General features: G+C 43.7%; 212 protein-coding genes, 6 tRNA genes, 7 rRNA genes, 8 pseudogenes and 1 riboswitch (2 of these 234 cut by a window edge). Of the genes and pseudogenes, 153 read left to right on the top strand and 80 right to left on the bottom strand.

The genetic code is table 11. The annotated features are described in order from the left end of the window. The 3 genes from rpoH to glpG all read left to right on the top strand — a co-directional run. A protein-coding gene (gene rpoH, locus Q7674_RS07350; RefSeq protein WP_023933893.1) for an RNA polymerase sigma factor RpoH crosses the window boundary here: on the top strand, positions 1 to 473 show its 3' portion. 388 nt of this gene lie to the left of the window's left edge; only the last 473 of its 861 coding nucleotides appear in the window; its start codon lies beyond the left edge, outside the window; its stop codon occupies positions 471 to 473. A gap of 556 nt (positions 474 to 1,029) precedes the next feature. Continuing rightward, complete coding sequence (gene glpE / locus Q7674_RS07355; protein WP_008988219.1) at positions 1,030 to 1,356, top strand: thiosulfate sulfurtransferase GlpE; 327 nt, start codon at positions 1,030 to 1,032, stop codon at positions 1,354 to 1,356. 80 nt (positions 1,357 to 1,436) lie between these two features. Beyond that, a complete protein-coding gene (glpG, locus tag Q7674_RS07360; protein ID WP_045066001.1) occupies positions 1,437 to 2,279 on the top strand; it encodes a rhomboid family intramembrane serine protease GlpG in 843 nt (280 codons plus the stop codon). A gap of 58 nt (positions 2,280 to 2,337) precedes the next feature. Here the strand turns inward: glpG and Q7674_RS07365 are convergent, their stop codons facing one another. Beyond that, complete coding sequence (locus Q7674_RS07365; RefSeq protein WP_052671761.1) at positions 2,338 to 2,760, bottom strand: flagellar basal body-associated protein FliL; 423 nt, start codon at positions 2,758 to 2,760, stop codon at positions 2,338 to 2,340. A 168-nt stretch (positions 2,761 to 2,928) separates the two neighbouring features. Between Q7674_RS07365 and Q7674_RS07370 the strand changes: the two genes are divergently transcribed. Next, entirely contained in the window at positions 2,929 to 3,462 is a 534-nt protein-coding gene (locus Q7674_RS07370; RefSeq protein WP_023933890.1) for a chorismate--pyruvate lyase family protein, read from the top strand. A gap of 3 nt (positions 3,463 to 3,465) precedes the next feature. Beyond that, positions 3,466 to 4,326 (top strand): 4-hydroxybenzoate octaprenyltransferase, encoded by an 861-nt coding sequence (gene ubiA / locus Q7674_RS07375; protein ID WP_305423429.1) that lies wholly within the window; start codon positions 3,466 to 3,468, stop codon positions 4,324 to 4,326. A 67-nt stretch (positions 4,327 to 4,393) separates the two neighbouring features. On the opposite strand, the gene plsB is transcribed toward ubiA, so the two are convergent. Then, positions 4,394 to 6,853 carry a glycerol-3-phosphate 1-O-acyltransferase PlsB gene (gene plsB, locus Q7674_RS07380; RefSeq protein ID WP_023933887.1) on the bottom strand — a complete coding sequence of 820 codons (2,460 nt, stop codon included), beginning with the start codon at positions 6,851 to 6,853 and terminating at the stop codon, positions 4,394 to 4,396. Positions 6,854 to 7,205: 352 nt separating this feature from the next. Between plsB and lexA the strand changes: the two genes are divergently transcribed. From lexA to Q7674_RS07410, 6 genes and pseudogenes are all read left to right on the top strand, one after another. Next, a complete protein-coding gene (gene lexA, locus Q7674_RS07385; RefSeq protein ID WP_008988213.1) occupies positions 7,206 to 7,826 on the top strand; it encodes a transcriptional repressor LexA in 621 nt (206 codons plus the stop codon). Positions 7,827 to 7,967: 141 nt separating this feature from the next. Then, positions 7,968 to 8,765 carry a class I SAM-dependent methyltransferase gene (locus tag Q7674_RS07390; protein ID WP_045065997.1) on the top strand — a complete coding sequence of 266 codons (798 nt, stop codon included), beginning with the start codon at positions 7,968 to 7,970 and terminating at the stop codon, positions 8,763 to 8,765. 347 nt (positions 8,766 to 9,112) lie between these two features. Beyond that, positions 9,113 to 10,255, top strand: coding sequence for a cytochrome c oxidase subunit II (gene coxB / locus Q7674_RS07395; RefSeq protein WP_305424116.1), 1,143 nt, complete (start codon positions 9,113 to 9,115; stop codon positions 10,253 to 10,255). An 11-nt stretch (positions 10,256 to 10,266) separates the two neighbouring features. Further along, positions 10,267 to 11,886 (top strand): cytochrome c oxidase subunit I, encoded by a 1,620-nt coding sequence (gene ctaD / locus Q7674_RS07400; protein ID WP_045068229.1) that lies wholly within the window; start codon positions 10,267 to 10,269, stop codon positions 11,884 to 11,886. Positions 11,887 to 11,894: 8 nt separating this feature from the next. Continuing rightward, on the top strand, positions 11,895 to 12,464 hold the full coding sequence (locus Q7674_RS07405; RefSeq protein WP_045065994.1) for a cytochrome c oxidase assembly protein: 570 nt from the start codon (positions 11,895 to 11,897) through the stop codon (positions 12,462 to 12,464). Then, positions 12,448 to 13,344: pseudogene (locus Q7674_RS07410) on the top strand (cytochrome c oxidase subunit 3). Before Q7674_RS07405 ends, Q7674_RS07410 begins: the two are co-directional and overlap by 17 nt. Positions 13,345 to 13,350: 6 nt before the next feature. Here Q7674_RS07410 and Q7674_RS07415 read toward each other — a convergent pair. Further along, on the bottom strand, positions 13,351 to 13,557 hold the full coding sequence (locus Q7674_RS07415) for a DUF2909 domain-containing protein (RefSeq protein ID WP_023933877.1): 207 nt from the start codon (positions 13,555 to 13,557) through the stop codon (positions 13,351 to 13,353). Positions 13,558 to 13,644: 87 nt separating this feature from the next. On the opposite strand from Q7674_RS07415, the gene Q7674_RS07420 reads away from it, so the two are divergent. The 6 genes from Q7674_RS07420 to Q7674_RS07445 all read left to right on the top strand — a co-directional run bounded on the left by Q7674_RS07420 (position 13,645) and on the right by Q7674_RS07445 (position 18,822). Next, on the top strand, positions 13,645 to 14,325 hold the full coding sequence (locus Q7674_RS07420) for an SURF1 family protein (RefSeq protein WP_305423433.1): 681 nt from the start codon (positions 13,645 to 13,647) through the stop codon (positions 14,323 to 14,325). Beyond that, positions 14,325 to 14,864, top strand: a complete 540-nt coding sequence (locus Q7674_RS07425) for a redox-active disulfide-containing membrane protein (protein ID WP_045065991.1) — start codon at positions 14,325 to 14,327, stop codon at positions 14,862 to 14,864. The genes Q7674_RS07420 and Q7674_RS07425 overlap by 1 nt, the downstream gene beginning before the upstream one ends. A 26-nt stretch (positions 14,865 to 14,890) precedes the next feature. Then, positions 14,891 to 15,964 (top strand): COX15/CtaA family protein, encoded by a 1,074-nt coding sequence (locus tag Q7674_RS07430; RefSeq protein WP_107229725.1) that lies wholly within the window; start codon positions 14,891 to 14,893, stop codon positions 15,962 to 15,964. Then, entirely contained in the window at positions 15,957 to 16,874 is a 918-nt protein-coding gene (gene cyoE / locus Q7674_RS07435; RefSeq protein WP_023933869.1) for a heme o synthase, read from the top strand. The genes Q7674_RS07430 and cyoE overlap by 8 nt, the downstream gene beginning before the upstream one ends. Positions 16,875 to 16,986: 112 nt before the next feature. Then, positions 16,987 to 18,333 carry an MATE family efflux transporter DinF gene (gene dinF / locus Q7674_RS07440; protein WP_045065989.1) on the top strand — a complete coding sequence of 449 codons (1,347 nt, stop codon included), beginning with the start codon at positions 16,987 to 16,989 and terminating at the stop codon, positions 18,331 to 18,333. A gap of 105 nt (positions 18,334 to 18,438) precedes the next feature. Continuing rightward, positions 18,439 to 18,822: a 3D domain-containing protein gene (locus Q7674_RS07445; protein WP_008988201.1), complete on the top strand. Its 384-nt coding sequence runs from the start codon at positions 18,439 to 18,441 to the stop codon at positions 18,820 to 18,822. Positions 18,823 to 18,877: 55 nt separating this feature from the next. On the opposite strand, the gene Q7674_RS07450 is transcribed toward Q7674_RS07445, so the two are convergent. The 3 genes from Q7674_RS07450 to Q7674_RS07460 all read right to left on the bottom strand — a co-directional run bounded on the left by Q7674_RS07450 (position 18,878) and on the right by Q7674_RS07460 (position 21,772). Further along, a complete protein-coding gene (locus tag Q7674_RS07450; RefSeq protein ID WP_045066500.1) occupies positions 18,878 to 20,209 on the bottom strand; it encodes an IS4 family transposase in 1,332 nt (443 codons plus the stop codon). A gap of 133 nt (positions 20,210 to 20,342) precedes the next feature. Next, the gene (gene nfuA, locus Q7674_RS07455; protein ID WP_008988200.1) at positions 20,343 to 20,921 is read right to left on the bottom strand and encodes a Fe-S biogenesis protein NfuA; all 579 of its coding nucleotides are present in this window, start codon (positions 20,919 to 20,921) and stop codon (positions 20,343 to 20,345) included. A gap of 143 nt (positions 20,922 to 21,064) precedes the next feature. Further along, positions 21,065 to 21,772, bottom strand: coding sequence for a ComFC family protein (locus tag Q7674_RS07460; RefSeq protein ID WP_305423438.1), 708 nt, complete (start codon positions 21,770 to 21,772; stop codon positions 21,065 to 21,067). Between the two features lie 35 nt (positions 21,773 to 21,807). Here Q7674_RS07460 and bioH point away from each other — a divergent pair, with 35 nt between their 5' ends. Together bioH and Q7674_RS07470 are read left to right on the top strand one after the other, a co-directional pair. After that, positions 21,808 to 22,587: a pimeloyl-ACP methyl ester esterase BioH gene (gene bioH, locus Q7674_RS07465; protein ID WP_045063360.1), complete on the top strand. Its 780-nt coding sequence runs from the start codon at positions 21,808 to 21,810 to the stop codon at positions 22,585 to 22,587. Between the two features lie 64 nt (positions 22,588 to 22,651). Then, positions 22,652 to 23,110 (top strand): hypothetical protein, encoded by a 459-nt coding sequence (locus Q7674_RS07470; RefSeq protein ID WP_045063358.1) that lies wholly within the window; start codon positions 22,652 to 22,654, stop codon positions 23,108 to 23,110. Positions 23,111 to 23,177: 67 nt separating this feature from the next. On the opposite strand, the gene Q7674_RS07475 is transcribed toward Q7674_RS07470, so the two are convergent. After that, positions 23,178 to 25,496, bottom strand: coding sequence for a Tex family protein (locus Q7674_RS07475; RefSeq protein ID WP_045063357.1), 2,319 nt, complete (start codon positions 25,494 to 25,496; stop codon positions 23,178 to 23,180). Positions 25,497 to 25,662: 166 nt separating this feature from the next. Next, positions 25,663 to 26,145 (bottom strand): transcription elongation factor GreB, encoded by a 483-nt coding sequence (gene greB / locus Q7674_RS07480; RefSeq protein WP_023933863.1) that lies wholly within the window; start codon positions 26,143 to 26,145, stop codon positions 25,663 to 25,665. Positions 26,146 to 26,509: 364 nt separating this feature from the next. Here greB and ompR point away from each other — a divergent pair, with 364 nt between their 5' ends. Beyond that, positions 26,510 to 27,229 carry an osmolarity response regulator transcription factor OmpR gene (ompR, locus tag Q7674_RS07485; RefSeq protein WP_008988194.1) on the top strand — a complete coding sequence of 240 codons (720 nt, stop codon included), beginning with the start codon at positions 26,510 to 26,512 and terminating at the stop codon, positions 27,227 to 27,229. A gap of 3 nt (positions 27,230 to 27,232) precedes the next feature. Then, positions 27,233 to 28,567 carry a two-component system sensor histidine kinase EnvZ gene (gene envZ, locus Q7674_RS07490; protein ID WP_008988193.1) on the top strand — a complete coding sequence of 445 codons (1,335 nt, stop codon included), beginning with the start codon at positions 27,233 to 27,235 and terminating at the stop codon, positions 28,565 to 28,567. Positions 28,568 to 28,633: 66 nt separating this feature from the next. On the opposite strand, the gene recG is transcribed toward envZ, so the two are convergent. From recG to Q7674_RS07520, 6 genes are all read right to left on the bottom strand, one after another. After that, positions 28,634 to 30,715, bottom strand: a complete 2,082-nt coding sequence (recG, locus tag Q7674_RS07495) for an ATP-dependent DNA helicase RecG (RefSeq protein WP_045063355.1) — start codon at positions 30,713 to 30,715, stop codon at positions 28,634 to 28,636. Then, a complete protein-coding gene (trmH, locus tag Q7674_RS07500; protein WP_008988191.1) occupies positions 30,715 to 31,440 on the bottom strand; it encodes a tRNA (guanosine(18)-2'-O)-methyltransferase TrmH in 726 nt (241 codons plus the stop codon). The genes recG and trmH overlap by 1 nt, the downstream gene beginning before the upstream one ends. Before the next feature lie 117 nt (positions 31,441 to 31,557). Then, on the bottom strand, positions 31,558 to 33,660 hold the full coding sequence (spoT, locus tag Q7674_RS07505) for a bifunctional GTP diphosphokinase/guanosine-3',5'-bis pyrophosphate 3'-pyrophosphohydrolase (protein ID WP_045063353.1): 2,103 nt from the start codon (positions 33,658 to 33,660) through the stop codon (positions 31,558 to 31,560). Positions 33,661 to 33,677: 17 nt separating this feature from the next. Continuing rightward, positions 33,678 to 33,953 carry a DNA-directed RNA polymerase subunit omega gene (rpoZ, locus tag Q7674_RS07510; RefSeq protein WP_005371960.1) on the bottom strand — a complete coding sequence of 92 codons (276 nt, stop codon included), beginning with the start codon at positions 33,951 to 33,953 and terminating at the stop codon, positions 33,678 to 33,680. Positions 33,954 to 34,004: 51 nt separating this feature from the next. Beyond that, entirely contained in the window at positions 34,005 to 34,631 is a 627-nt protein-coding gene (gene gmk, locus Q7674_RS07515) for a guanylate kinase (RefSeq protein WP_008988189.1), read from the bottom strand. 203 nt (positions 34,632 to 34,834) lie between these two features. Next, a complete protein-coding gene (locus Q7674_RS07520) occupies positions 34,835 to 35,698 on the bottom strand; it encodes a YicC/YloC family endoribonuclease (protein ID WP_107229627.1) in 864 nt (287 codons plus the stop codon). Between the two features lie 5 nt (positions 35,699 to 35,703). Between Q7674_RS07520 and Q7674_RS07525 the strand changes: the two genes are divergently transcribed. From Q7674_RS07525 to pyrE, 3 genes are all read left to right on the top strand, one after another. Further along, complete coding sequence (locus Q7674_RS07525) at positions 35,704 to 35,877, top strand: hypothetical protein (RefSeq protein ID WP_155395145.1); 174 nt, start codon at positions 35,704 to 35,706, stop codon at positions 35,875 to 35,877. 50 nt (positions 35,878 to 35,927) lie between these two features. Further along, on the top strand, positions 35,928 to 36,644 hold the full coding sequence (gene rph / locus Q7674_RS07530) for a ribonuclease PH (RefSeq protein ID WP_045063351.1): 717 nt from the start codon (positions 35,928 to 35,930) through the stop codon (positions 36,642 to 36,644). A gap of 149 nt (positions 36,645 to 36,793) precedes the next feature. After that, positions 36,794 to 37,435: an orotate phosphoribosyltransferase gene (pyrE, locus tag Q7674_RS07535; protein ID WP_008988186.1), complete on the top strand. Its 642-nt coding sequence runs from the start codon at positions 36,794 to 36,796 to the stop codon at positions 37,433 to 37,435. Positions 37,436 to 37,505: 70 nt separating this feature from the next. On the opposite strand, the gene slmA is transcribed toward pyrE, so the two are convergent. The 3 genes from slmA to coaBC form a co-directional block, all read right to left on the bottom strand. Beyond that, positions 37,506 to 38,096 (bottom strand): nucleoid occlusion factor SlmA, encoded by a 591-nt coding sequence (gene slmA / locus Q7674_RS07540; RefSeq protein ID WP_023933857.1) that lies wholly within the window; start codon positions 38,094 to 38,096, stop codon positions 37,506 to 37,508. A 233-nt stretch (positions 38,097 to 38,329) separates the two neighbouring features. Next, positions 38,330 to 38,785, bottom strand: a complete 456-nt coding sequence (gene dut, locus Q7674_RS07545; protein WP_008988184.1) for a dUTP diphosphatase — start codon at positions 38,783 to 38,785, stop codon at positions 38,330 to 38,332. An 8-nt stretch (positions 38,786 to 38,793) separates the two neighbouring features. Then, positions 38,794 to 40,008, bottom strand: a complete 1,215-nt coding sequence (gene coaBC / locus Q7674_RS07550; RefSeq protein WP_045063349.1) for a bifunctional phosphopantothenoylcysteine decarboxylase/phosphopantothenate--cysteine ligase CoaBC — start codon at positions 40,006 to 40,008, stop codon at positions 38,794 to 38,796. Positions 40,009 to 40,242: 234 nt separating this feature from the next. Here coaBC and radC point away from each other — a divergent pair, with 234 nt between their 5' ends. From radC to Q7674_RS07580, 6 genes are all read left to right on the top strand, one after another. Next, positions 40,243 to 40,917 (top strand): RadC family protein, encoded by a 675-nt coding sequence (gene radC, locus Q7674_RS07555; RefSeq protein ID WP_305423442.1) that lies wholly within the window; start codon positions 40,243 to 40,245, stop codon positions 40,915 to 40,917. A 173-nt stretch (positions 40,918 to 41,090) separates the two neighbouring features. Beyond that, positions 41,091 to 41,327 (top strand): 50S ribosomal protein L28, encoded by a 237-nt coding sequence (gene rpmB / locus Q7674_RS07560; protein ID WP_005371944.1) that lies wholly within the window; start codon positions 41,091 to 41,093, stop codon positions 41,325 to 41,327. A 13-nt stretch (positions 41,328 to 41,340) separates the two neighbouring features. Beyond that, positions 41,341 to 41,508 carry a 50S ribosomal protein L33 gene (gene rpmG, locus Q7674_RS07565; RefSeq protein ID WP_005371942.1) on the top strand — a complete coding sequence of 56 codons (168 nt, stop codon included), beginning with the start codon at positions 41,341 to 41,343 and terminating at the stop codon, positions 41,506 to 41,508. A 171-nt stretch (positions 41,509 to 41,679) separates the two neighbouring features. Continuing rightward, positions 41,680 to 42,198: a hypothetical protein gene (locus tag Q7674_RS07570; RefSeq protein WP_045063347.1), complete on the top strand. Its 519-nt coding sequence runs from the start codon at positions 41,680 to 41,682 to the stop codon at positions 42,196 to 42,198. 13 nt (positions 42,199 to 42,211) lie between these two features. Continuing rightward, positions 42,212 to 43,021 carry a bifunctional DNA-formamidopyrimidine glycosylase/DNA-(apurinic or apyrimidinic site) lyase gene (mutM, locus tag Q7674_RS07575; protein WP_045063345.1) on the top strand — a complete coding sequence of 270 codons (810 nt, stop codon included), beginning with the start codon at positions 42,212 to 42,214 and terminating at the stop codon, positions 43,019 to 43,021. A gap of 142 nt (positions 43,022 to 43,163) precedes the next feature. Next, positions 43,164 to 44,168, top strand: coding sequence for an NAD-dependent epimerase (locus Q7674_RS07580; protein WP_305423445.1), 1,005 nt, complete (start codon positions 43,164 to 43,166; stop codon positions 44,166 to 44,168). 15 nt (positions 44,169 to 44,183) lie between these two features. On the opposite strand, the gene Q7674_RS07585 is transcribed toward Q7674_RS07580, so the two are convergent. From Q7674_RS07585 to Q7674_RS07600, 4 genes and pseudogenes are all read right to left on the bottom strand, one after another. Next, positions 44,184 to 44,990 (bottom strand): glycosyltransferase, encoded by an 807-nt coding sequence (locus Q7674_RS07585; protein WP_237156753.1) that lies wholly within the window; start codon positions 44,988 to 44,990, stop codon positions 44,184 to 44,186. A 241-nt stretch (positions 44,991 to 45,231) separates the two neighbouring features. Then, positions 45,232 to 45,714, bottom strand: a complete 483-nt coding sequence (gene coaD / locus Q7674_RS07590) for a pantetheine-phosphate adenylyltransferase (RefSeq protein WP_045063339.1) — start codon at positions 45,712 to 45,714, stop codon at positions 45,232 to 45,234. 8 nt (positions 45,715 to 45,722) lie between these two features. Further along, positions 45,723 to 46,498, bottom strand: a pseudogene (locus Q7674_RS07595) (glycosyltransferase family 2 protein). Between the two features lie 7 nt (positions 46,499 to 46,505). Beyond that, entirely contained in the window at positions 46,506 to 47,564 is a 1,059-nt protein-coding gene (locus Q7674_RS07600) for a glycosyltransferase family 9 protein (protein ID WP_305423447.1), read from the bottom strand. A gap of 89 nt (positions 47,565 to 47,653) precedes the next feature. Between Q7674_RS07600 and Q7674_RS07605 the strand changes: the two genes are divergently transcribed. Beyond that, positions 47,654 to 48,358 (top strand): 3-deoxy-D-manno-octulosonic acid kinase, encoded by a 705-nt coding sequence (locus tag Q7674_RS07605; RefSeq protein WP_045063335.1) that lies wholly within the window; start codon positions 47,654 to 47,656, stop codon positions 48,356 to 48,358. A gap of 41 nt (positions 48,359 to 48,399) precedes the next feature. Here the strand turns inward: Q7674_RS07605 and waaA are convergent, their stop codons facing one another. The 6 genes from waaA to rfaD are packed head-to-tail and all read right to left on the bottom strand — an operon-like array spanning position 48,400 to position 54,988. Beyond that, on the bottom strand, positions 48,400 to 49,674 hold the full coding sequence (gene waaA, locus Q7674_RS07610) for a lipid IV(A) 3-deoxy-D-manno-octulosonic acid transferase (RefSeq protein WP_045063334.1): 1,275 nt from the start codon (positions 49,672 to 49,674) through the stop codon (positions 48,400 to 48,402). Positions 49,675 to 49,680: 6 nt separating this feature from the next. Next, a complete protein-coding gene (gene waaF, locus Q7674_RS07615) occupies positions 49,681 to 50,712 on the bottom strand; it encodes a lipopolysaccharide heptosyltransferase II (protein WP_045063331.1) in 1,032 nt (343 codons plus the stop codon). A 15-nt stretch (positions 50,713 to 50,727) separates the two neighbouring features. Continuing rightward, complete coding sequence (locus Q7674_RS07620) at positions 50,728 to 51,810, bottom strand: glycosyltransferase family 4 protein (RefSeq protein WP_045063330.1); 1,083 nt, start codon at positions 51,808 to 51,810, stop codon at positions 50,728 to 50,730. Then, on the bottom strand, positions 51,807 to 53,078 hold the full coding sequence (locus Q7674_RS07625; RefSeq protein ID WP_045063328.1) for an O-antigen ligase family protein: 1,272 nt from the start codon (positions 53,076 to 53,078) through the stop codon (positions 51,807 to 51,809). The genes Q7674_RS07620 and Q7674_RS07625 overlap by 4 nt, the downstream gene beginning before the upstream one ends. 1 nt (position 53,079) lies before the next feature. Next, positions 53,080 to 54,036, bottom strand: a complete 957-nt coding sequence (gene lpxM, locus Q7674_RS07630) for a lauroyl-Kdo(2)-lipid IV(A) myristoyltransferase (RefSeq protein WP_045063326.1) — start codon at positions 54,034 to 54,036, stop codon at positions 53,080 to 53,082. 7 nt (positions 54,037 to 54,043) lie between these two features. Beyond that, on the bottom strand, positions 54,044 to 54,988 hold the full coding sequence (gene rfaD / locus Q7674_RS07635) for an ADP-glyceromanno-heptose 6-epimerase (protein WP_305423454.1): 945 nt from the start codon (positions 54,986 to 54,988) through the stop codon (positions 54,044 to 54,046). Between the two features lie 115 nt (positions 54,989 to 55,103). Here rfaD and Q7674_RS07640 point away from each other — a divergent pair, with 115 nt between their 5' ends. Beyond that, entirely contained in the window at positions 55,104 to 55,742 is a 639-nt protein-coding gene (locus Q7674_RS07640) for a TetR/AcrR family transcriptional regulator (RefSeq protein WP_045063323.1), read from the top strand. A gap of 88 nt (positions 55,743 to 55,830) precedes the next feature. On the opposite strand, the gene envC is transcribed toward Q7674_RS07640, so the two are convergent. Both envC and gpmM read right to left on the bottom strand, forming a co-directional pair. After that, complete coding sequence (gene envC, locus Q7674_RS07645; RefSeq protein WP_305423458.1) at positions 55,831 to 57,126, bottom strand: murein hydrolase activator EnvC; 1,296 nt, start codon at positions 57,124 to 57,126, stop codon at positions 55,831 to 55,833. Positions 57,127 to 57,134: 8 nt separating this feature from the next. Then, positions 57,135 to 58,676 (bottom strand): 2,3-bisphosphoglycerate-independent phosphoglycerate mutase, encoded by a 1,542-nt coding sequence (gene gpmM, locus Q7674_RS07650; protein ID WP_045063320.1) that lies wholly within the window; start codon positions 58,674 to 58,676, stop codon positions 57,135 to 57,137. Positions 58,677 to 59,094: 418 nt separating this feature from the next. Here gpmM and Q7674_RS07655 point away from each other — a divergent pair, with 418 nt between their 5' ends. From Q7674_RS07655 to cysE, 4 genes are all read left to right on the top strand, one after another. Beyond that, positions 59,095 to 59,535, top strand: coding sequence for a rhodanese-like domain-containing protein (locus Q7674_RS07655; RefSeq protein WP_045063318.1), 441 nt, complete (start codon positions 59,095 to 59,097; stop codon positions 59,533 to 59,535). A 121-nt stretch (positions 59,536 to 59,656) separates the two neighbouring features. Continuing rightward, entirely contained in the window at positions 59,657 to 60,118 is a 462-nt protein-coding gene (secB, locus tag Q7674_RS07660) for a protein-export chaperone SecB (RefSeq protein WP_008988163.1), read from the top strand. Positions 60,119 to 60,135: 17 nt separating this feature from the next. Beyond that, positions 60,136 to 61,152 (top strand): NAD(P)H-dependent glycerol-3-phosphate dehydrogenase, encoded by a 1,017-nt coding sequence (gene gpsA / locus Q7674_RS07665; protein ID WP_045063317.1) that lies wholly within the window; start codon positions 60,136 to 60,138, stop codon positions 61,150 to 61,152. A gap of 151 nt (positions 61,153 to 61,303) precedes the next feature. Continuing rightward, positions 61,304 to 62,125: a serine O-acetyltransferase gene (cysE, locus tag Q7674_RS07670; protein WP_008988161.1), complete on the top strand. Its 822-nt coding sequence runs from the start codon at positions 61,304 to 61,306 to the stop codon at positions 62,123 to 62,125. A 59-nt stretch (positions 62,126 to 62,184) separates the two neighbouring features. Here cysE and Q7674_RS07675 read toward each other — a convergent pair whose 3' ends face one another. Continuing rightward, the gene (locus tag Q7674_RS07675) at positions 62,185 to 62,649 is read right to left on the bottom strand and encodes a tRNA (cytidine(34)-2'-O)-methyltransferase (RefSeq protein WP_008988160.1); all 465 of its coding nucleotides are present in this window, start codon (positions 62,647 to 62,649) and stop codon (positions 62,185 to 62,187) included. 180 nt (positions 62,650 to 62,829) lie between these two features. Here Q7674_RS07675 and Q7674_RS07680 point away from each other — a divergent pair, with 180 nt between their 5' ends. Further along, positions 62,830 to 64,440 (top strand): sensor domain-containing diguanylate cyclase, encoded by a 1,611-nt coding sequence (locus Q7674_RS07680; protein WP_045063315.1) that lies wholly within the window; start codon positions 62,830 to 62,832, stop codon positions 64,438 to 64,440. Position 64,441: 1 nt separating this feature from the next. On the opposite strand, the gene cpxA is transcribed toward Q7674_RS07680, so the two are convergent. Both cpxA and Q7674_RS07690 read right to left on the bottom strand, forming a co-directional pair. Then, positions 64,442 to 65,821 carry an envelope stress sensor histidine kinase CpxA gene (gene cpxA / locus Q7674_RS07685; RefSeq protein WP_045063314.1) on the bottom strand — a complete coding sequence of 460 codons (1,380 nt, stop codon included), beginning with the start codon at positions 65,819 to 65,821 and terminating at the stop codon, positions 64,442 to 64,444. Further along, entirely contained in the window at positions 65,821 to 66,513 is a 693-nt protein-coding gene (locus Q7674_RS07690; protein ID WP_023933819.1) for a response regulator, read from the bottom strand. The genes cpxA and Q7674_RS07690 overlap by 1 nt, the downstream gene beginning before the upstream one ends. 197 nt (positions 66,514 to 66,710) lie before the next feature. On the opposite strand from Q7674_RS07690, the gene Q7674_RS07695 reads away from it, so the two are divergent. Next, on the top strand, positions 66,711 to 67,178 hold the full coding sequence (locus Q7674_RS07695; RefSeq protein WP_045063312.1) for a Spy/CpxP family protein refolding chaperone: 468 nt from the start codon (positions 66,711 to 66,713) through the stop codon (positions 67,176 to 67,178). Positions 67,179 to 67,647: 469 nt separating this feature from the next. Further along, positions 67,648 to 68,610 (top strand): 6-phosphofructokinase, encoded by a 963-nt coding sequence (gene pfkA / locus Q7674_RS07700; protein ID WP_023933815.1) that lies wholly within the window; start codon positions 67,648 to 67,650, stop codon positions 68,608 to 68,610. A gap of 147 nt (positions 68,611 to 68,757) precedes the next feature. Here the strand turns inward: pfkA and tpiA are convergent, their stop codons facing one another. From tpiA to glpK, 6 genes are all read right to left on the bottom strand, one after another. Continuing rightward, positions 68,758 to 69,528, bottom strand: a complete 771-nt coding sequence (gene tpiA, locus Q7674_RS07705; protein WP_008988154.1) for a triose-phosphate isomerase — start codon at positions 69,526 to 69,528, stop codon at positions 68,758 to 68,760. Positions 69,529 to 69,711: 183 nt separating this feature from the next. Further along, a complete protein-coding gene (locus Q7674_RS07710; protein WP_008988153.1) occupies positions 69,712 to 70,050 on the bottom strand; it encodes a DUF3135 domain-containing protein in 339 nt (112 codons plus the stop codon). 141 nt (positions 70,051 to 70,191) lie between these two features. Beyond that, positions 70,192 to 70,935, bottom strand: coding sequence for an FAD-binding oxidoreductase (locus Q7674_RS07715; RefSeq protein ID WP_045063310.1), 744 nt, complete (start codon positions 70,933 to 70,935; stop codon positions 70,192 to 70,194). Between the two features lie 9 nt (positions 70,936 to 70,944). Then, positions 70,945 to 71,565, bottom strand: coding sequence for a helix-turn-helix transcriptional regulator (locus Q7674_RS07720; RefSeq protein ID WP_305423461.1), 621 nt, complete (start codon positions 71,563 to 71,565; stop codon positions 70,945 to 70,947). Positions 71,566 to 71,730: 165 nt separating this feature from the next. Next, positions 71,731 to 72,738, bottom strand: a complete 1,008-nt coding sequence (gene glpX / locus Q7674_RS07725) for a class II fructose-bisphosphatase (protein ID WP_305423462.1) — start codon at positions 72,736 to 72,738, stop codon at positions 71,731 to 71,733. A 162-nt stretch (positions 72,739 to 72,900) separates the two neighbouring features. Then, entirely contained in the window at positions 72,901 to 74,424 is a 1,524-nt protein-coding gene (gene glpK / locus Q7674_RS07730; RefSeq protein WP_305423464.1) for a glycerol kinase GlpK, read from the bottom strand. Positions 74,425 to 74,969: 545 nt separating this feature from the next. On the opposite strand from glpK, the gene zapB reads away from it, so the two are divergent. Then, entirely contained in the window at positions 74,970 to 75,212 is a 243-nt protein-coding gene (zapB, locus tag Q7674_RS07735) for a cell division protein ZapB (RefSeq protein WP_008988148.1), read from the top strand. Positions 75,213 to 75,312: 100 nt separating this feature from the next. Here the strand turns inward: zapB and rraA are convergent, their stop codons facing one another. The 7 genes from rraA to priA form a co-directional block, all read right to left on the bottom strand. Then, on the bottom strand, positions 75,313 to 75,798 hold the full coding sequence (rraA, locus tag Q7674_RS07740; RefSeq protein WP_008988147.1) for a ribonuclease E activity regulator RraA: 486 nt from the start codon (positions 75,796 to 75,798) through the stop codon (positions 75,313 to 75,315). A gap of 126 nt (positions 75,799 to 75,924) precedes the next feature. Further along, a complete protein-coding gene (locus Q7674_RS07745; protein WP_305423466.1) occupies positions 75,925 to 76,833 on the bottom strand; it encodes a 1,4-dihydroxy-2-naphthoate polyprenyltransferase in 909 nt (302 codons plus the stop codon). A gap of 140 nt (positions 76,834 to 76,973) precedes the next feature. Beyond that, entirely contained in the window at positions 76,974 to 78,305 is a 1,332-nt protein-coding gene (gene hslU, locus Q7674_RS07750; RefSeq protein WP_305423467.1) for an ATP-dependent protease ATPase subunit HslU, read from the bottom strand. Between the two features lie 10 nt (positions 78,306 to 78,315). Further along, entirely contained in the window at positions 78,316 to 78,843 is a 528-nt protein-coding gene (gene hslV, locus Q7674_RS07755; RefSeq protein WP_305423469.1) for an ATP-dependent protease subunit HslV, read from the bottom strand. A 182-nt stretch (positions 78,844 to 79,025) separates the two neighbouring features. Then, positions 79,026 to 79,748, bottom strand: coding sequence for an SPOR domain-containing protein (locus Q7674_RS07760; RefSeq protein ID WP_305423471.1), 723 nt, complete (start codon positions 79,746 to 79,748; stop codon positions 79,026 to 79,028). A 160-nt stretch (positions 79,749 to 79,908) separates the two neighbouring features. Next, positions 79,909 to 80,913, bottom strand: coding sequence for a DNA-binding transcriptional regulator CytR (gene cytR, locus Q7674_RS07765; RefSeq protein ID WP_305423473.1), 1,005 nt, complete (start codon positions 80,911 to 80,913; stop codon positions 79,909 to 79,911). A gap of 206 nt (positions 80,914 to 81,119) precedes the next feature. Beyond that, on the bottom strand, positions 81,120 to 83,321 hold the full coding sequence (gene priA, locus Q7674_RS07770; RefSeq protein WP_305423475.1) for a primosomal protein N': 2,202 nt from the start codon (positions 83,319 to 83,321) through the stop codon (positions 81,120 to 81,122). 267 nt (positions 83,322 to 83,588) lie between these two features. Between priA and rpmE the strand changes: the two genes are divergently transcribed. Both rpmE and Q7674_RS07780 read left to right on the top strand, forming a co-directional pair. Then, the gene (gene rpmE, locus Q7674_RS07775) at positions 83,589 to 83,801 is read left to right on the top strand and encodes a 50S ribosomal protein L31 (protein WP_008988141.1); all 213 of its coding nucleotides are present in this window, start codon (positions 83,589 to 83,591) and stop codon (positions 83,799 to 83,801) included. A 216-nt stretch (positions 83,802 to 84,017) separates the two neighbouring features. Beyond that, positions 84,018 to 85,266, top strand: a pseudogene (locus Q7674_RS07780) (malic enzyme-like NAD(P)-binding protein). Between the two features lie 77 nt (positions 85,267 to 85,343). On the opposite strand, the gene metJ reads toward Q7674_RS07780, so the two are convergent. After that, a complete protein-coding gene (gene metJ, locus Q7674_RS07785; protein ID WP_008988139.1) occupies positions 85,344 to 85,661 on the bottom strand; it encodes a met regulon transcriptional regulator MetJ in 318 nt (105 codons plus the stop codon). A 298-nt stretch (positions 85,662 to 85,959) separates the two neighbouring features. Between metJ and Q7674_RS07790 the strand changes: the two genes are divergently transcribed. Together Q7674_RS07790 and Q7674_RS07795 are read left to right on the top strand one after the other, a co-directional pair. Further along, positions 85,960 to 87,126 (top strand): O-succinylhomoserine (thiol)-lyase, encoded by a 1,167-nt coding sequence (locus tag Q7674_RS07790; RefSeq protein ID WP_107229626.1) that lies wholly within the window; start codon positions 85,960 to 85,962, stop codon positions 87,124 to 87,126. After that, positions 87,126 to 89,540: a bifunctional aspartate kinase/homoserine dehydrogenase II gene (locus Q7674_RS07795; protein WP_045063299.1), complete on the top strand. Its 2,415-nt coding sequence runs from the start codon at positions 87,126 to 87,128 to the stop codon at positions 89,538 to 89,540. The genes Q7674_RS07790 and Q7674_RS07795 overlap by 1 nt, the downstream gene beginning before the upstream one ends. A 68-nt stretch (positions 89,541 to 89,608) precedes the next feature. Here Q7674_RS07795 and Q7674_RS07800 read toward each other — a convergent pair whose 3' ends face one another. Together Q7674_RS07800 and ppc are read right to left on the bottom strand one after the other, a co-directional pair. Next, positions 89,609 to 90,175: a PadR family transcriptional regulator gene (locus tag Q7674_RS07800; RefSeq protein WP_023933797.1), complete on the bottom strand. Its 567-nt coding sequence runs from the start codon at positions 90,173 to 90,175 to the stop codon at positions 89,609 to 89,611. A 410-nt stretch (positions 90,176 to 90,585) separates the two neighbouring features. Next, positions 90,586 to 93,216 (bottom strand): phosphoenolpyruvate carboxylase, encoded by a 2,631-nt coding sequence (ppc, locus tag Q7674_RS07805; RefSeq protein WP_305423478.1) that lies wholly within the window; start codon positions 93,214 to 93,216, stop codon positions 90,586 to 90,588. A gap of 628 nt (positions 93,217 to 93,844) precedes the next feature. On the opposite strand from ppc, the pseudogene argC reads away from it, so the two are divergent. The 4 genes and pseudogenes from argC to argH all read left to right on the top strand — a co-directional run bounded on the left by argC (position 93,845) and on the right by argH (position 98,907). After that, a pseudogene (gene argC / locus Q7674_RS07810) lies at positions 93,845 to 94,858 on the top strand (N-acetyl-gamma-glutamyl-phosphate reductase). 10 nt (positions 94,859 to 94,868) lie between these two features. After that, entirely contained in the window at positions 94,869 to 95,648 is a 780-nt protein-coding gene (argB, locus tag Q7674_RS07815; protein WP_008988133.1) for an acetylglutamate kinase, read from the top strand. Between the two features lie 74 nt (positions 95,649 to 95,722). Continuing rightward, positions 95,723 to 96,932, top strand: a pseudogene (locus Q7674_RS07820) (argininosuccinate synthase). A 97-nt stretch (positions 96,933 to 97,029) separates the two neighbouring features. Beyond that, positions 97,030 to 98,907 carry an argininosuccinate lyase gene (gene argH, locus Q7674_RS07825; protein WP_305423480.1) on the top strand — a complete coding sequence of 626 codons (1,878 nt, stop codon included), beginning with the start codon at positions 97,030 to 97,032 and terminating at the stop codon, positions 98,905 to 98,907. A 107-nt stretch (positions 98,908 to 99,014) separates the two neighbouring features. Here the strand turns inward: argH and Q7674_RS07830 are convergent, their stop codons facing one another. Both Q7674_RS07830 and Q7674_RS07835 read right to left on the bottom strand, forming a co-directional pair. Continuing rightward, positions 99,015 to 100,466 (bottom strand): dihydrolipoyl dehydrogenase, encoded by a 1,452-nt coding sequence (locus Q7674_RS07830; RefSeq protein WP_045063289.1) that lies wholly within the window; start codon positions 100,464 to 100,466, stop codon positions 99,015 to 99,017. An 82-nt stretch (positions 100,467 to 100,548) separates the two neighbouring features. After that, entirely contained in the window at positions 100,549 to 101,277 is a 729-nt protein-coding gene (locus Q7674_RS07835) for a glutathione peroxidase (RefSeq protein WP_045063288.1), read from the bottom strand. Between the two features lie 157 nt (positions 101,278 to 101,434). Here Q7674_RS07835 and oxyR point away from each other — a divergent pair, with 157 nt between their 5' ends. After that, a complete protein-coding gene (gene oxyR / locus Q7674_RS07840) occupies positions 101,435 to 102,346 on the top strand; it encodes a DNA-binding transcriptional regulator OxyR (RefSeq protein ID WP_045063286.1) in 912 nt (303 codons plus the stop codon). A 69-nt stretch (positions 102,347 to 102,415) separates the two neighbouring features. On the opposite strand, the pseudogene Q7674_RS07845 reads toward oxyR, so the two are convergent. Beyond that, a pseudogene (locus tag Q7674_RS07845) lies at positions 102,416 to 105,016 on the bottom strand (penicillin-binding protein 1A). A 148-nt stretch (positions 105,017 to 105,164) separates the two neighbouring features. On the opposite strand from Q7674_RS07845, the gene pilM reads away from it, so the two are divergent. From pilM to dam, 9 genes are all read left to right on the top strand, one after another. Then, the gene (gene pilM, locus Q7674_RS07850; protein ID WP_008988126.1) at positions 105,165 to 106,148 is read left to right on the top strand and encodes a type IV pilus biogenesis protein PilM; all 984 of its coding nucleotides are present in this window, start codon (positions 105,165 to 105,167) and stop codon (positions 106,146 to 106,148) included. Further along, a complete protein-coding gene (locus Q7674_RS07855) occupies positions 106,145 to 106,747 on the top strand; it encodes a PilN domain-containing protein (protein ID WP_008988125.1) in 603 nt (200 codons plus the stop codon). The genes pilM and Q7674_RS07855 overlap by 4 nt, the downstream gene beginning before the upstream one ends. Further along, complete coding sequence (locus Q7674_RS07860; protein ID WP_008988124.1) at positions 106,748 to 107,362, top strand: type IV pilus inner membrane component PilO; 615 nt, start codon at positions 106,748 to 106,750, stop codon at positions 107,360 to 107,362. Positions 107,363 to 107,365: 3 nt separating this feature from the next. Beyond that, positions 107,366 to 107,881 (top strand): pilus assembly protein PilP, encoded by a 516-nt coding sequence (locus Q7674_RS07865; RefSeq protein ID WP_008988123.1) that lies wholly within the window; start codon positions 107,366 to 107,368, stop codon positions 107,879 to 107,881. Positions 107,882 to 107,894: 13 nt separating this feature from the next. Beyond that, positions 107,895 to 109,622 carry a type IV pilus secretin PilQ gene (locus Q7674_RS07870; RefSeq protein WP_237156102.1) on the top strand — a complete coding sequence of 576 codons (1,728 nt, stop codon included), beginning with the start codon at positions 107,895 to 107,897 and terminating at the stop codon, positions 109,620 to 109,622. A gap of 387 nt (positions 109,623 to 110,009) precedes the next feature. Next, positions 110,010 to 110,528: a shikimate kinase AroK gene (gene aroK / locus Q7674_RS07875; RefSeq protein ID WP_305423483.1), complete on the top strand. Its 519-nt coding sequence runs from the start codon at positions 110,010 to 110,012 to the stop codon at positions 110,526 to 110,528. A gap of 23 nt (positions 110,529 to 110,551) precedes the next feature. Continuing rightward, positions 110,552 to 111,631, top strand: a complete 1,080-nt coding sequence (aroB, locus tag Q7674_RS07880) for a 3-dehydroquinate synthase (protein WP_045063282.1) — start codon at positions 110,552 to 110,554, stop codon at positions 111,629 to 111,631. Between the two features lie 13 nt (positions 111,632 to 111,644). After that, positions 111,645 to 113,261, top strand: a complete 1,617-nt coding sequence (locus Q7674_RS07885) for an AAA family ATPase (protein ID WP_305423485.1) — start codon at positions 111,645 to 111,647, stop codon at positions 113,259 to 113,261. A 107-nt stretch (positions 113,262 to 113,368) separates the two neighbouring features. Then, on the top strand, positions 113,369 to 114,220 hold the full coding sequence (dam, locus tag Q7674_RS07890; protein ID WP_045063279.1) for an adenine-specific DNA-methyltransferase: 852 nt from the start codon (positions 113,369 to 113,371) through the stop codon (positions 114,218 to 114,220). Here dam and Q7674_RS07895 read toward each other — a convergent pair whose 3' ends face one another. Next, entirely contained in the window at positions 114,221 to 114,430 is a 210-nt protein-coding gene (locus Q7674_RS07895; protein WP_305423487.1) for a DUF2970 domain-containing protein, read from the bottom strand. A 178-nt stretch (positions 114,431 to 114,608) separates the two neighbouring features. On the opposite strand from Q7674_RS07895, the gene rpe reads away from it, so the two are divergent. The 8 genes from rpe to Q7674_RS07935 all read left to right on the top strand — a co-directional run bounded on the left by rpe (position 114,609) and on the right by Q7674_RS07935 (position 122,766). Continuing rightward, positions 114,609 to 115,283, top strand: a complete 675-nt coding sequence (gene rpe / locus Q7674_RS07900; RefSeq protein ID WP_305423489.1) for a ribulose-phosphate 3-epimerase — start codon at positions 114,609 to 114,611, stop codon at positions 115,281 to 115,283. After that, positions 115,283 to 115,969: a phosphoglycolate phosphatase gene (locus Q7674_RS07905; RefSeq protein ID WP_045063275.1), complete on the top strand. Its 687-nt coding sequence runs from the start codon at positions 115,283 to 115,285 to the stop codon at positions 115,967 to 115,969. Before rpe ends, Q7674_RS07905 begins: the two co-directional genes overlap by 1 nt. A gap of 91 nt (positions 115,970 to 116,060) precedes the next feature. Beyond that, on the top strand, positions 116,061 to 117,083 hold the full coding sequence (gene trpS, locus Q7674_RS07910) for a tryptophan--tRNA ligase (RefSeq protein WP_045063274.1): 1,023 nt from the start codon (positions 116,061 to 116,063) through the stop codon (positions 117,081 to 117,083). Positions 117,084 to 117,196: 113 nt separating this feature from the next. After that, the gene (locus tag Q7674_RS07915; protein WP_023933770.1) at positions 117,197 to 117,772 is read left to right on the top strand and encodes an aminodeoxychorismate/anthranilate synthase component II; all 576 of its coding nucleotides are present in this window, start codon (positions 117,197 to 117,199) and stop codon (positions 117,770 to 117,772) included. Positions 117,773 to 118,101: 329 nt separating this feature from the next. After that, a complete protein-coding gene (locus Q7674_RS07920; RefSeq protein ID WP_045063273.1) occupies positions 118,102 to 119,322 on the top strand; it encodes an aspartate aminotransferase family protein in 1,221 nt (406 codons plus the stop codon). Between the two features lie 115 nt (positions 119,323 to 119,437). Further along, positions 119,438 to 120,454 (top strand): arginine N-succinyltransferase, encoded by a 1,017-nt coding sequence (gene astA, locus Q7674_RS07925; protein ID WP_305423491.1) that lies wholly within the window; start codon positions 119,438 to 119,440, stop codon positions 120,452 to 120,454. Positions 120,455 to 120,486: 32 nt separating this feature from the next. After that, on the top strand, positions 120,487 to 121,947 hold the full coding sequence (astD, locus tag Q7674_RS07930) for a succinylglutamate-semialdehyde dehydrogenase (RefSeq protein ID WP_045063270.1): 1,461 nt from the start codon (positions 120,487 to 120,489) through the stop codon (positions 121,945 to 121,947). Between the two features lie 30 nt (positions 121,948 to 121,977). Continuing rightward, positions 121,978 to 122,766, top strand: coding sequence for a DUF1338 domain-containing protein (locus Q7674_RS07935; protein ID WP_045063268.1), 789 nt, complete (start codon positions 121,978 to 121,980; stop codon positions 122,764 to 122,766). 54 nt (positions 122,767 to 122,820) lie between these two features. Here Q7674_RS07935 and Q7674_RS07940 read toward each other — a convergent pair whose 3' ends face one another. Next, on the bottom strand, positions 122,821 to 123,003 hold the full coding sequence (locus tag Q7674_RS07940) for a hypothetical protein (protein WP_008988108.1): 183 nt from the start codon (positions 123,001 to 123,003) through the stop codon (positions 122,821 to 122,823). 297 nt (positions 123,004 to 123,300) lie between these two features. Between Q7674_RS07940 and Q7674_RS07945 the strand changes: the two genes are divergently transcribed. Continuing rightward, the gene (locus tag Q7674_RS07945) at positions 123,301 to 124,122 is read left to right on the top strand and encodes a DUF3859 domain-containing protein (RefSeq protein WP_045063267.1); all 822 of its coding nucleotides are present in this window, start codon (positions 123,301 to 123,303) and stop codon (positions 124,120 to 124,122) included. A 59-nt stretch (positions 124,123 to 124,181) separates the two neighbouring features. Here Q7674_RS07945 and crp read toward each other — a convergent pair whose 3' ends face one another. Then, a complete protein-coding gene (crp, locus tag Q7674_RS07950; protein WP_008988106.1) occupies positions 124,182 to 124,814 on the bottom strand; it encodes a cAMP-activated global transcriptional regulator CRP in 633 nt (210 codons plus the stop codon). A 390-nt stretch (positions 124,815 to 125,204) separates the two neighbouring features. On the opposite strand from crp, the gene Q7674_RS07955 reads away from it, so the two are divergent. Beyond that, entirely contained in the window at positions 125,205 to 125,609 is a 405-nt protein-coding gene (locus Q7674_RS07955; protein WP_045063265.1) for an OsmC family protein, read from the top strand. A 104-nt stretch (positions 125,610 to 125,713) separates the two neighbouring features. Here the strand turns inward: Q7674_RS07955 and Q7674_RS07960 are convergent, their stop codons facing one another. The 4 genes from Q7674_RS07960 to Q7674_RS07975 form a co-directional block, all read right to left on the bottom strand. After that, the gene (locus tag Q7674_RS07960) at positions 125,714 to 126,583 is read right to left on the bottom strand and encodes a phosphoribulokinase (RefSeq protein ID WP_008988104.1); all 870 of its coding nucleotides are present in this window, start codon (positions 126,581 to 126,583) and stop codon (positions 125,714 to 125,716) included. Positions 126,584 to 126,762: 179 nt separating this feature from the next. After that, the gene (locus Q7674_RS07965; RefSeq protein WP_008988103.1) at positions 126,763 to 126,978 is read right to left on the bottom strand and encodes a YheU family protein; all 216 of its coding nucleotides are present in this window, start codon (positions 126,976 to 126,978) and stop codon (positions 126,763 to 126,765) included. A gap of 66 nt (positions 126,979 to 127,044) precedes the next feature. After that, positions 127,045 to 128,064 carry a hydrolase gene (locus Q7674_RS07970; RefSeq protein ID WP_045063264.1) on the bottom strand — a complete coding sequence of 340 codons (1,020 nt, stop codon included), beginning with the start codon at positions 128,062 to 128,064 and terminating at the stop codon, positions 127,045 to 127,047. A gap of 14 nt (positions 128,065 to 128,078) precedes the next feature. Continuing rightward, a complete protein-coding gene (locus tag Q7674_RS07975; RefSeq protein WP_305423493.1) occupies positions 128,079 to 129,473 on the bottom strand; it encodes an aminotransferase-like domain-containing protein in 1,395 nt (464 codons plus the stop codon). A 179-nt stretch (positions 129,474 to 129,652) separates the two neighbouring features. On the opposite strand from Q7674_RS07975, the gene Q7674_RS07980 reads away from it, so the two are divergent. Further along, positions 129,653 to 130,252 (top strand): LysE family translocator, encoded by a 600-nt coding sequence (locus Q7674_RS07980; RefSeq protein WP_107229625.1) that lies wholly within the window; start codon positions 129,653 to 129,655, stop codon positions 130,250 to 130,252. Positions 130,253 to 130,339: 87 nt separating this feature from the next. Here Q7674_RS07980 and Q7674_RS07985 read toward each other — a convergent pair whose 3' ends face one another. Next, positions 130,340 to 132,262 (bottom strand): ABC transporter ATP-binding protein, encoded by a 1,923-nt coding sequence (locus Q7674_RS07985; RefSeq protein WP_305423495.1) that lies wholly within the window; start codon positions 132,260 to 132,262, stop codon positions 130,340 to 130,342. Between the two features lie 230 nt (positions 132,263 to 132,492). Between Q7674_RS07985 and kefG the strand changes: the two genes are divergently transcribed. From kefG to slyD, 4 genes are all read left to right on the top strand, one after another. After that, a complete protein-coding gene (gene kefG / locus Q7674_RS07990; protein WP_023933756.1) occupies positions 132,493 to 133,080 on the top strand; it encodes a glutathione-regulated potassium-efflux system ancillary protein KefG in 588 nt (195 codons plus the stop codon). Continuing rightward, positions 133,070 to 134,875, top strand: a complete 1,806-nt coding sequence (gene kefB / locus Q7674_RS07995; protein WP_045063258.1) for a glutathione-regulated potassium-efflux system protein KefB — start codon at positions 133,070 to 133,072, stop codon at positions 134,873 to 134,875. The genes kefG and kefB overlap by 11 nt, the downstream gene beginning before the upstream one ends. Positions 134,876 to 134,914: 39 nt before the next feature. Then, positions 134,915 to 135,124, top strand: a complete 210-nt coding sequence (locus tag Q7674_RS08000) for a YheV family putative zinc ribbon protein (protein ID WP_008988096.1) — start codon at positions 134,915 to 134,917, stop codon at positions 135,122 to 135,124. Between the two features lie 83 nt (positions 135,125 to 135,207). Continuing rightward, positions 135,208 to 135,771: a peptidylprolyl isomerase gene (slyD, locus tag Q7674_RS08005; RefSeq protein WP_045063256.1), complete on the top strand. Its 564-nt coding sequence runs from the start codon at positions 135,208 to 135,210 to the stop codon at positions 135,769 to 135,771. Positions 135,772 to 135,837: 66 nt separating this feature from the next. On the opposite strand, the gene Q7674_RS08010 is transcribed toward slyD, so the two are convergent. Together Q7674_RS08010 and Q7674_RS08015 are read right to left on the bottom strand one after the other, a co-directional pair. After that, complete coding sequence (locus Q7674_RS08010) at positions 135,838 to 136,059, bottom strand: SlyX family protein (RefSeq protein WP_008988094.1); 222 nt, start codon at positions 136,057 to 136,059, stop codon at positions 135,838 to 135,840. A 20-nt stretch (positions 136,060 to 136,079) separates the two neighbouring features. Next, positions 136,080 to 137,045, bottom strand: coding sequence for a WD40 repeat domain-containing protein (locus Q7674_RS08015; RefSeq protein ID WP_305423498.1), 966 nt, complete (start codon positions 137,043 to 137,045; stop codon positions 136,080 to 136,082). Positions 137,046 to 137,236: 191 nt separating this feature from the next. Between Q7674_RS08015 and fkpA the strand changes: the two genes are divergently transcribed. From fkpA to rplQ, 37 genes are all read left to right on the top strand, one after another. Then, complete coding sequence (gene fkpA / locus Q7674_RS08020; RefSeq protein ID WP_045063252.1) at positions 137,237 to 138,094, top strand: FKBP-type peptidyl-prolyl cis-trans isomerase; 858 nt, start codon at positions 137,237 to 137,239, stop codon at positions 138,092 to 138,094. Positions 138,095 to 138,278: 184 nt separating this feature from the next. Then, on the top strand, positions 138,279 to 139,001 hold the full coding sequence (locus Q7674_RS08025; RefSeq protein ID WP_008988091.1) for a helix-turn-helix transcriptional regulator: 723 nt from the start codon (positions 138,279 to 138,281) through the stop codon (positions 138,999 to 139,001). Next, on the top strand, positions 138,998 to 139,390 hold the full coding sequence (tusD, locus tag Q7674_RS08030) for a sulfurtransferase complex subunit TusD (RefSeq protein WP_305423500.1): 393 nt from the start codon (positions 138,998 to 139,000) through the stop codon (positions 139,388 to 139,390). The genes Q7674_RS08025 and tusD overlap by 4 nt, the downstream gene beginning before the upstream one ends. Before the next feature lie 10 nt (positions 139,391 to 139,400). Beyond that, on the top strand, positions 139,401 to 139,757 hold the full coding sequence (gene tusC, locus Q7674_RS08035) for a sulfurtransferase complex subunit TusC (protein ID WP_045063364.1): 357 nt from the start codon (positions 139,401 to 139,403) through the stop codon (positions 139,755 to 139,757). 7 nt (positions 139,758 to 139,764) lie between these two features. Further along, positions 139,765 to 140,058, top strand: coding sequence for a sulfurtransferase complex subunit TusB (gene tusB, locus Q7674_RS08040; RefSeq protein WP_008988088.1), 294 nt, complete (start codon positions 139,765 to 139,767; stop codon positions 140,056 to 140,058). A gap of 178 nt (positions 140,059 to 140,236) precedes the next feature. Then, positions 140,237 to 140,611 carry a 30S ribosomal protein S12 gene (rpsL, locus tag Q7674_RS08045; protein ID WP_004399892.1) on the top strand — a complete coding sequence of 125 codons (375 nt, stop codon included), beginning with the start codon at positions 140,237 to 140,239 and terminating at the stop codon, positions 140,609 to 140,611. A gap of 95 nt (positions 140,612 to 140,706) precedes the next feature. Further along, positions 140,707 to 141,177: a 30S ribosomal protein S7 gene (gene rpsG, locus Q7674_RS08050; protein WP_008988087.1), complete on the top strand. Its 471-nt coding sequence runs from the start codon at positions 140,707 to 140,709 to the stop codon at positions 141,175 to 141,177. A gap of 95 nt (positions 141,178 to 141,272) precedes the next feature. Beyond that, entirely contained in the window at positions 141,273 to 143,378 is a 2,106-nt protein-coding gene (fusA, locus tag Q7674_RS08055) for an elongation factor G (protein ID WP_045063251.1), read from the top strand. Positions 143,379 to 143,478: 100 nt separating this feature from the next. Beyond that, a complete protein-coding gene (tuf, locus tag Q7674_RS08060) occupies positions 143,479 to 144,663 on the top strand; it encodes an elongation factor Tu (RefSeq protein WP_107184525.1) in 1,185 nt (394 codons plus the stop codon). Positions 144,664 to 145,260: 597 nt separating this feature from the next. Continuing rightward, complete coding sequence (gene rpsJ, locus Q7674_RS08065) at positions 145,261 to 145,572, top strand: 30S ribosomal protein S10 (RefSeq protein WP_002541412.1); 312 nt, start codon at positions 145,261 to 145,263, stop codon at positions 145,570 to 145,572. A 14-nt stretch (positions 145,573 to 145,586) separates the two neighbouring features. Beyond that, positions 145,587 to 146,216 carry a 50S ribosomal protein L3 gene (rplC, locus tag Q7674_RS08070; RefSeq protein WP_008988085.1) on the top strand — a complete coding sequence of 210 codons (630 nt, stop codon included), beginning with the start codon at positions 145,587 to 145,589 and terminating at the stop codon, positions 146,214 to 146,216. A 16-nt stretch (positions 146,217 to 146,232) separates the two neighbouring features. After that, positions 146,233 to 146,835: a 50S ribosomal protein L4 gene (rplD, locus tag Q7674_RS08075; RefSeq protein ID WP_005370911.1), complete on the top strand. Its 603-nt coding sequence runs from the start codon at positions 146,233 to 146,235 to the stop codon at positions 146,833 to 146,835. Then, the gene (gene rplW, locus Q7674_RS08080) at positions 146,832 to 147,134 is read left to right on the top strand and encodes a 50S ribosomal protein L23 (RefSeq protein WP_005370910.1); all 303 of its coding nucleotides are present in this window, start codon (positions 146,832 to 146,834) and stop codon (positions 147,132 to 147,134) included. Before rplD ends, rplW begins: the two co-directional genes overlap by 4 nt. Positions 147,135 to 147,152: 18 nt before the next feature. After that, positions 147,153 to 147,977 (top strand): 50S ribosomal protein L2, encoded by an 825-nt coding sequence (gene rplB, locus Q7674_RS08085; RefSeq protein WP_008988084.1) that lies wholly within the window; start codon positions 147,153 to 147,155, stop codon positions 147,975 to 147,977. 18 nt (positions 147,978 to 147,995) lie between these two features. Continuing rightward, a complete protein-coding gene (gene rpsS / locus Q7674_RS08090) occupies positions 147,996 to 148,274 on the top strand; it encodes a 30S ribosomal protein S19 (RefSeq protein WP_305423502.1) in 279 nt (92 codons plus the stop codon). Positions 148,275 to 148,284: 10 nt separating this feature from the next. Beyond that, positions 148,285 to 148,617, top strand: coding sequence for a 50S ribosomal protein L22 (gene rplV / locus Q7674_RS08095; RefSeq protein ID WP_005302797.1), 333 nt, complete (start codon positions 148,285 to 148,287; stop codon positions 148,615 to 148,617). Between the two features lie 19 nt (positions 148,618 to 148,636). Further along, on the top strand, positions 148,637 to 149,326 hold the full coding sequence (gene rpsC, locus Q7674_RS08100) for a 30S ribosomal protein S3 (protein WP_305423504.1): 690 nt from the start codon (positions 148,637 to 148,639) through the stop codon (positions 149,324 to 149,326). A gap of 11 nt (positions 149,327 to 149,337) precedes the next feature. Beyond that, positions 149,338 to 149,748 carry a 50S ribosomal protein L16 gene (rplP, locus tag Q7674_RS08105; protein ID WP_005371000.1) on the top strand — a complete coding sequence of 137 codons (411 nt, stop codon included), beginning with the start codon at positions 149,338 to 149,340 and terminating at the stop codon, positions 149,746 to 149,748. Next, positions 149,748 to 149,939: a 50S ribosomal protein L29 gene (rpmC, locus tag Q7674_RS08110; RefSeq protein ID WP_008988082.1), complete on the top strand. Its 192-nt coding sequence runs from the start codon at positions 149,748 to 149,750 to the stop codon at positions 149,937 to 149,939. The genes rplP and rpmC overlap by 1 nt, the downstream gene beginning before the upstream one ends. Continuing rightward, the gene (rpsQ, locus tag Q7674_RS08115) at positions 149,939 to 150,193 is read left to right on the top strand and encodes a 30S ribosomal protein S17 (RefSeq protein WP_005370996.1); all 255 of its coding nucleotides are present in this window, start codon (positions 149,939 to 149,941) and stop codon (positions 150,191 to 150,193) included. Before rpmC ends, rpsQ begins: the two co-directional genes overlap by 1 nt. A 167-nt stretch (positions 150,194 to 150,360) precedes the next feature. Beyond that, positions 150,361 to 150,732 carry a 50S ribosomal protein L14 gene (gene rplN / locus Q7674_RS08120; protein ID WP_008988081.1) on the top strand — a complete coding sequence of 124 codons (372 nt, stop codon included), beginning with the start codon at positions 150,361 to 150,363 and terminating at the stop codon, positions 150,730 to 150,732. A gap of 12 nt (positions 150,733 to 150,744) precedes the next feature. After that, positions 150,745 to 151,056 carry a 50S ribosomal protein L24 gene (rplX, locus tag Q7674_RS08125; RefSeq protein WP_008988080.1) on the top strand — a complete coding sequence of 104 codons (312 nt, stop codon included), beginning with the start codon at positions 150,745 to 150,747 and terminating at the stop codon, positions 151,054 to 151,056. Positions 151,057 to 151,071: 15 nt separating this feature from the next. After that, positions 151,072 to 151,611: a 50S ribosomal protein L5 gene (rplE, locus tag Q7674_RS08130; RefSeq protein WP_005370989.1), complete on the top strand. Its 540-nt coding sequence runs from the start codon at positions 151,072 to 151,074 to the stop codon at positions 151,609 to 151,611. A 15-nt stretch (positions 151,612 to 151,626) separates the two neighbouring features. Continuing rightward, positions 151,627 to 151,932 carry a 30S ribosomal protein S14 gene (gene rpsN / locus Q7674_RS08135; protein ID WP_005370985.1) on the top strand — a complete coding sequence of 102 codons (306 nt, stop codon included), beginning with the start codon at positions 151,627 to 151,629 and terminating at the stop codon, positions 151,930 to 151,932. A 36-nt stretch (positions 151,933 to 151,968) separates the two neighbouring features. Next, positions 151,969 to 152,361, top strand: coding sequence for a 30S ribosomal protein S8 (rpsH, locus tag Q7674_RS08140; RefSeq protein ID WP_008988079.1), 393 nt, complete (start codon positions 151,969 to 151,971; stop codon positions 152,359 to 152,361). Between the two features lie 12 nt (positions 152,362 to 152,373). Then, positions 152,374 to 152,907: a 50S ribosomal protein L6 gene (rplF, locus tag Q7674_RS08145; protein WP_008988078.1), complete on the top strand. Its 534-nt coding sequence runs from the start codon at positions 152,374 to 152,376 to the stop codon at positions 152,905 to 152,907. A 9-nt stretch (positions 152,908 to 152,916) separates the two neighbouring features. Continuing rightward, complete coding sequence (rplR, locus tag Q7674_RS08150) at positions 152,917 to 153,270, top strand: 50S ribosomal protein L18 (RefSeq protein WP_008988077.1); 354 nt, start codon at positions 152,917 to 152,919, stop codon at positions 153,268 to 153,270. A gap of 12 nt (positions 153,271 to 153,282) precedes the next feature. Beyond that, complete coding sequence (gene rpsE / locus Q7674_RS08155; protein ID WP_008988076.1) at positions 153,283 to 153,780, top strand: 30S ribosomal protein S5; 498 nt, start codon at positions 153,283 to 153,285, stop codon at positions 153,778 to 153,780. A 5-nt stretch (positions 153,781 to 153,785) separates the two neighbouring features. Further along, positions 153,786 to 153,965 (top strand): 50S ribosomal protein L30, encoded by a 180-nt coding sequence (rpmD, locus tag Q7674_RS08160; protein ID WP_005302823.1) that lies wholly within the window; start codon positions 153,786 to 153,788, stop codon positions 153,963 to 153,965. 5 nt (positions 153,966 to 153,970) lie between these two features. Further along, the gene (rplO, locus tag Q7674_RS08165) at positions 153,971 to 154,405 is read left to right on the top strand and encodes a 50S ribosomal protein L15 (protein WP_008988075.1); all 435 of its coding nucleotides are present in this window, start codon (positions 153,971 to 153,973) and stop codon (positions 154,403 to 154,405) included. Between the two features lie 22 nt (positions 154,406 to 154,427). After that, positions 154,428 to 155,753: a preprotein translocase subunit SecY gene (secY, locus tag Q7674_RS08170; RefSeq protein WP_305423506.1), complete on the top strand. Its 1,326-nt coding sequence runs from the start codon at positions 154,428 to 154,430 to the stop codon at positions 155,751 to 155,753. Positions 155,754 to 155,782: 29 nt separating this feature from the next. Continuing rightward, positions 155,783 to 155,896 carry a 50S ribosomal protein L36 gene (gene rpmJ / locus Q7674_RS08175; protein ID WP_000868186.1) on the top strand — a complete coding sequence of 38 codons (114 nt, stop codon included), beginning with the start codon at positions 155,783 to 155,785 and terminating at the stop codon, positions 155,894 to 155,896. 144 nt (positions 155,897 to 156,040) lie between these two features. Further along, positions 156,041 to 156,397 carry a 30S ribosomal protein S13 gene (rpsM, locus tag Q7674_RS08180; protein WP_008988074.1) on the top strand — a complete coding sequence of 119 codons (357 nt, stop codon included), beginning with the start codon at positions 156,041 to 156,043 and terminating at the stop codon, positions 156,395 to 156,397. Between the two features lie 19 nt (positions 156,398 to 156,416). Continuing rightward, entirely contained in the window at positions 156,417 to 156,806 is a 390-nt protein-coding gene (gene rpsK, locus Q7674_RS08185; protein WP_005370963.1) for a 30S ribosomal protein S11, read from the top strand. A 32-nt stretch (positions 156,807 to 156,838) separates the two neighbouring features. Further along, complete coding sequence (gene rpsD, locus Q7674_RS08190; RefSeq protein ID WP_005370959.1) at positions 156,839 to 157,459, top strand: 30S ribosomal protein S4; 621 nt, start codon at positions 156,839 to 156,841, stop codon at positions 157,457 to 157,459. Positions 157,460 to 157,482: 23 nt separating this feature from the next. Then, the gene (locus Q7674_RS08195; RefSeq protein WP_305423507.1) at positions 157,483 to 158,472 is read left to right on the top strand and encodes a DNA-directed RNA polymerase subunit alpha; all 990 of its coding nucleotides are present in this window, start codon (positions 157,483 to 157,485) and stop codon (positions 158,470 to 158,472) included. Between the two features lie 34 nt (positions 158,473 to 158,506). Beyond that, positions 158,507 to 158,893, top strand: coding sequence for a 50S ribosomal protein L17 (gene rplQ, locus Q7674_RS08200; protein ID WP_008988073.1), 387 nt, complete (start codon positions 158,507 to 158,509; stop codon positions 158,891 to 158,893). 115 nt (positions 158,894 to 159,008) lie between these two features. Here the strand turns inward: rplQ and Q7674_RS08205 are convergent. Continuing rightward, a pseudogene (locus tag Q7674_RS08205) lies at positions 159,009 to 159,718 on the bottom strand (IS30 family transposase); the annotation flags it as partial. Between the two features lie 525 nt (positions 159,719 to 160,243). Between Q7674_RS08205 and Q7674_RS08210 the strand changes: the two are divergent. From Q7674_RS08210 to metA, 14 genes are all read left to right on the top strand, one after another. After that, positions 160,244 to 161,795 (top strand): 16S ribosomal RNA (locus Q7674_RS08210). Positions 161,796 to 161,868: 73 nt separating this feature from the next. After that, a tRNA-Ile gene (locus Q7674_RS08215) sits at positions 161,869 to 161,945 on the top strand. Between the two features lie 45 nt (positions 161,946 to 161,990). Further along, positions 161,991 to 162,066, top strand: a tRNA-Ala gene (locus tag Q7674_RS08220). A gap of 259 nt (positions 162,067 to 162,325) precedes the next feature. Then, positions 162,326 to 165,217 (top strand): 23S ribosomal RNA (locus tag Q7674_RS08225). Positions 165,218 to 165,302: 85 nt separating this feature from the next. Continuing rightward, a 5S ribosomal RNA gene (gene rrf / locus Q7674_RS08230) occupies positions 165,303 to 165,418 on the top strand. A gap of 380 nt (positions 165,419 to 165,798) precedes the next feature. Then, positions 165,799 to 167,350: ribosomal RNA gene (locus tag Q7674_RS08235) — 16S ribosomal RNA — on the top strand. 101 nt (positions 167,351 to 167,451) lie between these two features. Further along, positions 167,452 to 167,527 (top strand) — tRNA-Glu (locus tag Q7674_RS08240). 21 nt (positions 167,528 to 167,548) lie between these two features. Continuing rightward, a tRNA-Lys gene (locus Q7674_RS08245) sits at positions 167,549 to 167,624 on the top strand. 31 nt (positions 167,625 to 167,655) lie between these two features. Continuing rightward, positions 167,656 to 167,731, top strand: a tRNA-Val gene (locus Q7674_RS08250). A gap of 323 nt (positions 167,732 to 168,054) precedes the next feature. Further along, positions 168,055 to 170,938, top strand: a 23S ribosomal RNA gene (locus Q7674_RS08255). Positions 170,939 to 171,057: 119 nt separating this feature from the next. Then, positions 171,058 to 171,173: ribosomal RNA gene (rrf, locus tag Q7674_RS08260) — 5S ribosomal RNA — on the top strand. 46 nt (positions 171,174 to 171,219) lie between these two features. Then, positions 171,220 to 171,295: transfer RNA gene (locus Q7674_RS08265), tRNA-Thr, on the top strand. Between the two features lie 8 nt (positions 171,296 to 171,303). Next, positions 171,304 to 171,419: ribosomal RNA gene (gene rrf, locus Q7674_RS08270) — 5S ribosomal RNA — on the top strand. The 16S, 23S and 5S rRNA genes sit together here with 6 tRNA genes alongside, the layout of an rRNA operon. Before the next feature lie 210 nt (positions 171,420 to 171,629). Next, positions 171,630 to 172,571, top strand: a complete 942-nt coding sequence (metA, locus tag Q7674_RS08275) for a homoserine O-acetyltransferase MetA (protein WP_045063237.1) — start codon at positions 171,630 to 171,632, stop codon at positions 172,569 to 172,571. 49 nt (positions 172,572 to 172,620) lie between these two features. On the opposite strand, the gene Q7674_RS08280 is transcribed toward metA, so the two are convergent. After that, a complete protein-coding gene (locus Q7674_RS08280; protein ID WP_045063236.1) occupies positions 172,621 to 173,901 on the bottom strand; it encodes a cation:proton antiporter in 1,281 nt (426 codons plus the stop codon). Between the two features lie 195 nt (positions 173,902 to 174,096). Between Q7674_RS08280 and metH the strand changes: the two genes are divergently transcribed. Continuing rightward, a complete protein-coding gene (metH, locus tag Q7674_RS08285) occupies positions 174,097 to 177,768 on the top strand; it encodes a methionine synthase (RefSeq protein ID WP_045063235.1) in 3,672 nt (1,223 codons plus the stop codon). A gap of 76 nt (positions 177,769 to 177,844) precedes the next feature. Here the strand turns inward: metH and lysC are convergent, their stop codons facing one another. Continuing rightward, positions 177,845 to 179,212 carry a lysine-sensitive aspartokinase 3 gene (gene lysC, locus Q7674_RS08290; protein ID WP_045063233.1) on the bottom strand — a complete coding sequence of 456 codons (1,368 nt, stop codon included), beginning with the start codon at positions 179,210 to 179,212 and terminating at the stop codon, positions 177,845 to 177,847. Between the two features lie 100 nt (positions 179,213 to 179,312). Next, a riboswitch (Lysine riboswitch) is annotated at positions 179,313 to 179,497 on the bottom strand. Positions 179,498 to 179,754: 257 nt separating this feature from the next. On the opposite strand from lysC, the gene Q7674_RS08295 reads away from it, so the two are divergent. Continuing rightward, complete coding sequence (locus Q7674_RS08295) at positions 179,755 to 180,873, top strand: pyridoxal-phosphate-dependent aminotransferase family protein (RefSeq protein WP_305423511.1); 1,119 nt, start codon at positions 179,755 to 179,757, stop codon at positions 180,871 to 180,873. Positions 180,874 to 180,926: 53 nt separating this feature from the next. Here Q7674_RS08295 and Q7674_RS08300 read toward each other — a convergent pair whose 3' ends face one another. The 15 genes from Q7674_RS08300 to Q7674_RS08370 form a co-directional block, all read right to left on the bottom strand. Continuing rightward, positions 180,927 to 182,669: a PglL family O-oligosaccharyltransferase gene (locus Q7674_RS08300; RefSeq protein WP_305423512.1), complete on the bottom strand. Its 1,743-nt coding sequence runs from the start codon at positions 182,667 to 182,669 to the stop codon at positions 180,927 to 180,929. Between the two features lie 77 nt (positions 182,670 to 182,746). Continuing rightward, positions 182,747 to 185,572: an excinuclease ABC subunit UvrA gene (gene uvrA / locus Q7674_RS08305; RefSeq protein WP_045063230.1), complete on the bottom strand. Its 2,826-nt coding sequence runs from the start codon at positions 185,570 to 185,572 to the stop codon at positions 182,747 to 182,749. A 129-nt stretch (positions 185,573 to 185,701) separates the two neighbouring features. Then, a complete protein-coding gene (gene galU / locus Q7674_RS08310; protein WP_045063228.1) occupies positions 185,702 to 186,574 on the bottom strand; it encodes a UTP--glucose-1-phosphate uridylyltransferase GalU in 873 nt (290 codons plus the stop codon). A 136-nt stretch (positions 186,575 to 186,710) separates the two neighbouring features. Then, a complete protein-coding gene (locus tag Q7674_RS08315) occupies positions 186,711 to 187,559 on the bottom strand; it encodes a glycoside hydrolase family 16 protein (RefSeq protein WP_305423514.1) in 849 nt (282 codons plus the stop codon). Between the two features lie 9 nt (positions 187,560 to 187,568). Continuing rightward, positions 187,569 to 188,495: a glycosyltransferase family 2 protein gene (locus Q7674_RS08320; protein ID WP_045063225.1), complete on the bottom strand. Its 927-nt coding sequence runs from the start codon at positions 188,493 to 188,495 to the stop codon at positions 187,569 to 187,571. A 26-nt stretch (positions 188,496 to 188,521) separates the two neighbouring features. Next, positions 188,522 to 189,433, bottom strand: coding sequence for a glycosyltransferase family 2 protein (locus tag Q7674_RS08325; protein WP_045063224.1), 912 nt, complete (start codon positions 189,431 to 189,433; stop codon positions 188,522 to 188,524). Between the two features lie 28 nt (positions 189,434 to 189,461). Then, positions 189,462 to 190,394 (bottom strand): glycosyltransferase family 2 protein, encoded by a 933-nt coding sequence (locus Q7674_RS08330; protein WP_045063222.1) that lies wholly within the window; start codon positions 190,392 to 190,394, stop codon positions 189,462 to 189,464. Then, positions 190,387 to 191,370 (bottom strand): glycosyltransferase family 2 protein, encoded by a 984-nt coding sequence (locus tag Q7674_RS08335; protein WP_045063221.1) that lies wholly within the window; start codon positions 191,368 to 191,370, stop codon positions 190,387 to 190,389. The genes Q7674_RS08330 and Q7674_RS08335 overlap by 8 nt, the downstream gene beginning before the upstream one ends. 38 nt (positions 191,371 to 191,408) lie before the next feature. Beyond that, positions 191,409 to 192,839, bottom strand: coding sequence for an oligosaccharide flippase family protein (locus Q7674_RS08340; protein WP_045063219.1), 1,431 nt, complete (start codon positions 192,837 to 192,839; stop codon positions 191,409 to 191,411). A gap of 89 nt (positions 192,840 to 192,928) precedes the next feature. Next, positions 192,929 to 193,885 carry an NAD-dependent epimerase/dehydratase family protein gene (locus Q7674_RS08345; RefSeq protein WP_045063217.1) on the bottom strand — a complete coding sequence of 319 codons (957 nt, stop codon included), beginning with the start codon at positions 193,883 to 193,885 and terminating at the stop codon, positions 192,929 to 192,931. Continuing rightward, positions 193,882 to 195,120: an O-antigen ligase family protein gene (locus Q7674_RS08350; RefSeq protein ID WP_045063215.1), complete on the bottom strand. Its 1,239-nt coding sequence runs from the start codon at positions 195,118 to 195,120 to the stop codon at positions 193,882 to 193,884. Before Q7674_RS08350 ends, Q7674_RS08345 begins: the two co-directional genes overlap by 4 nt. Before the next feature lie 60 nt (positions 195,121 to 195,180). Beyond that, positions 195,181 to 195,423, bottom strand: coding sequence for a P-loop NTPase family protein (locus tag Q7674_RS08355; protein ID WP_305423515.1), 243 nt, complete (start codon positions 195,421 to 195,423; stop codon positions 195,181 to 195,183). 25 nt (positions 195,424 to 195,448) lie between these two features. Beyond that, positions 195,449 to 197,308, bottom strand: coding sequence for an exopolysaccharide transport family protein (locus tag Q7674_RS08360; RefSeq protein WP_305423516.1), 1,860 nt, complete (start codon positions 197,306 to 197,308; stop codon positions 195,449 to 195,451). Between the two features lie 21 nt (positions 197,309 to 197,329). Beyond that, the gene (locus Q7674_RS08365) at positions 197,330 to 197,869 is read right to left on the bottom strand and encodes a polysaccharide biosynthesis/export family protein (RefSeq protein WP_045063212.1); all 540 of its coding nucleotides are present in this window, start codon (positions 197,867 to 197,869) and stop codon (positions 197,330 to 197,332) included. Continuing rightward, positions 197,866 to 199,059: an outer membrane beta-barrel protein gene (locus Q7674_RS08370; RefSeq protein WP_305423517.1), complete on the bottom strand. Its 1,194-nt coding sequence runs from the start codon at positions 199,057 to 199,059 to the stop codon at positions 197,866 to 197,868. The genes Q7674_RS08365 and Q7674_RS08370 overlap by 4 nt, the downstream gene beginning before the upstream one ends. A gap of 676 nt (positions 199,060 to 199,735) precedes the next feature. On the opposite strand from Q7674_RS08370, the gene Q7674_RS08375 reads away from it, so the two are divergent. Then, positions 199,736 to 200,281 carry a single-stranded DNA-binding protein gene (locus Q7674_RS08375; protein WP_305423519.1) on the top strand — a complete coding sequence of 182 codons (546 nt, stop codon included), beginning with the start codon at positions 199,736 to 199,738 and terminating at the stop codon, positions 200,279 to 200,281. A 64-nt stretch (positions 200,282 to 200,345) separates the two neighbouring features. Here the strand turns inward: Q7674_RS08375 and Q7674_RS08380 are convergent, their stop codons facing one another. After that, a complete protein-coding gene (locus Q7674_RS08380; RefSeq protein WP_045063209.1) occupies positions 200,346 to 201,227 on the bottom strand; it encodes a LysR family transcriptional regulator in 882 nt (293 codons plus the stop codon). Between the two features lie 226 nt (positions 201,228 to 201,453). Between Q7674_RS08380 and csrD the strand changes: the two genes are divergently transcribed. The 26 genes and pseudogenes from csrD to rng all read left to right on the top strand — a co-directional run. After that, on the top strand, positions 201,454 to 203,373 hold the full coding sequence (csrD, locus tag Q7674_RS08385; protein WP_045063207.1) for an RNase E specificity factor CsrD: 1,920 nt from the start codon (positions 201,454 to 201,456) through the stop codon (positions 203,371 to 203,373). A gap of 183 nt (positions 203,374 to 203,556) precedes the next feature. Beyond that, positions 203,557 to 205,032, top strand: a complete 1,476-nt coding sequence (locus Q7674_RS08390; protein ID WP_045063206.1) for a PilN domain-containing protein — start codon at positions 203,557 to 203,559, stop codon at positions 205,030 to 205,032. Beyond that, positions 205,029 to 205,664, top strand: a complete 636-nt coding sequence (locus tag Q7674_RS08395; protein ID WP_305423521.1) for a type II secretion system protein GspM — start codon at positions 205,029 to 205,031, stop codon at positions 205,662 to 205,664. The genes Q7674_RS08390 and Q7674_RS08395 overlap by 4 nt, the downstream gene beginning before the upstream one ends. Beyond that, a complete protein-coding gene (locus Q7674_RS08400; RefSeq protein ID WP_045063203.1) occupies positions 205,657 to 205,983 on the top strand; it encodes a hypothetical protein in 327 nt (108 codons plus the stop codon). The genes Q7674_RS08395 and Q7674_RS08400 overlap by 8 nt, the downstream gene beginning before the upstream one ends. Before the next feature lie 14 nt (positions 205,984 to 205,997). Continuing rightward, positions 205,998 to 207,617 carry a pilus (MSHA type) biogenesis protein MshL gene (mshL, locus tag Q7674_RS08405; protein ID WP_045063201.1) on the top strand — a complete coding sequence of 540 codons (1,620 nt, stop codon included), beginning with the start codon at positions 205,998 to 206,000 and terminating at the stop codon, positions 207,615 to 207,617. A 3-nt stretch (positions 207,618 to 207,620) separates the two neighbouring features. After that, entirely contained in the window at positions 207,621 to 208,469 is an 849-nt protein-coding gene (locus Q7674_RS08410) for an ExeA family protein (RefSeq protein WP_008987841.1), read from the top strand. A gap of 146 nt (positions 208,470 to 208,615) precedes the next feature. Then, entirely contained in the window at positions 208,616 to 209,695 is a 1,080-nt protein-coding gene (locus Q7674_RS08415) for a tetratricopeptide repeat protein (protein WP_305423522.1), read from the top strand. 3 nt (positions 209,696 to 209,698) lie between these two features. Beyond that, positions 209,699 to 211,411 carry a GspE/PulE family protein gene (locus Q7674_RS08420; protein WP_305423524.1) on the top strand — a complete coding sequence of 571 codons (1,713 nt, stop codon included), beginning with the start codon at positions 209,699 to 209,701 and terminating at the stop codon, positions 211,409 to 211,411. 12 nt (positions 211,412 to 211,423) lie between these two features. Then, positions 211,424 to 212,650 (top strand): type II secretion system F family protein, encoded by a 1,227-nt coding sequence (locus tag Q7674_RS08425; RefSeq protein WP_045063199.1) that lies wholly within the window; start codon positions 211,424 to 211,426, stop codon positions 212,648 to 212,650. Beyond that, on the top strand, positions 212,631 to 213,107 hold the full coding sequence (locus Q7674_RS08430) for a hypothetical protein (protein WP_045063198.1): 477 nt from the start codon (positions 212,631 to 212,633) through the stop codon (positions 213,105 to 213,107). The genes Q7674_RS08425 and Q7674_RS08430 overlap by 20 nt, the downstream gene beginning before the upstream one ends. A 33-nt stretch (positions 213,108 to 213,140) precedes the next feature. Then, complete coding sequence (locus Q7674_RS08435) at positions 213,141 to 213,731, top strand: type II secretion system protein (protein WP_045063197.1); 591 nt, start codon at positions 213,141 to 213,143, stop codon at positions 213,729 to 213,731. Positions 213,732 to 213,746: 15 nt separating this feature from the next. Next, on the top strand, positions 213,747 to 214,238 hold the full coding sequence (locus Q7674_RS08440; RefSeq protein ID WP_045063196.1) for a type II secretion system protein: 492 nt from the start codon (positions 213,747 to 213,749) through the stop codon (positions 214,236 to 214,238). 88 nt (positions 214,239 to 214,326) lie between these two features. After that, entirely contained in the window at positions 214,327 to 214,866 is a 540-nt protein-coding gene (locus Q7674_RS08445) for a type II secretion system protein (protein WP_045063195.1), read from the top strand. Positions 214,867 to 214,918: 52 nt separating this feature from the next. Beyond that, positions 214,919 to 215,413, top strand: a complete 495-nt coding sequence (locus Q7674_RS08450; RefSeq protein WP_045063194.1) for a type II secretion system protein — start codon at positions 214,919 to 214,921, stop codon at positions 215,411 to 215,413. Positions 215,414 to 215,519: 106 nt separating this feature from the next. Continuing rightward, on the top strand, positions 215,520 to 216,011 hold the full coding sequence (locus Q7674_RS08455; RefSeq protein WP_045063193.1) for a prepilin-type N-terminal cleavage/methylation domain-containing protein: 492 nt from the start codon (positions 215,520 to 215,522) through the stop codon (positions 216,009 to 216,011). Then, entirely contained in the window at positions 216,008 to 216,637 is a 630-nt protein-coding gene (locus Q7674_RS08460; RefSeq protein WP_045063192.1) for a type IV pilus modification PilV family protein, read from the top strand. The genes Q7674_RS08455 and Q7674_RS08460 overlap by 4 nt, the downstream gene beginning before the upstream one ends. Next, entirely contained in the window at positions 216,637 to 217,362 is a 726-nt protein-coding gene (locus Q7674_RS08465) for a PilW family protein (RefSeq protein ID WP_045063191.1), read from the top strand. Before Q7674_RS08460 ends, Q7674_RS08465 begins: the two co-directional genes overlap by 1 nt. Continuing rightward, positions 217,352 to 217,801, top strand: coding sequence for a hypothetical protein (locus tag Q7674_RS08470; protein ID WP_045063190.1), 450 nt, complete (start codon positions 217,352 to 217,354; stop codon positions 217,799 to 217,801). Before Q7674_RS08465 ends, Q7674_RS08470 begins: the two co-directional genes overlap by 11 nt. Further along, positions 217,798 to 221,967 (top strand): DUF6701 domain-containing protein, encoded by a 4,170-nt coding sequence (locus Q7674_RS08475; RefSeq protein ID WP_305423529.1) that lies wholly within the window; start codon positions 217,798 to 217,800, stop codon positions 221,965 to 221,967. Before Q7674_RS08470 ends, Q7674_RS08475 begins: the two co-directional genes overlap by 4 nt. Before the next feature lie 173 nt (positions 221,968 to 222,140). Further along, positions 222,141 to 226,151: a DUF6701 domain-containing protein gene (locus Q7674_RS08480; RefSeq protein ID WP_107229608.1), complete on the top strand. Its 4,011-nt coding sequence runs from the start codon at positions 222,141 to 222,143 to the stop codon at positions 226,149 to 226,151. Between the two features lie 126 nt (positions 226,152 to 226,277). Beyond that, positions 226,278 to 227,321: a rod shape-determining protein gene (locus tag Q7674_RS08485; RefSeq protein ID WP_005371106.1), complete on the top strand. Its 1,044-nt coding sequence runs from the start codon at positions 226,278 to 226,280 to the stop codon at positions 227,319 to 227,321. Positions 227,322 to 227,361: 40 nt separating this feature from the next. Continuing rightward, a pseudogene (gene mreC, locus Q7674_RS08490) lies at positions 227,362 to 228,168 on the top strand (rod shape-determining protein MreC); the annotation flags it as partial. Positions 228,169 to 228,189: 21 nt separating this feature from the next. Beyond that, the gene (locus tag Q7674_RS08495) at positions 228,190 to 228,339 is read left to right on the top strand and encodes a hypothetical protein (protein ID WP_305423532.1); all 150 of its coding nucleotides are present in this window, start codon (positions 228,190 to 228,192) and stop codon (positions 228,337 to 228,339) included. Further along, positions 228,329 to 228,817, top strand: coding sequence for a rod shape-determining protein MreD (gene mreD, locus Q7674_RS08500; protein ID WP_305423534.1), 489 nt, complete (start codon positions 228,329 to 228,331; stop codon positions 228,815 to 228,817). The genes Q7674_RS08495 and mreD overlap by 11 nt, the downstream gene beginning before the upstream one ends. 89 nt (positions 228,818 to 228,906) lie before the next feature. Then, entirely contained in the window at positions 228,907 to 229,479 is a 573-nt protein-coding gene (locus Q7674_RS08505; RefSeq protein ID WP_008987859.1) for a Maf family protein, read from the top strand. A 12-nt stretch (positions 229,480 to 229,491) separates the two neighbouring features. Beyond that, positions 229,492 to 230,686, top strand: partial view of a ribonuclease G gene (gene rng / locus Q7674_RS08510; RefSeq protein ID WP_008987860.1) — the 5' portion only. 275 nt of this gene lie beyond the right edge of the window; only the first 1,195 of its 1,470 coding nucleotides appear in the window; the start codon lies at positions 229,492 to 229,494; the stop codon falls past the right edge of the window.

The following is a 230,686-nucleotide window of genomic DNA, read 5'->3' on the forward strand; positions in this document are numbered from 1 at the left end:
AAGCCCAGCGTAAATTATTCTTCAACCTACGTAAGTCGAAAAAACGTTTAGGTTGGTTCAACAACGAAGAAGTTAACATGGTTGCCGAGCAACTAGGTGTTGAGCCTGAAGAAGTACGAGAAATGGAATCGCGCTTAGCGGCGCAAGATCCGACCTTTGAAATGCAGAACGATGATGACGATCGTGATGCAGCACCAATGGCACCAGCATATTTCCTAGAAGATAAAAGCTCTGATGTGGCACTGACCTACGAAGAGAATAACTGGGAAAACCATGCTAATAATCGTTTATCACAAGCATTAGCCAGCCTTGATGAGCGTAGCCAACACATTGTTCGTTCACGCTGGTTAGACGATGATAAGTCAACCTTACAGGATTTAGCGGATAACTATGGCGTGTCTGCTGAGCGTATTCGTCAGCTAGAAAAAAATGCGATGAAAAAGCTAAAAGATGCCGTGGGCGATTTTTATTGATCCATGATCGCAATTTAGCAATGAGAAAAGCCGACCTGAGTGTCGGTTTTTTTGTGCCTGAAGATCCTGCAAATCGGTGAGTAACTTAGGATAGTGAGAAGCGAGTAATAACAGCTCGCTAGTATATTGAAAAGAATGAGATAACCGTCACTATTGTGAGTATCTCTGTGTATTAAAGAATATCTTATCCACAGTTTATGATCGGATCCGATCTACATATAGTGGATCCTTTTTTAACAAAACACATTATCAACGCAATTCACAGACTTTTCCACAGATGATTACTTTGTGTTCATGTTGTGGGTAAGATCGACGGCAAGCCCTTGTCTTCGCTTGAAAGTTGTTTTGTTACTCGCTTCGGAAAATGTGGATAAACCGTAATTTTCTGATGGAATATATTCATCATAAGCTGAGGTATAATGGCTCGGTTGGCGCGAAAGCGTGATTCAAGCGTCAGGATCGTGTTAAAAGGATCCTGTGTTTACCTCTGTCGATCTGATAATAAAAACAGTAAGGATCGATAGAGAGATAATCTAAAGTCAGTCAAAGGAAATTCATGGAACAGTTTCAGCACATTTCAGTAGAACAAGCTTACGAATTACTGCAGCAGGCAGACAGCCAAGCGGTGTTAGTTGATATTCGTGATCCCCAGTCGTTCGCGTTAGCGCATCCCGAGCAAGCTTTTCATTTAACCAATGACACTATGGTGAGCTGGATGGATGAGGTGGAGTTTGAACAACCCGTGATCGTGATGTGTTATCACGGTATTAGTAGCCAAGGTGCGGCGCAATATTTGATCAATCAAGGCTATGAGAATGTTTATAGCTTAGATGGTGGTTTTGAAGCATGGCGTCGTGCGGCATTGCCGATGATCCAAGCATAAACTGCTTTATGATGGTATCTCACGTGAGATAATGATAGATCTTGGTTTAGACATTTTTTCTGACAGATAAGGTCATCATTATGTATCGCTTAGCGGGATTCTATAACCCTCGACAAGCCCAAGCTTTTATCGACTATATGGCCTATCGGGGGATTGAGATCTCCATGGCGCCAGAGCCAGAGGGTAAATTTGCATTATGGCTGGCAGATGAGCAGTATCTGGTGGAAGCCGAAGCTGAGCTGAATGCTTTTTTGCAAGATCCTACCAATAAAAAGTACCAAGCAGCATCATGGCAGGTTGCGGAAAGCCGCACTGCCAAATTCCATTACAATAACCCCAGTTTGATCAACATGGTCAAAGCCCAAGCGGGGCCTTTTACCTTACTGGTCATGGTCGCTTCGCTAGTGATTTATGGTCTATGGTTGTTAGGGTTTGAAAGCACCTTATTTGCATGGCTTCATTTTCCCTTTATGAATGGCGATCAATGGGAGCTATGGCGTTACTTCTCCCATGCGCTTCTGCATTTCTCGCCAATTCATGTCATTTTTAACTGCCTATGGTGGTGGTTGCTAGGTGGACAAATTGAGCGCCACAGTGGCTCAGCTAAACTGGTGCAGATTTTCTTATTATCCTCACTGGTCTCTGGCTTTGGTCAGTTCTGGCTCGACGGTCCTAACTTTGGTGGTTTGTCCGGTGTCGTGTATGCATTAATGGGTTACATCTGGTGGATGGGCTGGTTAGCACCACAACGAGGCTTGGTGATCGCACGCTCTTATGTGATCTTCATGTTGGTATGGTTGGTGATTGGTTTTGCTGAACCGATGGGAACATCCATTGCGAATATGGCGCACCTATTTGGCTTATTGACAGGTTGTGTGATTGCGTTTTTTGACGCAAAAATTAATCCGCCACGGCAGGCTTAATACTAGAAATATCGTTAAAGCGGCAATGTTCGCTTTAACGATATCACCCAAAGTGATGTTACTGATAAAGGAACTTGGTAAAGAGTAGCTCAGCAACAGGCTGGTGACGGGTTTCTGCCAGTAGTAGTCGATTGACTTGATCTTGGCAAGCTCTACGAATTTCTTCACGACCTGCGAGCGATTTAATTTTCGCTTCTGGCTGCTTACTCACAATTTCAATGATAGCGTCACGGATCAGTGGGGTGTGGTATTCAATTTCCGTTAAGTGCTTTTGATCTCTGATCATCAGATCGATTTGCAAGCGGATATAACCGAGTCGTTTACCTTGAGTCACATAGTTGGTAGTGATATCAGGCTCTAAGGTGTAGTAGGTGATCTGAGGTTGATTGGCGACGTCTTCACTGGAGGATGCCACCGCAATGGGGCTTTGAAGCAAGCCGATAAGCGTTAGTGCTGTCGCAAAAGCAGATAATTTCATCATTATACTTATGTTGTCCACGTTGTTTGTGAGAAACAGGTGTAATCTTTTCACAGTAACGATATTCGTACTGGTTACAGCTTGCTACAATAGCAGATCATTATGTTAATAAATTAACCGCATTCAACCAAGTGTTATCGATCACGAGTTCGTTGATTAAGTAGTGAGAACATGTCGGAATTCAAGCAGTTATATAGTCCGTTACTTGAAGGTGCTGTATGGTATCCCGCCGTTGAATGGGCATTAGAAGGAAGCTCAGTCGGGCATTGGTTATTAGAGTCTGACTCTTTATCTCGCCGTTTGGCTGCCCACTGCCGTGTTTTCTCGGTCACAGTTTTAGAGCAAAAAATAGTGAACAATGGTGAGTTGTCACTATCTGAGCGAGCACTGCTTGGCATGAGTGATTGCCTTGAGCGTACGGTTATGTTGCAAGGCGATCAACAATCTTGGGTTTATGCGCGCACGTTAATTCCAACCTCGATTTTATGTGGTGAGGAAAGCGATCTCGCAGAGCTTGGCACCAATCCCCTTGGATATCGTGTTTTTAATGGTTCGAATGCACGTCGTGATGCATTGGAAATCGCAAAATTAGGTATGCCCGAGCGACCGATTTGGGCGCGTCGTTCACGATTATGGATCAATGAAAAACCCCTGCTGGTGGCGGAATTGTTTTTAGATGGCTCACCAGTTTATGCAAGGAAATAACCCATGTTAGAAATGACCAAGGCCAGAGCGTTTTGGCAATTAGCACGTTTTGACCGCCCAATCGGCAGTCTTTTATTGTTATGGTCAACCTTATGGGCACTGTTTTTAGCCGCAGATGGGATGCCAAATATCAATGTCTTAGTGGTGTTTGTGCTCGGTGTGATTTTTATGCGTGCAGCAGGGTGTGTGATCAACGATTTTGCTGATCGTAATTTTGATGGTCATGTCAAACGTACTAAGCATCGCCCAATGCCATCGGGAAAGGTATCGGAGCGTGAAGCATTAGGGCTGTTTTTCTTATTAGTACTGGTCTCGTTTTTGCTGGTACTAACAATGAATAAATTAACCATCATGTTGTCTGTGGTGGGGCTGTTATTAGCATCGAGCTATCCGTTTATGAAGCGCTATACTCACTTACCGCAGTTGGTATTAGGTGTGGCATTTGGTTGGTCAATTCCAATGGCCTATGCAGCACAAGCGGGCAATTTATCGGTCAGTGCATGGTTGTTGTTTGCGGCAAATATTTTGTGGACGATTGCTTACGACACTCAATATGCGATGGTAGATCGTGATGATGATTTGAAAGTTGGTATTAAATCAACGGCGATTTTATTTGGTCGCTTCGATAAATTAATCATTGGTGTACTGCAACTGACAACGCTCGGGTTATTGATTGCCGTTGGTATGGTGTTACAGTTAGGGCAAGTTTTCTACTGGTGCTTATTATTAGCATCATGCTTATTTGTTTATCAGCAAATGTTGCTCAAAGAACGCCAACGAGAAAGCTGTTTCCGTGCCTTTTTGAATAACAACTACTTTGGCATGATTGTCTGCTTAGGTATTGTATTAAGTGTTTGCTTATAAAACTGAAAATGAGCAATAAAAAAAGCGCCTTCAAGGCGCTTTTTTTGTATCAGAACACTAGGGAGAATTACGCTTGTGTCTCTGCTGTTAGTTCTTCTTTTTTATCATCATCAGGCTGCATCACCGCTTGAATGGTGAGACTCACTTCTGGTGATACTAGCGATGTAAGAAGATTTGCCAAATTCTCAACCGGGCGAGTGACTGCGTGGCATTCACTGTTTAAGTAACCTTCGCTACGTAATGTTTTCACTAAGCTACTGAATACACCTTTGTCGAAGAACTCAGGGGCATTTATACCGTGTAGACGGCTTAGACGCTGTGCTAATACTTGGCTGTGTTGCTCTAAGTCATCTTTCGCCATTTCAGGCTCAGCACGCAGTAGCGTTAAAGTGATCGCGTAGCGTTGCAGGGTTTCTGAAATCGTACGTGCAAGTAGCTGTAGTGAGCGAATACGTGCGCTATTGATTGAAATATTAATGCCGTCATTAAGTAGTAGACGCTGACGTACTAGCTCATCAATGATCTTATCAATCTCAGTATTCAGTTGCTCTTCATCAAAGCGTAAGAATAACTCTGCTTTCAAGAATGGGTAGAGTAACTCTACTTGCTCATGGATCTCATCGTTCGTCAGGCTTTCTTGCTGTACCACGATGTGGGCAATCAATGATGGCAACGCAAACAAGTGAATGATGTTATTGCGGTAGTAGGTCATCAGAATCGATTGCTGGCGATCAAGCGAGATAATATCGCCTAACGTATCACGCTCTACCACGAATTTATCCATCGCAATGGCGTGATCAATCATCTGCTCAGCACTTTCTTTTGGTGTCGTACATTCGCTTGAGTATGGGGTATTACGCAGCAGCTCAAGGTAGCATTCGATCTGCTGCTCTAGTACTTCACGACTCAATGCACGTTGGCGAGATGAGAGCAGCGCAAGGGCACACAGTGTCATGGCGTTAGTGGCTGCCGCATCGTTAATATGCGTCATCATTTTAACGGCTAGGTCATTAACCACAGGGTTTAACCATGTCGGCTTTTGTGGCTCGATAGGGTTAATCTCTTTGTGCCACTCTGGTACGTTATCGTTGAGGTATTGGTTAAGTGGAATTGGCTCACCAAAGTTCACGTAACCTTCGCCTAAATTGCGTAATTTACGTAAAGTTCGCAGCACTTGTCCGGCATTTTCTTTTTCTTTGCGCTTACCTTGTAGCTCTTTAGCATAGGTACCCACTTCCATCACATGCTCGTAACCAATGTACACAGGCACAAGCGTAACAGGACGGTTAAGACCGCGCAGCATCGCTTGAATGGTCATTGAAAGCATACCGGTTTTGGCAGGAAGCAGACGACCCGTACGAGAACGACCACCTTCACTGAAGTACTCAACGGAATAACCTTTGGTAAATAGCTCAGATAAGTATTCACGAAATACCGTTGAGTACAGGCGATCGCCACGGAAGCTACGACGAATAAAGAACGCACCACCACGGCGGAAAATCGGACCTGCTGGGAAGAAGTTTAAGTTAATACCAGCGGCAATGTGCGGTGGTACTAAACCTTCGTTGTATAGCACGTAAGAAAGCAATAAGTAGTCCATGTGACTACGGTGACAAGGCACATACACAATCTCATGACCATCTTGTGCTAAACGACGCACGCGTTGTGCCCCTTTGATGTTTAAGCCTTGGTAGAGTTTATTCCATAGCCAGCCAAGGAAACGTTCACCGTTTTTGATCAATGGGTATGAGAAATCCGCAGCAATTTCTTCCATCATACCAATGGCTTCTTTGCGTACTTTCTCGACTGGCACTTGGCGGCTGATCGCTTCTTCTTGTACGACTTTATCGATCGCTTTTGATTCAAGTAGGCGCTTGAACAGCTGTTGGCGATCAGGTAAACGAGGACCTGATGCCGCAATCTGCTGGCGAGAGAAATGGATCTTAGCCACACGTGCTAATTTCTGCGCGATAGCATCATCAGTACCGTGATGATCGGCCATGTAACGTAGTGATACAGGCGTGCTTAAACGAACTAAACAGTCACGACCATGGCTGAGAATTGCCCAGAACTTTGCCGGGCCATTAAGTGGACGTAATGCGGGTTTGCGCTTGGATTCTTTACCAGGTGCACGTCCCCATAATATAGAAGCAGGAATAAGCTGAACATTTAATTCAGGATCTTGTTTGTGTTGCTCAAGTAACTCAGTAAAGAGTTCGATTGACTCTTGAGGCAGCGCACTCGTTGAGCCAAAAACACTTGGACCTTCAGCAACAAAGACAAAACGTGGAAAGCTTTGACCGTTAATTTCTAGCTTAGATAGCGGATCAGGCAAGCCTAGTGCCTTAGCGCTATTGCGTAGCGTTAACAAGTCGGTGTTTGAACAGTACGGTAAGATGTAGACGATAGGTCGTTCTAAATCTAACTCCAAATCCGCCACGGGATCGGAGGGAATAGTTGCGGGTTTAACCAGTATCGAAAGCGGCAACTTTAATAACTGTTGATAAAATTTCTGCCAACGTGACATATTTATAACGAGCCTCAGAATCTTAATGCGCCGCAAGGATAGCAGAAAATGATTGATTTCATGCTGCTAAAATACGGCAGATAACATTTAAATTATCATTATTTATGGTCTTTTATGGTCTATTTTTTGCCAATTCTCGGCGCAAAAAATAATCTGGCACGACCAGTGAGTAAAATCTAATTGATTATGCTCGAATTATTATTTTTTGCGATAGTGTTGGGATAATTTAGTTATGCAAAGTTAAATAGCTTTGAATAACTGATCAAATTGGTGTTTTCGTAAACAATTGCCTTTTAATGTGGCGTAACACTGGATATACTCACAGTGAACTGTATAAAAAGACAGGTGACTCATGAAGCCGTTGACATTACGCCAACAACAAGTCTTTGATTTGATCAAAGCGAAGATAGATGAAACTGGTATGCCACCAACACGTGCGGAAATTGCACGTGAATTAGGTTTTCGCTCAGCGAATGCGGCAGAAGAACATTTAAAAGCGTTAGCACGTAAAGAAGTATTGGAAATCATTCCGGGGGCTTCACGTGGTATTCGCCTATTGGTAACAGAGGAAGAGCCAGAAGAGCAAGGGCTACCATTGATTGGTCGTGTTGCTGCTGGTGAACCGATTTTAGCGCAAGAGCATGTTGAAGCGCATTACGAAGTCGATCCTATGTTATTTAAACCTCGTGCTGACTTTTTACTGCGTGTAAATGGCATGAGTATGAAGAATATCGGTATTATGGATGGCGATTTATTGGCTGTGCATAAAACCCAAGATGTGCATAACGGTCAAGTTGTGGTTGCTCGTGTTGACGACGACGTGACAGTTAAGCGTCTTGATAAAAAAGGCTCTAAAGTCTTGCTCCATGCGGAAAACGAAGAGTTTTCACCGATTGAAGTTGATTTAGAACACCAAAGCTTAACCATTGAAGGTATTGCCGTTGGCGTGATCCGCAACGCCGATTGGATGTGATGGTTTAAGAACGACGGATTGAGTGAAATAGAAAAGCGTGGCGAAAGCTGCGCTTTTTTATTATCTAAAAACCGCGAAGGTAATTTTGCAAATCTAACTGATAACTATTATCATCTATTTAACCGTGAGGAGAGGATGATAATGACGAAAGTAGATCGCTATGTAATTCCTTCAGATTTGCTTCAGCCACTTTGGTATCGCAGTCGTGAAAGTCTTGCTGATGATGGATTAATTTATGATCCAGTCGCGGCGGCGGCTTGTCGTCAGTGTTATCTCGTGCCCGATTGCGTCAATCAAGATGTTCCTCAGCGCCAATTATTACATGCGACACTGACTCTACAATGTGATCATCAGGTCAGGGATTTTCTCACTCGTCATCCTCAAGGGTTAATCGTCAATGTTGGCGCAGGACTCGATACCCGATTTTACCGCCTTGATAACGGACGTTGCCGTTGGTTTGAGTTAGATACCGATGAAAACCTATTGTGGCGAGAAAAGCTATTTCATCGCAGCGATCGCTACACGTTAAAAACCGGTTCAGTATTAGAGCTGGACTGGTTGAAGCGACTGCCTAAAATGACGCATACCTCAATGATGTTATTGTGCGATCAAGCATTATTAAGCTGTGATTCACAACAATTAGCGACATTTTTGCAAAAGATAGGCTGTAGTTTTAGCAATATCGAGATCTGTGTGGTTGTGGCTGGTGATCTCTGTCATAGCCCACTTGCAAAAAAAATGGGGTGCAGTAAATATCAACATGGCTACCGTTATCCTGCTCAGCAAGTGTTAAATTGGTTACCTTGGGCTGAATTAGTTCACTGCTACAGCCCATTAGATCGTGCTTGCCCACGGTGGCGAGCTTGGCAACGTTGGATCGCAAAGATGCCGAGTATGAAATATCGCTTAACTCCAGTGTTGGTCCATTTGAAATTATAAAAATTTCAAAAAACGATTGCTATTTCCTTTTGTTATCCATTTATAAGCTAACTCATTAATATTAGTAATGCGAATATTGATGGGGTTGTTTGTTTCTATATTTCAATATCTTATCTACTTTGTTGTTAGTTTCTTTCTGATTTTTATTCTTTGCGTTATTCATAAATCCTGCCTACGTTAAATATATCGAGACATTTTTATGTGTTGGTATGTGCTATTTAAAAATGCTTCAAATTATAAAAGCAAAGTCATTAGTGGTGATGATAAAAAATAAGATCTGTTGAAGCATCAGAGCCACATAGAAATCGTTCATTTTGTATATTTGAATGACAGGGGAGGTCAAGGTGATGATTCGTTCATTGATCGCAGGAAGTGCGGGTGTATTTTTCTCACTGCCAGTGATGGCAGAAACCTTGCAATTGAACATGACGCCAGGCGTGACTGCGGTAAGTCAGGATGTATATGGTCTTCATATGACCATTCTTTACATTTGTATCGCTATTGGTGTGGTGGTGTTCGGTGCGATGTTTTGGGCGATTTTCCATCATCGAAAATCCAAAGGGGCGAAACCAGCCTCGTTTCATGAAAGTACTAAAGTCGAAATTATCTGGACGGTGATCCCTTTTATCATTCTCATTGCGATGGCAGTACCTGCGACCAAGACCTTAATCGCAATGGAAGATACCTCTAAATCTGATGTCACCATTTTGGTTACTGGCTCGCAATGGAAATGGCATTACAGCTATTTCGATCAAGATGTTGAATATTATTCCCACCTTGCGACTAGCGCCGAGCAGATCAGCAATCAGCGTCAAAAACGCGATAACTACTTACTTGAGGTGGATTATCCGTTAGTCCTTCCTGTTGGGCAAAAAGTTCGCTTTCTTATTACTTCACAAGACGTGATTCACTCATGGTGGGTTCCTGCATTCGCCGTGAAAAAAGATGCCAATCCCGGCTTTATTAATGAAGCATGGACACGGATAGATAAACCCGGCATTTATCGTGGTCAATGTGCCGAGTTGTGCGGAAAAGATCATGGCTTTATGCCGATTGTGGTGATTGCCAAACCGCAAGCAGAATACGAGGAATGGCTACAACAAATCAAGATCACCCAGCGTAAGGCTAAGGAAGAAGAGCAGCGACTACTGGATATGGAAATGACCATGGATGAGCTAATGACCTTAGGAGAGAAAACCTATGTTGCCCGATGTGCAATGTGTCACCAAGCTAATGGTCAAGGTCTTCCTGGGGCATTTCCAGCGCTCGCCAGTGAAGGCGTCTCGGTCGATCCAAAGCGTAAACTTGAACATATCAGTGTGGTAGTGCACGGCAAAAATGGTACCGCAATGCAAGCGTTTGGACCTCAGCTAAGTTTGAAGGAGTTAGCTGCTGTTATCACTTACGAGCGTAACGCGTGGGGTAATGATACTGGTGAAGTGATTCAAGCTGCAGAAGTGCAAGCAATTAAAAATGGCCAGCAATTATAAGGAGTATGAGCATGACGGATATGTCGCGACAAGAAGCCGAAGTAGCTGCTGGACACATAGATACGGAGCAGGATCATCATGAGCATCAACCTGCAAAGGGGTTAAAGCGCTGGCTGTTTACCACTAACCATAAAGACATTGGCACACTTTATCTATTGTTCAGTTTAACCATGTTCTTTGTTGGTGGCGCAATGGCGATGGTGATCCGCGCGGAGTTATTCCAGCCTGGATTACAGCTCGTTGAGCCTAACTTCTTTAATCAAATGACAACTGTACATGGTTTGATCATGGTGTTTGGGGCGGTGATGCCAGCCTTTACTGGGCTTGCAAACTGGATGATCCCAATGATGATTGGGGCACCTGATATGGCACTGCCAAGGATGAATAACTGGAGTTTTTGGATCTTACCATTCGCGTTTTCTTTGCTATTAGCATCTCTTTTTATGGAAGGGGGCGGTCCTAACTTTGGTTGGACTTTCTATGCACCGCTTTCAACCACTTACAGTCCAGCCAGTACAGGCTTGTTCGTATTTGCCATTCACATTATGGGGATAAGCTCCATCATGGGAGCGATTAACGTGGTTGTGACCATTGTAAATATGCGTGCACCGGGCATGACATATATGAAAATGCCACTGTTTGTTTGGACATGGTTGATCACAGCATTTTTATTAATTGCGGTGATGCCAGTGCTTGCAGGGGCAGTAACCATGGTACTGACCGATAAATACTTTGGTACCAGCTTTTTTGATGCTGCTGGTGGTGGTGATCCGGTGATGTTCCAGCATATTTTCTGGTTCTTTGGTCACCCTGAAGTGTACATCATGATTTTGCCGAGTTTCGGTATTATTTCGGCTATTATCCCTGCGTTTTCGCGTAAGAAACTCTTTGGTTATAGCTCGATGGTGTATGCCACTGCTTCCATTGCTGGGCTTAGCTTTTTGGTTTGGGCGCACCATATGTTTACCACTGGTATGCCAGTAGCTGCTGAGCTATTTTTCATGTATTGCACCATGTTGATCTCGGTGCCCACAGGGGTAAAAGTCTTTAACTGGGTCGCTACTATGTGGCGGGGTTCGTTGACCTTTGAAGTGCCAATGTTATTTGCGCTGGCCTTTATTGTCTTGTTCACCATTGGTGGTTTTTCAGGATTGATGCTGGCGATCACACCAGCGGATTTCCAATATCACGACACCTATTTTGTGGTAGCACACTTCCATTATGTACTGGTATCGGGGGCGATTTTCTCGATTATGGCAGCAGCCTATTACTGGTTACCTAAATGGACAGGGCATATGTTCGATGAGCGCCTAGCCAAATGGCATTTTTGGTGCTCACTGATTTCGGTCAACATTCTTTTCTTCCCAATGCACTTCTTAGGGCTGGCAGGTATGCCTCGCCGTATTCCTGATTATGCACTGCAATTTGCTGATATTAATGCAGTGGTCAGTATTGGTGGGTTCTTATTTGGCGCATCCCAACTTATTTTCTTAGCAGTACTGTTCAAGTGTATTCGAGGTGGTGAGAAAGCGGCAGCGAAACCTTGGGAAGGGGCTGAAGGGCTAGAATGGACTGTACCGTCACCTGCGCCATACCATACCTTCTCGACACCACCCAAGATAGATCCTTAGGAGGCACTATGAGTGAGCCGAAAAAGCGTCGGTCATTATTAGGACTCATCTTTGCATCAATAGGCATGTTTGGCTTTGCATTTGCATTAGTGCCTCTTTATGACGTGTTTTGCGATATCACTGGGATCAACGGAAAAACAGCGACGACACCAACAGAAACCAGTGATCGGGTTGATACCAGTCGAGAAGTCACAGTGGAATTTGTCGCTTATATTAATCCGGGTGTGAAATGGCAATTTACCCCGCAGGTAAAGCAAATCACGGTGCACCCTGGTGAGACGAAAATCATCAAATACGATGCGAAAAACTTAACTAAAGTCGCCACTATCGGGCAAGCTGTGCCTTCTGTAACACCGGGTGTAGCGGCGAAGTACTTCAATAAAATCGAATGTTTTTGTTTTAACCATCAGCCTTTAGAGGGTGGTGAAAATGCAGAATTGCCGTTGGTGTTCTATATCGATCCTGACTTGCCGAAAGAGATAGAAACACTGACGTTAGCTTACACCCTATTTAACGTTGCCATGGATAACCCAACGGCTGAGCAACACAGTGAGGTGGATAATGTCAAAGCCCTATAGTGAAACCGATAACTTACCGCCAACAACGAAATATTATGTGCCTGATGAAAGTGCATGGCCCATCGTGGGGGCGATCGCCTTATTTCTTATAGCCCTAGGTGCTGGCGCGACGGTCGGGGATCTGTTTGGCGGTCAAGGTCCTTGGATTTTACTGGCAGGTGTGGGACTCATTTTATTGATGCTAGTGGGTTGGTTCCGTGATGTGATTCGAGAGTCTATGGGCGGACTATATAGTGCGCAGATGGATCGCTCGTTTCGCCAAGGAATGAGCTGGTTTATTTTCTCTGAGGTGATGTTCTTCGCGGCTTTCTTTGGCGCGTTATTTTATGCCCGAATGATTGCGGTGCCATGGCTCGGTGGTGCAAGTAATAATGCTATGACTAATGCGGTGTTATGGCCTGACTTTGTCGCCATGTAGTCATTAATTAAAACCCCTGATGGTACGGAAACCCAAGCTATGGGGCCGATTGGTTTGCCGCTGTATAACACCATTTTACTGCTCACATCATCGGTTACTCTGCACTTTGCTCATACCGCATTAGAGCAAAATAATCGTTCTCGATTGAAGTTGCTACTATTGCTCACGGTATTGTTGGGCGTGGTGTTTGTGTACTTACAGGGAGTGGAATATGTCCATGCTTATGAAGACATGAACTTGCGTTTAGATGCGGGGATTTACGGTAACACTTTCTTTATGTTGACGGGTTTTCATGGTGTTCACGTCACCTTAGGAGCGATCATCTTATTTATCGTTTGGTGTCGTATTTTAAAAGGACATTTTACTCCTAAACATCATTTTGCATTTCAAGCAGGCGCTTGGTACTGGCACTTTGTTGATGTGGTCTGGCTAGGGCTATTTATCTTCGTTTATATCATTTAATGCAAGTTAATACGGACGAGGGTTAGGGGTAATAACACCCGTTAATAGGGCTATGACAATCAGAATAAAAGCAAGTACAGAGAGTCCGATACGCCAACCTAAATAGTGGGACATAGGACGAGAAGACTGACCTTTTAACATGACAGGGAGAGCCTTAAACAGGCTAATGATGATCACCAGCAATAAGCCAATGAGTAGTATTTTTATCAACATAAAACATCCTTTTAAGGTGGGTTTGATAAAAGATTAAACGCTTATTTAAGGATAGCGGTTTCAACCAATAAGGATGGAGGAAAATCAATGCAAAAAATAGCTTTTGTTGTTTTTACCTTCGTCATTGTCGCTATGTTGGGAAAATTAGGTTTTTGGCAATTAAGCCGAGGCGCTGAAAAACTCAAATTACAGCAACAGGTAGAAGAAACCGCTGAAAGTACGGCTATTTCTGATCTCACGTTATTACCCACAGCACCACTATGGCACAGGGTGTCATTGGTTGGTGTGTTTGATAATAGCCGCCCTATTTTATTGGATAACCAACTTAATAATGGTCGAGTCGGTTACCACCTCTACTTACCTTTTAGAACCCAAGAACGCTGGTTATTAGTCAACCTTGGGTGGCTTGCTGCACCTCCGTATCGCGAAATGTTACCAGTGATCCCTGACGTTCATGGGGAGCAAACCATTACTGGCATCATTGCTCCTGCCTCATCATTGTTAACACTCAAGCAAGAGGTCGCACCAACACAGTGGTCACTGCGAGTACAAAATATTGAGTTAACCGAGCTAGCAACAGTATTAGATCGCAATTTACCGACTTGGGTAATTCAGATCTCAGCAACAAACCCCGTTGCACTTAAGCAAAATTGGCAACCAGTGGTGATGAAAGCAGATAAGCATTATGGCTATGCCATGCAATGGTTTGTGATGGCATTTGCGGTACTTGGGATGGCGGGATGGTGGTTATTAAGGGAGAGCGACTAATGAAAAAATATCAGGTATTGGTGTTATTAGGCGTGATGTTTCTACTGCCTATAGTGCTTGCGAAAGTCATATTAAATCAAAACTGGTACACCGGAGGAGTGACAAATAGAGGGGAGTTGCTAACCCCGCCGATCAGCGCACAGTGGCTAGCAAAACCTGAGACTTGGCAGCTTATTTATTGGTTACCTCAGCAGTGTGATGAAGGATGTGAAGGGGCATTGTTTCATTTACAGCAGATCCCGGTAGCGGTGGGTGCCTATCAAGATCGGGTTAAAAGCGTGTTGTTAGTTGCGCCACAAAATCAGGCTTTACCGACACCGCAATCATTAACAGGCATTGAGCGCTATAACAGTGATGATAGCGAGCTTCATCCATTTGAAAACTCAGAGTATGGCTTTAATGCTGTTTATATTGCCGATCCTCATGGCAATGTGATGATGGCTTATCCATTGGCAACCGAACAACAAGCGATTCTTACGCAAGGGAAAGATATCTTAAAAGATCTAAAAAGGCTGCTAAAAGTGTCGAAAATTGGCTAGCTAACGAGATATAGCGGGGAGTGATTATGCATAAAACACAAAAAGATAAACCGTTTTACTTCTTAGTTACTGGCGCCTTTATTCTGTCATTGTTTGTGGTGGGGCTAGGTGCTTATACCCGATTAACAGATGCTGGATTAGGTTGTCCTGATTGGCCGGGATGCTATGGATTTCTATCTGTGCCACAAACGCAAGCTGAGTTGCAAACCGCGCAGGCTGCCTATCCAGAAACCCCGATTGAACCAATTAAAGCATGGAATGAGATGATCCATCGCTACATTGCTGGGAGTCTTGGTCTATTGATCCTTGCTATTGCGGTGATGGCGTGGTGTCGAGAAGGTCGTCCAAAACTCTTGCCCAGTCTGTTATTGATGGCGGTGTGCTTTCAAGCCTTACTGGGAATGTGGACGGTTACTATGCAATTAATGCCAGTAGTGGTGATGGGGCATTTGCTCGGAGGTTTTACGACAGTGTCACTGCTATGGCTTCTAAGGTTGCGTATTCAACCTAAGCCTTTATTTTATCATCACGGCTTCACACCCAATTTATCATTATCGCCTAAGTATTTGATCAGCTTAAGAACATTAGCTATTGCTGCGTTGCTCATCGTGATAGGGCAAATCGCTTTAGGAGGATGGACCGCCGCCAACTATGCCGCTGTGGTTTGTACTCAATTACCGATTTGTGAAGGCGATTGGCAAGGGGATTTCCAAGCCAGTGCGTTTGAACTAATACAGCCACCGCACAGCAGTTATGAATATGGAGTATTAGATTATGCGCAGCGAGTGTCGATCCATGTTGCACATCGTATCGGAGCGATGATTGCGTCAGTTTCTGTATTGATGTTGGCTGTATTACTTTGGCTTAAGCCACCATTACGATGTTATAGCTTATGGCTCATCGCCTTTTTATCGTTACAAGTGACATTAGGTGTTATCAATGTGGTAGCTAGCTTACCGTTATCGGTAGCGGTAACGCATAACCTAGTTGGATTGTTATTACTGATAGCGTTAGTAACGACCTGTTATCGCCTTGTTTGCGATTGTCGTTGCTCGTTAGAAATGAAGTATTTTGCATCGGAGAGCAGTACTCATGGCTAAATCCGAACTCCTTCATGCTCGTCGAACACGAGCACCGTCGGTTGCACTATGGCGTGATTATCTCACTATGACCAAACCTAAAGTGGTAGCGATGCTACTACTAACAGCATTAGTGGGAATGTGCCTTGCTGTACAAGGTATTCCACCTGCTGATGCAGTGATTTTAGGTTTAGCTGGGATCGGTTTACAGTCAGCGGCAGCAGCAGCGTTTAACCATGTATTAGATCGCCGTTTTGATGCTCAAATGGCACGTACTTATCATCGACCATTAGCGAAAGGACGAGTTGAAACATGGAAAGCTGTGGTCTTTGCGATCAGTTTAATGCTGATCGGTTTTGCGTTATTGATGATGCTTAATGCCTTAACGGCGTGGCTGACAATGGCAAGTTTAGTCGGTTATGCGCTGATTTATACCGTGTGGTTAAAACACGCAACGCCACAAAATATTGTGATTGGTGGCCTAGCTGGAGCTGCACCACCACTGTTGGGCTGGACCGCAGTGACAGGTCAGCTCGATCCTCATGCATTTCTCTTAGTGATGTTAGTCTTTGCGTGGACCCCACCTCATTTTTGGGCATTAGCGATCCATCGTCGTGATGACTATGCTAAAGCGGGCATTCCAATGCTGCCTGTTACCCATGGTATCGAATACACCAAAACCATGGTGTTGCTCTATACCCTGATCTTATTTGCGGTTGGATTGCTACCTTGGTTAACTGGTATGAGTGGTTGGTTGTATTTGGTTGGTAGTAGCGCACTCAACCTTGGCTTTATAGCTTATGCATTGAAGCTAAAATTTGCCGACAGTGAAGGACATGCTTGGGCAACCTTTAAATATTCTATCTGGCACTTACTTGCTTTGTTTGTGGTGCTATTAGCTGATCACTGGTTATTGCCGTTATATGGTTAATGCATCTTAGTCATAGCTCTTTAGTTTTAAAAAACATAAGGCTGTTGCCGCCTCTATCATCTGGTTAAACTATCACGCTGTTTAACCCGTTTTATTGCGATAGAGGTAGTACGTGCTAACAGCATTAAAAGACAAATCATTACATTATCAGGTGTTTGCACTAGCCTTGCCGATGGTGCTTTCCAATATTACCGTACCGTTATTAGGGCTGGTGGATGCTGCGGTGATAGGGCACCTCGATAAGTCATGGTATCTCGGTGGCGTTGCTGTTGGTGGCACGATGATCAATGTGACGTTTTGGCTGTTAGGCTTTCTACGCATGGCGACCACTGGGATCACCGCCCAAGCTTTTGGTAGTAAAGATAAGCATGCGCAAGCGGCGATTTTTGTCCAAGGGATCGCGCTGGCATGGTTATTTGCCTTCCTTCTTATTGCACTGCATCAGCCTGTTAGCAGTATGATTTTCCATTTCAGTGATGCTAGCAGCGAAGTCAAAGTTTACGCTGAGCAATATTTCTCTATTCGTATTTGGGGTGCACCTGCGGCACTGGCGAACTTCGTTATTATGGGGTGGTTGCTGGGAGCGCAAAACGCCAAGTTGCCAATGTGGCTGCTCATTGTTACTAACCTTGTCAACATTGTTTTAGATGTACTGTTTGTGTTGGGTTTTGGCTGGAAAGTTCAAGGTGCTGCCGCGGCTTCTGTTCTTGCGGATTACAGTGGCATGTTGCTGGGTTTATGGTTTGTTTCTCGTCAGTGGTTAGCGCATGCCTTGCCTTCATTAAAAGAAAAGATCAGTACAGTACGTCATGGTATGGGACGACTACTTAAACTGAATCGCGATATCTTTCTGCGTAGTTTATGTTTGCAAGCCACCTTTACTTTCATGACATTCCAAGGCGCAACGTTAGGCGATAACGTGGTGGCAGCGAATGCGGTGTTGATGAGCTTTCTAATGTTAGTGTCTTATGCAATGGATGGTTTTGCATATGCGATGGAAGCACTCGTTGGTAAAGCGGTAGGTGCAAACAATCGCGATCAGCTTGAACGCTATTTAATTACCACAACGTTTTGGAGTTTTATCATCTCGGTGATACTGACATTGGTATTTTCTTTAGCAGGGGATCGTATTGTCAGTTTGATCTCCGATCTGCCCGCAGTTCAAGCTGAAGCTGATATTTATTTGCCATGGCTTGCAGCAGTACCGTTAGTGGCTATGTGGTGTTTCTTACTTGATGGGATCTTTGTTGGTGCAACACGTGGCCGTGCGATGCGTAATAGTATGTTTATCGCTACCTGCGGTTTCTTTGCTATTTGGTGGCTATTAGATAGCTATGGCAACCATGCATTATGGGCGGCGATGTTAGGATTTATGGCTCTACGTGGTGTCACTTTAGCGATAGTTTTCGGTTATCAGTGGAGAAAAAATATTTTTTTATCTCCTGCTGTAAAACAGTAAGTTAGATTGAATATGTCATTTTTGTATTAAATTTAAGCAAAAAATGCTGTTAATTCCCTATCTGTTCTGGTTAAAATGCGAGCACTTTTTAGCCGGGTGATGGATATGAAAAAGAATATTCTTGCTTATTTCTTACTGACTATTGCGTTGATGTTTAGCGTGAGCAGTTATGCTGCAAAGCCTAAAAAAATGCATGTGACAGCTACAGCGTATAACTCTGTTAGGGCACAGACAAACTCAAACCCTAGCATTGCTGCGTGGGGAGATAGGTTAAAACCAGGGATGAAAGCGATCGCAGTATCACGTGATTTACTGCGTAAAGGATTAAAACGAGGAAGCAAAGTAAAGATATCGGGCTTACCTGGCGAATATGTGGTGTTAGATAAAATGCATCATCGTTGGCGTAACAAGATTGATATTTACATGGGTAAAGATATCCGCGCTGCTAAGCGCTGGGGACGCCGAAAAGTGACGTTAACCTTATTGTAAAATTCAAATGCTTCTTCGTAGAGACTAAAAAGCCGCACAGAGATGCTAACACCTATCACTTAAGGTGTTTGGAACGAACTGGATAACGAGTTTTATTGATACGAACGGCTCTCTGCTTGGGCCGTTTTTTTCTTTCAGGTAATATGTAACGCTTTACTTGTTTTCTCATTGCTCTCAGTTTTTGAGGAATTGAACCTGGCGAAGCGATGGCACACCACATTAATTCATCTTGAATATCTCTTAACGCCATCATAAAACTTATCCGTAATGGTGAAACATTCGCTTCTGCCGCTATTCTACTTATTTCTAAGCGAACAAGATTATAAGCTATCAATATTCCCCATATTTCTTGCTCAATACCTTCTACTGATTGACTACGCAATAATATTTCATCTTCAAGCATGTCATGTTTTATTTCACCATAACTGTTTTCTATCTCCCAACGTTCGAAATAAACATCAAGCAAAGCTTGATAGCTATAATGCTCACCAACTAAGGAAGTAAGAAGCCCTTGGATATGATATTTTTGAGTTTTTTCTGGATAAAGCACTAATCGAGCTTGCCATTTTTCAGGAAGGCTTGGGTCTTTAGCTCTTGCATATTTGGATACATCCATTTCTACAATCAAATCTCGTCCTGCTTCATCAAGCTGCTTAATGACGGTATATCGCGTATTTGATTTAATTGGAGTCATCCAATGACTCGAATCATGCTGACGTTGCCAATTAATCATCAACTCGGCGCCAAGATAACATCGGTCAAAAATAGTTAAAGAATCTGGCGTTATTGAGGATATAAGCTGTTTAGCATAGTTCTCTTCACCAATATTGCTGGGACCAAATGCTACGTTGTGTATTAATCGACTACGAAGGGAGCATAAAGCACATAACCTGACGATAGGGTATTCTGTATGCTGTATCTTACCGTGTTTGACATACTGAAAGTGACTCGCTAATTCTGGAGTATCATGACTTCTAAATTGAGTTCCATCGACAGAGAAAAGGCGTAAGCCTTTCCATGTGTCTCCGCTATCTTCGGCTTTCGTCCAATATTTGGCAGTGAGTGAGAAAAGTGCTTTTAGAGGCTGTGCTGTCAATCGTTTTCGCGCCTGAGGGATAGCACTTGGTGCAATAGAATCACCTTGTGATCGCGATAATTGCAAATCAAGTTTATTCAAGACATCGGTTATCGATCTATTACGATATAGGCCAATTCCAACGATTAACCAAACAACCAATTCCGCAGGTAATTTTCGTCTGCGTATACTGGCCTTATTGGTTTCATCTAATGCTTGTTGAATCCACTCAAGAGGTAAGTCTCTTTGAAATAATGAGAGTGATTCTGGTGCTGCAAACGCATCTACATCAATGAGCCAATGTGACAACATAAAAAATACCCCCAGTTTTGCAAAACTGAGGGTATTTTTAACTATCTGAAAGATCGTGCAACCAATCAATTTCTTAAGTGATAGGTGTTAGCACAGAGATGCGGCTTTTTGATGTCTACTATTCAGCGTTGGATTAGTAGTAAGAGTGCTCACCACGGGCGTGATCGGTAATATCACGAACACCAGTTAGCTCACCTTCAAATTGTGCTAGTAGCTCTTTCTCGATGCCTTCTTTTAGCGTGACATCTACCATTGAACAACCGTTACAACCACCACCGAATTGTAAGATAGCAACACCATCTTCAGTGATTTCAGACAGTGATACGTGACCACCGTGGCCTGCAAGTTGTGGGTTAACTTGAGTTTGGATCACGTAATCTACGCGCTCCATTAGTGGTGCATCGTCAGCCACTTTACGCACTTTTGCATTTGGTGCTTTAAGCGTAAGTTGAGAGCCCATTTTGTCAGTAACAAAATCGATTTCTGCATCTGCTAGAAATGGCAGGCTTAGCTCATCAATAAAGGCAGAAAATAGTTCTAGTTTAATTTCAGTGTCACTTGCTTCAACCGCTTCTGGTGGGCAGTAGGATACGCCACACTCAGCACTTTGTGTGCCAGGGTTTACAACAAAAACACGGATATTAGTGCCCTCAGGCTGTTGGGCAAGAAGCTTGCCGAAGTGCTGTTGAGCGCTTTCAGAAATAGTGATCATTGACACGACGTAATACCTGACCTATTTAGTAAGTTTTCTCTATTCTACTCTTAGAGAGACGTTCTATCATCCCTTAATATTAGCATTTTTAATTTGACCACGTTTTGCACCAGAATGCGCGACTTTTTTGTTATAAGTGATGGCTACATAGGCTTTTCTGTATGGCAGACAGCAATGATATCGATTTTCTTGACCCCTTTGCGTAGTAACAGTTGAGTAAGCAAACTGACTGTTGTGCCTGTTGTTACCACATCATCAACAATCGCGACATGCTCGGGTAGCGCGATATCTTGAATCGAAAACGCATTAGCAAGATTACTTTTTCGTTGCTGTTTGGTCAGCGCTTTTTGCGCTGGAGTATGACGACGTCGCTTTAAAACATGATGGTTAACGTCACTACCGAGCTCTTTGGCAAGTACGAGAGCAAGATAGTGGCTTTGATTAAAACCGCGTTGCCAGTAACGCCTGCGATGAAGTGGAACGGGTAGTAATAACGGGGCAGGCTCTGCGATCTGTTTGGCGAGTTGCCGCGCTAATGGCTTTACCAGCCAAAACTTTTTTCCAAATTTATACTGGCTAATGAGTTGCTGTAGTGGCGGTTGATATTCACCTAAACGGTAAAGTCGATGCCAAGGAGGTGGCTCGGCTAAGCACAAACCGCAATACTCCACATTTTGAAAAGTGCTGGTGCCACAGCGATGACAGTAAGGTGATGAGGGGAAATGGTTGAGGCAATGCTGGCACCAATAGTCATCATTGGGCTCAAGTGGTAACTGACATAAGCTACAGTGGCGAAATAACAGTTTACGGCTGGTGCGAGATAGCCAAGCTGTGATGTTTTTTGGCATCATAAACAAAACCTCAAAAAACCGAATAAGGAAGTGTAATGGCGGTAATGCTTGATTGGCACAGTAAAGGTCAAGGCTCGGATCTGGTTCTCATTCATGGCTGGGGAATGAATGGTGCGGTATGGCAAGATGTGATCCCTGCCTTAGCAGAGCACTTCACGGTGCATTGGTGTGACTTACCGGGTTACGGCAATAGTGGTGAGGTTAGTGCGGAGTCATTGGTTGAAATTACCCAAGCGGTATTAGCGCAAGCACCTTTGCAAGCAACGTGGTTAGGTTGGTCTCTCGGTGGTTTAGTGGCAACACAAGCGGCGCTGATGGCACCTGAACGTGTAACGCAGTTAATTACCTTAGCCAGTTCACCTAGCTTTATGGCACGAGAGGGATGGCGAGGGATCAAACCGGATGTACTCATCAACTTCCAGTCACAGTTAGCGTCTGATTTTACCTTAACGGTTGAACGCTTCTTGGCACTGCAAGCGATGGGAAGCCCAACCGCACGCCAAGATATAAAGAATTTAAAGCAAGCAGTACTTGAACGCCCTATGCCAGATCCAACAGCGTTAGCATTAGGGTTACGGTTATTAGAAACCGTTGATCAGCGTGAAGAGCTATCACAACTGACGCAACCTTGGCTTCGTATGTACGGGCGTTTAGATGGGTTAGTGCCCATTAAAACAGAGGTTGTGATAACTAAGCTATGTCCACAGTCATCAAGCTATATTTTTCAGTCTGCGTCACATGCGCCGTTTATTTCTCATTCCGAGGAATTTATTTCAGTGGTTCATCAATTTATTTGCAAAGAGTCTGTTGGATAAGCTGAATTATCGTTATGATTAAATAATAACCACTTGGTGTTTACGTTGATGATGTAACAGCATAATGAATATTTCTCCTCTACAAGCTGGTGGCGCGCCATTAGCAACCACGGTCAATCCGCCAACGGATCAAGTTGCGCGGGATAACCGAGTGCGAGAAAAAATTGTGCCGTTAACCCAAAGCAGTGCCGCGGCAGGTGAAAAGCCGCTCTCAAGTGAAGAGAAGCAACTTAAAAAGCCAAGCTGGGATCCGAGTGAGCATCCCACTTACGATCAGCAAGAAGATGAGATATTAAAGGGCTATCAAGACGATATAGCCCGCTTTATTGAGATGTTATCTGCCAGTAACTATCTCGATAAAGACAGTGCGCTTGGCTATAGCATGCACATCAAATTGCCGCGAGAGTTGCTTGAGCAGTTAGATAGAATTAATCAAAACGAGCGAACTAAAGGTGTCGTCGCGTTTAAGTATGCTCAAGCTAGTGTGCCGAACCCACCGACGGAATATTTGCAGGTGATTTGATTTTCCGCCAGATAAAACAAAGCCAGACATCACGTCTGGCTTTTTCGTTTATAAATAAGGTGTCTACTTATTTTTTCTTAGCATTAGCAAAGGCTGCTGCAAACGCACCGCCCATTGCAGCATTACCGTTATCACGTTGACGTGTTGGTTGTGATTGGCGAGTAGGGCGTTGCGCATTATCACGAGGTTGACGCGCTGGCTTTTCTTGACCTGGTTCATCAGACAGACGCATCGACATACCAATACGCTTGCGCTGTAAATCCACTTCCATCACTTTAACTTTAACAATATCACCCGCTTTAACCACTTCACGTGGGTCGGAAACAAACTTATCCGATAGCGCAGAAATATGGACTAAGCCATCTTGGTGCACACCGACATCGACAAAAGCACCGAAGTTCGTCACGTTAGTGATCACACCTTCTAGCACCATGCCTGGGATCAGATCTTTGACTTCATTAACGCCTTCAGCAAAGGTCGCGGTTTTAAACTCAGGACGAGGGTCACGACCTGGCTTATCAAGCTCGCTAATGATGTCGGTCACGGTTGGTAAACCGAAATCAGCATCTGTGTAGTCAGCAGCTTTCAGGCTACGCAGAAAGTCGGTGTTACCAATGATGGCATCCACAGGCTTGTTGTTTGCCGCAGAAATCGCTTTAACCACCGCATAAGATTCTGGGTGAACCGCAGAGCTATCAAGAGGGTTTTTGCCGTTCATGATACGTAAGAAACCAGCACACTGCTCAAAGGCTTTAGGCCCTAAGCGCGCTACTTTTTTAAGTGCTGTTCGCGCATCAAAGCGACCGTTTTCATCACGGTAGTTTACGATGTTCTGTGCAATGGTTGCGTTTAAACCTGCTACGCGTGCCAGTAGTGCAGCTGATGCTGTATTCACATCCACACCAACAGCGTTTACACAGTCTTCAACCACTGCATCTAGACGTTTAGCGAGCATACTTTGGCTAACATCGTGTTGGTATTGGCCCACACCGATAGACTTAGGATCAATCTTCACAAGCTCTGCCAGTGGATCTTGTAGACGACGACCGATAGACACCGCACCACGAATAGATACGTCTAGGTTAGGGAACTCGTTAGCGGCAAGTTCTGATGCTGAGTACACAGAAGCACCCGCTTCGCTCACCATGACACTTTGCACTTTTAGGTTATTATCTTTAAGTAGCTTGGCGACAAACGCATCTGTTTCACGTGAAGCAGTGCCGTTACCAATCGCAATTAAGCTGACGTTGTATTTCGCAATGAAGGCTAAAACCACTTTGCTTGATTCAGCAATTTTGTTGTGTGGTTGGTGTGGGTAGATAGTCGCGGTATCAAGTAACTTACCGGTTTCATCGACAACAGCAATCTTGCTACCCGTACGTAAACCTGGGTCAAGTGCAAGAGTGACGCGAGGACCCGCAGGCGCTGCCATTAACAGATCTTTTAAGTTATCAGCGAAAACCTGCATTGCGCCATCTTCGGCTTTTTCACGTAGGGCACTCATTAGCTCGGTTTCCATGTGCATTAAGATCTTAATGCGCCATGCCCAGCTAATGACTTGTTTGCGCCATAGATCGGCTGCAGCCGTACCCAGTTTCACACCGTAATGATCGGCGATAATGACTTCACAGTAAGAGCCACGCACACCTTCTTCTTGGCTTGGGTCGGCATTAAGGGCTAATTGTAAGAAGCCTTCGTTACGACCACGGAACAGTGCGAGGGCACGGTGCGATGGAATGTTTTTTAGTGGCTCGTTGTATTCAAAGTAATCTTTAAATTTCGCGCCGTCATGCTCTTTGCCTTCAACCACACGAGAAGTTAGCTCTGCTTGGCTCGTTAAATGGCGACGGATTTTCTCAAGTAGTGCAGCGTCTTCAGCAAAGCGCTCCATTAAAATGGCACGAGCACCATCAAGTACCGCTTTGGTATCTGCAAAGCCTTGTTCTGGATTTAAGAATTGTTCGGCAGTTTGCTCTGGGTTGTTATCTGGTTGGCTCCAAAGCAGATCCGCCAGTGGCTCAATACCGGCTTCAATGGCAATTTGACCTTTAGTGCGGCGCTTAGGCTTGTAAGGCAAGTAAAGATCTTCAAGGCGCGTTTTGCTGTCTGCACTCTTGATTTCAGCTTCTAGCGCTGGGGTCATTTTACCTTGTTCGGTAATGGATTTTAGGATCACTTGACGACGGTCATCGAGTTCACGAAGGTAACCAAGGCGTGATTCTAAAGTACGAAGTTGGGTGTCATCCAATCCGCCTGTAACTTCTTTACGGTAACGGGCAATAAAAGGCACGGTGTTACCATCATCGAGCAGTGTGACTGCTGCATTGATTTGTTCGTTACGAACATTCAGTTCGCTGGCAATCAGCTGATTGATAGAGTTGCTCATCCGTAGATATCTCTTGTTTATCGTTAAGCTTACATTCTACGTTTCCCGGTGAGGGTAGCAAGTTTGCAGGTGTTAAGAGTGTGTCAGTGAGCAGAAAAAACAGCACAAAAGAAAGAAGCTGCGAGCATCGCTGACAGCTTCTATAAATGTGAGGAGGTATTGTTAATTACTCAGCATGGGTGTCGTAGCGAATGTCATTAATAAACCATTCTTTTTTACCAAGCGGTGTGGTCACGACAATATCATCATCCACTTCTTTACTAAGCAGCGCACGCGCCATTGGAGAATCAATCGAGATATAGTCGTTACGACCATAAATTTCGTCAGGGCCAACGATGCGAAATGTTTTCTGATCGCCGTCGTCGTTTTCAATTTCTACCCATGCACCAAAGAACACTTTGCCGTCTTGTTGCGGCGAGTAATCAATCACTTTTAATACATCAAGACGTTTACGTAAAAAGCGTACTCGACGGTCGATTTCACGTAAGCGTTTCTTATTGTATTGGTAATCGGCGTTCTCTGATCTATCACCTAGGCTCGCGGCCCATGTGACTTTCTTGGTGACTTCTGGGCGCTCTTCACGCCATAAGAAGTCGAGCTCTTGTTTTAATTTATTGTAACCTTCACGTGTCACTAGGTTGGTTCTCATGGCTATCCTTATAACATGACGTGAATGAGAAATAGGGCGATGATCTAACGCTTATCCTTATGGGTCAATAAGCGCAATAATAAATTGTCGCGGTTGGTTTCAAAATATGAAGATATTAAAATAAGATGTAACAAGTGCTTGTGGCATTTAGGTGATATTTATCCATGATGCAACCCTAGTTTTCACATCATTTTAGCGATTTTATGATTACTTAATTGACTAAAACGCGTATCTAGCGCATAAAGCGCATATACATACTCTGTTACATATTTGCCTGAAAAAAACGCAGGAAATTCTGAGTCTGTTCAGTGAGCTGACGTACACTACGGCAAAAGCTCAAGACCTCGACCGCTGAAGGTGGATTATGCAAGAAAATTACAAAGTTCTGGTTGTTGATGATGACATGCGTTTACGCGCACTATTGGAACGTTATTTATCTGAGCAAGGATTTCAGGTTCGAAGTGTAGCGAATGGCGAACAAATGGATCGCTTATTAGCTCGCGAAACTTTTCACTTGATGGTATTGGATTTAATGCTACCAGGTGAAGATGGTTTATCAATTTGTCGCCGCTTACGTAATGCGAATAACATGTTGCCTATTTTGATGCTAACAGCAAAAGGCGATGAGGTTGATCGTATTGTGGGTCTTGAAGTGGGTGCAGATGATTATCTGCCAAAACCATTTAATCCTCGTGAGTTGCTAGCACGTATTCGTGCTGTATTACGTCGTCAAACCATTGAAGCACCGGGCGCACCGAGTGTTGATAGTAAGATGATTGAGTTTGGCGAGTTTCGCCTAAACTTAGGCACTCGCGAAATGTTCCGTGGTGATGTACCAATGCCACTGACATCCGGCGAGTTTGCAGTATTGAAAGCACTGGTTACCAATGCCCGTGAGCCAATGTCTCGTGACAAGCTAATGAATATGGCGCGCGGTCGTGAGTACTCTGCAATGGAGCGTTCTATCGATGTACAGATCTCGCGTCTACGTCGTATGGTAGAAGAAGATCCAAGCCGTCCTCGCTACATTCAAACAGTGTGGGGCTTAGGTTACGTATTCGTTCCTGATGGTCGTGAGGCGTAAGCCATGCGTTTATCGCCAAAAAGTACATTTGGTCGAACGTTAATTCTTCTGGCTGGCTTGCTTATCGCAAGCCAGATTTTTTCGTATCTGACCATCGTCAATTACGCCTTATTGCCAAGCATCCAGCAATTCAACCGTATCTTATCTTATGAAGTGAAGTTGATGCTTAATGATGAATTGGCTATGCCTGATGATCAATGTGTTCATCTTGACCGTCCTCTACGTCGCAAATTATTAGAAGAGTTAGGGTTAACCTTAATTGCTCCTAATAGTGAAGCCGCCAAACCTTTCGATGATGCTATGCATATTGGTTATCTCAGTGAGCAGATGACCAAAGATCTTGGTTCGCCAACCGATGTTCGTTTGCTGCTCGGTGCTGACAGTTATGTCTTGTGGCTTAAAACCGATGCAATGCCGAATTTCTTAATGCGAGTACCGCTATCAGAATTACAAGAAGAAGACTTTGCACCGCTATTTCGCTATAGCCTGATCATAGCCTTTCTTGTGATTGCTGGAGGCTGGTTATTTATTCGGATCCAAAACCGCCCGTTGATGGAGCTTGAGCAAGCAGCATTAATGGTAGGGCGTGGGGAAACACCACCTCAATTGCCGGAGCAAGGCGCATCGGAAATTCGCTCGGTAACCAAAGCATTTAATCAGATGTCGCAGGGCATTAAGCAGCTAGAAGAAGATCGCGCATTGTTAATGGCAGGTGTTAGTCATGATTTACGAACGCCATTAACCCGTATTCGCTTAGCAACAGAAATGATGTCGCCTGAAGATAGTTATTTAGCAGAATCGATGATCACTGACACTGAAGAGTGTAATGCGATCATCAGTCAGTTTATGGATTATCTAAAATCGACCAAGAAGCAGGAAGAAGAAGAGTTAGATCTCAATACCTTACTGCTTGATGTTGCGCATACTGAAGGCGGATACAGCAAAACCATAGAGCAACAATTAGGTGAGATCCCAGGTACGGTGTCAGCCAATGCAGTTGCGCTAAAACGTGCTGTTGCGAACCTTGTGGTGAACGCACAACGCTATGGTAATGGTTGGGTGAAAATCTCAAGTGGTGCATCGGTAGATCGCAAATCCGCATGGTTCTGTGTCGAAGATGATGGTCCGGGTATTGCGCCTGATCAGGTGACGAAAATGTTCCAGCCGTTAACTCGCGGTGATTCAGCCCGAGGCAGTGAAGCGGAAGGAACCGGTTTAGGTTTAGCGATTGTGAAGCGAATTGTGGATCAACATGATGGGGTGATTTTAGTTCGTAACCGCAGTGAAGGTGGATTACGTGTTGAAGTAACCTTACCGCTACATAAGCTGAAGCTGTAAACCTGCACAGCATAGAGAAAAGCCCACAGTGAGTTGCTCGCTGTGGGCTTTTTGTTGTACTGGTAATTAGGCGTTGGAGTAGGTTTCTCGCTGACCTAGCCAGCGATCAATGATTGCTTTGGCGTTATCAGGGTAGTTATCGTGAATATAACGCGCCAGTTTTTGCACTTGGGGAATTAAGTATTGGTCACGGATAAGATCGGCAACTTTAAATTCAGCAATACCGGTTTGTTTAGTACCAAGTAACTCACCGGGGCCACGAATTTCTAAGTCACGTTGAGCAATTACAAAACCATCGCTACTTTCACGTAGTACGCCTAAACGCTTTTGTGCAGTTTTCGATAGCGGTGCGTGATAAAGCAGGACACAGTGACTAGCCACTTTGCCTCGACCAACACGACCACGAAGCTGGTGCAGCTGTGCTAAACCTAAACGCTCAGGGTTTTCAATTACCATCAAGCTAGCATTGGGCACGTCAACGCCCACTTCAATTACCGTTGTGGCGACCAGTAAATCTAGCTCGCTAGCTTTAAAGCTTGCCATCACAGCTTGCTTTTCTTGCGCCTTCATTCGCCCGTGTACCAAGCCAATTTTCAGATCTGGCAGTAAGCCTGTCAGTTCATCAGCGGTATCAGAAGCGGCTTGTGCTTCTAGGACTTCAGATTCATCAATTAACGTACAGACCCAATAAGCTTGGCGACCTTCGTTAAGACAAGCTGAGCGAATACGCTCAATGATTTCCGCACGCCGAGCATCAGGCAACGCTACGGTTTGGATTGGCGTTCGCCCTGGTGGCAGTTCATCAATGATCGAGGTGTCCATATCAGCATAAGCTGTCATGGCTAATGTACGAGGGATCGGTGTTGCCGTCATTACGAGCTGGTGTGGATAGCGTCCGTCATTTGCGCCTTTTTCACGAAGCTCTAAACGTTGATGGACACCAAAGCGGTGTTGCTCATCAATGATAACTAAAGCTAAGTTGTCGAACTTTACGTGATCTTGGAACAGCGCATGCGTGCCGACCACCATTTTCACTTCGCCGCTAGCAATACGAGTTAGCTCGGTTTCACGAGCTTTACCTTTAAGCTTACCTGCCAGCCAACCAACCTGGATCCCCATCGGATTAAGCCAATTGGCAAAGTTGATCGCATGTTGCTCTGCCAGCAATTCAGTGGGTGCCATTAATGCCACTTGATAGCCATGCTCAATCGCACGTAGCGCTGCAAGCGCGGCTACCAAGGTTTTACCTGAGCCCACATCACCTTGTACTAAACGCATCATAGGTTGGGCTTTGGCAAGATCGGTTTCAATATCTGCCACCACACGTTGCTGAGCACCTGTTGGTGAGAAAGGCAGACTATCGAGTAGTTGTTGCTTTAAGGTATCTTTGGCGGCAAGCGGCCAAGCGTTATGTTGTTGACCTTTGCTACGCAGTGCCAGCATTGATAAATTTTGCGCCAGCAGCTCTTCTAAAATCAAACGATGTTGAGCAGGATGTTTACCTGCATCCAGTTGATCGAGAGAAATATCAGGCGTTGGACGATGCATTAAACGCAGTGCTTGAGCGAGAGTCATTTGACGGTCGTATAAACCTTCTGGCAGTAGCTCAGTGACAGCGGCTTTATCAAGCAAGTTAAGCGCTTGGTCGGTTAAGTTACGCAGCGTCAGTTGGCGTAAGCCATCAGTAGTTGGGTATACAGGCGTTAAGGTTTCTTCAACGCTGAGTTCGGTTGGCTCTGAGAAAATACGATAATCAGGGTGAATGATTTCAAGGCCAAATTTACTGCCTTTAATTTCACCATAGGCTTTAACTTGTTTACCTTCAGCGAAGCTATTTTTCATCGCCGCATTGAAGTTAAAAAAGCGCAGGGTTACCGAACCAGTACCATCACCGATTTTTACCGCCAGCATTTTACGCTTACCGAAAGTAATACTGGTATGGTGGACTTCACCTTGAACGGTGAGATGTTGCCCCGGCATAGCACGATTGATAGGCCAAATACGAGTGCGATCCTCATAGCGCAGTGGCAAATGAAACAGTAAATCTTGGACATTGTTAAGCCCAATCTTTTCTAGCTTTTCTGCCATTTTTGCTCCAACGCCAGAGAGTTCACCTAGCGCAATGGTATTGAGGAGTTGTCCACTCATTACTCGTCCTTATCTGTTACAAGTTGGCGTGTTTTCACTTTTTTCGCTTGCATTGCAGCCCACCATGTTTCATCTGCCACAATCTGACCTTCATCATCTAATTGTGGATACGGTAAGCCTTTTTGCTTCGCAACTTTTGCGAGCACAGGGTGGCCTCGTTCAAACAAAATACGGTTGACGACATCATCAGGCAGTAAGGTTTTCTCTCGTTCATACATGCCTGCATTTTGGCGTTGGCGTTGTGCTTCATACAAAATCAGTGCGCTTGCTACCGACACATTTAGTGACTGTACCATGCCAACCATTGGGATAATGATATCTTGATCTGCCATTGAAAGTGCTTCGGCAGTGATCCCGTTTTTCTCGCCACCTAAAATGATCGCTGTCGGCTTGGTGTAATCCACTTCACGAAAATCAATCGCAGTATCTGACAGGTTGGTTGCTAGCACTTGCATGCCTTGATCTTTTAACGCTTGAACGGCTTCAACCATCGAATCGTGAGTGTCTAATTCAACCCAGTTTCGAGCGCCAGCAGAGGTGTGACTTAATACACGCATGCCTTCTTTAGGCCAAACCGCATGGACTTTGTGAACACCAACCGCATCAGCAGTGCGAATGATAGCTGAGACATTATTAGGCTTATGGACTTCTTCCATACATACCGTCAGATCGGGCTGACGTGTTGCCAATACTTCATGGATACGTTGAAAACGATCTGGGGTCATGGAGATTACCTAAGAAAATAAATAATAGAGATAGGTGGATGATAATAAGGTTTTATTGCCAAATACACAAAACGCCCAATAAAGGGCGTTTTGATGATAAAAGCTGAGCGTTAAAAGCTAGTTTTTCTGGCGAGCGACACGCACAACATTAGGCATAATTCGAATGCGACGCATAATGTTAGCCAAGTGGATTCGGCTACGTGTGGTGAGCTTCACTGTGATGGTGTACAAGCGACCATCTTTTTCTTCCGTTGCTAAGCCTTGGATATTAGAGCCCGTAGCCGCAATGGTGTTGGTAAGATCGGCTAATGCACCTTGGTGATTTTGCATATCGACTTTCAAACAAGTTACAAATTCTTGATCGAAATCTTCGCTCCATTCCACCGCCATGTACTTATCAGGCTCTTTTCGATAACCACGAACATTAGCGCATTCTTCACGGTGAATAACCAAGCCTTTACCCGGGCTCACATGGGCAATAATTGGATCGCCATGGATTGGGTGACAACAGTTAGCAAAGGTGAGCAGAATGCCATCAGCACCTTGGATCGGTAGGCGACGATCGTTTTCTTTTGGTGTTAGCTCATCAGCATTACCTAAGAAACGACGGGCGATCACCACACTCATTACTTCACCCAAACCAATTTCAGCCAGAAGATCTTCTATTGAATTGAGTTTAAGATCAGTTAACACCTTAGTGATGTTTTCACTAGCTATACTATCAAGGTTAGCGCCACCAAGTGCATGATTGAGTAGACGACGACCTAAAGTGATCGATTCATCTCGGCGCATGGTTTTCAGTACTTGACGGATCTTGGTGCGAGCACGAGAGGTGACAACATAGTTTAGCCATGCTGCATTCGGACGTGCACCAGGAGCACTGATGATTTCAATGGTTTGACCGTTTTTCAGCGGCTTACTTAATGGGTAAGGCTGGCGATCTACGCGAGAGCCGACACAAGCATTACCGACATCAGTATGCACTGCGTAAGCGAAATCTACCGCCGTTGCGCCAACGGGCAATTCAACGATACGGCCTTTCGGGGTGAAAACGTAAATCTCATCAGGGAAGAGATCGGATTTTACGTTCTCAATAAATTCAAATGAGCTACCTGCACTTTGTTGAAGTTCAAGTAAGCTTTGCATCCAACGCTGGGCTTTAACTTGCGCGGTAGTACCTGAGCTTTCGCCGTCTTTGTAGGTCCAGTGCGCAGCAACACCTTTGTCTGCCATTTGATCCATATCTTCGGTACGAATTTGTACTTCAACAGGAACACCATGAGGGCCGACAAGCGAGGTATGCAGCGATTGATAGCCATTGGCTTTCGGGATCGCAATATAGTCTTTCATGCGGCTAGGACGCGGTTTGTACAGGTTATGTACTTGTCCTAATACGCGATAGCAGGTATCTAAATCACTCACAAGCACACGGAAAGCATAGATATCCATGATGGAGTGGAAACGCTGCTCTTTGTTCTTCATCTTGTTATAGATGGAGTACAAGTTTTTCTCGCGACCTAATACGGTGGCATTAATTCCCGCATCACTGAGGCGACCCTCAATTTCAGCGTGAATTTTATTGATCATCTCTTTACGGTTACCACGGGCCGCCGCTACAACTTGTTTTAATACACGGTAGCGATTTGGGTATAACGCTTCAAAGCCAAGCTCTTCAAGTTCAGATTTGATGTTATGGATACCCAGACGGTGGGCAAGAGGAGAGAATATTTCAAGGGTTTCGCGGGCAATACGACGACGCTTATCTGGACGCAGTGCGCCAAGAGTTCGCATATTGTGGGTACGGTCAGCCAGCTTAATTAAAATTACGCGAATATCATGCGCCATTGCCATGATCATTTTGCGGAAGTTTTCAGCTTGTGCTTCCTTACGATCGCGAAACTTTAATTTATCAAGTTTCGATACGCCATCGACCAGTTCAGCAACAGTGTCGCCAAAACGGCTGGCAAGATCTTCCTTGGTGACCTCGGTATCTTCGATAACGTCATGAAGCAATGCCGCCATGAGCGTTTCAATATCGAGACGCATTTCCGCCAAGATGCGAGCAACCGCAACGGGGTGGATAATATAAGGCTCGCCAGTGGAGCGAGTTTGCCCTTCGTGTGCGTCGCGAGCAACGAGAAAAGCCTGCCGAAGAGCCTCTAGCTGAGGCTCTGGCAGGTACTCGATTGCGACTTCTTTCAGGCTATCAAAAAGATACAATTCGCCCGGTTCCCTGATTAACGGTGGTCGCCAGCAATAGCACTAACTGCTGCTAGTTCTGCAGCTTCTTGCTCTTGCAGTTCCTGACGCTCGCGAGCATCTAGGATATCTTTAGTAATTAGACCTTCTTCGATTTCACGAAGTGCAATTACTGTGTACTTGTCGTTTTCTTCAGGAACCAGTGGATCCTTACCGCCTGTTTGCATTTGACGTGCGCGGCGAGCAGCAATTTGGATCAGATCGAAACGGTTGCCAATTTTATCAACAGCGTCTTGAACGGTTACGCGTGCCATGGAGGACTCCAGTGGTTATATAAATTAGGATTGAAAATTGTACAAAATAACTTACTGATCTGCTAGTAGTGCAGACAACATGCTTTTATATTTAGCAGCTTGCTTGTCTTGCTTCAATCGTTCTGCACGAATAATTGCCTTAAAATCAATTAAAGCAACGTCGAAATCGTCATTAACGATAACGTAATCGTATTCATCGAAATGAGAGATCTCAGAACGTGCTTCTTGCATACGGCGAGCAATAACAGTTTCGCTGTCTTGGCCGCGTGTATTTAGACGACGCTCTAGTTCTTCTTTTGATGGTGGTAGGATGAAGATGCTTTTAGCCGCTGGCATCAGTTTGCGAATTTGACGCGCACCTTGCCAATCGATATCAAGGAATACGTCGATCCCTTTATTTAATTGCTCTTCGATCCATAAACGTGAAGTGCCGTAGTAGTTACCGAATACTTCCGCATGTTCAAGGAATGCACCTTGCTCTACCAAGTCAGTAAATTCTTCTACGCTAACGAAATTGTAATGAACACCGTGCTCTTCGCCCGGGCGCATGCCGCGAGTGGTATGGGACACGGATACTTTCATGTCATAGGTCGGGTTAGTTTCAAGAAGGGCATTAATCAGACTTGATTTACCAGCACCGCTTGGGGCCGACACGATGTATAGAGTACCTTTGCTCATTGCCTATTTTCACTCAGTGATAGAAGGGCGCGAAGATTATCATGATCTGCGCATAATTGAAATTAGCTAGTTGTTGGAAAATTCATCTTTTTGCTGAATATAGCTTAAGCCTAGTTGGCTTTGATGGGATTTTCATAACAGAAGCTATTTATATATAAATCATCAAGGAAGCCTAAGCTCCCTTGATGGAAATATGATGACAGTTATTCGATGTTCTGAATTTGTTCACGCATTTGCTCGATAAGCACTTTTAGCTCTACAGCAGATGCGGTGACTTCAGTATTGATCGATTTTGATGCTAGGGTGTTCGATTCACGGTTGAACTCTTGCATCATGAAATCTAAACGACGGCCACAAGCGCCACCTTTAGCCAATATTTTCTGGGTTTCTTTGACGTGAGAATCTAGGCGATCTAGCTCTTCTGCGACATCGCTCTTTTGCGCTAGCATGATCAGCTCTTGCTCAATACGGTTAGCATCAAGATCAACTTTGGCTTCTTCTAGACGAGACATAATGCGCTCACGCTGCCAGTTGATGATTTCTGGCATCATGCTGCGAACTTTGGTCGCTTCTGCTGAAATGGCATCAAGACGTTGGTCGATCAGCTGCTTCATGTTTTCACCTTCGCTAGCACGTGCCGCGATGAAGTCATCAATAGCTAATTCAAACCCAGCCAGTAGATCTTTATTAATTGTATCGAGATCTTGCTCTGGCGCTTCCATCACACCCGGCCAGTTAAGTACTTGGAATGGGCCAATATTACCTTCACCCGCGGTCTCTTTTACCCATTTCGCAGCGTGAATCACTTGTTTTGCTAACTCTTCATTGATGGTTAGCTCAGTGTTTGCAGCAATGTTGGCTTCAAAACGTAGGTTACATTCAACCTTACCGCGAGCAAGACGTTTACGGAAACGCTCACGTAATACGGGCTCTAAGCTACGAAATTGCTCAGGCATACGAATGTAAGTTTCAAGATAACGCTGGTTTACTGAGCGGATTTCCCACACAGCTGTACCCCAATTGCCTTTAATTTCGCGACGGGCATACGCAGTCATACTATGGATCATGGCTTGTGAACCTTAAAGTTGTGAATGGTGCGACGACTAACTTACCGTTACCCACGATAAGTCTTGATAATAAAGAACGAGGTGCGTCGTTACCGGGTGTAGAGATTATATGCGATATTGGCATCGAGGGGCTACTGTTTGTCGGTTTACGTAATCGTTTTCTCGTGCACTGGGATTGAGTTATCGCTATAATCGTCGGTTAATATCATCCAGCCAAAGGGAAATCCCGATGCGTCCAAGCGGAAGAAGTGCGAATCAAGTTCGTCCAATCACTATTACTCGTCAATACACGGCTCATGCTGAAGGTTCAGTACTGGTCGAGTTTGGCAATACTAAAGTTATTTGTACGGCGAGTGTAGAAGAAAATGTTCCGCGTTGGCTAAAAGGTAAAGGCCAAGGTTGGGTGACAGCTGAATACGGCATGTTGCCACGTGCTACTCACACTCGTAACCGTCGTGAAGCAGCGAACGGTAAGCAAGGTGGCCGTACGATGGAGATCCAACGTCTAATCGCACGTAGCTTGCGTGCAGCGGTTGATCTGGAAGTGTTAGGCGAGCAGATGATCACGGTTGACTGTGATGTGATCCAAGCTGATGGCGGTACGCGCACAGCATCTATTACTGGTGCGATGGTGGCACTGGTTGATGCAATTAACTACATGCTAGAAAAAGGCATGATCAAGAAGAATCCATTAAAAGGTATGGTGGCTGCGGTTTCTGTTGGCATTTACAACGGTGAGCCAATTTGCGATTTGGAATACCTTGAAGATTCAGCGGCTGAAACCGACATGAACGTGGTGATGACTGAAGAAGGTAAAATGATTGAAATCCAAGGCACAGCCGAGGGTGAAGCCTTTAGTCACGAAGAATTACTGGCAATGCTGGCGTTAGCGAAAGACGGCATTAGCGACATTATTTCAATGCAGAAAAAAGCGTTGGAAAATTAATTTTTAAGCGGTTCCTATTGGGAGCCGCTTTTTTTTGCCTAAAACAGAGTACCGTGCGGAGTGCGCGTCTGTTTTTGGTGGTTACCAGGCTGTGAGTTTAGGTAACAGGTACATTGTTAAAACACAGAGAAGTAGTTTAAGGAGACACAATGAAAGCATATCAGCGTCAGTTCATCGAATTTGCCCTAGAGAAAGGCGTACTGAAATTTGGTGAGTTCACACTGAAATCCGGTCGTAAGAGCCCGTATTTCTTTAATGCTGGCTTATTTAATACCGGTCGCGACTTAGCGCGTCTTGGTCGTTTTTATGCTGAAGCTTTGGTTGATGCCAAGATTGAATTTGATGTGTTATTTGGCCCTGCCTACAAAGGTATTCCAATTGCAACAACAACGGCGGTTGCGCTGGCTGATCACCACGATGTAGATACGCCATACTGTTTTAACCGTAAAGAGGCTAAAAACCATGGTGAAGGTGGTAACTTAGTCGGTAGCGCGCTAGAAGGTCGTATCATGTTAGTCGATGACGTGATCACTGCTGGTACGGCAATTCGTGAATCAATGGAAATCATTAAAGCGAATGGCGCAGATTTAGCAGGCGTTTTAGTGGCAATTGATCGTCAAGAAAAAGGCCAAGGTGAGCTATCAGCGATTCAGGAAGTCGAGCGTGACTTTGGTTGTGCGGTAATTTCGATTGTCTCGCTAGGGGATGTGGTGACGTACCTTTCTGAGCAAGCAGGCATGGAACAACACCTTGAAGCGGTAAAAGCGTACCGTGCAGAGTACGGTGTGTAACAACATCTGCAATGAATAATAAAAAAGCGAGGGCTAAGGCTCTCGCTTTTTTGTTTGTCGCTAGGTTTGATTAGTTTAGCTGCGCGCTTAATAGCGTCCAGTAATCGTCAAAGTTTGCCGTTGGCTTGTACTTAAAGCTTGAGCGAACGTAACGGTTTAAGCTGCCTTCTACTTGACCTAGAAGTTGTGCTGCTAAAACTGACTCATCAATAGGAAAGCCTTTACCTTCACGAATTTTACGCTCTTTTAAGATCTGGCGAAGTTGCGATTCAACACGTTCGAACAGTTGATTAATACGAGATTGAAGACGATCTTGTTCAAACATCAGAGCATGACCCGTCATGATACGAGTTAAACCAGGGTTACGCTCAGCAAACATAAGTATGAACTGCATCACCATACGTAAGCGATTCAGGGTATCTTTTTCGTCATCTAAAATGCGGTTAATACGTGTAGTAATTGAATCTTCGATAAACTCAATTAAGCCTTCAAACATACGCGCTTTGCTTGGGAAATGGCGGTAGAGAGCGGCTTCTGATACGCCAACATTCGCGGCTAGCATTTTGGTGGTGATACGTTGGCTGCCTTGATTTGACTCCAGCATGTGCGCTAAGCACTGAAGTATTTCTTCGCGGCGATTGTTCTTTTTGGTGCCTGCCATGAATTTATCGTTCCTTTACAAAATGAGACTGTCCATGGACAGTATGAAACCCGCCTATCTTAGCGATGCCTTGGCGTTGTGAAAAGTAGCGCAATAGAAATGTATGTACTTTTATTCGCAAAAAAAGCGCAGGCAAAAATGCTTGCGCTTTGCGGTCATACATGAGCCTTATTTTATCATTAAAATTGATAACACATGGCTAATTAGATCACGCTTTTTTAACATCAATATGACTAGCTACGACCTGAATGACCGAAGCCACCTTCACCGCGCTCGGTGCTATTAAAATCTTCAACGATATTAAATTGCGCTTGTACCACTGGAAGGAATACCAGTTGAGCAATACGATCGCCTGGCTCAATAGTAAATGTGGTTTCACCACGGTTCCATACCGATACCATCAGTTGACCTTGGTAGTCAGAGTCAATTAAGCCAACAAGGTTCCCTAATACGATACCGTGTTTATGGCCTAAACCTGAACGCGGCAAGATGGTTGCTGCAAGGCTTGGATCGCCAATGTGAATAGCAAGGCCAGTAGGAACAAGGTGAGTTTCACCCGGCGCTACTGTTAGGGCTTCATCTAGACATGCACGTAAATCAAGGCCAGCAGAGCCTTCAGTCGCGTAAGCGGGTAGTGGAAATTCGTTACCGACACGAGGGTCAAGAATTTTAAGATCGATACTATTCATAGTTAGCTCTAGTGGTTCGCTTGTTGGTAAAGATTAACAATTTCGTTGATTAATTGCAGCCCAAGCTCGGATTTTGCCGCCAATGGTAAGACTTTGTCACCGTTCGTCCAATACAGGTGCAGGGCATTGCTATCGCTGTTAAAGCCTTGTCCTTGGACTGATACATCGTTAGCGCAAATCACATCAAGATTTTTATTCGCCAGTTTGCCACGAGCATATTGCTCCACATTTTGGGTTTCAGCAGCAAAGCCAACCGTAAATGGGCGACTGTCTGTGAGAGCGGCAACGCTTGCCACGATGTCAGGATTCTTCACAAGTTGAATTACCATCTCATCATGACCATCTTGTTTTTTCATTTTCTGCTCAGCAACGTGAGCTGGACGAAAATCAGCAACAGCCGCACAAGCAATAAAAATGTGGTTGTTTATCGCATGTTCTAATGCGGCTTGGTGCATTTCTTGTGCGCTTTTAACATCAACACGGCTGACCCCATTTGGTGTCGCTAAATTAACAGGGCCACTGATCAGTGTGACATTCGCACCGCGTTTAGCGGCAGCTTGAGCAATGGCATAACCCATCTTTCCTGAGCTGTAGTTACTTAAATAACGTACCGGATCAATCGCTTCTCGGGTAGGACCCGCCGTCACCACAATGTTTAGAGTACTAAGATCTTGCGGTTGGAAAAAGTCTTCACATAAGTGGACGAGTTGCATTGGCTCTAACATGCGACCAGGGCCAACATCACCACAGGCTTGCTCACCGCTTGCAGGTCCCCAAATATGAAAACCTCGACGCTTTAACGTCGCAATATTCTCTTGTGTGGCGATATTGCGGTACATCTGTTGATTCATCGCAGGTGCTACAGCAATAGGGGCATCAGTAGCAAGACATAGGGTTGAGAGTAAATCGTTACCCATCCCCGCGCTTACGCGAGCAATTAAGTCGGCAGTCGCAGGAGCGAGTAAGACAAGATCAGCCCATTTTGCCAATTCAATGTGCCCCATAGAGGCTTCTGCTGATGGGTCAAGTAAGCTGTCAGCGACAGGGTGGCCTGATACGGCTTGCATTGTGAGTGGGGTAATAAACTCTTTGGCTGCGTTGGTCATTACCACATGAACTTGTGCGCCACGCTCGATTAAGCGTCGAGTGAGCTCTGCACATTTGTAAGCAGCGATACCGCCGCTAATGCCGAGAAGGATTTTTTTTCCTGCCAGTGTTTGCATCAGTTTGCCTGTCTCTTGGGGCTATAAAATTGGCAACAAGATACCATCAAAGTGGTTTGTGATCATCGCTTGGGATCAACTCTTGCGGCGATAGAATATTGTGTCTCTCGCAATTTGAGCACTGTGATTTTTGTCGATTACGTTAGTGTTGTGAAGATTTTCTCAAACCTAATTTATCTTGGTTGTGAAATTAGTCGTAGCTGTTTTGCTTATGACATACCAAAGGGAGAGGTTATGTCACTTAAGCAATTACCAGAAGCGTCACGACCACGAGAAAAATTATTATCTCATGGTTCAGATGCATTAACTGATGCTGAATTATTAGCCATTTTTTTACGCACCAGTACCCAAGGGATGAATGCTTTGGAATTAGCCACCCATTTGCTTGATGAGTTTGGCTCGCTGCGTTCGCTGTTAGGGGCTGAAAAACAGATATTTTGCCAGATGAAAGGATTGGGATCGGCAAAATTTGCACTTTTACAGGCCGTTTTGGCGTTAGGCGAGCGATATTTAGAAGAAACTTTAAAAAAAGATGATGTGCTCACTAGTCCGCAAAATACCCGTCGATATTTGGCGAAAAAATTGCGAGATAAACACCGAGAAGCCTTTTATATCCTGTTTCTAGACAACCAGCATCGGGTGATCAACGGAGAGACATTATTTGAAGGAACTATCGATTGCGCGAGCGTTTATCCGCGTGAAGTTGTAAAAAGATCGCTAGAACTTAATGCAGCGGCGCTCATTTTAGCGCATAATCACCCGTCAGGCGTCGCTGAACCTAGTCAGGCAGACCGTCGAATAACCCGCAAAATCAGCGATTCGCTGGCTTTGGTCGATATTCGTGTTCTTGATCATTTTGTTATTGGTGACGGGGAGATTGTCTCTTTCGCTGAGCGTGGTTGGCTATAAAATAGCCAAAGTTTCGTTAAAAAAGTGAGAAAGAATCTGCTCGGGACTTGAGCAACTGGTTTTGACTTAGTATAATGCGCGACCTTTGATAGCTGTGGTTATCTGTGAAATATTTTTTTGCAGTGAATTTTCCACAGTAGATATCGAGCTGAAACGATTTGGAGAAGACAGTAATGTCCCGAGTATGCCAAGTAACTGGTAAGCGTCCTGTAACGGGTAACAACCGTTCACACGCACGTAATGCCACCAAGCGTCGTTTTCTGCCGAACCTGCAAACTCATCGTTTCTGGGTAGAAAGCGAAAAACGCTTCGTTAAACTACGCCTTTCTGCGAAAGGCATGCGTATCATCGATAAGAAAGGCATTGATGTCGTTCTTGGTGAAATGCGTGCTCGCGGTGAGAACGTTTAAGAGGATTTGAAGAATGGCTAAAGGCATTCGTGAGAAGATCCGTCTAGTATCATCTGCTGGTACAGGCCACTTCTACACTACCGACAAGAACAAGCGCAACATGCCAGGCAAATTTGAGATCAAGAAATTTGATCCAGTAGTTCGCCAGCACGTGCTTTACAAAGAAGCTAAAATCAAGTAATTGGTTTTATCACTCTTTGATAAAAACCCAGCCTCGCTGGGTTTTTTTATATCTGTTACTTTCTAATTTCCCTTCACTGACGACTTTTCTGTTCGTTATTTATCAGCTAATGGTGCAATGACTTAACCAGTGTTATCTTTATTCTCATTAAGATAAGACAGGAATGGATGAATGCGCTTAACTCGACGTGGCTGGAATAACATCATCATCATTGGGGTGCTGTGCTTTATCGCGATAATTAAATTGCCAGATTTACTTCGCGAACGATTTGCACCTAAAGAAGCGGTAACGCAGGTTGTTACCGAGCAAGCTAGCCAGATTCCTAATACTGTTTTTGTCCTCTCGCCCGATCTTTTGATTCAGCGGGTTGTTTTTCCACATTTTACGCTTAAGCAAAGTAATGGGCAGTGGCAAAGCTCGTCTAACTTATCGATTTCAGCCAGTGAATTAGTACAACGTTGGCAACATCTACAAGGCACTGTGGTGGATGAAGCAACAATATCAAAGTTGAGTTTACAGCTACCACCACCGCAAACCGTGGAAGTGTGGGGGAAGCAGCAAGCAGAGCCTATTCGATTAACTGTGTATGCTTTGCCTAAGTTTTGGCTGTTTAATAATGGTCAGCATTGGGTCGCTGTGTCTGTTGCTGCGGATTATCTGTTCCCGACATCTTTATCAAATAACAAATAAAACGAGATGAGTCATGCCTGAATTACCTGAAGTGGAAGTGAGCCGAATGGGGATCTCTCCTCATGTTATCGATCAAACTGTCAAAGAAATCATTATTCGTAACCCTCGATTGCGTTGGCCTATCCCTGAGGCAATAAAAGCGATTGAGGGACAAGTGATCCGCGGGGTAACTCGAAGAGCCAAATACTTGCTGTTAGAAACCGATGCTGGCTATGCCATTGTGCATTTAGGAATGTCAGGCAGTTTACGTGTTTTACCCGTTGGAACTCCGGTTGAAAAACATGATCATGTTGATCTGGTGCTAACGAGTGGCGAAGTACTGCGTTATAACGATCCTAGGCGCTTTGGCGCGTGGTTATGGGAAGAGAAAGGGGTAACTCACCCTGTGCTTGAGAAAATGGGTCCAGAGCCGCTGAGCGACGAATTTAACGTGGAATACTTGTATGAAAAAGCTCAAGGGAAACGCACTGCAATAAAACAATTTATTATGGATAATCATGTGGTTGTTGGTGTTGGTAATATTTATGCCAATGAATCTTTGTTTGCGGCAGGTATTCACCCTAAACGTGCGGCTGGAAAAATCTCACTTGCTCGTATGACTAAGCTGGTGGCAGAGATCAAATCGGTATTAGCCTTTGCCATTCAACAGGGCGGTACGACATTAAAAGATTTTAAAAACGCAGACGGAAAGCCTGGCTATTTTGCACAAGAGCTGCAGGTGTATGGTAAAGCAAGTAAACCTTGTCCAAAGTGTGGTAAGCCATTAAGTGAGACTAAAATCGGCCAACGTGCGACAGTGTTTTGTGTTGATTGCCAGAAGTAGGTTCGATTTTAGTTAACCTAACCATCATATTTATTGAGTCGGTTTGCTTAGGATTTCCCTTCGTTGATTGAGCTAAAATGTTATTATGCTCGCAGTTTTAAGGTTGAGTAACGCTGCTTGAAGCGTTATTGAGGATAGAAGTATGAAATATCTTGTTACTCGCGTCGCTGGTTTTATTGGTAGCGCAGTGACAGAGCGTTTATGTGCCCAAGGCCATCAAGTTGTAGGTATCGATAATCTTAACGATTACTATGATGTCTCACTCAAGCAAGCACGTTTAGCTCGTATTGCTCATCCTAACTTCACCTTCATTGAATTAGATTTAGCCGATCGTGGCGGTATTGCTAATCTATTTGCCGAGCAGCAATTTAACCGTGTTATCCATCTAGCGGCACAAGCGGGTGTGCGTTACTCGATTGATAATCCATTAGCCTATGCTGATAGTAACTTAGTTGGACATCTAACGATTTTAGAAGGTTGTCGCCATAACAAGGTTGAACACCTTGTTTATGCGTCTTCTAGCTCAGTGTATGGTTTAAATCATAAGACGCCATTTAATACGGCAGATAGTGTTGATCACCCTATCTCACTGTATGCTGCTACTAAGAAATCGAATGAGTTAATGGCACATACTTATTCGCACCTTTATGGCGTACCAACCACTGGCTTGCGTTTCTTTACTGTTTATGGCCCTTGGGGGCGTCCAGACATGGCATTGTTTAAATTCACCAATGCAATTATGGAAGGGAAAGAAATCGATGTGTACAACCACGGAGATATGCGTCGTGACTTTACTTACATCGATGATATCGTTGAAGGTGTGATGCGTATTCAGGATGTGATCCCGCAGCCTAATGCTGATTGGACAGTAGAAGCAGGCTCACCAGCAACCAGCTCTGCACCTTATCGCGTGTATAACATCGGTCACGGCAGTCCTGTAAAGCTGATGGATTACATTGAAGCGCTAGAAGAGTCATTAGGCATTGAAGCGAAGAAAAACTTCATGGACATGCAGCCGGGTGATGTTTATATGACGTACGCAGATACAGAAGATTTATTTAAAGCAACGGGTTATAAGCCAGAAGTGAAAGTCAAAGAAGGTGTACAAGCCTTCGTTGATTGGTATCGTGAGTATTATCAAAAGTAATAAAAAGGCCTAATCTTAGGCCTTTTTATTTATTCCGTTATCACAATAAATTTTTCCATCTTCTTGCTTTTGTTTAAAAAGATTAAATGCGTGGGGGTTGGGGGCATTTTCTTTATGATCAAGATGGTACTGACAGCAACGTCCAAGAGATCCTTGTGATGTCAATCCTATTTGCTCTAGGCGCCATAGTAGGTCTGTATCTTCATATCCCCAGCCCTCAAAGTCTTCATCAAGACCATTAACTTTCAATAAAGAATCTAAACTCATCGCAATATTTGATCCAAAGATCGTTAAATCTGGTTTTAATCTGTTGATAATTGGAAGAATAAAGCCAGGATATCGAAGAGCTTGTTCTGGCTTAGATACTCGCTCTTTTAAGGATTGTGATAGTAACCAAAAACCGTTAAATAAACGGGATGGTGTTAAGCTGCCATTTCGAAAACAATTTGATAAGTAAGGCTTTAGATATACACGTATACCTACAGTGTAATGCTCAGTTGATGCAAATTTACGGTGATCAGCAACGAAATGAGGTGAGGGAATACAGTCACTATCGGTAAAAATAATATGATCAGCAGTGCTTGATTTGATTGCTTTATTAAGAATTGCAGCACGTCTGAATCCTAAATCTTCATGCCAAATATGACGTATAGTCAAATTTGTCTGAGAGTATTTTTGGATTAAGTCTGTAACTTCATGCGTTGAACCATCGTCAGCAATACATAAAGAGAAGTCATTATCTAGTTGATTTAGATATCCATCTAAAACGAGCTCTAGATCACGTACGTTATTGTATGCGCTCATAATAACTTCTATTTTCATATATTATATCAATGACCTTAGTTTAGGCTTACTGTTTCGTTACATAAATGAACGGTGGATTCTATCAAAATAAATCGAAGACAGTAAGATAGATACTTTTATATAGTATAAAAATTACAATGACTAAAGCTTATAGCAATTATTGATATTAAGGTAAGTTACACCTAATACCTTATTTTATTGAAATAAGGTCAATTTAATTACTTTGTTTTGAAGGCGCACTCAGCGCCTTTTTTAATGTCTATTTAGCGAGCTTTTCCAGTAATGCTGTGGTGATCAGTGGATCAACAAACTGACTAACATCACCTTTATGTAGTGCAACTTCTTTAACTATGGTTGAAGAAATGAACGAGTTTTCTTCTGCTGGCGTTAAGAAAACAGTTTCTAGCTCAGGCATTAATCGGCGATTCATATTGGCTAATTGGAATTCGTATTCAAAATCGGATACCGCGCGCAGGCCACGAACAAGAATATTGGCGTTGTGCTCTTTAGCAAAATCAACCAGCAGCCCTGAAAAACCAACAATCTCTACATTATCCAAGTGTTTGGTAATTTTTCCTGCTAGCTCAACGCGTTCATTAAGATCAAACAGTGGCTTTTTACTTGGGTTAAAAGCCACGCCAACAATCACATGATCAAACATTGCCGCTGCACGCTCAATTAAGTCTAAATGACCGTTGGTAATAGGATCGAAAGTGCCAGGGTAAATTACTCGAGTTGTCATAATAGTCGTTACTTATTGTGCTTAAGGTGAAGGCCTAAGTATTTATTTAGAACGTATTGGGCATTTATACAAGCAATAATAAACCCATGCTTACCGTCTAGAAAGCCAGCTTTAAGAATGTAAGTACGAATAAAGCTAAACATAGAGTGGATAACCGCAGAGGCAATAGATGATTTTTTCCTTTTAAAAACTTTTCTTCAGCCCAAAGCTCTGCATACTTTTGTTGTTTGCGCTGAAAATCAAAGAAATCTTCAAAAGTGTAATGTTCTAAATTACCAGTTAGCTTTTCGATTTTGCCATTAGCAGGAATCACAATAGATTCATGTACTTTGACGTCATTATATTGGGTTTCATTGCGGCGATGTAAACGCGAGATCCAATCTGGATGCCAACCAGAATGATGAATAAATTTACCAAATGCTGTGCTGAGTCTATTTACTTGATAAACCGTATTGATGTTATTGCTTGCGACAGCTTGTTGAATCGATTGACGTAGCTCTGGCGTTACTCGTTCGTCAGCATCAAGCCATAAAATATAATCGCTCTCAACATATTGTTGAGCACGTTGACGTTGCATACCAAAACCAGGCCAATCATTACTGACAAAAAACTTATTCGTGTACTGGCGTGCAATGGCTTCTGTTGTATCGCTACTGCCAGAATCAAGGATCACGATTTCATCAACCCAATCTTTTACTGAGTCTAAACATGCCGCCAGATGCTTGGCTTCATTTTTTACAATCAGTGCAACAGCAAGGCTTGGTTTGGTGTTTTGCTGGTTCATTGTTTTCTCACTGTGATTGGGTCAAATTTAAGGAGTCGATGATAGTATCAAGTTGGGTGATAACATCATCAACAGAAATCGCCGCCATAATATCGGTGCCTTTCACTCGTGCACCCCAAGGAAGCTCTGAAATAGGTTTGCCATAATGCTTTTCTGCAAATTGTTGATAGACACTGACGACATATTGTTGGCTAAGATAAGGGCCTGTACGTGTTGGGTTACTATGCCCGTACAAACCGATCACTGGTGTGCCCTGTGTGGTTGCTAAATGGGCTGGACCTGAGTCAGGAGCGATAACAACCGTTGCGTATTTTAGCAATGCGGTTAATTGGATCAGGCTTGTTTTACCAATAAGGTTAGTAATAGGGTGATGACAATGTTGTATGATCTTCTCGCCTAACGTTTGCTCTCGTTGCGTCGGTGAACCACATAGGATGACATTTAATCCTTTACTAACGGCATGATCAGCAACGGCAGCATAGCGCTCTATAAGCCAGTTGCGCTCATCTTTACTTGCAGCTGGTGATATGATCAATGTTGGTTTGTTAGTATATTGCTGAGCAAAGGCAATATCTTCATTTGATAATGGGATCTGCCAATCTGGATCCGTAAAAGGTACGCCTATGTAGCGAGCAAACTCAGCAAAGTTATCAAGTACATGAGGAGCATTTGTTTGCGGCAGCTTTCTATTCGTAAATAGCCATTGTCCCTCTTTGGCTCTTTGACGAGAGAAGCCGACTTTATAACGTGCTTTAATCCCTAAAGATAATAGGCTTGCACGCAGCGCGACTTGCATATCGAGTAGGGCATCAAACTTTTGACCTTTCAAGGTATTCCAAACTGCTTTGATCCCTTGCCAGCCTGCTTTTTTATCAAAACTGACCACCTTTATATTAGGCAGTTGACTTACAAGCTGAGCTTCTGTTTTTCCTACTACCCATGTAATACTGGTTTCTGACCAATGTTTTTGGATGGCTTGTACTACAGCAATCGCATGACACACATCACCAATAGCTGATAGCCGTAAAATACAGATAGATTGAGGTGCAGTGGTAAACAAAGCCATAGTGGTACCTAATAAAAAGTGGTTAGCGAATTATGCAGTTAGCGCTGGTAATTGTAAAATAAACCAAAATAAACAGGAGAAAGACAACAGTGCAGAAAATTAGCCATGAACAGCAAATGATATGGTTTGATGACAATTATTTAACTGTCGATCCGCATTGTTGCTTTGAGATTGATTTTTGGCGTCAACAAAATGCCATTGTCGGCTCGGCGCAAGGGCGGGGCACAACTTGGTTTGTTGCTGGCGATAAAATGGAAATGGCATTGCGTCATTATCGTCGTGGTGGCTTATTTGGTAAGTTAGTGAGTGACAGTTATTGGTTTACTGGTTGGGATAAAACCCGTAGTTATGCTGAATTGATGCTTTTAAAAGTATTACGTGAAGGTGGGGTAAACGTTCCTCGCCCTGTAGCCGCAAAAGCGGAAAAGAAAGGTTGTGTTTATCGCGCAGATATTTTGGTTGAGAAAATCCCTCATAGTTGTGATCTTGTTGCGCTACTTATTAAATCACCTCAGCCAAGTTCGGTTTGGCGCCAAATTGGTATCATGATCCGTAAGATGCATGACCAGCAGGTTTGCCACACAGACTTAAATGCCCACAACATCTTGCTTGATATGGATCAGCAAGTTTGGTTGATTGACTTTGATAAGTGCTATCAGCAATCGGGAGATAGTTGGAAAAAAGACAATCTCGCCCGTTTAGAGCGCTCATTTATAAAAGAAGTGAAGAAGCGTAATATTCAATGGCAGGCTCAAGACTGGCAAGCGTTATACGATGGCTATCAACAAGGTTAGGGATGAAGTAGCGATGAGTGTGGGCTCTCATCGCTATGAATTTAATGCAGGTAGTTAGTTATATTATCAATGGTGCGTTGTACCGCGCCCTGATTTTGCTCTACCACTTTTTTAGCGTTTTCTCCCATTACATATTGACGCTCTGGGTTATCAAACAACTCAATTACTTGTTTTGCTAGCTCGGCACTATCTTGGCAGATCTCTATCGCGTCAGCTTGCAGTAGTTGCTCTGTAATATCGATAAAGTTGTAGTAGCTAGGGCCTGTGATAGCAGGTTTTCCTACAGCTGCAGGTTCGAGTAGATTATGTCCACCGACTTTATCACCGATCAAGCTTCCCCCGACAAACGCAACATCACTACTAGCAAGAAGTAATAACATCTCACCCATGGTATCGGCTAAATATACATGGGTTTGTGGTATGAATTCAGCGTTATTGGTACGGCGATGCACGGACAATTGAAATTGCTGTTTTGCCAACATTTCAACATCATTGAAGCGTTCAGGATGACGAGGAACGATGATGAGTAATGCTTTCTCGTTGTGCTGCAATATCGTCTTAAAAGCTATAAAGACCTGCTCATCTTCACCTTTGTGAGTGCTCGCAGCAATGAATACAGGGCGATCTTGACCTAACTGAGAACGTAATTGTGCAGCGTACTCAAAGACCGTTGGCGCAATAGTAAGATCGTATTTAATTGAGCCTGTTACCGTAACCTTCTCTTTAGCCGCTCCAATATCGATAAAACGTTTTGCGTCGTCTTGATGAAGACAAAGAATGCTATCGACATTATTGAGTAGTGGTTTGGTGAAAAACGCGGCCGATTGATAACGTTGAGCAGAGCGTTCTGATAAGCGAGCATTAGCTATTACAATTGGAATCTGCTGTTTTTTAACAGTTGCTAGCGTATTGAGCCAGAGTTCTTTTTCAACAATCAGCATCAGCTTGGGTTGTACCGCTTTGAGAAAGCCTCGTACACACCAAGCAAAATCAATCGGCATGTAGCGGTGTTCAACCAAATCACCTAGCTTGGCTATTTGCTCGGCGCCAGTACTCGTTGTTGTCGTAACCACGATAGCTTGTGCTGGATATTGTTCTTTCAGCGCTTTGATTAGCGGCGTGATCGCAATAGATTCTCCAACCGATGCGGCATGGATCCAAATAGGTTTCTTACCATTAACCATAGGCGTAAAACCAAAGTGTTCTTTCCAACGCTCGCCAAAACGAGGTTTCCCAGGCTTTTGTTTGTATAGTCCAAACAGAAGTAACGGGGAAGCCAGAGCAAGCAGTAAGGTATAAACGATTCTAAGTAACATATTTACTTACGCTTGTTGCAACTTATTGATTGCATCAACCACTAAATCAGGTGTCAGCTCTGTTAAACACTTCAAATGACCTAATGGACACTCGCGCTTAAAGCATGGGCGACAACTGATATCGGTATTTAATACTTCAACATGCTCAGCTAGCGGTGGGGTATAACCTGGTGATGTTGAACCGTATAATGCTACGATATTACAGCCAACAGCGGCTGAAATATGCATCAGACCAGAATCATTGCTAACGACGGTTGTACAGGCAGCAAGTAAATCAATCGCCTCGATTAAAGACGTGTTACCAGCAAGATTTTGGCAATGCGTTTGCATTTCCTGCGGCAGGCTAGCTTTGATTTTATCGGTCACTTCACGATCTTTTGCTGAGCCGAATAACCATACTTGGTTACCTTGCTCTATCAGCGTTGCGGCTGCTTTTGCAAAATGTTGCTCAGGCCAACGTTTTGCTGGACCAAATTCAGCGCCAGGACATAAGCCAATCACGGTTCTTTCTCGGTTTAAACCGAATTTAGTTAGTGCTTCATTTTGAGCGGTGGCGTCGATGGTGAGCTTTGGATGTGGCATATCAGTTAAACAGCCAGAGCCTGTCATTTCCGTTGCTGGATGCGCTAGTGCAATATAGCGTTCAATCATCAAGTTGAATGATTTTTTGTTATTGCGCAGATCATTGAGTAAGCCGTAACGCATCTCACCTTTCCAGCCGGTACGAACAGGGATCTTGGCAAATAAGGGGATTAATGCTGATTTGGCTGAGTTAGGTAAAACATACGCATGATCATAGCTGTCATCGCGAAGAATTTTACCTAATTGATAGCGAGCAAACAGGTTGAGATCGCCATGTCCAAGAGGCATTTCAATTGCTTGATTAACCTCAGGCATACGCTCGAGTACGGGCTTACACCAACCGGGTGCCATTACATCAATGATAGCGTCTGGGTGAAGCTTTTTAAGCTCGGTATAAAGACATTGTGACATCACCATGTCGCCAACCCATGATGGGCCAATAATTAATATTTTCACATTACAACCGTTGTTTTAAACGCTTTGAAAGAAGTTCAGCTGTTGCTTTGTTGTTTCTTGGATTGAAAAATGCGCTTTTAATCGTTGTTGTGCATTTTGCCCCATTTCAACGCGTATAGTTTCAGACTCTGCTAATTGTTTAATTTTATCAGCTAATGCTTGAGGATTATTGGTTTCGACCACAAAACCAGTTTTACCTTCTTCTACTAACTCTTTACTGCCGCCAGTGGTTGTGACAACGGAAGGTTTTGCCATTGCCATCGCTTCGATAATTGTTTTGGGTAGACCTTCACCGCTAATAGATGGCTGTACCTGGATATCGGATGTCGCCATGATTTCAGGTACATCAGAGCGATAACCTAAAAAGTGAATACGACTTTGCATGCCACTGTTTGCTGCCAGTTGGTTATTTTCTTCCGTATCCATATCACGACCAACGAGTACTAGATGTAGATTGTCGATATCGGCTAACTGCTTAGCTGCATCAAGCAGAACATGAACGCCTTTAGATTTACGTGCATTGGCAACACAGGTAACAATAATATCATCATCGGTTAAGCCGAGTTGCTCTCGTGGCAGAGCATCTGCTTGATACCAAGCTAAATCATGACCTTTATAAATGGTTTGAACTTTTTCAGGTGCTAACTTAACAACGCTTCGCACTGACTCTGTAACCGCTTCTGCGACACAAGAAATCCCATTCACGCGAGGATGAAGATGCGTTAAATATGATGATGGGTCATGACGATAAATACCACCAACAGTGCCACGGTAGCTGATAAGTTTTGTATCTGGAAAACCAATACAAGCAAACGCAGCGTTAGGGATAGTCTTAGAGTTAAGTGCATACACCACATCATAATGGTGTTGGCGTAGTTCATGACGAATTGTTTTTATTGTTCTGAAGCAAATTTTACGACTTGGGTAGCAATCGATAACCGTTATTCCAGCTTCACGAAAACGCTCGACATAAGGAGCATCACCTTGAGTGATAATAGTGACTTCGTGACCTTGTTTGACCATCTCGATACACATTTCGGCTTCTGGCCTAACGCTGTTCCAAGCATCTAAATAAGAACTTAATACGAGTATTCTCATGATCGTTTCTCTCTCATTGAAATGCTTGTTGCTAGAAGAATGACTGTCATTAGAGAATAAAAAATCATTCCCGAATTATGGCGGAACATAGCTTGAGACAAACAGTAACCTATCATCATGATCACACTGATAGCACCACACTGGTTGAGCATTTTTTGTTGAGGCGAGTTTGCAATATTATGATTTTTGACAAAGATACTCAGAGGAATAATAAAAATAGCGAGTAGTGCTGCTAGTCCAATAACACCACGGACAGATAAATCTTCTAAGAATTGGTTATGGGAGTGTGAATCTAAAAAGTTTTTAATCACTTGTGCATTCACAAGACCTTCATGCGCCCACTTTTCTCTTAGTACTTCTCTACCTTGGTAACCTGCACCAATAATAGGGTGCTGTTCTGTGGTGTAAATAGCGCTTTTCCAAAGTTCAAACCGAGCACCTAAAGAAGAGGTTTGATCATGACCTTTTTGATACTGCACAATCTCTTGGGTAGCTTCATTTAAACGTGTTTTTATTTCCATATTCTGGCTAAGAGAAAATACAGCAGTTCCAAGAACAACAATGCTAAATATAGCTATTTTTTTAGAAATAAATTGACGATTACTGAAGGCTAAATAAATGATAGCAATAGGTAAAAATATCCAGCCGCCACGACTTCCTGAAAGAAAACTGGCATAGATACCTAAAAGTGCTGCAATTAAACTGAGCGTAAATTTCCACCATGACTTTTGGTCTAGATAATAAAGACTAATAGTGAGGCTTATTACCCCTAACGTCATTGCCATATTACCAGACTGAATAGGCATATAGCCTTTTAATGATGGGTGAATACTTTTGTATAAATCACTAAAGGCTCTACCTGTTTTAAAATCATAAATGTGAATCATTGCTACAACACCCGCAATGATGGAGCCGATGATAAAACCTGAAGTCAAGATATTAACTTTCGGTGGATAGAGCAGTAGTAATAGAAATATAGGTAGCACTAATACAAAACGGCTAGGCATATCGATTTCAGAAAGGCTTCCACCGTAATAAAGCGTTGAGGCTAAATAGGTGAGAAAGTAAATGCTAAAGCTACTTAATACCCATTTCACTTGTGTTGTATAGTTAACTTTTTTGAATTGCCAACAAAACCCAAGTGCAGCTACTAATAATAAAATTGGTGGTAAGTTATAACCTTTACCGTAAGCAAGGCATAAAATAGGAAAGCTTGCGACGAGCAAGCTTATGATTATTTCACGATTTAAAAAGCGAAGAAGATTCATTTTATTTCTTTACCTGATACGGATTCTCATCACTATTCGGACGTGTCTTTAATAAACGCAGAATCCACATATATTGTTCTGGACGTTCACCAACGTATTGCTCAATACATTCGTTCATCATACGAGCATCTTGCTCTTCTGTTTCACTAGGGAAAGGCAGAGCAGGGTAAAAATCTAATTCATATTTGCCTGTTTCACTGTTGTACATAGCAAACAGAGGGACGATTTTCGCGCGGCTTAATTTAGATAGTCGACCAAGACCGGACATCGTTGCTTTAGTTGTACCGAAGAAATTAACAAATACACTGTGCTCAGGGCCAAGATCTTCATCAGGTAAGTAATAACCTAAGTACCCTTCACGAATTGATTTGATAAATGGTTTAATACCACCACTGCGCTCATAAACACGACCGCCGTATTGCACGCGTTGACGATGCATCAACCAGTCTGAGACGGGATTTTTCTGTTTTTTCGCCATCGCAGATACTGGCAAACCGCGTGATGCGAGTAGCACTGCAGGAATATCAATTGCCCAAGTGTGAGGAACCAATAAAATCACGCTTTGCTGCTGATCGGTGAGAGTGGTGAGGTTCTCCATCCCACGGATCTCGGTATTATCTTCTAGCCAGAATTTGCTGCGGACACTTAATGATGCAAACCCTAGTAAAAATGTACCCGCGGTAGTGATGCTTTGCAGTAAGATCTCTTCACGCTCAGCCTCAGTTTTTTCAGGAAAGCACATTTGCAAGTTTACGCGCGCACGGCGATTCGCTTTACTATTAAGCTTGATTGCTTGTTTAGCAAAGGTACTTGCAATGGCGCGACGCATCTTATGTGGCAGTAAGCAAAACAAAGATGCCAGTAATACTGCAAGCCAAGTTCCCCAGTATTTAGGATGTAAAAATGACCACTCAAACTGTGGGTTATAGGCTTGTTTGTCGTAATGGTTATCAATCATATCGTTATTATTTATTTAAAATAGCCATGTATTCAGCAACACCTTCAGCAACGGATTTAAACGGTTCTGGGTAACCTGCTGCACGTACTTTTGTTAAATCTGCTTGAGTATATGCTTGGTAGCGACCTTTTAAGTGTTCAGGGAACGGAACAGATTCAACGTCACCTTTACCGTGGAATTTAACGACCGCGTCAGCGACAGCTTGGAACGATTCTGCGTTACCCGTACCGCAGTTAAAAATACCGGATACGCCATTTTCTAGGAACCATAGGTTCATTTTGCACACATCGCCGACGTAGACGAAATCACGTTTGAAGTTCTCTGAACCTTCAAACAGTTTTGGATTACCGCCAGCATTAATTTGGCTGTTGAGGTGGAAAGCAACAGAAGCCATGCTGCCCTTATGTTGTTCACGAGGACCATACACGTTGAAATAACGGAAACCAGTGATCTGAGAGAGTTTCTCGCCATGTGCTTCAGCATCTTGCCAAATGCGGCGTACGTAGTTATCAAATTGCTGTTTTGAGTAACCGTAGACGTTTAGCGCACCTTCATAAGGCTTCTCTTCAATGAAATCATGGTCGCGACCACCATAGGTTGCAGCAGAAGAGGCGTATAAGAATGGAATTTCACGTTCTAAACAATAATGTAATAGCTCTTTTGAGTATTCATAGTTGTTTAGCATCATGTATTTACCGTCCCATTCAGTGGTTGCAGAGCAAGCACCTTCATGGAAGATAGCATCAATGTGACCAAACTCATCACCCGCCATGATTTGGGTGATGAAGTCTTCTTTATCCATGTAGTCGGCAATATCTAAATCCACAAGGTTGGCAAATTTAGTGCCGTCTTTGAGGTTATCCACCACTAAAATATCGTTACGACCTTGCTCGTTGAGGGCCTTTACGATGTTGCTGCCGATCATGCTGGCGCCGCCAGTAACAATTATCATGGGAGAAATCCTTCATTGATGAAATAACGGCTTGTAGTTATCGACCTACAAAACCAAAAAAACGTTAACTTATGATAACATTATATGCAGCAGAAGGGCGAAGGAAGTCAATGAAATGAAAACCCGAGACAGAATTATTCATGCGGCATTAGCGTTATTTAACGAGAAAGGTGAGCCAAACGTAACGACGAACCATATCGCCGCCGATCTCGGGATAAGTCCGGGAAACCTTTACTATCACTTTCGTAATAAAGAGCAAATCATCCACAGCATTTTTGATTTGTATGCCACAGACTTGCAAGTAAGTTTTCAACCGCGTAGCGAAGCGGAAACTACCGAAAGCCTTTTAAGTTATCTTGATGCTGTGTTTTTACTGATGTGGCGTTATCGTTTTTTCTACGCCAATTTGCCTGACATCTTACGTCGTGATCCTGAATTGCAGCTTAAGTACTTAGATGCACAAGCACAACTGCGTAGCAATATTGCGGTATTGATGCAAAGTTTAAAAGAAGGTGGTTTGGTTGATATTGATGATGACGATCTAAAGACCTTAGCAGACACATTATTGATGGTGGCATCGAGCTGGATCAGTTATCAAACTACACAAGTTGCTGGTGCTAGAATTACCCCTACGGTGATTTATAAAGGGGTGATTCAAATACTGAATATTGTCAGACCACTGGCGACATTGAAGGGTAGAGAGCGAGTCGAAGCATTAAAGCAGTACTACGAACAAAAAGAGCAGCAATCCTAGCGTGAAGATGTAGTTGCGAATAAAGAGATAATAAAAAAGGTTGGGATAGAAATATCGCCAACCTTTTTTGTATTAGTTAGAGCTTAGCTTAGTCCAACCAAGGTTTAGGATTGGTTGGTTGCCCTTTACGGCGGATCTCAAAGTAGAGTCCTGGTTTTTCCTGACCGCCACTATCACCGACGAGGGCAATAGGCTCTCCGGCTTGTACCGTATCACCGACTTTTTTCAGTAGGGTCTGGTTATAGCCATAGAAACTCATATCACCTTTACCGTGATCAATACCAATCATCAAACCATAGCCACGTAGCCAATCGGCAAACACGATACGACCAGAGTAAATAGCGCGTACTTGGCTACCAAGTGGTTTACTAAATACCATGCCTTTCCAATGCAATTGACCACGTTGTAGTGAGCCATAGTTATGCAGGATAGGACCTTTCACTGACCAATAAAGCTTGCCTTTATGACGTGCTAAACCGTCCATTGGTACACGTGCTTGTTGACGTGCATATTGCTGGTCGATTTCGCGAGCTTCTGCTTCAGCTGCCGCGCGTTCTTTGGCTTCTTTCGCGGCTTTGATACGTGCTTCAGCTGCCGCTTTTTCGCGGGCTCTGCGTTCGGCCTCTTCACGAGCACGACGTTCTGCTTCTGCTTTTGCTTTAGCAATAGCTGCAATCATGCGTTTTTCGTTCGCCTGAAGCTCTGCTAAGTCTTCGTTACCACTGGTAATTTGATTCTTAATGCTAGAGAGCGTCTTTTGACGTGATTGTTGCTGTTGATCCAGTGTTTGTTTTTGTTGCTTAAGTGCATTGAGCGCTTGTTGTTGCTCTGTTTTTTGCTCTTTAAGCTCGTGCACTTTCATCTGAATTTCAGTTTGTGTGGCATCGAGTGCATCAATGGCTTCAACACGAGCTTTACTGATGTGTTCAGCGTAGGTTGTCATGCGATCAAGGCGTGTTGAATCTTCGCCACTGAGTAGGCTGGCGATATCGCTGTCTTTACCTTGACGAAACTGGGCGTTGAGAAGAGAAGCAACAACCGCTTTTTGTTGCTGTTGTTTTTGCTCAAGCTCTGCTTGTTCGGCGTTTAACTTATCAATTGTGCGTTTAATCGTGGCTAATTGATTGTTTGTCGCATGAATATCATTTGCAGCTTTGGCAATGTTCAGTTCGTGTTGTTTCAATGCTTGTTGCAAGCTGTTGTATTTCTTTTGCTTGCTTGCCAGTTGATTTTTTTGGCGTGAGATTTCCTGTTTTACGCCATCGAGCTGGTTTTGACTGGACGCTGCACATGGAACCGCAAATGCCATGCATAGTAAAGCGCCAGTGCATAATGCACTGGCGCGGATTTTTTTGTTTAGATGTTTTCTAATCATATCTCGCATGGAGATAATTATTTCAGATTGTATAGCACCTGACCAGACATCTCTGCAGGGATTTCCATATCTGTTAGTGAAAGCATCGTTGGTGCAAGATCTGACAGTTTACCACCAGACTTAAGCTCTAAGTCTTTACCACCTACGTAAATAAGCGGTACTGGTAGGTTAGTGTGTGCAGTGTGGATACCGCCAGTTGCCGGATCAACCATCATTTCTGCGTTACCGTGGTCAGCTGTGATCAATAGTTGACCGTCAGCTTCTTTGATTGCAGCTACTACTTTACCTAGGCAAGTATCTAGTGCTTCACAAGCTTTTACTGCCGCATCGTAAACACCAGTGTGACCAACCATATCACCGTTAGGGTAGTTACAGATGATCATGTCAAACTCGCCGCCTTTGATTGCAGCAACAAGCTTTTCAGTTAGCTCTGGTGCGCTCATTTCAGGCTGTAGATCGTAAGTTGCTACTTTTGGTGAAGCAACAAGCTGGCGTGATTCACCGTCAAACTCGTTTTCAACACCACCGTTGAAGAAGAACGTTACGTGTGCGTATTTCTCTGTTTCAGAGATACGTAGCTGCTTCTTACCTTTCTTCGATAGCCACTCACCTAGTGTGTTATCTAGGCTTGCAGGTGGAAATGCTGTTGTTAGCTCAATGTCTGCAGCGTATTGCGTTAGCATTACGAAATCAGATAGTTGAGGGAACTGCTCACGCTCAAATGCAGTGAAACCTGGCTCAAATGCACGCGTGATTTCACGAGCACGGTCAGCACGGTAGTTCATGAAAATAACGCTGTCGCCATCTTCCATGATTGCTGCTTCTTGACCTTCAGCGCGGATTTCTGTTGCTTTAACAAACTCATCGTTTTCGTCACGCTCGTAAGCTGCTGCTAGACCATCAACCGCGTTTGCTACTGTGTATTCAGCTTTAGCTGCAGTTAGTAGGTTGTATGCTTGTTCAACGCGATCCCAGTTGTTATCGCGGTCCATAGCGTAGTAACGACCGATAAGAGAAGCTGTACGACCTTTACCTAGTTTTGCAAATAGCTCATTGAAGCGAACTAGTGAATTTTTCGCGCTACGAGGTGGAGTATCACGACCATCTAGGAATGCGTGAAGGTAGATCTTCTCTGCACCACGTTTTGCTGCCATTTCAATGGCTGCAGCAATGTGATCTTCGTGGCTGTGTACGCCACCTGGAGATAGAAGACCTAAGATATGAACCGCTTTACCTGCATTTACTGCTTTATCGATAGCAGAAACCAGTGCCGCGTTTTCGAAGAATTCACCGTCGCTGATCGCTTTAGTGATACGAGTAAGATCTTGGTATACCACACGACCAGCACCAATGTTGGTGTGACCTACTTCAGAGTTACCCATTTGACCATCTGGTAGGCCAACATCGATACCTGAAGCTGAAATTAGGGTGTTAGGACTATGAGCAAGTAGCTCATCCATTACTGGTGTATTAGCGTTAGCAATAGCGTTATCCGCATTATCTTCGCGGTAGCCCCAACCATCTAGAATAACAAGTGCAAGTGGTTTCTTCGCAGACATGTCCTGTCCCTCTTCGAATAAAATAAATCTATATCAATTGCCTTAAACGTCTATTGAATAGGCAGCTTTAAGGTAATTGCAATATCCCTTTACGTAATTTTACTACAGAATTGATGAGAAACTGTAGGAGAAGATCAAACTAAGCGTCGGACGTATTGTGACCTATTCGACAAAATATATGCATTTATTGTCTCGAGTGTAAGTCCTAGATCACAGTTTTTTTCTATTTCATTAATAGGTAAGGCTGTGATTAGCTTTTATACTGAGGCGTGCGCTGACTTATTTACGTCAACAAGTGAGTTGAAGCGCGGAATCAATACCGTGTGCTGTACATGACAGGTAACAACGGTATACTCAAAATCTTTTAAAAATCCCGTTAATCTTGGTTGCGAGTCAGCCATGAAGCAGAGCGAAGCAAATGCAACAATATATTGATTTTTTTACAAGTAATCCGATTTTATCTTTAGTGTGGGTGGGTTTAGTTGTTGCCATCATTGGTTCAATGGTGAAAGAAAAAACAGCAACTTACAAAGTCATTGGCATTAATGATGCGACAGTATTAGTAAACCGTGAAGAGGGTGTATTTGTTGATATTCGCTCTCGTGATGAATACCGTAAAGGTCATATTGCGGGCTCACTTCACGCTTTACCAAGCCAAATTAAAGAACAAAACCTTGGTGAGCTTGATAAACATAAATCAGCCCCAATTATAGTGGTATGTAAGACAGGTCAAACTGCACAAACTACGGCAGATGACCTAAATAAAGCAGGCTTTACTAACGTTAACGTTCTAAAAGATGGCTTAATTGCATGGAACGAAGCGAATTTACCGCTAGTAAAAAGTAAAGGTAAAAAGTAAGTCGCACATATTTTGCGGTAGGGTAAACACGCTGCCGCCATTTATTTAATACAGCCTGTGGTTAGCACGATGGCTGGCGTATTCAATCTCGCATTGACGAGCATAAAAAAGGACTCCGGAAATGGCTGAAGCAGCAAATACAGACGCACAACAAAACTTCCAAATTCAACGTATCTTCCTAAAAGACGTTTCTTTTGAAGCGCCAAACTCACCTGACATGTTCCAAAAAGAATGGAACCCAGATGTGAAATTAGATCTTGATACTCAAAGCCGTGAACTAGCTGAAGGTGTTTACGAAGTTGTGCTTCGTCTAACTGTGACAGTTAAGAACGCAGAAGAAAATGCATTCCTATGTGAAGTACAACAAGGTGGTATTTTCACTGTTGCAGGTATGGAAGCACCACAACTAGCACATTGTCTAGGTGCGTTCTGTCCAAACATCCTATTCCCATACGCTCGCGAAACTATCTCAAGCCTAGTGGTTAAAGGTACGTTCCCACAATTGAACCTAGCACCAGTTAACTTTGATGCGTTGTTCATGAACTACCTACAAAACCAAGCTGAAGCGAACGCAGAAGCTTAATAAGCAAAGTAACAATTATGACTAAGAACGCGAATAATACGATTTCAATGGCCGTGTTGGGTGCAGGATCTTACGGTACCGCACTGGCGATTGCACTATCTCGAAATGGCGCGAACGTCATTTTGTGGGGCCATGAGCCTGAGCACATGGCACAGTTGGAAATTGATCGTGCCAATGAAGCGTTTCTTCCTGGTGTGCGCTTCCCTGATTCATTGATTGTAACGTCAAACTTACAAGATGCAGTGGAAGGCAGTCGTGACATCCTTGTTGTAGTTCCAAGCCATGTTTTTGGCATGGTGTTATCGCAAGTTAAACCGTTCCTACGTTCTGATTCTCGTATCTGTTGGGCAACCAAGGGACTTGAACCTGAAACTGGACGTTTACTGAAAGATGTTGCGGTTGATGCGTTAGGCAGTGATGTACCGCTTGCGGTGTTATCAGGGCCAACATTTGCGCAAGAGCTGGCTGCGGGTTTACCAACCGCGATTTCTGTTGCCTCTCCTGATGCTGAATTTGTTGCCGATCTTCAAGAAAAAATTCATTGTGATAAAACCTTTAGGGTGTATAGCAACAGTGACTTTATCGGCATGCAATTAGGTGGCGCAGTGAAGAACGTTATCGCCATTGGTGCGGGTATGTCTGACGGTATTGGCTTTGGTGCTAATGCGCGTACAGCGTTAATTACTCGTGGTCTTGCTGAAATGTGCCGCCTTGGTGCTGCCTTAGGAGCACAGCCTGAAACCTTTATGGGCATGGCTGGCCTTGGCGATCTTGTGCTGACATGTACTGATAACCAATCACGTAACCGTCGATTTGGTTTAGCATTAGGTGCAGGTAAAAGCGTTGAGCAAGCACAGCAAGATATTGGTCAAGTTGTTGAAGGGTATCGTAATACCAAAGAAGTTTGGCAATTAGCGAAACGTAACGGTGTTGAGATGCCAATCACTGAGCAAATTTACCAAGTACTTTATCAAGGTAAAGATGCCCGTGAAGCGGCTAAAGAATTGTTAGCACGCGAGAAAAAATACGAATAACAGCAAGATATCAAAGGTCAGTGCCTTATTATCTACTGTTTCAATAACGCGAGCCTCGGCTCGCGTTGTTTTTTTTTGCAATCAGGTTAAAGTAATACCTGACCAATTAAGTATAGTTATAAATAGAATACATTAAGTAGCAGAGGGTGACGTGAAGCAATGTCAACAACACCAGCTTTGGCAAGCGATCAAGCAGGAAGCACGCGAGCAGTCAGAGCATGAACCTATGCTGGCGAGTTTTTATCACGCCACCATTATTAAGCATGATGATTTAGCCTCTGCATTGAGTTATATCTTAGCCAATAAATTAGCCACGCCATCAATGCCTGCGATGGCAGTACGAGAAGTGATTGAAGAAGCTTTTGCCAGTGATTGCAATATTGTTGAAGCGGCTTCTTGTGATATTCGTGCTGTCGTTGAGCGCGATCCGGCGATTGAAATGTATTCTATTCCACTGCTGTATTTAAAAGGTTGCCATGCGCTACAGGGCTACCGTGTTGCAAACTGGTTGTGGAAACAAGATCGAAAAGCATTAGCTGTGTATCTACAAAACCAAATCTCAGTGGCGTGTCAGGTGGATGTGCATCCGGCAGCGAAAATCGGTCGAGGGATAATGTTTGACCATGCAACGGGAATTGTGATTGGCGAAACTGCCGTGGTTGAAAACGACGTCTCGATTTTGCAAGACGTGACGCTAGGTGGTACAGGTAAAGAAGGCGGCGACCGTCACCCGAAAATTCGTGAAGGTGTGATGATTGGTGCTGGTGCGAAAGTGCTAGGTAATATTGAAGTGGGCGAAGGGGCGAAAATTGGTTCTTGCTCTGTGGTATTAAACCCAGTGCCTGCGCATACCACTGTTGCAGGTATTCCAGCAAAAGTGGTGGGTCGACCAAGTACTGATAAGCCATCAATGGATATGGATCAGCAATTTAATGGCTCATCCCAAACCTTCACACAAGGTGATGGTATTTAACTATATTGTTTGAAACACAAGATTTGAAAACGGCGATCATTTGATCGCCGTTTTTGTTTTTATACCGCGCCGTTAAAGCCCATTTGGCGCCATGCTTCAAATGAGATGATCGCCACTGCATTTGATAAGTTAAGGCTACGGCTATCAGGTTGCATTGGAATACGTAAGCGCTGTTCAAGCGGAAGACTGGCAATGAACTCAGCAGGCAAGCCACGGGTTTCAGGGCCAAATAGCAGCACATCACCTTGTTCGAACTTTGCGTTAGTATGGAAGTTGGTAGTTTTTGTCGTACAAGCAAAAATACGACGGCCTTGCATTGCTTCCATGAAAGCGGCGAAGTCTTTATGGCGATGGACATGGGCTAAATCATGGTAGTCCAATCCTGCACGACGCACTTTCTTTTCATCAAGATCAAAACCTAGTGGCTCAATTAAGTGCAAGTTTGCGCCACAGTTGGCACTTAGACGAATAATATTGCCAGTATTTGGGGCAATTTCTGGTTCATATAACGCAATATCAAACATAGCTCATCGCTTCATTAACGCAAAAGATAGTGCATTGTGACAAGCACTGCCTGAACAAGCAAACTGAGAATAATAAAGGTTATTGTTAATAACGATAAAATTAATTGTTGTGATTTTTGTATTGCTATTAGGCATACTCGGCAACCTTTTTTTGCTTATGTGTAATTTACCTTGCTTGCTATGAAAAATCTGACTATTGCTGAATACAAGTTTTTCTTTGTCCGCTTTACGTTGATCTTTTTATTGTTGTTGACGGTGTTTATGTCGATTTTTTACTTCGACTCACAATCTGATCTCGAACGACGTAAAAGCAATATTCAAGTGCAGCAAAAAGCGCTACTGGTAGGTAAGAAAAACTATATTCAAGTGGTAATAGGCTCAGTGGTGAGAGAAACCGCGCTGCTTTCAGATATTGCGATCAACCATGAAATATTTCGGGTGATGGCATTAGAAAATAAGGCAGAAAAGGCGTTATTACTTGCCCGTTTTTCAGAAGCATTAAAGTCGGTTAGTCAACGAAAAGAGATCTACGATCAAATGCGTTATCTCGATTTAGAGGGCAATGAAGTCGTTCGCGTCAATTTTAATGATGGGCGAGCTTTGATTGTGCAGCCGAATGGATTGCAGCAGAAAAGGCATCGCTATTATTTTAAAGAAGCAGCTAAATTGCAGCATAAGGGTATTTACATCTCGCCACTGGATTTAAATATTGAACATGGTGCTATCGAAGTGCCTTATAAACCGATGATCCGTTTATCTGCCCCGGTGTTTGATAAAAAGGGGAATAAACAAGGGATTGTGATCATCAACTATTTAGCCAAGTACTTAATGGAAGGGCTAGGTTTATTCAATCTTAATGGCGGCACTAACTATATGTTAGTCAACAGTGACGGGTATTTTCTGTACAACAATTTACACCCTGAAAAAGAATTTGCCTTTATGTTTACTGATAAAAAGGATCAAACGATTTATCAGCAGTTTCCTGAGCTGGAAGTTCAAATCCAAGCAATGCAGTCGGGGCAAATAGAGACATCGAAAGGTGTGATGACCATAGAATCTGTGGGTGCTGTTGGGCGGGTTAACCCTTACTGTTTTCAGGAATACCATGTAACGGAAAACAATTCGACGGCGTGGAAGCTGATTTCTTTTGTTGCTTTTGATAAGCGCGGCGATTTCATTAAGGCGATCGAACATCATCAAACCTTGGTTTATATCGCGATTATTTTGAGTTTGGTTTTATCTTATTGGTTTGCTCGTTATCAGTTAAAGGAGCATATCAATAATCAACGGATCAATGTACTAGCGCATCATGATGGTTTAACTGGGCTTGTTAATCGCATGGCCTTTGTAAACCAAGCCAATTTGATGCTTGAAAGCTTTATGCATGATGAAAAATCAGCGTGTTTACTCTATATCGATTTAGATGATTTTAAGCCAATCAATGATCAATATGGTCATGCGACTGGAGATAAGGTGCTGATACACATGGCATCGATAATGCGTAAAGTGTTTGGTAAACAGGCATTGTTAGCGCGTTTAGGTGGAGATGAATTTGCGGTGTTGCTATCTTCAGCGAAACATTTAGAAAGCCCCGAGCAATATGCGGCTTCGTTGCAACAACTGTTAGGTTGCCCCTTTGAAGTTGCACCTGATACATATATTCATATCCACTCAAGCATTGGTGGGTGTTGCTTTAATGGTGAAATCACACTTGAAGAATTGATGCACCAAGCTGATATGGCAATGTATCAGGCGAAACGTAAAGGCAAAAATCAAACCTGTTTTATCTAACTTAACGACATAACGGCAGCGTAATCGTGATATTTAATCCGCCTAGCGAGCTTTGTTTTGCCTCAATGGTACCGCGATGTTGGCGGATAGCGCTTTCTGTAATTGCAAGCCCTAACCCTGTACCGCCACTATCACGATCGCGGGCAGTGGAAACGCGATAAAAGGGGCGGAAAATATCGTCTAATTCGGCTTCAGGCACTCCCTCGCCATTATCGTCAATGGTAATGGTGAGCAGGTGTTGCTGGACTGAAAAATTGAGCTCAATGACGTCATTGCCATATTTGATCGCGTTACGAATAACGTTCTCAAGGGCACTGATCAATAGATTAGGATTACCAGTGATAGACCAATCTTGCAGCGTGTTATAACGCAACGTTTTATGGCATTGCTCGGCTTCAAATTTCGCATCTTCTAGCATTTCATACCATAACGTATGGCAATCAAGTTGCTCGTTTTGTTGATGGCTATTTACCTGCATACGCGAGAGCTCTAATAACTCACCAATCATGGTTTCTAGTCGTTCTGCTTCGGTATCGATCCGGCTTAATTCTTTACTGCTCCCTTGCTTGCGTTGGGCGAGCGCTGTTGCCATGCGTAAACGAGTAAGAGGAGAGCGTAGTTCATGGGAGATATCAGACAGTAAACGCTGCTGTCCACTGATCATGGTATTTAATGCCCCAACCATTTGATTAAAGCTCGCACCAGCTTGTTTGAATTCGCGAGGTCCGGTTTCTAGGTTAGGATCGGCGGTAAATTCCCCTTGTGCGACACGCTCTGCGGCATCTTGTAACTGTCTGGCAGGGCGCGTTACAGCCCAAGCAAGCCACAACAAAAATGGAGTACTGACTAGCATGGTAACCAGCAGCAGTTTAAAGGGTTTATCTAATATTTGAATGATAAACGGCGGTGCTCCTCGCCACACGGTGCCGTTATACATATAGATATCACCGTTAGGAGTGTTGACAGCAAAAGGACCTGCTATCATCCAGCGACCGTAAAGGCGCTGTTTAGGTGACGCAGGGTTATCCGACACCGTAATAAAGTTACGCAGTGCTTTAGTATGTTTTTGTGGTGCGATGATATCGCCATCAATCGTAGTGAAGTAGATTTGATCATCATGGCTGTCTCGACGCTTGGTTAAGCGGCGGATTTTCTGATCAAAAGACAAGCGTTTAAAATTATCATGACGTGGATAGGTGAGCGCTTGAGAAACATTGGTGGCGGTGCTTTCTAACCGTTTTAAGTGTGGCTCGGGGATCGCTTGTCCGGTACGGGGGTCGAGTTGAAATAACAGTACAATCGTTACTACGACCACAAATAACGTGAACCAAAAGATAGCAAAGATACGGCCGTATAGACTGGTGATCCCTGGAAATTTCATTAGGCTTCCTCTACCAATAAGTAACCTTTACCACGTAGTGTTTTGATCCTCGGTTTGCCGTCTAGACGCTCTGGAAGTTTCTTACGAATGTTAGAAACATGCATATCGATAGCGCGATCAAACTGGGCTAAGCGTTTCCCGAGCACTTCTAAGCTTAAGGTTTCTTTAGCGACAATTTGCCCTGGGTGTTGAACAAAATAGCTCAGTAGCGCAAGTTCTGTACCTGTCATCTCAATAGCTTGATCATGGCAAAACACTTCTTGTCGACCGGGATAAATCACAATGTCTTGGTAGGTTAACTTATCCGCTTTGTTGGCTGCTTTATCATTATTACCTTGGGTGCGACGCAGTACTGCACGCATTCGCGCCAGTAGCTCACGATCACTGAATGGTTTAGGCAGATAATCATCAGCACCTAGCTCTAACCCTAGTACGCGATCAATTTCATCCCCTTTGGCGGTGAGCATCATTACAGGGGTAGTGTGGGATTCTCGTAGGCGGCGGAGCATTTCTGTTCCGTTCATCACTGGCATCATTACATCAAGCAAAATGAGATCGATGCTGCTATCAACCTTTTCTAATCCTTGTTGGCCATTATTGGCTTCAACCACGTCAAAGCCTTCTAACTCTAAGATATCTTTTAATAATGCGGTGAGTTCAACGTCATCATCGACCAGTAAAATTTTCGCCATGTGTCATCCTATGAGAGATAGAAATGCTGATTAGATAATGAGGCTAGTATCGCTAATGTCAGCCTTAACGCCAAGTTTCCCTGTAATAGCTTTACTTAGCTTTACGTTTACTCGACAGCGCTTTACTTGCTAGCCGTTATTATTACTACCAAGCAAACGGCATAGCTTGCCGCCCCCTAATAACTGGAGAGATAAGCATGAAGATGTTCAAGAAAACAATGATGATGGCGATTGCAGTACCAATGGTATTAGGTTCAATGTCAGCATTTGCAGCCCCAAATTCACATGGTATGAAAGGGCATCATGGTGAGCGTAGTCTTTTTAAACAGTTAGAGCTAACCGATGCACAAAAGTCTGAAATGAAAGCGCTGCGTGAGCACAATCGTGAAACGATGAAAGCAGAACGTTTAACTAACCGCAGTGAAATGCAGGCAGATCATAAAGCACTAGAAAAATTAGTATTGGCGGATAATTTTGATGAGCAAGCAGTACGTCAACTGGTTGAGCGTATGTCTGAGAAACAGGCAGAGCACCGTGTTGAGCGATTAAAGCAACGTCACCAAATGCTGAATATCTTAACCCCTGCACAAAAAGTGAAATTTGCTGAATTAAAACAACAGCAAGCAGAGAAACACTTTATGAAGCTTGAGAAAAAAGCGCAGTGAGTATTTGATGTAAATATATAAAATAAAAAAGCCATAACATCTGTTATGGCTTTTTTTGATTTTCAGCATAAGTGATCATGCTTTCATAAAAAAATCATCACGACGATCGTATTTTCTCGTAGGTTTTGTTATTAATTGTCACCATAAAACGGCTATACTGCGTGATATTGAACACAGCATAGGCATTTGGATCAGCAAGTACACGAATAAAAACGGACTGATAATGTAGTAATGTCAGTTGAGAATGAAAGAGATAACGTTAGTTTCTGTGTAAAAATAAGCTTGTTGGAATCCTAGTCTGGCGTGATATGAATCAACAAAATTTTTTATCGAAATTGTAATACTCCTATATAAGTAGGAAAGTTTCAGTTTTTACACGTACAGCCTATCGCGCTGTAATATCGAGTAGGGGAACCTCGGTATATCGTGTCGGATTTGATTTTTCAATTCCCAAAGTCAGAGGGTAACCATGATTAAGAAGATTGGTGTTTTGACCAGTGGTGGTGACGCACCTGGTATGAATGCAGCGGTTCGCGGCGTAGTTCGTGCAGCGTTGACTGAAGGTCTAGAAGTTTACGGTATTTATGATGGCTACCAAGGTCTTTATAACAACTGTATCGAAAAGCTAGATCGTAAAAGTGTATCTGATGTGATCAACAAAGGTGGTACATTCCTAGGCTCTGCGCGTTTTCCTGAATTCCGTGAAGTGGAAGTTCGTGAAAAAGCGATTGAGAACCTAAAACTGCACGGCATTGACGCGTTAGTAGTAATTGGTGGTGACGGCTCGTACATGGGTGCGAAGAAGTTAACTGAGATGGGTTATCCATGTATCGGTCTTCCTGGCACTATCGATAATGACGTTGCAGGTACTGATTACACTATCGGTTACATGACAGCAATGAACACAGTTATCGATGCAATTGACCGTTTACGTGATACATCATCTTCACACCAACGTATTTCTATCGTAGAAGTGATGGGGCGCCACTGTGGTGATCTAACGCTAATGTCTGCGATTGCTGGTGGTTGTGAGTACATCATCACGCCTGAAACTGGCCTAGATAAAGAAAAACTACTTAAGCATATCCACGAAGGTATTGCTAAAGGTAAGAAACACGCAATTATCGCGATTACTGAGCTGATGACTGACGTGAATGAACTCGCTAAGTACATTGAAAAAGAAACAGGTCGTGAGACTCGTGCAACAGTACTTGGTCACATTCAACGTGGTGGTCAACCAACAGCATTTGACCGCGTGTTAGCATCTCGCATGGGTGCATACGCAGTCGATCTTCTTCAGCAAGGTGAAGGTGGTCGTTGTGTGGGTATTCAGTGTGAAAAGCTGGTTCACCACGATATCATTGATGCAATTGAAAATATGCGTCGTCCAGTACGTAACGATCTATACGAACTTGCTGAGAAGCTATTCTAATAGACTACTTACTGTGTGATGAAAGAAAAGGTCGATGATTATCGGCCTTTTTTATTGTCTGAATATTGGTAAAGGATAGGATTTATTTGGCGGTAAAAACAAAAAGGCCACCCGTAGGTGACCTCTTAGGCTAATCAAAAAGAATGATTAGTTTTTCGCTTCAGCTGCTGCTTTAGCGATAGCTGCGAAGCTTTCAGCATCAAGTGCTGCGCCACCAACTAGAGCACCGTCGATGTCTGGTTGTGCGAAGTATGCAGCTGCGTTTTCAGGCTTAACAGAACCGCCGTATTGGATAACAACGTTCTTAGCTACTTCTTCACTCTTCTCAGCGATGTGAGCACGGATAGCAGCGTGGATGCGTTGTGCATCGTCAGCAGTTGCTGCTTTACCAGTACCGATAGCCCAGATTGGTTCGTAAGCGATGATTGCACCGTTTAGTGCTTCAACACCTTGAGTGTTGATAACAGCGTCGATTTGACGAGCACATACAGCAACAGTTTCGCCTGCTTCGTTTTGTGCTTCTGACTCACCGATACATAGTACAGGTGTTAGGCCGTTTTCTTTTAGGAATGCGAATTTCTTAGCTACGAACTCGTCTGATTCGTTGTGGTATTCACGACGCTCAGAGTGACCGATGATGATGTGGCTAGCACCGAATTCTTTAAGCATTGCAGGAGATATATCACCTGTGAATGCACCGTTGTTGTGTAGATCAACGTTTTGTGAGCCTAGGATGATTTTGCTGTTAGCTTTGCTTAGTAGCTGCTCTGCTAGATCCAAGTACATTACTGGTGGAGCGATTGCTACATCAACACCTTCAACACCGTTAAGTGCTGCATCAAGACCTTTGATAAGGCCAGAGACCATTTCCTTGCTACCGTTTAGCTTCCAGTTACCCATAACCACAGGATGGCGCATAGCTTTTCTCCAAATTTAAATGATGTAATTAACTTAACTTGATTTAGTAAAAATATACCAAGAATGGTTCATTTTTACTGTCCAAAATCATTAATGAGCTCGGTTGTACCTTTTTCAAGGCAAAAAGTGAACTCATAATTTCAAATTATTTCAAAATATAGTTAATTTCTTGCGAGAGGCGCTTTAAAGAGAGCTTTTATCTGCATTATCTAATTGTTTTGGATGGGAAGAGATAGGGGTGATCACTGCGTTTTCTTGGGCGCTAGGTTGTTGGAGGGTTTGGGCGAAACGGGCAAGTTGGCGTTGCAATTCATCACGAAGCAGCATGGTGGTATGGAGTGGGTTTTTACCACGGCTGATGATTAAGTCGATGTGACTTTGTTGCGCTTTAAGCCGCGGCTGCATACCGCTATTGGCTTGATTAATGGTTTCTTCAATTAATTGTTGGCGTAGTTGTTCAAACTTTTCTGGATCGTCTTGTGCCAGTTTTGCCATTACATCAAAATCAGGTAACGTCTCCATAATCAACTCCAATAATGCAACTACTTTCATTATATAAGAGGATCGTATGGTGTGTGTCTTAGGGCTGAGATTGATAAGAGATAAGTACACATTTCATGTGTAAATATCTCCTATCTGATACAGATTTAGATCGATAATTTATTACCAGTAATGCTCCATAGTAATTTGCCCTGGTTTACGGCGTAAGTTCTTTATAAACCCTCGCGCTTCGAGTACTTGCTTGGTGTCTCTTACCATTTCGGGATTACCACAGATCATAATTTGGCTCTGCTCTGGTTGTAATGTCAGGCCGACGTGGCGTTCAAGTTGCCCATCAGCAATGGCTTGAGGAATGCGTCCGGTTAAACACAGAGGTGAAGGCTCTCGGCTAACAAAAGGCTGCACAATAAGCTGATCACCGTATTGTTGTTTGAGTTGAGTGATTTCTGCTTGATAGCTGAGATCGGCAGCAAAGCGTACTGCATGAATGAGTACTATTTTGCGAAAACGATGCCAGACATCGCCTTGGCGTAGAATCGATAGATAAGGGCCAATTGCAGTACCAGTTGCCAGTAACCAAAGGTGATCTCCTTGTGGTACTTCATCTAAGGTAAAGAAGCCATTGGCACGGGCAGAGATAAATACGGTATCGCCAGCGGTTAATGCATGTAATCGCGGTGAGAGTAGCCCTTCGCTTACCCGAGTGGCATAAATATCTATTACTGGCTGTTGAGGAGGGTTAACAAACGAATAGGCCCGTTGGATCATTTGCCCATCAATTTCTAAACCGAGCTTGGTAAATTGCCCGGCTTTGAAGGGTTCAATGTTTGCCTGTAGTGACAAACTGAATAAGTCATTATTCCAATGGCGATTTGCAATAACTTGAGCAGGAATCCAATCAGCCATAATGGCCTCCTAATTCGATAATGTTATTCGATAAGTGCAGCGCCGTTGACCTGAGATAATATGCTCTTGACGTTCGATACTGACGTCATCTCCCAATAAACGTTGAAAGACAGTCAGCTCTGATTGGCATAATGTAGGGCAATGCTGTGCTGCTCGACAAATAGGACAGTGGTTCTCAACTAAGGTGTAGCCATTTTCGGTGGTGATAAGCTCTGCCATATACCCGTCTTGAGCACGTAATTGGGCAAGGCGTGCAAGCTTGTCGTCGAGGTTTTCACACGACGATAGTGCTTGTTGATAATGTAAATAGGTCTGTTGTTCGCGTTTTGCTATTACTTGATCAAGACAGGCTTTACCAAACAGATCTTCCACTGACTCTAACATATGTACGGCTAAATCATGGTGGCGATCAGCAAAGCGTCGATGCCCTTTCTCTGTTAGCTGCCAGTGTCTGGTTGGACGACCGACTTTGACTTTTACATCGGTAAAATCCACTAACCCATCTTCTTCTAAACCTTGTAAATGCTGGCGGATACCCATGGTGGTGAGCTCAAACTTTTCAGCAAGCACTTTGGCTGTGACAGGTCCTTCACTTTTTAGGTGATAGAGAATTTTTTCGATGGTTTTCATAGCTACCTACATACTTATCTTTCTAGATATTATGGGATCAGCTTATTAAATAAAGCAATCACTTTACAATTCTAATGATTGGTGAGGATTTTGCTTCTTAGCATTGAGATAAGAGGGAGAAAAAGCGTACCGAAGTACGCTTTTTAACAGAATAAAGAAGTGCGATTAGATAATGTGAGGCTTCACAACATCATCCTTACGATCGAGGTAGTGTGTCGATTTAATGCGACGGATAGTACGGCATTGACCTCGGATCAGCAGGGTTTCTGTGGTTGCGATATTGCCTTGACGGTGAATGCCTTCAAGTAAATCGCCTTTGGTAATACCTGTTCCTGCGAAAATTACATTATCGCTTTTTGCCATGTCTTCGATACGAAGTAGGGTACGAGGTTCGATCCCCATTTCATGGCAGCGACGAATCTCCATTTCACCCAATTGACGGTTTTCTTCACTGTCACCTTTTACTTCATGACGAGGTAGCAGACGTGCTTGCATATCACCACCAAGGGCACGGATAGCAGCCGCTGATACGACACCTTCTGGTGCGCCACCAATACAGTACATCACGTCAACTTCGCTATCAGGCATACACGTTAAGATTGATGCTGCAACATCGCCATCAGGTACAGCAAAAACGCGAACGCCCATGTCTTGCATTTGTTTGATAACATCATCGTGGCGAGGTTTCGCAAGAGTGATCACTACAAGATCTTGCAGTGATTTACCTAGAGCTTGAGCAATGGTTGTTAAGTTATCAGCCAATGGTTTATCAAGATCAATTACGCCTTTAGCACAAGGGCCGACAACTAACTTTTCCATGTACATGTCTGGGGCTTTTAGAAAGCTCCCTTTTTCACCTGCAGCCAGTACCGCAAGTGCATTGTTTTGACCCATTGCCGTCATGCGAGTGCCTTCAATAGGGTCGACTGCAATATCGACTTCGTCACCGCCAAAACCGACTTTTTCACCAATGTAGAGCATTGGCGCTTCATCAATCTCACCTTCACCAATTACGATTTCACCACTGATCTCTGTTTGGTTGAGAAGGATGCGCATTACTTCAACGGCTGCGTTGTCTGCAGCGTTTTTATCACCACGGCCCAGCCATTTGTAGCCAGCAAGAGCAGCGCCTTCCGTAACACGTGAGAATGCCATTGCTAAATCGCGTTTCATGAGAACTCCAGATATAAAATCGAGTAGGTAATTAAACTGGGCGGATTTTACCACAAGCGGTAGTGAAACGATTGCGCAAAATACATCAAGCTTAGTTTCAATGATCTTAGTGGCATTTAAACAAGAAAGCCGACACGGAAGTATCGGCTTGGTGGTAAGGGGTTAATCAATGTTGGTTTCTTCATCGAGTGCCCAGCCTTTGGCACACTCTACCGCGCGTTGCCAACCACGGTAACGGCGCTGACGTTTTGCCTCATCTTGGCAAGGAATAAATTGGCGATCGAGTTGAGCTTTATGCTGCAATTCATCAATGCTTTGCCAAAAGCCAATCGCAAGTCCTGCAAGGTAAGCTGCGCCTAATGCTGTTACCTCGGTGACTATTGGGCGATGGACTTCGGTAGCAAGAATATCGGCTTGGAATTGCATTAAGAAGTTATTCGCGACTGCGCCACCGTCAACGTATAGGGCATCAAGCGCAATATTCGAGTCTGCTTGCATGGCATCTAAAACATCACGGGTTTGATAAGCAATGCTTTCCAATGTGGCGCGAATGATATGGTTAGCATTGACGCCTCGGGTTAAACCGACAATGGTGCCACGAGCATAAGGATCCCAATAAGGCGCACCTAAACAGGTAAAGGCTGGCACAATGTAAACCCCATTGGCAGAGCCGACTTTAAGCGCTAAGGCTTCTGATTCACTGGCATCATGCAGCAGTTTCATCTCATCGCGTAACCACTGAATGGAGGCGCCGCCCATAAATACTGCACCTTCTAAGGCGTAAGCGACATCACCTTTCGGGCCACAGGCTAAAGTGGTAAGCAAACCGTGCTCTGAGCTGATTTTTTCTTCTGCGGTATTCATCAATAAAAAGCAGCCTGTACCGTAGGTATTTTTGGCCTGACCGGGAGAAACACAGATTTGTCCAAACAGTGCGGCTTGTTGATCGCCTGCGATACCAGCAATGGGAATACGTGTGCCACCTTTACCACCGATATTGGTTTTACCGTAGACTTCTGATGATGGTTTCACTTTCGGCATCATCGATAGCGGGATATTTAAAGTGTCGAGTAAATGTAGATCCCACTCAAGGCTATTGATATTAAATAGCATGGTGCGTGACGCATTGGTGTAATCGGTAACATGGACACGGCCTTGGGTCATTTTCCAAATTAGCCAAGTATCAACAGTACCAAATAGAAGATTACCCGCTTCTGCTTGTTCACGCGCCCCTGTAACGTTATCAAGGATCCATTTGATTTTGGTACCTGAGAAGTAAGGGTCGATCACAAGTCCGGTATTGTCTTGTACGTAATCTTCTAGCCCTTGCTCTTTTAGCTCTTCGCAGATCTCTGCTGTTCGGCGGCATTGCCACACAATGGCGTTATAAACGGGTTTGCCGGTTTTCTTATTCCAGACAATGGTGGTTTCACGTTGGTTGGTGATACCAATGGCTGCCACCTGATCAGTTTGGATCCCCGCGTGGGCTAACGCTTCGGTCATGGTGGAGTATTGTGTCGCATAAATTTCCAGAGGATCGTGCTCAACCCAACCTGCCTTAGGGTAGATTTGGCTAAATTCTCGCTGTGATGAACAAATGATATTTGCATCATGATCCAGTACCACCGTTCGTGAGCTGGTGGTGCCTTGATCCAGTGCAATAATATACTTTCGTTCAGCCGTCATGGTGGGATCCTTGCTGTTTATTCTTGTTATCGCTAACTATAAAGATAGCTTTATTTTTAAAGCGTTACGCGTTTATCAACAATCGCGAATGTTTAGAAGATGAGGATTTTAAATCATTCTGACAGAGGAGCGTAAGCGGAAAGCGAACAATTGTCGCAGAGCTATGATGATAAAAATCGCGTGATTAGTGAGATTGGGTCTAAACAGGGTGCACAAATTACGATATAAATAGAGTGCAGGATATTTGATGACACGATGACGTGCTCATTAGTCATTTTTTGACAGGTAATAAGGCAAGAAAAGGCAAGGTAACCCATTAAAAAATGAACTTCTCACTTTATTTGGTTGTCTGAGTGGACGAATATGTCGGTCCACTTTGCAAAAATCATATCAGACTTGTGTGATTTTCATCCGTTTGCCCAAAAGCATTAGAATTGTGGATGCCAGATACTCGTTGCCTCGCTAGAATAGGCAAGAATGAATTTAACCCGCTCGTAGGCACTTAATGATTAACGCTGCATACGGGCTTAGATCAGGTAAACAATATGTCTCTTGAAATGTTAGAACAACTAGAAGCCAAAGTTCAGATGGCAATTGATACAATTTCTATCCTACAAATGGAAATTGACGAGCTAAAAGAAAAGAATGAAAACCTAGCGATGGAAGCACAAGAGCTACGTAACGGTCGCCAAGGTCTAGCTGAAGAAAATGACAAACTACGTAACGATCACAATGCATGGCAAGAGCGTGTTCGCACACTGCTTGGCAAAATGGAACACGTAGAATAATACTGATTTCAGTTTATCTGTTTCGGTTTTCGGCTTGGTATGTTGTTTTCAGGAACGACAACATACCGGGCCGTAATTTTATCTTGCGGTTGATCTTCGGTTAGTCGATATCTAATGGCTCTGGCGAAAGAATAACGCCAGTATTATCAGCATAGATATGATCTTCAGGTAAGAAGGTCACGCCACCAAAGTTCACAGCAACATCCACTTCACCAATATCACGTTGATCTGCACCAACAGGGATAGAAGCTAAGGCTTGGATACCTAAATCTAACTCATCAAGCTCATCCACATGGCGAACGCAGCCATAGACAATCAAGCCTTCCCATTCATTTTCTTGTGCAAGATGGGCTAAATCAATATCGATTAACGCACGGCGTAGCGAACCGCCACCATCGACTAATAACACACGACCAGCACCCGGTTGCTCTAATACTTCACGGATAACCCCGTTATCTTCAAAGCATTTTACCGTAGTAATTTGTCCGCCAAAGGAGCTGCGGCCACCGTAAGAGCTGAACATTGGTTCAACGACATCAACTTGTTCGAGATAGATATCACACAGTTCAGAAGTATTGTATTCCATAAGCGGGCTTCTTATTTGACGAAGGAAATGAATGAAAATTAGCAAGGCTCATCAGTATTACATAACACGTTGAGCCTTGATGAAATTATAACCACTTGATCTGTCATTGCAATTCGCAACAATGAATTATGACAAGATGATCCCGATAGCAAACAATAAATTAGTGAGCAGGGCACATTTGACCATGGTTGCCATCATAGGTCGAAGCTCAGCACCGTCTTTTGAGAGGTAAACGGCTTTACCGTGTTTATAAAGCAATGGCACGCTCAGTACAAACAGCCAGCCAAACAATGACTTGGTTTCGAAAAGCGCAAAAAGTGTCAAACAAACAATACTCGCGGATAATAGAAATAGGTGATATTTACGACCCCATTCCGGTCCCATACGTACGACTAACGTTTGCTTGCCACAAGCGCGGTCATTATCAATATCACGTAGATTATTAATGTTTAAAACGCCAACAGCCAATAAACCACAAGCGGTAGTCGGTAGCATGATCACTGAATCAATACTGCCTGCTTGTAAGTAATAAGTACCCGCAACGCCAAGCCAACCAAAGAAGATCAACACAGATAAATCGCCTAAACCACGGTATCCGTAAGGCTTATTCCCCACGGTATAAGCGATAGATGCGATGATGGCGAGTACGCCTAATAGCATGAAGCCAATGATGTCGTGAGGATTATTACAGGCGATAAAAATCAGTGATAAACCACTGATGGCTGTAAAAATGATATTGACGATCATAGCGTTACGCATGGCTTGTGGGGTAACTAAACCTGACTGGATAGCGCGCTGAGGTCCTAAACGGTCATCGTTATCTGTACCTTTCACCGCATCGCCATAATCGTTGGCGAGGTTAGAAAGGATTTGCAGCAAAAGGGCGGTTAATAAAGCGAGCGCTGCAACTAGAGCAGAAAAACTTCCATGCCATCCTGCCACCGCGCTACCGCACACAATCGATGCGATGGCTAGAGGCAAGGTTTTTGGTCTTGCAGCATCTAACCAAACTGCGAGTGAAGAAGATGATTTCATAATCTATATACTTAAATAATGAGTGGATTGCTATTATGGCTAAAATTCTACAGTGCGCAAATTTATCCTATGAATAGTCATTTTAGAATAAAAAAACGGTGCAGCAGGGCACCGTTTTTTGTATCGTCATGGCGGTTTTGTTAAAGAATAAAACGGCTTAGATCTTCATCTTGTACGAACTCGCCAAGACGCTCTTTCACGTATGCTGCATCAATCGTGAATTTCTCCCCTGATTTCTCGCTCGCATCGTAAGAGATCTCTTCCATTAGACGCTCCATCACAGTGTGAAGACGACGAGCACCAATGTTCTCTGTACGCTCATTCACCTGCCATGCAGCATCGGCTAGGCTATCGATACCATCAGTTGAGAATTCAATTTCAACGGATTCTGTTGCCATTAATGCTTTATACTGCTCAGTTAGAGAGGCATTTGGCTCAGTTAGAATGCGTTTGAAGTCGTTGCTGGTTAGCGCTTCTAATTCAACACGAATAGGAAGACGGCCTTGAAGCTCTGGGATCAAGTCAGATGGTTTAGCGACTTGGAATGCACCTGATGCCACAAATAGAATGTGGTCAGTTTTAACCATGCCGTGCTTGGTTGACACTGTGCTGCCTTCTACTAATGGTAGTAGGTCACGTTGTACACCTTCACGAGAAACATCTGGGCCTGAAGATTCGCCACGCTTACAGATCTTATCAATCTCATCGATAAATACGATGCCGTTGTTTTCAACCGAATGGATTGCTTGCTCTTTTAGCTCTTCTTGGTTAACCAGTTTTGCCGCTTCTTCTTCAGTTGCTGCTTTTAGCGCATCTTTGATCTTCATCTTGCGCTTTTTAGTGGTATTGCCTGCTAAGTTTTGGAACATGCCCTGCAGCTGGTTGGTCATTTCTTCCATACCAGGAGGCGCCATGATCTCTACACCCATTTGTGGGGCAGCAATATCCATTTCAATTTCTTTATCGTCTAGCTTACCTTCACGTAATTTCTTACGGAAAGATTGACGAGTAGAAGATTCGCTTTCGCTGGCTTCATTTTGACCCCAAGCATCGCGTGCTGGTGGTAGTAGCACATCAAGAATACGCTCTTCTGCTAACTCTTCAGCGCGGAAACGTACTTTTTCCGTCGCTTGCTGATGGGTCATTTTTACAGCCACATCCGTTAAGTCACGGATGATGGTTTCAACTTCTTTACCAACATAACCCACTTCGGTGAATTTTGTTGCTTCTACTTTAATGAAAGGTGCATTTGCAAGTTTTGCTAAACGGCGAGCAATTTCAGTTTTACCCACACAGGTTGGACCAATCATTAGAATGTTTTTTGGTGTGACTTCTACACGCAACTCTTCTGGAAGTTGCATGCGACGCCAGCGGTTACGTAGTGCAATAGCAACAGCACGCTTCGCTTTGTCTTGACCGATGATGTGACGGTCTAACTCATGGACGATTTCGCGAGGAGTCATCTCAGACATTACAACTTCCTTACTTAGTTTCTAGTTCTTCAATGGTGTGATTGTGGTTAGTGAACACACAAATATCACCAGCAATATTTAGGGCTTTTTCTGCGATTTCACGGGCACCTAGATCTGTATTTTCTAGTAGTGCAGTGGCTGCTGCTTGGGCGAAGTTACCACCAGAGCCAATCGCAATCAGATCGTGTTCAGGCTGAACCACATCACCGTTACCTGTGATAATTAAAGAGCAGGTTTCATCAGCAACAGCAAGCAGTGCTTCTAGCTTACGTAGGGCGCGGTCAGTACGCCAATCTTTCGCAAGCTCTACAGCTGATTTAAGAAGATGACCTTGGTGCATCTCAAGCTTACGCTCAAAACGCTCGAATAATGTAAATGCATCAGCGGTACCGCCAGCAAAACCTGCCAGTACTTTATTGTTATATAGACGGCGAACTTTACGTGCGTTGCCTTTCATTACTGTATTACCAAGTGAAACTTGGCCGTCACCAGCAATCACGACTTTTCCGTTTCGACGTACAGATACAATAGTTGTCACGGGGTAAACCTCTCTGGTTCTGCGCAAGCATAGCCGGTATCGTTAATGTTAAAAGATCTGGGGATGACGGAAGGGCTTTTCAAGTATTAACTGTGAATTGGTCATGATTATTACGTGAGAAACACACAAAAAAAGGACGTACCTAAGCACGTCCTTCTAGTGATGAGAGAGAAACTAGCGCGTTATTCCCAATGCCAAATACCGCAAGGGGAGACACCGCTACTTTGTAGCTTCGCTTTGTCTTTTTCAGCACTGCTCTTTTGAGAGTAAGGGCCTAATACCACACGGTACCAAGTGCCTTTTGCATCATTGCTGACTTTTAGCTGGCTGTTTAGGCCTTGGAATGCAATTTGTGCTTTACGCTCATCTGCTTGAGACTTTTTACGGTAAGCGCCACATTGCAACACGTAACGTACAGTCGATACAGGCTCAGCTTTTTTCTCAGCAGCCTTTTTCTCGACAACTTTTTCTGCGGGTTTCTGTGCAGATTCTGTTTTCTTAGCCGGAGTAGGCTTATGTTCAGGCTCTTTTTTAACAGGTTGAACACGTTGGTTCTCTAAGTCGTCCGGAACGATAACTTTTTTGTTTTCCAGCTCATTAATGTAGCGCCATTTCTCTTCCGGTTTTGGCGGTAACACTTCTTTTTGCACTGGTTTTTTCACTTCATCGACAGGTTGTGGTTTCACAATTGTCGGAATGTCATCTTTAGGTGCTGGTTTCTCAGGAACATCAGTACCAGATAGGAAGAATAAACCAGAGATCAGTCCAAACACTAAAACAACAGCGGTAACGGCCCATTTGGTAGGAAAACCAGAAGGCGCTGGGGCTTTTTTACGACTAGGACTACTTTTCTTATTTGCAGGTTTCGGCGAGCGTCCGCGTTTTACATAATCTTTAGTGACCACGATGATAGACAAATACGTTGAGAGAAGGATAAGCCTCTATGTTACAAATTTGGAATGATACTGACTAGTTTTTATCACTAATAAAGCAAGGGTTAAGGTCAAGAGCGTGCAAAAACTGTGAACTTATGGTTATTTCATAAGCTCACAGTCCTTTTTACTACTAGCGTGATGGTGGCGCTGCACTTTCACGGATCACTAACTTGGCATCAAGCAAACGAGATCCCGCTTGAACTTCTTTGCCTTTGAGTACTTCAAGCAGCATTAGCATGGCTTGGCGACCGATTTCGTAACGAGGCTGAGAAACGGTAGTTAATGGTGGATCGCAGTATTCTGCAAATTGGATATCATCAAAGCCAACGATAGAGATATCTTGCGGTACACGCAGACCTAAACGTTTTGCTTGTTGCATGGCACCAATAGCCATCACATCGGAATGACAGAACAGGGCGGTTGGTGGCTCAGGCAGTGATAATAGCGCCGTTACCGCACGGGCACCTGCAGCAAAGGTAAAGTCACCTTTGACGGTATAAGCCGGATTTAGGGTAATGCCGCCACGACGTAAGGCTTGTTGATAGCCTTGATGACGAAATTGAGATAATGGTGCTTGATCGGGACCAGTAATTTGCGCGATACGCTTATGACCCATTTGAGTCAGATAATTAACCGCTTCAAAGGCTGCGGTGAGGTTATCAATATGGATAGTCGGCAATTCAAGCTCTGGCGCATATTCACATGCCATCACTAATGGTGGCAGGTTCTTCTGCTCTGGCTTACTGACATCGAAAGGTAGATCGGTACCGAGCAGTAGCATGCCATCAGCTTGTTTGGTGAAAACGAGATTCACGAATGAATTTTCACGTTTTTTCTGTTGACCACTATCACCAAGTAATACTAAGTAACCATACTCCATTGCAGCTTCTTCAATACCGCGAATAATTTCAGTGAAGTAAGGGTCACAAATGTCTGGAACGATAGTTACGATAGTTTTTGACTCGTTGCGACGTAAATTACGCGCGAGTGAGTTTGGTGAATAGCCAGCTTCCATGACAGCCTGCTCAACCTTTTTACGGGTTGATGCAGATACTTTTTCCGGGTTCATCAATGCACGGGAAACCGTTGCAGTTGAGACACAAGCTAGCTGGGCAACATCCTTCATTGTCGCCATATTGCTTTCCTCTTTTTTTATCTATATCTCTCTTATTTGTGCGGCTGGTTATTCGATGTCAAAGGGACAATGATGAGTACCAGCTAAGCAGTAACTGACTGAAATCAGTCAATACTATTCATATTGTAGAATGTATGAATAGGATTAAACATGCTCCAATTAGCATTAATTACATTCGCTATGTGAGCCTCGTCGCATTGTTGGTTTTAAGTTAAATCCTGAGGCTCAACATCAATCGACCAACGTACCTTTTTTGCTAACGGTAACAATTGGATAGCAGGCTTCGCAATACTTAAAATTTGCTGTAATGCTTTGCGATTTGGAGTTTGTAAAATCAATTGCCAACGATAACGACCAGCACGGCGAGCCAGTGGTGCAGGGTTAGGGCCTAAAACGCAGCAGTCCTGATCGTAGACTGGGCTAGATTCAAAGATCCCACGAATTTGCTGTAATAACTGGCATACGGTGTCGCTGTCATTGGCTTCTGCTCGTACTAACACTAGATGAGTGTAAGGAGGCAGCATGGCTTGTTTGCGCTCGGTTAATGCTGCTTGCGAGAACACGCCATAGCCTTTATGCAGTAGTGATTGTAAAAGCAGATGATCAGGGTGGTGAGTTTGTAATAACACTTCACCGGGTTTGCTTGCACGTCCGGCACGTCCCGCCACTTGAATAAAGAGCTGTGCTAAACGCTCAGAAGCACGAAAATCATTACTGAACAGTGCACTATCAACATCAATTAAAGCGACCAATGTGACATTTGGAAAGTGGTGACCTTTTGCCAGCATCTGAGTGCCGATCAGAATTTGGTATTCGTTATTTTTAATCGCTTCAAGGTAGTTCTCTAAAGCACCTTTACGACGTGTGCTATCGCGATCAATACGTACAGTTTTGTATTCAGGAAATAATGTTGCTAATTGATTTTCAAGCTGCTCAGTACCGACACCGACGGGTAATAATTGTGTCGAACCACATTGCTCACATTGCGGCATGATAGGGCGCTGTGTTGCACAGTGGTGACAGCGCAATTCCCCCGATTGTTGATGCAGAGTGTAGTAAGCATCACAACGAGTACATTCGGCGATCCAGCCACATTCGTGACACATCATCGCAGGCGAGAAACCCCTGCGATTGAGAAATAACATCACTTGATTACCTGCGTTCAAGTGCTTTCGCATTTCAGCAATCAGTGGTGCAGACAATCCCGCATCAAGGTATAAGCCTTTGACATCGATGACACCATGACGCGCCAGTTGGGCATTGCCCGCACGCTTAGTCAGGTGTAAATGGTGGTATTTGTCGGTTTTCGCATTATGTAAAGTTTCCAGCGCTGGCGTTGCAGAGCCTAATACAACTGGAATATTTTCTTTGTTGGCACGCATCACGGCTAAATCGCGAGCATGGTAACGCAGGCTATCTTGTTGCTTGTAAGAGGGGTCATGCTCTTCATCGACAATGATGATGCCCAAATTAGCAAACGGCGTGAATAACGCTGAGCGAGTACCGATGATGATCCCCGCTTGGTTATCACGACCAGCGAGCCATGCTGCCATACGCTCGCTGTCGTTTAGTCCTGAGTGTACCGTCTCTAGTGGCACATTGAAGCGACGACGAAAGCGGTTAATCGTCTGTGGGGTTAAGCCGATTTCTGGCACTAGAATAAGGGCTTGTTTACCCGCTGCCAGAACGGGCTCTAATAAGTTAAGGTAGACTTCGGTTTTGCCTGAGCCTGTGACACCTTCAAGCAGATAACAACCAAAATCAGGATTACTGTTAACAGTGGCAATCGCTAAGGCTTGCTCTTCATTAAGGCGTGGTTTTTCTTCTGTTACAGCAAAATGCTGGTGCCAGTTCTTATCTTTTTGTTGCTGTTGTTGTTCGACAATCCAGCCTTTATTACTCACGGCTTTTAATGTTGCTGAGCTGACTTCTTCATTTAATAAGCTGTCATGGCTCACTGATCCATTTTGCAATAAACGCAGAAGTTGGGCTTGCTTTGGGGCACGGGTTAAACCATTAAGCGGCTGTGCTTTACCTGCTTCAGTCAGTGCCCAAAATTTTAATGTCGCTTGTGACGCTTCACGTCCTTTACGCAGCAGCGCAGGCATAGCATTAGCGAGGGTGTCACCGAGCGGGTATTGGTAGTATTGGCTTGCCCATTTAAGTAAGTCGAATAATGGCGGCATCCACAGCGGTGTTTTATCAATAACTTTTTGTACTGGTTTTAGCTGCTCGAGTGGAAAGTCGGAATGATCGGTAAGTGCAGTAACAATCCCGATTAATCGCTGGCGACCAAATGGTACCTGTACACGTCCTCCGATCACAGGCATGTCATCAGATTTAATTAGATAATCAAAGGTTTTATCTAGCGGAACAGGAAGAGCCACACGGGCGATGTTTGGGATCATAATCTACTGCAGTCATTGAGCGTGTGCTAAATAATACCAGACCGAGTGAAACTCGATAAGCCTTGTTAAGAACGAGAAGGGTAAGTTGTCTAAGATTAGAGAAGAAATACAGCGCTTAAAAGCCCTCTCTCTGTTGATCTCCGTGAGATGATTGATTATTATACGCCGCCTGATTTGTCGCATAATGTGGCAAGATATTTTTTAACGACGTGTGGTGCCCGGCTTTGGATCGGGAGAGCGACACGGCCTTAATTTTGAGGTTATCCCATGAAACAAGGTATTCACCCAGAGTACACAGCAGTAAACGCACGTTGTTCTTGTGGCAACACTTTCGTATTTAACTCTACTATGGGTAAAGACATCAACCTTGATGTATGCGACAAGTGTCACCCATTCTACACTGGTAAGCAACGTCAAGTTAGCTCTGGTGGTCGTATCGACAAATTCAACAAGCGTTTCGGTGCGCTTTCTAGCAAGTAATAATTTGCCAGATGAATTTAGAAAAAAGGGATGCGTAAGCATCCCTTTTTTTATGTCTTTAAAAAATACCCTTGGTATAACTGTGACTTAAATGTATCAATCTTGTTCTTCATGAGCTGGGAAATTGATATTTAATGGCATATTATTTAATAACAAATACGAATTACGCATGTAGTTTGCCATTATAAATGTCAGCGCTGAGGCTCAAATATCACTATGTCTGAAGACTTCCGTCAACAAGCTCTCGATTACCATTCACTTCCTGTTCCTGGGAAAATTTCTGTTGAACTGACTAAGCTTAGCCAATACGGTTGATGATCTTGCTCTGGCTTATAGTCCAGGCGTGGCTGAGCCGGTCAGAGAAATCGCCCAAGATGCTGATAACGTCTATAAGTACACAGCGAAAGGCAACATGGTTGCAGTGATCACGAACGGTACTGCGATTTTAGGTTTAGGTAATTTAGGCCCGTTGGCTTCAAAACCTGTGATGGAAGGAAAATCGCTGCTGTTTAAACGCTTTGCAGGGATTGATTCCATTGATATTGAAGTGAAACACCGCACGATTGATGAATTCGTTGATACTGTTGCCAATATTGCCGACACCTTTGGTGGTATTAACTTAGAAGATATTAAAGCGCCTGACTGTTTTGAGATCGAGCAACGCTTAATTGAGCGCTGTAATGTGCCTGTTTTTCACGATGATCAGCATGGAACAGCGATTGTAACGGCTGCTGGTATGCTTAACGCTTTAGAGCTTCAAGGCAAAGATATCGGTGAAGCTGTGATTGTTTGCTTAGGCGCAGGTGCTGCGGCAATTGCCTGTATGGAGCTACTCATTAAGTGCGGTGCGCAGCGTGAGAAAATCTACATGCTGGATCGTAAAGGGGTAATTCATACCCGTCGTGATGACATTAATGAATACAAACAGCTGTTTGCCAATAATACCGATAAGCGCACCTTAGAAGATGTGATTGCAGGCGCTGATATTTTTGTGGGTGTTTCTGGCCCTGATTTATTAGCCCCTGAAGCTTTGGCATTGATGGCTGAAAATCCTATTGTGTTTGCGTGTTCAAACCCAGATCCTGAAATTAAGCCAGCACTGGCACATCAAGTTCGCCAAGATTTAATTATGGGAACAGGGCGCTCTGATTATCCTAATCAGGTGAATAATGTTTTATGTTTTCCGTTTATTTTCCGTGGTGCATTAGATGTGCGTGCGAGCCAAATTAATGACGAAATGAAGTTGGCGGCGGTAAATGCAATTCGTGAATTAGCGAAAGAGCCAGTGCCTCAATCAGTATTGGATGCATCTGGTGTATCGCACTTAGCATTTGGTCGAGAGTACATTATTCCAAAGCCAATGGATCCGCGTTTATTACCTCGGGTTGCAAAAGCGGTGGCACAAGCGGCAATTGACTCAGGTGTTGCACGTATCGAAATGCCAATGGGCTATATGGAAGTGTAGTGCAGCAACTCGCTATTTTAATAAATAAAAAACCAGCCATGTGGCTGGTTTTTTAGTATACATAGTCAGTAATGAAATTATTCATTAATGTCGTCGTAGCTGATCCCCATTTCATCCATTAGCGCTTTCGCTTCTGCGGGTAGATCATCTGGGCGATCTTTACGAATATCGTCATCCGTTGGTAATGGTTGACCAGTGTAAGCATGAAGGAAAGCTTCGCAAAGTAGCTCACTATTGGTCGCGTGGCGTAGGTTGTTCACCTGACGACGAGTACGTTCATCAGTAAGAATCTTAAGTACCTTCAATGGAATCGAAACAGTAATTTTCTTTACTTGTTCGTTTTTCTTACCGTGTTCTGCGTAAGGGCTAATATATTCGCCATTCCACTCAGCCATGTTTTACCTTCTCAGCGATATTGGGTTAATGATGTGGTAACAGGAGCGGCACCCTCTGTTAGCAACGGGATTGTAGGGCGGCGATATTACGTCAACATCGCGGTTTTGTCCCGTATTGAACAGAAAAATAACACTAAGGTGAGCACTGTTTTTTTGTTATGGCTGAATTTTAGCGGGATTTACCGCCATAAGCAAAGACATATAGACGTCTAGATGTGTTGACGTCTTGTTTTGTAATGGTTAAAGTTGTTATAAATTTATTATTTGGGATCAAGCCTCCCCGACAAGGAATGTTATTATGAGTGATAAGCGACTGGCGACAATTGCAGTGAGAACGGGTATTGATAGTGATTCACAGTATCATGCTGTCGTCCCACCGATTTATTTAACCTCAACCTATAGTTTTCCTGCCTTTGGGGAAGTGCCTCAATATGATTATTCTCGCTCAGGGAATCCAACCCGTAATACGTTGGCTGATGCATTAAGTGAATTAGAAGGCGGTGCTGGTGGCGTGGTAACCAGTTGTGGTACTGCGGCAATGAATTTACTTGTGACAGCATTGCTTGGCCCTGATGACTTAATTGTGGCTCCGCATGATTGTTACGGCGGTACTTACCGCTTATTTAATACCCGTGCTAATAAAGGCGACTTTAAAGTAGAGTTTGTCGATCAGTCTGATCAAGAAGCACTGGCTGCTGCGTTAGCGAAAAAGCCGAAATTAATCTGGGTGGAAACCCCGTCAAACCCACTAGTGCGCGTTGTTGATATCGCCGCACTGTGCCAGCAAGCTAAAGAAGTTGGTTGCTTAGTCGCTGTCGATAACACCTTCCTTTCTCCTTTACTGCAACAGCCGATCTCATTAGGTGCAGATTTTGTTGTGCATTCAACGACTAAATACCTTAACGGACATTCCGATGTGGTTGGCGGTGTTTTGATCTCTAAAGATGCTGAAATGGCTGAGACGATTGCATGGTGGGCAAACTGTATTGGTGCGACTGGTGCACCATTTGATGCTTACTTAACCTTGCGTGGTCTACGAACGTTAGCACCACGAATGAGAATGCATGAAGAAAATGGTGTGGCAGTGCTGGAATATTTACAACAGCAAGCCATGGTAGGGACGATTTATCACCCAAGTTTGCCATCACACCCTGGACACGATATTGCCAAGCGTCAGCAAAAAGGGTTTGGCTCAATGATGAGTTTTGAATTTGCGGGTAGCCAAGCGCAGTTGGAAGTGTTTGTTAAAGAGTTAAAACTGTTTTCACTGGCAGAATCATTAGGTGGAACAGAGAGCTTAATTGCTCATCCATCAAGCATGACTCATCGTGCGATGTCTGATGAAGCGCAAGCAGAAGCTGGTATTTCTACTTCACTGTTACGTCTTTCTGTTGGTTTAGAAGATCCTCGAGACTTAGTTGCTGATTTGGAGCAAGCCTTTCATCTCGCAGCGGAGGCACATTAATGACTCAAGTATTACGCCAATTACATAAATTTGGTGGTAGTAGCTTAGCTGATCCTGAGTGCTATCGCCGAGTAGCAGATATCCTCGCTGAGTATTCAGATAGTAATGATCTCATAGTGGTATCTGCGGCGGGTAAAACCACCAACCAATTAATCTTGTGGTTGGAGCAACTAGAAAAAGATGGACGTCAAGCACATGAAACCTTGTTGTCGCTTCGCAGCTATCAGCAACAACTCATCGAAGCTTTAATTGTTCAACCAACGGCTGAACTATTGATCCAACAGTTACATGATGATTTAGCAACAATTGCCCGTTATGGCGAAAATATTATTACGCCTGCTGATCGCGGCACGATTCAAGGTTTTGGTGAGGTGTGGTCTGCTCGTTTATTAGCAGCACTCTTGAGCCAGCGCGATCTTGCGACAAAGGACGTCGACTCACGATTATTTTTACGTGCTGAACATGCAGCCCAGCCTGAAGTAGATAGCCGAATATCAAAGCCTTTACTGCAGCAACAGTTGGCGCAACACAGCCATCATCGCATCGTGATCACTGGTTTCATGGCGCAAAATACCCTAGGTGAAACGGTCTTACTTGGACGTAATGGTTCAGATTATTCTGCGACCATTATCGGTGCATTAGCTGATGTTGCGAAAGTCACGATCTGGAGCGATGTAGCAGGTGTGTATAGTGCCGACCCTCGTAAAGTAAACGATGCTTGTTTATTGCCATTACTGAGGTTGGATGAAGCCAGTGAATTAGCGCGTTTAGCTGCCCCTGTTTTACATAGTCGTACTTTGCAGCCTGTGGCACAAAGTGCGATTGATTTAATGTTGCGTTGTAGCCATCAACCAGAATCAGGCTCAACCCGTGTTGAACGTGTGCTGGCATCAGGGCGTGGAGCGAAAATTGTCTCTTCACTCGATGATGTGTGTTTAATTGAAGTTGATGTCCCACGCGGCATGGATGTGGAACATGTAAGAGAAGAGCTTGAACGTTTACTTTCTCGTCATCAATTAACACCATTAGCGCAGAGCCTTGAACAGAGTAAAGGTCGCATTATGCTGGCTTATACTCGCGAAGTGGTTAACGGGGTACTTAATTTACTGCAAGACAGTGGCACACCTGCCGAGCTCCGTTTGCGAGAAGGATTTTCAATGGTGGCTGCGGTTGGCGCTGGGGTGATTAATAACCCTGTTCATTGTCATGGCTTTTATCAGCAACTAAAAGGTTTGCCTGTAGAGTTTATGACTGAGGCAGAATCGGGGTTAAGTTTGGTAGCGGTACTTCGTCAGGTTGAAACTGAGCGATTAGTGAAAGATATTCACCAAGCGTTATTTCAAGCGCAAAAGCGTGTTGGTTTAGTGCTATGCGGTAAGGGGAATATTGGTAGTCGTTGGCTGGAATTATTTGAGCGTGAAAAAGTAGCGTTAGAAAAACGCCATGGACTTAGCTTTACCTTGTTCGGCGTGTTAGATAGTCGCCGCCAATGGGTTAATTTTGATGGCATTGAGCCACAGTTGGCATTAACTCAATTTGAGCAAGAAGCGGTAGAATATCGGGATGATGAGCTCTTTTCTCAAATTGGCAATGCCGATTATGACGATGTGATAGTCCTTGATGTGACCGCAAGTTGTGAGTTATCAAAGCGCTATCCTGAAATTGCCGAGCATGGTTTACATTTGATTTCTGCTAATAAAGTGGCGGGCTCGGCAAGCAGTCAAGACTACCATGCTGTGATTGACGCCTTTGCTAAAAGCAGTCGTCATTGGCTTTATAACGCTACCGTGGGCGCTGGGCTTCCGGTGAATCATACCGTTCGTGATTTACGTGAAAGTGGCGATCAGATCATTGCTGTATCGGGTATTTTTTCGGGGACGTTATCATGGTTGTTCCAGCAATATGATGGCAGCGTGCCATTTTCTGAATTGGTCGAGCAAGCGTGGCAGCAAGGCTTAACTGAGCCCGATCCTCGTCATGATTTAGATGGCAGTGATGTGATGCGAAAACTTGTGATCCTCGCACGTGAATCTGGCTTAGAGATCGAGCCTGAGCAGGTCAAAGTGGAAAGCTTAGTACCTGTAGAGTTAGCATCGTTATCTGTCGAACAGTTCTTTGAGCAAGCAGGATTACTGGATGAAATCTTGGCGGAGCGTTTAGAAAGTGCCCGTGAAGAAGAGAAGGTGCTACGTTATGTGGCGCGCTTAGATCGTCACGGTAAAGCCCATGTAGGGGTTGAAGCGTTAGCTCAAGAGCATGCATTAGCGAATTTACTGCCTTGCGACAATATCTTTGCGATTGAAAGTCATTGGTATCGCGATAATCCATTAGTGATCCGAGGCCCAGGTGCGGGGCGTGATGTGACGGCAGGAGCGCTGCTTTCTGATATCAACCGACTAGCTGCTTTACTCTAATCTATTTATTTAGCGCATAAAAAAGCCGCAGTAAAATGCGGCTTTTTTGTTTGGGATGGATAATGCACTTAGTAAATGGCTACAGCGCTATTATCACTATCCATATCTTTTAGTTCAGCCAGCACTTCTTCAGCCCAGTCAATCCATGCTTGGCGGTTATGTAAACCACGACGTAGCGTTAGACGATCTAGACGTTGTTGGCGATCCATTGATTTGTAATCGCTGAAATGGATTTTTTCTAGCTCTTTGTAGTGGCTGATCAGAGTGTGTGATTCATCGATCAATGCAGCAAGTTGTTTTTGCATTGGCTCTGAATTATGAACGCCGCAGACGAGAAGTTTTGCAGAAAACTCATCGCGAGTGGTTGGATTACGCGCAGGCTCTTCAAACCAATTAAATAGCGCTTGTCTACCAGCATCTGTGATTGCATAGACTTTACGATCCGGCTTGCCTTCTTGAGGCTCAAGGCGACATGTTACTTGATCGTTAGCAGCCATCTTATTTAGTTCACGATACACCTGTTGGTGGCTCGCTTTCCAAAAGTAGCCAATGCTATGAGAAAACTCTTTTGTTATATCATAACCCGTTGCTTCTCGATTGCTCAGCACGGTTAAAATTACGTGTGGTAGTGACATCTCTTCTATCCGTTAAATACGTCAAATAAAAATAACAATCAGACTTGATTACATACGCTTCGTAATGGCGTTTTTTATTGATAATCTTTAATAAGTTATAGTCTGATTGAGACCGCATACAATATCATTAAATCGCTCATTATCGATACTTCAATATCAATTATCTGTTAAACGAGCTTGCAAAATTTTTATGTTGTGACCTTACTTCGATTGAAAGAGTGATGCTTTTAGCAGCAAATAGCGAACAAAAAATATTCACTCTTGCTCATATCGAAGTACATCTATCATAGCCTTATTAAGAAACCTAATGCTGTATCATAAGTGAGACAAAAAAGATTTTTCTTAACATATCGATAAATAAGTTGAAAAAAAAGGGCCCTAAAAAGGCCCTTTGTGATCAGCATTATATTTTAGCCAGTGTTACGCATACCAGTTGCAATACCTGCAATTGTAACCATTAATGCTTCTTCAAGCTCAGATGGCAGTTCTTCCTGCTGTCGAGTTCGATATAGCAATTCAGCTTGAAGCATGTTGAGAGGCTCAACATAAATGTTACGTAAACGAATTGACTCAGCGCCCCATGGGTCTTGTTCCATTAGGTGATCGTTATTTTCAACCGTTAGTACCGCTTTAATATCTTTCACTAATTGATCACGCAGTTTTTGACCTAGCGGCCATAGTGCTTCATCAGTTAGGCGTTCATCATAGTACTTCGTAATGCCTAAGTTCGTTTTGGTGTATACCATTTCTAGCATACCAAGACGGGTAGAGAAGAATAGCCACTCACGACACATATCTTCTAGCAACTTAGCGTGGCCTTTATCAATTGAGTATTGAATCGCTTCACCCGCACCTAACCATGCTGGCAGTAGTAAGCGGTTCTGACTCCATGCGAAAATCCATGGAATAGCACGTAAGCTTTCAACGCCACCTTGTGGATTACGTTTTGCAGGGCGCGAACCTAGTGGTAGTTTACCTAATTCAAGCTCAGGTGTTGCTGCACGGAAGTATGGGACGAACTCTGGATCAACGCGTACAACGTTACGGTATGCTTCACAAGAGATCTCTGATAGTGAGTCCATCAGATCGCGCCATTCTTGTTTTGGCTCAGGTGGTGGTAATAGGTTTGCTTCTAGTGTTGCACCTGCGTACAGACTCAAGCTATTAATAGCTACTTCAGGTAAACCAAGCTTAAAGCGGATCATTTCGCCTTGCTCGGTCACACGTAGACCACCTTTTAGGCTGCGTGGTGGCTGTGATAATAGTGCCGCATGGGCTGGTGCACCACCACGACCGATACTACCGCCACGACCGTGGAATAGGGTAATTTCAACGCCTGCTTTTTCACACACATCAACCAGCTTTTCCATTGCGCTGTATTGTGCCCAACCTGCTGACATCACACCAGCATCTTTAGCTGAGTCAGAGTAGCCGATCATGACCATTTGGTGGTTTTGAATAAAGCCACGGTACCAGTCAATGTTTAGAAGTTGCTCAATAACATCAGCACCATTATTCAAGTCATCTAGCGTTTCGAATAATGGACACACATCCATACGGAAAGGGCAGCCTGCTTCTTGTAGTAATAAATGAACTGCTAATACATCAGAAGCCGTACGAGCCATTGAAATAACGTATGCGCCTAATGCTTCACGAGATTGTTCCGCGATCGCTTTACAGGTTTCAATCACTTCTTTGACTTCTGGTGATGGTTCCCAATCACGTGGAAGCAGTGGACGTTTTGATGATAGCTCACGCACAAGGAAAGCAATTTTATCTTGCTCGCTCCATTGGTCGTAATCACCTAAACCTAGGTAGCGGGTTAGCTCAGAAATCACATCTGAGTGGCGAGTGCTTTCTTGGCGAATATCAAGACGAACAAGGTGAACACCAAAACATTTAATGCGACGAAGCGTATCAAGCAGTAGACCATCGGCAATGATTGCCATGCCACATTCATGTAGCGATTGGTAACAAGCGTGAAGCGGTTCCCATAGCTCTTCAACGTCTTGGATCAGAATGTCTGAACCAGGCTTTTGACCTTTGATTTTGGCGTCAAGGTTATCGCGAGTATGGGTTAGTTTAGTGCGTAGTTGTTTTAAAATCGCACGGTAAGGTTCATGCTCTTCGCCTGCTAATTCACGCACTTTCTCATTACACTGAACCATGGAAAGCTCATTGATCAGCTCTTGAATATCAGTCAGGTAAAGATCGGCTGCTTTCCAACGAGAAAGAAGCAGTACTTCGCGAGTCACATTTGACGTTACAAACGGGTTACCGTCACGGTCACCACCCATCCATGATGAGAAAGTCACAGGTGATGCATCAAGAGGTAGTGATTCACCTAGATGCTGTTGCAGCTTTTCATCAAATAGACGTAGGAACTCAGGAACTGCTTGCCATAGTGAGTTTTCAATCACAGCGTAGCCCCATTTCGCTTCATCGAGCGGTGTTGGGCGTTGCTGACGAATAACATCTGAGTGCCATGCCTGAGCAATCAACTGCTCTAAACGCTGCTCTACACGTGCACGCTCTGCCGTTGATAATTCGCTTAATTCAAGTTGAGATAGGCATTTGTTGATCTGTACCAGTTTGTGGATCATGGTACGACGTGCAATTTCAGTTGGGTGTGCGGTTAATACTAAATCGATATTCAGCTCACGAACCGCTTCGATAGAATCTAGCTGATTAACATCATTATTTTTGAGTTTATTGAATAACTCGTCGAGTGCGCCAGGGCTACATAATGTGGTTTCACATTGGCGAGAAATGGTGTGGTATTGCTCTGCAATATTCGTGAGGTTTAGGAATTGGCTAAATGCACGAGCAACGGGAAGTAATTGATCGTCTGGTAAGTTTTGTAGCTCATCAATGAGCTTTTCACGATCTTCTTCATTACCAGAATGCGCTGATTTTGATAATTTACGAATAGTTTCGACTTTATCTAACAGTTCGTCACCGTGTGCCGTTTTTATGGTATTGCCGAGCAAGTGGCCCAACATACTTACGTTACTTTTTAACGTGCTGTATTTCTCATTCATATCGCATCCATCTCGTAATTTTGTTACATCCAATTTATCAATCTAACAGACAATCTAGCCGTGATCTCACTTTGAGGTCAACTATCATTACATTTTCGGGCATTAAAACCATGCCATTTTGATTTTGGTCATAAACTAGATTGAAGTCTGTAATTTTGTTTCATTATTGCTCGTTTGATAACAAATAATGGTTAGTAATAATATTGTCGGAAACGCATGTCAAATATATGAATGATGCAAAACGTTACAAAAAGATGATGAAATGGTTTTAAAAAAGATAACAAAAGGGGTGTTTTTAAGGCTTTATTGTTGACAGTACGTAAATTAACCAGTAAACATATAAATGCAACGCAAACGAATATTTTATTGCTTTGTATTAGCCGTAACCTGAGCAAGGAATGCCGGGTCTCTATTGTTAATTAAGGATGTTTTCACATGAACCAAGCGAAGCTTTTTACTCATACCTTCCGACGACGCTAAGTCATATTTCGCTTGGTGCGTAATGCGCCCCTCATATTGCTGTTCTCAGCACACCTTGTTACACGTTACTGCTGCAAAAATATAAACATAAAAGCCAATTTTGCGCCTGACGGTGACAACTATCATTAAGACTTAAATGGAATTTGTAATGTTAAAGACTCTAATTATCGGTGCAAGTGGCTATACTGGCGCTGAGCTTGCGAAAATGGTAACCCAACATCCTCACCTTGAACTGGCTGGTTTATTTGTTTCTGAAAATAGTCTTGATGCGGGTAAGTTGCTCAGTGAGTTACATGGTCAACTAAAGGGTATCGTTGATTTACCGTTGCAACCGCTAGTTGATCCCAAAGCCATTGCTAAACAAGCAGATATCGTATTGCTGGCAACAGCACACCAAGTGAGTCATGACCTCGCTGCTGACTTTTTAGAACAAGACTGTCAGGTGTTTGATTTATCAGGTGCATTTCGTGTTAAGGGCGATGATTTCTATACTCAGTATTACGGCTTTGAACATCAGTATTCAGACTGGCTGGAGCAAGCTGTTTACGGTTTAGCGGAATGGAATCATGAAGCGATTGCTAGCGCACAGTTAATTGCTGTGCCGGGTTGTTATCCAACCGCATCGCAATTGGCACTTAAGCCTCTTATTGAAGCAGGTTTACTTGATACCGAACAGTAGTCAGTGATCAATGCGGTGAGTGGTGTGTCTGGTGCAGGACGTAAAGCGACTATGACCAATAGTTTCTGCGAAGTAAGCCTGCAAGCTTATGGTTTATTCTCTCACCGTCACCAACCTGAAATCAGTACTCATTTAGGTCGCGATGTTATTTTCACTCCCCATCTTGGCAACTTTAAACGTGGCATTCTTGCAACTATTACAGCGAAGCTAGCACAAGGCGTTACGCTAGAGCAGGTAACGGAAGCATTGAATCTAGCATATGCATCTACAGCAGATAAACATGCGGTACGTCTTTTAGGGACACAAGCGGCACGTCTACAGAATGTGGTGGGGACTTGCTTCTGTGATATTGGCTGGCAGGTGGATGGTCAACACATTATTTTAACATCTGCGATTGATAACCTGTTAAAAGGTGCCTCTTCGCAAGCGATGCAATGCATAAATATTCGAAATGGTTTCCCTCAATTAACCGCTTTAGTGTAGGAGTTCGATGATGAGTCAGGTTCCATTAGTCATTAAGTTAGGTGGTGCAGTACTTTCATGTACTGAAACGTTAGAAAAATTGTTTTCAGCGATTAATGCTTATCAAGAAAACTCTCATCGCCCACTGATGTTAGTGCATGGCGGCGGCTATTTGGTTGACGATTTAATGGCAAAGCTGCAATTGCCAACAGTGAAAAAGCAGGGGTTACGTGTTACCCCAAGTGAACAAATTCCTGTGATTGCTGGCGCACTGGCTGGGACGGCAAACAAGCTGCTGCAAGGTCAGGCGATCAAATCTGGTGTCAAAGCCGTTGGTCTAAGTTTGGCCGATGGTGGTTTGTGTGAAGTTTCACAGTTAGATCCTGAATTAGGCTCAGTGGGTAATGCAAAGCCCGGTAATGGCACACTGGTTTCACAAATCATGGCATCGGGTTATATGCCAATCATTAGTTCGATCGGTTTAGATGCGCAGGGTGAGTTAATGAATGTGAATGCGGATCAAGCAGCTGTTGCTGTGGCAGCTGCCGTTGATGGTGAATTAGTCCTACTGTCTGATGTGAGTGGTGTATTAGACGGTAAAGGTCACCTAATCGACGCATTAACTGAAGCTGAAGCAGAATCGCTGATTGAACAAGCGGTGATCACTGATGGCATGATTGTCAAAGTGCGTGCCGCTTTCGATGCCGCCAAAGCCCTAGGTCGTCCAATTGAAGTGGCAAGCTGGCGTTATCCTGAAAAGTTGACCGCCTTATTTGATGGGCAAAGTATCGGCACCAAATTTACTCTGTAATTGAATTTTAAATTAGCAATATTAAGCACATCGCCTGAACGGAATACCCGCAAGGCTGAGAAGGAGAGCAGCACATGAGCAAGATAAATAAAGTTGTATTGGCTTATTCGGGTGGTTTAGATACATCAGCCATTATTCCATGGTTGAAAGAGAACTATGACTGTGAAGTTGTCGCGTTCGTGGCAGATGTGGGTCAAGGTGAAGAAGAGCTAGAAGGCATTGAAGAGAAGGCGTTAGCTTCTGGTGCGTCAGCGTGTTACATCGCCGATCTTAAAGAAGAGATGGTAAAAGATTACATCTACCCATCACTTAAAACAGGTGCGGTATACGAAGGTAAATACCTGCTTGGTACCTCAATGGCACGTCCAATCATCGCAAAAGCCCAAGTTGAGTGTGCATTAGAAGTGGGGGCCGATGCACTGTGTCACGGTTGTACCATGTAAAGGTAATGATCAGGTGCGTTTTGAAGGTGCATTTGCCGCACTAGCTCCACAACTAAAAGTAATCGCACCTTGGCGTGAGTGGGATCTACGTAGCCGTGAAGCATTGCTAGATTATCTTGCTGAGCGTGATATTCCATGTACCGCATCACTTGAAAAAATTTACTCTCGTGATGCTAATGCTTGGCACGTGTCAACAGAAGGTGGCGTACTGGAAGATACGTGGAACGCACCTAACGATCTATGTTGGGTTTGGACAAAAGATCCAGAGCAAGCACCGGATCAAGCTGAAACGGTAACACTTAAGATTGAACAAGGTGAAGTTGTCGCAGTTGATGGTGAAGCAATGACGCCATACAACGTGCTGACTTACCTTAATGAAAAAGGTATTGAGCACGGTGTTGGTCGTATTGATATCGTTGAAAACCGTCTGGTTGGTATGAAGTCTCGTGGTTGTTATGAAACACCAGGGGGCACCATCATGATGGAAGCTCTACGTGCCGTTGAGCAGCTAGTACTCGATAAAGAATCTTTCGATTTCCGTCAAACGCTAGGTCTTAAAGCATCGCACCTTATCTATGATGGTCGTTGGTTCACACCACTGTGTCAGTCGTTGATTGCAGCGGCTGACGAGTTAGCAAAAGATGTTAGCGGTGAAGTTGTGGTGAAGCTATACAAAGGTCAAGCGACGGTGATCCAGAAGCGTTCAACCAACAGCTTGTACTCGGAAGAGTTTGCAACCTTCGGTGAAGATGAGGTTTACGATCACAGCCATGCAGGTGGTTTTATCCGTCTTTACTCGCTAGCAAGCCGTATTCGTGCGCTAAACAGCCAAAAGAAATAATCAGTAATACACTCAACGGGGCTCCCTACCTATGCCCCGTTGAATTCACGCCATAATAAGATAAGCAAGTCGATACGCTGAGCAAAGGAGAGGTACCATGGCATTATGGGGCGGACGTTTTAGTCAGGCAGCTGACACACGGTTTAAACAATTCAATGATTCACTGCGCTTTGACTACCGTCTTGCTGAGCAAGATATTGTTGGCTCAATCGCATGGTCTAAAGCCCTTCGTCAGGTCGATGTATTAACTGAGCAAGAGCAGCAAAAGCTTGAGTTGGCATTGAATGAGCTAAAACTTGCTGTGATGGAAGATCCTGAGCAAATTTTACGTTCAGATGCGGAAGATATTCATAGTTGGGTCGAGCAGCAGTTGATTGCCAAAGTTGGTGATTTAGGTAAGAAGCTTCATACCGGACGTTCACGTAACGATCAGGTCGCAACCGATTTAAAACTATGGTGTCGTCAGCAAGGCCAGCAATTATTGTTAATGCTCGATCGCTTGCAGCAGCAACTGGTGATGGTGGCTCGTGATCACCAAGCGACGGTTCTGCCGGGTTACACTCACTTGCAACGTGCTCAGCCTGTGACGTTTGCTCATTGGTGTTTAGCCTATGTCGAGATGTTTGAGCGTGACTATTCTCGTTTAACCGATGCGCTCGATCGTTTAGATACCTGTCCGTTAGGCTCTGGCGCACTGGCGGGTACGGCTTATCCGATTGATCGTGAAGTCTTGGCTCATAGCTTAGGTTTCCACCGTGCAACCCGTAACAGCTTAGATTCAGTCTCTGATCGCGATCATGTGATGGAGCTGCTTTCTACTGCTTCTATCTCTATGCTGCACTTATCTCGTATGGCAGAAGATCTGATCTTCTACAATTCAGGTGAATCTAACTTTATTGAGTTAGCCGATACCGTGACATCAGGTTCATCTTTGATGCCACAGAAGAAAAACCCAGATGCATTAGAGCTTATTCGTGGTAAATGTGGGCGTGTTTATGGCGCGATGACTGGCATGATGATGACGGTTAAAGCCTTACCGCTTGCATACAACAAAGATATGCAAGAAGACAAAGAAGGCTTGTTTGACGCCCTTGATAGCTGGCATGACTGTATGGAAATGGCTGCGCTGTGTTTTGATGGTATTAAGATAAATAAAGACCGTACTTTAGAAGCTGCAATGCAAGGTTATTCTAATGCGACAGAGCTTGCTGATTACTTGGTTGCGAAAGGCATTCCATTCCGTGAAGCGCACCATATTGTCGGTGTTGCGGTGGTGGCAGCGATTGCCAAAGGTTGCGCATTAGAAGAGTTATCACTTGCAGAGATGAAGCAATTCTCTGACGTGATTGATGACGACGTGTATCCAATTCTGACCATTGAATCGTGTTTAGATAAACGTTGTGCGCTGGGTGGCGTTGCACCAAATCAAGTGGATTACGCGATTGGTCAGGCTGAAAAACGCTTAGAAAAACGTTACTCACCAAGTGTGAAAGTGCGTGGCGCTCGCTTAACCGATCTTGATGCAATTGAAGGTATGGTGGTGTACTGGGCAGGGCTTGGTGAAAATTTACCGCGTAATCGCAATGAGTTAGTGCGTGATATTGGCTCGTTTGCGGTTGCTGAGCATCATGGTGTCGTGACAGGTTGTGCGTCGTTATATGTTTATGATTCAGGGCTTGCGGAAATTCGCTCTTTAGGTGTTGAAGCCGATTGGCAGCAGCAAGGTCAAGGTAAAGCAATTGTTGAGCACTTGCTTGAAAAAGCCGAGCAAATGGCGATTAAGAAAGTCTTTGTTCTGACTCGTGTACCAGAGTTCTTTATGAAGCGAGGCTTTACCCCAACATCGAAATCCTTATTGCCAGAGAAGGTAATGAAAGATTGTGACCGTTGTCCTCGTCAGCATGCCTGTGATGAAGTCGCGCTTGAAGTGCGATTGGATCAAGAGCAGCGTATTCCGACGGTTAACGTTGCTTAATTAAAGTAATTTGCGAGATAGAAAAAAGCCCTCATGACGAGGGCTTTTTCATTTGGAGAGTAGTTGTGGTTTTGTTTCTGCCAATCAAAGACTGCAGGTTCTGTTGATTAACAACCTGGACCACAATCCAGACAATGCTTGATCATATCTGGACCCAAACGTAATTTCGCATTCAGATCACGTAGGGCAGTACGAACACCTTCTTCGATAACTGGGTGGTAGAAAGGCATATCAAGCATTTCTGCTACCGTCATCTTATTTTGATGCGCCCAAGCTAATAGGTGCGCTAGGTGCTCTGCATCAGGGCCAATCATTTCAGCGCCAAGGAAGCGACCTGTGCCTTGTTCACCGTATACATGCAACATACCTTTGTTACGTAGCATGACACGTGAACGGCCTTGGTTCTCAAATGAAACCGTACCTGTTTCGAAACAACCGCACGTGCCTAGACGAGTGGTAATTTCTTTATATGTTTCACCCACCATCGCAATTTGCGGATCAGTGAAAACAGCTGAAATCTTAGTGCGACGTAAACCAGCACGAATTTCAGGGAAGCGACCTGCGTTATCACCTGCGATACGCGCTTGGTCTGCAGCTTCATGGAGCAATGGAATTTGATTGCTTGCATCACCTGCGATGAAAATGGAATCTACCGAGGTTTGCATGGTGTAGTAATCAGCCGTTGGTACACCGCGCTCATCCAATGCTAAGCTTGTGCTCTCAATGTTAAGGTTATCAACGTTAGGACGACGACCTGTCGCAGCCAGTACGTAATCAACCAAAATCGTTGCAAGCTCACCTGATTTAGTGACGTATTGAATTTCAACCTGATCACCAACACGCTTCATGCTTTCAACTTGCACGTTTGGATCTAAGTAAAACTCTTCGTTAAAGGCTTTGTTAGCGTAAGCCATCACTTCAGGATCTGTTAGAGGACCAACTTGACCACCAAGACCGAACATAGTCACGTTCACGCCTAAGCGGTTTAGTGATTGACCTAGCTCTAAGCCAATCACACCAGGACCAAATACAGCAACAGAGTTTGGTAAATCGTCCCAGTTAAATACATCGTCGTTAACTACTAAACGATCGCCTAGCTCGTTCCATACACCTGGGTAGGCAGGGCGAGAGCCCGTCGCGATAACAATGCGTTTAGCATTAATGATAGTGTGATCATCGACTTGTAGGGTGTGATCATTTAAAAATTTAGCGTAACCAGAAATCTTATCTGCAGCAGGGATCTCATCTACACCTTCAAGGACGAAACCAACGAAACGGTCACGTTCACGTTTTACGCGGTCCATCACTTCACGGCCATTGATCACGATGTCACCTTGAGGATGCACACCAAATGCGGGTGCTTTCTCAATATTATGAACGCTCTCTGCTGCTGCAATGAGTAATTTTGATGGCATACAACCAACACGAGCACAGGTTGTGCCGTAAGGGCCGCCTTCAATCATTACTACGCTATCGGTGTGGGCTTTTGCTGCGCGGTATGATCCTAAACCAGCAGTACCACCGCCAATAACAGCAACATCAACATTCAAGGTTTTCATCGTAACTTCTCCGAGTGGTGCAGGGTGGGGCCTGACGTCTTTGCGTCAGTGCCCGCTTTGTTTCTTATTATTGGTGTGGCGATTAGCCTAGGTATGCTTCTAGCTCTTCGCTACCACCGATGTGCTTACCACCGATGAATACTTGAGGAACTGTGCTACGGCCAGATACTGCACGTAGAGAAACCGTTGTTGCATCTTTACCAAGAATGATTTCTTCGTATTGTAGACCTTTGTCGATTAGGTTCTGTTTTGCTTTTGCACAGAAAGGACAACCAGGTTTTGAGAATACTGTGATTGATTCTTGTAGTTTTTGCTCAGGAGCGATGTACTTCAGCATAGTGTCTGCGTCAGATACGTTGAACGGGTCGCCTGGTTCTTCGTTTTCGATGAACATTTTCTCAACTACGCCGTTTTTCACTAACATGCTGTAACGCCATGAACGAGCACCGAAACCTAGGTCATCTTTCTCAACTAGCATGCCCATGCCTTTAGTGAACTCACCGTTACCATCTGGGATGAAAGTGATGTTTTCAGCTTCTTGGTCTGCTTTCCATGCATTCATTACGAATGTGTCGTTTACTGATACACATAGAATGTCGTCAACACCGTTTTCAGCAAATACTGACGCTAGCTCGTTGTAGCGAGGTAGGTGGCTAGAAGAACATGTTGGTGTGAATGCGCCAGGTAGGCTAAATACTACAACTGTTTTATTAGCAAAAAGCTCTTCTGTTGTTACGTCAACCCACTGATCACCTTTACGAGTGTGGAAAGTAACTTGAGGAATAGCCTGACCTTCTTTAGATGCGAACATAATGTAATTCCTTAAAAACTATAAATTCAATTTGATGCAATCGGAGTGTTTAACTGTTTGCTCCGTTTTGATGTAGCCATTATGTGATTTTGCGCTTGATAGCTCCAATCGTTTGCTGCTATGGTTTCAATAGTTAATTCCTATTGTAAGAAGAACTATGAATATTCGTGATCTGGAATATCTTGTTGCTCTTTCCGAGCACAAACATTTTCGCAAAGCAGCAGAAGCGTGTTACGTCAGCCAACCTACTTTGAGTGGTCAAATTAGAAAGTTGGAAGATGAGCTAGGTGTTTCATTATTAGAAAGAACTAGCCGTCGCGTCCTATTTACTGACGCCGGATTGAGTTTAGTCGCTCAAGCGCAGAAAGTGTTGCTTGAAGTCAAAATTTTAACTGAACTTGCTAGTGTTCAAGGCGAAAGCATGTCGGGACCACTGCATATTGGTTTTATTCCTACTGTGGGGCCTTACTTACTGCCACAGATCATTCCAACCCTAAAGGAAGCATTTCCAGATTTAGAGTTGTTCTTACATGAAGCGCAAACCCATCAGCTTGTTCAGCAGTTGGAAGAAGGGAAGCTGGATTGCATCATTTTGGCGGCAGTGAAAGAGAGCGAGCCGTTTATTGAATTGCCACTTTATGATGAGCCAATGATGATTGTGGTGCCTGAAACCCATAAATGGGCGGATAAGAAAGAAATTGATATGTCACTGCTACATGGCGAAAGCTTATTGATGCTAGAAGATGGTCACTGTTTGCGTAATCAAGCGCTGGGTTTTTGTTTTGCCGCGGGTGCTCGTGATGACGGTCGTTTTAAAGCAACTAGTCTTGAGACACTGCGTAACATGGTAGCGGCAGGTAGTGGGATCACCTTGTTACCACAACTTGCTAGTCCGAAAGAGCATTGCCGTGATGGTGTGTGTTATATCGCAGCTGAGCACCCACAGCCAACACGCTTAATCACTTTAGCCTATCGTCCGGGTTCACCGCTGAAAGCGCGTTATGAGAAGCTTGCGGAAGTTATTAAAGAAAGAATGCCTGAGGTATTTGCTAAACATACCCAAGCATAACGCCATATATGAAAAGATAAAAAAAGAGCGCTCAATGAGCGCTCTTTTTATTTTCGTTTTTAAAGATACTTAGAATAGCTCTTCTGCTGTTTCTGTATCAAATTGACGTTCAGATGTCGCTTGCTGTACAGAGCGTGTTGGCTCAGTCCCTTTGATGAAGTACTCGTACATAGAGCTTGCATCATCGCGGTTTGATAGCTGACCCGTTGCACGGTCGATACGTACTTTCACAATATCATCTGGAATTTGTTTTTCTTGCTCAGGGGTATTTTTTAGCGCCTGACGCATGAAGTTGATCCATGCAGGTTGCGCAGCATTACCACCGAATTCACCACCAATTGTTTGGTTTTTACCGAGGTTATTATTCCAGCTTGTGCGACCTAATTCACGACGGTGATCATCAAAACCAACCCAAGTTGTAGCCACAATATTTGGACCAAAACCTGTGTACCATGCATCCTTCGCATTGTTGGTTGTACCTGTTTTACCACCGATATCATGACGTTTAAGCACTTTTGCACGCCAGCCAGTACCGTAACTCTTACCCGGTTCACCCCAGATGTTACTGTTTAGCATCTCACGAACCAGGAATGCATTTTGCTCACTGATCACCTCTGGAGCGTAGCGAACAGGTGGCATAGTGATCACTTGTTCAAGATCGGCCAGTGTTGGTTTTTCTGCTGGTGCAGGTTTAGTGTTGTCCGCTGGTTGATCTAATTTGTGATCTTCAACAGCCGTAGCCATTGCCACTTGCATTTTCGCTTGTGGGTTTTTCGCTTGGCAAGCGTCGTTACATACAATCGCTGGATCTGCGTAGTAAATTAACTGGTCATCATTGTTATCAACCTTGTTAATTAAGAATGGTTCAACCGCATAACCACCGTTAGCAAATACCGAGTAGCCTTGTACAAGCTCAAGCGGTGTTAAGCTACCAGCACCTAATGCGATAGGCTCAGCACGAGGCAGATCTGAGCGTTTAAAGCCAAAGCGAGTGAGGTAATCAATGGTGAAATCTAACCCTGCAATACGTAGTGCGCGAATAGCCATCACGTTAATAGAACGCGCTAGACCAATACGGGCACGAGTAGGGCCGCCGTATTTACCATCCGCATTCTTAGGACGCCATGCTTTACCTTGCCACTTGTCCCACTTAGTAATTGGCGCATCGTTAATCAGTGTTGCAAGTGTTAAGCCTTTCTCAATCGCTGCTGAGTAAATAAATGGTTTAATACCTGAACCCACCTGACGGATAGATTGGGTGGCACGGTTAAACTTACTTTGTGCGTAGTTAAAACCACCAACCATTGCTAGTACGGCACCATTATTTGGCGACATTGCAACAAAGGCTGTGTTGACCGCTGGTGTTTGGCTCAGTAGCCATTCACTGGTTGATACTGATGCGTTATCAACTTTATCGCTCACCAAACTTTGCTTATGCTGAACCCAGATTTGTTGACCAGCAGTTAGAATATCGCTGGCTTTGCGTGGTGCAGCACCTTGACGAGAGTCTGAGATGAACTTACGTGCCCAGCTCATACCATTCCAATTAATAACTGCAATATCACCATTTTTAGTGACGATATTTGCCGTCTTTTCACCCACTTTAGTCACAATAGCTGGAATGAGTTAGTCATAAACTGGCTGGTTTTTCAGTTTATCAACAATTTGATTAGCATTAAGTGGCGTTTGACCCGGTTTCCAAATAACCGCAACAGGACCACGGTAACCATGGCGTTGGTCGTAGGCTAATAGGTTGTTCACCGCTGCTTGTTGTGCGTCGAGTTGAAGCTTACTGTTGATCGTGGTGTAAACCTTCATGCCTCTTTCGTAAGCGGCTTCACCGTAGCGGTTTACCATCCATGCACGAGCACGTTCAGCGACATATGGTGCGTATAACTGAATTTCTGCGCCGTGGTAGTGGGAAACAATTGGCTCAGCGCGTGCTGCATCCATTTGTGCTTTGGTGATGTAGCCTTCTTCAAACATACGCATCAGTACTACATTGCGACGTGTGGTTGCACGGTCAATGGAGTAAATTGGGTTCATGGTTGAAGGCGCTTTTGGTAAACCTGCAATCACCGCAATTTCAGACAGTGTTAGCTGATCGACCGTTTTACCAAAGTAAACTTGTGCCGCTGCACCAACACCGTAGGCACGGTAACCGAGATAAATCTTGTTTAAGTAAAGATCGAGAATCTCATCCTTGGTTAGCAGCTTTTCAATGTGAATAGCAATAAAGGCTTCTTTAATCTTACGCATTAACTTCTTTTCATTAGATAAGAAGAAGTTACGTGCAAGCTGCTGGGTAATGGTACTCGCACCTTGGCGTGCTGAACCTGAGGTTAAAACAACAAATGCAGCGCGGGCAATACCGATAGGATCGACCCCTGGATGTTCATAAAAACGGCTGTCTTCTGTGGCAATGAATGCCTCGCGCATTAGAAGAGGAATTTCATCTAATGTCAGAGGGATACGTCGCTTTTCACCGAACTGTGAGATCAGTTTACCGTCTTCGCTATACACCTGCATCGGTGTTTGCAGCTCAACATTTTTTAACTCAGCTACATCTGGGAGGTCAGGCTTTACATAGAGGTAAAGGCCAAAAATAGTACCAACTCCAAGAATTATGCAAATTAATGCAAGTATTAGTAATCGCTTTATGAACTTCACTTGAGATTTCCCGTTACGCCATCGTGCTAATTGTCATTATCCATTATCTTTCAATTACTAGTATAAAGATAACAAAAAGAAAATTAATGCCGTTGATGGTGTTTATTCGAAATAGTTTGTTTTTTCGCCACATGGGAGCATAACACGGATGTTTCGGAACCCATTAAGTGTTGGGGTAGATATTGGCAGTCACAGCATAAAAGCTGTGGCGCTACAGCAGAAAAAAGATCAGTTTGAATTGACTGCATATGCTGAGGTTGAATTAACCAAATCGGTAATCAACGAGCAGCATAGTGTAAATGCGGCAGCTTTGTTGTCAGCAATACGTCAATTAAAGAAACAGCTGCCATGGCAAGCCAAGAACGTTACTTTAGCCTTACCAGATAGTGCTGTGATCAGCAAAGTCGTTCAACTTGATACCAGCCTCAATGAAGATGAGGCTGAATTCGCTATTGTCCAAGCGTTAGGAGCGGCTTCTCCATTCCCAGTTGAAGAGCTGTGGTTTGATTATTACCCAATGGTGAGTGAGCGTTTCTCTGAAGCCGCCACCACTGCGCCATATCAGGTTTTTGCTTCGCGTAAGGAAACCATTGATAGCCGTGTTACCGCGTTAAAAAAAGTCGGTTTTAAACCGTCAGTGGTTGAGCTTCAGACGAATGCGTTGTTATGGCTCACAGAATATTTAGCTGAAGTCGGTAGCCAATATACTCAATGGGGTGTAGTTGACGTTGGTAAACGCCATACTGAATTTTGTATGAAGCCTGAAGGCAGTAATGCTTATCACCGCGAAATTCGTTTTGGTACCAGCCAGTTTGAAGAAAACCCATTTCAAGAAGAAATCAGTGAAGAAAATAAAGTTGAACGTTTTACGGAGCAATTTGCAGAGCAATTAAAACGCCAAATTCAACTTTATAACTCAACCCATCCTCGTTGCAGCATTAAAGGCTTGTGGTTAGCTGGTGGTTGTCAGTCTTTAATTTCCGAATCGTTATTAAAACAATTGGTTGGTTTAGAAGTGGTATGGGTAAAGCCTTTTGAACACTTCACACAACCAAAGAAGCTGACACTGCCTGTTGATATGTCGAGCCAATATGCTGTGGCTACCGGTTTAGCATTGCGGGGGATGGCATGATAGATAAATTAAACCTCCTACCTTGGCGAGAAGAGCGTCGCAAGCAACATAAACAACGTTTTATGGGGCTGATTGCCGCTGCTGTATTTGTCGCATTTATTGGTAATTATGGGGTGGCGAAATACCTCGATTTACAGCAGCAACAACAGCAAGCACGTAATGCACAATTTCAAAAAGAAATTGATTTGCTGGAAAAACGTTTAGCCTTCTTACCTAAGTTAGAAGAGCAACGAAAAGCGATTCAACTGCGTTTAAATGTTATTGCCGATATTCAGCAATCGCGAAATCGTGTCACACAACTGTTGAATCAACTGCCGAATGTGGTGCCGGGTGGTGTTTACCTTGAAACATTGAACCTCAATGTTGAGCGTGTTGGCATTAAAGGGGTGGGTGATTCAAATGGTCACTTAGCAGCTTTACTGGGTGCTGCCGAGCAGTCGAAGTGGTTCATCAATGTTGATATGCATTCATTAGTGACAACCAAAGGAAGTCAGTCTGAGCAGTTGTCTCAGTTTAATGCTTCATTTGATTTGACCGATCCTTCTTTGGCACAACAAGCCAAGAAAGTCGCTAAAACCAATGGAAGCAAGGGGGAGTAAATGGCTGATTGGCAGGAATTAGAATTAGACGAAATTACTGAATGGCCCTTGTTACCGCAGTGTTTAGTTGCGGTGATTTTAGCTGCTGCATTAAGTGCCTTTGGTTATTGGTATTGGGTAAGTCCAATGAATGATCAGCTTGAACAAATGAAGCAAAAAGAGCAGACATTAAAGACCCAGTTAGTCAGTCGAGCATCACAGGTTGCGGCATTACCACGAGTTAAAGAGCAAGTGGCAGAGCTTAATCGTCGTTACCATGAAATGATTGAACAGTTACCTGAAGAGCAAGAGCTGGCTAGCTTGCTATCAGGTATTAACGATATTGGTGTGAATAACGGCTTGGTATTCCAGTCGATAAAATGGGCACCACGAGTTGAACATGAACTGTATTACGAGTTGCCAATCAATATGCAGCTGACGGGTAACTATGAGCAGATTGGTAAGTTTGCTGAAGCGATCGCAAGGCTACCTCGTATTGTTAACTTAAATAATGCGGAGTTAAGTCGTGTTAAGCCGTTAGGTGAGCCGGACGAGACACTATCTCTTAAGGTTTCGGCAACAACGTATCGTTTCAAAGCGCCTACCCATGTTGATGCCAATAGTGATGAGGGCTAACCAATGAAGAAAGTATTGTGGTTACTACCTATTGTTATTGGTCTGGTGGGCTGTAAAGCCAATGATGATTCTGTTGAGCAGTTTATTGCCACAACACACAGTGAAGCGAAAGCACGAGTAAAACCATTGCCTGAATCTTTTGTGTTTACCGCTGAAACGTTTGTAATGACCAGTAAACGCGTGCCATTTGTAAAGCCTATTCCAGAGCAATTGTTAGCAAAAGAAGACACGGGAACATGTTGGCAGCCGCAACTTGATCGCCCGTTAAGTAAGCTTGAAGAATTTGCTTTAGAAAAATTAGCGATGAAAGGGGCTATTGGTAATAACAAGCAACTTTGGGGACTGGTATTCACGCCTGAAGGAGACTTAATGAAGATTAAGCCAGGACAATACATTGGTCTTAATCGAGGTAAGGTGCTTACCGTTAGTGATAAAGAAATTGAAATCGAAGAAACGCTACCAGATGGAAAAGGTTGTTGGCTAAAACGACCGACAAAACTGGCGCTAGTTCAGCAGTAATCAAGGATAAGTTATGAAAGGGAATGTGTGGATGTTAAGCCGCCAGTATCTAGCAACACTTTGGTTGTTGTGTGTTGGTTTATTGGCTTTTCCTAGTGTGGCTGCTGTGCCTGCGGCAGGGATGATAGATAACCAAATTCAAGCCATTGATTTTCGTCGTGATGGTAAAGGGCGTGGTGTCCTAACAGTGCGTCTGGAAAAGCCACAATCGTTAGTGGATTTGCGTCGTAATGGCAATAAATTACAGCTGGATATTTTCGATACTGTGCTTAAAGATGACATGGTGTACACACTTGATGTGGTTGATTTTGCAACTGTTGTCGAAAGTATTGAAACCATGCGAGTGTCTAAAGGTGCTCGCCTCATGTTCAATATGAAAGGCAGCTACGATTATGATTACAATCTACGTGGTAAGCGCCTAGAAGTGATCATTGAAAAGCGTGCAGCGAAAAAGGCCGTATCAGGTAGTAAATCAAATGCCAAAATTAATTATAAAGGCAAGCCGATTTCAATTAACTTCCAAGATATCCCAGTACGTAACGTTCTACAGTTGATTGCTGACTACAACGATTTTAACTTGGTCGTGTCTGATTCAGTTAGCGGTAATGTGACGCTGCGTTTAGACGATGTGCCATGGCCACAAGTGCTAGATATTATTCTACAGTCAAAAGATTTAGATAAGCGTGTACGAGGCTCAGTGTTGCTGGTTGCTCCTAAATCTGAGCTAACAGCCAGTGAGCATCAGGTAATGGAAGCAAAGCGTAAGCAGCAAGAGCTTTCAAATCTGCGCTCAGAGCTTATCCAAGTGAACTACGCAAAAGCGACGGATATTGCAGCGCTGCTAAGTGGTAGTACAGATGGTGTTGGCATGCTGTCTGAACGTGGATCTCTGCATGTTGATGAGCGTACTAACTCGCTTATCATCAAAGATATCTCTGATAACATCTCAAGCATTAAAAACATTGTTGAGTCATTAGATATTCCGGTTAAACAGGTTCAAATTGAAGCGCGTATCGTGACTATCAATGAAGGCGATATTGATGAGTTAGGTGTGCGCTGGGGGGTATCGAAAGTTGATGGTGATACTACCATTGGTGGTTCAATTGAAGGTAACTTGGCAAGCTCAGGTCTGTTAGATGACGATGCAACGGTGGATGATTTCCTAAACGTCAACTTAGGTGCAAGTGCAGGTGCGGCATCCATTGCTTTCCAAGTGGCAAAGCTGGGTAATATCTTATTGGATTTAGAATTATCTGCCCTGCAAACCGAAAACAAAGCAGAAATTATCTCAAGCCCACGTTTGATGACGACTAACAAGAAAACCGCTTACATCGAGCAGGGTACAGAAATTCCTTACTTAGAAGCCTCATCCAGTGGTGCGACATCGGTATCATTTAAAAAGGCCGTGCTAAGTTTGATGGTGACACCACAAATCACTCCTGATGATAAGTTAGTGTTGGATCTTGAAGTGACACAAGATAACAAGGGTGAAGATGTCCCAACTGGTGAAGGTACGGCAGTTTCTATTGATACTCAACGTATTGGTACTCAGGTGCTAGTCAATAATGGCGAAACCGTTGTATTGGGTGGTATTTACCAGCACAGTATGACCAACGTCACCCGTAAGGTACCAGTATTGGGTGATATCCCTGTGCTTGGTGCACTGTTCCGCCATAAGATGGAGCAAATGGGTAAGCGTGAACTGCTTATTTTCGTGACACCAAAAATTGTTCTTCAGTAGTCTTTCGTACTGAGAAACAAACAATAAAAATTTGACTACACTGTTAAAGCGACGGATGGAAAATTATGAAAATAGTTCCATCCGTTGTTTTTATGGGGCTATATATTGGTTGTTTTGCCATAGTCTTGTTCAGTGATAAGAAGATCAACAAAGTGATTACGATTGACCTTAGACCATTGCTGAGCCATTATGGCGGCCTCTTTGGGTAGGACAGGCATAATAAAATAGCTATTGGGAGTGACTAGCACTTGCAATATAGCAGTTAGTCCTGAGATAATTTTCTGTCTTATCACGAATTATATGTGAGGAACTTGGCGCCTCGGGCTTATCAATGCATAGAGCCTGCGGGTGGTGTCGTTTTATTAACCGCGCGTAAAATTGCTAAAAATGGCTGAAAAACGAAATATTTTCTTAGTCGGCCCAATGGGTGCAAGCAAAAGCACTATTGGTAGACACCTTGCACAGCAGCTGCATATGGAATTCTTTGACTCAGATACAGTGATCGAAGAGCGTACAGGTGCTGATATTAGTTGGGTTTTTGATGTTGAAGGTGAAGACGGTTTCCGTGTTCGCGAAGAAGCAGTAATTGATGATCTAACTCAAGAGCAAGGTATTGTTCTGGCAACGGGTGGTGGTTCTGTTAAAAGTAAAGAGAACCGTAATCGCCTTTCTGCTCGTGGTATCGTAGTTTACCTAGAGACGACTATCGAGAAGCAACTTGCTCGAACTCAACGCGATAAAAAGCGTCCTCTACTTCAAACAGATACGCCTCGTGAAGTGCTGGAAGCACTTGCAGAAGAGCGCAATCCATTGTATGAAGAAGTAGCAGACTACGTAGTTCGCACAGATGATCAAAGTGCGAAAGTAGTGGCTAACCAAATCATCAAAATGCTGGAAGAGCGTTAATCAACTAAAGAGAGAAGCTGACCATGGAACGGATCAATGTCAATTTAGGTGACAGAAGCTACCCTATTTCAATCGGCGCCGAGTTGTTTTGCAACTCGGCGTTGTTTGCATCTGCAATTCCTGCTGGAAAGCGGGTCGTAGTGGTCAGTAACGAAACCGTTGCTCCGCTGTATGCACAGCAGGTAATGGATACCATCAGTTCATTAGAGTGCCAAGTGGCGCTACTTTCTCTCCCTGATGGTGAACAATACAAAACGTTAGATACCTTTAATCAAATCATGACATTTTTACTTGATGGTAATTATGGCCGTGATGTGGTGATCGTTGCATTAGGCGGTGGTGTTATTGGTGATGTTGTCGGCTTTGCTGCGGCAAGTTACCAACGTGGCGTAGATTTTATTCAAGTACCTACCACGTTACTTTCTCAAGTGGACTCATCTGTCGGTGGTAAAACCGCAGTGAATCACCGATTGGGTAAGAACATGATAGGTGCTTTCTATCAGCCAAAAGCGGTGGTTATTGATAATTATTGTTTACGTACGTTGCCTGAACGTGAGTTTGCAGCGGGCATGGCTGAAGTGATCAAGTACGGTATTATTGCTGATCACGACTTTTTCGTTTGGCTTGAAGAAAACATTGAACGCCTACAAGCGTTAGATAACGATGCTTTGTGTTATGCCATTGCGCGTTGTTGCCAAATTAAGGCCGATGTTGTTGCAGCTGATGAAAAAGAATCAGGTGTACGAGCTTTACTTAATCTAGGTCATACATTTGGTCATGCTATTGAAGCTGAGATGGGCTACGGCAACTGGCTGCACGGCGAAGCGGTGTCGGCAGGTACAGTTCTCGCAGCAAGAACAGCAGCAAAACAAGGCTTGATCAGTGATGATGATGTAGCACGTATTATTCGTCTGCATGAGCGAGCAAAGCTACCTGTAGTTGCACCTGAAACAATGGGCTTTGATGAATTTATCAAGCATATGATGCGTGATAAAAAAGTATTATCAGGCCAGCTACGATTAGTTCTACCTACATCCATTGGCAGTGCTGAAGTCGTGTCTAATGTGACGCATGAGGTATTGCAGGATGTGATTAATCGCTAAGTTGTGATTAATTATGGATAGCACGTTAGCAGCAAAAAACATGGATCTGGATAGCCAGATCCAGTTGCTTTCACGGGTACAGTTCATTACCCGATTTAGTTCACACCTTATTTTACTCTCCGGTACACAAGGCTCAGGCAAAACCTGGCTGGCACATCGTTATCTAGAACAATATGCCCAAGATGCTGAGCAAGCACTGCTCAGTTGCAGTGAAGGGCAAACACTGATCCAGCAGCGTTCAAATTTGCTTAAGCAATTTAATGCCAATCCGATGTTTAACGAGCAAGACTCGTTACGCCAAAGTGCAGAGCACTTACTTCCTGAACAAACAAACCTCGTTATCATCGTTGATGATGCGCAATTTCTTGCGCCTGAATTATTGGTAGAGCTTTGGGCATTAGTCAGAAGTACTGAAAAGCGATTTGGTTGGCAAATTAATATTTTATTGTTTGCAGAGCCGGAGACTATTGCCAAACCTCTGCATGATATCGCCCAAGTCTCAGGGATGGCTTTACTTGAACTTGAAATCAGTGAGCTAAGTGCAGAGGAAGTCAGTCAATTTAGTGAGATGTTACTAGGTGATGAGCAATTAGGTGCTTACGATCGCCGTGAGCTAAAAGAGCGTCTGTCATCATCTCAGCCACGTCCCGGTGCTTTACAACAACTGCCATCATCGGATAACAGTACGCTTTCACCGCATACATCACCACGCTTATCACCAATGAAGTTACTGGTTGGGCTGGTGGTACTCTTGTTCATAACCGTCGTCGGTTGGTTTGGCATTGATTACTATCAATCACAACCTGCGACGATGTTTTCACTGACCCCAGAGCCAACATCATCGACATCTCAGGCGATACAGAGTACTTCTTCGCAAAGTGATGAATCTGAGCCTGTGATTGATGATAAACCTTTGCCGATGCCTATTCATGGTGAAGGGCTTACGGTTGGGCGCCAAGAGCCAGAAGCTCAGCGAATGGTAGTACCGTCAAAGTTAGTTGATGCCATGATGGATGAGCAAAGTGTTGGTGGTACAGGTGAAAGTGCAGCAAAAGAGTTTTCTGCAGAGCCTGAGTCAGAAGTAAAAGCAGAGCTAACGCCAACACCAGTTAGATCTAATAATGCTACGCCATCTGAAAATACAGATGAGCCTGTCACGATTGAGGCTGAAAAAAATAAGCCAGTTGAAGCAAGTCCACAGCCTGATAAAAAAGTTGTAAAAACAGTGACGAAAACAGAGCCTGTTGTTACTGCCACCACACCAACGCCAGCTGTTGCGGTGAAAGCTTCTAAGCCTAAAGTTGCTTCTGTACAGCAGGTCCAAATTGAGCTGGTCAATACCACAACATTGCTAGCTAAGAATTCACGTCATTACGCAATTCAATTGTCTGCATCGATGAGCTGGAATGAAACCAAAGCTTTTGTGAAAAAGAATAAGGTGCAATCATCTACTGCCATATATAAAACTCGTCGTGATGGAAAAATATGGTTTATTGTTATTTCCGGTGATTATAAAACGGCGAAGCAGGCGCGTACTGCGATTCGTGCATTACCGAATGAATTAAAAGCTCTGCGTCCGTGGCCGAAACCGTATAAAAAAATCCAGCAAGAAATAGAACGTTTAAAATAAGTCCATGAGGGCAGTTATTTACGTGAATTGGTATCAGTAGAGGGTAGAAATGAGGTACAATCCGCGACCTTTCGTGACAATATTGCTAGTGGTGGTGGGTTAGCTTAATGAAAAAGCATCGTGCATTCCTAAAATGGGCTGGAGGTAAATACTCTCTCGTTGAGGATATTAAACGACATCTACCGCCTGCGCGTAAATTGGTTGAGCCTTTTGTTGGGGCAGGTTCAGTATTTCTAAATACTGACTATGACCATTACTTACTGGCTGATATTAACCCTGATCTGATCAATCTTTACAACATCCTCAAAAATGAGCCAGAGCGCTATATTGAAGATGCGCGTAAATTATTCACGCCTGAATATAATAGCAAAGAAGCGTATTTAAAGATTCGTGAAGATTTTAATGCCAGTGATGATCCGTACCTGCGCTCGTTATATTTCTTGTACATGAACCGTCATGGTTTTAATGGCTTATGTCGTTATAACAAGAAAGGCGGCTTTAATGTGCCGTTTGGCTCGTATAAGAAGCCGTATTTCCCAGAAGAGGAAATGCGTTATTTTTCTGAAAAAGCTAAGCGTGCCACGTTTGTGTGTGAAGGCTATACCACAACATTTTCACGTGCTCGTAAAGGCTGCGTAGTGTATTGCGATCCACCTTATGCGCCGTTGTCGAGCACTGCAAACTTTACCTCATATGCCGGTAATGGTTTTAGCTTAGACGATCAAGCAACCTTGGCAGATGTCGCAGAAAAAGCAGCACAAGAGCGTGATATCACGGTACTCATTTCTAATCACGATACTGCACTAACTCGTCGTTTATATACAGGTGCAGATCTGTCTGTGGTGAAAGTGAAACGTACGATTAGCCGCAATGGCAGTGGACGAAATAAAGTCGATGAGTTATTGGCTCTGTTTACGCCTTCACTTGCGACAGCGAAATTTTCTTCAGAAGAAGAGTGATCATTGGCTTGCCGTTGCCCACTGAGCGACGGCGATGATTGCGCCTACCATCATCACAATCATTACGATCCCGGTAATAATAAATGGACATGCTGTTGGCTGCTTGAAGTCTTGATAACGATTCTTGTCAGATTGAACGCCAAACAAAGCAGCAAGGACACTGCGTATCACAGAGAATAGCATCTGCTTTTCTTGCTCCTGTTTTTTCATCCATATTTCTCTTCAATAGCCATAACTTAAGTATAGTGGGCTGTCTCATCATTTTGACCAACTGAAGTAATAAATAAATCCATTGGGACAAGGTTTCATGGTTCGGGTAGAATTGTTGCAATTTATTGGGCTTGGTTAACCAAGTATCCGGTTTTTTGTATCGAATAGAGGCAAGAACATGAAGGATTTTTTGATTGCTCCATCTATCTTATCGGCTGACTTTGCACGTTTAGGTGAAGACGTTGAAAAGGTACTCGCAGCAGGCGCTGATGTGATCCACTTTGATGTGATGGATAATCACTATGTACCTAACCTCACCTTTGGTGCGCCGATCTGTAAGGCATTGCGTGATTACGGCATTACTGCACCGATTGATGTGCACTTAATGGTGAAGCCTGTCGATAGCATTATTCCGGATTTTGCGAAAGCGGGTGCTTCAATGATCACTTTCCATGTTGAAGCTTCTGAGCACATTGATCGTACCTTACAGTTAATCAAAGAACATGGCTGTAAAGCAGGGGTGGTATTTAACCCTGCAACACCACTGCATTACCTTGATTACATCATGGATAAAGTCGATATGATTTTATTAATGTCAGTAAACCCTGGCTTTGGTGGTAAATCTTTCATTCCATCTACATTAGATAAGCTACGTGAAGTGCGTAAGCGTATTGATGCATCAGGTCGTGATATTCGCCTTGAAATTGATGGCGGTGTGAAAGTCGATAATATTCGTGAAATTGCTGAAGCAGGTGCCGACATGTTTGTCGCAGGCTCTGCGATTTTCAATGAACCTGATTACAAAGTCGCGATTGATAAAATGCGCGCAGAATTAGCTGAGGCTAAGTGTTAATGGCTTTTGATAACATCCAGTTTATTGCATTTGATTTAGATGGCACCTTGCTAGATAGCGTGCCAGATTTAGCAGATGCGGCAGATAAAACCATGCGTCACCTTGGTCGTGAAGGGGTGACGGTCGAGCAAGTTACCACTTGGATTGGTAATGGTGCAGATATCTTAATTGGTCGCTCGCTTAGCCGTAGTATAGATATTGATCCTGATTTGGATCCTGAATTACATAAACAAGCTCGACAGTTATTTGATCACTATTACGAGCTAGGTGGTCATGTGAAAAGCGCGTTGTATGCGGATGTAAAAACTACATTGGCAGCGTTTCATCAAGCGGGAATGCCAATGGCGATTGTGACCAATAAGCCATCGCAATTTGTTCCTCATCTACTTGAAGAGCATGGCATCAGCGAGTATTTTGTCGATGTAATTGGTGGTGATACCTTCCCACTGAAAAAGCCTGATCCGTATGCGCTGCATTGGTTAATGGAAAAACATAACATTGCTGCAAATGAAATGCTGATGGTCGGTGATTCACGAAATGATATCTTGGCAGCAAAAGCGGCAACATGTCATTCCCTTGGGCTGACTTATGGTTATAACTATGGTCAACCTATCGCGGATAGCGAGCCGGATGTGGTCTGTGATCACTTCAAGCAATTAGCGGATGTGGTTAAACTAGGCGACTAGTACATTCCAGTGTACACTGGCAACAAGATAAAAAGCGGGAGCCTGACTCTCGCTTTTCTACGAAAAAAGAAATTAACAGGATTGTCTGATCATGAGTAAACCCATTGTATTAAGTGGCGTACAGCCTTCTGGTGAATTAAGTATTGGTAACTACCTAGGTGCGCTGCGTCAGTGGGAACAGATGCAGGACGATTACGATTGCCAATACTGTGTGGTTGATCTGCACGCGGTGACGGTTCGTCAAGATCCAAAAGCGCTGCATGAAGCAACATTAGATGCCTTAGCGATCTGTTTAGCTGTAGGTGTCGATCCACAAAAGAGCACCTTGTTCGTACAATCTCACGTACCAGAGCATGCGCAATTAGGCTGGCTACTTAACTGTTACACTCAAATGGGTGAGCTAAGCCGTATGACGCAGTTTAAAGATAAATCTGCACGTCATGCTAACGATGTTAACGTCGGTCTATTTGATTACCCAGTACTGATGGCAGCAGACATTCTATTGTACGGGGCACACCAAGTACCTGTAGGTAGCGATCAGAAGCAACACTTAGAGCTTGCGCGTGATATCGCAACACGCTTTAACAACATTTATGGCGGTGAAGATAGCCCAATCTTCCAAGTACCAGAACCTTACATCCCAACCGTGGGTGCGCGTGTAATGAGTCTTCAAGATGCGACGAAGAAAATGTCGAAATCTGATGATAACCGTAAGAACGTGATCACTCTGCTGGAAGAGCCTAAATCGATCATTAAGAAGATCAACAAGGCACAAACAGATGCTGAAACACCGCCTCGCATCGCATTTGATATTGAGAACAAGGCGGGTATTTCTAACCTAATGGGTCTGTACTCAGCAGCAACAGGTAAAACCTTCGCTAAAATCGAAGCGCAATACGCTGGCGTTGAAATGTACGGTCCATTTAAGAAAGACGTGGGTGAAGCTCTGGTTGCTATGCTTGAGCCAGTACAAGCTGAATACCACCGTATCCGTAGCGATCGTGCATACCTTGATAGCGTAATGAAGCAAGGTGCTGAAAAAGCTTCTGCACGTGCGGCTGAAGTATTGAAGAAAGCGTACCAAGCGGTAGGTTTTGTTGCTCGCCCTTACTAACGAGTAACGATAGATAGATTAAGCAGGGCATAGGCTCTGCTTTTTTTATGGTTTGCGTTTCTAGTGATGTATTGCACAATAGAACGCAGAATATCAAAGGTCTCTGTTATAGCATGCTGTTAATTATCGATAACTATGATTCATTTACCTATAACCTCTACCAATACTTTTGCGAGTTAGGTGCCGAGGTTAAAGTGGTACGTAACGATGAGATTGATCTCGCGGGCATAGAGGCATTAGCACCGACCCATTTAGTGATTTCACCGGGGCCATGTACTCCAAATGAAGCGGGTATTTCACTCCAAGCGATCGAATACTTTGCCGGAAAGCTACCCATTTTAGGGGTATGTTTAGGTCATCAATCACTAGCTCAAGCATTTGGTGGTGACGTGGTACGGGCAAGACAAGTGATGCATGGTAAAACGTCACCGATCAAACATAATGATACTAGTGTGTTTGCAGGGCTTAATAACCCATTAACAGTGACGCGCTACCACTCATTAGTGGTGAAGAGAGAGACCTTACCTGATTGCTTTGATATCACAGCGTGGACAGAGCGTGAGGGTGAGTTTGATGAAATCATGGGGATTGCCCATAAAACATTGCCTTTAGAAGGGGTGCAATTTCATCCTGAAAGCATTCTGACCGAGCAAGGTCATGCCTTATTGGCGAACTTTCTTAAACGCTAGTCACAGTAGATAATCGCGATTTTAGTTAAAATATCTATCTTAAAATCGCGATATCATCCACATCTCTACAATTTTTAGACACGTCCCCCTCTCTAATTGAAATTGCAAAGCTATTCACTAGCATATTTCTCTATTCTTTTTGTTTCCTGATAGGAAATACACCTTTTTGTCTCTGTGAGTTAATAAATTTGCCGAGATAGCGCATAACTATGTCAGTTTTATTAAAAATAGTAGTGTTGCCAGATAGCAAAAAAAATATTCTGCTATTGGCAAAGGTTAATAAAATGTAAATACTATGATTATAGCGTTATACACAGAAGGATAATGTGATGACTACAGAGCAGAGAGTAGAACGTAATTTATTTGATGAGGTGATGGTGCCTTGTTATTCACCAATGGCGGAGATCCCTGTACGTGGCAGTGGAGCACGAGTATGGGATCAACATGATCGCGAGTATGTCGATTTTGCTGGTGGAATTGCGGTGAGCTGCTTGGGTCATTGCCATCCAATCATGGTGAACGCATTAAAAGAGCAAGCCGACAAGTTATGGCATTTAAGTAATGTATTAACTAACGAGCCAGCATTGCGTTTAGCGAAAAAACTCACTGAGTTATGTTTTGCTGACAAAGTCTTTTTTGCCAACTCAGGTGCTGAAGCAAATGAAGCGGCTCTTAAGCTCGCGCGTCGTTATGCAGTTGATAAATTTGGTACTGAAAAAGATCAAATTATCGCTTTTCATCAAGGCTTCCATGGGCGTACTTTTTTCACCGTTACTGTTGGTGGACAAGAAGCCTATTCCGATGGTTTCGGTCCTAAACCTCAAGCAGTAACGCATATTCCTTACAACGACCTATCAGCTTTAGCTGAGATCATGTCGGAGAAAACCTGTGCGGTGATGATGGAGCCACTGCAAGGTGAAGGTGGTTTAGTTAGCCCAAGCGTTGAATTTGTTCAAGGTGTGCGTGAGCTGTGTGATAAACACCAAGCATTGCTGATTTTTGATGAAGTCCAAACAGGTAATGGTCGTACAGGTGATTTTTATGCTTACCAAGGTTTGGGAGTAACGCCTGATATCTTAACCACGGCTAAATCGCTTGGTGGGGGCTTTCCTATCGGTGCCATGCTGACAACGACCGAGCTTGCTGCGCATTTGAAAGTGGGTACTCATGGCTCGACGTATGGTGGTAATCCATTGGCATGTGCCGTTGCAGAAGCAGTGATTGACGAAGTGAGTAAGCCTGAAGTGCTAGCTGGGGTTAAACAACGCGAGCAGTGGTTCCGTGAAGGGCTAACTGCGATCAATGCCAAGTATCCAATTTTTGCCGAGATCCGTGGTAAGGGATTATTACTTGGCGCGTCTCTAACCGATGAGTGGCAAGGTCGCGCCCGTGACATTCTTGTCCAAGCCGGAAAAGAAGGATTAATGATGTTAGTGGCAGGCACCAACGTGGTGCGTTTTACCCCATCATTAGTGATTGAAAAAGCGGATATTGATGAAGGTATGGCGCGTTTGGAGCGTGCTATTGCAACGCTTTATAACGCAGAGTAAATCTGCCGTTTCTCTGCACTGGCAGCCTAGGATTGGCTGTCAGTTCTCTTATGGGATCTTATTGAAATCAATTTAGTTAGTGGCAACGCTACTGTCTGCATCAGGAGGGAAGTCGATGCTGGTTATTCGTCCTATTATGGCTAGTGATTATTCTGCGCTTATGCAGTGTGCTGAAGAGTCTTACCATGGTTTTACCTCACTCCCTGTTAACGAAGAAATGCTCCGTAATCGGATATCACACTCTGAAACAAGCTTTGCCAAAGAGGTTGTTAGCCCTGCTGATGAAGGCTATCTCATGGTGGCGGAAGATACCGAAACGGGTGAGATTGCAGGTACAACAGCCATAGAGGCTGCGATTGGTTTAGATGCGCCTTTCTATAATTATCATTTAAGTACTGTGGTACATGCTTCACGTCGTTTAGGGGTGCATAACACGGTGCAAATTCTAACGCTGGGTAATCACTACACGGGTGATACTGAGCTCTGCACTCTTTTCTTACGCCCACCTTGGCGTGAAGGGCTAAATGGTCGCTTGTTGTCAAAAGCTCGCTTTCTAATGATGGCTGAGCATCGTCACCGTTTCTCGGATGTAGTCTTTGCAGAAATGCGCGGCGTATCAGATGAAGAAGGTAATTCACCATTTTGGCACTGGCTGAAAGAGAACTTCTTCTCGATTGATTTCATTCACGCCGATTACTTAACGGGCATTGGGGCTAAAGGCTTTATTGCTGATCTGATGCCTAAGCTACCTATCTATGTCAATTTACTCAGTAAAGATGCGCAAGCGGTGATAGGACAAGTGCATGACAACACCCGTCCTGCGTTACGTTTATTGGAAAATGAAGGTTTCTCATGCCGAGGCTATGTTGATATTTTTGATGCAGGTCCGACAGTGGAATGTGATGTCCGTAATGTTGAAACCGTGCGTCATTCCAAACGTTATCAAGTCGAAGTAGGCGAGCATGAGAGTGAGCAACAATGCTTAGTGGCTAATACATCATTTCGTGATTTTAGAGCTGTGGCAGCACCGCTAGATATTGATGATAAAGCGCAGCATGTGGTGTTAAGCCAACAAGTGGCAGATGCATTAGCAGTAACAGACGGTGACTTTGTTCGTTTTATCGAGCAATAACAAATGTATTAATCGATGTGTAGGAGACGAGTATGAGCCAATGGATTGCAGGTCAATGGATAGCAGGTGCTGGTGAAGCCATGTCATCACTTAACCCGTTTACGGATGACGTCATTTGGCAAGGCGAAGCCGCAACGGGTGAGCAAGTTACCGATGCTGTTGATGCTGCACGTCACGCATTACTCCAATGGCGAAATGCGACCTTGGCAGAGCGCCAAGCCGTTGTTGAACAATTTGCAGAGCTCTTAAAAGCTAATAGTGAAACTATCGCCGTGACCATCGCGGAGGAAACAGGAAAGCCGCTATGGGAAACTCGCACTGAAGCGGCGGCAATGGTTGGCAAAGTGGCTATCTCATTACGGGCTTATCATGAGCGAACGGGGCAGCGAGAAAAAGATATTTCTGGCACAACAGCGGTAGTGCGTCACAGGCCGCTTGGGGTGATGGCGGTATTTGGTCCTTACAATTTCCCCGGTCATCTACCTAATGGTCATATTGTCCCTGCACTGCTGGCAGGTAATACGGTGGTGTTTAAACCGTCTGAATTAACGCCAAAGACGGCAGAAGTGGTGATGAAACTGTGGCAACAAGCAGGGCTGCCTGATGGGGTGATTAATCTAGTGCAAGGTGGACGTGCAACAGGCGAAGCCTTAGCATCTTCACCACAAATAGATGGCTTATTATTTACGGGTAGTGCTAATACTGGGCATCTATTGCATCGTCAATTTGCAGGTCAGCCAGGCAAAATGCTAGCCCTTGAAATGGGCGGTAATAACCCGATGGTAATCTCCAACGCTTATGGCGATCTTGATGCAACGGTCTACACTATTTTGCAATCAGCCTTTATTAGCGCAGGGCAACGTTGTACCTGTGCTCGACGTCTATACTTACCTTTGGGTAGCGAAGGGGATGCATTGCTGGCAGCGTTAGTTGAAGCAACAAAAGCGATTGTCGTCGGTGGACCATTTGCTGAGCCTGCGCCGTTTATGGGGCCGCAGATCTCCCGCCAAGCCGCCGATAATATTGTGCAAACGCAACAGCAATTAGCGTCGCTCGGTGGGGAAATATTGGTTGAAGCTAAGCGTGGTCAAGGGGCGGTGGTAACACCTGCGATTATCGATGTCACCAAGGTCGAAAAATTACCCGACGAAGAATACTTTGGTCCATTATTACAGGTGATCCGCTATCAAGATCTTGCGCAAGCTGTCACGTTGGCGAATAACACCCGCTATGGTTTATCTGCTGGATTAGTTTCTACCGATGATAATGAATGGCAATATTTTATCGATCATATTCGAGCAGGTATTGTTAATCGAAATCGTCAGTTAACCGGAGCCAGTGGTGATGCGCCGTTTGGTGGTCCGGGGGCGTCAGGTAATTTACGTCCAAGTGCTTACTATGCGGCGGATTACTGTGCCTACCCAATGGCATCAATGGAAGGTGAATCAACAGTGTTACCTGAGCAATTATCGCCAGGTATTCGTTTGAGATAGCTTCATCATTAATTGTAAGGATTGTCTAGCATGGAACAATTATTTGCCGAGTTATGGAAAGATTATACCCAGCGTTTATGTCCTTCTGCGTCGAGTGTTAGGCAGTTACTCACAGAAGATGAGCCACTAGTCAATGATCATATTGCGTTACGTACCTTTGGTTTACCTAAGTGTGGTATGGCAAGGTTAGCTGCGCCTTTTATTGCGGTGGGATATAAGCCAAAAGGGCGCTACCATTTTAAAGAGAAAAAGCTCTACGCTGAACATTTTGAGCATCCTGATCCGAATGCACCTAAGGTTTTCATTAGTGAGTTGCAATTAGGTTTGTGCTCAACAGAGCTGCAAACCGAAGTACGCAAACTGGTTAATCAAGTTGATGATGACTACTTTGCTGATCCTGCTTTTTTGTATCAAGGTAAACCATGGCAACTGAGCAGTGAGGTTTACCATCTTCTCAATGCAGAAAGTGAATATGCGGGTTGGGTGGCAGCTCACGGTTATGGTGCCAATCACTTCACCATTGATATTAATCAGCTAGAACAATTTGTTGAAATTGCCGAAGTGAATCATTTTCTCGAATGCAGTGGTTTTGCCATTAACCAAGCTGGAGGTGCGGTAAAAGGCAATCCTAAAGTGATGTTAGAACAATCAGCGACAATGGCAGATAAAGTGTCTGTTACCTTTAGTGATGGTGATATGCAGGTACCGGGTGGCTTCTATGAGTTTGCGAAACGCTACTTACAACCGGATGGGGAGATCTATACTGGTTTTGTTGAAGCTTCGGCAGATAAGATCTTTGAAAGTACCTATAACTCCTAATTACGTTGAATTATTAATAAAAAAGCAGCCATTAGGCTGCTTTTTTCGAATCTATTAATTGTCGAGGGGCGATCCCCAAATACCACTGTCTTCAACAGGGCAGCGACGTAAACCTGTTTGCTGTTCTAAGTAACAGCGACGGTCACTAAAGCCTGTCATCTCAATCGTTGTAGGTTGAGGAGCGATAGCGCCTGGTACTGTGGTGTAACTATTCGGGGCAAAACGTTCAATATCCATATTCCATTACCGCGAGAAAAAGAAAGTCCATTAATACGCAGAATGTAGCACTTAATTTAGACAATACAAATTAATTGTTCTCATAAAAGACACAAAGTTTGAATGGGATTGATGAAATATTTATCACAGCTCAATTTATGCTTTTTAGGGATTTTATTTCGCATCTAATTGCTAATTTGTGATCTTATCGGCACGTTAAAAATGTCACATTGCTTTATCATCTAATGTTTTATTTTAGTTAGAAAGTTATCAATAAGTATTTCTTTCTTCAATGCTTTTGGATTAGGTAGAAGTAATATGAATTTTAGCAAGATCACAATGGTAGGGCTGTTATTGTCATCATTGGCTGGATGTAGCTCTTTATCTTCAGTGGATAACAATGTACCTAAGGTGACGATTTCAGAAGGTGGTGTGATCAGCCAAAATGGGGCTGTTTATACGGTAAAGGCGAGTAATAAATTAGTGACTCCGAAACTTGGGCAATATATCGGGTTTCGCTATGCCGTAGAGATCCCAGATGGTGCCAGTGATGAGCTGAAAGGAAAAACGGCATTTCCTATTACAGCGCGTATGACGCATCCTAAATTGGTAAACCCAGCAACGAAGCAAGCAACGACGGTATCAACATGGTCCGATACCATGTACAAACACGATAAAAACTTGGCGCTTTGGCAATTTTCAGAACCTTATGAGCTAATCAGTGGTTCTTGGGTATTTGAATTGCTGTATAAAGATCAAGTTGTTGCTAAACGTGAGTTCACGGTCGCTAATAATGAGCAGTTAAATCAATCTTTAAAAAACACTTTTGAAACTGCGTTCATGCTCAATAGTACCCGTTCATGGTTAACTCAAAATGGTGATGCGCTGGTTTGTGATAAAGCGAAATCGAAGCGTTGCTTGCAGTTTAGTTCTACCGAGGAATGTAACCAAACCCTAAGTCGTTATAACAGCATGTGTCAGCAGATAGCGCTTAAACAAATGGGGCGTGGTGATGAAATTACCTCTGCGAAAGAAGAGATGAAAAAGTATGTTAGCTACTTTTTTTACTGCATGCATAGCGCCAGAATTAACGAAGCAAAGCTTGATAAAAAACAGGTTCATGCTTGTTTGAAAAGTTAAAAAGACATTAAAAAAGCCGCAACAGTGTGCGGCTTTTTTCATACGGTGACAGCGTTAAATTAACGTGTACCGTAAACAACGATAGTCTTACCGTGAGCAGAGATAAGGTTCTGCTCTTCAAGCATCTTCAGAATACGACCCACTGTCTCACGAGAACAGCCAACGATTTGACCGATTTCTTGACGAGTGATCTTGATCTGCATGCCGTCTGGGTGCGTCATTGCATCTGGCTGTTTAGCTAGGTTTAGCAATGTTTGCGCAATACGACCTGTAACGTCTAAGAATGCTAGATCACCTACTTTCTGGCTAGTCACTTGTAGGCGGCTTGCCATTTGAGCAGATAGACGCATTAGAATGTCAGGGTTAACTTGGATTAACTGACGGAATTTTTTAAACGAAATTTCTGCTACTTCACAAGGAGTCTTAGCGCGAACCCAAGCAGTACGCTCTTGATCTTCTTCGAACAAGCCAAGCTCACCAATAAAGTCACCTTGGTTTAGGTAAGAAAGGATCATTTCCTTACCTTCTTCATCCTTGATTAGTACAGCAACAGAACCCTTCACAATGTAGTACAAAGTTTCCGCTTTCTCACCTGCGTGGATCAGCGTACTTTTTGATGGGTACTTGTGAATATGACAATGGGAAAGAAACCACTCTAAAGTTGGATCTGTTTGCGGTTTACCTGGAACCATATTACTAACTTCCTCTGCATTTGTTGCCCAACAGCATTCATTTTCTCTTCGAGCACCGTGCTGGAAAAAAAACTGTCTGCTGACAGGGTATCCATTCAGCCGCTGGGCTGCAAGCTAACTTGAATAAGTTAGAGTGTATCCTTTTTCTACGCCTTTTTCTTGATATTGATCTAGTAGAATCGCTCATTTGATATGGATAACTGTGCACAGGATCACAACGTGGTGAGATAGTTACTATTAGTGGTATTTAACCATGAATAACAGGTCAGCTTTTGCAGGTAAAAATGTGCCTGTAGCACGAAGAGGACGGAATACGAAAATCGATTTACATTATTAGATTTATCAATAAGACTAGTCGTTATCTTCGGGCATCTAAATAAGGATTAAGCGATGCAATCCCGAGTCAAATGGGTAGAAGATATGACTTTCTTAGGTCAATCAAGCTCAGGTCATAGTGTGGTAATGGATGGCAACGGTGGCGATAAAGCCCCAAGTCCAATGGAGCTCGTATTGATAGCTGCTGGTGGCTGTAGTTCGGTGGATGTTGTCAGTGGATTGAAAGCACAAGCGCAAAATATTGTCGGTTGTGAAGTGCAAATTTCAGCACAGCGCCGAGAGCAAGCACCACGCTTATTTACACAAGCAAACCTGCATTTTGTGGTGTCTGGTTTTGATTTAGAGGAATCAGTGGTGGCGAATGTTGTTGCCGATTCACTAGAGAAATATTGCTCGGTATGTTTGATGCTGGGCAAAGGGGTAGAGCTTACGCATTCTTATGAAGTGATCAGTGCTTAAGCCGTTAGCGCTGTACTCGATTTGATGAAGGTTGGCACTGCGCCAACCTTTTTTGTTTTAACCGTTATACCCAAGTACTTTGAGATGACTTGGGTATATATGAACTAGCTAATTTTCCCTGTCTTGATTAGCTGCTCGATCAGTGGCCTCATGATCAGTTCCATCGCAAAACTCATTTTCCCACCAGGGACAACAAGGGTGTTATGACGTGACATAAATGAGCCTTGGATCATCGCAAGTAGGTAAGGGAAGTCGACATTTTTTAAACCGCGAAAGCGGATCACCACAAAGCTTTCATCTAGGCTCGGAATACCTTTTGCACTGACAGGGTTTGAGGTATCAACCGTAGGAACGCGTTGAAAGTTAATATGAGTGCGTGAGAACTGCGGGGTTAGGTAATTTAAGTAATCATCCATCGAGCGAACGATAGACTCCATTACCGCTTCACGCGAGTGACCACGATCGCGGGTATCACGGACGATCTTCTGGATCCACTCAAGGTTAACGATTGGTACCATGCCGATCAGTAAATCGACATGTTGAGCGACGTTAATATCCCCATCAACGACGCCACCATGTAAACCTTCATAGAAAAGCAAATCAGTATTTTCAGCCAGCTTTTGCCATGGCGTAAATGTACCGGGCATTTGGTTGTAGGGAACGGCTTCATCAAAGGTGTGAAGATAACGACGAAAACGGCCTGTACCATCTTCACCATATTGCTTGAAAAATTGCTCTAATTGGCCGAAGTCATTAGCTTCTGCACCAAAGTAACTGATATGGCGACCTTGCTCTTTGGCTTTACGAATTTCCGCATCCATTTCTGGGCGGGTAAAGCGGTGAAAGCTATCACCTTCTAGCCATGCAGCATTGATGTTCATCATATTGAACATTTTACGGAAAGCTTCAGAAGTGGTGGTGGTTCCTGCTCCTGATGAACCGGTTACTGCAATGATAGGATGTTTTGCAGACATGACTAACCTTGTCGTTGTTAATTATCGGAAGATAATGAGATGTCAGGGAATAAGGAGATCACCTGATTTACGATAATGTTACTACAAGTTAACAAGGATGTGGGGGTTGAAAAGTGAAACTGATAACAAAGGCAAGTTTTGAGTCGTAACTCTCGGAGCACGACTCAGGTTAGGAATAATTATTGCAACTGGTTGCGTAATTTTATGTCGACAGATTCATGCAATTCAGAAAAGACAATCACGGCTTCACCAGATTTTAATTGGTTGAGAACCACGTTCACTTTACTTTCTAAACTCATCTCTGTTTCACCGTAATCTGTTCCTTCACGAAGAACAAATTGCTCAATGAGATTAGTGAGTGTTTCAGGCGCAATATCTTGCCAAGGGATGATCATCCAGAGCCTCGTTTACAGTGTGACATCAGTGTTTAGTATATTATCAAAAATATTATTAGCAGATCATTAGCTTGCCACTTCATGAAGTATTATCGATTGTGGTTGCTTTACTTGTGATGTTTGTAGCTGCTTGGCAAACCACTGCGGCACTGTGTGTTCGAGCCAAAATTGCGGTTTAAAAAGAGTGCCTCCTACAAAGCCGACATGGCCCCCTTTTTCTAATAAGTCATACTCAATATTATTCGGTAATGTCTGCTTGGGGATAACAGCTTCTGTCATAAAGGGATCGTCTTTGGCATGGATGATCCTAAGTGGTGTGGTTATTTTCTCGAGCTGGTTGATCCCACTACAGCGTTGGTAGTAATCATCAGCATCAAGAAAACCGTGTAATGGTGCGGTGATAAGATTATCGAACTGCCATACGGTTTTGATCTCATCTAACGCTTGCTGTGATAAGGGCATGTTATCTGGGTGATGGTCGATACGCTTTGCCATCGTGCGTTTCATCGAGCTTAGCAAATACTGCTGATAAACTTTAGAAAAGCCTTGCTGAATACGCTCAGAGCAAGAAGCTAAGTCTAGTGGCGGAGAGATGGCTTGAGCCGCCACAAGCTCACTCTTATCGCCATAGTGAGCAAGATAGTTAACTAACACATTGCCGCCTAACGATACGCCTACAGCGACAAAAGGACGATAGGGAAATTGCTGACGTAACCAAGTAATGAAAAAGCGCGCATCTTCAATTTCACCTGAATGGTAGCCTCGTGGTTGCTTATTCAACTCTTCACTACAGCCACGAAAATGCATCATCACTGCCAACCAGCCTTGCTGTTTCGCTGCATGTAATAAACCATTGGCGTAAGGACTGTGGAAACTGCCTTCTAAACCATGAAATAAAATCATCAAAGGCTCGGTGCTGTTGCTTGGCTCGGGTTGAGCTGTCCATGCGAGATCTAGAAAGTCGTCATCAGGTGTTGTGATGCGTTGAGTGATCGGGGTAAATAAAGGCGCTCGACGGACAAACCGTGGTAATAGGGTTTGAATATGTGGGTTTTGAAGCCCAAATGCGGGAGTAAATGAAGACATAATCATCCTTTCTATTACAACGGGAATGGACTTGTCATCGGTGGCTGTCGCAGTAAATCAGCCAAGATTTCAAGTCCAAATATCAGTGTTTGTTGACTTGTTGGTGAGCTTATCGCAAGCCGTACTGCGGGCATAATCGTACCACCCGGTGGAGTAAAGTGCTCTGCAGATTTTACGATGACATTATGTTGCTCTGCTGCGGTAATGAAATCTGTCAGTCGCCAATAGTCAGGCAGTTTAAGCCAAACATGAAAGCTGTGTTTTTGGGTGGTAATAGCAAACTCACCAAGATAGCTCTGAACAATATTTTGCCTTTGCTCTATTTCATTACGTATGGTGTCGAGCACCTGATCGGCTTGCCCCTGAGTAATTAATTCACACGCAATTGCCGATAGCAGAGGACTTATCATCAAGCTGTGATTATACAATGCTGCACTTAAGTGGGGTTGCCACTGTTTTGGCGCTTGGATATAACCCAAACGTAGCCCCTGTGCTAAACATTTCGACAAGCCACCAATGTGAATCACTTGCTCAGGTGCAAGGTTTATCAATGGCGGTGGTGACGACAGTGGGAGTAATCCATTGATGTCATCTTCTGCAATTAACAAGTCATGCTGTTTGCAAACGCTAATAACGGCTTCACGGCGAGAGAGTGGCATTGTAATTGAGGTTGGATTTTGCTGGGTGGGCGTTAAGTAAATTAAACGTGGTTGGTACAACTGACAAGCAGAAGCAAGTGCTCTAGGGCAAACACCGCTTTCATCCATTTCAACACCTTTAACGGTGATCCCATGTTGTTTAGCTAGAGTTAGAAAGCCCGGATAACAGACATGCTCGACTAAAACCGTATCGCCTGCGCGACAGAAAGTACTGAGTAACAGCTCTGCGGCATGTTGAGCACCTGAGGTGAAATACATTAGCTCTGGTGAGACTGCAATACCTTGTTGATTAAGCCACTGGCTAGCGATCTGACGGTGCTTCTCAATACCTTCAGGGGGCTGATATAGCATCATCTCATTGAGCTCGGCAGGGTTGGCGCTGATATTTGCCATCGCTTGGCTAAGCATGTCACTGCGATCAAACCGAGGTGGAATGTTGTAGCCAAAGTTACACTCGTTCGGTGCAACCTCTTCAATTTGATAAACCCAACTATTGGATTGGCGGCTATCACAGACATAAGTTCCCGCACCAATTCTCGCTTCAACGAGGTGACGTCGCTCAGCTTCAGCATATGCTCGCGTTACTGTGCCAACCGTCACCTGCAATTGATCAGCGAGAGCACGATGAGTGGGTAATTTACTGCCAGTACTGATCTCACCTTGTTCAATTGCTGCGGCAATGTTGTCAGCGATTTGGCGATAAAGTGGGGTTTTGATATCACTTGAAAGCGTCATGTTTAAGATTGTCATGGTGACAATAAATCCTTTGATCTTAATAACTTCCCTTGTTAGGTTAAATTGTGCGCACAATTTAACCGTATTTCCAGAAGATTTTCATCGTTGTCGCTAAATTCAAATAATTGTATCGATACAATTTGGTGTGAGAGGGAGCTGGAGAATGTATAACTCTTATTGATAAAGGATACAGCGTGGAAGGAACAACTATTCTCTCTTTGATTTTATTTGCCGCACTGATGACTGGAACACCGGGGCCAAACAATATGATGGTCACGGCATCTGGGGCTAATTTTGGTTATTGGCGTAGCGTGCCTCATATTACGGGGATCAGTGTAGGTATGGCGAGTATGATCAGTTTACTGGCCGCTGGGCTAGGGATCATTTTCGAACGTTATCCCATTGTTCACGATGTATTGAAAGTTGTTGGGTGTGCGTATTTGTTGTTTTTAGCGTGGAAAATCGCAACCTCTGGCGGCATGAGTAAAACAAAGCAACAAGTGAACGCTCAACCTATGAGTATATTCTCGGCGGCATTGTTTCAATACGTTAACCCTAAAGCATGGATGATGTCTGCAACGGCAGTAAGCACCTTCGCTGTTGGCGGAGAACATTATTGGTTATCGATAACAATGATTGTGACGGTATTTTTCGTGGTGGGGTTTGCTTGTGTATCACTATGGACAGCAACTGGGGTGGTGATACGATGTTGGTTAACATCAGAGAGACGAACGATAAGGTTTAATCAGGTGATGGGGGGATTAACCGCCGCTTGCGTCACTATGATTTGGTAGTGATGCTGATTTTAGCTTTTGTATTAATCGGCTAGAAATAAAAAACGCCAACACATAGATCGTTGGCGTTGATTATTTTGGTGAGATTTACTCGGCGTTAAATTTGCCTTCCATCTCTTCCAACTGCTCTTGTAGCTCCATCCAAGCCACTTCTACTTCTTCAAGATCGGACTTAGCATCGCCTTGCAGTGTGAGTTGCTCGTTCATACGTGCTTTGTTTTCTGCTTCGTAAATGCTGCTATCACTTAATGCTGCTTCTGCATCGGCAATAATGCTGTTGAGCTTATCCATTTGCTTTTCAAGCTTAGTGATCTCTTTACGAATAGGAGCCGTGAGCTTACGGAACTCTGCTTCTAAACGTTTTTGCTCTTTACGAGAGGCAGCGCTGTTGTCTTTGTTGGTTTCAGGCTTAGCTGCTTGTTGATCACGGCGCTCATTACGCTGCTGCTCCGTTAGCCACTTATGGTAGTCATTTAAATCACCATCAAATGGCACCACTTGGCGATCGTGGACCAGATATAAATCATCAGTGGTTGCACGCAGTAGGTAACGGTCGTGGCTAACGATAACCATTGCCCCTTCATAAGATTGCAGCGCAAGGGTTAATGCTTGGCGCATATCTAAATCAAGGTGGTTAGTTGGCTCATCGAGTAGCAAGAGGTTAGGGCGTTGCCACACAATCAGGGCTAACACTAAACGGGCTTTTTCACCGCCAGAGAACGGACCGACTTTCTCTAGTGCTTTATCACCGTTAAAGCCAAAGCTACCTAAGTAATCTCGCAGTTGTTGCTCTGTTGCTTGTGGCGCAATACGTGCCATGTGTTGTACTGGAGTATCATCAAGGTAGAGTGTTTCTAATTGGTGCTGGGCAAAGTAACCAATCTTCACCCCTTGCGAGTACGCCATATCGCCTGCTTTTGCTGGCAATTCACCAACTAGCATTTTGATCAGGGTCGATTTACCTGCACCGTTTCGACCGAGTAAACCAATACGGCTACCTGGTACGAGGTTTAGACGAATTTTCTCTAAGATCAGTAAATCGTCATAACCTGCCGCCACTTGATCCATCATTAAAATAGGATTGGGCAGGGCGCTTGGCTCACGAAATTCAAAGCTAAATGGGTTATCAAACTGTGCTGGTAGCACTTTTTCCATACGCTCAAGGGCTTTAATACGGCTTTGTGCTTGGCGCGCTTTACTGGCTTTGTAACGGAAACGCTCAATGTATGACTGCATGTGCGCCATTTGCTTTTGTTGTTTCTGGAACATTGCTTGTTGCAAGATCAGTTTTTCTGAACGCTGCACTTCAAACGATGAGTAGTTACCTGTGTAACTATGCATGGTTTGGTTTTCGATATGGATAATACGATTAACCACAGGATCGAGGAAGTCACGGTCATGGGAGATCAGCACGAGTGTGCCACGGTAGCTTTGGAGCCATTTTTCTAGCCACATTACCGCATCTAAATCTAAGTGGTTGGTTGGCTCATCGAGTAGCAATAGATCAGAGCGACATAATAGGGCTTGCGCCAAGTTTAAGCGCATACGCCAACCACCCGAAAACTGGGTGAGGTTCCAATGCATTTGATGTTGTGAGAAGCCTAAACCGTCAAGTAATTCTGCAGCACGGGCATTAATGCTGTAACCGCCGATAGCATCGAGCTTGCCGTGAAGTTCTGCCACTAATGTACCGTTGTCTGCCGCTTCTGCTGCTTGTAGCTGGCGTTCAAGCTCACGGTATTCACGATCGCCATCAATCACATATTCAATGGCAGCACGCTCAAGCGCTGGGGTTTCCTGAGCCACCCATGCCATCTCCCAGTTGCTTGGGAATTGGCAGTTACCTGCATCTAAGCTGAGTTCATTTTTCAGTAAAGCGAATAGGGTGGATTTACCACAACCATTTTTACCGACAAGACCGACTTTGTCGCCAGGGTGAATCGTTGAAGTGGCGTTTTCGAGTAAAACCTTACCGCCACGAAGAAGTTGCATATCTGAAAAGACAATCATCAATATTGCCGGGGTCGTGCCCGCTCCACAAAATAAACTGGACTTATGAGCGGAAGTCTAACTCAAACCGTACAGACTGGCTAACTTCTCTCACGCCGATGAATGGAAGTAATTGAAGAATAAATGCTAACTAAAAGATCATGTTTGTTAACAATTAGGTATGATGGAATAATATCGAGAGAAGTATTACTTGTTGAACATGATGAATGTTAACTATGTCAAAGGATGTTATGACACGACAAAACTTACCTTCAGTTCTGATTATTTTTGCTCATCCAGATCCTGATGAGTCCATTGCTAATCGCACCATGTTGCAAGACATTGAGCTATTAGGGAACGTGACTGTGCATGATTTATATGCCACGTACCCAGATTTCTTTATTGATGTTGTTGCTGAGCATGAATTGATCGCCAGCCATGATGTGATTGTTTTCCAGCACCCAATTTATATGTATTCCTGCCCGTCACTATTAAAAGAGTGGTTTGATCGCGTTCTAAGTAAAGGCTTTGCTCATGGTGATGGTAATGAAACCGCTGGCAAATATTGGCGGACCGTTGTCACCACAGGTGGTGGCGCAGAGGCTTATAGCCCTGATGGTTATAACCGTTATGGCATTGATACGATATTAAAGCCATTTGAGATATGTGCTGATCTCTGCCAAATGCATTGGTTGCCACCTTTAGTTTTACACTGGGCAAGAAAAGTTTCAGCAGAAGAGCTAAAACAACATGCTCGTGCGTATCAATCATGGTTAGCGAATCCTTTTTTTATTGAACCTCGATTAGATCGAAAGAAAGGAGGACATCATGACCAATGACTTTTTAGTGCTGAGTGTGGTCTTTCTTTCTGCAGCCATCATTGCTGTGCCGTTAGCGCAAAAACTCGGATTAGGCTCTGTTTTGGGGTATTTGATCGCAGGGATCATTATTGGTCCTTGGGGGCTAGCTTTAATTTCCGACGTTGATGCTATTTTGCATTTCTCCGAATTTGGTGTGGTGCTATTACTGTTTTTAATTGGTTTAGAGCTAAACCCCAAAAAGTTATGGCAGATGCGAAAGCCGATTCTCGGTTTAGGTGGCAGCCAAGTGTTGATCACCAGCATTGTGATTGCAGGTATTGTCATGAGCTTTGCTGGATTATTGCCGACGATCACATGGCGAGATGCTGCTGTTATCGGTATGGGGTTAGCGTTATCTTCTACTGCGATTGCATTACGAGTAATCGAAGAGCAACAATTATCGGGTAGTGAAACTGGTCAATCAGGCTTTGCAGTGTTGCTATTTCAAGATATCGCTGTGATCCCAATGTTGGCGTTATTGCCAGCGCTCGCTGGTGGTGAAGGTGGCAGTTGGAATGATGCAGTATGGATGCTAGGTGGCATAGCATTGCTATTAGTCGGCGGGCATTTCTTACTGCGCCCACTATTTCGCTATGTGGTAATGAGTGGGGTACGTGAATTATTTAATGTTGCCGCTCTTTTGCTGGTGTTAGGTATTGCACTGATCATGCAAGCGTTCGGGCTCTCAATGGCATTAGGGGCATTCTTAGCCGGGGTGTTATTGGCTGAGAGTGAATACCGCCACGAACTAGAAATAGCGATTGAGCCATTTAAAGGTCTATTACTGGGCTTGTTCTTTATTTCAGTTGGGATGGCCGTAAATCTTGGCTTGCTGTGGCAATATCCGTTACAGATCTTGGCTGCTGTATTAGCGTTAGTGGCAGTCAAAGGAGGCGTGTTATACCTACTGGCTCGTATTTTTGGTGTACGCGAAAAATCGCGTAGTCAAATGGCAGCGATATTAAGCCAGGGTGGTGAATTTGCGTTTGTATTGTTTACCGCCGCACGAACAGAAGGGCTATTAGATGGTCAACTGCTTGCTTTCTTGCTGGTGGTGGTGAGCCTTTCAATGATGACAACACCATTGGTGTTAACGCTACAAAACCGTTGGTATGTTCGTGGTTTCCAAGCTGATGTCGAGCCAGAGCCTGAAACTGATGTGGTCGATCGTTCTCCTCAGGTCATTATCACTGGGTTCGGTCGTTTTGGTCAGGTGATCGGGCGATTACTGTTCTCTAATAAAATTAAAGTGACGATTCTAGAACGTGACCCAAGCCAAATTCAGTTTCTACGTAAGTTTGGTTATAAAGTTTTTTATGGCGATGCGACACAACTTGATCTGTTACGCTCGGCAGGCGCAGATAAAGCAGAAGCTATTATTATATGTACCGATGCACCAATAGAAGTGATGGAAGTGGTCGCGCTGTGTCAGCAGCATTTCCCACACTTAAAAATCTTAGCAAGAGCGAGAAGCCGAGTAGAAGCACACCTGCTGCTTAGTCAAGGCGTTGAGTGTTTTTCCCGTGAAACTTTCGCTGGCGCTCTTGATTTAGGCCGACAAGCCCTCATATCACTGGGTATGCATCCGTATAAAGCGAAACGTGCTGAAGCGCACTTTCGCAAAATAGATACACAAGCATTACGCGATTTATTGCCGCAGCATAGCGAAGAAGTCAACTTAGCTTCACAGCAAAAAGAAGCGCGTAAAGAGTTAGAAGAAATCTTCGACCGAGAAATGCGTGGCGAACAAGAACGTCACCATGGTTGGGATTAACATCGCTTGATGCTTGTGTCTGATCAAGGATAGAACTGGATGATAAAAAAACGATTTATAGCGGGTGCTAAGTGCCCGAGTTGCCAAGCTATCGATACTTTACGCTGGTGGCAGCAAGATGATGTTGAACATGTTGAGTGCGTTGCGTGTGATCATAGTGATACCCGAGCACCACAATCTGTAAACGAAAGTGAACAACTTTCTTCAACAACCAAACAACAAGTGATAGGTGTTTTTAAACCTGACTAAATGCGATATTGGCATCATAGCCATATTATCCTGTATGATGTCGCTCAAAACTTATCACCCCAAGCTCAAATTTTGGAGTAAACATGAAAGTCGCTAAAGACACAGTAGTAAGCCTAGCTTACCAAGTGAAAACTGAAGATGGTGTAGTTGTAGATCAATCAACAGTTGAAGCTCCACTTGATTACCTTCACGGTCATAACAACCTAATTCCTGGCCTTGAAAAAGCGCTTGAAGGCCATGTAGTTGGCGACAAGTTCGAAGTTACTGTTGCTCCTGCTGAAGCTTACGGTGAGCACATGGAAGAAATGGTTCAACGTGTTCCTGCAAACGTATTCCAAGGCGTTGACGAGATCACTGTTGGTATGCGTTTCTTAGCAGATACTGACCAAGGTCCAATCCCTGTAGAAGTAACAGAAGTTGATGGTGATTTCGTTGTTGTTGACGGTAACCACATGCTTGCTGGTCAAACACTAGGTTTTGACGTGGAAGTTGTTGCTGTACGTGCTGCAACTGAAGAAGAAATCGCTCACGGTCACCTACACCAAGGTGGTGGCTGTTGTGGCGGCGAAGGCGGTTGTGGCGATCACGACCACGGTGACGAAGGTTGCTGCGGTGGTGAAGAGAAGGGCGGTTGCTGTTCTCACTAATATCGCTTAACGATACAAGAAAAAAGGAAGCTAAGGCTTCCTTTTTTTGTTTTCGATATACGCTGATCAGTAATGTGGCGGTGGCGTTTCTTCGGATTCTGTTGCCATATTGGATGTTTGCATCCCTTTGACTTTACCCACTAAAAATCGCAATTGAACTTCCATTTTATCAATCATGAACTGCTGTTTAGTGAGCGCTTCATTAAGATCATCAATAGTTTGCTCTTGGAACGCTTGTTTCATCTCAAGCTCATCAATACGGTGTTGTAATTGTTCAATCTCAGTCATGGTCGTTTTCAATTGGTTGATCAGGCTTGGGCAAATCCGGAAGAAGAGCCAGATATCACCTCACCTGTTGGGCTAATAGCCACATCATACACTACCGCAGTAGCAGGTCGAGCATCTTGCAGGCGTTCTGCTTTCCAACTACCAAGGTTTTTTCCGGTTTGCGTTTGCCATAGCTCAACTCTACGCGCTGGGGTACCCGTTGCCACCATTTCGCCATTATCAGAAAAACGTGCACTTGAAAGGTTCTGCTGACGCAAGTTGATGTCTAATTCTGAAACTTTTTTGCCGTTGGTTAAATCCCAGATAAAAACTTCATTCGTCCCGTCTGCGGTTAGGGCAAATTTGCCATCACGCTGTAAGGCAACACGAGTAATTCGGCTTTGATGAGGAAAGTGGTACAAGATTTGCCCTGAACGTGTATCCCATAAATAAGCATTATGATCGTTACCACCTGAAAGTGCATAGTGACCATTTGGGGATAACGCAACGCTGTTTACTTTCTCGTGGTGGGCGAGAAACTCAAGTCTGCGTCCTGTGCTAATATTAATAAACAAGGCCTTACCATTACTTAGCGCTAATAAAACGTCGTCGCCATTATTAGCAATAGCGACGTCTCTAATGGTACTGTCAGAAATAGACCACAACCCTTGCGCTTGTGACCAACCGAGATCCCAAGTCGCAAAGTTCTGTGCTGTTGCCGTAATGGCAAAGCGTTTATTGTCTGATATTTGGCTAGTTATCACAGTATTGTGATGTTGATCTTGAGAACCGAAATCCGCTAACTTTTTGTTTTGCTGTAAGTCCCATAGCACGATACCTTGTTCGATTGCGCTAACAAGTGCAAACCGACCATCGCGGCTAAGGCTAAAACTGGTGCTGCCTTGTGGGGCTAGCTGCCAACGCTGAGTTTCAGAACCGGAAGTGAAGCAACCGCTTAGGGTCAAAATAGATAAAAATAAACTAAATGAAAAAATAGTTTTATACATTAAGCTGCGGTTCCGCTTGCATAGGGTAACTAGTAGAGTAAATTAGTCCGATTAAATAACTGAACTGACAAATCTTTTACAGTTACTTAATCAGATGCTAGTAGTATATTGATATAACTTTATTTTCATACTCATACTAAAAAGTACAGTTAAAAAATGAGGCATTGCCTCAATGACTGATGGAGAAATACATGAAACCTGTTCTAAAGATGTCTGTATTGGCAGCAACAATTTTTCTAGCTGTTGGTTGTCAGGATGATAATAAAGCAGACACTAACAAGCCTGCAGAACCTGCGAAAGTAGAGCAGGTTGCTGCTAAAGCTCCAGCTGCTGAAGATGCAAAAGTTGAATTCAAAACTGAAGATCAAAAAGCAGCATACGCAATCGGTGCGTCACTTGCTCAATACCTATCCGCTAACCTTGATCAACAGAAAGAGCTTGGCCTAGAACTAAACCGTCAAGACGTACTTCAAGGTGTTGAAGATGTATTTGCTGGTAAGAGCCGTCTTACACCAGAGCAAACTCAGCAAGCACTTCAAGATCTAGATCAACGTGTAGCGAAGATCGTTGAAGAGAAAGCAAAAGAAGAAGCTGCTAAAAACGTGAAAGCGGGTGAAGAATTCCGCGAGAAATTTGCTAAAGAGTCAGGCGTGGTAACCACGAAGACTGGCCTAATGTACAAGATTGAGAAAGAAGGTACAGGTCCTAAGCCAACAGCAACCGACACAGTTGAAGTACACTATAAAGGTATGCTAACTGACGGTACTGTATTTGATAGCTCTTACCAACGTAACCAACCAGCAACCTTCCCACTAAACCAAGTGATCCCTGGTTGGACTGAAGGTGTTCAACTAATGCCTGTTGGTTCTAAGTTTGAATTTGTTATTCCGCCACAACTTGCTTACGGCGCGCAAGCAAACCCAAGCATTCCAGCTAACTCAACACTAGTATTTGAAGTTGAGCTACTAGGTATTAAAGGTGACAAAACTGCAAAACCTGCAGCGGCACCTGCTGAAAAACCAGCAGCTACTGAGACAAAAACGCAATAATTGAGCAATTTTTGCCAATAAATACGTTGAGAAATATCAAGACCCGACCTATGTCGGGTCTTTTCTTTTTAATTATCTGATAAACTTACTAGCAATATTTTAAATTTTATTGATTCTATTTAATACTTAGGCTAGATGCATAAATCGTATAAATAGTATTGATTGCAGCATGGAAGATTGAATAGTGGTTTCAACTGATAACTTTGGTTCAGAGGTGATGGTCGACAGTGATATCGTCGATAGCCGAATCTTCTCTGAGCATGATTATATTATTCTTCGCTCTTATGAAGCTGTCGTAGATGGCTTAGCAGCACTGATTGGTCCTTTCTGTGAAATCGTGTTGCATTCATTAGCAGATCTCAACACCTCAGCGATAAAAATCGCTAACGGTGAAAATACAGGGCGTAAAGTCGGCTCACCTATCACTGATTTAGCATTGCGCATGTTACGTGATATTGAAGGATCAGAACGCAATTTTTCTCGCGCTTATTTTACTCGAGCTAAAGGCGGCGATTTAATGAAATCCATCACTATTGCGATCCGTAATGGTGATAACAACATTATTGGCCTGCTATGTATCAACGTAAATTTAGATGCGCCATTTTCACAGATCCTACAATCCTTTATGCCAACGGATGAAGCAAAACAAGCAGCATCAAGTGTTAACTTTGCCAGTGATGTTGATGAGCTTGTCGATCAAACTGTTGAGCGTACTATCGAAGAAATTAACGCCGATAAGAACGTATCGAACAACGCTAAAAACCGTCAAATTGTGATGGAGTTGTTTGATAAAGGCATCTTCGATATTAAAGATGCCATCAATCGCGTAGCTGATCGCCTAAATATTTCTAAGCACACCGTTTACTTATATATCCGTCAGCGTAAAACAGAGGACGGAGAGAAGTGAGTCTAACCTACGCTATCGTGGTAAATGGGCCTGTTTATGGTAGCCAAACATCGCGTTCTGCATACCAATTTGCACAAGCACTGATAGAAGAAGGGCACAAACTGCAACGTGTTTTCTTCTATCAAGATGGCGTGTTAAATGGATCTGCACTAACAGCGCCTGCATCAGATGAATTTGACTTAGTTGCGGCATGGCAGCAACTGGGTAGAACACATCAAGTTGAATTACAAACTTGTGTTGCAGCAGCACTTCGTCGTGGCATTGTGGGTGAGCAAGAAGCAGAGCAAAATCAATTGGGTTCAGCAAACCTTGCTGATGGCTTTGAGCAAGCCAGCCTTGGTGGATTAGCAGAAGTGATGTTAACCGCTGATCGTGTTATTCAATTTTAGTGGTAATGGTATGAATTCACTTGGTTTTGTTTTTAGAACGTCACCGCATGGTAGCAACAGTGGGCGAGAAGGGCTCGATGCCGTGTTGGCAAGCTCGGCTTATACTGAAGAATTAGAGCTGTATTTTATTGATGACGGTATTTTTCAGTTACTTAAACAGCAACAACCACAAGCGATCTTAAGCCGTGATTATATTGCGACTTTTAAAATGCTAGAGCTTTACGACATTGAAAATATATATGTTAGTGCTGAATCGCTTGAAGCGCGTGGTTTAACCGCTGGTGATTTACTTATTGATGTTATCGCATTAGAAAAACAAGCACTTGTAGAAAAAATGCATCAATGTCGTCAACTTCTTAGTTTTTGAGGTCATCATGCTTCATACCGTTACTCGCTCACCATTTCAAAGTCATTCTTTAACGCAATGTCTCGCATATGTATCTGCGGGAGATGAAATATTGCTGTTAGAAGATGCTGTTGTCGCAGGATTGGTAAAAAATAAAGATTTAGCGGCAATAAAAAACACCGGAATAAAAATTTATTTATTAGAAGCTGATGTCATTGCGCGTGGCTTACAAGATAAGTGTGATAAAGATCTTAATCTTATTGATTATAAAGGCTTTGTTGCACTAACCGTTAAGCATGATAAGCATATGAAATGGGCTTAATTGACTAAGACATTCACCCTAAAAGCGGAAAAAAAACGATTGTTTAAGAAATGATCACTTGATTGATCGTTGGTTAGATCTTGACACCTTTGGGTGCGATGCCTAAAATTTCGCGTCCTCCTGTTGTTGGGAGGCAGATTTTTCACCATTTACGTAAGTAATAATCAGGAGCTATTTAATGGCAACTATTAACCAGTTGGTACGTAAGCCACGTGCTAAGCAAGTTGTAAAAAGCAACGTGCCTGCACTAGAAGCGTGCCCACAGAAACGTGGTGTATGTACTCGCGTATATACTACTACTCCTAAGAAACCAAACTCAGCACTACGTAAAGTATGTCGTGTTCGTTTAACTAACGGTTTCGAAGTAACTTCATACATCGGCGGTGAAGGCCACAACCTTCAAGAGCACTCTGTTGTTCTTATCCGTGGTGGTCGTGTTAAAGACCTTCCAGGTGTACGTTACCACACAGTTCGCGGCGCACTAGACTGTGCTGGCGTAAATGACCGTAAACAAGGTCGTTCTAAGTACGGTGTGAAGCGTCCTAAGTCTTAATGGATTCCGTTAAGTAAGGCCAAACACTAAAATTATTTAATTTTGAAGAAACTGAAAAGTTTTGGATAACCTGAAGAAGACAACGGAGAATTCCCATGCCACGTCGTCGCGTAATCGGTCAGCGTAAGATCCTTCCAGATCCTAAATTCAAATCAGAATTGCTGGCAAAATTCGTTAACATCCTAATGGTTGACGGTAAGAAATCTACTGCAGAAAAAATCGTTTACTCTGCACTAGACACTATGGCTGAGCGTTCTGGTGAAGAACACCTAGCTGTATTCGAAAAAGCTCTTGAAAATGTACGTCCAGCGGTAGAAGTTAAGTCTCGCCGTGTGGGTGGTTCAACTTACCAGGTGCCTGTAGAAGTACGTCCAGTACGTCGTAACGCACTAGCTATGCGTTGGTTGGTTGAAGCTGCGCGTAAGCGTGGTGAAAAATCTATGGCTCAGCGTCTTGCAGGCGAAATGCTAGATGCAGCTGACAACAAAGGTTCTGCTGTTAAGAAACGTGAAGACGTTCACCGTATGGCAGACGCGAACAAAGCGTTCGCACATTACCGTTGGTAATCATACCTACTCGGTAATTAAAAATTGGGCACAGCAGGTTTACCTGCTGTGCCTAAACCATACTCTAAGGTTCACCTTAGTAAGAGGATACAACCGTGGCTCGCAAAACGCCTATCGAGCGCTACCGTAACATCGGTATCTGTGCTCACGTTGACGCCGGTAAAACAACTACTACCGAGCGTATCCTGTTTTACACAGGCATATCTCATAAGATTGGTGAAGTACACGACGGCGCTGCTACTATGGACTGGATGGAGCAGGAGCAAGAACGTGGCATCACGATCACCTCTGCTGCAACTACCACTTTTTGGCGTGGTATGGATAGCCAGTTCGACGAGCACCGAATCAATATCATCGATACCCCTGGACACGTAGACTTCACCATTGAAGTAGAACGTTCTCTTCGCGTACTTGATGGTGCTGTTGTTGTGTTCTGTGGTTCTTCAGGTGTAGAGCCTCAGTCAGAGACTGTATGGCGTCAAGCTGATAGATACGAAGTTCCACGTATGGTTTTCGTTAACAAGATGGACCGTACTGGTGCCGATTTCCTACGTGTTATCGAGCAAATCAAAAACCGTCTTGGCGCAAACCCAGTGCCTATTCAATTGAATATTGGTGCTGAAGATGAATTTGAAGGTGTAATTGACCTGATCAAAATGAAGGCCATTAACTGGTCAGATGCTGATCAAGGTACTAGTTTTACCTATGAAGACATTCCTGCTGATTTGTTAGAAGAAGCAGAAGAGTGGCGCATGAACTTAGTTGAGTCAGCTGCAGAAGCAAATGACGAACTAATGGATAAATACCTTGAAGAAGGTGAGCTGTCTGAAGAAGAAATTAAGGCAGGTCTTCGTCAACGTACCCTAAACAACGAAATCGTAGTTGCTACCTGTGGTTCTGCATTTAAGAACAAAGGTGTACAAGCAGTACTGGATGCCGTTGTTGATTTCCTTCCTTCACCAACAGAAGTAAAAGCAATTACTGGTGAAGATGAAAACGGAAACCCTGTTGAGCGTCATTCTGACGATAAAGAACCATTTGCTGCACTTGCGTTCAAAATTGCAACAGACCCGTTTGTAGGTACGTTAACTTTCATGCGTGTTTACTCTGGTGTCGTAAATTCAGGTGATACTGTTTACAACACCATCAAAGAAAAACGCGAGCGTTTAGGTCGTATTGTTCAAATGCATGCGAATAAACGTGAAGAGATCAAAGAAGTGCGTGCTGGCGATATCGCTGCAGCCATTGGTCTTAAATTTGCGACAACAGGTGATACCCTGTGTGATCAGAATCATAAAGTGATCCTTGAACGCATGGATTTCCCTGAGCCAGTTATTCAGATCGTTGTTGAACCACGTTCAACGGCAGATCAGGACAAGATGGCGATTGCGCTAGAAAAACTAGCGGCAGAAGACCCATCTTTCCGTGTCGAAATTGATGATGAATCAGGCCAGACGTTAATCTCTGGTATGGGTGAACTTCACCTTGATATCATCGTTGATCGTATGAAGCGTGAATTTAGCGTTGACTGTAACGTGGGTAACCCACAAGTTGCTTACCGTGAAAGTATTCGTGGTACAACAGAAGTTGAAGGCAAATTCATTCGTCAAGCTGGTGAAACTGGCGGTCGTAACCAATATGGTCACGTATGGTTACGTTTAGAGCCAACCGAGCCAGGCGAAGGCTTTGTATTTGTAGATGAAATCGTGAACGGTAGCGTGCCAAAAGAATTTATTACGGCGGCTGCTACAGGTATCGAAGAACAAATGAAGAGTGGCGTGCTTGCAGGCTACCCAATGGTTGATGTTAAAGCGACCTTGTTCGACGGTTCGTTCCACGACGTGGATTCTAACGAGATCGCATTTAAAATCGCAGGTTCAATGGCATTAAGACAAGGTGCGCTTCAAGCTAACCCTGTTCTTCTTGAGCCTATGATGAAAGTTGAAGTTACTACTCCTGAAGACTGGATGGGTGATGTGGTTGGCGACCTTAACCGTCGTCGCGGCATGATCGAAGGTATGGACGAAGGTAGCGCGGGTGTGAAGATCATTCGTGCACAAGTTCCACTATCAGCCATGTTCGGGTATGCAACAGATTTACGCTCAGCAACACAAGGCCGCGCGTCTTATTCTATGGAATTTAGCGAATACGCTGAAATGCCAAAGAATGCTACTGACAAAATTATTGCAGAACGTACTTAATTTCATTATTGCGTCAATGGCTATTGGCGCATAAAATACAAACTTCAGAGCCGTCCCCGACCTAGTAGGGGACGTATCTTAACTAGGAAGGAACACGATTGTGTCTAAAGAAAAATTTGAACGCGTAAAACCGCACGTAAACGTTGGTACTATCGGCCACGTTGACCACGGTAAAACTACTCTAACTGCTGCTATCTGTACTACACTTGCTAAAGTGTACGGTGGTGCTGCTCGTGACTTCGCATCTATCGACAACGCTCCAGAAGAGCGTGAGCGCGGTATCACAATCTCTACTTCTCACGTAGAGTACGATACTCCAACTCGTCACTACGCACACGTTGACTGTCCTGGACACGCCGATTACGTTAAAAACATGATCACTGGTGCTGCTCAAATGGACGGTGGTATCCTAGTTGTTGCTGCAACTGACGGTCCAATGCCACAAACTCGTGAGCACATCCTACTTGGTCGCCAGGTTGGTATTCCTTACATCATCGTGTTCATGAACAAGTGTGACATGGTTGATGACGAAGAACTACTAGAGCTAGTAGAAATGGAAGTTCGTGAACTTCTATCTGAGTACGAATTCCCAGGTGATGACTGTCCAGTAATCCAAGGTTCTGCACTTGGCGCTCTAAACGGCGAAGAGCAGTGGGAAGCGAAGATCGTTGAACTAGCTGAAGCTCTAGATTCTTACATCCCAGAGCCAGAGCGTGCGATCGATCGTCCGTTCATCCTTCCAATCGAAGACGTATTCTCAATCCAAGGCCGTGGTACAGTTGTAACTGGTCGTGTTGAGCAAGGTATCATCACTGTAGGTGACGAAGTAGAAATCGTAGGTATCAAAGAAACTACTAAGACTACTTGTACTGGTGTTGAGATGTTCCGTAAGCTTCTTGACGAAGGCCGTGCTGGTGAGAACGTTGGTGTTCTTCTACGTGGTACTAAGCGTGACGAAGTTGAGCGTGGTCAAGTTCTAGCTAAGCCTGGTTCAATCACTCCACACACAACTTTCACTTCAGAAATCTACGTTCTGTCTAAAGATGAAGGTGGTCGTCACACTCCATTCTTCAAAGGTTACCGTCCACAGTTCTACTTCCGTACAACTGACGTAACTGGTACTATCGAGCTACCAGAAGGCGTAGAAATGGTAATGCCTGGTGATAACATCTCTATGACTGTTACTCTAATCGCACCTATCGCGATGGACGAAGGTCTACGTTTTGCTATCCGTGAAGGTGGCCGTACAGTTGGTGCTGGTGTTGTTGCAACTATCCTTGCATAATAACACTTAGTACTTACGTACAGAGAAAGGGAGCTTCGGCTCCCTTTTTCGTATCTGTACATACTAAGCATTAATACACTCTTACCTTAATATCTTCTTTTCTCTGAATTACACATCCCTTTATTTTCACGTTAATCATAAAGTCTCGCTGCCAATTCTCCTGCAAACTTCCTCATGAGGTTCGAGCATAAATATTATTTTGGTCCTTCCTAATTAGAGTTTTTTCAGCCTACTTAATGTAAATAACGTTAAAAACGTACTCTAATTATTTGAAATAAAAAGGAAGTACAATTATTTTTGACTAAGGATTAAACAAGACTTGTATTCAATAATGTGATCTGTATAATGCTCGCCACTGCCCGAGAGTTTGTCTCGTAAGTGCAGTTGTGAACCAATAAGCATTGAGGAGAAATGTATTTTAGGCTTGGCCGGATATATTTCATAATGAATACTCTGACTTATGTTCGCAGTCATTAAATTGACTGACAATGCATCCGATAGGGATGCTACGTTCACATAAATCAATCGACATTCCCTCGTCCTTACGAGCGTGAGTGGCGATATTGTTTGTGTAATTTTTATTTGGAGCTCTGTCTAATGCAGAACCAACGTATTCGTATCCGCCTAAAGGCGTTCGATCACCGTCTGATCGATCAGTCAACTGCGGAAATCGTTGAAACAGCTAAGCGTACTGGCGCACAGGTTAAGGGTCCAATCCCTCTACCAACTCGCAAAGAGCGTTTCACTGTTCTTATTTCTCCACACGTTAATAAGGACGCACGTGACCAGTACGAAATCCGTACTCACAAGCGCCTTATCGACATCGTTGAGCCTACAGACAAAACTGTTGATGCTCTTATGCGTCTAGATCTAGCTGCTGGCGTTGACGTACAGATCAGCCTAGGTTAAGGGAGAATAAGAGAATGATTGGTCTAATCGGTCGTAAAGTGGGTATGACCCGCATCTTTACCGAAGATGGCGTTTCTATTCCAGTTACTGTTGTTGAAGTTGAAGCTAACCGCGTTACTCAGGTTAAATCTGTAGAAACTGACGGCTACAACGCTATTCAGGTAACAACTGGTTCTAAGAAAGCTAACCGCGTATCTAAGCCAGAAGCTGGTCACTTTGCGAAAGCAGGTGTAGAAGCTGGTCGCGGTCTTTGGGAATTCCGTCTAGAAAACAGTGAAGAGTTTGCAGTTGGCGCTGAGCTAAATGTTGAACTATTCAACGATATCAAAAAAGTAGACGTTACTGGTACATCTAAGGGTAAAGGTTTCCAAGGTGCTGTTAAGCGCTGGAACTTCCGTACTCAAGATATGACCCATGGTAACTCCTTGTCTCACCGTGCACCGGGTTCAATTGGCCAATGTCAAACTCCAGGTCGCGTATTTAAAGGCAAGAAAATGGCTGGTCACATGGGTGCTGAGCGTGTAACGACTCAAAACCTAGAGATCGTACGTGTTGACGCTGAGCGCAATCTGCTTCTTATCAAAGGTGCAGTACCAGGTGCTACAGGTGGCAACGTGATCGTTAAACCAGCTGTTAAAGCGTAACGTCGAGGAGTTAGTAATGGAATTGGTAGTCAAAGGCGCTGACGCGCTAACTGTCTCCGAAACTACTTTTGGGCGTGATTTCAATGAAGCGCTTGTACACCAAGTAGTTGTTGCTTTTGCAGCAGGTGCTCGTCAGGGTACTCGTGCTCAGAAGACTCGTTCAGACGTTTCTGGCGGTGGCGCTAAGCCATGGCGTCAGAAGGGTACTGGTCGCGCTCGTGCAGGTACAATCCGCAGTCCGCTATGGCGTTCTGGTGGTGTTACTTTCGCTGCTCGTCCTCAGGATCACAGCCAAAAAGTAAACAAGAAAATGTACCGCGGTGCTATGAAGAGCATTCTTTCTGAGCTAGTTCGTCAAGAGCGTCTAATCGTTGTTGATAACTTTGCTCTAGAAGCACCAAAGACAAAAGCACTAGTAGCTAAGCTTAAAGAGCTTGAGCTAACTGATGCACTAATCGTAACTGGTGAGCTAGAAGAAAATCTATTCCTAGCAGCACGTAACCTATACAAAGTAGACGTACGTGATGCGAAGGCAATCGATCCAGTTAGCTTAATCGCTTTCGATAAAGTTGTTATGACTGCAGCAGCAGTTAAAGCAGTTGAGGAGATGCTAGCATGATCACTGAAGAGCGTATTTTAAAAGTTCTACGTGCTCCGCACATCTCTGAAAAAGCATCAATGGCTGCAGAAAACGCTAACACTATCGTTTTCAAAGTAGCATTGACAGCAACTAAGAAAGAGATCAAAGCAGCAGTTGAGAAACTGTTCGAGGTTGAAGTTAAGTCTGTAAATACTCTTATCACTAAGGGTAAGACCAAGCGTCAAGGTATGCGCCAAGGCCGTCGTTCAGACGTGAAGAAAGCGTACGTTATCTTGAAAGAAGGTCAAGACATCGACTTCGCTGGTAGTGCAGAGTAAGGCTAGGAGCAAAGAAGAATGGCTATTGTAAAATGTAAGCCGACTTCCCCAGGTCGTCGCCACGTAGTTAAAGTGGTTAACTCTGACCTGCATAAGGGTAAGCCGTACGCACCACTACTAGAGAAAAACTCTAAGTCAGGTGGTCGTAACAATAACGGTCGTATCACAGTACGTCACATCGGTGGTGGTAATAAACAACATTACCGTCTAATCGACTTCAAACGTACTAAAGATGGCATCCCAGCGAAAGTTGAGCGTCTAGAATACGATCCAAACCGTAGCGCAAACATTGCTCTAGTTCTTTACAAAGACGGTGAGCGCCGCTACATCATTGCACCTAAAGGTCTACAAGCTGGTGATATGATCCAGTCTGGTGAAGATGCTGCAATCAAAGTTGGTAACACACTACCAATGCGCAACATCCCAGTAGGTTCAACAGTACACTGTGTTGAACTTAAGCCTGGTAAAGGTGCTCAGCTGGCTCGTTCAGCTGGTGCATACGCTCAGATCATTGCACGTGCAGGCACATATGTGACTCTACGTCTACGTTCTGGTGAAATGCGTAAAGTTCTTGCTGAAGGTCGTGCGACTCTAGGTGAAGTTGGTAATGCTGAACACATGTTACGCGAGCTTGGTAAAGCTGGTGCTAACCGCTGGCGCGGTGTTCGTCCAACTGTACGTGGTGTTGTAATGAACCCAGTAGATCACCCACACGGTGGTGGTGAAGGTCGTACATCAGGCGGTCGTCACCCAGTTACACCTTGGGGTGTTCCAACTAAGGGTTACAAGACTCGTAAGAACAAGCGTACCGACAAGTACATCGTACGTCGTCGTAACAAGTAATTATAAAGAGGATACGCCATGCCACGTTCTCTCAAGAAAGGTCCATTTATTGACCTACACTTGCTGAAGAAGGTAGAGAAAGCGTTGGAAAGCGGTGACAAGAAGCCTGTTAAGACTTGGTCCCGTCGCTCAATGATCATCCCTCAGATGATCGGTTTGACCATCGCTGTCCATAATGGTCGTCAGCACGTACCTGTTTTCGTTTCTGAAGAAATGATCGGTCACAAGCTAGGCGAATTTGCACCAACACGCACTTACCGTGACTACGCTGCGGATAAGAAAGCTAAAAAGCGCTAAGGAGTAGGTAATGGAAGCTATCGCTAAACATCGCTTTGCTCGCATTTCGCCGCAAAAAGCTCGTTTGGTTGCAGATCAACTGCGCGGTAAGCCAGTTGCTCAAGCTCTAGAAATTCTAAACTTCAGCAACAAAAAAGCTGCTGATTTAATCAAGAAAGTTCTAGAGTCAGCTATCGCTAACGCAGAACACAACGAAGGCGCAGACATTGATGATCTTAATGTTGCTAAAATCTTCGTTGACGAAGGTCCTACCATGAAGCGTATTATGCCTCGTGCAAAAGGCCGTGCCGATCGCATCTTGAAGCGTTCTAGCCACATCACTGTTGTTGTAGCAGACCGCTAAGAGACTAGGAGAGAAAGCAATGGGTCAGAAAGTACATCCTAATGGTATTCGTCTAGGCATCGTTAAGCCTTGGAATACCACTTGGTTTGCTAACAGCCAAGAGTTCGCTGACAACCTAGACGGCGATTTCAAGGTACGCCAGTTCCTTACTAAGGAACTAGCAAAAGCATCTCTATCACGCATCGTTATCGAGCGTCCTGCTAAGAGCATCCGTGTGACTATTCACACTGCTCGTCCAGGCGTAGTAATCGGTAAGAAAGGTGAAGACGTAGAGAAACTACGTGCAGCAGTTGCGAAGATCGCGGGCGTTCCAGCTCAGATCAACATCGCTGAAGTACGTAAGCCAGAACTAGACGGTCAACTAGTAGCAGACAGCATCGCGTCTCAGCTAGAGCGTCGTGTAATGTTCCGTCGCGCTATGAAGCGTGCAGTTCAGAACGCTATGCGTCTTGGCGCTAAAGGTATCAAAGTTGAAGTAAGTGGTCGTCTAGGCGGCGCTGAAATCGCACGTACTGAGTGGTACCGTGAAGGCCGTGTGCCTCTACACACTCTACGTGCTGACATTGATTACGCAACTTCTTCGGCTCACACCCAATACGGTGTTATCGGCGTTAAAGTTTGGATCTTCAAAGGTGAAGTTCTAGGCGGCATGCTAGTTGAAGAGCCAAAGGCTGAGAAGCCTAAGAAGCAGCGCAAAAGCCGTAAATAAGGAGTTTATTGATGCTGCAACCAAAACGCACTAAATTCCGCAAGGCCTTTAAAGGCCGTAACCGCGGTCTAGCGAACGGTACTGAAGTAAGCTTTGGTCAATTTGGTCTTAAAGCTGTTGGCCGTGGTCGCCTAACAGCTCGTCAAATCGAAGCTGCACGTCGTGCTATGACTCGTCATATCAAACGTCAGGGCCAAATCTGGATTCGTGTATTCCCAGACAAACCAATTACATCTAAGCCTCTTGAAGTTCGTCAAGGTAAAGGTAAGGGTAGTGTGGCTTACTGGGTTGCTCAAGTTCAACCAGGTAAAGTTCTATACGAAATGAATGGTGTTTCTGAATCACTAGCACGTGAAGCATTTAACCTTGCTGCACGTAAGCTACCAATCAAGACAACATTCGTAATTAAGGCGGTGATGTGATGAATGCACAAGATCTACGCGCTAAAAGCGTTGAAGAACTGAATGCAGAGCTTGTGAATCTTCTACGTGAACAGTTCAACTTGCGTATGCAAGCTGCTACTGGTCAACTACAGCAGACTCACAATCTAAAAACTGTACGTCGTGATATCGCACGTGTTAAAACCGTTCTGACTGAGAAGGCTGGCGCATAATGAGCGAGAAAATTCGTACTCAGCTTGGTCGCGTAGTTAGCGACAAAGGCGATAAGTCTATTGTTGTTGCTATCGAGCGTAAAGTGAAGCACCCGATCTACGGTAAGTACATCACACGCACGACTAAGCTTCATGCACATGATGAAAACAACGAGTGTGGCCTAGGCGACACAGTTGAGGTTCGCGAGTGTCGTCCAATGTCTAAGACTAAGTCTTGGACACTGGTACGAGTAGTTGAAAAAGCACGTATCTAATACGGACTTAACAGCTATATAAGTTAGCGGCCCCGAAAAAATTTGGGGCCGTTCATTTTTTTATCTACCCATCGGTCGAAAATGGTGTTATTATTCGCCGCCTTTGAAGAAAAGGCATATCGACTCGTATTGGGTCTAGATGTTTTAAAAATTAGCGGAGCACTAACATGATCCAAATGCAAAGTATGCTTGATGCAGCGGATAACTCCGGCGCACGTAGCGTAATGTGTATTAAGGTTCTGGGTGGTTCTCACCGTCGCTATGCACATATCGGTGACATCATCAAGGTTACTGTTAAGGAAGCAATTCCTCGCGGTAAAGTTAAGAAAGGTGATGTACTGAAAGCGGTGGTTGTACGCACCCGTAAAGGCGTTCGTCGTCAAGATGGCTCTGTCATTCGCTTTGACCGTAATGCTTGCGTATTGTTGAACGACAACACTGAGCAACCTATCGGTACTCGTATTTTCGGCCCTGTGACTCGTGAACTTCGTACTGCGAAATTCATGAAGATTGTTTCACTAGCGCCTGAAGTACTTTAAGGAGCGACTATAATGGCAGCTAAAATCCGTCAAAACGACGAAGTTATCATTCTTGCTGGTAAAGACAAAGGCAAGACTGGTAAAGTAACTAAGGTTCTAGCAACCGGTAAAGTTATCGTTGAAGGTATCAACATGGTTAAGAAACACCAGAAGCCAGTTCCGGCAATGGGTGTTCAAGGCGGTATCGTTGAGCAGGCAGCTGCTATCGATGCGTCTAATGTTGCTATCGTTAACGGTCAAGGTAAAGCGGACCGTGTAGGCTTCCGATTTGAAGACGGCAAAAAAGTTCGTTTCTTCAAGTCGACTGGCGAAACTATTAAGTAAGTTTGGAGTAGTACTATGGCGAAACTGCATGATTACTACAAAGAGACTGTTGTAAAAGAGCTTTCTGAAAAGTTTGAATACAAGAGTATCATGCAAGTCCCAAGGATCGAAAAGATCACACTTAACATGGGTGTGGGCGAAGCTATCAACGACAAGAAGCTGCTAGAGAATGCTGCTGCTGACATGACTGCAATTTCAGGTCAGAAGCCGCTAATCACTGTAGCACGTAAGTCAGTTGCAGGCTTTAAGATCCGTGAGGGCTACCCTATTGGCTGTAAAGTAACCTTACGTGGCGAGCGTATGTGGGACTTTTTCGACCGTCTAATTTCAATTGCTGTTCCACGTATTCGTGACTTCCGTGGTTTAAACCCTAAGTCATTCGATGGTCGTGGTAACTACAGCATGGGCGTTCGTGAGCAGATCATCTTCCCAGAAATCGATTTCGATAAAGTAGATCGTGTACGTGGTTTAGACATCACTGTTACAACTTCTGCTAAGTCTGACGAAGAAGCTCTAGCTCTGCTGTCTGCTTTTAACTTCCCATTCCGTAAGTAAAAGTAAGGGTTACTAATGGCTAAAGAATCTATGAAGGCACGCGAAGCTAAACGTGCCAAGCTAGTAGCTAAGTTCGCTGAAAAGCGTGCAGCGCTAAAAGCTCTAATTAGCGACGTGAATGCGTCTGAAGAAGATCGCTGGAATGCAGTGCTTAAGCTTCAGTCACTACCACGTGATTCTGCGAAGTCTCGTCAGCGTAATCGCTGTAACCAGACTGGACGTCCACACGGCTACCTACGTAAGTTCGGTCTTAGCCGTATCAAGGTTCGTGAAGCTTGCATGAAAGGCGAGATTCCGGGTCTACGTAAAGCAAGCTGGTAATCCAGTAAGCAATTCAGAATCACGGAGTATTAACTTATGAGCATGCAAGATCCGATTTCGGATATGCTGACCCGTCTTCGTAACGGTCAGGCAGCGAAAAAAGTTGCTGTTAAAATGCCATCTTCTAAGCTTAAAGTAGCAATCGCTGCTTTACTAAAAGAAGAAGGTTATGTGGCTGACTACACTGTAACAGGTGAAGTTAAGCCTGAGCTAGAAGTTACACTTAAGTACTTCGAAGCTAACCCAGTTATTGAGCAAATCCAACGTGTATCACGTCCTGGTCTACGCATCTACAAGAAAAAAGATGCGCTACCATCAGTGATGGGTGGCCTTGGTATTGCTGTTGTTTCCACTTCCAAGGGTCTAATGACCGACCGCGCTGCACGCAAAGCGGGTCTTGGCGGTGAGATTATCTGCTACGTAGCATAATAGGAGTAGGATATGTCTCGTGTTGCAAAAGCACCTGTAGTTATTCCTGCTGGCGTAGAAGTTAAACTTAACGGTCAGGAAATTACTGTTAAAGGTAGTAAGGGCGAAGCAGTTCGTTCTATTAACGAAGCAGTAGTTCTAACTTTGGAAGAGAACAAAGTTACTTTCGGTCCTCGTGAAGGATTCGAAAAAGCTTGGGCACAAGCAGGTACTGCACGTGCACTAGTTAACAACATGGTTGTTGGTGTTACTGAAGGCTTCACTAAGAAGCTGACTCTTAAGGGTGTAGGTTACCGTGCTGCTATCAAAGGCAACGCAGTAGCTCTAACTCTAGGTTTCTCTCATCCAGTTGAGCACGAACTTCCAGCAGGTATCAAAGCTGAATGTCCATCACAAACTGAAATCGTACTAACTGGTACTGATAAGCAGGTTGTAGGTCAAGTAGCTGCTGATATTCGCGCTTACCGTAGCCCTGAACCTTACAAAGGTAAAGGTGTTCGTTACGCCGACGAAGTTGTGCGTACTAAAGAAGCTAAGAAGAAGTAAGGTAACACTATGGATAAGAAAGCATCTCGTATCCGTCGTGCGACCCGAGCACGTCGTAAGATTGCTGAACTGGGCGCAACTCGCCTAGTTGTACACCGTACTCCACGTCACGTGTACGCTCAGGTAATCGCACCAAACGGCTCTGAGGTTATCGCAGCCGCTTCTACCGTAGAAAAAGCGATCCGTGAGCAAGTTAAGAGCACTGGTAACAAAGACGCTGCTACAGCTGTAGGTAAAGCTATTGCTGAGCGCGCGATTGAAAAAGGCATCCTTAACGTTGCATTCGATCGTTCTGGTTTCCAATACCACGGCCGTATCGCTGCACTAGCAGAAGCTGCTCGTGAAGCTGGTCTGAAATTCTAAGGTAGGCGGAAGATGGCTAACGAAAAAACACAATCAGATTTGCATGAAAAACTGATCGCTGTTAACCGTGTTTCAAAAACGGTTAAAGGTGGTCGTATTTTCAGCTTTACTGCGCTAACTGTAGTTGGTGACGGTAACGGTCGCATCGGTTTTGGTTACGGTAAGGCACGTGAAGTACCTGCTGCAATCCAGAAAGCGATGGAAAAAGCACGCCGTAACATGGTTACAGTTGCAATCAACGAAGGTACTCTATACCACCCTGTTAAGGGCGTTCACACTGGTTCTAAAGTTTACATGCAACCAGCGTCTGAAGGTACAGGTATCATCGCGGGTGGTGCAATGCGTGCAGTACTAGAAGTTGCGGGTATCCGTAACGTTCTAGCTAAAGCATACGGTTCTACTAACCCAATCAACGTTGTTCGCGCAACAATTGACGGTCTAAGTGGAATGAACTCTCCAGAAATGATCGCAGCTAAGCGTGGTCTTTCTGTTAAAGAAATTCTGGAGTAATCGACATGGCTAAAACTATTAAAGTAACCCAAACAAAGAGCTCTATCGGTCGTTTGCCGAAGCATAAAGCTACTTTGCGTGGCCTAGGCCTTCGTCGTATCAACCACACTGTTGAACTTGAAGATACTGCTTGCGTACGCGGCATGATCAACAAAGTTTACTACATGGTTAAAGTTGAGGAGTAATCAGAATGCGTTTGAATACTCTATCACCGGCTGCGGGTTCTAAGCCTTCTGCGAAGCGCGTAGGTCGTGGTATCGGTTCAGGTCTGGGTAAAACTTGTGGCCGTGGTCACAAAGGTCAGAAATCACGTTCAGGTGGTTCAGTACGTCCAGGCTTCGAAGGCGGTCAAATGCCTTTGAAACAGCGTCTACCAAAATTCGGTTTTACATCACGTAAGAGCCTTGTAACAGCTGAAGTTCGTCTAGCTGAGCTAGCGAAAGTTGAAGGTGACGTAGTAAGCCTAGAAACACTAAAAGCTGCGAATGTTATCACTAAGGACGTTAAGTTCGTGAAAGTTGTACTTTCTGGTGAAATCGCTCGTTCAGTAACAGTGAAAGGCCTACGCGTTACTAAAGGCGCTAAAGCTGCTATCGAAGCTGCTGGCGGTAAAATCGAGGAATAATTAACTCGAGGATGAGGTACAGATGGCTAAACAACCAGGACATGATTTTCGTAGCGCACAAGGTGGCCTAGCAGAGCTTAAGTCACGCCTTTTATTCGTATTAGGTGCGATCTTAATATTTAGAGCGGGTTCCTTTGTTCCTATTCCTGGTATTGACGCTGCTGTACTTGCCAGTCTGTTCGAACAGCAAAAGGGTACCATCATTGAAATGTTTAACATGTTCTCTGGTGGTGCACTCTCGCGTGCTTCTATTCTAGCACTGGGCATTATGCCGTATATTTCGGCATCGATTATTGTCCAGTTGCTAACAGTAGTTCATCCAGCATTAGCTGAGTTGAAGAAAGAAGGTGAGGCTGGCCGTCGTAAGATTAGTCAGTACACTCGATACGGTACGCTTGTTTTGGCAACCTTCCAAGCAATTGGTATTGCAACGGGGTTACCAAGTATGATTCCAGGGCTTGTACATAATCCAGGCCCTAGTTTCTACTTTGTTGCAGTGGTTAGTTTGGTTACCAGCACCATGTTCTTAATGTGGTTAGGTGAACAAATTACCGAGCGTGGTATTGGTAACGGTATTTCATTGATTATTTTCACTGGTATCGTTGCAGGTTTACCGCCAGCGATTGGACAGACCGTAGAGCAAGCGCGTCAAGGTGAATTGCACGTACTTCTTCTACTGTTAATTGCGGTTATATCATTTGCTGTTATCTACTTTGTTGTGTTTATGGAACGTGGTCAACGTCGTATCGTCGTTAACTATGCTAAACGCCAACAAGGTCGTCGTGTCTTTGCTGCGCAAAGCACACACCTACCGTTGAAAATCAACATGGCAGGTGTTATTCCAGCAATTTTTGCATCGAGTATTATTCTTTTTCCAGGAACGCTGGCTCAGTGGTTTGGTCAAAGTGAAGGTCTAGGTTGGTTAAGTGATATTTCACTTGCTCTAAGCCCTGGTCAACCTTTATATGTAATGCTTTATGCTGCTGCAATTATATTCTTCTGTTTCTTCTATACTGCGTTGGTTTTCAACCCTCGCGAGACAGCTGATAACTTGAAGAAGTCTGGGGCATTCATACCTGGTATACGCCCGGGTGAACAGACCGCAAAATATATAGATAAGGTAATGACACGTTTAACTCTTGCGGGTGCGTTATACATTACGTTTATCTGTCTGATCCCCGAGTTCATGATGATAGCATGGAATGTACGCTTCTACTTTGGCGGTACTTCCCTACTTATCGTAGTCGTTGTTATTATGGATTTCATGGCTCAAGTTCAGACACACTTGATGTCTCAACAATATGAGTCAGTTTTGAAAAAGGCTAACCTTAAAGGCTATGGCCGCTAAGTTAGTTTTCCATTTTACGGAGTTTAGCAATGAAAGTTCGTGCTTCCGTTAAGAAAATCTGCCGTAACTGTAAAGTTATCAAGCGCAACGGTGTTGTGCGAGTAATTTGCAGTGAGCCAAAGCATAAACAACGCCAAGGCTAATTAGCAGAAATATTTCTTGCAAATTGAAGATAGGTTGGCTACATTAGCCAACCATCTTTTGTTATGTGCAAAAGAATTGTTCACCGCTGCGTATCCTAAACGGGCTCTGCAGCGGTTATTCTTGTAAAGTACTAGGAGTGAATAGTGGCCCGTATTGCAGGCATTAACATTCCTGATCAGAAACATGCTGTTATCGCACTTACTGCGATCTACGGCATTGGTAAGACTCGTTCAAAAGCTATCCTAGCTGAAACGGGTATTGCTGAAGATGTTAAGATCAGTGAACTAACTGAAGAGCAGATCGATCTACTGCGTGATGGTGTAGCTAAGTACACTGTAGAAGGTGATCTTCGTCGTGAAATTTCCATGAACATCAAGCGCCTAATGGATCTTGGTTGTTACCGTGGTCTTCGTCACCGTCGCAGTCTACCTCTACGTGGACAGCGTACTAAAACCAACGCTCGCACTCGTAAGGGTCCGCGCAAGCCGATCAAAAAATAATCGGATAAGGTAGAGTACAATGGCAAAACAACCTACACGCGCTCGTAAGCGCGTACGCAAGCAAGTAGCTGATGGCGTTGCGCACATCCATGCTTCTTTCAATAACACAATCGTAACCATTACTGACCGTCAAGGTAACGCTCTATCTTGGGCAACTGCAGGTGGTTCAGGTTTCCGTGGTTCTCGTAAATCTACTCCGTTCGCTGCACAGGTTGCTGCTGAGCGTTGTGGTGAAATGGCCAAAGAATATGGCGTTAAGAACCTAGAAGTTATGGTTAAGGGCCCAGGTCCAGGTCGTGAGTCTACAATCCGTGCTCTAAACGCAGCGGGTTTCCGTATCACTAACATTGTTGATGCGACTCCGATCCCTCATAACGGTTGTCGTCCACCTAAGAAACGTCGCGTATAACGTTTCGTTTCTAGGAATTTGGAGAAAGAAAAATGGCAAGATATTTGGGTCCTAAGCTGAAGCTTAGCCGTCGCGAAGGCACTGACTTATTCCTTAAGTCAGGTGTACGCGCGATTGATACCAAGTGTAAAATTGATAACGCGCCGGGCCAACATGGTGCTCGTCGTGGTCGTCTATCTGATTACGGCGTTCAGCTTCGTGAGAAGCAGAAAGTTCGTCGTACGTATGGCGTACTAGAAAAACAATTCCGTAACTACTACAAGACAGCTGCCCGCATCAAGGGTAACACAGGTGAGAACCTGCTTCAGCTTCTTGAAGGTCGTCTAGATAACGTAGTTTACCGCATGGGCTTTGGCGCAACTCGCGCAGAAGCACGTCAGTTGGTAAGCCACAAAGCGATCCTAGTAAACGGTCAAGTCGTAAACGTTCCTTCTTTCAAGGTAGCGGCAAACGACGTTGTTAGCATTCGTGAGAAAGCTAAGAACCAAGCACGCATCAAAGCAGCTCTAGAAGTTGCTACACAGCGTGAACTACCGACTTGGGTCGAAGTAGACAGCAGCAAGATGGAAGGTACGTTCAAGCGTCTTCCAGAACGTTCTGATTTGTCTGCCGACATCAACGAACACCTGATCGTCGAGCTTTACTCTAAGTAAGGCTACAGTTAAGAGAGGACACAATGCAGGGTTCTGTAACAGAATTTCTTAAGCCGCGTCTTGTTGACATCGAACAAGTTAGCACGACACACGCAAAAGTAACTCTAGAGCCATTAGAGCGTGGTTTTAGCTACACTTTAGGAAACGCTCTTCGTCGTATTTTACTATCTTCTATGCCAGGTTGTGCTGTAACAGAAGTTGAAATCGACGGTGTGTTACATGAGTACAGCACCAAAGAAGGCGTTCAGGAGGATATCCTTGAAATTCTTCTAAACCTTAAAGGTCTAGCCGTTAAGGTTGAGGGTAAAGATGAAGTTATTCTTACTCTGAACAAATCTGGTGCAGGCCCTGTTGTTGCAGGTGACATCACCCATGATGGTGATGTTGAGATTGCGAACCCAGAACACGTAATCTGCCACATTACTGATGACAATGCTGAATTAAGCATGCGCATCAAGGTAGAGCGTGGTCGTGGCTATGTACCAGCATCTGCTCGTATTCACACTGAAGAAGATGAGCGTCCAATTGGTCGTCTGTTAGTAGACGCTACTTACAGCCCAGTTGACCGTATTGCTTACGCTGTTGAAGCTGCTCGCGTTGAACAACGCACTGACTTAGACAAGCTAGTAATCGATATGGAGACTAACGGTACACTTGATCCTGAGGAAGCTATCCGTCGTGCAGCAACTATTCTTGCTGAGCAATTGGATGCATTCGTAGATCTTCGCGATGTACGAGTTCCAGAAGAGAAAGAAGAGAAGCCGGAGTTCGATCCGATCCTACTGCGTCCTGTAGACGATCTTGAACTAACTGTTCGCTCTGCTAACTGTCTGAAAGCAGAAGCGATCCACTACATCGGTGATCTTGTTCAGCGTACTGAGGTTGAGCTTCTTAAAACGCCAAACCTTGGTAAGAAGTCTTTAACAGAAATTAAAGATGTATTGGCTTCTCGTGGTCTATCTCTAGGTATGCGCCTAGAAAACTGGCCGCCAGCGTCAATCGCTGAAGATTAATAGTTTACTGATATCTAGTTAGAAGGATTAGGTCATGCGCCATCGTAAGAGTGGTCGTCAACTCAACCGCAACAGCAGTCATCGTAAAGCGATGTTCAGCAACATGGCTAGCTCTCTGGTACGTCACGAATTAATTAAGACTACCCTGCCTAAAGCAAAAGAGCTACGTCGCGTAATTGAGCCTTTGATTACCCTAGCTAAGACTGACAGTGTTGCTAACCGTCGTCTTGCATTTGCTCGTACTCGTGACAACGAAGTTGTTGCGAAACTATTTAACGAACTAGGTCCTCGCTTTGCTAAGCGTCCTGGTGGTTACACTCGTATCATGAAGTGCGGATTCCGTGCTGGTGATAAAGCTCCTATGGCTTACATCGAGTTAGTTGACCGTCCTGAAGCTCAGGAAGAAGCTGCTGCTGAATAAGCAATAGCCGTTAAATAAAAAAAGAAGCCGAGTCATTTGACTCGGCTTTTTTTTCACTGATTGTTAACTCCTATACAGAATAGAATCCAACTTTGAAGTGCGACACTCTCTAGTATTAAGCAGCCATTGCCATTTCTTTAAAAATAACGGCTGGCTGTTGGAACCCTAAACATTTTTAGGGCGGTTATTAATCCTTGATTGAGCAAATTTAATATTGTCATTCGTCACCGTTCTCAAGTCTGTCCCTTTTTTCAAATATTGTCTTAGTAGACCATTGTCGTTTTATTTGCGCCTCGCTTCCAAGAACTATAGTAATGAGCTAAGTACAAATCTGCTTTCAGCGCCTTTTCTATCTCTTGATGGTCTGCTAACTCTCTGGCATTGTCAGCGGTTTGTATGGCATGAGCATTTCTATCGTCGCTTTCGTCACCGTATCAGCTCATTTTGACGTTACTTTCTCGACTAAAGAAAATCGACTCTTTCGCTCCAAGATGGTGACGATTGCCCCTATGCCGTGCTTGCTTAATACAGTGTCGATCTCCCAGTCTTCAACCGTTCTCGGCTATCGACAATCGATGGCCGCTCATCAATCGATACTGCATTTTTAATAGTTGGATCCTTCTCTTTCTGCTCTTTACGATATCGCTTATGTCCTTGTCTCAAGTGAGGATAGAGCTTGCCTCCCTGACGTTTGTCTTGAGCAATATAGCGATAAACCTATCAGTGGTTGATTGATGCTACAGCATTAGTCAGAACACTCGCAATTTGCTCAGGGCTCCAATCTACGCTGAGCAATAGATGGATAAATTCAATACGCTCACGGGGATTCGATATTTATGAGCGACCTTACGTCTGATAACTCATGGTAGTACAGCTTGTTTTTTGGCGAGAATTGCTTATTGCTTTCACAACTTTCTATGAGTGTCGCACTTATTATTTGAAATAACTGCTTAAGCTTTAATTAATAGTTTACTTTTAGTCGGTATAGAGATATTTAGTACTAATTTACGTTCTAAAAAACAGCTTTTAAAGTGATTTTGTCTAAATAATGTGCATTTGTTTTTTTTTTTTAGTTTTGCACTTGCCTTCTTTATTATAGCTCCTATAATGCGGCCTCACTGACACGGAGCGAGCCATTAGCAAGCGTTGATGTCAGTATTGTTCTTTAACAATTTGACCATGCAATCTGTGTGGGCACTCGTTGAATGATTAGTCAAAAAGATTTATCAATGATACTAGTGACCAATACGATAACTTTTATTTATAAGAGAAATCGGCACAGTCAATTCATTCATCATTTATGATGAATTAACAGTATTCATTGAGTAGGTCGAAAGACCAACAAAACTTTAATTGAAGAGTTTGATCATGGCTCAGATTGAACGCTGGCGGCAGGCCTAACACATGCAAGTCGAGCGGCAGCGACTTAACTGAACCTTCGGGGAACGTTAAGGGCGGCGAGCGGCGGACGGGTGAGTAATGCCTGGGAATATGCCCTGATGTGGGGGATAACTATTGGAAACGATAGCTAATACCGCATAATCTCTTCGGAGCAAAGAGGGGGACCTTCGGGCCTCTCGCGTCAGGATTAGCCCAGGTGGGATTAGCTTGTTGGTGAGGTAATGGCTCACCAAGGCAACGATCCCTAGCTGGTCTGAGAGGATGATCAGCCACACTGGAACTGAGACACGGTCCAGACTCCTACGGGAGGCAGCAGTGGGGAATATTGCACAATGGGGGAAACCCTGATGCAGCCATGCCGCGTGTATGAAGAAGGCCTTCGGGTTGTAAAGTACTTTCAGTAGGGAGGAAGGCAGTGTCGTTAATAGCGGCATTGTTTGACGTTACCTACAGAAGAAGCACCGACTAACTCCGTGCCAGCAGCCGCGGTAATACGGAGGGTGCGAGCGTTAATCGGAATTACTGGGCGTAAAGCGCATGCAGGCGGTCTGTTAAGCAAGATGTGAAAGCCCGGGGCTCAACCTCGGAACAGCATTTTGAACTGGCAGACTAGAGTCTTGTAGAGGGGGGTAGAATTTCAGGTGTAGCGGTGAAATGCGTAGAGATCTGAAGGAATACCGGTGGCGAAGGCGGCCCCCTGGACAAAGACTGACGCTCAGATGCGAAAGCGTGGGGAGCAAACAGGATTAGATACCCTGGTAGTCCACGCCGTAAACGATGTCTACTTGGAGGTTGTGGCCTTGAGCCGTGGCTTTCGGAGCTAACGCGTTAAGTAGACCGCCTGGGGAGTACGGTCGCAAGATTAAAACTCAAATGAATTGACGGGGGCCCGCACAAGCGGTGGAGCATGTGGTTTAATTCGATGCAACGCGAAGAACCTTACCTACTCTTGACATCCAGAGAACTTTCCAGAGATGGATTGGTGCCTTCGGGAACTCTGAGACAGGTGCTGCATGGCTGTCGTCAGCTCGTGTTGTGAAATGTTGGGTTAAGTCCCGCAACGAGCGCAACCCTTATCCTTGTTTGCCAGCACTTCGGGTGGGAACTCCAGGGAGACTGCAGGTGATAAACCGGAGGAAGGTGGGGACGACGTCAAGTCATCATGGCCCTTACGAGTAGGGCTACACACGTGCTACAATGGCGTATACAGAGGGCTGCCAACTCGCGAGAGTGAGCGAATCCCAGAAAGTACGTCGTAGTCCGGATTGGAGTCTGCAACTCGACTCCATGAAGTCGGAATCGCTAGTAATCGTGAATCAGAATGTCACGGTGAATACGTTCCCGGGCCTTGTACACACCGCCCGTCACACCATGGGAGTGGGCTGCACCAGAAGTAGATAGCTTAACCTTCGGGAGGGCGTTTACCACGGTGTGGTTCATGACTGGGGTGAAGTCGTAACAAGGTAGCCCTAGGGGAACCTGGGGCTGGATCACCTCCTTACCTAAAGACTTAACTGTTGAATGCAGTGTCCACACAGATTGCTTGGTTAATAGTAAAGAACGCAAAAAGACTTGGGTCTGTAGCTCAGGTGGTTAGAGCGCACCCCTGATAAGGGTGAGGTCGGTGGTTCAAGTCCACTCAGACCCACCACTTTCTCTCAGATGAAAGTGGCGGTTTTAAGTCTTTTATATCGTTGGGGTTATAGCTCAGCTGGGAGAGCGCCTGCCTTGCACGCAGGAGGTCTGCGGTTCGATCCCGCATAGCTCCACCACTCTTTAAACGCATTCTCTTGAGTGTTTTTAAAAAGTGGTTATCTAACGATAAACACAATGCTCTTTAACAATCTGGAAAGCTGACTAGTAAATTCAATCGATAGATTGATTTATAGTTTTCATCGAAAGATGAAAACGAGTTCTCAAAACAATACACATTCAAGTGTCTTGTATCGAGTCCGGCGAAAAACCAACGTCTCCTTATCAGAGACATAAACCTTGGTTGTTTGAACATACTGAAACCTCTTGGGGTTGTATGGTTAAGTGACTAAGCGTACACGGTGGATGCCTTGGCAGTCAGAGGCGATGAAGGACGTATTAACTTGCGATAAGCCCAGAGAAGGTAGTAAAAACAGGTGACTCTGGGATTTCCGAATGGGGAAACCCACGTGCATAAGCACGTATCGTGTTGTGAATACATAGCAGCACGAGGCGAACCGGGGGAACTGAAACATCTAAGTACCCCGAGGAAGAGAAATCAACCGAGATTCCGGTAGTAGCGGCGAGCGAAACCGGATTAGCCCTTAAGCTAGTTTGATGTTAGGTGAAGGTTCTGGAAAGTGCCGCGATACAGGGTGATAGCCCCGTAACCGACAACATCTTATCAGTGAAAACGAGTAGGACGGGACACGTGTTATCTTGTCTGAATATGGGGGGACCATCCTCCAAGGCTAAATACTCCTGACTGACCGATAGTGAACCAGTACCGTGAGGGAAAGGCGAAAAGAACCCCTGTGAGGGGAGTGAAATAGAACCTGAAACCGTGTACGTACAAGCAGTAGGAGCCCACTTGTTGGGTGACTGCGTACCTTTTGTATAATGGGTCAGCGACTTAATTTTAGTAGCAAGGTTAACCGTTTAGGGGAGCCGTAGGGAAACCGAGTCTTAACTGGGCGTCATAGTTGCTAGGATTAGACCCGAAACCGAGTGATCTAGCCATGGGCAGGTTGAAGGTGAGGTAACACTTACTGGAGGACCGAACCGACTAATGTTGAAAAATTAGCGGATGACTTGTGGCTAGGGGTGAAAGGCCAATCAAACTCGGAGATAGCTGGTTCTCCCCGAAAGCTATTTAGGTAGCGCCTCGGACGAATACTACTGGGGGTAGAGCACTGTTAAGGCTAGGGGGTCATCCCGACTTACCAACCCTTTGCAAACTCCGAATACCAGTAAGTACTATCCGGGAGACACACGGCGGGTGCTAACGTCCGTCGTGAAGAGGGAAACAACCCAGACCGCCAGCTAAGGTCCCAAAGTTATAGCTAAGTGGGAAACGATGTGGGAAGGCTCAGACAGCCAGGATGTTGGCTTAGAAGCAGCCATCATTTAAAGAAAGCGTAATAGCTCACTGGTCGAGTCGGCCTGCGCGGAAGATTTAACGGGGCTAAGCTATACACCGAAGCTGCGGCAATGCAGTTTACTGCATTGGGTAGGGGAGCGTTCTGTAAGCCGTTGAAGGTGTGCTGTAAGGCATGCTGGAGGTATCAGAAGTGCGAATGCTGACATGAGTAACGATAAAGGGAGTGAAAAACTCCCTCGCCGGAAGATCAAGGGTTCCTGTCCAACGTTAATCGGGGCAGGGTAAGTCGACCCCTAAGGCGAGGCCGAAAGGCGTAGTCGATGGGAAACGGGTTAATATTCCCGTACTTCTTATAATTGCGATGGAGGGACGGAGAAGGCTAGGTGAGCCTGGCGACGGTTGTCCAGGTCCAAGTATGTAGGCTGATGGTTTAGGCAAATCCGGACCATCTTAAGGCTGAGATACGATGTCGAGTCACTACGGTGATGAAGTCATTGATGCCATGCTTCCGGGAAAAGCTTCTAAGCTTCAGATTATAAGGAATCGTACCCCAAACCGACACAGGTGATCAGGTAGAGAATACCAAGGCGCTTGAGAGAACTCGGGTGAAGGAACTAGGCAAAATGGTACCGTAACTTCGGGAGAAGGTACGCTCCTAGCGGTGATGAGACTTGCTCTCTAAGCTGCCGGGAGTCGCAGATACCAGGTGGCTGCAACTGTTTATTAAAAACACAGCACTGTGCAAAATCGAAAGATGACGTATACGGTGTGACGCCTGCCCGGTGCCGGAAGGTTAATTGATGGGGTTAGACTTCGGTCGAAGCTCTTGATCGAAGCCCCGGTAAACGGCGGCCGTAACTATAACGGTCCTAAGGTAGCGAAATTCCTTGTCGGGTAAGTTCCGACCTGCACGAATGGCGTAATGATGACTACGCTGTCTCCACCCGAGACTCAGTGAAATTGAAATCGCAGTGAAGATGCTGCGTCCCCGCGGCTAGACGGAAAGACCCCGTGAACCTTTACTATAGCTTGGCACTGAACATTGACCCTACATGTGTAGGATAGGTGGGAGACTGTGAAATAATCGCGCTAGCGGTTATGGAGTCGTCCTTGAAATACCACCCTTGTATGCTTGATGTTCTAACGTTGGCCCCTTATCGGGGTTACGGACAGTGCCTGGTGGGTAGTTTGATCTGGGGCGGTCTCCTCCCAAAGAGTAACGGAGGAGCACGAAGGTGGGCTAATCACGGTCGGACATCGTGAGGTTAGTGCAATGGCATAAGCCCGCTTGACTGCGAGAATGACAATTCGAGCAGGTGCGAAAGCAGGTCATAGTGATCCGGTGGTTCTGAATGGAAGGGCCATCGCTCAACGGATAAAAGGTACTCCGGGGATAACAGGCTGATACCGCCCAAGAGTTCATATCGACGGCGGTGTTTGGCACCTCGATGTCGGCTCATCACATCCTGGGGCTGAAGTCGGTCCCAAGGGTATGGCTGTTCGCCATTTAAAGTGGTACGCGAGCTGGGTTTAGAACGTCGTGAGACAGTTCGGTCCCTATCTGCCGTGGGCGTTGGATGATTGAGAGGGGCTGCTCCTAGTACGAGAGGACCGGAGTGGACGAACCGCTGGTGTTCGGGTTGTGTCGCCAGACGCATTGCCCGGTAGCTAAGTTCGGAATCGATAACCGCTGAAAGCATCTAAGCGGGAAGCGAGCCTCAAGATGAGTCATCCCTAGACCTTTAAGGTCTCTAAAGGGTTGTTGAAGACTACAACGTTGATAGGTCGGGTGTGTAAGTGCTGTGAGGCATTGAGCTAACCGATACTAATTGCCCGTGAGGCTTAACCATACAACACCCAAGGGGTTTTATACGGACTCCAAGAACACTTGAACGTGTGTTTGAGAATCAGCTTTTCAAGATTGTAATGAATTTGCTTGGCGACCATAGCGTTATGGACCCACCTGATCCCATGCCGAACTCAGTAGTGAAACGTAATAGCGCCGATGGTAGTGTGGGGCCTCCCCATGTGAGAGTAGGACATCGCCAGGCTCAACATTAGAAAGCCCGTTCATCAGAACGGGCTTTTATTCGCTCCCGCTGGTTGGAATGTGAGCGAGGTCAAAAGAAGGTTTTCACTTTTTAACCAACTGATTAAAAAGATGAGAATTTTGTCTTGACTGAATATCAGATAAGCGTATTATACGCCACCTGACTTGCTGAAGCGTAAATCGCTAAGGCATTGAAAGTCAACGTTCTTTAACAATTTGACCATGCAATCTGTGTGGGCACTCGTTGAATGATTAGTCAAAAAGATTTATCAATGATACTAGTGACCAATTTGATACTTCGGTATCAGCACAGTCAATTCATTCATCATTTATGATGAATTAACAGTATTCATTGAGCAGGTCGAAAGACCAACAAAACTTTAATTGAAGAGTTTGATCATGGCTCAGATTGAACGCTGGCGGCAGGCCTAACACATGCAAGTCGAGCGGCAGCGACTTAACTGAACCTTCGGGGAACGTTAAGGGCGGCGAGCGGCGGACGGGTGAGTAATGCCTGGGAATATGCCCTGATGTGGGGGATAACTATTGGAAACGATAGCTAATACCGCATAATCTCTTCGGAGCAAAGAGGGGGACCTTCGGGCCTCTCGCGTCAGGATTAGCCCAGGTGGGATTAGCTTGTTGGTGAGGTAATGGCTCACCAAGGCAACGATCCCTAGCTGGTCTGAGAGGATGATCAGCCACACTGGAACTGAGACACGGTCCAGACTCCTACGGGAGGCAGCAGTGGGGAATATTGCACAATGGGGGAAACCCTGATGCAGCCATGCCGCGTGTATGAAGAAGGCCTTCGGGTTGTAAAGTACTTTCAGTAGGGAGGAAGGCAGTGTCGTTAATAGCGGCATTGTTTGACGTTACCTACAGAAGAAGCACCGGCTAACTCCGTGCCAGCAGCCGCGGTAATACGGAGGGTGCGAGCGTTAATCGGAATTACTGGGCGTAAAGCGCATGCAGGCGGTCTGTTAAGCAAGATGTGAAAGCCCGGGGCTCAACCTCGGAACAGCATTTTGAACTGGCAGACTAGAGTCTTGTAGAGGGGGGTAGAATTTCAGGTGTAGCGGTGAAATGCGTAGAGATCTGAAGGAATACCAGTGGCGAAGGCGGCCCCCTGGACAAAGACTGACGCTCAGATGCGAAAGCGTGGGGAGCAAACAGGATTAGATACCCTGGTAGTCCACGCCGTAAACGATGTCTACTTGGAGGTTGTGGCCTTGAGCCGTGGCTTTCGGAGCTAACGCGTTAAGTAGACCGCCTGGGGAGTACGGTCGCAAGATTAAAACTCAAATGAATTGACGGGGGCCCGCACAAGCGGTGGAGCATGTGGTTTAATTCGATGCAACGCGAAGAACCTTACCTACTCTTGACATCCAGAGAACTTTCCAGAGATGGATTGGTGCCTTCGGGAACTCTGAGACAGGTGCTGCATGGCTGTCGTCAGCTCGTGTTGTGAAATGTTGGGTTAAGTCCCGCAACGAGCGCAACCCTTATCCTTGTTTGCCAGCACTTCGGGTGGGAACTCCAGGGAGACTGCCGGTGATAAACCGGAGGAAGGTGGGGACGACGTCAAGTCATCATGGCCCTTACGAGTAGGGCTACACACGTGCTACAATGGCGTATACAGAGGGCTGCCAACTCGCGAGAGTGAGCGAATCCCAGAAAGTGCGTCGTAGTCCGGATTGGAGTCTGCAACTCGACTCCATGAAGTCGGAATCGCTAGTAATCGTGAATCAGAATGTCACGGTGAATACGTTCCCGGGCCTTGTACACACCGCCCGTCACACCATGGGAGTGGGCTGCACCAGAAGTAGATAGCTTAACCTTCGGGAGGGCGTTTACCACGGTGTGGTTCATGACTGGGGTGAAGTCGTAACAAGGTAGCCCTAGGGGAACCTGGGGCTGGATCACCTCCTTACCTAAAGACTTAACTGTTTAAATGCAGTGTCCACACAGATTGCTTGGTTAAAATGTAAGAGAGCCACTTAATGTTGCCCAACAACATTAAGTATGAACATTGTCCCGTTCGTCTAGAGGCCTAGGACACCGCCCTTTCACGGCGGTAACAGGGGTTCGACTCCCCTACGGGACGCCACTTCTCTTTGAAGTGAATATTGGGTCGTTAGCTCAGTTGGTAGAGCAGTTGACTTTTAATCAATTGGTCGCAGGTTCGAATCCTGCACGACCCACCATTCTTTCTCACGAAGGAATTCAAACTATCGTGGGCGATTAGCTCAGTTGGGAGAGCACCTCCCTTACAAGGAGGGGGTCACTGGTTCGAGCCCGGTATCGCCCACCACTCTCTAAAAGTTTTCTGCACGGATTTCGCAGATTTAATGAAGAATCTCTTTGTTAAGTCCGCATTCTTGTCGCCGAAAATCGTTAGAAAGTGGTTCGAAAGAAACACAATGCTCTTTAACAATCTGGAAAGCTGACTAGTAAATTCAATCAATAGATTGATTTATAGTTTTCATCGAAAGATGAAAACGAGTTCTCAAAACAATACACATTCAAGTGTCTTGTATCGAGTCCGGCGAAAAACCAACGTTTAATACTTTCTTGATCGAAGTGTTAGACACAAACCTTGGTTGTTTGAACATACGAAACCTCTTGGGGTTGTATGGTTAAGTGACTAAGCGTACACGGTGGATGCCTTGGCAGTCAGAGGCGATGAAGGACGTATTAACTTGCGATAAGCCCAGAGAAGGTAGTAAAAACAGGTGACTCTGGGATTTCCGAATGGGGAAACCCACTTACATAAGTAAGTATCATAGTGTGAATACATAGCACTATGAAGCGAACCGGGGGAACTGAAACATCTAAGTACCCCGAGGAAGAGAAATCAACCGAGATTCCGGTAGTAGCGGCGAGCGAAACCGGATTATAAGCTAGTTTTGCGTTAGGTGAAAGTTCTGGAAAGTTCTGCGATACAGGGTGATAGCCCCGTAACCGACAACGCATTATCAGTGAAAACGAGTAGGACGGGACACGTGTTATCTTGTCTGAATATGGGGGACCATCCTCCAAGGCTAAATACTCCTGACTGACCGATAGTGAACCAGTACCGTGAGGGAAAGGCGAAAAGAACCCCTGTGAGGGGAGTGAAATAGAACCTGAAACCGTGTACGTACAAGCAGTAGGAGCCCACTTGTTGGGTGACTGCGTACCTTTGTATAATGGGTCAGCGACTTAATTTTAGTAGCAAGGTTAACCGTTTAGGGGAGCCGTAGGGAAACCGAGTCTTAACTGGGCGTCATAGTTGCTAGGATTAGACCCGAAACCGAGTGATCTAGCCATGGGCAGGTTGAAGGTGAGGTAACACTTACTGGAGGACCGAACCGACTAATGTTGAAAAATTAGCGGATGACTTGTGGCTAGGGGTGAAAGGCCAATCAAACTCGGAGATAGCTGGTTCTCCCCGAAAGCTATTTAGGTAGCGCCTCGGACGAATACTACTGGGGGTAGAGCACTGTTAAGGCTAGGGGGTCATCCCGACTTACCAACCCTTTGCAAACTCCGAATACCAGTAAGTACTATCCGGGAGACACACGGCGGGTGCTAACGTCCGTCGTGAAGAGGGAAACAACCCAGACCGCCAGCTAAGGTCCCAAAGTTATAGCTAAGTGGGAAACGATGTGGGAAGGCTCAGACAGCCAGGATGTTGGCTTAGAAGCAGCCATCATTTAAAGAAAGCGTAATAGCTCACTGGTCGAGTCGGCCTGCGCGGAAGATTTAACGGGGCTAAGCTATACACCGAAGCTGCGGCAATGCAGTTTACTGCATTGGGTAGGGGAGCGTTCTGTAAGCCGTTGAAGGTGTGCTGTAAGGCATGCTGGAGGTATCAGAAGTGCGAATGCTGACATGAGTAACGATAAAGGGAGTGAAAAACTCCCTCGCCGGAAGATCAAGGGTTCCTGTCCAACGTTAATCGGGGCAGGGTAAGTCGACCCCTAAGGCGAGGCCGAAAGGCGTAGTCGATGGGAAACGGGTTAATATTCCCGTACTTCTTATAATTGCGATGGAGGGACGGAGAAGGCTAGGTGAGCCTGGCGACGGTTGTCCAGGTCCAAGTATGTAGGCTGATGGTTTAGGCAAATCCGGACCATCTTAAGGCTGAGATACGATGTCGAGTCACTACGGTGATGAAGTCATTGATGCCATGCTTCCGGGAAAAGCTTCTAAGCTTCAGATTATAAGGAATCGTACCCCAAACCGACACAGGTGATCAGGTAGAGAATACCAAGGCGCTTGAGAGAACTCGGGTGAAGGAACTAGGCAAAATGGTACCGTAACTTCGGGAGAAGGTACGCTCCTAGCGGTGATGAGACTTGCTCTCTAAGCTGCCGGGAGTCGCAGATACCAGGTGGCTGCAACTGTTTATTAAAAACACAGCACTGTGCAAAATCGAAAGATGACGTATACGGTGTGACGCCTGCCCGGTGCCGGAAGGTTAATTGATGGGGTTAGACTTCGGTCGAAGCTCTTGATCGAAGCCCCGGTAAACGGCGGCCGTAACTATAACGGTCCTAAGGTAGCGAAATTCCTTGTCGGGTAAGTTCCGACCTGCACGAATGGCGTAATGATGACCACGCTGTCTCCACCCGAGACTCAGTGAAATTGAAATCGCAGTGAAGATGCTGCGTCCCCGCGGCTAGACGGAAAGACCCCGTGAACCTTTACTATAGCTTGGCACTGAACATTGACCCTACATGTGTAGGATAGGTGGGAGACTGTGAAATAATCGCGCTAGCGGTTATGGAGTCGTCCTTGAAATACCACCCTTGTATGCTTGATGTTCTAACGTGGGCCCCTTATCGGGGTTACGGACAGTGCCTGGTGGGTAGTTTGACTGGGGCGGTCTCCTCCCAAAGAGTAACGGAGGAGCACGAAGGTGGGCTAATCACGGTCGGACATCGTGAGGTTAGTGCAATGGCATAAGCCCGCTTGACTGCGAGAATGACAATTCGAGCAGGTGCGAAAGCAGGTCATAGTGATCCGGTGGTTCTGAATGGAAGGGCCATCGCTCAACGGATAAAAGGTACTCCGGGGATAACAGGCTGATACCGCCCAAGAGTTCATATCGACGGCGGTGTTTGGCACCTCGATGTCGGCTCATCACATCCTGGGGCTGAAGTCGGTCCCAAGGGTATGGCTGTTCGCCATTTAAAGTGGTACGCGAGCTGGGTTTAGAACGTCGTGAGACAGTTCGGTCCCTATCTGCCGTGGGCGTTGGATGATTGAGAGGGGCTGCTCCTAGTACGAGAGGACCGGAGTGGACGAACCGCTGGTGTTCGGGTTGTGTCGCCAGACGCATTGCCCGGTAGCTAAGTTCGGAATCGATAACCGCTGAAAGCATCTAAGCGGGAAGCGAGCCTCAAGATGAGTCATCCCTAGACCTTTAAGGTCTCTAAAGGGTTGTTGAAGACTACAACGTTGATAGGTCGGGTGTGTAAGTGCTGTGAGGCATTGAGCTAACCGATACTAATTGCCCGTGAGGCTTAACCATACAACACCCAAGGGGTTTTATACGGACTCCAAGAACACTTGAACGTGTGTTTGAGAATCAGCTTTCTAAGATTACTTTTGCCTTCAGTTTTTAAAAACTGAAAGTAAATAAAGAATTTGCTTGGCGACCATAGCATTATGGACCCACCTGATCCCATGCCGAACTCAGTAGTGAAACGTAATAGCGCCGATGGTAGTGTGGGGCCTCCCCATGTGAGAGTAGGACATCGCCAGGCTTCAAATTATAGAGTTCGCTAAAGCGAGCTCATTAAAGCTTTGTGTGCTGGTATGGCTCAGTTGGTAGAGCGCACCCTTGGTAAGGGTGAGGTCCCCAGTTCAAATCTGGGTACTAGCACCATTAATTTGTTTAGCGACCATAGCACAGCGGTACCACCTGATCCCATGCCGAACTCAGAAGTGAAACGTTGTAGCGCCGATGGTAGTGTGGGGTCTCCCCATGTGAGAGTAGGACATCGCTAAATCTCTTTCTGAGACCCAGCCTTTGGCTGGGTTTTTTCGTTATTAGCGTTATCATTTACCTATCTTTGTTTCCGTATCTCTTCTTTTCACTCTCTTTGATATCAATTCGATATGTTATTCTTTGGTTATAAACTTGCGTCTCTTTAGGTTTTTCTATAGTTTTAATGGAAGTTTAGACGGCTAAAATCTTGTGTGGAAAGGAGTCAACAAAGATGCCAATAAAAATACCTGATCGCTTACCTGCTACTGATATTCTGCGTAGTGAAAATATCTTTGTGATGACTGAAAAGCGTGCTGCGAGTCAGGGTATCCGTCCATTGAAGGTATTGTTATTAAACTTGATGCCAAAGAAAATTGAGACGGAAACACAATTTTTACGTTTGTTATCAAACAGCCCACTCCAGGTGGATGTTGAATTATTACGTATTGATAATCGACCAACTAAAAATACACCTCAAGAGCATTTAGATACTTTTTATCGTCAGTTTGAAATGGTGAAGGGACGAAACTTTGATGGTTTGATTGTCACTGGTGCGCCGCTGGGGTTAGTGCAGTTTGAAGATGTTTTGTATTGGGAAGAAATTCAAATCATTATGAATTGGGCTAAAGATCATGTGACTTCTACTATGTTTGTTTGCTGGGCTGCACAGGCAGGTTTAAAGCTGTTGTATGATTTGCCTAAACGTACACGAAAAGAAAAGCTATCAGGTGTATATCAGCATCGTATCCACGATATGCACCATCCTATTCTTCGTGGTTTCGATGATACCTTTTTTGCGCCCCATTCTCGTTATGCTGATTTTTCTCCTGATTATCTTACTCAACATACAGATTTAGATATTTTGGCGACTTCAGCGCAGGCTGGCGTCTATCTAGCGGCAACTAAAGATAAACGTAATGTGTTTGTGACTGGTCATCCTGAATATGATGTAGATACTCTGCATAATGAGTTTGTACGTGACACAGAGCAAGGTATGGAGCCTGCAGTTCCTGTAAATTATTACCCTGATAATGAGCCATCAAATTCACCGATTGCCAGTTGGCGCAGCCATGGACATTTACTCTTTAGTAATTGGTTGAATTACTGTGTTTACCAGCAAACGCCATATGATTTGGAGCACTTCTCCGAAGATAGTTTCACTAAAGATGAATAATAAAAAAGCCTGCGTGATATGCAGGCTTTTTTGTCTCGGTACGAATGAGTTACTTATTCTGTAGTTCCCATACTTTGGCTTTTTCAATCAGTGGTGTAATAGTGGAACCTTGGATAAGAATAGAGAACACCACTACAGCATAAGTCATTACTAGGATGATCTCGCGTACATCAATGCCTTTCTCTGGGATCACCATAACGCCTGCTGGAATTGCCATTGCCATCGCTAGGGCTAAGCCGCCGCGTAAGCCACCCCATGTTAGGATTTTCACTGACATTGGGTTGTATTGACGGTAACGGCTAAAGCCTAAGTAAGGGAGCTGAATACTTAAGTAACGGCTAACTAAAACAAGTGGAATAGCAATAGCCATTAGAACCCAGTCTTCTTGGTGGAAGCTGAAGTCAAGCATGGTCATACCGATCAATAGGAACAACACACCATTTAAGAACTCATCAACTAATTCCCAGAAGTGATCAAGGTGCTCTTCACTTTCTTTGGAAAAGCCAATGTAGCGAGTCCAGTTACCGATCATGATACCCGATACCACCATTGCTAATGGACCTGATACATGGATAACTTCTGCAAAAGCATAGCCTGCGCTTGGAATACCTATGGTGAGTAGTAGCTCCATTGAGTGATCGTTGGTTGAGCTAATAAGGTAGTGGAAAATAAGGCCAAGAATGAAACCGTAGGCGATACCGCCAATTGCTTCTTGGAGGAACAGCTGGGTGACACCCATTACAGTTGGTGCAGTATCACCAAAAGCAATGGTAAACATAGTGACGAAGATGACTAAGCCAAAGCCGTCATTAAATAAAGACTCGCCCTCGATTTGAGTGGAAATACGACGAGGCGCATTCATTTTTTTAACGATGGCTAATACCGCGATTGGGTCGGTTGGTGAAATTAAAGCGCCGAAGAGTAAACAGTAGATCAGATCAAGCTGAATGCCGATTAACTGACAAATTCCCCACAAACTGAAGCCAATAAAGAAGGTTGAGAAAAGCGTGGCGCCCAGTGCTAAAACAGTGATTTCCCATTTCTGATCTTCTAAGTGAGGGAGTTTAATACCTAACCCGCCTGCAAAAAGTAGAAAGCCTAAAATACCTTTTAGTAGGAAATCTTCGAAGTTGATTTTGCTGATTTGTGTTGCAGCAATATCTTCAAGGTGGAACCAACCATTGTGACCAGCAATAATGATCAATAGTGACAGGATCAAAGAGCCAGCAGTGATGGCAATGGTGGTTTGCATTTTACCTATTTTACTGTTTACAAAAGCAATAAGCATTGCTGCTGCAGCCAGAAAGCAGAGCGTGCTGTAGACCGACATGCGTAACCTCTAGAGTGGTTGAGTTGTTAGGGGATTTGTGACGAAATAGTAAAACCATCAGATCTTAATGGCTACTGATAATTTGTTTTATTTTGAAATGCTTTTGTTGTTTAAATTATCTTTAGCTTTCTTTATCACGAATTGAAGTGTGATAGGATGTTGCAAAGCTGTAATGGATTATAAGGATGTAGTGTAGTGTTAAACAGCAAGGAATTACTGCATAAGCGGTTAGAGCAGCAAATATTGATCATCGATGGTGGTATGGGCACCATGATCCAAGGTTATAAACTTGAAGAAGAGGATTATCGCGGTCAGCGCTTTGCTGATTGGCATTCTGATCTGAAAGGCAATAATGATCTTCTGGTTTTAACTCAACCTCAGCTTATTAAAGATATTCACCTTTCCTACCTTGAAGCTGGGGCGGATATTTTAGAAACTAATACCTTTAATGCTACAACGATTGCTATGGCGGATTACGACATGGAATCGTTGAGTGTTGAAATTAACTTTGAAGCCGCGCGTCTTGCTCGTGCTGCTGCTGATGAATGGACAGCAAAAACACCCAATAAGCCTCGTTATGTCGCTGGTGTGTTAGGTCCAACCAACCGTACTTGTTCTATCTCGCCTGATGTTAACGATCCTGGTTATCGTAATGTCTCTTTCGACGAGCTTGTTGAAGCCTATTCTGAATCAACCCGTGCGCTTATTAAGGGCGGCTCGGATCTTATTTTAATTGAAACTATCTTCGATACATTGAACGCCAAGGCGTGTGCCTTTGCCGTTGATTGTGTGTTTGAAGAAATGGGTATCACATTACCCGTTATGATATCAGGCACTATCACCGATGCGTCAGGACGTACCCTTTCTGGTCAAACTACCGAGGCGTTTTATAACTCATTACGTCATATTAAACCGCTCTCTTTTGGTTTGAACTGTGCACTTGGCCCTGATGAGCTTCGCCCTTATGTCGATGAACTCTCTCGTATCTCTGAGACTTTTGTTTCTGCTCACCCGAATGCGGGCTTACCTAATGCGTTTGGTGAATACGATCTCTCTCCTGAAGATATGGCAGAACACGTTAAAGAGTGGGCTGAAAGCGGTTTTTTAAATTTGATTGGTGGTTGTTGTGGTACGACGCCAGAGCATATTCGTCAAATGGCGCAAGCGGTTGAGAATATTAAGCCTCGATCATTGCCAGATATTAACGTAGCGTGCCGTTTATCGGGGTTAGAGCCTCTTACTATTGAAAAAGAAAGTCTATTTATAAACGTTGGTGAGCGTACTAACGTAACGGGCTCTGCGCGTTTTAAACGTTTGATCAAAGAACAGCTATATGACGAAGCATTAGATGTTGCACGCCAGCAAGTCGAGAATGGTGCTCAAATCATCGATATTAATATGGATGAAGGCATGCTTGATGCCGAAGCGTGCATGGTACGATTTTTAAATCTGTGTGCGTCTGAGCCAGAAATTTCCAAAGTGCCAATCATGGTCGATTCCTCCAAGTGGGAAGTAATTGAGGCTGGCCTGAAATGTATTCAAGGTAAGGGCATTGTTAACTCAATTTCGCTTAAAGAAGGCAAAGAAAAGTTTGTTGAACAGGCGAAATTGATCCGTCGTTATGGTGCTGCGGTTATCGTAATGGCGTTTGATGAAGTCGGTCAGGCTGAAACCCGTGAACGTAAACTGGAAATTTGTACTAAAGCGTATCGTATCTTAGTTGATGAAGTCGGTTTCCCCCCAGAAGACATTATTTTCGATCCGAATATTTTCGCTGTAGCCACAGGTATTGAAGAGCACAATAACTATGCGGTGGATTTCATTGAGGCCGTCGCTGATATTAAACGTGATTTGCCGTATGCGATGATTTCAGGTGGCGTATCTAATGTCTCCTTCTCCTTCCGTGGCAATAACTATGTTCGTGAAGCTATTCACGCCGTCTTCCTTTATCACTGTTTCAAAAACGGTATGGATATGGGGATCGTGAATGCGGGTCAACTTGAGATCTACGATAACGTTCCAGATAAGTTGCGAGAAGCAGTTGAAGATGTCGTTCTAAACCGTCGTGATGATGGTACAGAGTGCCTATTAGATATTGCTGCGGAATACGCAGGTAAAGGCGTAGGTAAAGAAGATGATGCTTCTGCATTAGAGTGGCGAACTTGGGCGGTAGAAAAGCGTTTAGAGCATGCGCTTGTTAAAGGGATCACCGAGTTTATTGTGGAAGATACAGAAGAGGCCCGTGTTAATGCGACTAAACCGCTAGAGGTCATTGAAGGCCCTTTAATGGATGGCATGAACGTAGTCGGCGATCTGTTTGGCGAAGGGAAGATGTTCTTGCCGCAGGTGGTGAAATCTGCCCGTGTTATGAAGCAAGCCGTTGCTCACCTTGAGCCTTATATCAACGCCGAAAAACAAGCTGGTAGTACGAACGGTAAGATTTTGTTGGCAACAGTAAAAGGCGATGTTCACGATATCGGTAAGAACATTGTTGGCGTGGTATTGCAGTGTAATAACTACGAGATCATTGATCTTGGTGTCATGGTACCTTGTGATCAGATTTTAAAAGTTGCCAAAGAAGAAAACGTCGACATTATTGGTCTATCAGGTTTGATCACTCCATCACTGGATGAAATGGTACATGTTGCTAAAGAGATGGAACGTTTAGGTTTTGATCTACCGTTATTGATTGGTGGTGCAACCACCTCTAAAGCACACACAGCAGTGAAAATTGAACAAAACTACAATCAGCCTGTGGTATACGTGAATAACGCATCACGTGCGGTCGGTGTGTGCTCTTCATTGTTATCAGACACATTGAAGCCTGGGTTTGTTGAAAAGCTGCAAGCTGATTATGACATTGTACGTGAACAGCATGCGCGTAAGCGTCCACGTACAAAGCCTGTTACTTTAGAAAAAGCGCGTGCTAATAAAGTAGCGATTGATTGGGATGCGTATACACCGCCAGTGCCTGTTAAACCGGGTATTCATATTTTCGATGACTTTGATATTGCCACGCTTCGCAATTATATCGATTGGACACCATTCTTTATGACATGGTCGTTAGTCGGGAAATATCCAAAGATCTTTGAACACGAAGAAGTGGGTGAAGAAGCGAAACGTTTATTTGCTGATGCTAATGAGTTGCTTGATCGTGTTGAGAAAGAAGGCTTATTAAAAGCGCGTGGTATGTGTGGTTTGTTCCCAGCTGCAAGTGTTGGGGATGATATCGAAGTATACACCGATGAATCACGTACCGAAGTCGCAACAGTGCTGCATAACTTGCGTCAGCAAACTGAGAAGCCAAAAGGTTTTAACTATTGTATCTCTGACTACATTGCACCAAAAGAATCGGGTAAACCTGACTGGATTGGTGCCTTTGCGGTTACAGGTGGTATTGGTGAGCGCGAATTGGCGGACGAGTATAAAGCCCAAGGTGATGACTATAATGCCATTATGATCCAAGCAGTTGCCGATCGTTTAGCAGAAGCGTTCGCTGAATACCTTCATGAGCGAGTGCGTAAAGAAATTTGGGGTTATGCAGCGGATGAAAATCTATCAAATGAAGATTTGATCCGCGAAAAGTATCAAGGTATTCGACCAGCACCGGGTTACCCTGCTTGTCCTGAACACACTGAGAAAGCACCGCTATGGGAGCTGATGAATGTGGAAGAGAATATTGGCATGTCATTAACCACCAGTTATGCCATGTACCCAGGCGCTTCGGTATCGGGTTGGTATTTCTCTCATCCTGATTCACGTTACTTTGCGGTAGCGCAGATCCAACAAGATCAGCTTGAAAGTTATGCTGATCGTAAAGGCTGGGATTTGATCGAAGCTGAAAAATGGCTTGGGCCAAATCTGTAATACCTCAATAGAGATGAATAAAAAAGGCGCTCAATGCGCCTTTTTGTTTATTTAAGATTTGTGTGTTTGGAATGGGTTATTCCAGTAAAGAGGCGTGCAATGTACGAACGACGTCTTTTGCTTCATCTTCATTGATTAAGAAACATAGATTGTGTGGACTTGCGCCGTAACAAATCATACGAAGGTTATGATCTTCTAATGCACCAAAGATATCTTTTGCAGAGCCTTTAGTATCACTCATTTGGTTACCAATGAGTGCAACCAGTGATAAGCCTTGCTCAACTTCGACACGACATAATTGGCTTAGCTCTTCGACAGCTTTAAGTGGAAGTGTTGGTGCACCGCCTCCAGTATCGGTTTGATCGAGAGTGAGTGATACACTGACTTCAGATGTGGTGATCAAATCGACTGAGATTTTGTGTTCAGCGAGAATGCGAAATACTTCGGCCAAGAAACCATAAGCGTGGAACATATTTAAGCTGGTGAGTGTCACCATCGTTTGATTGGCACGTAGTGCTAATGCCCTAAACAGTGGCGCGTCTTCTACCGATTGTCGGATCCAAGTACCACCTTGCTCTGGTGCTTTTGATGAACCGACAAATACAGGGATCTGTTGACGAACAGCTGGTACTAAGGTTGATGGATGAAGGATCTTAGCACCAAAATTTGCCATTTCAGAGGCTTCACTAAAGCTGATCTCTTTAATCGGTTGTGCTGCTGGGGTGATACGTGGATCGGTTGTGTACAGTCCCGGTACGTCGGTCCAAATTTCTAATGTTGATGCATTCACAGCTTCTGCAACAAGCGCGGCACTATAATCACTACCACCTCGGCCTAAGGTTGTTGTCACACCTTGGCTGTTTGAACCGATAAAGCCCTGCGAAACAACAATATTACCATCGAGTAATGGTAGCAATTGTGTTTCTGCTTGTTGTTTGATCTGCTCTGGCTGAGGTATCGCTTTACCAAATTGATCGTCTGTGCGCATGATTGGGCGAATATCTACACGCACAGCAGGTGCATTTTGTTCAACTAAAATTTGAGTGAAAAGATAGGTTGAAAGTAATTCACCATGACTAACGATTTGATCGGTTAGTTGAGCTGATGTTGCAATAGCCGCTTGCTCAGCAAGTGTCGCAACACTGTCAAGTAAGCTATAAATCGCATCTTGAATACTTGATGGTTGCTTAAGTTGATCAAGCACATCTTGGTGTGTTTGTGTCAGTTGCTGTAATCGTTGCTGGCGAGTACTGGCATCACTAACGCCATTGGCGAGTTCAACTAAGATATTGGTAACACCTGAACAGGCACTAATCAGCACAATTTTGGTATCTGGGTTAGCGATAACAATTTTAGCGCTGCGGCTCATTGCTGTGAAATCGGCCACGCTGGTGCCGCCGAACTTGGCGACGGTCAATGCTGAGTTAGCAATAGAGTTGTCCATTATTTCTCCCTAAATCGTAAACAAATCATAAGGTAGGCTATTTGTCCGGGAGTATTCCCGACATCCTGTCAGGAGAGCATGAGAAGTGAATTTAAAGCACTTACCCAGAAGCTCCCCACCACATTCTATTGTTGAGCGTGGTGACAGCTAGAAGGATTCAACCTTCATAGCCGATATGACTGATCCCCTAATGAGTCATACCTCGGCGTTACTCTCCCTCTCATAATGGCGCTAGGGTGGGGCCCTGTCATTATGATACCTAGGTAACGCTCCTCTTCCGTTTTTTAATATTGTGTTAGTTACATGCTGTTATTAAATAGAAAACAACACATGAGTAAAATATCGTCTCATTGAATAAGATTTGTTACCTGTTTGTCAAATGTTATGTGACAAATAATTTACATTTAAAATTAAGCGACTGTGCGTAAGGGATGCGACATCGACTCTTGCGTCAATGAAAGGGCTCTAATACTCTTAAAACGATAGCAACCCGTTCCATACAAAAAATATCTATAGGGACTGTGACTTTACGGAGCAAAATAATGACAATTACCAGTTTTATTCCGCCACATAGAACACTGATGGGGCCGGGGCCATCGGATATTTACCCGCAAGTATTACAAGCATTAAGTCGTCCAACCGTGGGACATTTAGACCCTTTGTTCATCGGTATGATGGATGAGTTAAAACAGCTTCTGCAATATGCTTTCCAAACCCAAAATCCATTCACTATTGCTGTTTCTGCGCCGGGCAGTGCAGGGATGGAAGCGTGTTTTGTTAATCTCGTTGAGCCAGGCGATAAGGTGTTAGTGTGCCGTAATGGTGTTTTTGGCGAGCGTATGCGTGAAAATGTCGAACGCTGTGGTGGTATAGCGGTTGTGGTTGATAATGAATGGGGGGCGCCAGTGTCTCCCGATCTTGTTGAGCAAGCATTACAAGATAATCCTGACATTAACATTGTGGCGTTTGTTCATGCAGAAACCTCAACTAGCGCATTGAGTGATGCGAAAACACTGGCGGAAATTGCCCGTAAACATGATTGTTTAACCATCGTTGATGCGGTGACGTCTCTCGGTGGTGTGCCATTGCTGGTGGATGAATGGCAATTAGATGCGGTCTATTCTGGTAGTCAAAAGTGTTTGTCTTGTACGCCGGGGTTATCGCCATTAACGTTTTCCCAAAAAGCGATTGATAAAATCCAGCAACGTAAAACCAAAGTGCAAAGCTGGTTTTTAGATCAAAGCTTAGTGTTAGGTTATTGGAGTGGTGAGGGCAAACGTAGTTATCACCATACCGCGCCTGTAAATAGTCTATATGCACTACATGAAGCGTTAGTACTGCTGCATAATGAAGGGTTAGAAAATGCGTGGCAGCGTCATCGTAACGCCCATGAAGAGCTTAAAGCAGGACTTGAAAAGTTAGGTATCCAATTTGTGGTAGAAGAAGCGTCACGGTTACCACAACTCAATGCTATTTATATTCCTGACGGTGTTGATGATGCAGAGGTTCGCAATGAATTGTTGCAACGCTATAACTTAGAAATCGGTGCAGGATTAGGTGCGTTGGCAGGAAAAGCGTGGCGTATCGGTTTGATGGGTTATGGTGCAAGAAGTGAAAATGTTGCGCTGTGCTTAAAAGCGCTAGAAACTACATTGAAATAATTAATTGATGAGTAAATAAAAATGGCTACCGGGTGGGTAGCCATTTTTTATGGTTATTTCGCAGCAGAAGTTGCGTTTGCTTGACTGTTTTGCTGCTCAAAATCTAAATCAGGGAACAAGAACAGCGCTTCATCTCTGATTTGAGATGCTTGCTCTTTGTTGCCGAGGGCATCGTAAGCAAGGATCAGGTTTTGATACAGTGCAGGTCTAGGCCATGTTTTCGCTTTCTCGGTTGCCCATTGAATATAGTCTTCAATCAGCGCTGGTTTATCGCTACCAATACCAAGTTGCAGTTGGGTAAGTTGTAAGTCCCAATCAAAACGGTTTTTCCACGACCATGGGTTATTGACTTTAAGTAGGTAGTCGATGTTTACAGGTCTAGTTGTTTCAAATTTGGTGAGCTGCCAGCCAGAATACAGCGTTGTTACCATAAAGCTTGAAATGAAAATAGGGGTGATCAGCGCGAAAACTTTTAATCCTAATACGTACTGTAGGGAGCGTTTATGGTATTTCGCTGTGAGATTATCAACCCAAAAAATAAGGATGATAAAGGTCAGCCAATGCACTAAAGAGTGGTAGAACGGGTACTCTAATTGTGTGTGAAATACGATAGGGAAAAATAATCCTATTAAGGCTAATTGGGTGCCATTAGGCGCTTTTCTTATTTTTACCATTACCGCAAATGCAGCAAGCAATAAGCCGATAAGTGGCATAATACCGCCTTCATCTGCCCAGAAAAGTAATTCGTTATGTGGATGATCTAAACTTGGAACACCTGCGTGTTGCGTTGGATCTTCATTGTGCCATAACGCAGTTTGCGTGATGTAAGCGGCTTCAAACTTTCCGTAGCCATAACCAGTGAGTGGTTTAGTGGTAAATATCTCATAGGCTTGTGGATATATAACTCCTCGAGCATCACTGGTTACTTCTGCCGAATTTGATTTAGGACTCCAATGCTCTGTTGAGGCGATATTCCAAGCAAGGCTCAAGCTTAATGCAATCATTAATAGCCATAAGCGTTGTACTTGTTTGGCGGCAAAGCGACGTAAATACGGCAGCATGAGTGCTACGCCAATAATTGCACCTAACCAATCGGTACGAGAGTTCAACACCACTAACATAGGAATGGTGAGTACAGGGGTCACCAGTAAGGTGACATGTTGCCATGACCATTTACCACGATAGAGCGGGATACGTGCTAATAGGTAAGTGCCAATCACTAAACCTGTTGCAAGAAAGCTTGCCATCACATTCGGTTGCTGAAAAATACCATAAGGGCGGTTTGCGATAGTGTCGTAGCCGATAGGGTTCTTAGCTGGGATCCAAAGGTATTGATACCACGCAAACACCGCTTCAATCAGCACGCCGATTAAAATAAACCACAACAAACGTTGGCGCTGTTGGTGAGTAAATACGAATTGCTGCAAGCTGACAAAAAACAAAAATCCAGCCCATAAGGTAAACAGGCGATTAAACGCCGCACCAGCATCAGCATTAGGATAAAAAATAGGGAGAGTCAGCAGTACACAGCAAGCAAATAGCAAAAGTGTCAGACGAGAATAACGCCAGATTTGTTGGCGACAAATTTCAAGTAAGCCAAAAGAGATAGCGAAGCTAAAAGAGATCCAAACTACAGCGTTAAATGAGAGCTCAAGCCCTGAGCCGCCTGGATTGTGTTGGAAATAGTGCATTGCAACAATAAAGATGATCCCAATTGTTGCAAGGAAGTAGCGTACTAGGGGTTTTGAAATCCGTTTCTGCTCGAGTCTGGTGCCTTCGAGTTGTAACACTGTCATGGTTGTTCCTGAATCTAAATAAGAAAACAGGCTGAGTAAAATCAGCCTGTTGTCATATATTAACGTGTTTTCATATTCTAACCTAGCAGCGGTTTAAGGAACCTTGCTGTGTGTGAGCCCTTCACTTTAGCCACAGCTTCTGGGGTACCTGTTGCGATAATTTCGCCACCACCGCTTCCGCCTTCAGGACCAAGATCGATGATCCAATCTGCGGTTTTTATTACGTCTAAGTTATGTTCGATCACCACAATGGTATTACCTTTATCACGCAATTTATGCAGTACCGTTAGTAGCTGTTGAATATCGTGGAAGTGTAAGCCTGTGGTTGGTTCATCAAGAATATAAAGTGTTTTACCTGTGTCGCGCTTAGATAATTCTTTTGCCAGTTTCACACGCTGTGCTTCACCTCCAGATAAGGTTGTCGCCGCTTGACCTAAACGGATATACGATAAACCAACATCCATTAAGGTTTGTAACTTTCTTGCAATAGCGGGAACCGGATCAAAGAATTCTCGTGCATCTTCCACCGTAAGTTCTAACACTTCATCAATGGTTTTACCTTTATAGCGGATCTCTAAGGTTTCGCGGTTATAACGCTTCCCTTTACAAGCATCACAAGGCACATAGACATCTGGTAAGAAGTGCATCTCAACTTTAATAACACCATCACCTTGGCATGCTTCACAGCGGCCCCCACGAACGTTAAAGCTAAATCGCCCTGGTTTATAGCCGCGAGAACGGGCTTCTTGAGTACCTGAAAATAGCTCACGGATCGGGGTGAAAATACCGGTGTAAGTGGCAGGATTTGAACGAGGTGTTCGACCAATCGGGCTTTGGTTAATGTCGATAACTTTATCAAAATGCTCTAGATCTTGGATCTCACGGTACGGTGCTGGTGTGCTAGTCGTTGCGCCATTTAATTTGTGATGGGCGATTTCAAAGAAGGTATCGTTAATCAGTGTTGATTTGCCTGAGCCAGAAACACCGGTAATACAAGTAAACAAACCAACAGGGATTTCAACATTGACATCTTTTAGGTTGTTACCCGTAGCGCCCAATAATTTAACTGTTTTCTCCGGATCAAATGGTGTGCGCTCAGCAGGGATTTCAATCGCTTTTTTACCGCTGAGGTATTGGCCTGTTAATGATTCTTTTGATTTTAAGATATCTTTAACGCCACCTTGCGCAATGATATTACCGCCGTGAACACCCGCGCCAGGACCAATATCAATCACGTAATCTGCGGCGCGAATAGCATCTTCATCGTGTTCAACCACAATCACCGTATTGCCTAAATCACGAAGGTGAATCAAGGTTTTTAGTAGTCGTTCATTATCACGCTGGTGGAGACCAATGGAAGGTTCATCCAACACGTACATTACACCGACAAGCCCTGCACCAATTTGGCTAGCAAGACGAATACGCTGTGCTTCACCGCCAGATAAAGTATCGGCGCTGCGAGACAGGCTAAGGTAATTTAAGCCGACATTAATTAGAAAACTTAAACGCTCGTTGATCTCTTTTAAGATCTTTTCTGCAATTTGCGCACGTTGACCAGTTAAGGCTAACTCATCAAAAAATTGGTGTGCGCCGCTAATACTCATTTCACAGATTTGCGGCAAGTTAGTCTCACCAATAAACACATGCCGAGCTTCTTGGCGTAAGCGTGAACCATGACAGCTTGAACAAGGCTTAGTGGAAACAAATTTTGCTAACTCTTCACGTACTGAGTTTGATTCAGTTTCACGATAACGACGCTCCATATTATTGAGGATACCCTCAAATGGATGGCGTCTTACCGTAATATCACCACGATCGTTGATGTATTTAAATTCGATATCGGTATTACCCGAACCGTTCAAAATCACCTCTTTGACTTTCTTCGGAAGCGAATCAAAAGGCGCTTCAACATCAAATTTATAATACTCAGATAAGGATTTGAGCATTTGGAAGTAATAGAAATTACGTTTATCCCAGCCACGGATCGCACCGCCAGATAAACTTAATTCGCCGTTTTGCACAACCCGTGTTGGATCGAAGTATTGCTGTACCCCTAAACCATCACAAGTACCACACGCACCAGCTGGATTGTTAAACGAGAACAGGCGAGGTTCCAATTCTTGCATGCTGTAGCCACAGTGTGGACAGGCAAAGTTAGCTGAGAAAACTTGCTCTTCGCCTTCTTCACCAGACATTGGCGCAATCACGACAGTACCACCTGAAAGCTCTAAGGCGGTTTCAAATGATTCGGCTAAACGGATCTGAAGATCGTCACGAACTTTGAAACGATCAACCACGACCTCGATAGTGTGCTTTTTGTGAAGTTCTAACGTTGGTGGATCGGAAAGATCGCATACCTCTCCATCAATACGGGCACGGATATAACCTTGTGCAGCTAAGTTTGCCAGCGTCTTAACGTGCTCACCTTTACGCTCTTTGATGATAGGTGCCAGAAGCATCAGCTTACTGCCTTCTGGCATGGCTAAAACTTGATCGACCATCTGGCTAACCGTTTGTGCGGCAAGCGTAATATCATGGGTTGGACAGCGAGGCTCACCGACACGTGCGTACAACAAACGCAGGTAGTCGTAGATCTCTGTGATAGTACCAACGGTTGAGCGTGGGTTGTGTGATGTGGATTTCTGTTCGATAGAGATCGCAGGCGAAAGCCCTTCAATATGGTCAACATCAGGTTTTTCCATCAAGGATAAAAACTGACGCGCATAGGCAGAAAGCGATTCAACATAACGACGTTGTCCTTCTGCATACAAGGTATCGAAAGCCAGAGAAGATTTTCCCGAGCCTGATAACCCTGTGATAACGATAAGCTTATCGCGAGGGATCGTTAGATTGATATTTTTAAGGTTATGGGTGCGGGCACCCCTGACTTCGATGTTATCCATATCAGTGATAATTCTTTTATTTTATTGAACGGTTAGTATTCCACAGTCGATCATAATGAGCAAAAAATACTGATTAAAAACACAGTAAAATGGATAAAAAAAATCCCGCGGGTAAGCGGGATTGTGTGGTTATTTCTTGCCAGTTTGCTGTTGTGCCAACTCTTTGTGTTTACCTTTTTTGTAAACATGTTCAAAGCAATAGTTGGTTGCATCGATGTAACCTTCAACGCTACCACAGTCAAAACGCTTACCTTTAAATTTATATGCTAATACACAGCCTGTTTGTGCTTGCTGCATAAGCGCATCGGTAATTTGAATTTCACCACCTTTACCTGGTTCTGTTTGTTCAATAATGTCAAAGATATCTGGAGTTAGAATGTAACGACCAATGATCGCCAGGTTACTTGGTGCAGTACCAGGATCTGGTTTCTCAACCATGTTATCAACACGGAATAGATCGTCACGTAACATTTGACCTGAAATCACACCGTACTTGTGGGTCTCTTCTTCTGGCACTTCTTCAACCGCTACAATGGAACAGCGAAATTGCTTATACAGCTCGGCCATTTGTGCGAGCACGCCTTGTTGCTCTTCATTGGTTACACAAAGATCATCGGCAAGGACTACTGCAAATGGTTCGTTACCCACAAGTTCACGGCCTGTAAGGATCGCATGACCTAAGCCTTTCATTTCGCGCTGACGGATGTAAGTGAAGTAGGCTGAATCAATGATGTCACGAATATCAACTAATAGCTCTTCCTTGTTAGTACCGCTGATTTGATGCTCAAGTTCGTAGTTTTTATCGAAGTGATCCATCAGGGGGTTTTTACCGCGACCTGTAACAATACAAATACGGTTCATACCCGCTTGGATCGCTTCATCAACACCGTATTCAATCAGTGGTTTGTTGACCACTGGCATCATTTCTTTTGGCATTGACTTGGTTGCTGGTAAAAAGCGCGTGCCGTAGCCAGCGGCAGGGAAGAGACATTTTTTAATCATGGTACATCCTAGTATGTATGTAGAGTTATCACGTTTTATACTGCTATATTATTAGAGGCTTAATGCATATATCAGTAAATAGAACACCTTTCTTTTTTAATGCGAAAGGCTTCATTATTTGTGACTTTAAAGCTTGTTATTTCAGATCGTAGACGCGAACGTAATCAATCAAGAATTTCTGTGGGAAGATCGAGTCATCAATACCTTGTTGACCACCCCAGCCACCGCCGATAGCCAAGTTTAAAATTAAGTACATAGGCTTATTAAATGACCACGCTTCACCGTTACGTTGCTGAGTGTGATACAACTTGCCGTCGTAATAGAAACGCACTTCATTGTCATCCCATTCAGTGGCATAGGTATGGAAGCCATCTTCTAGCTTGTCATCTTGGATCACGCCTGGAATGGAGTTACCTAACGTCTGGTTACGATCGGATTTATGGGTCGTAGAATATGCAAAGTGTGGGTTGTAGCCAACGTATTCCATGATGTCGATTTCACCACAATCCGGCCAGCCAACGGTTTTAATGTTGTCGCCGAGTAGCCAAATAGCTGGCCATGTGCCACGCCCTTGCGGTAATTTCGCACGCACTTCTACGCGTTTATGTATCCAAGAATGCTTACCAGCTGTAGTTAAACTTGCTGAAGTGTAATAAGCGTATTTACGCTGCTGGTGCCACTGTGTACCGTTAGGATCGTAATCGGCATTAGGCACGGTTTCTTTGAGGGCTTCAATCACCAAGTTACCGTTTTCAATGCGCGAGTTCTTACTGCTGGTGGTGTAGTACTGATCTTCTTGGTTACGAACGAATTTGGTTTCGTAGGTCCAATCATTTGGGTTAGGTTTCGTGCCTGTGTTGAATTCATCTGCCCAAATAAGGTGCTTATCCTGTTTATTGACGACATGAGAGGCTGTGGCATATTGCGCGGCACTGCTGTATCCAGAGAACAAAATCAATGTGCTAGCGAGAAGAGTTCTTTTCATAACAGGCCTTTATTTGTTAAGCACTTTATTAAGGCGCTTTTTAACAGGTAGCGATAACAACAACGCCGACTGCGGGTATTTAATCATGTCGATAAAAGCGGACAGATCTTTGTGCTTTAACTTGGCAACTATCTCCAAATATTTACGCGCGGTATGCATATTTTGAGTGCGGTATTGCTGAGCTTTTGTCGCTTCGCTATCAAAGTTAAAGCTATTGACTAATTGAGTGTCATATTTTAGTAAAGTATCGATATGTTCGATATTAATGACACGGGAAATTGACCCTTCACGGATGGTATAGATATAGCCACAGGAATCGACTACTTGTGCTTTTGCCCCAAAAGCTAGGCAGTTAGCTAAGAAATAATAGTCTTCGCCAATCTTCACTTCAGGCCAGTAACGCACTTGATGTTGTTTGATAAACGCATTGCGAAATAGAGGCTTCACATAACCTGTTGAATGTACATTGCTGAACATTAGATTGGTTGCAATGAGATGAGCAAGGCTGAAATCGCCAACAGGTAATTCTACACGGTTATAAATCGGTGCAGTTTGCTTGCCATCAGGCGTTTGTTCACAGAAGTTATCAATAATGATATCGGTATCATCCGCTGCCATTTTTAGCATGGTAGCAAGGCGTTCTGGTTTCATTGCATCGTCAGAATCGACCACAGCAATCCATTCACCTTGGGAGGCTTGAAAACCAATATTTCGTGCCGCGCCTGGCCCACCATTTTGCTCACTGGTGATCACTTTAACTCGAGGGTCGGGATGTTTGCTGACCACTTCAACCGTATTGTCAGTGGATGCATCATCGACCACTAATACTTCAAGCTCAACGTCGGTTTGTTGCAAAACAGAATCAATTGCTTGCGTAATAAATTGAGCAGAGTTCCATGCTGCCATGACAACGGAAACTTTAATTGGATTCGCCATGTATGGGTATCTCTTAATAATTCAGATCAAGTGTAGCTTTTAACGTTGGCAAAGAAGCCATAGAAAAAGCCACAGCCATGAACAAGATCGCCTAAAGAATTGAGAATGCTTCGATTTGGCAGTAAGGCATCTGGCAATAACATCAGTAGACCTTTAGCTAAATATGCTGAGCCTTTGAAAATACAACGCGCATAACTTTTGGCTGGTGGATTAATGCAAGATTCAATTTGAAGCTCGGTGGCACCAATGCGAAAACGACGTTTAAGCGCCCATTTTACATTCAGACGCTCAGGGCTAATGAACTCGCTAATGATGGCGTTTTGTACCCATAAGATTTTGCCTCCATGACGCCCAACTTGCTGGAACAATGCCTTATCTTCGCCACCAAAAATTAGCTGGTTATTAAATGCTAATTGGTTTTGCGCAAAGAAGTTCAGATCAAGTAATACGTTATTGGTTGCTGCCCAAGAAAGCGCTGCACCGTCAGTGAGTTTACGTTCATGGTAAACATTGGCTGCGGTATATAACGTTGCTGTGTTATCAGGGTAAATGGGAAATTGTGGCCCAGTGGTCACTTGAACATGATTGTTTTGTAAAGCTGCAAATAGCGTTTGGATCCAGTTTGGATCGGCAATCGCATCATCATCTACAAAGGCTAAATAATCAAAGCCTTGCTGTTGACCAAAGCGTAGTGCGTTATTACGCGCGAAAGGAATACCTGCAGTGGTTTCAAGTTGATGATGAATGGTAAAAGGGGCGTGCTGATAGCTGGCAATTGCCTCAACCACGTCTTGATTGTGCGTTTGATTATTTTCAACAACCAAAATATCAATGCTAAATGTGTCGTTGATATTTTGCTGCTGTAGGCTCTCAATACACTGGCAGAATGTCGCCATACGTGAGCCTGTAGTTAAGGTTGTGAGCAGAACTCTTTTCATAATTTAGCCACGAATAAAATCGAACAGATCAGTGAGTGTCACCGTATTGGGTTAGATGCTGTTTTCCAAATAAACCACTTACGACACCAAGGTGTATGGCAACGCGTAACTTCCAAAAATACTTTTGGCTGGTTTCTTGGTTTATAAAGCGCAACGCATAGACATAACTAAATCCCGCTTTAGCGCCAGCGAGCAATATCTGCTTTAAGCGATTGAAGGTGCTTGGATTATCGAGCAGTAACATCTTGCCGTGGGTTTGCCCGCAGCGAAAACGACGCTGATAGAGCCAGTCATATTCTGTGCGTGCTAGTGGTACATGCTCTGATGCTTCAGCCTGCTCGGAAAAAGCAATGGTGCCACCTTGCATCGTTAGCTGACGAAAGAAAATCGAATCTTCACCGCCAGAGCGACCGTATTCCAAATCAAAGCGCAGTGGGTGTTGACGAATAAAATCCAGGTTGATTAAGGTATTACCGGAGTTTGCGGTTTCAATCTTGCCACTTGGCGCGATGATTGGCTCTTTTACCGATTGTAAGTCGAGCGCTTTAACCCATTCTGGTGCTTGCTCTGGGTAAATACCCAATACCGGGCCTATCACAACATCTGCTTGTTCACGTTGTGCGGTATCTAGATGGGCTTTCAGCCAGTTCTCCACCACAAATTCATCATCATCAAGGAAGATCAAATATTGACTATGATCTAATGCCCACTCCAAACAAGCATTACGGGCAATCGAGATATTTGAGGCTGGCGCATGAAGATAGTAGATCGCCAATGCTGATTGAGCAGCATAATCTTCGATTAAGGCTTTTGAATTTGCCTCAACCGAGTTATCGGCGATCACGATCTGAATTTGCTTTCCATCAGGGATCGCGATCTTCGATAAGCTATCGAGCGTGTCTGTAACTTCTTGGCGATGATAAGTACATAAACCGATCGTAATTACATTAGGATCAATCATGAACAGGCTTCCTTCTTAATGCTGGGAAGATCAAGGCTGCACAAAAGCCAAGTGACCAGCCAAAGTGCATGATCATTGCAGGGAGCCCTGAAAGCTTAGCACTGAGTGGGAACCGTTCAGACTTACCTGTAGCGCCTACGAGTAAACATGCCGCAACCCATAGTAGTGCAGGAAACGCGAAGATAAAGTGCCATTCACCAAGTAATAGCGCCATTAACAATACAGGTACCACTGATAATGGGATCAACTGACGCAGTTTCGGGATCGTGTTGTGCTTAATACAGTTAGCGGCACGACCTTTGCCATAGTTGTAGTATTGCTTAAATAGTGACTCTGGCGTTTTACGAGGAAAGTAAGTCATGTCCGTTTGACCCGTTAGCCAAATCTTATAACCGACATCGGTTAAACGCTTATCTAGCTCAGCATCTTCATTGGCAACAAACGTTTCATCATAGCCACCTACAGCGCGGTATGCCGATACTTTCATTAATGCATGGTGACCATGTTCAACCCACTTGCCATCGTTTTGTGCATTGCGGTGTGGTGAGCCACCATTACCCAGTTTGGAGTTTTGCGCGATAGCCGCTGATACTTGGAAAGGCGTATGACCCTCGGTGTACATACTGACGACAACAGAATCCGCTTGGTGTTTTTCAGCTTCAGTTAGCAAAGTGGTAATGAAATCTTCTGGGTATTGACCATGGGCATCAATACGGATGAAGTACTCATAATCATCACCAAATTGATCCACCGCTAAGTTCATAGCTGCACTTTGGATCTTGTCTGGGTTGTGAAGCAATACAATGTGATCATCTTTTTCAGACCAACGCTCCACGATTTCTTGAGTGCCGTCATGGCTGCCACCATCAACCACAACCAGTTTACTGTTGCCTGTTAATGATGGAGAAAAATGCGTTAAAAGATCACCAATATGATCAGCTTCGTTTAAACAAGGAATAATAATTAAACAGCTCAAAATATTACCTTTAAGTCTTAGTTAAAAAGCAGAAATCACTATCGGAAGGTGATTTTTTTATTGGATAAATCAATCGATAAAAAGTGTCGTGAGAATAGGAGTAACAACACGACATAACAGCTTAAAAAGAGAATGGCACTAAAGCACAAATTGAAAAATTCGTTATTAAACGGCATTAAAGGCAGGTTCACTGCAGCGAATGCGGTGATACCTAATGCACTGTAAATAGGCCATAAACTTTTTAAATAACGATAAAACGAGGTTTTTATTTCACTGGTCACTAAGTAGGTCGAGGTGAAGAAGTACAGCGCATTAACGCCTAAGAAGCTCCACAGTACCGCATGAATATTAATGGTTGAGGCAAAGTACAATGTTGGCAGATAAACAGCCGCAATGATCATTTGTACTCGGAACCACAAACGTGATCGGTTCGTCACTATAATTGCAGTTTTGTTGATCATGCTGTACGAGATAAACAAAAATGCGATACAGAAAAATTGGAAGTAACCCGCTGAAGTGATCCATTTTTCAGAGAACAAGAAATTAAAGATCGTCTCAGAATAGATAAAGCCATACACAAACAGTGGTGAAGTGATCGCACCGGTAATGAATAAAGCTTGGCGGATCGCCCGTTGTAAACTTTGTTGATCGTTTTGGCTGTTCGATAAATACGGCAATGACATGTCATAAGACGTGCCAGTTAAGATATCGTTGATGATATTCGATAAGCGTTTAGCGATATTGAAAAAGCCTAAATCGTACTTACCAATGTTGCTACCAATCACAAAGGATTCAAAGTGGGTAGAAATGCTCTCAACGGTTGTGATTAGGGTGTTATATAAGCCAAACTCCCACGTTTCTTTAATTAATCCCCAACGGAATGACCAGCCCAATATTTTACGAGTCGGAATGTAGACAGCAACCAAGTTGAAAATCGAAATAATGGTTTGCGATAACACCAGTGCCCAGATATTAAAATCAAAGTAGAGCAAACTGAGGATGGTCACGGCTGAAACCATGGCACCTAAGATGGTGCGATAACCCAAGGCTTTGTATTTTTGCTCACGGACTAACATAAACGTGAGAGTATGGCCTGCCGCATCAAAGGGCATTTTTATTGCCATTAAATAGAAAGCGAGATTAAATACCTGAGACTGAAAGCTAAAAAGATTTAAGGAAATGACAAAACAAGCGATCAGTGCAAAAGCGAGGCCGCATAACGTCAGAAACGCTAAAATGGTACTAAACTCTCGCTTGCCAAACTCTTGGTATTTAACGATGGCGCTTTGCCAGCCCGAGGGCAGAAAACTTGAAATAATGTAGATGATGGATAGTGCTAAGGCGACTAAACCAAAGTCTTCTGGAGCCAGTATTCTCGCCGTATAAGTAAATACAGCGAAGTTAATGATCGGCGGAAATAGCTTACTTGAAAACAGCCATAACATACCGGATATGGATGACTTAGACATAGGGATGTTCTTTGATGTTGATATCTAAGAGAGAGGCTCTCAGGAAAGTAATGCGACAAGCGAGAACACTTGCCGCATTGATGCGGTAATTAGTCGAATTTACCGTCAGTGTCTTTAGACCAACGTGCTAACGCTGTTTGTAGGTTGCCTGGTAGTTCGATGTGGTTTTCAACTAACCAGCCAGGGTAAACATTGGTTGAGCGGATCAGTTTCATGACACGATCAGGGTGAATACCTACGTTTAGGAAGTTCACGATTTGCAGTAACTTCGCAGCGCCAAGTACTACAAATTTTGGCACCATGTACACTTTCACATCTGGGAAATGCTCAGCTTTAAAGGCTTCAATGATTTGTTCTAGGGTGTAACGCTCAGGGTAAGCACCGTTAAACAATTCAAAGTTATTCTCTGTTGCGCGTGCTGCTTCAATGGCAAAGATCAAATCTTCCACATAGATGCACGCCTTAATAGTGTCTTTACGGCCTGGGTAGACAAAGAAACCTTTGCGCATCATTGCAGCAAGGCGAGTGAAGTTACCGCCTTCACCAGGGCCAAAGACAACAGCTGGGCGAACAATAGTTAGTTGATACTCACTATTGCGCTCAAGCCATGCTTTGTGGATTTGCTCTGCTAACATTTTTGAATAGCCATACGCAGAATTTGGCGTTAATGGGCTGTTTTCATCTTTTTGCTCTTCACCCGGGCCGTATGGCGAAATTGAACTAGTGAAGACAATTTCTTTAATGTTATTACGCTCAGCAAACTGACAAACCGAGTTAGCACCAGCAATGTTGGTTTCGTAATACTCGTGGGTTGGATGTCCCGGTGTGGTGTGAACCGCTGCAAAGTTGTAGATGCAATCAATCGGCTCATCAATCACTAAACCATCGAGGTTTCTAACATCATGAGTAATGTAAGTGACTTCGTCGTGACGCACTTTTGGCTCACGAATATCAATCGAATAAACCTTTACATCTTCAGCAATATATTTCTTGATGTAATGGGAGGCAATAAAGCCTGAACCACCCAAAATAGCCACTGTTTTCATGAAATTGTACCTTTTTTATTTAATTGTTTTGCTTTCTGGGCGCTACTTTCAAGCTCTATCCAGCAATAACAATACATGACATGCGCGATAGTAAATTGGGAAAACCAATCCACTTCTAGCACGCTTCTTGAAATGAAAAACACAAAATAAGCGACTGGGATAAAATCTCTTTTTTGAAAGTGTCCGCAAGCAATTAAACGGATGTTATAAAGCAGTCGCGCCAGTATCAGCAGATAAATGATCAGTCCGACATAACCAAAGTGTACGGTCCAGTGCACAAACATATTGTGGAAGTTGAACCCAACCCCTGGTGGAACTAACCCGATTTTCCATACTGCTTCACCAATAGGGTTACCGATTTGGAAGATTGCGTTATAGCCTGCACCTAAGATTGGAGCCTGTGCGATGGCTTTCTCACCTTCTGCCCAAATCAGCGTTCGGCTTGTCAGGGTTGGGTCTTTACCAATCTCAATCATAAAGTGATTGAATTCAGGTGTACCAAAGATGACATAGACGAAAATAATCACACACATCGCAAGGAGATAAATAAGGTTTAGAATAGCCTTCTGCGAGCGCTGTGTGAGTGGTGAATGAGAAAAGTGGTATAAACAAAAGCAGAGGAAAATGGAGCCAAAGGAGGTCACCGTTGCTCCTAATGATTTGGCTTTGAGTAATACTGCAATAGAAAATAATAGCGACAGAATACCAATCAGCTTTTCTACTTTTGTTTTTGCTAAGGCATAGAACAAACCGAACCCGACAAAGAAGCCGATAGAGGCGGTTTGCGCAAGAAAGTTTTTACTGCCGAGATAGCCGATTAAAACGGTTTCCCCAGTCATCCCATTGGTTTCAACACGATTTGAAACCAAGCTCAATGCCATAATAATGATGACGCTGGCAGATAAACCAACGAAAAAGTGTTCCTTTTTGATGTTGTAGACAACCGCAATACCGATAATAGTAGTTAGCAGAAATTGTATTGCCGCACGAAAGGTATCTACTGGGTATTGTGACCATAAAGTCGAGAGAACCGCCAATACCGGATACACCATTACCATCCAATTATATTGGGTGCCTAATAAGGTGCGATGGAGATGAAAGATAACGACACCACCACCGACGAGTAAAAATAATGCAGCAGCAGCAGCTCCGAGAAAGGTATTCCAAACCAGCGCTGATGTAATGAGGAAAGAGGCCACTAACCCTATGGCTGTGTCTTTTTTTATCTCAAGCATAGTGTTATTTAAAGCCAGTTATCACTGATGATGACTGGCTAAACCTTATTAAAAGAAGCCTTACAGCACTTTATTAATCACAACACCATCAACGTTTAACTCATAAGCGTTAAATTTATGCAGTGTTTGTTCGACATCATTACGTTTAGTCTTATTTGCCGCGACAGTTAATAAAATCACGTCTGTGGCTTTTGCAACGATAAATGCATCACTGGTGATCAAGCTTGCTGGCGTATCAATGATCACTTTATCAAACTGCTGTTTTAGATCGTCTAAAAGTGCAGTGAAACGAGGGGATGACAATAATTCTTGAGGATCGGCAACGGGCTCACCGAGCTGGGATCATAACAAGATTATTTTGGTTAGATTTTGCCATCACATCGCTAAGCGTTGTTTTGCCTGTTAAGATCTCACTTAAGCCTTGAGGGGCAGATAAGGCTGTACCTTGGTTATGTAAATCAACCTGTACTAGCGCAACTTTTTCGGATTGTGCAAGGGAGCGAGCAAGGTTAGTTGCCAGCGTTGTTTTCCCTTCTTGGGCTAATGCTGAAGTGATCATAACCGTGCGTTGATCGCCTGTGATCGCAAGGTTTAACGCGGTACGAACATTGCGAATGCCTTCAAAGAACATCGGTTTTTCTTTGGCACTTAACGTATCCTCATCAATCGGTATTTTCTTTTTCGCTAGGCGCTTAATAAAGGGAATATTACCTAACGAGAACAGTGGAAAATAACGTTCAAATTCTTCAGATGATTCGACTGTTGTATCAAAGAATTGGATCGCAAACAGCACACACAACGATAGCATTAAGCCAACGATACTGGCGATTAATACATTCTTTTTGATATTTGGACCTGACGGATACGCTTTTAATGCGTAATCGGTAAAGTGCGCAATCGAGTCTTTGTAGTCTTCTGTTGCAATGGTTGCTTTTTGGCGCTCTAAGAAGGTTTTCAATAGCTGTTTATTGGTATCAACATCTTGCTGTAGCGCTTGATAATGTACTTTTTTCACTGCTAATGATTGGAACTCTTCTTTTTTCTTTTTGATCTCAGCTTCAATTTCACGTTCTTGGCGTTGGTTACTCTCAAGCTCTTTCTTCACGCCCTCAACCAGACGCTTCAACATACGATCTTTACGGGCACGAATAGCAGCTAGCTGCGACTCAGCTTCAAGCATCTTTTCGTGTTTAGGGCCGTAGCGCTTTGATAATTCGGCAACCACATTTTCAGCATCGGTTTCCGCATTGGTGATATCGCGAATTTGTGGGTGGTTAGAGATCTCACTGATGGCATCAATTTGGTTGTAACTTAAATGGCGACTACCACGCAGGGTTGTGTATAGCGCTTCAGTTTGCACCCGTTTATCTGTAATTGCCGCTAAACGGTTGGTTAAATTGATGAGTTCACTGTTAGCAAGCTCATCAACGGCAATGGTATTAACTAGTTGCTCTTTGGCTAAATAGTCGGTGAGTTTTTTCTCTGAATCATTTAACTGCTGCTTTAGCTCTGTTAAACGTGAAGTTAACCATTCAGAGGCTTTTTTATTGGTTTCGGAGTTAATATCAACGTAGTAATTGATGTATGCCTGACCAACAGCATTGGCAATATTTGCCGCTAAAGAGGGATCTTTAGAAGTGTATGTGATCATCACCAACTGGGTTTTATCAATCGGTGTAATAAGTAAACTTTTGGCGAAAATTTGCAGTGCTTTTAGCTCTGAAGGTGTGGTGTGAGTGAGGCTTTGAGCCACTGCCACACTACCATCCGATGGCTGTTTAAAATCAATCAACCATTGTTTAATGCGTGCTTTTAGCGACGAATGCGTTGATTTCGGCTCTCCCATAAAGTCAGGGTTGTTAGTTAAATCTAAATTCTCAATCACTTTTGCTGCAATCACATTTGATCGCAGTAACGCATATTGTGTTGCGTAGAACTCTTTTTGAGTTGGATCGTAGTTAGGTAAGTTCTGCAGCGAAATCGGCTTAGGTGGTGTCGCATCGATCATCAAGGTCGATGTTGCAGAATAGGTATTGGTCGATATCGGTGATTTAAGAAAAGCCAGAGTGGCGAAAATAACAGTAATTAAGACAATCCACATCCAATTACTTTTAATGCGATTAAAATATTTAGAGAAATTAATCGTTTCGTCTTTTACAACCAACTCTTCTGGTGATTTAAATAACATATTAATTTAACTCAATAAAAATTAGAAAAAGCTTTGTCCTACAACGATAATATCACCTGGCTCAATTTCCATATTGATGTTGGCATCATCGGTTTTTAATTTATTGTTCGCATCTTTAATAGTGATGTCATCAGTGTCTGCACGATCGGTGAAACCACCTGCTAGCGCTACTGCTTTTTCTACACTTAAATTGGGTTGGTATTCATAACCGCCGGGTCTTCTGACTTCGCCACCAACGTATATTTGTTTGAAGTTAAGTAAATTTACCATCACCTTCGGATCAAGCAGATAATCGCCTTTTAAGCCGTGAGTAATTTCATCTTTCACTTGGGTCAAGGTTTTACCTGCAACAGTCACTGAGCCTAAGTAGGGGTAATTGATTTGTCCACTTTCAGGGATCAGTAATTCATTGAAAGTTAAATTGTCTTCGCCGTAGACTTTAATTTGGATTTTATCGCCTGGAGATAATTGATAATGCGTGGTATCAATTTGTGCGGCATAGACATGGGTTGTCAGTGTGAGCAAAAGGAAGCACAAGCACACTTTTAAGTTATTGATCATAGTGAATCCAATTTAAAATTAGCGGAAAAATACACAATGTTTTGGTCATAATCGTTAATAGGAACAGTTGAGCGATTGCTCTCTTTTGTCCATCCCGTTACAAACGTTAAGTAGTTTCTAAATACATAGCCAATAGAGGCTTCATAATCGGTTGTTTTATCAGTTCTTAAGCCACTGGTGTATTCATCGGTTAAATAGTCTGCCTTAAGTTCACTGTACAGACGATTAAGCCAAAAGTGTTTCCATGCAAAATTGTAATAAGTTTCTTTGCGGTAATCGTTTTTAGCATCCGGATCGAGAATTTCTCGTTTCGTTTCTAAGCTAAAGGTTGAGTGCTTAACAGGAGACCAAAAGAAATCTCCTCGCCATGATAAGCCACTAAAGGCAGGGCGATCGGGCTGGCTAAAGCTTTTGTTTTGCCAACCAAGCATTAGTGAGCCGTGGGTATCTTTGTTGATCCCAAGTTTGGTGCCAAGAAAGAAATAGCTAGTGTTGTTATCAAGCGTGCTGCCTTCAAAACGATTGTATAAATAAGTACGGTCTTGGTTTTCTACTCGGACAAAAAATTCACTGACATCTGAGGGACGGTAGGTAAATTGTCCTTCAAGTAGGATGTCATTAAAGTCATCAAAACGGGTTGATGCTAAATCAGCCGCTCCCGGTAAATGACGATAATTCTTAAAACGTTTGGTATTAAATCCTGCGCCAAACTCTAATCGACCACGTGCCCATTGGGCGCCATAGATGTAATCTAGCATGCCGTGTTGCGCGTAGTATTTAACGGGCTCTGTGACATAGGGTAGTAGATCATCACGAATATCAGAACGACCATCATGAGATTTAATGTATTGATATTTTAACTTTATTTTATTTCGCATTGTGAAATGCTGTTCGATATCAAGCTCTAAATTATGATCAATAAAATCATCTTGTTCACTGTCTAGAAATGTTGCTTTCTTGGCGTAATAGGTAAGATCGTAAGTGTTAGTGCTTTTCTCACCGTTAAGAATAAACCCAGGCGTGAGTTCAACAACAGGTGATGAAATAGGATATTTGGATACTTGAGTTATGTTGTCATTGACTAAATATTTAGAGAAGACAAAAGGAGTGACCTTCACATGCATAGGGTTTGCCCAAGCAGAAAAAGTCATACAACCAGAGAACAATAGAAGTACTTTTTTTGCACGCATGTCTTTTTGATTCTCAGATTTTTGAAAGGTAAGAGCTTAGAGTACTGATTGGATTGAAGAGATTTTCATCAAATCAGTATTGGTAATTTTTCACGCTACCGCCCTTAGGTTAAAAGCTCCCAAAGTGCTTGTGTAGTCAACGAAATAATAAAGAGCATTTATCTTTTAGGTAACGATTACAGCTAGACGCTAAGAAATAGCGACAGTCTGTAATTTTTGCTACGTCTTTCTACTCTTTGGTTACCATTTTGCTACAACCTTGAGGTGATAAATTTATTTTAGCTCTCAAAGTCATAAACTAAGTAATGATAGTCGTAAAATCATAGTGTTACAAATGACAAGGTATTCTTTAAATGAATGCGAAATTCACTATTAATGCTTAATATAAATAAAGAATATGCTTTTTGTCTGATGATTATGTTTTTATAAAATTGATCATATCGAATAATTTTATAAAAGTGTCAGAAAAATGACATTTTACATTGAAGCAACATTAAAGCTTTTGATGTTATGCGTGAGAGTGGTCGAATAGCGAAATTGTGAGTTGAGATTTTATCGATGACAACTTGGGCGATGGAAAAATACTGGCACCATGATAAACTGCGCGATTGAGTATAAACTTTGACTAAGCGGGCTATTTGAATTGAATAGTTCGTTATCAGATTTGGAGTGAACTATGGACAGTCGTGGCATTAATAAGGTTATCTTAGTCGGTAACTTAGGAAATGATCCTGAAGTCCGTTACATGCCAAACGGCGGTGCGGTAGCGAATATTACCATTGCGACATCAGAATCATGGCGTGATAAGAACACCAGTGAACAACGCGAAAAAACTGAATGGCACCGCGTTGCTTTATACGGAAAATTAGCTGAAGTTGCAGGTGAGTACCTACGTAAAGGCTCTCAAGTATATATTGAAGGTCAACTACAAACGCGTAAGTGGCAGAACCAGCAAGGTCAAGATCAGTACACAACTGAAGTGGTTGTTCAAGGTTTTAACGGCACAATGCAAATGCTTGGCGGTCGTCAAAACCAAGGTAATCAACCAATGGGTGGCGGTCAGCAGCAACAAGGTGGTGGTTGGGGTCAGCCTCAACAGCCTGCAGCACAAAGCTATGCACCACAACAGCAGCAACAGCAACAAGCACCAGCTCAACAACCTGCACCTCAACCGCAGTACAATGAGCCACCAATGGATTTTGATGACGACATTCCGTTCTAATCAATCCAATGTGAATACTAAGAAGCAGCGTCTAACGCTGCTTTTTTTATGTCTGTTATTTGCCTTATGAGTTACGCGTACATTGCTTGATAACATCGATAAAGCGTTTTGTTTTTTCATGTTGATAGTGAAGCTTGGGGTAATAAGCAAAGGTGATTTCTGGTGGTTGCTTTAGTTGTGATAAGACAGGGATCAACAAGCCATGATCAAGCTCACGTTGCACATTGTAGGGTGAGGTGAGGATCAATCCCATTCCAGCAACAGCACTAGCGATCAAAGATTCTGGGTTTGAGGTAATAAAGTTACTCTTTAAGAGCAGCCTTATATCATTATCAAAAAGATATGCTTGTTGGTGGTGTTGATGACCTAGTAATAAGCAGTTGTGTTGTTGGAGTTGTTCGGGCGACGATAAAGGATCGTGTTGCTCCAAATAATCGGGAGAGGCATAGAAACGCGCTTGAGTCTCAAACAGTGGCGCTGCAATGTAGCTGGTAGAGTTGAAATCATTAATCGCTGAGCTAATGATAATATCGAGCGCTAAGTCAGGTAATTGCCCTTGAGTTACAGGTTGTAAACTGATGTTCACGTTGGGGTATTGTTGGGTAAATTTAGCAATCGCATTGATCAAGATAGGGTTACTTGTCGTCAGTGATGAGCCAATACGTAGGCTGCCATGAATATCACTATTGGTTGCAGTCGTTTCGTGCAGTAACTGTTGCCATTGTTCTAATATGAGCAAACTGCGTTGAAAGAAGGTTTCACCTGCATCGGTGAGTGATAGATGACGTGTAGTACGTTTGAGGAGTTGGACACCCAGTTGTTGCTCTAACCATGATAAGCGTTTTGATAGTGCTGAATTAGATATATCAAGGTGCTTAGCGGCTTTTGACTGTGATCCGTGCTGGATAACAGCCACAAAGCTTTTGGTGCAGGTGATCCAGTCCATGGTGATAACCTTTCCTTGTTTCTTGCATGCATAATGCGACCTTCAATGGTCATGGTGCGATAGATGACGTTTGGCTCACTGTAACGTAACTTTGAAAATGATAATAGTCAGCTTTAAAAGTGATGTTATTGAATTGTTTACCATTGAGGTAAAAAGTCTTCATAATAAGGGAGAGCCTTCAACGAGAGAGGGCTCGTTAAATTATCGCGCTTAGAGTTAGGATATTATGAGAAAAGCTTCAGGGATGAAATTAACCAATCGGTTAGTTGCTTTTGTTACCATGATCGTTATCTGTGCTATCTTCATCATTTTTATTGGTGGTGCACTGAGTTTTCGTAAGCTTGGGCAAGACTATTTAACGCATTATTTAAATGGTGTGGTCGAGGTTATCGATCAAGAATTGTCAGATCCGCAAGGTGGGGCATCCATGTCTCGCTGGCTTCCTAAGCTGCTTAAATCAAGTAATGTGGTACAACTGACAGTGACAAGTCCTCATGGTGTGGTTTTTTCCTATAAAGGTCTCGAATTACTGCCAGATCCCAATATTCTGTACGATAGTGAATACCAACTCCAGCTTAATCCTCAGTATCAAGTGACGATTTCGTCTATCCCGCCTTATGCTGAATTTACTTACTCATTAGGCGCGATGTCTTTCATTAGTTTAGCGCTGGGTATCGTTATTTTTGGCTTGGTTCAAGGTGTCCGTTGGCTGAAATTGCAGCTGCGGGGCTCTGAGTTATTGGAAACCCGAGGGCGGATGATTCTGGCGGGTAAAGTTGACGATTATGCGATCGGTAATGATTATGAATGGCCGGGAACCGCCAGTTTAGCGATGGATCAATTAATTAAGGAATTGAAAGATGCACGCCAAGAGCGTAGCCGCTTTGATACCTTTATCCGTACCCATACTTTTCTAGATCAGCTAACAGGGGCGGCAAACCGCATACTGTTTGATAGCCGTCTTAAATCTATGCTGCAAGAGCCTGATAACCATGGTGCTGTCATATTAATGCGCTTGTCTGATTGGGAAGAAACTATCGCTGAGGAAGGTAAGCAAAATGCGGATGAGTTTATTCAAGAGATCAGCATTATTTTATCTAACTTCATTCAGCGCTTTCCTGACACTATGCTGTCTCGTTATTACGATGCTGAATTTGCCATACTGATCCCGCAGCAATCAGCAAAAGAGATCAAACTTTTTACTAATCAATTGTTAAATGCTGTTGAGCGTTTATCTCCGCCATCATCCATGGAGCGTGATAACTGGTGCCATATTGGGGTGACATACTTCCAAGGTGGTGAACGCCGTGGCCGTATAATGGATGAAGCTGATACCGCATTGCGTAGTGCTCAACTACAAGGCTCGAATAGCTGGAATAGCTTTGTTAAGGAAAATAGTTGGGAAGATGATCGCGGTAGTGTGCGTTGGCGTACTTTGTTTGATCGCGTGTTAACGCAAGGCGGTCCATTGTTATTCCAACAAGCTGTATTTAAAGCGAATAATGAAGTTGTGATGAGCCGTGAAATTTTATCTCGGATGAAAGATGAACGTAGTGAATTAATAAAAGCATCCCACTTTATTCCTTATATAAATCAAGTCGGATTTAATCAGCGCTTTGATAAAGCTGTCATTACACAAATTATTACATTATTAAAAAGAGAATCTACCATAGAAGTATATTCTATCAACGTCAGTGTGTATTCATTACTGGATAAAACATTTATTAAATGGTTGATGAATGAATTATTACAAGTGCCACGTCCATTATTAAATAATGTAATGTTTGAAGTCTCTGAAAGTTTGCTCGTGAAACACCTTGATGCCCTACGACCTGTGCTGAAAAAGTTGGTGGGAATGGGCTGTAAACTCGCGGTAGATCAGGCTGGACGAACCATTGTCAGCACTCACTATATAAAAGAAGTGAAAGCTGATTATATTAAACTTCACCGTGGGCTTGTGAGAGATATAAATAAACGTCAAGAAAATCAGCTTTTTGTGAGAAGTATGTTGGGCGCATGTGAAAACTTGAATGTTCAGGTGATTGCGGTTGGCGTTGAAACCCATAAAGAGTGGGAAGTGCTAAAACAATTAGGGGTTGCCGCAGGACAAGGGCGTTTATTTGCTAAAGAAGATATTCTTTTATGATTTCTATGGTCTGTTCTTTTCTTAGAAATGATAATAAAAAATTACATTAATTATTAACGTTAGGTTAATTAAGTGATGTTTATCAATAAAATTATCGTATATTATTGGGCTCACCATTAGTAGCTGCTAATCTTGTCAATAAAGCATCATACAGGATGTATAGTCTTTTAATTCTGGTCGTCTATGAAACACGTATTTTCTAAGCTTTTTCAGCGAGCGAGTTTTCACCCGTCCGCTGCTTTAGTTTTTTATACTGACACGGTTGTTTTCGTTCAGGCTAAAACTGATCACTTTGTTGTTGATCGTATGGGTGTATCAAACGTTTCAGATTGGAGCGATGCTGCACGTAATTTGATCACGCAACATCAATTATCAGGATGCAACCTGAAATTGGTTTTAGGCCATGGGCTATATCAAAGCTTAGTGATCGATAAGCCAGAAATTAATGCAGATGAACTTTCAACTGCACTTCCTTTTCTTGTCAAAGATTTGGTGAATGACTCCCCAAGTGAGTTAATTGCCGATGGCTTTCCTGCCGCAATCAAAGATCGTTTACAGGTCTTCGTTGCCTCACGTCAGTTGATCACCAAGATAGTACTGACCTGCCATGAGGTTGGTTGTCATGTTACTGATATCACTGCAGAAGATGTGGCATGGAGTCGTTTTTCCGATCCTAATCGAAGCCAGTTGATTTTACATGCTGATGCTGATGGTAATTTGCAGTTAACGGCATTTAACGAGCAGGTACTGTGTTTCCAACGTCAATTGCGTGGTTTTACTTTACCGTTAGTTGATCGCCAAGCGTTAGATGGCGGCAGCTTCCAACTAGACAGTTTGGCGTTGGAATTGCAACGCTCATTAGATTTCATTAGTGCGCAGCTACGTAATAACCCGATCAGTCAGCTGATCGTGAGCTGTGATAATGAAGATAATCAGACCTTGGCTGAAGAGCTAAATAAACGTCTGAATATTAGTGTTCAAGCGATTCAAGAAATTGATCCGGCAATTGATACTAATGCTGCTAGGCTTGGATGGGCGGCATTACAGCGTCCAAAAGATGCCATTGTTAACCTGTATTCCGATAGTTTATTACCAACCAAGCAGTGGATGACATTGTCGAATATTGCTGCAAGTTGGCTGGTATTAATTGTGTTATTTGCTGGTTGGGCTGGCTGGAATAGTTGGCAAAACAGCATTATTGAAAAAGATCTCGCAAGGCAATCATCACTACTAAGTGAAGAGCAGCAAAAGTTGGATCATGCAAGAGCACAAGTGGCGGCACTGTTTGCAGATCCTCTGAAAGTGAATGAATCAAAAGCTTTGATGAAAGAGTTAGAAGTAAAGCGCGCCACGCTGAAAGTTATTGAAGATCATGATGAAAGCTTGCGTGTTGGTTATGCCGGATTGTTAAAACAACTTGCTGATGCGGCAAGTGGTGATATTTCCTTACAACATATTTATGTATCTGGACAGTCAATGGATTTAAGTGGTCTTGCACGCAATCCTGACGCAGTGCCTCGTTGGGTTGGCGCATTTAAAACGTATCCGTTTTTAGCTGAGCGTCGATTCCAAAAGATGACTTTAGGACGCAATGAGAAAAATGTCGTGACGTTCCAATTACAGGCTGAGCGTAAAATCATTAAGGAGAGCGCTCAATGATGAAGTGGAATGAATTAAGCCAACGCTTTGCAGCTTTATCTGTTCGTGAGCAATGGTTGATTGCCATTACAGGTTGGTTTGGCATTTTATTTATTGGCTACATGCTAGTGATTGAGCCACAAATGCAGTCGGCACAGTCGATAAAAACTAGCTTGATGGATACCAAGAACAATTTACTAACGGCACAGAACCAGCTGATCGTTGCTAATCGCAAATTACAGCAAGATCCTGACAAAGACATTAACCAAAAGCTGGCACAATATCGCCAACAAGATGCCGCATTGACTAAACTACTGGAAGATAAAATTGGTAGTTTGATTTCGCGAGTACAGATGGCGGGGTTGCTAGAGCAAGTTTTGCGTCATAGTTCATCATTGAAATTAGACTCAATGACATCAATGCCATCATCACAATTGGTGAGTGGTGACGACCAAGGATATTACGTTCACCCCGTTCGTTTAACGTTTAAAGGGCGTTATTTCGATGTGGTGAATTATTTAAACAAATTAGAAGCCTTACCTGTGAAGTATTACTGGCGTAGTTTGAACTACCAAGTTGATGAATATCCATGGGCTAAGGTTGAACTGGAAGTGTATACCTTAGGTGAAAGTAAGGACTTTATTGGTGGATAGGAAAATTGCATGGACGGCAGCATTACTATTGAGCTTTGGTTCGGTAAGTGTGAGTGCAGCCCAAGATCCTACTGCGCCATTAGGCTGGGTAGCGAGTGGTAAAAGCCAAGCGAAAGGACAACCTCGATTACCTCAATTACAAAGTATTATTTGTGATGGTGCGCAGTGCTCCGTCATTTTAAGTGGTGAAGTGGTGAGTTTAGGTGGTCGTGTTAATGGTTATACCCTCACTCATGTCTCTGATAGCAGTGTTACTTTAAGCCGAGGCGGCAAGAAGTGGCATTTGGCGTTATTTGCTGAAAACATACGAACGAATTAAAGGTTAAAAAACATATGCGTCGAATTCTTCTGGGGGTTGCAATTGCATCCTTGGCTGGCTGTTCTATGGGACATCAAAACCCAACTGAAATTAAGAAAGCCTTAAATGAAGCTGCGAATGAAGCCAATAGCCGTCCTTTAATGGAACTGCCTTCTGCGGTAAACGCTGATCTTATGCCGTCATTGGATGGTGGAATTAATCCGGTTAATTCTTCGTTAGAAAAGCGTTTTCGTGTTAACGCTAAAAATGTTGAAGCAGGTGCGTTCTTTACCAGTTTAGTTAAAGGTACGCCGTTTAATATCGTTATTCATCCTGGTGTTAGCGGTCGTATCACCATGAAATTAAACGATGTCACGCTAGATGAAGTGTTAAACGTCGCATCGGATATTTACGGTTATAACACCACACGTAAAGGCAATATCATTCAGGTATTCCCTGCGACATTACGTACGGAAGTGATCCCTGTTGATTACTTACAGCTACAGCGTAGAGGCAAATCATTAACCTCTATCACTTCTGGCTCAATTGCGGATAGTGATAGTAGTAGCTCATCGTCAAATGATGACAACAATAGCAACAGCAGTTCGGGTAACGGTAACACCACCACTGGCGGTACAACAATTGAAACCACCTCTGATAGCGACTTCTGGGTACAGCTAGAAAAAGTCGTGAGTGGCATGATTGGCTCAGGTGATGGTCGAAGTGTGATGGTTTCGCCGCAAGCGGGTTTGATCTCTGTTCGCGCGTTCCCGAATGAATTACGTGAAGTGAAAGAGTTCTTGGGCATGTCGCAAAAGCGCCTGAAGCGTCAAGTGGTACTTGAAGCCAAGATCATGGAAGTCACGTTAGATGATAGTTACCAACAAGGTATCAACTGGAGCTACTTAACTAACAGTGGTAACGGTATTACGATGGGAACAGCTGCTATTGTGGACGGTCTACCGGGGGGGAATGCGATTTCTGATCTTTTAGGCGGTCAAACCAATATCACGATCTCTGATGGTAACTTCAATGCAGTAATGAGCTTCTTATCAACGCAAGGTGATTTGAATGTGCTATCTAGCCCAAGAGTGACTGCAGCTAACAATCAGAAAGCTGTGATCAAAGTGGGTGGTGATGAATACTTCGTGACTGATGTATCAAGTAGCAATGTTTCTGGTGATAACAATAACGTGGCACCGGATGTGTCATTAACACCTTTCTTCTCAGGTATTTCGTTAGATGTGACGCCACAAATCGACGATCAAGGCGGGGTGTTACTGCATGTTCACCCTGCAGTTGTTGATGTACAGAATGAAGAGAAAAAGATTGAAGTTGGTACGGCAAAACCAATGATACTACCATTGGCAAAAAGCACTATCCGCGAATCCGATTCGATCATTCATGCTCGCACTGGTGATGTAGTGGTGATCGGTGGTTTGATGAAATCAACCATTAACGATCAAGTATCTAAAGTGCCGCTATTAGGTGATATTCCTGGGGTAGGTAACTTATTCCGTCAAATCAACAAAGTGAAGAAGAAAACCGAGTTAGTGATTTTGCTAAAACCGACCGTGGTTACTGATAACACTTGGAAGCAAGAGATCGAACGTTCTCGCTCACTGATCAATGAATGGTTCCCTGAAGAAGGGTAAACCATGTATATCGATCATTTTGGCTTTAGCCAGCAACCTTTTGCTCTAACGCCAAATACATCCCTTTTTCACGCGCTGCCATCACACATTGAAGCGATTCAAACTGTGCTGGCAGCACTTTCTATGGGAGAAGGGATCACGCAGGTATCAGGAGAAGTTGGAACAGGTAAAACTTTAGTGTGCCGCATGTTAATGACCCAACTTCCAGCGCATTTTGATCTCGCTTATTTGCCGACGCCCGCCAGTAATGGCACTGAATTAAAACGAGCGCTGGCGAAAGAATTAAATTTAACGCCGAGTAGCGATCCTGTGTTGCTTACCGAGCAAATTCAAGATGAGTTGATCACCCGTCGTTTAAATGGGCAATCGGTGGTGGTGTTATTAGATGAAGCCCAAGCGTTACCAGATGATGCACTAGAAGCGATCCGCTTGTTAGGTAATTTAGAAACCGAGCAAGAGAAATTGCTTCATATCGTATTGTTAGGGCAGCCAGAGCTCGATCAGCGTTTGGCGCAGCATCAATTACGTCAGTTACGCCAGCGGATCACCTTTCGTGCCGTTTTACGTCCATTAACTTTGGCTGAAACCATTGCTTATATTAAGCACCGTTTACATCAAGCGGGCTATACCGACATGGTGTTTAGCGTACCGTTATGCCGTGCGATTTGGCGTGCGAGCAATGGCGTACCAAGGTTAATTAATCAGTTATGTCACAAATCACTGCTTGCGACGTTTTGTGAGCAAAAATACATAGTTAGTAAGAAAGAAGTTCTCATGGCTATTCGGGATACCTTAGGGGCAAGACAACCCAAATGGTCGTTTCCTGTGTTATGGGGATGGAGCCATTCATGAGTGAATTAAATCGCCGACTCAATGAGTTGAGCCAAGTTAAATTATCTTCTGCAACCCAGAAGGGCTCGCCATTACGTGCAGCCAACATTGCCCCTGTACCAAAGTCGGTATGACTAAAGTGGGCAGCATTGGGATGCTGTGGATTAGTGTTAAGCACAGTGGTGTGGTGGTTCAGTCAACCAGACAGCGTTGTTACGCCTGCAATGGCTGAAACACCAGTATCTGCTGATCCGATCATTCAACAGCCTGAACTCGTCGCACAATCAACGATTGTACAAAGTGAAGCAACCCAACCAGCTATTGAGCCATCTGATAAGAGTAAAAAACATCAGTCTGAAGTACAGCTGATAGCGGTCGCCAATGTTGAGTCGGCAGCAGCGAAAAAAGCAGCCCCAGTCCCACAAACGGCACGTCAGGTTGCGCAGAAATCAGTGTCAGCAGATCTTGCTGATATGCCTGTTGCTCAAGAATCACTGGAAAGTGAAGAAGAACAAAAAGAATTACAAAGCTCTTATGATCAAGGTTATGAGAGTGGTTATGAGCGTGCATTAGCAGAAGTGAAGCACGAGAAAAAAGCCAAAGCGGTTGTACATCAAGCGCCAGCCGCGCCAGTAAAAAGTGAACTGTCTATTCAAACCGTTGCGTTAACTCCCAATGAGTTAGCACAAGTGGAATACTTAAATGCAGAAAAAGCACTAGAGCAAGAAGACAGTAAACAAGCGGTCATGAATTTAGAAGCGGCGTTGAATTATCGTCCTAATTGGATCATGGCAAGACAGCGTTTAGCCGCCTTGTATTACGGTCGTGGTGAGGTAAGAGAAGCGATTGCTACACTTGAAAAAGGCTTAGCAAAACAGCCGAATCAACCAGAATTGCGTTTAACGCTGGCGAAGTTATTAGTTAATGAGTCACAAAACCAAGCGGCATTGGCTGTACTTAATGATAAAAGTGGCAGCATGAATACCCAGTATTTAGCGATGCGTGGCGCATTAGCGCAAAAACTCAATAACAACGCAGTGGCATTAAACAGTTATCAACAATTAGTGCGTGTTGCCTCGTTTGATGGTCGCTGGTGGATGGGCTTAGCTATTGCCCAAGATCGCAGTGGTGATATGAAAAAAGCCGTCGAGTCTTATCGTAAAGCATTACAACTTGGCAATATCTCAGCATCATCACAACAGTTTATTCAACAGCGTTTAGCTGCATTAACTAAGCATAGGAGTTAGCCGATGCAAATTCGATTACGTAAGCGTTTAGGCGACCTTCTCGTTGATGAAAATATTATTACTCAGCAACAACTAGAACAAGCACTGAAGAAACAGCAATCAATCGGTCGTAAGCTGGGTGATACCTTAATTAATTTAGGCTTTCTTACTGAACAGCAGATGCTGCAGTTCTTAGCTCGTCAGCTAGATGTGCCATTAGTCGATCTGACAAGAGTACAAGTAGATAGCGATAGCGTAGGGTTATTAACGGAAGTTAACGCCCGTCGTTTGCGTGCATTAGTGCTTGGTAAACATGGTGACACTGTGCGTGTTGCGATGAGTGATCCGGCTGACTTAGCGGCGCAAGAAGCGGTGTTTGATCAGCTTAGCCAATACCGTGTTGAGCTAGTGATCGCTCCTGAACGTCAGCTATTGGCGGCGTTTGATCGCTACTATCGTCGTACCCAAGAAATTGCCTCTTTTGCTGAACAGTTAAAAGCTGAGCACCAAGATCACCATACCTTCACCTTTGGTATGGAAGAGACAGACAATGAAGAAGTGACAGTCGTAAAACTGATCAATTCATTGTTTGAAGATGCGGTACAAGTAGGTGCCTCGGATATCCACATTGAGCCCGATGCTGACGTGCTGCGTATCCGCCAACGTATTGATGGTGTTCTACATGAAAACGTGATTGATGAGAGCAGTATTTCTTCTGCGCTGGTATTGCGTTTGAAGCTCATGAGTGGTCTGGATATTTCTGAAAAGCGTCTACCTCAAGATGGACGTTTTAACATGATGGTACGTAACCGTTCGGTTGATGTGCGTATTTCTACCATGCCAATTCAACATGGTGAATCTGTGGTAATGCGTTTGCTTGATCAATCTGCGGGTATTTTGAGCCTTGATGAAATAGGTATGCCTGATGACATCGTGCAACGTTTTCGTCGTCAGCTAAAACGTCCTCATGGGATGATTTTGGTAACCGGGCCAACAGGTTCAGGTAAAACAACCACGCTATATGGCGCACTGAGTGAATTAAATAAGCCGGGTAAGAAACTGATCACCGCAGAAGATCCGGTGGAATACCGTTTGCCGCGTGTTAACCAAGTTCAGGTAAATAGCAAAATTGGCCTCACGTTCTCATCGATCTTACGTACCTTCTTACGTCAAGACCCTGATGTCATCCTGATTGGTGAGATGCGTGATCAGGAAACCGTTGAAATTGGTTTACGTTCAGCATTAACTGGTCACTTAGTGTTATCAACACTACATACCAATGATGCCGTTGATAGTGCGCTGCGAATGATCGACATGGAAGCGCCGGGATATCTGGTTGCCAGTGCAGTACGTGCGGTATTAGCACAGCGATTGGTGCGCCGTATTTGTAGTGATTGTGGTGAAGATGCGCCGTTAGAGCCGGGCCAAAAGGCATGGTTAGAAACACGTTTCCCATTTTACAACAACCATGTATTCCGTCGTGGGCGTGGTTGTCACAGCTGTAACTTTACCGGCTACAAAGGGCGTATTGGTGTGTTTGAGCTATTAGAAATGCGCCAAGAAATGATGGATGCACTGCGCCAAAATAATGCAGTGTTATTTACCCAATTAGCACGTAATAGTGAAGGTTATAAACCGCTTGTTGAGTCGGCAATGGATCTCGCTTTAGCCGGTAAAACCAGTATTGATGAAGTATTGCTCCTTGGTGAAGGGGAAATCATGGACGATCTTAAGTAGTAGAGACGAAAAATGGCAGTGTTCAGCTACCGAGGTCGCGGTGATAAAGGCCAGTTAAAGCAAGGAACAATTGAAGCATCGAGCCCGAATGCAGCGGCAGACCTTTTGATGCGTCAAGGCGTGATCCCGTTAGAGATCCGCGAGACTCATGGCAAAAGTAAAAGCCAAGCTTTTGATTTAAGCTCGCTGTTTCAGGCGCAATTACCATTAGAAATTCTGGTGATCTTCTGTCGTCAGCTTTATAGCTTAACCAAAGCTGGTGTACCGCTCCTGCGTGCGTTTAAAGGGTTATCGCAAAGCGCCAATCACCCGTTATTAAAAACGACTTTGGAAGAGGTAACACAAGATCTGACTAATGGTTTGGCATTATCAGCCTCTATGCAGCAGCACCCTCGGGTATTTTCACGTCTATTCATTTCGATGATCCATGTTGGTGAAAATACCGGTCGTCTTGATCAGGTGTTATTGCAACTCGCTAACTACTACGAGCAAGAGATGAAAACCCGTCGCCAAATCAAATCTGCGATGCGTTATCCCACGTTTGTATTAACCGCTATCGTGATCGCAATGGGGATCTTAAATACCAAGGTGATCCCGCAGTTTGCCTCCATGTTCTCTCGTTTTGGTGTTGAACTGCCATGGCCGACTCGAGTGCTGATTGGAACATCTAATTTCTTTGTTCATTACTGGCCCGTGATGATCGGGGTGTCATTTGCTACTTGGCTCGGTATTCGTTTGTGGCGTAATACGCCCAAAGGGGCAGAAAAGTGGGATAACTGGCGATTACGAATGCCAATTACCGGCTCAATTGTCAATCGTGCTCAGATGGCACGTTTTGCGCGAACGTTTTCATTAATGATCCGTGCAGGTGTGCCGCTAAACCAAGCCATTCAAATGGCAGCGGAGTCTTTAGGTAACCGTTTCTTAGAAAACCGCTTAGTTGAAATGAAGCAGGGCATTGAGAGCGGTAGCAGTATTGCTCGCACCGCGACAAAATCTGGTGTATTTACCCCTCTCGTACTACAAATGATTGCTGTTGGTGAAGAGACGGGTCAAGTTGATGACTTGCTATTGGAAGTGGCAGATTTTTATGATCGGGAAGTTGAGTACGATTTAAAGACGTTAACCGCCAGAATCGAACCGATCATGCTAGTGGTTGTGGCTGGTATGGTGCTGCTATTAGCACTGGGTATCTTCTTGCCGATGTGGGGAATGCTCGATGTCGCTAAGGGATCGTGAATTACAGCACGCAAAAAGGTTACAAAATATTTCATGGGCTATTGTGACATTGGTCTTAATTAGCGTTTTGTTATACGAATGGAATCAAGTACACAAAAATGCCAAGTTAGTGCAGCTAGATTTGACCCGAAACAACCTGTATCAAGGTGCTGTAAACCTGCGTCAGAACTGGGAATTAAACAATAAACCACAGCATGATAAGGTGGCTGGAATTCCTTTTTCGTATACTTCGCTTGGCTGGCCTATTGTGTACAAAAATGGCGACTTAGACTGTCCAAAAATATGGTCTTTATTATCAAATGGAATAGAAAAGCCAGAATATAACGCATTTAGTTATAGAAAATCAGACGATTCAGTGGCTTATAATTCATGTTTATATGACATAGGCATCAATAAAAAATTGGCAATATTTTATATTAATGACAGAATACACATTGCCAGTAATTTGTCGCTTTAGTGTCGAGTTTTTTACAGTTGTAAGGATAAGGAAATGAAGAAACACGCCGGCTTTTCGTTAATTGAATTAGTCGTTGTGATTATTGTACTGGGGATTTTAGCGGCTACCGCATTACCTCGGTTTATGAATATCACCGATCAAGCGAAACAATCAGCGATCGAAGGGATGACAGGTGGGTTTGCCACCGCTGTAATTTCGGCAAGAGCACAATGGGAAGCGTATGGTCGCCCAGTTGATAGTGGCAATAATAATATTGTCGACTACGATGGTACTGAGTTCAAACTCACTAAAGAAGATACCACGCTAAATATTCGACCTGGTTACCCGTTTGCACTAAATAGTAGTGCAACGTTAAGTGCCGTCGATATGACAGCCAATGATTGTTTAGATTTATTGCAGGAGCTAATGCAAAACCCGCCATTAGCAACCATTTCCCGTGATGATTTGGTAAACAGCAAAGATTTATTTTTCGTCACCGTTGAAGGCACTGGTGCCGATAAACAGTGTCGTTATTATCAGCTAGCATCTGCTAGTAAAAATAGCTCTGGTGAAGTGAACCCATTAGCCGGGCACTCTTTTACTTATAAACCAGCAGTGGGCCGCGTTGAAGTAGATTTGAAATAATAGAGAGAGAAGTATATGAAACGTCAAGGTGGCTTTACGCTAATCGAATTAGTCGTTGTTATCGTGATTTTAGGTATTTTAGCTGTTACTGCAGCACCTAAGTTCATGAACTTGCAAGGCGATGCTCGTAATGCATCGCTACAAGGCTTAAAAGGCGCTATTCAAGGTGCATCTGGTATCGTTTACGGTAAAGCTGCAATTGAAGGTAAAGAAACAAGCACAGAAACGACAGAAGTTGGTGTTAATGGTAATAAAGTAGAAACTATTTATGGTTACCCAACAGCAACATCTGCAGGTATTGTTGCTGCTATTTCTGGTGTTGGTACAGATAATGATTTTGCGATTGTTAAAGGTACAGGTACTGATGGCTCAATTAGCTTTACCTTTAAAAACTATGCTGCTTCTGCAGATCTAAATGCTGTTCCTAAAAAGTGCTATGTAACTTATAAGCAAGCTGCATCAGGTGCAGAACCTACAATTATTATTGATGCTGATGCATGTAAGTAATATTTTAAATAGCGCTCGGATGAGCGCTATTTAATTAAGTTTCATTAATAATGGAATTTAATTAAATAACCCACAAGGATGTGAATTTATGATTAAGCAAAAAGGCTTTACCTTAATTGAATTAGTAGTTGTTATCGTTATTTTAGGCATTCTTGCGGTAACTGCTGCACCTAAATTTATGAATCTGCAAGGTGATGCTCGTCATGCCTCACTGCAAGGTTTAAAAGGGGCAATACAAGGTGCTTCAGGCATTGTCTATGGTAAGGCTGCGATTGAAGGTATTGAGTCTACTAATGGTCCTGTAAGTGCTGGGGCTGATACTGTAGAAACACTATTTGGTTACCCTAAAGCAAGCGATGACGGTATTGTTAAAGCAATCGTTGGTACTGGAAATGATGGTGATTGGGCTTCAAAAAGTTTTGATGATGCTCCCGATTCAAGTGGAGAACGAGTAATTTTTGCTCCAAAACAATATTCAGATCAAGTAGGTAACGTTGAGAGTGTGGATGAAAATGGTATTGCTGCTCCTGCAAATACGATCCCTAAAAACTGTTACTTAGTTTATGTACCAGCACAAAGCGCAACTCTACCTGCAAAAGTACAGCTAGCAGATAATGCTTGTAAGTAGTTAAAAAGCTTAGTTTCGATTAGATGCTAATTAGTAAATAAGGGATTGAAATATGAAAAAGCAACAAGGTTTTACTCTAATTGAGTTAGTAGTAGTAATAGTTATTCTTGGTATTTTGGCTGTAACAGCTGCGCCTAAATTTATGAACCTTCAAAATGATGCACGAAATGCTTCACTTCAAGGTTTGAAAGGTGCAATTCAAGGTGCTGCAGGTATTGTTTACGGTAAAGCGGCAATTAATGGTGTTGAAGCGTCTACTACTAGTACTCCAGTTAAGACTGATGAAGGTAATATTACAACCGTCTATGGTTATCCAACTGCAGATGCGGACGGCATTGCAAAGGCAGTAAAAGGCTTAGAGTCAGGTTCAACTGAATGGGCGCCTGTTAGTGGCGCTGCTGGTACTGGCGGTGATGAAGAAGGCGACTCAATTAGTTACACATTATTGAACCAAGTTGGTAAGGCGACAGCAGATAAATGCTCTGTAACTTATACTGCAGCAACGTCAGCTGCTGCTGCAACCGTTGTTGTTCATGACTGTGAATAATTAGCAATTAGCTAAAACAAAAGGCGCAGTCATTCGGCTGCGCCTTTTTTGTATAAATCTGATAAATTACATAATAAGCACAAATGATTAACGTTTAGGTGATAATGTGAAGCAGCAACAAGGTTTTACCCTCGTCGAATTAATTATGGTGATCGTGATTATTGGCATTATCAGTGCCACGGCGGCTGCTCGTTTCTCTGGACGTAGTGAGTTTGATGCACAGCTAACACGTGATCAGGCGATTTCGGTTATTCGCCAAATTCAAATATCTGCAATGCAAGGGCATGGCGAGCAATTACAGGTGACGAATAGTTGTTTAGGGGTGTGTAAGTCTACTGTAACAGAAAGTGATGATAGCTTGCGTGAAGCTCAAACCAATACCACCTTTGCGCTAACTAAAGCTGAGCCGCCAACATCTATTTTATATTTTAACCTGCTGGGACAGCCGACAAGTGGGTCTGCGACAAACGCAGCGTTAGTGTGTACTAACGGTTGTACCATTACGATAACAGCAAAGAATAAACAAACCGCTAGTATTTGTATAAATAGCCAAGGCTATGTGTATAAAAAGAAAGATGATGAGGTATGTGGTAAGTGAATACTCACATAAAACAACGAGGTTTTACCTTAATTGAAGGGATCATTACCATTGTTTTACTCGCAATAGCGATGATTACCTTGGTAAGTTTTCTTTTTCCTCAAGTTGAGCGCTCTGCGGTACCTCATTATCAAGCGCGTTCGGCAGCGATTGCGGATGCTATTTTCAATGAAATCTTGTCACGTCAGTTTGATGAACATTCAGATCCTAATGGTGATACGGTTTATCGTTGCAATGAGACAACAAGTAAAGGTGTAGACAACAAGTGCACGTTAGAAACTAGATTTGGCCCTGATAATTCACTTGAAGCAAGTAATAGTGCGTTAGCAAATGATGTGGATGATTTCATCGGCTGTTGGGGGGATACTAAGCAGTGTCCTGATAACTATATTTATAGTGAAAGTGCTTATGTAAAACCCTCTTTGACTTCTCGCCGTGGTGATCTTATTGATTTGATGCCAAGTCAGAAAAGTGATTCTGCGATAAATAACGCCGACTACACGCATATTTATGCCACGGTGGATGTGAATTACGGGCCTTCTCAAACACTTAAAAAGATCACTGTTAAGGTTGATGCTGGACGTTATGGTTCCTACGACTATATGGCTTATCGAGGGAATTACTAATGACTAAACCTCGTGGTTTTACCCTGTTTGAAATGGTGATAGCGACTGTTGTGTTGTCGATCATTATGATTGGGATCGGTAGCTATATTGCGATTGGTGTAAAAGGTTATATCAATACTGTTGATCGTGAACGTTTACAGTCACAAGCCCGTTTTCTCGTCGCGAGGATGACCAAAGAAATTCGCCATGCAGCACCTAATAGTTTGAGTGCCAGTGGCGGCTGCTTAAGCTTCTATCCTATTATCGCCCCTGCTGTGTATTACTCGAATTTACTTAATAACAGCTCAAGCATTGCGATATCGCCATTTAATTATTCAACGACTTGGGAAAACAAAAACAACTTGGTGGCTGTTGGTTTTGCATCTTTCGAGCAGTATCAAAACAACACGATCAAAGTGAATGGGATCACCAAGCCAGCCAATGCTAATGATCCATATCTATTAAGCTTAAGTTCGCCAATTAAAACGGCTTCTCCGGGTAAACGCTTATATTTGTATAAAGATAAGATCAGTTACTGCCAAAGTGGTAAGACTATTGTGCGAAAGGTCAATGATGAACTTAAGGGCGTATTAATGGCAGATAATATTGATACCTTTACGCTAGAAGTACAATCAGCAGGATTAAATAGTGGTGCTATCGCACTTTTCTCAATTCAGTACTTAGATCAACGAACCCAAGAAAAGTCGGATTATAACCATAGTGTGCAGGTGATGAATGTCTTATAGCAGTTATAACAAGCAGCGTGGTAGTGGCTTAATGATCGTTCTGTTCGTCATTGTAGTGATGGGATTGATGGCAATGGTGATGACTAAAATTGGCACATCCAGCCAAACCATGACTACGAAAGAAGTTCTCGGTACTCGCGCATGGTTTACTGCTCATTCCGCTAATGAAGTGGTATTAACCAAGCTTTTCCCACTAGGTAAACCATTAGAAAGTGACGCTACTGCTTGTAAAACTTATTCAGCAGAAGATATAGCAAACACAATGCCTCGGTTTCAAACGGGATGCAAAGTCGAAAAAATACAGTGCACGATGAAACAGATACAGATTGCAGGAAAGTCTCCAATTACTGAATATCGTTTAGAAAGTACAGCTACCTGCGGTAGTAATGACGTAGCAATGACGCGTACCCAAGAAGTATGGGCGAAAGGGTTAGAATGAGTAAGATTTTTGTTTCTTTTTTCACATTGATGATGTTAATGGGAACCGCCTATGCGAGCGATGATGGTCCTGTTTTCGATTTTGGTCAAAGTGATATCTCGCAACCTAATGGCTGTATTAATAATGAGTGTGAAATTGTTTTAAATAAAGAATTTACCACTAAACCTTTAATATTTCTCATGCCGACCATTACAGATAATGGTCGTGATGCTCCATCGTCATTAAAAATTACTCGTATCTATAAAAAAGGCAATACATACGCATTTGGCGTACGTCAGGTTTACCCAACAGTATCGAGTTCAATTCGTTTAGAAAATGAGGATAGCTTATGGGGAGCATGGTCTTCTTGGAAAACGAAATGGCATCACTTTAAAGATAAAACTTATACCTTATACCGTATTCCAATGCGCAAAATTACTTATTTTGCAATGGAGAAAGGCACTATTGCATTAGGTAATAATGGCCGTATTACTGCAGCAGAACTAAAAGTAAATAAACAACTGGATGCTAAAGACCCTAAATTTCAAACGAATAAGGGTGATATTGATTACGGCAAACTCGATCCTTTGATAAATAAAGGTAAAGTAACACGAGTTACTATTCCTAGTGGGTTTAAGAGCAAGAAACCTGGTGGTATTGCAGAAATTCAGCCGAGAAATAAACCGTCAGTTATTTCTTCTACAGGTACAGAATCTGAGTGGATAACGCCATTTATTATTCGAGGAAGTATCAATCAAGGCGCAAACAATGATGGATATTTTTATGTAGGGGTTGATAGCTCTGAAACCAAATATGTGCTCAATCATGATGTGACGATTGGCTATTTATTAGTTGAGGGTAGTGGCTTATACAAAGGGCTACAGTTTGCTTTAGGCCCTGCAGAAACACCGAATACATTAGATGGTGATTATAAAGGTATTGATAAAATCACTAAGCCGATTAAGGAGCAATGTGCTGGCTTTACAGATTTAAAAGGTAGTGATTTTGATTTTTCTGCACAATCTGAGAACCCTATCTTAGTGATCGCATCTAAAAACTCTCGCTTAGGCCCTAACGGGGGCTGGATCCGTTTATGTAAAAATCAGAAAAAGCCGGGGAAAGATGTTCTTGAGGTGAGTTTTGTTAACGATGAAGACTTAAATGAACATAAGAATCCAGAGCGTCAACATGCTAATGAAATCGTGGGCTTTATGGCCTTCCAACGTCGAGCATCAGAAGAAGTCTGTAATGTATTCCCAGGACCTGCACAGACATGGCAAAGCTCTACTGGTGCATTAAATGCTAGTCATAACATATTAATTAAAGGTTCAGCGTTAAAAGAAGGCAAACGCTATATTGGTTTCAATACAATTAACTCGACGGCGGGTGAAAATAATTATTGTAATGGTGAAAAGTGTTATACAGCCCAGTCGTATCCAAGCTTATTTGCCAAGAAGCAAGTACTAGATACATGGCCTGCTGTTGATGATGGAATATTAGAGTCACAACGTGATTTTGGGAACAGAACAGTTTTTTGGTTTGATAGTATCTATCTAAGTAATAAAGAAATTACGTTTCCAACGGGCTCAACTGTCCATGTTAAAAATATGAGTTTGACTGGCTCAACAATAAAACCTCTATCAGGGGTTGCTGATGACTTATTTATTGTTGTTCATACTCCGGAAGACTCTGCTCCCGTTAGAGATTTCGTTGATCTAAACAAAGGCAGTCAGATCACAAGCTTAATTTACTCAGAGAAACGAATTACGATGAGTGATGGCTTGAATAATCAGATCACTCGTATTACCGGTGCGGTAACAGCGCCTGATATCACTATGACAGGTGATGTGAATAACTTAGAAACTGAGATTATCGGTAGTAGTGCCTGTTTTGATCCTGAGCCTGAACCTGAATTTGAACTTACAATCACACCAACAGAAGTCACCAAGACGTTATGTCATGCCCAGCAAGTTGATTTTAATGTGACATCAGAGGATGGTACTAAAGAATTTGACGGTGATATTACGGTTAATATTACCTCGTCAACAGGCGGCATTTGGGCTGATAATTCAGCGCTAACATCATCTCATAAGTTTACTGCGGGGACTCATACATTTACGTTGCCAGCAAAAAAACAACATGCAGTTATTTGGGTGTTACCAAATGGTGCTGAGACGTTGAAAATAACGGCAAGTATTGAGTTTATGGCAGGTGATGCACCAGAAGGTAATTACACCTTTATCCCTGGTGGTTTCTCTGTAGATCTTAATGATGGTCACAATATTGTGGCAGGTAAAAATTTCCCTGCAAAAATTACCGCTATGACTTGCACAACGGGCACGAATATCAAGCCGATTGAAAATTATAGTGGTACAAAACTATTAGACTTTTCAACGCAATATCAAGCTCCGAAAAAGGCAGCCGATCCTAATAATCCTATCACAGTAGAAATAGTGAAAGGGATACATATAGATCCATCAACAGGTGCTTCTAAACAGGCAAAAGTAGAATTTAATAAAGGAATATCTGAGCCACTGACTTTACGATACCGCGATGCTGGCGTGATTGTATGGCATGTCTCTGATCCAAATTGTACTGGCAGTAATTGCTTCTTAACGTCAAACAAAACCAAAGAGGCAAAAGCGTTGCGTAAGCAGCTTCCTAATGGATTAACCGGATCGATTGCTATTAATGCAAGACCGTGGATGTTTGCAATTTGCCCATTAACCTTTAATGGCAGAAATGAATTTCGACTAGCAAATGGTACCGCATATTACAAAGATAAGGGGGAAGGTTATACCTTTGCTGGTAACAACTTTGATTTGTTATTAAAGCCATTAGTTTGGCAAACAGGTACAAACGAGTCGGGCGTTATTGATGTGTCTAACCAAGATTATTGTGGTTATTCGGTAACAGAAAACTTTTTAGCTTCTGATGCGCCAGGAATGGGCAGTGGCATAACGTTGTCTGCAAGCTTGCATACTCCAAATAAAGGCGTGATGGGAGCATATAAAGCTGGCTCACAAACTGTTGATACAAGACTTAAAGGGATCTTAGTTAAAGGTAATTCATGGTCAGAAGTAGGCAGTATCTGGCTAACAGTTGGAATGGAAAATTACATAGAGAGAGGTAACAATGTTGATAAGAGTAAGCGTCATATAGGTCGTTTTTATCCTGAGTATTTTGCTTTCTCTCAGAATGATGTAAAACCTGCTATCAGTAAATTTACCTATATGGATCAGCCTTTTGAAGCGAGCTTCGTGATTAATGCATTTAATAGTGCTAATAATCCGGTGAAAAACTATCTTTTGTTCAGCCCTGAGTATCAGAGTCAATTTGAATTTAAAACGGGCAATAACGAAGGCAGTTATTTATCTATTGCTGATCGATTAAAGCAAAGTCATGGTAATAATCGCTTATCGACACCAACGATTGATTCTTGGAGTAAAGGTAACGAAGGCTACGCGGAAGTTAGGTATTCATCGTCAAATCTTGTTGTTCCACGACACTATGTAAACACCACGACCACTAAGGAAGATGGACCGTTTCGTAAGTGGGAGCTACGTGTACATCAAAAAACGCGACCAGATAAAGTGACTTGGTCTGGCGAAAAAGTCAATGATGATGGGGCTAAGGTTGGTGAGAACGATCTACGATACGGACGTATGGTATTAGAGAGTGTTGGCGGTGATATGAGTAAACCGTTGGCTGTGCCGTTACGAGTCGAATATTGGGATGGCAGTGAGTTTGTTGAAAGCAGTAAGGACTCAATCTCGCGGTTTGATGGTGCTAATTACTGTCGTCAGGTTGTTAGCATTACTCCTAGTGATGCTAAAAGCTCAGCAAAAACATCAGGTAGCGACAATATCGTTGCTGGTGAAGCGCTCTCAGGCAGTTTTATGGCTGAGCCAAGTAACGTGAAAGGTTACGGTGTGGACAGTGGCATTCCTGTTTACAAACAACAGGTACGACTATGGCAACGACTTGAAACATCCAAACCTAAGCAACAAGGTAAGAATAAGGTTGAATGTTTTGGTACTAATGTTAATCAACCTTGGCTGCGTTATAACTGGCGACAATTAGGGGATGAAGATCCTTCAGCTGTTATTACCTTCGGTGTTTTCCGTGGTAATGATCGCATATTGTACAGAGAGGAGCCTGGAATCCCTTCTGTAGATTACCAATAAATCACATTTATTATTCAAAAAGCCGAGAGCGTGAGCTCTCGGCTTTTTTTATGGGTAATTATTAGATCTAACAGTAGATGTTTGCTTTGTTAATAATTAAAATATTAATATGAAACCTGTTAGATATCTACAGGGCATTTAGGTACTCTGAGTTATTGCTTAAAGGGATTTTTATGAAGGCGTGCTTTCAAACTTTATTATTATTTTTGTTTTCTACGCTGATTGCTTTTCAGGTTAATGCTGGCGAATATGAATTTGGTTCATTCGATACTAGTGCATGTTCTTCTTTAGTAGTTGAAGAATCAGAAGATAGTTATGATGACGAACCTGGTTGTAAAATTACATTTAAAAAATCATTTTCAACGAGACCTCTTGTCTTTTTGATGCCCACTATACCGAGTATTAATACTGATGATGATGCACCACAGACATTGTCATTATTAAACGTTACTAAATCATCTTTTTCTGTAGCTCAGGTTGTTGCTCCTCTAGCAAAACAATATTCGAACTTACGGGAAAATAAAATGCCAACTATTTCTTATTTAGCTATCGAAGCAGGAATAACTGAATTTGACGATGGTCATAAAGTCTTTGCTAAGGTTATTTCAACAAAGCGATTTGTATCTGCGGGTAAGCAGTCAGATCCTGCCTATCAAACTATTAATTTACCTGAGTTTATAAATCAATCACCTATAATATTGTCTGAAGTTCAGACTAGAAAAAATGAACGTTGGTTAACAACTGCTATAAATAATATCAGTTCATCTGAATTTGATTTAAGTCTTGAATTGACTCGAGTTAATAGAACAAAGAGTTTTTTGGATGATAATGAAAGAGTGGCATACCTTGTTAGCTTACCAAATGTTGGAGAAACGCAGGGATATGACTATGAGTTTACTCTTGCGGAAGTCATTGCTAATAGTAGAAAAACTAAACCATTACAATATACATGTGATTCGGATATAATATTTAGCAACCAAAACTACGCTATTTTACCGAATGTTATCGCAGGTAAATTGACTCGAAATGGTGGTCAAGGCGGTTGGTTACGTCGCTGTGCACTTAAAAATAACAGTGTAAGTTTTGTTATTGATGAAGATATTCCTGAGAGTACAAATATTTCTAGCAGAAGACATACTAATGAAAAAGTAGGTTTCTTGGCTTTTGCTAAAAAGCCGAGCTTGCAACCTGTAACTGGTGATGAATGTAAGTATTTTTTAGGTCCAGCCCAAACATGGGAAGGCAGACATCTTCCTTTATTACAGATAGGGCAAAGTAGCAGATTAATAAATACTTATGAAAGTGAAAATAAACGATATGTTGGTTTTAACCAAGAACATATTTTTAATAACCTTGAAAAAGGTTGTGATGATGATAAATGTAATGCGAGTGAAAGTTTAATTGTAAATCTTGAGAATAAACCTCAATTGCCTCAATTTGAAGAAAATAAAAGTAGTAATACATTTGATGCAGGGAAACAAATTGAACCTGAGATCTCATACAGTCAATATAAAAGCCTATCTGTTAGAGGTGGTTCTATAACTTTAGATAAGGATATGAAGATTGAAACTTTATCTTTAGATTCTAATAGTAAACTAACCTTAAAAACAGGTACATATTGGATTGATAGTTTTATCGTAAATGGTTCTCGAATTGTTATTCCAGAAAATAATAAAGTAGTTATATATACCAGAGGTTACTCTTTTAACCATACGTCAGGAACTAATGGCGCTTTAATTAATATTGATGGTAGTTCAGATAACTTGGTAATTTACGCCTATAATGAGCCACCAACTTCATCTTTGTTATTTAAAACATATAATGCAATTTCGAATGCATCTATTATAAAAGCGTTAATATATTCAGAGAAAAAAACTTACTTAAGTAACGATGCAATAGTATATGGTTCGGTAACGATTAATCAGATAGAACTAATTAATAAATCAAAAATTATTGGTGAAAGTGAATGTTTTAATCCTAAACCGGATAATTTCATTTTAGAAATCGAACCTGAAACAGCGTTTTCATTAACTTGTGATTATTTCCCTGTGACGTTCCGTGTCAAAAAAGAAGATGGAACACTGGCTGATACTTATTCTGGCAGCGTGTCTGTAACAACCAATATTACAGAGTCAGGAAAAGCCTCATGGTTTCCAATCGATAGTGACACGCCATATAAAGATATCTCGGAAGAGACTAGCGTTAATATTGTTAACGGTATTGGTCAGCTGCGATTAAAAAGCCATGATTACATCGGCAATATTGCGGTGACTGGGCAATTAGATAATTCACCATCAACCAATATCGTGAAAGGTAATTATACCTTTGTGCCGTTTAAATTTGGTTTTGAACTTAGTCTTGTGAAAGTGATTGCGGGTAAACCTACAGCGGTAAAAATAAAAGCATTAGCTTGTGAGAATGATGAAGCGACGGTTGCAACAGGTTATAGTGGAAATAAGCTATTAAGTATCTCGAGCGCATTTTTACAGCCGTCAACGAAGGGTAATGGTGACCTAGAGCTAAAAGCCCTCAGCAGTGATTGGCAAAATCAACAAGAAACGTTTTCTTTCCTAAATGGAGTCGCTGAATTCTCATTACGATATCCCGATGCAGGCATTGTTGATTTAAAACTTGCTGATCCTAAATGCTCAATATCTAACGGTTGCGATATTTTACCATCAGATACTCTACCGAAAAGTTTTGCTGATTGGACACAATTAGAAGGCTCTGTTGAAGTGCATGCTCGCCCGTGGACATTTGCCGTATGCCCAAAAAATAAAGATGGTGATTATGTTAAGGCTGATGGTACATCATCGTCAGGTGAAGGCTTTGTTGCTGCAGGTGATAAATTTGATGTGGACGTAAGACCGATTGTCTGGCGCAGTGCGGGATCTGAAACAGCAGATATTAATAGCCTGTATTCTAACAGCATTGATTTGTGTGAAAGCGTAATAACACCTAACTTTTTTAAAGCAGGTGCTCCAGCAGCACGTGTTGAATTATCTATTCCATCGGATCATTCAATAACACCAGTGAATGGTAAGCCTGGTGAATTGCAAGGCATTACAGTAAAAGAACACACTGAAACTTTAACCTATGCCGATTTATCTTGGAGTGAAGTGGGTAGTGTTCGCTTACAAGCTGATGCTAAAGCACCATATTTAACCATGACGATTAACCAAGGCTATCGCCATCTTGGACGTTTTTATCCTAAATTTTTAGAGCTCCAGCCTAATAGTTTTAACTACCCTGACGGGCATAATGAGTTTGCTTATCTCAGTCAGCCATTTAATGCTGACCTGATGATCAAAGCAAAAAATGCATTGGGTGAGCAGGTCGAGAACTACAATGGTTTTGTTTCGGATTTCCAAGCAGAAGTGTCATTGATGGCTTATGAATATCCATCATTAAATAGCTTAAATGATCGTTTCTCGTATCATCATATTACTCGTTCAACAGAGCAAAGCTTTAAAGGCCGTTGGAATAGCGACATTGAACAAGTATGGCTATTAGAACGAAAATCAGTGACTAAAACACCGTTAACTACAGTGGAAGATGGACCTTGGAATGACTCGAATAGTCGCTGGGGCGGGTATATTTCCTCGCATCATGATCCTATTTTTATCCGCAATACCGCTAAAGATGTAACAGATGATGTTGATAGCAAGCAGGTTGCCCATTTTGAGACAACACCTAATTTACATTATGGGCGCATGGTACTAAGTGACGCGATTAGCATGTTTGATAAACCTGTCACTATTCCACTTAAAATTGAACATTGGAATGGAACTGAGTTTGTCACACATGGTGATGATAGTGGCTCTAAATATAATAGTAACTATTTCTGTAAGGTGGCATTACATCCGACAGGTGCTGAGAATGAATCGATATTAACCGCGAATAAGATAGATAACGTGACATTAGGTAAAAGCGATAAAATTGAAGCGCATCCTAATCTTTCTAAACCGGATGATTATAAAAAACAACAAACCCGTTTTTGGTTACGAATCGCTAATGATGCTCCGGTTGATATAGGTTGTAGCCAAGACAATAAAGAATACCAGCCTTGGCTCACTTACAATTGGCGTGAATTAGGGGATGAAGATCCATCTGCCGTGGTGACTTTTGGGGTGTATCGAGGCAATGATCGTATCGTTTATCGAGGTGAAAAAGGGCTAAATTAAGCCTTAGTGCAAATAAATTGCAAATCTGTGGCAGGTTTGACAATCCTTGCCTTGTTTCAGTGTCTAGCGCTTGGTACATTTAGTCCAATTTAACGAATTTTGAGCTTTCAGGATTAGCCGAAGACTATGTTTAAAAAACTTCGTGGCATGTTTTCTAATGACCTGTCTATTGACTTGGGTACTGCCAACACCCTTATTTATGTCAAAGGACAGGGCATCGTTCTAGATGAACCATCTGTAGTTGCAATCCGTCAAGATCGTGCAGGCGCAACAAAAAGTGTTGCTGCGGTAGGTCATGACGCTAAATTAATGCTTGGTCGTACTCCGGGTAATATCGCTGCTATCCGTCCAATGAAAGACGGTGTAATTGCTGACTTCTATGTAACTGAAAAAATGTTACAGCATTTCATTAAGCAAGTGCATGACAATAGTATCCTTCGCCCAAGCCCACGCGTGCTTGTTGCTGTTCCTTGTGGTTCAACGCAAGTAGAGCGTCGTGCAATTCGTGAATCAGCACAAGGCGCTGGCGCACGTGAAGTATATTTAATCGATGAGCCAATGGCGGCTGCTATCGGTGCTGGTATGCCAGTATCTGAAGCAACAGGTTCTATGGTGATCGATATCGGTGGTGGTACAACAGAAGTTGCTGTGATCTCGCTAAATGGCGTAGTTTACTCATCATCAGTACGTATCGGTGGTGACCGTTTTGACGAAGCAGTTATTAACTACGTTCGTCGTAACTACGGTAGCTTAATTGGTGAAGCCACAGCTGAGCGTATTAAGCATGAAATCGGTTCGGCTTACCCTGGCGATGAAGTTCGTGAAATTGAAGTGCGTGGTCGCAACCTTGCTGAAGGTGTACCTCGTAGCTTTACGTTAAATTCAAATGAAATCCTAGAAGCATTACAAGAGCCATTAACAGGTATTGTATCTGCAGTTATGGTTGCACTAGAGCAGTGTCCACCAGAACTAGCTTCTGATATTTCTGAGCGTGGTATGGTACTGACTGGTGGTGGTGCATTACTACGTGATCTAGACCGTCTACTAACAGAAGAAACAGGTATTCCTGTGGTTGTTGCTGAAGATCCACTAACATGTGTGGCTCGTGGTGGCGGTAAAGCGTTAGAAATGATTGATATGCATGGTGGCGATCTCTTCAGCGAAGAATAATGCCTGCGTTAGTGTTCTATAAAACAGGTCATAGTGTTAGATGAAACCTATCTTTGGCAGAGGCCCATCTCTGCAATTACGCCTGTTTCTTGCCATATTATTATCGGCTAGCTTAATGCTAGCCGATAATCGTCTTAGTGCTTTTGCCGATGTTCGTTACTTTTTGAACTCAGCAATCGCTCCGCTTCAATATGCTGCTAATTTACCTCGTGAATTATTGGATGGCCTGAATGGGCAAATGAGTTCACATAAGCAATTATTAGCTGAAAACAAAGCGTTGAAGCGTGATTTGCTAATGATGAAAAGTAATGTGCTATTGCTTGATCAACTACAGCAAGAAAACCAGCGTTTAAGAAATTTATTAGGTTCACCGTTTGTTCGTGGTGAACGTAAGATGATCGCAGAGGTTATGGCGGTTGATTCTGATTCTTATAGTTATCAGGTGATGATTGATAAAGGACGCGTCGATGGGGTTTATGAAGGCCAGCCTGTTATCAACGATAAAGGTATTGTTGGTCAGGTTTCCTATGTTGGTGCCCATAATAGCCGCGTATTATTATTGATCGACCCAAATAATGCGATCCCTGTACAAGTGGTACGTAATGACATTCGTGTTATTGCAACCGGTATAGGTAAAAGTGATGAAATTCAGCTAGAGCACGTGCCTAGTAGTACCGATATTCGTGTTGGTGATTTATTGGTAAGTTCTGGCTTAGGTGGTCGTTATCCAGAAGGATATCCGGTTGCTCGCGTTACTGAATTTTCGTTTGATAATAAGCGTCCATTTGCTCAGATCATGGCAAAACCAACGGTGCAATTTGACCGTCTACGTTACTTATTATTAGTGTGACTAACGCCTCGTGAGAGCATGTCAGAGACACCAGCGGCTGAAACTTCTGCGGTATCTGGTGCAGTATCAACGCTTGGATCAACTGCAGAAGCAAAGCCAGCAACATCAGAAAACACGGTGTCTGCTGAGCAGAAAAAGCCAACCAATGAGGTGACGCATGTCAACTAGCCAAGCACATGGCCGAATTTGGATTTGGCTGTCTTTTATCTTTGCTCTGGTATTGCAAGCTGCGCCATGGCCGGGAGAGTTAGAGCCGTTTCGCCCTTCGTGGGTATTGCTGATCACCTGTTATTGGGTGTTAGCGCTGCCTCACCGTGTGAACGTTGGTACGGCACTGATCATTGGTCTACTGTGGGATCTGATTTTAGGATCAACACTGGGTGTTCGTGGTTTAATGATGTCGGTAATCGCGTACATCGTTGCCCTTAACTTTAGGGTGTTACGAAACCTATCATTAGGCCAACAGGCGATTGTTTTTGCCTTGCTTTCATTAGTCGGTAAGTTAATTGAGTTTTGGGCAGAATATTTGGTCTCGAGTGTGAGCTTTGAACCACAACAACTTTGGGCGGTATTATTAAACTTTATCTTATGGCCGTGGTTGTTCTTATTGCTTCGACGAATACGTCGCAAGCTCTCAATTCGTTAGAAATATGAAATAAGGGGAAGCCAATTTGGTATTCCCCTTATTTATAATTAAATGTATTTAAAGTATAAAGATTAGATTCGAGGTGTAACATGTCTGCAATTCAATTATATCTTGCTTCAGGTTCGCCTCGTCGAATGGAGTTATTAACTCAATTGGGTTACCACTTTGAACGTGTTGTTGTGGATGTGGAAGAGTGTCACCAACAAGGTGAAAGCCCTGAGCAATATGTTCAACGTTTATCCCGTGATAAAGCATTAGCGGGCGTAAAAGCCGCGGTGCAAGACTTACCGATTTTAGGATCTGACACAATTGTGGTGGCAGATCAGCAAATATTGGAAAAACCAGTCGATTTTCAAGATGCAGAGCGTATGCTGAAACTGTTGTCTGGTCGTCAGCATCAAGTTATGACAGCAGTAACCGTTGCAACGAAAACACGTGTAGAAACCAAGTTAGTCATCACACAAGTGTGGTTCAAGACTTTGTCAGATAACGAGATCAAAAAATATTGGCAGAGTGGTGAGCCGCAAGATAAAGCGGGAAGTTATGGCATTCAGGGCTTGGGTGGCAAATTCGTTGAACGTATTGATGGCAGTTTTTATGCAGTGATGGGGTTACCGTTAGTAGAAACCGACATCCTGCTGCAAGATTTTTTAAAGTTATAAGTAGAGGCAACCATGAGCACTGAGCTGCTGATCAATGTGACGCCAAGTGAAACACGCGTCGCAATGATTGAACATGGCGTACTGCAAGAGATCCACATTGAACGTGAATCTAAACGCGGTATCGTCGGAAATATTTACAAAGGGCGTGTAAGCCGTGTACTTCCTGGTATGCAGGCGGCTTTTGTCGATATTGGATTAGATAAAGCGGCATTTTTACATGCTTCAGATATCGTTCCTCATACTGAGTGTGTGGCTGAAAATGAGAAAAAACAGTTTCAGGTTCGCGATATCTCTGAGTTAGTGCGCCAAGGGCAAGATATTGTTGTACAGGTAGTCAAAGATCCACTGGGTACCAAAGGGGCACGTTTAACCACAGACATTACTTTGCCATCACGTTATTTAGTTTTCATGCCAGGAGCGAGCCATGTTGGTGTTTCTCAGCGTATTGAAAGTGAAAAAGAACGTGACCGCTTGAAAAAAGCCGTAATGCAACATTGCGACGATTTAGGCGGCTTTATTATTCGTACCGCAGCTGAAGGGGCGAATACCGATGAAGTGGCGCAAGATGCGGCATTTTTGAAGCACTTATGGCGTAAAGTATTAGAGCGCCGTGCGAAATATAAACCTCGTTCAATGCTATACGGTGAACTAGGTTTAGCGCAGCGTATTTTACGTGATTTTGTCGGCACCGAAATTGATAACATCAAAGTGGATTCGCGCTTATCGTTTGAAAAGCTGAAAGAATTTACTGATGAATTTGTACCAGAAGTTACCGAAAATATTGAATATTATTCAGGTCAGCAGCCGATTTTTGATCTGTATGATACCGAGGCTGAGATCCAGCGCTCACTGGATCGTAAAGTCGAGATGAAATCCGGTGGCTATTTGATCATTGATCAAACTGAAGCCATGACCACCATTGATATCAATACTGGTGCTTTTGTCGGTCGTCGTAATTTAGATGAAACCATCTTTAATACCAATATTGAAGCGACCAAAGCCATTGCTCGTCAATTACGTCTTCGTAATTTAGGTGGCATTATTATTATCGATTTTATTGATATGGTGTCAGATGAGCATCAACGGCGTGTGCTGCAAGCGCTTGAGCAAGCCCTGTCGTATGATCGTGTAAAAACCAATATTAATGGTTTTACGCAATTAGGCTTGGTTGAGATGACCCGTAAGCGTACCCGTGAGAGTATTGAGC

The sequence above is a fragment of the Photobacterium leiognathi genome, from assembly GCF_030685535.1.
Taxonomy (GTDB): Bacteria; Pseudomonadota; Gammaproteobacteria; order Enterobacterales; family Vibrionaceae; genus Photobacterium; species Photobacterium leiognathi.

Excerpts from the sequence above, each read along its gene's own strand:
- Q7674_RS07625 (WP_045063328.1), bottom strand. The coding sequence starts at position 53,078 with ATGAATCTTCTTCGCTTTTTAAATCGTGAAATAATCATAAGCTTGCTC.
- Q7674_RS07460 (WP_305423438.1), bottom strand. The coding sequence starts at position 21,772 with ATGATGCCAAAAAACATCACAGCTTGGCTATCTCGCACCAGCCGTAAA.
- rpsD (WP_005370959.1), top strand. The coding sequence starts at position 156,839 with ATGGCAAGATATTTGGGTCCTAAGCTGAAGCTTAGCCGTCGCGAAGGC.
- kefB (WP_045063258.1), top strand. The coding sequence starts at position 133,070 with ATGACCAATGACTTTTTAGTGCTGAGTGTGGTCTTTCTTTCTGCAGCC.
- Q7674_RS07855 (WP_008988125.1), top strand. The coding sequence starts at position 106,145 with ATGATAGATAAATTAAACCTCCTACCTTGGCGAGAAGAGCGTCGCAAG.
- Q7674_RS08280 (WP_045063236.1), bottom strand. The coding sequence starts at position 173,901 with ATGTCGGTCTACAGCACGCTCTGCTTTCTGGCTGCAGCAGCAATGCTT.
- Q7674_RS08010 (WP_008988094.1), bottom strand. The coding sequence starts at position 136,059 with ATGACTGAGATTGAACAATTACAACACCGTATTGATGAGCTTGAGATG.
- bioH (WP_045063360.1), top strand. The coding sequence starts at position 21,808 with ATGGCGGTAATGCTTGATTGGCACAGTAAAGGTCAAGGCTCGGATCTG.
- Q7674_RS07865 (WP_008988123.1), top strand. The coding sequence starts at position 107,366 with ATGAAGAAAGTATTGTGGTTACTACCTATTGTTATTGGTCTGGTGGGC.
- Q7674_RS07690 (WP_023933819.1), bottom strand. The coding sequence starts at position 66,513 with ATGGCGAAAATTTTACTGGTCGATGATGACGTTGAACTCACCGCATTA.
- Q7674_RS08440 (WP_045063196.1), top strand. The coding sequence starts at position 213,747 with ATGAAACGTCAAGGTGGCTTTACGCTAATCGAATTAGTCGTTGTTATC.
- Q7674_RS08350 (WP_045063215.1), bottom strand. The coding sequence starts at position 195,120 with ATGCTTGAGATAAAAAAAGACACAGCCATAGGGTTAGTGGCCTCTTTC.
- Q7674_RS08380 (WP_045063209.1), bottom strand. The coding sequence starts at position 201,227 with ATGGACTGGATCACCTGCACCAAAAGCTTTGTGGCTGTTATCCAGCAC.
- rpsC (WP_305423504.1), top strand. The coding sequence starts at position 148,637 with ATGGGTCAGAAAGTACATCCTAATGGTATTCGTCTAGGCATCGTTAAG.
- Q7674_RS07470 (WP_045063358.1), top strand. The coding sequence starts at position 22,652 with ATGAATATTTCTCCTCTACAAGCTGGTGGCGCGCCATTAGCAACCACG.
- pyrE (WP_008988186.1), top strand. The coding sequence starts at position 36,794 with ATGAAAGCATATCAGCGTCAGTTCATCGAATTTGCCCTAGAGAAAGGC.
- Q7674_RS08375 (WP_305423519.1), top strand. The coding sequence starts at position 199,736 with ATGGACAGTCGTGGCATTAATAAGGTTATCTTAGTCGGTAACTTAGGA.
- rpsK (WP_005370963.1), top strand. The coding sequence starts at position 156,417 with ATGGCAAAACAACCTACACGCGCTCGTAAGCGCGTACGCAAGCAAGTA.
- Q7674_RS07720 (WP_305423461.1), bottom strand. The coding sequence starts at position 71,565 with ATGAAAACCATCGAAAAAATTCTCTATCACCTAAAAAGTGAAGGACCT.
- radC (WP_305423442.1), top strand. The coding sequence starts at position 40,243 with ATGTCACTTAAGCAATTACCAGAAGCGTCACGACCACGAGAAAAATTA.
- rfaD (WP_305423454.1), bottom strand. The coding sequence starts at position 54,988 with ATGATAATTGTTACTGGCGGCGCCAGCATGATCGGCAGCAACATCGTA.
- priA (WP_305423475.1), bottom strand. The coding sequence starts at position 83,321 with ATGATCCCAAACATCGCCCGTGTGGCTCTTCCTGTTCCGCTAGATAAA.
- gpmM (WP_045063320.1), bottom strand. The coding sequence starts at position 58,676 with ATGTCTGCGAAGAAACCACTTGCACTTGTTATTCTAGATGGTTGGGGC.
- coxB (WP_305424116.1), top strand. The coding sequence starts at position 9,113 with ATGATTCGTTCATTGATCGCAGGAAGTGCGGGTGTATTTTTCTCACTG.
- Q7674_RS08445 (WP_045063195.1), top strand. The coding sequence starts at position 214,327 with ATGATTAAGCAAAAAGGCTTTACCTTAATTGAATTAGTAGTTGTTATC.
- Q7674_RS07450 (WP_045066500.1), bottom strand. The coding sequence starts at position 20,209 with ATGTTGTCACATTGGCTCATTGATGTAGATGCGTTTGCAGCACCAGAA.
- plsB (WP_023933887.1), bottom strand. The coding sequence starts at position 6,853 with ATGTCACGTTGGCAGAAATTTTATCAACAGTTATTAAAGTTGCCGCTT.
- Q7674_RS07675 (WP_008988160.1), bottom strand. The coding sequence starts at position 62,649 with ATGTTTGATATTGCGTTATATGAACCAGAAATTGCCCCAAATACTGGC.
- Q7674_RS08475 (WP_305423529.1), top strand. The coding sequence starts at position 217,798 with ATGAGTAAGATTTTTGTTTCTTTTTTCACATTGATGATGTTAATGGGA.
- rpmE (WP_008988141.1), top strand. The coding sequence starts at position 83,589 with ATGAAACAAGGTATTCACCCAGAGTACACAGCAGTAAACGCACGTTGT.
- Q7674_RS08330 (WP_045063222.1), bottom strand. The coding sequence starts at position 190,394 with ATGATTGATCCTAATGTAATTACGATCGGTTTATGTACTTATCATCGC.
- Q7674_RS07745 (WP_305423466.1), bottom strand. The coding sequence starts at position 76,833 with ATGAAATCATCTTCTTCACTCGCAGTTTGGTTAGATGCTGCAAGACCA.
- rpsJ (WP_002541412.1), top strand. The coding sequence starts at position 145,261 with ATGCAGAACCAACGTATTCGTATCCGCCTAAAGGCGTTCGATCACCGT.
- slyD (WP_045063256.1), top strand. The coding sequence starts at position 135,208 with ATGAAAGTCGCTAAAGACACAGTAGTAAGCCTAGCTTACCAAGTGAAA.
- Q7674_RS07835 (WP_045063288.1), bottom strand. The coding sequence starts at position 101,277 with ATGTTCGCATCTAAAGAAGGTCAGGCTATTCCTCAAGTTACTTTCCAC.
- Q7674_RS07425 (WP_045065991.1), top strand. The coding sequence starts at position 14,325 with ATGAAAAAATATCAGGTATTGGTGTTATTAGGCGTGATGTTTCTACTG.
- Q7674_RS07920 (WP_045063273.1), top strand. The coding sequence starts at position 118,102 with ATGACTACAGAGCAGAGAGTAGAACGTAATTTATTTGATGAGGTGATG.
- Q7674_RS07970 (WP_045063264.1), bottom strand. The coding sequence starts at position 128,064 with ATGTCTTCATTTACTCCCGCATTTGGGCTTCAAAACCCACATATTCAA.
- pilM (WP_008988126.1), top strand. The coding sequence starts at position 105,165 with ATGTTTCGGAACCCATTAAGTGTTGGGGTAGATATTGGCAGTCACAGC.
- rph (WP_045063351.1), top strand. The coding sequence starts at position 35,928 with ATGCGTCCAAGCGGAAGAAGTGCGAATCAAGTTCGTCCAATCACTATT.
- aroB (WP_045063282.1), top strand. The coding sequence starts at position 110,552 with ATGGAACGGATCAATGTCAATTTAGGTGACAGAAGCTACCCTATTTCA.
- Q7674_RS07965 (WP_008988103.1), bottom strand. The coding sequence starts at position 126,978 with ATGATCATCCCTTGGCAAGATATTGCGCCTGAAACACTCACTAATCTC.
- mutM (WP_045063345.1), top strand. The coding sequence starts at position 42,212 with ATGCCTGAATTACCTGAAGTGGAAGTGAGCCGAATGGGGATCTCTCCT.
- trpS (WP_045063274.1), top strand. The coding sequence starts at position 116,061 with ATGAGTAAACCCATTGTATTAAGTGGCGTACAGCCTTCTGGTGAATTA.
- cpxA (WP_045063314.1), bottom strand. The coding sequence starts at position 65,821 with ATGAAATTTCCAGGGATCACCAGTCTATACGGCCGTATCTTTGCTATC.
- rpsL (WP_004399892.1), top strand. The coding sequence starts at position 140,237 with ATGGCAACTATTAACCAGTTGGTACGTAAGCCACGTGCTAAGCAAGTT.
- metJ (WP_008988139.1), bottom strand. The coding sequence starts at position 85,661 with ATGGCTGAGTGGAATGGCGAATATATTAGCCCTTACGCAGAACACGGT.
- Q7674_RS07520 (WP_107229627.1), bottom strand. The coding sequence starts at position 35,698 with ATGATCCATAGTATGACTGCGTATGCCCGTCGCGAAATTAAAGGCAAT.
- Q7674_RS08480 (WP_107229608.1), top strand. The coding sequence starts at position 222,141 with ATGAAGGCGTGCTTTCAAACTTTATTATTATTTTTGTTTTCTACGCTG.
- metA (WP_045063237.1), top strand. The coding sequence starts at position 171,630 with ATGCCAATAAAAATACCTGATCGCTTACCTGCTACTGATATTCTGCGT.
- rpe (WP_305423489.1), top strand. The coding sequence starts at position 114,609 with ATGAAGGATTTTTTGATTGCTCCATCTATCTTATCGGCTGACTTTGCA.
- rplV (WP_005302797.1), top strand. The coding sequence starts at position 148,285 with ATGGAAGCTATCGCTAAACATCGCTTTGCTCGCATTTCGCCGCAAAAA.
- Q7674_RS08430 (WP_045063198.1), top strand. The coding sequence starts at position 212,631 with ATGTCGCTAAGGGATCGTGAATTACAGCACGCAAAAAGGTTACAAAAT.
- rplC (WP_008988085.1), top strand. The coding sequence starts at position 145,587 with ATGATTGGTCTAATCGGTCGTAAAGTGGGTATGACCCGCATCTTTACC.
- Q7674_RS08315 (WP_305423514.1), bottom strand. The coding sequence starts at position 187,559 with ATGAAAAGAACTCTTCTCGCTAGCACATTGATTTTGTTCTCTGGATAC.
- Q7674_RS07975 (WP_305423493.1), bottom strand. The coding sequence starts at position 129,473 with ATGACAATCTTAAACATGACGCTTTCAAGTGATATCAAAACCCCACTT.
- Q7674_RS07405 (WP_045065994.1), top strand. The coding sequence starts at position 11,895 with ATGAGTGAGCCGAAAAAGCGTCGGTCATTATTAGGACTCATCTTTGCA.
- galU (WP_045063228.1), bottom strand. The coding sequence starts at position 186,574 with ATGATTAAAAAATGTCTCTTCCCTGCCGCTGGCTACGGCACGCGCTTT.
- Q7674_RS07945 (WP_045063267.1), top strand. The coding sequence starts at position 123,301 with ATGAATTTTAGCAAGATCACAATGGTAGGGCTGTTATTGTCATCATTG.
- secY (WP_305423506.1), top strand. The coding sequence starts at position 154,428 with ATGGCTAAACAACCAGGACATGATTTTCGTAGCGCACAAGGTGGCCTA.
- argH (WP_305423480.1), top strand. The coding sequence starts at position 97,030 with ATGGCATTATGGGGCGGACGTTTTAGTCAGGCAGCTGACACACGGTTT.
- Q7674_RS07895 (WP_305423487.1), bottom strand. The coding sequence starts at position 114,430 with ATGAAAAAACAGGAGCAAGAAAAGCAGATGCTATTCTCTGTGATACGC.
- rplO (WP_008988075.1), top strand. The coding sequence starts at position 153,971 with ATGCGTTTGAATACTCTATCACCGGCTGCGGGTTCTAAGCCTTCTGCG.
- rpmG (WP_005371942.1), top strand. The coding sequence starts at position 41,341 with ATGGCTAAAGGCATTCGTGAGAAGATCCGTCTAGTATCATCTGCTGGT.
- Q7674_RS08000 (WP_008988096.1), top strand. The coding sequence starts at position 134,915 with ATGATAAAAAAACGATTTATAGCGGGTGCTAAGTGCCCGAGTTGCCAA.
- greB (WP_023933863.1), bottom strand. The coding sequence starts at position 26,145 with ATGAGAACCAACCTAGTGACACGTGAAGGTTACAATAAATTAAAACAA.
- Q7674_RS08195 (WP_305423507.1), top strand. The coding sequence starts at position 157,483 with ATGCAGGGTTCTGTAACAGAATTTCTTAAGCCGCGTCTTGTTGACATC.
- Q7674_RS07640 (WP_045063323.1), top strand. The coding sequence starts at position 55,104 with ATGAAAACCCGAGACAGAATTATTCATGCGGCATTAGCGTTATTTAAC.
- Q7674_RS07580 (WP_305423445.1), top strand. The coding sequence starts at position 43,164 with ATGAAATATCTTGTTACTCGCGTCGCTGGTTTTATTGGTAGCGCAGTG.
- Q7674_RS08365 (WP_045063212.1), bottom strand. The coding sequence starts at position 197,869 with ATGATCAATAACTTAAAAGTGTGCTTGTGCTTCCTTTTGCTCACACTG.
- Q7674_RS07715 (WP_045063310.1), bottom strand. The coding sequence starts at position 70,935 with ATGGCTGATTGGATTCCTGCTCAAGTTATTGCAAATCGCCATTGGAAT.
- tpiA (WP_008988154.1), bottom strand. The coding sequence starts at position 69,528 with ATGCGCCATCCTGTGGTTATGGGTAACTGGAAGCTAAACGGTAGCAAG.
- rpsE (WP_008988076.1), top strand. The coding sequence starts at position 153,283 with ATGGCTAACGAAAAAACACAATCAGATTTGCATGAAAAACTGATCGCT.
- Q7674_RS07680 (WP_045063315.1), top strand. The coding sequence starts at position 62,830 with ATGAAAAATCTGACTATTGCTGAATACAAGTTTTTCTTTGTCCGCTTT.
- dam (WP_045063279.1), top strand. The coding sequence starts at position 113,369 with ATGAAAAAGCATCGTGCATTCCTAAAATGGGCTGGAGGTAAATACTCT.
- Q7674_RS08395 (WP_305423521.1), top strand. The coding sequence starts at position 205,029 with ATGATGAAGTGGAATGAATTAAGCCAACGCTTTGCAGCTTTATCTGTT.
- Q7674_RS08295 (WP_305423511.1), top strand. The coding sequence starts at position 179,755 with ATGACAATTACCAGTTTTATTCCGCCACATAGAACACTGATGGGGCCG.
- Q7674_RS07600 (WP_305423447.1), bottom strand. The coding sequence starts at position 47,564 with ATGGCTTTGTTTACCACTGCACCTCAATCTATCTGTATTTTACGGCTA.
- ompR (WP_008988194.1), top strand. The coding sequence starts at position 26,510 with ATGCAAGAAAATTACAAAGTTCTGGTTGTTGATGATGACATGCGTTTA.
- Q7674_RS08015 (WP_305423498.1), bottom strand. The coding sequence starts at position 137,045 with ATGTATAAAACTATTTTTTCATTTAGTTTATTTTTATCTATTTTGACC.
- Q7674_RS07955 (WP_045063265.1), top strand. The coding sequence starts at position 125,205 with ATGCAATCCCGAGTCAAATGGGTAGAAGATATGACTTTCTTAGGTCAA.
- astD (WP_045063270.1), top strand. The coding sequence starts at position 120,487 with ATGAGCCAATGGATTGCAGGTCAATGGATAGCAGGTGCTGGTGAAGCC.
- gpsA (WP_045063317.1), top strand. The coding sequence starts at position 60,136 with ATGACTAAGAACGCGAATAATACGATTTCAATGGCCGTGTTGGGTGCA.
- Q7674_RS08300 (WP_305423512.1), bottom strand. The coding sequence starts at position 182,669 with ATGACAGTGTTACAACTCGAAGGCACCAGACTCGAGCAGAAACGGATT.
- Q7674_RS07710 (WP_008988153.1), bottom strand. The coding sequence starts at position 70,050 with ATGGAGACGTTACCTGATTTTGATGTAATGGCAAAACTGGCACAAGAC.
- waaA (WP_045063334.1), bottom strand. The coding sequence starts at position 49,674 with ATGTTACTTAGAATCGTTTATACCTTACTGCTTGCTCTGGCTTCCCCG.
- Q7674_RS08320 (WP_045063225.1), bottom strand. The coding sequence starts at position 188,495 with ATGGCGAATCCAATTAAAGTTTCCGTTGTCATGGCAGCATGGAACTCT.
- rpmJ (WP_000868186.1), top strand. The coding sequence starts at position 155,783 with ATGAAAGTTCGTGCTTCCGTTAAGAAAATCTGCCGTAACTGTAAAGTT.
- rpmD (WP_005302823.1), top strand. The coding sequence starts at position 153,786 with ATGGCTAAAACTATTAAAGTAACCCAAACAAAGAGCTCTATCGGTCGT.
- Q7674_RS08325 (WP_045063224.1), bottom strand. The coding sequence starts at position 189,433 with ATGAAAAGAGTTCTGCTCACAACCTTAACTACAGGCTCACGTATGGCG.
- argB (WP_008988133.1), top strand. The coding sequence starts at position 94,869 with ATGAGTCAGGTTCCATTAGTCATTAAGTTAGGTGGTGCAGTACTTTCA.
- aroK (WP_305423483.1), top strand. The coding sequence starts at position 110,010 with ATGGCTGAAAAACGAAATATTTTCTTAGTCGGCCCAATGGGTGCAAGC.
- rpsG (WP_008988087.1), top strand. The coding sequence starts at position 140,707 with ATGCCACGTCGTCGCGTAATCGGTCAGCGTAAGATCCTTCCAGATCCT.
- slmA (WP_023933857.1), bottom strand. The coding sequence starts at position 38,096 with ATGGCAGGCACCAAAAAGAACAATCGCCGCGAAGAAATACTTCAGTGC.
- Q7674_RS08465 (WP_045063191.1), top strand. The coding sequence starts at position 216,637 with ATGACTAAACCTCGTGGTTTTACCCTGTTTGAAATGGTGATAGCGACT.
- Q7674_RS08435 (WP_045063197.1), top strand. The coding sequence starts at position 213,141 with ATGAAGAAACACGCCGGCTTTTCGTTAATTGAATTAGTCGTTGTGATT.
- rpsQ (WP_005370996.1), top strand. The coding sequence starts at position 149,939 with ATGAGCGAGAAAATTCGTACTCAGCTTGGTCGCGTAGTTAGCGACAAA.
- secB (WP_008988163.1), top strand. The coding sequence starts at position 59,657 with ATGGCTGAAGCAGCAAATACAGACGCACAACAAAACTTCCAAATTCAA.
- rplF (WP_008988078.1), top strand. The coding sequence starts at position 152,374 with ATGTCTCGTGTTGCAAAAGCACCTGTAGTTATTCCTGCTGGCGTAGAA.
- rplN (WP_008988081.1), top strand. The coding sequence starts at position 150,361 with ATGATCCAAATGCAAAGTATGCTTGATGCAGCGGATAACTCCGGCGCA.
- recG (WP_045063355.1), bottom strand. The coding sequence starts at position 30,715 with ATGAGTGGACAACTCCTCAATACCATTGCGCTAGGTGAACTCTCTGGC.
- rplB (WP_008988084.1), top strand. The coding sequence starts at position 147,153 with ATGGCTATTGTAAAATGTAAGCCGACTTCCCCAGGTCGTCGCCACGTA.
- zapB (WP_008988148.1), top strand. The coding sequence starts at position 74,970 with ATGTCTCTTGAAATGTTAGAACAACTAGAAGCCAAAGTTCAGATGGCA.
- Q7674_RS08505 (WP_008987859.1), top strand. The coding sequence starts at position 228,907 with ATGTCTGCAATTCAATTATATCTTGCTTCAGGTTCGCCTCGTCGAATG.
- Q7674_RS07800 (WP_023933797.1), bottom strand. The coding sequence starts at position 90,175 with ATGTCACTACCACACGTAATTTTAACCGTGCTGAGCAATCGAGAAGCA.
- rplR (WP_008988077.1), top strand. The coding sequence starts at position 152,917 with ATGGATAAGAAAGCATCTCGTATCCGTCGTGCGACCCGAGCACGTCGT.
- Q7674_RS07655 (WP_045063318.1), top strand. The coding sequence starts at position 59,095 with ATGCAACAATATATTGATTTTTTTACAAGTAATCCGATTTTATCTTTA.
- tusC (WP_045063364.1), top strand. The coding sequence starts at position 139,401 with ATGAATTCACTTGGTTTTGTTTTTAGAACGTCACCGCATGGTAGCAAC.
- pfkA (WP_023933815.1), top strand. The coding sequence starts at position 67,648 with ATGATTAAGAAGATTGGTGTTTTGACCAGTGGTGGTGACGCACCTGGT.
- rpsS (WP_305423502.1), top strand. The coding sequence starts at position 147,996 with ATGCCACGTTCTCTCAAGAAAGGTCCATTTATTGACCTACACTTGCTG.
- trmH (WP_008988191.1), bottom strand. The coding sequence starts at position 31,440 with ATGACCCCAGATCGTTTTCAACGTATCCATGAAGTATTGGCAACACGT.
- cytR (WP_305423473.1), bottom strand. The coding sequence starts at position 80,913 with ATGGCGACAATGAAGGATGTTGCCCAGCTAGCTTGTGTCTCAACTGCA.
- rraA (WP_008988147.1), bottom strand. The coding sequence starts at position 75,798 with ATGGAATACAATACTTCTGAACTGTGTGATATCTATCTCGAACAAGTT.
- envZ (WP_008988193.1), top strand. The coding sequence starts at position 27,233 with ATGCGTTTATCGCCAAAAAGTACATTTGGTCGAACGTTAATTCTTCTG.
- rplQ (WP_008988073.1), top strand. The coding sequence starts at position 158,507 with ATGCGCCATCGTAAGAGTGGTCGTCAACTCAACCGCAACAGCAGTCAT.
- rplX (WP_008988080.1), top strand. The coding sequence starts at position 150,745 with ATGGCAGCTAAAATCCGTCAAAACGACGAAGTTATCATTCTTGCTGGT.
- fkpA (WP_045063252.1), top strand. The coding sequence starts at position 137,237 with ATGAAACCTGTTCTAAAGATGTCTGTATTGGCAGCAACAATTTTTCTA.
- Q7674_RS07960 (WP_008988104.1), bottom strand. The coding sequence starts at position 126,583 with ATGTCTGCAAAACATCCTATCATTGCAGTAACCGGTTCATCAGGAGCA.
- mshL (WP_045063201.1), top strand. The coding sequence starts at position 205,998 with ATGCGTCGAATTCTTCTGGGGGTTGCAATTGCATCCTTGGCTGGCTGT.
- Q7674_RS07935 (WP_045063268.1), top strand. The coding sequence starts at position 121,978 with ATGGAACAATTATTTGCCGAGTTATGGAAAGATTATACCCAGCGTTTA.
- lpxM (WP_045063326.1), bottom strand. The coding sequence starts at position 54,036 with ATGATTGATAACCATTACGACAAACAAGCCTATAACCCACAGTTTGAG.
- hslU (WP_305423467.1), bottom strand. The coding sequence starts at position 78,305 with ATGTCTGAGATGACTCCTCGCGAAATCGTCCATGAGTTAGACCGTCAC.
- rplW (WP_005370910.1), top strand. The coding sequence starts at position 146,832 with ATGATCACTGAAGAGCGTATTTTAAAAGTTCTACGTGCTCCGCACATC.
- Q7674_RS07445 (WP_008988201.1), top strand. The coding sequence starts at position 18,439 with ATGAAAAAGAATATTCTTGCTTATTTCTTACTGACTATTGCGTTGATG.
- Q7674_RS08470 (WP_045063190.1), top strand. The coding sequence starts at position 217,352 with ATGTCTTATAGCAGTTATAACAAGCAGCGTGGTAGTGGCTTAATGATC.
- Q7674_RS07620 (WP_045063330.1), bottom strand. The coding sequence starts at position 51,810 with ATGAGAATACTCGTATTAAGTTCTTATTTAGATGCTTGGAACAGCGTT.
- Q7674_RS08450 (WP_045063194.1), top strand. The coding sequence starts at position 214,919 with ATGAAAAAGCAACAAGGTTTTACTCTAATTGAGTTAGTAGTAGTAATA.
- rpoZ (WP_005371960.1), bottom strand. The coding sequence starts at position 33,953 with ATGGCACGCGTAACCGTTCAAGACGCTGTTGATAAAATTGGCAACCGT.
- Q7674_RS07420 (WP_305423433.1), top strand. The coding sequence starts at position 13,645 with ATGCAAAAAATAGCTTTTGTTGTTTTTACCTTCGTCATTGTCGCTATG.
- rplP (WP_005371000.1), top strand. The coding sequence starts at position 149,338 with ATGCTGCAACCAAAACGCACTAAATTCCGCAAGGCCTTTAAAGGCCGT.
- Q7674_RS08345 (WP_045063217.1), bottom strand. The coding sequence starts at position 193,885 with ATGAAAACAGTGGCTATTTTGGGTGGTTCAGGCTTTATTGCCTCCCAT.
- Q7674_RS07915 (WP_023933770.1), top strand. The coding sequence starts at position 117,197 with ATGCTGTTAATTATCGATAACTATGATTCATTTACCTATAACCTCTAC.
- ppc (WP_305423478.1), bottom strand. The coding sequence starts at position 93,216 with ATGAATGAGAAATACAGCACGTTAAAAAGTAACGTAAGTATGTTGGGC.
- glpE (WP_008988219.1), top strand. The coding sequence starts at position 1,030 with ATGGAACAGTTTCAGCACATTTCAGTAGAACAAGCTTACGAATTACTG.
- mreD (WP_305423534.1), top strand. The coding sequence starts at position 228,329 with ATGTCAACTAGCCAAGCACATGGCCGAATTTGGATTTGGCTGTCTTTT.
- uvrA (WP_045063230.1), bottom strand. The coding sequence starts at position 185,572 with ATGGATAACATCGAAGTCAGGGGTGCCCGCACCCATAACCTTAAAAAT.
- Q7674_RS08370 (WP_305423517.1), bottom strand. The coding sequence starts at position 199,059 with ATGCGTGCAAAAAAAGTACTTCTATTGTTCTCTGGTTGTATGACTTTT.
- Q7674_RS08340 (WP_045063219.1), bottom strand. The coding sequence starts at position 192,839 with ATGTCTAAGTCATCCATATCCGGTATGTTATGGCTGTTTTCAAGTAAG.
- Q7674_RS07790 (WP_107229626.1), top strand. The coding sequence starts at position 85,960 with ATGAGTGATAAGCGACTGGCGACAATTGCAGTGAGAACGGGTATTGAT.
- lexA (WP_008988213.1), top strand. The coding sequence starts at position 7,206 with ATGAAGCCGTTGACATTACGCCAACAACAAGTCTTTGATTTGATCAAA.
- rpsN (WP_005370985.1), top strand. The coding sequence starts at position 151,627 with ATGGCTAAAGAATCTATGAAGGCACGCGAAGCTAAACGTGCCAAGCTA.
- Q7674_RS08485 (WP_005371106.1), top strand. The coding sequence starts at position 226,278 with ATGTTTAAAAAACTTCGTGGCATGTTTTCTAATGACCTGTCTATTGAC.
- Q7674_RS08420 (WP_305423524.1), top strand. The coding sequence starts at position 209,699 with ATGCAAATTCGATTACGTAAGCGTTTAGGCGACCTTCTCGTTGATGAA.
- ubiA (WP_305423429.1), top strand. The coding sequence starts at position 3,466 with ATGTTAGAAATGACCAAGGCCAGAGCGTTTTGGCAATTAGCACGTTTT.
- Q7674_RS07940 (WP_008988108.1), bottom strand. The coding sequence starts at position 123,003 with ATGGATATTGAACGTTTTGCCCCGAATAGTTACACCACAGTACCAGGC.
- Q7674_RS07390 (WP_045065997.1), top strand. The coding sequence starts at position 7,968 with ATGACGAAAGTAGATCGCTATGTAATTCCTTCAGATTTGCTTCAGCCA.
- rpmB (WP_005371944.1), top strand. The coding sequence starts at position 41,091 with ATGTCCCGAGTATGCCAAGTAACTGGTAAGCGTCCTGTAACGGGTAAC.
- Q7674_RS08360 (WP_305423516.1), bottom strand. The coding sequence starts at position 197,308 with ATGTTATTTAAATCACCAGAAGAGTTGGTTGTAAAAGACGAAACGATT.
- Q7674_RS08390 (WP_045063206.1), top strand. The coding sequence starts at position 203,557 with ATGAAACACGTATTTTCTAAGCTTTTTCAGCGAGCGAGTTTTCACCCG.
- Q7674_RS07905 (WP_045063275.1), top strand. The coding sequence starts at position 115,283 with ATGGCTTTTGATAACATCCAGTTTATTGCATTTGATTTAGATGGCACC.
- rpsH (WP_008988079.1), top strand. The coding sequence starts at position 151,969 with ATGAGCATGCAAGATCCGATTTCGGATATGCTGACCCGTCTTCGTAAC.
- glpG (WP_045066001.1), top strand. The coding sequence starts at position 1,437 with ATGTATCGCTTAGCGGGATTCTATAACCCTCGACAAGCCCAAGCTTTT.
- Q7674_RS07365 (WP_052671761.1), bottom strand. The coding sequence starts at position 2,760 with ATGATGAAATTATCTGCTTTTGCGACAGCACTAACGCTTATCGGCTTG.
- Q7674_RS07860 (WP_008988124.1), top strand. The coding sequence starts at position 106,748 with ATGGCTGATTGGCAGGAATTAGAATTAGACGAAATTACTGAATGGCCC.
- kefG (WP_023933756.1), top strand. The coding sequence starts at position 132,493 with ATGACACGACAAAACTTACCTTCAGTTCTGATTATTTTTGCTCATCCA.
- Q7674_RS08425 (WP_045063199.1), top strand. The coding sequence starts at position 211,424 with ATGGCAGTGTTCAGCTACCGAGGTCGCGGTGATAAAGGCCAGTTAAAG.
- csrD (WP_045063207.1), top strand. The coding sequence starts at position 201,454 with ATGAGAAAAGCTTCAGGGATGAAATTAACCAATCGGTTAGTTGCTTTT.
- glpK (WP_305423464.1), bottom strand. The coding sequence starts at position 74,424 with ATGACGGCTGAACGAAAGTATATTATTGCACTGGATCAAGGCACCACC.
- Q7674_RS07795 (WP_045063299.1), top strand. The coding sequence starts at position 87,126 with ATGACTCAAGTATTACGCCAATTACATAAATTTGGTGGTAGTAGCTTA.
- Q7674_RS07885 (WP_305423485.1), top strand. The coding sequence starts at position 111,645 with ATGGATAGCACGTTAGCAGCAAAAAACATGGATCTGGATAGCCAGATC.
- Q7674_RS08410 (WP_008987841.1), top strand. The coding sequence starts at position 207,621 with ATGTATATCGATCATTTTGGCTTTAGCCAGCAACCTTTTGCTCTAACG.
- oxyR (WP_045063286.1), top strand. The coding sequence starts at position 101,435 with ATGAATATTCGTGATCTGGAATATCTTGTTGCTCTTTCCGAGCACAAA.
- glpX (WP_305423462.1), bottom strand. The coding sequence starts at position 72,738 with ATGAAACGCGATTTAGCAATGGCATTCTCACGTGTTACGGAAGGCGCT.
- rplD (WP_005370911.1), top strand. The coding sequence starts at position 146,233 with ATGGAATTGGTAGTCAAAGGCGCTGACGCGCTAACTGTCTCCGAAACT.
- Q7674_RS07830 (WP_045063289.1), bottom strand. The coding sequence starts at position 100,466 with ATGAAAACCTTGAATGTTGATGTTGCTGTTATTGGCGGTGGTACTGCT.
- cyoE (WP_023933869.1), top strand. The coding sequence starts at position 15,957 with ATGGCTAAATCCGAACTCCTTCATGCTCGTCGAACACGAGCACCGTCG.
- Q7674_RS07695 (WP_045063312.1), top strand. The coding sequence starts at position 66,711 with ATGAAGATGTTCAAGAAAACAATGATGATGGCGATTGCAGTACCAATG.
- coaBC (WP_045063349.1), bottom strand. The coding sequence starts at position 40,008 with ATGCAAACACTGGCAGGAAAAAAAATCCTTCTCGGCATTAGCGGCGGT.
- Q7674_RS07430 (WP_107229725.1), top strand. The coding sequence starts at position 14,891 with ATGCATAAAACACAAAAAGATAAACCGTTTTACTTCTTAGTTACTGGC.
- nfuA (WP_008988200.1), bottom strand. The coding sequence starts at position 20,921 with ATGATCACTATTTCTGAAAGCGCTCAACAGCACTTCGGCAAGCTTCTT.
- Q7674_RS08495 (WP_305423532.1), top strand. The coding sequence starts at position 228,190 with ATGTCAGAGACACCAGCGGCTGAAACTTCTGCGGTATCTGGTGCAGTA.
- lysC (WP_045063233.1), bottom strand. The coding sequence starts at position 179,212 with ATGGACAACTCTATTGCTAACTCAGCATTGACCGTCGCCAAGTTCGGC.
- envC (WP_305423458.1), bottom strand. The coding sequence starts at position 57,126 with ATGCGAGATATGATTAGAAAACATCTAAACAAAAAAATCCGCGCCAGT.
- ctaD (WP_045068229.1), top strand. The coding sequence starts at position 10,267 with ATGACGGATATGTCGCGACAAGAAGCCGAAGTAGCTGCTGGACACATA.
- rpmC (WP_008988082.1), top strand. The coding sequence starts at position 149,748 with ATGAATGCACAAGATCTACGCGCTAAAAGCGTTGAAGAACTGAATGCA.
- Q7674_RS07585 (WP_237156753.1), bottom strand. The coding sequence starts at position 44,990 with ATGAAAATAGAAGTTATTATGAGCGCATACAATAACGTACGTGATCTA.
- Q7674_RS07475 (WP_045063357.1), bottom strand. The coding sequence starts at position 25,496 with ATGAGCAACTCTATCAATCAGCTGATTGCCAGCGAACTGAATGTTCGT.
- dut (WP_008988184.1), bottom strand. The coding sequence starts at position 38,785 with ATGAATAGTATCGATCTTAAAATTCTTGACCCTCGTGTCGGTAACGAA.
- gmk (WP_008988189.1), bottom strand. The coding sequence starts at position 34,631 with ATGAGCAAAGGTACTCTATACATCGTGTCGGCCCCAAGCGGTGCTGGT.
- crp (WP_008988106.1), bottom strand. The coding sequence starts at position 124,814 with ATGGTTCCAGGTAAACCGCAAACAGATCCAACTTTAGAGTGGTTTCTT.
- Q7674_RS07870 (WP_237156102.1), top strand. The coding sequence starts at position 107,895 with ATGAAAGGGAATGTGTGGATGTTAAGCCGCCAGTATCTAGCAACACTT.
- Q7674_RS07415 (WP_023933877.1), bottom strand. The coding sequence starts at position 13,557 with ATGTTGATAAAAATACTACTCATTGGCTTATTGCTGGTGATCATCATT.
- coaD (WP_045063339.1), bottom strand. The coding sequence starts at position 45,714 with ATGACAACTCGAGTAATTTACCCTGGCACTTTCGATCCTATTACCAAC.
- rplE (WP_005370989.1), top strand. The coding sequence starts at position 151,072 with ATGGCGAAACTGCATGATTACTACAAAGAGACTGTTGTAAAAGAGCTT.
- astA (WP_305423491.1), top strand. The coding sequence starts at position 119,438 with ATGCTGGTTATTCGTCCTATTATGGCTAGTGATTATTCTGCGCTTATG.
- Q7674_RS07985 (WP_305423495.1), bottom strand. The coding sequence starts at position 132,262 with ATGATTGTCTTTTCAGATATGCAACTTCTTCGTGGCGGTAAGGTTTTA.
- Q7674_RS07570 (WP_045063347.1), top strand. The coding sequence starts at position 41,680 with ATGCGCTTAACTCGACGTGGCTGGAATAACATCATCATCATTGGGGTG.
- tusB (WP_008988088.1), top strand. The coding sequence starts at position 139,765 with ATGCTTCATACCGTTACTCGCTCACCATTTCAAAGTCATTCTTTAACG.
- Q7674_RS07370 (WP_023933890.1), top strand. The coding sequence starts at position 2,929 with ATGTCGGAATTCAAGCAGTTATATAGTCCGTTACTTGAAGGTGCTGTA.